The 230686-nt window shown below is 61.3% G+C and carries 190 protein-coding genes and 1 pseudogene (2 of these 191 cut by a window edge); 120 read left to right on the plus strand and 71 right to left on the minus strand.

Annotated elements, in window-relative coordinates; genetic code table 11:
• Positions 1–272: the 5' portion of an LSm family protein gene (locus tag ACYU70_RS19520; RefSeq protein WP_342299266.1), read on the minus strand. It extends 199 nt beyond the left edge of the window; only the first 272 of its 471 coding nucleotides appear in the window; the start codon lies at positions 270–272; the stop codon falls past the left edge of the window.
• A 331-nt stretch (positions 273–603) separates the two neighbouring features.
• Between ACYU70_RS19520 and ACYU70_RS19525 the strand changes: the two genes are divergently transcribed.
• The 3 genes from ACYU70_RS19525 (at position 604) to ACYU70_RS19535 (ending at position 2926) form a co-directional block, all read left to right on the plus strand.
• Positions 604–1158, plus strand: a complete 555-nt coding sequence (locus tag ACYU70_RS19525) for a DUF2911 domain-containing protein (RefSeq protein ID WP_425293334.1) — start codon at positions 604–606, stop codon at positions 1156–1158.
• 115 nt (positions 1159–1273) lie between these two features.
• Entirely contained in the window at positions 1274–2311 is a 1038-nt protein-coding gene (gene selD / locus ACYU70_RS19530) for a selenide, water dikinase SelD (protein WP_342299265.1), read from the plus strand.
• A gap of 21 nt (positions 2312–2332) precedes the next feature.
• Complete coding sequence (locus ACYU70_RS19535; RefSeq protein ID WP_342299263.1) at positions 2333–2926, plus strand: hypothetical protein; 594 nt, start codon at positions 2333–2335, stop codon at positions 2924–2926.
• A 3-nt stretch (positions 2927–2929) separates the two neighbouring features.
• Here the strand turns inward: ACYU70_RS19535 and ACYU70_RS19540 are convergent, their stop codons facing one another.
• Entirely contained in the window at positions 2930–4339 is a 1410-nt protein-coding gene (locus tag ACYU70_RS19540; protein WP_342299262.1) for a hypothetical protein, read from the minus strand.
• Between the two features lie 181 nt (positions 4340–4520).
• On the opposite strand from ACYU70_RS19540, the gene ACYU70_RS19545 reads away from it, so the two are divergent.
• From ACYU70_RS19545 to ACYU70_RS19590, 10 genes are all read left to right on the plus strand, one after another.
• Positions 4521–4928 (plus strand): ribosome-binding factor A, encoded by a 408-nt coding sequence (locus ACYU70_RS19545; RefSeq protein WP_342299260.1) that lies wholly within the window; start codon positions 4521–4523, stop codon positions 4926–4928.
• A gap of 47 nt (positions 4929–4975) precedes the next feature.
• On the plus strand, positions 4976–5785 hold the full coding sequence (locus ACYU70_RS19550; protein ID WP_342299258.1) for a class I SAM-dependent methyltransferase: 810 nt from the start codon (positions 4976–4978) through the stop codon (positions 5783–5785).
• Positions 5786–5953: 168 nt separating this feature from the next.
• Positions 5954–7186, plus strand: a complete 1233-nt coding sequence (locus ACYU70_RS19555; protein ID WP_342299255.1) for an ABC transporter permease — start codon at positions 5954–5956, stop codon at positions 7184–7186.
• Between the two features lie 130 nt (positions 7187–7316).
• Entirely contained in the window at positions 7317–10295 is a 2979-nt protein-coding gene (locus ACYU70_RS19560; protein ID WP_342299253.1) for an SNF2-related protein, read from the plus strand.
• A 109-nt stretch (positions 10296–10404) separates the two neighbouring features.
• Positions 10405–10845: an SRPBCC family protein gene (locus ACYU70_RS19565; protein ID WP_342299252.1), complete on the plus strand. Its 441-nt coding sequence runs from the start codon at positions 10405–10407 to the stop codon at positions 10843–10845.
• A gap of 46 nt (positions 10846–10891) precedes the next feature.
• The gene (locus tag ACYU70_RS19570; RefSeq protein ID WP_425293336.1) at positions 10892–12088 is read left to right on the plus strand and encodes a class I SAM-dependent rRNA methyltransferase; all 1197 of its coding nucleotides are present in this window, start codon (positions 10892–10894) and stop codon (positions 12086–12088) included.
• A gap of 119 nt (positions 12089–12207) precedes the next feature.
• Positions 12208–13713, plus strand: coding sequence for a phytoene desaturase family protein (crtD, locus tag ACYU70_RS19575; protein WP_460616082.1), 1506 nt, complete (start codon positions 12208–12210; stop codon positions 13711–13713).
• A gap of 145 nt (positions 13714–13858) precedes the next feature.
• Positions 13859–14536: a carotenoid biosynthesis protein gene (locus ACYU70_RS19580; protein WP_342300778.1), complete on the plus strand. Its 678-nt coding sequence runs from the start codon at positions 13859–13861 to the stop codon at positions 14534–14536.
• A gap of 68 nt (positions 14537–14604) precedes the next feature.
• Positions 14605–15219 (plus strand): TetR/AcrR family transcriptional regulator, encoded by a 615-nt coding sequence (locus ACYU70_RS19585; RefSeq protein ID WP_342300777.1) that lies wholly within the window; start codon positions 14605–14607, stop codon positions 15217–15219.
• A 40-nt stretch (positions 15220–15259) separates the two neighbouring features.
• A complete protein-coding gene (locus ACYU70_RS19590; RefSeq protein ID WP_342300775.1) occupies positions 15260–16987 on the plus strand; it encodes a M28 family metallopeptidase in 1728 nt (575 codons plus the stop codon).
• 128 nt (positions 16988–17115) lie between these two features.
• Here ACYU70_RS19590 and ACYU70_RS19595 read toward each other — a convergent pair whose 3' ends face one another.
• Positions 17116–17547 (minus strand): hypothetical protein, encoded by a 432-nt coding sequence (locus ACYU70_RS19595; RefSeq protein WP_342300773.1) that lies wholly within the window; start codon positions 17545–17547, stop codon positions 17116–17118.
• 159 nt (positions 17548–17706) lie between these two features.
• Between ACYU70_RS19595 and ACYU70_RS19600 the strand changes: the two genes are divergently transcribed.
• Together ACYU70_RS19600 and ACYU70_RS19605 are read left to right on the plus strand one after the other, a co-directional pair.
• Positions 17707–19341 carry an NADP-dependent glyceraldehyde-3-phosphate dehydrogenase gene (locus ACYU70_RS19600; protein WP_342300771.1) on the plus strand — a complete coding sequence of 545 codons (1635 nt, stop codon included), beginning with the start codon at positions 17707–17709 and terminating at the stop codon, positions 19339–19341.
• A gap of 379 nt (positions 19342–19720) precedes the next feature.
• On the plus strand, positions 19721–21769 hold the full coding sequence (locus tag ACYU70_RS19605) for a M13 family metallopeptidase (protein WP_342300770.1): 2049 nt from the start codon (positions 19721–19723) through the stop codon (positions 21767–21769).
• A gap of 191 nt (positions 21770–21960) precedes the next feature.
• Here the strand turns inward: ACYU70_RS19605 and ACYU70_RS19610 are convergent, their stop codons facing one another.
• The 3 genes from ACYU70_RS19610 to ACYU70_RS19620 all read right to left on the minus strand — a co-directional run bounded on the left by ACYU70_RS19610 (position 21961) and on the right by ACYU70_RS19620 (position 26541).
• Positions 21961–23910 carry an ATP-binding protein gene (locus ACYU70_RS19610; protein WP_342300768.1) on the minus strand — a complete coding sequence of 650 codons (1950 nt, stop codon included), beginning with the start codon at positions 23908–23910 and terminating at the stop codon, positions 21961–21963.
• Positions 23911–24171: 261 nt separating this feature from the next.
• A complete protein-coding gene (tatC, locus tag ACYU70_RS19615; RefSeq protein ID WP_342300766.1) occupies positions 24172–25047 on the minus strand; it encodes a twin-arginine translocase subunit TatC in 876 nt (291 codons plus the stop codon).
• A 201-nt stretch (positions 25048–25248) separates the two neighbouring features.
• The gene (locus ACYU70_RS19620; RefSeq protein ID WP_342300764.1) at positions 25249–26541 is read right to left on the minus strand and encodes a serine hydroxymethyltransferase; all 1293 of its coding nucleotides are present in this window, start codon (positions 26539–26541) and stop codon (positions 25249–25251) included.
• A gap of 330 nt (positions 26542–26871) precedes the next feature.
• Between ACYU70_RS19620 and ACYU70_RS19625 the strand changes: the two genes are divergently transcribed.
• Together ACYU70_RS19625 and ACYU70_RS19630 are read left to right on the plus strand one after the other, a co-directional pair.
• Entirely contained in the window at positions 26872–27393 is a 522-nt protein-coding gene (locus ACYU70_RS19625) for an RNA polymerase sigma factor (protein ID WP_342300762.1), read from the plus strand.
• Between the two features lie 204 nt (positions 27394–27597).
• Entirely contained in the window at positions 27598–28404 is an 807-nt protein-coding gene (locus tag ACYU70_RS19630) for an anti-sigma factor (RefSeq protein WP_342300760.1), read from the plus strand.
• Between the two features lie 138 nt (positions 28405–28542).
• Here ACYU70_RS19630 and ACYU70_RS19635 read toward each other — a convergent pair whose 3' ends face one another.
• The 3 genes from ACYU70_RS19635 to ACYU70_RS19645 form a co-directional block, all read right to left on the minus strand.
• A complete protein-coding gene (locus ACYU70_RS19635) occupies positions 28543–31089 on the minus strand; it encodes an autotransporter outer membrane beta-barrel domain-containing protein (RefSeq protein WP_342300758.1) in 2547 nt (848 codons plus the stop codon).
• A gap of 552 nt (positions 31090–31641) precedes the next feature.
• Entirely contained in the window at positions 31642–32340 is a 699-nt protein-coding gene (locus ACYU70_RS19640; protein WP_342300756.1) for a metallophosphoesterase family protein, read from the minus strand.
• Positions 32341–32516: 176 nt separating this feature from the next.
• Positions 32517–33020 (minus strand): hypothetical protein, encoded by a 504-nt coding sequence (locus ACYU70_RS19645; RefSeq protein WP_342300754.1) that lies wholly within the window; start codon positions 33018–33020, stop codon positions 32517–32519.
• Positions 33021–33143: 123 nt separating this feature from the next.
• Between ACYU70_RS19645 and ACYU70_RS19650 the strand changes: the two genes are divergently transcribed.
• The 6 genes from ACYU70_RS19650 to ACYU70_RS19675 all read left to right on the plus strand — a co-directional run bounded on the left by ACYU70_RS19650 (position 33144) and on the right by ACYU70_RS19675 (position 37741).
• Complete coding sequence (locus ACYU70_RS19650) at positions 33144–33392, plus strand: 4a-hydroxytetrahydrobiopterin dehydratase (RefSeq protein WP_342300753.1); 249 nt, start codon at positions 33144–33146, stop codon at positions 33390–33392.
• Positions 33393–33592: 200 nt separating this feature from the next.
• On the plus strand, positions 33593–34360 hold the full coding sequence (gene rsmI / locus ACYU70_RS19655) for a 16S rRNA (cytidine(1402)-2'-O)-methyltransferase (RefSeq protein ID WP_342300752.1): 768 nt from the start codon (positions 33593–33595) through the stop codon (positions 34358–34360).
• The gene (gene lnt, locus ACYU70_RS19660) at positions 34338–36056 is read left to right on the plus strand and encodes an apolipoprotein N-acyltransferase (RefSeq protein WP_460616083.1); all 1719 of its coding nucleotides are present in this window, start codon (positions 34338–34340) and stop codon (positions 36054–36056) included. The genes rsmI and lnt overlap by 23 nt, the downstream gene beginning before the upstream one ends.
• 141 nt (positions 36057–36197) lie before the next feature.
• Positions 36198–37001 carry an inositol monophosphatase family protein gene (locus ACYU70_RS19665; protein WP_342301263.1) on the plus strand — a complete coding sequence of 268 codons (804 nt, stop codon included), beginning with the start codon at positions 36198–36200 and terminating at the stop codon, positions 36999–37001.
• Between the two features lie 36 nt (positions 37002–37037).
• A complete protein-coding gene (locus tag ACYU70_RS19670) occupies positions 37038–37250 on the plus strand; it encodes a hypothetical protein (RefSeq protein ID WP_342301240.1) in 213 nt (70 codons plus the stop codon).
• Between the two features lie 149 nt (positions 37251–37399).
• Positions 37400–37741: a hypothetical protein gene (locus ACYU70_RS19675; protein WP_342301241.1), complete on the plus strand. Its 342-nt coding sequence runs from the start codon at positions 37400–37402 to the stop codon at positions 37739–37741.
• 145 nt (positions 37742–37886) lie between these two features.
• Here the strand turns inward: ACYU70_RS19675 and ACYU70_RS19680 are convergent, their stop codons facing one another.
• The 4 genes from ACYU70_RS19680 to ACYU70_RS19695 form a co-directional block, all read right to left on the minus strand.
• Complete coding sequence (locus ACYU70_RS19680; RefSeq protein WP_342301245.1) at positions 37887–38906, minus strand: SPASM domain-containing protein; 1020 nt, start codon at positions 38904–38906, stop codon at positions 37887–37889.
• 125 nt (positions 38907–39031) lie between these two features.
• On the minus strand, positions 39032–40645 hold the full coding sequence (locus tag ACYU70_RS19685) for a TlpA family protein disulfide reductase (protein WP_342301246.1): 1614 nt from the start codon (positions 40643–40645) through the stop codon (positions 39032–39034).
• 239 nt (positions 40646–40884) lie between these two features.
• On the minus strand, positions 40885–42282 hold the full coding sequence (gene radA / locus ACYU70_RS19690) for a DNA repair protein RadA (protein WP_342301247.1): 1398 nt from the start codon (positions 42280–42282) through the stop codon (positions 40885–40887).
• A gap of 87 nt (positions 42283–42369) precedes the next feature.
• Positions 42370–42978: a hypothetical protein gene (locus ACYU70_RS19695; protein WP_342301249.1), complete on the minus strand. Its 609-nt coding sequence runs from the start codon at positions 42976–42978 to the stop codon at positions 42370–42372.
• A gap of 210 nt (positions 42979–43188) precedes the next feature.
• Here ACYU70_RS19695 and ACYU70_RS19700 point away from each other — a divergent pair, with 210 nt between their 5' ends.
• The gene (locus ACYU70_RS19700; RefSeq protein ID WP_342301250.1) at positions 43189–44589 is read left to right on the plus strand and encodes a sensor histidine kinase; all 1401 of its coding nucleotides are present in this window, start codon (positions 43189–43191) and stop codon (positions 44587–44589) included.
• A gap of 15 nt (positions 44590–44604) precedes the next feature.
• Complete coding sequence (locus tag ACYU70_RS19705) at positions 44605–46263, plus strand: NAD(P)/FAD-dependent oxidoreductase (RefSeq protein WP_342301252.1); 1659 nt, start codon at positions 44605–44607, stop codon at positions 46261–46263.
• Between the two features lie 120 nt (positions 46264–46383).
• On the opposite strand, the gene rfbA is transcribed toward ACYU70_RS19705, so the two are convergent.
• The 6 genes from rfbA to ACYU70_RS19735 form a co-directional block, all read right to left on the minus strand.
• Complete coding sequence (gene rfbA, locus ACYU70_RS19710) at positions 46384–47262, minus strand: glucose-1-phosphate thymidylyltransferase RfbA (protein ID WP_342301253.1); 879 nt, start codon at positions 47260–47262, stop codon at positions 46384–46386.
• A gap of 86 nt (positions 47263–47348) precedes the next feature.
• Positions 47349–48356, minus strand: a complete 1008-nt coding sequence (locus ACYU70_RS19715; RefSeq protein ID WP_342301255.1) for an SDR family oxidoreductase — start codon at positions 48354–48356, stop codon at positions 47349–47351.
• A gap of 106 nt (positions 48357–48462) precedes the next feature.
• Complete coding sequence (rfbB, locus tag ACYU70_RS19720; protein WP_342301257.1) at positions 48463–49518, minus strand: dTDP-glucose 4,6-dehydratase; 1056 nt, start codon at positions 49516–49518, stop codon at positions 48463–48465.
• A gap of 43 nt (positions 49519–49561) precedes the next feature.
• On the minus strand, positions 49562–50590 hold the full coding sequence (gene galE, locus ACYU70_RS19725) for a UDP-glucose 4-epimerase GalE (protein WP_342301258.1): 1029 nt from the start codon (positions 50588–50590) through the stop codon (positions 49562–49564).
• A gap of 85 nt (positions 50591–50675) precedes the next feature.
• Entirely contained in the window at positions 50676–51971 is a 1296-nt protein-coding gene (locus ACYU70_RS19730; RefSeq protein ID WP_342301259.1) for a nucleotide sugar dehydrogenase, read from the minus strand.
• Positions 51972–52002: 31 nt separating this feature from the next.
• Positions 52003–52635 (minus strand): acyltransferase, encoded by a 633-nt coding sequence (locus ACYU70_RS19735; RefSeq protein WP_342301261.1) that lies wholly within the window; start codon positions 52633–52635, stop codon positions 52003–52005.
• 277 nt (positions 52636–52912) lie between these two features.
• On the opposite strand from ACYU70_RS19735, the gene ACYU70_RS19740 reads away from it, so the two are divergent.
• A complete protein-coding gene (locus tag ACYU70_RS19740) occupies positions 52913–53053 on the plus strand; it encodes a hypothetical protein (RefSeq protein WP_460616084.1) in 141 nt (46 codons plus the stop codon).
• 70 nt (positions 53054–53123) lie between these two features.
• On the opposite strand, the gene ACYU70_RS19745 is transcribed toward ACYU70_RS19740, so the two are convergent.
• The 3 genes from ACYU70_RS19745 to ACYU70_RS19755 form a co-directional block, all read right to left on the minus strand.
• Positions 53124–54566 carry an aldehyde dehydrogenase gene (locus tag ACYU70_RS19745; protein WP_342300750.1) on the minus strand — a complete coding sequence of 481 codons (1443 nt, stop codon included), beginning with the start codon at positions 54564–54566 and terminating at the stop codon, positions 53124–53126.
• Positions 54567–54628: 62 nt separating this feature from the next.
• Positions 54629–56938, minus strand: a complete 2310-nt coding sequence (locus ACYU70_RS19750) for a glycosyltransferase family protein (RefSeq protein ID WP_342300748.1) — start codon at positions 56936–56938, stop codon at positions 54629–54631.
• A 164-nt stretch (positions 56939–57102) separates the two neighbouring features.
• Positions 57103–58047 carry a glycosyltransferase family 2 protein gene (locus ACYU70_RS19755; protein ID WP_342300746.1) on the minus strand — a complete coding sequence of 315 codons (945 nt, stop codon included), beginning with the start codon at positions 58045–58047 and terminating at the stop codon, positions 57103–57105.
• 297 nt (positions 58048–58344) lie between these two features.
• Between ACYU70_RS19755 and ACYU70_RS19760 the strand changes: the two genes are divergently transcribed.
• Positions 58345–60276: a hypothetical protein gene (locus tag ACYU70_RS19760; protein ID WP_342300745.1), complete on the plus strand. Its 1932-nt coding sequence runs from the start codon at positions 58345–58347 to the stop codon at positions 60274–60276.
• Positions 60277–60363: 87 nt separating this feature from the next.
• On the opposite strand, the gene ACYU70_RS19765 is transcribed toward ACYU70_RS19760, so the two are convergent.
• The 3 genes from ACYU70_RS19765 to ACYU70_RS19775 all read right to left on the minus strand — a co-directional run bounded on the left by ACYU70_RS19765 (position 60364) and on the right by ACYU70_RS19775 (position 64583).
• The gene (locus ACYU70_RS19765; protein ID WP_342300743.1) at positions 60364–61320 is read right to left on the minus strand and encodes a glycosyltransferase family 2 protein; all 957 of its coding nucleotides are present in this window, start codon (positions 61318–61320) and stop codon (positions 60364–60366) included.
• Between the two features lie 255 nt (positions 61321–61575).
• A complete protein-coding gene (locus tag ACYU70_RS19770; RefSeq protein ID WP_342300742.1) occupies positions 61576–63174 on the minus strand; it encodes a glycosyltransferase family 39 protein in 1599 nt (532 codons plus the stop codon).
• 95 nt (positions 63175–63269) lie between these two features.
• Positions 63270–64583, minus strand: a complete 1314-nt coding sequence (locus ACYU70_RS19775) for a hypothetical protein (RefSeq protein WP_342300740.1) — start codon at positions 64581–64583, stop codon at positions 63270–63272.
• Positions 64584–64740: 157 nt separating this feature from the next.
• Here ACYU70_RS19775 and ACYU70_RS19780 point away from each other — a divergent pair, with 157 nt between their 5' ends.
• Complete coding sequence (locus ACYU70_RS19780) at positions 64741–66105, plus strand: glycoside hydrolase family 16 protein (protein ID WP_342300739.1); 1365 nt, start codon at positions 64741–64743, stop codon at positions 66103–66105.
• A gap of 8 nt (positions 66106–66113) precedes the next feature.
• Here the strand turns inward: ACYU70_RS19780 and ACYU70_RS19785 are convergent, their stop codons facing one another.
• Positions 66114–67334, minus strand: coding sequence for an acyltransferase family protein (locus ACYU70_RS19785; protein WP_342300738.1), 1221 nt, complete (start codon positions 67332–67334; stop codon positions 66114–66116).
• A 124-nt stretch (positions 67335–67458) separates the two neighbouring features.
• Here ACYU70_RS19785 and ACYU70_RS19790 point away from each other — a divergent pair, with 124 nt between their 5' ends.
• The gene (locus tag ACYU70_RS19790; RefSeq protein ID WP_342300736.1) at positions 67459–68010 is read left to right on the plus strand and encodes a carbohydrate binding domain-containing protein; all 552 of its coding nucleotides are present in this window, start codon (positions 67459–67461) and stop codon (positions 68008–68010) included.
• Between the two features lie 95 nt (positions 68011–68105).
• Here ACYU70_RS19790 and ACYU70_RS19795 read toward each other — a convergent pair.
• The 3 genes and pseudogenes from ACYU70_RS19795 to ACYU70_RS19805 all read right to left on the minus strand — a co-directional run bounded on the left by ACYU70_RS19795 (position 68106) and on the right by ACYU70_RS19805 (position 71533).
• Positions 68106–68831 (minus strand): annotated as a pseudogene (locus ACYU70_RS19795) (glycosyltransferase family 2 protein).
• A 110-nt stretch (positions 68832–68941) separates the two neighbouring features.
• The gene (locus ACYU70_RS19800; RefSeq protein ID WP_342300735.1) at positions 68942–69733 is read right to left on the minus strand and encodes an SDR family oxidoreductase; all 792 of its coding nucleotides are present in this window, start codon (positions 69731–69733) and stop codon (positions 68942–68944) included.
• Between the two features lie 45 nt (positions 69734–69778).
• A complete protein-coding gene (locus tag ACYU70_RS19805) occupies positions 69779–71533 on the minus strand; it encodes a glycosyltransferase family protein (RefSeq protein WP_342300733.1) in 1755 nt (584 codons plus the stop codon).
• Positions 71534–71699: 166 nt separating this feature from the next.
• Between ACYU70_RS19805 and ACYU70_RS19810 the strand changes: the two genes are divergently transcribed.
• The 7 genes from ACYU70_RS19810 (at position 71700) to ACYU70_RS19840 (ending at position 78110) form a co-directional block, all read left to right on the plus strand.
• On the plus strand, positions 71700–72236 hold the full coding sequence (locus ACYU70_RS19810) for a 3-hydroxyanthranilate 3,4-dioxygenase (protein ID WP_342300731.1): 537 nt from the start codon (positions 71700–71702) through the stop codon (positions 72234–72236).
• A gap of 155 nt (positions 72237–72391) precedes the next feature.
• Complete coding sequence (locus tag ACYU70_RS19815; RefSeq protein ID WP_342300729.1) at positions 72392–73450, plus strand: amidohydrolase family protein; 1059 nt, start codon at positions 72392–72394, stop codon at positions 73448–73450.
• A 25-nt stretch (positions 73451–73475) separates the two neighbouring features.
• Positions 73476–74033 (plus strand): hypothetical protein, encoded by a 558-nt coding sequence (locus ACYU70_RS19820; protein ID WP_342300727.1) that lies wholly within the window; start codon positions 73476–73478, stop codon positions 74031–74033.
• 21 nt (positions 74034–74054) lie between these two features.
• The gene (locus ACYU70_RS19825) at positions 74055–75398 is read left to right on the plus strand and encodes a hypothetical protein (RefSeq protein WP_342300726.1); all 1344 of its coding nucleotides are present in this window, start codon (positions 74055–74057) and stop codon (positions 75396–75398) included.
• An 11-nt stretch (positions 75399–75409) separates the two neighbouring features.
• Positions 75410–76687: a kynureninase gene (gene kynU / locus ACYU70_RS19830; protein ID WP_460616085.1), complete on the plus strand. Its 1278-nt coding sequence runs from the start codon at positions 75410–75412 to the stop codon at positions 76685–76687.
• A gap of 67 nt (positions 76688–76754) precedes the next feature.
• Positions 76755–77450: a hypothetical protein gene (locus ACYU70_RS19835; RefSeq protein WP_342296181.1), complete on the plus strand. Its 696-nt coding sequence runs from the start codon at positions 76755–76757 to the stop codon at positions 77448–77450.
• A gap of 60 nt (positions 77451–77510) precedes the next feature.
• Complete coding sequence (locus tag ACYU70_RS19840) at positions 77511–78110, plus strand: alpha-ketoglutarate-dependent dioxygenase AlkB family protein (RefSeq protein WP_342296180.1); 600 nt, start codon at positions 77511–77513, stop codon at positions 78108–78110.
• Here ACYU70_RS19840 and ACYU70_RS19845 read toward each other — a convergent pair.
• Both ACYU70_RS19845 and ACYU70_RS19850 read right to left on the minus strand, forming a co-directional pair.
• Complete coding sequence (locus tag ACYU70_RS19845; protein WP_342296178.1) at positions 78107–78319, minus strand: hypothetical protein; 213 nt, start codon at positions 78317–78319, stop codon at positions 78107–78109. The genes ACYU70_RS19840 and ACYU70_RS19845 overlap by 4 nt on opposite strands.
• A 200-nt stretch (positions 78320–78519) precedes the next feature.
• Positions 78520–81312 (minus strand): TonB-dependent receptor, encoded by a 2793-nt coding sequence (locus ACYU70_RS19850; protein ID WP_342296176.1) that lies wholly within the window; start codon positions 81310–81312, stop codon positions 78520–78522.
• 576 nt (positions 81313–81888) lie between these two features.
• On the opposite strand from ACYU70_RS19850, the gene ACYU70_RS19855 reads away from it, so the two are divergent.
• On the plus strand, positions 81889–83268 hold the full coding sequence (locus tag ACYU70_RS19855; RefSeq protein ID WP_342296174.1) for an FAD-dependent oxidoreductase: 1380 nt from the start codon (positions 81889–81891) through the stop codon (positions 83266–83268).
• Between the two features lie 74 nt (positions 83269–83342).
• Here ACYU70_RS19855 and ACYU70_RS19860 read toward each other — a convergent pair whose 3' ends face one another.
• Positions 83343–83669 carry a hypothetical protein gene (locus tag ACYU70_RS19860; protein ID WP_460616086.1) on the minus strand — a complete coding sequence of 109 codons (327 nt, stop codon included), beginning with the start codon at positions 83667–83669 and terminating at the stop codon, positions 83343–83345.
• A 299-nt stretch (positions 83670–83968) separates the two neighbouring features.
• On the opposite strand from ACYU70_RS19860, the gene ACYU70_RS19865 reads away from it, so the two are divergent.
• Positions 83969–84685 (plus strand): LytR/AlgR family response regulator transcription factor, encoded by a 717-nt coding sequence (locus ACYU70_RS19865; RefSeq protein WP_342296172.1) that lies wholly within the window; start codon positions 83969–83971, stop codon positions 84683–84685.
• On the opposite strand, the gene ACYU70_RS19870 is transcribed toward ACYU70_RS19865, so the two are convergent.
• Positions 84682–85308, minus strand: coding sequence for a 3'-5' exonuclease (locus ACYU70_RS19870; protein WP_342296171.1), 627 nt, complete (start codon positions 85306–85308; stop codon positions 84682–84684). The two genes, ACYU70_RS19865 and ACYU70_RS19870, sit on opposite strands and share 4 nt — an antisense overlap.
• 475 nt (positions 85309–85783) lie before the next feature.
• Between ACYU70_RS19870 and ACYU70_RS19875 the strand changes: the two genes are divergently transcribed.
• From ACYU70_RS19875 to ACYU70_RS19920, 10 genes are all read left to right on the plus strand, one after another.
• Positions 85784–86542, plus strand: a complete 759-nt coding sequence (locus ACYU70_RS19875; protein ID WP_342296170.1) for a hypothetical protein — start codon at positions 85784–85786, stop codon at positions 86540–86542.
• 67 nt (positions 86543–86609) lie between these two features.
• Positions 86610–89390 carry a TonB-dependent receptor gene (locus ACYU70_RS19880; protein ID WP_342296168.1) on the plus strand — a complete coding sequence of 927 codons (2781 nt, stop codon included), beginning with the start codon at positions 86610–86612 and terminating at the stop codon, positions 89388–89390.
• Positions 89391–90545: a DUF4249 domain-containing protein gene (locus ACYU70_RS19885; protein WP_342296166.1), complete on the plus strand. Its 1155-nt coding sequence runs from the start codon at positions 89391–89393 to the stop codon at positions 90543–90545. It abuts the gene before it with no gap.
• A 65-nt stretch (positions 90546–90610) separates the two neighbouring features.
• A complete protein-coding gene (locus tag ACYU70_RS19890; RefSeq protein ID WP_342296165.1) occupies positions 90611–91756 on the plus strand; it encodes a DUF4249 domain-containing protein in 1146 nt (381 codons plus the stop codon).
• Positions 91757–91796: 40 nt separating this feature from the next.
• A complete protein-coding gene (locus tag ACYU70_RS19895) occupies positions 91797–94217 on the plus strand; it encodes a hypothetical protein (protein WP_342296163.1) in 2421 nt (806 codons plus the stop codon).
• 95 nt (positions 94218–94312) lie between these two features.
• A complete protein-coding gene (gene polA / locus ACYU70_RS19900; protein ID WP_342296161.1) occupies positions 94313–97204 on the plus strand; it encodes a DNA polymerase I in 2892 nt (963 codons plus the stop codon).
• 138 nt (positions 97205–97342) lie between these two features.
• Positions 97343–97627 (plus strand): hypothetical protein, encoded by a 285-nt coding sequence (locus ACYU70_RS19905; RefSeq protein WP_342296159.1) that lies wholly within the window; start codon positions 97343–97345, stop codon positions 97625–97627.
• Between the two features lie 159 nt (positions 97628–97786).
• Complete coding sequence (locus ACYU70_RS19910) at positions 97787–98221, plus strand: DoxX family protein (RefSeq protein ID WP_342296157.1); 435 nt, start codon at positions 97787–97789, stop codon at positions 98219–98221.
• Between the two features lie 90 nt (positions 98222–98311).
• Positions 98312–99385 carry a serine hydrolase domain-containing protein gene (locus tag ACYU70_RS19915; protein WP_342296155.1) on the plus strand — a complete coding sequence of 358 codons (1074 nt, stop codon included), beginning with the start codon at positions 98312–98314 and terminating at the stop codon, positions 99383–99385.
• 60 nt (positions 99386–99445) lie between these two features.
• A complete protein-coding gene (locus ACYU70_RS19920; RefSeq protein ID WP_342296153.1) occupies positions 99446–99928 on the plus strand; it encodes a DinB family protein in 483 nt (160 codons plus the stop codon).
• Positions 99929–99997: 69 nt separating this feature from the next.
• Here ACYU70_RS19920 and ACYU70_RS19925 read toward each other — a convergent pair whose 3' ends face one another.
• Both ACYU70_RS19925 and ACYU70_RS19930 read right to left on the minus strand, forming a co-directional pair.
• Positions 99998–100120, minus strand: a complete 123-nt coding sequence (locus ACYU70_RS19925; RefSeq protein ID WP_342296151.1) for a hypothetical protein — start codon at positions 100118–100120, stop codon at positions 99998–100000.
• A gap of 82 nt (positions 100121–100202) precedes the next feature.
• Positions 100203–102338: a sigma-54-dependent Fis family transcriptional regulator gene (locus ACYU70_RS19930; RefSeq protein ID WP_342296149.1), complete on the minus strand. Its 2136-nt coding sequence runs from the start codon at positions 102336–102338 to the stop codon at positions 100203–100205.
• A gap of 282 nt (positions 102339–102620) precedes the next feature.
• Here ACYU70_RS19930 and ACYU70_RS19935 point away from each other — a divergent pair, with 282 nt between their 5' ends.
• The 4 genes from ACYU70_RS19935 (at position 102621) to ACYU70_RS19950 (ending at position 107339) form a co-directional block, all read left to right on the plus strand.
• Positions 102621–103985 (plus strand): TolC family protein, encoded by a 1365-nt coding sequence (locus ACYU70_RS19935; RefSeq protein WP_342296147.1) that lies wholly within the window; start codon positions 102621–102623, stop codon positions 103983–103985.
• A 19-nt stretch (positions 103986–104004) separates the two neighbouring features.
• Positions 104005–104454 carry a universal stress protein gene (locus tag ACYU70_RS19940; RefSeq protein ID WP_342296146.1) on the plus strand — a complete coding sequence of 150 codons (450 nt, stop codon included), beginning with the start codon at positions 104005–104007 and terminating at the stop codon, positions 104452–104454.
• 55 nt (positions 104455–104509) lie between these two features.
• On the plus strand, positions 104510–105613 hold the full coding sequence (locus ACYU70_RS19945; RefSeq protein WP_342296144.1) for an HlyD family secretion protein: 1104 nt from the start codon (positions 104510–104512) through the stop codon (positions 105611–105613).
• A gap of 154 nt (positions 105614–105767) precedes the next feature.
• Entirely contained in the window at positions 105768–107339 is a 1572-nt protein-coding gene (locus ACYU70_RS19950; protein WP_342296142.1) for a DHA2 family efflux MFS transporter permease subunit, read from the plus strand.
• Positions 107340–107456: 117 nt separating this feature from the next.
• On the opposite strand, the gene ACYU70_RS19955 is transcribed toward ACYU70_RS19950, so the two are convergent.
• From ACYU70_RS19955 to ACYU70_RS19970, 4 genes are all read right to left on the minus strand, one after another.
• On the minus strand, positions 107457–108494 hold the full coding sequence (locus ACYU70_RS19955) for a hypothetical protein (RefSeq protein ID WP_342296140.1): 1038 nt from the start codon (positions 108492–108494) through the stop codon (positions 107457–107459).
• 112 nt (positions 108495–108606) lie between these two features.
• Positions 108607–109428 (minus strand): class I SAM-dependent methyltransferase, encoded by an 822-nt coding sequence (locus ACYU70_RS19960; RefSeq protein WP_342296139.1) that lies wholly within the window; start codon positions 109426–109428, stop codon positions 108607–108609.
• 245 nt (positions 109429–109673) lie between these two features.
• Positions 109674–111041 carry a M56 family metallopeptidase gene (locus tag ACYU70_RS19965; protein WP_342296137.1) on the minus strand — a complete coding sequence of 456 codons (1368 nt, stop codon included), beginning with the start codon at positions 111039–111041 and terminating at the stop codon, positions 109674–109676.
• On the minus strand, positions 111019–111426 hold the full coding sequence (locus ACYU70_RS19970; protein ID WP_342296136.1) for a BlaI/MecI/CopY family transcriptional regulator: 408 nt from the start codon (positions 111424–111426) through the stop codon (positions 111019–111021). Before ACYU70_RS19970 ends, ACYU70_RS19965 begins: the two co-directional genes overlap by 23 nt.
• A gap of 266 nt (positions 111427–111692) precedes the next feature.
• Here ACYU70_RS19970 and treF point away from each other — a divergent pair, with 266 nt between their 5' ends.
• From treF to ACYU70_RS19995, 5 genes are all read left to right on the plus strand, one after another.
• Positions 111693–113351 carry an alpha,alpha-trehalase TreF gene (gene treF, locus ACYU70_RS19975; RefSeq protein WP_342296135.1) on the plus strand — a complete coding sequence of 553 codons (1659 nt, stop codon included), beginning with the start codon at positions 111693–111695 and terminating at the stop codon, positions 113349–113351.
• A gap of 255 nt (positions 113352–113606) precedes the next feature.
• Positions 113607–114161 (plus strand): RNA polymerase sigma factor, encoded by a 555-nt coding sequence (locus ACYU70_RS19980; protein WP_342296134.1) that lies wholly within the window; start codon positions 113607–113609, stop codon positions 114159–114161.
• On the plus strand, positions 114158–115960 hold the full coding sequence (locus tag ACYU70_RS19985; protein WP_342296133.1) for a hypothetical protein: 1803 nt from the start codon (positions 114158–114160) through the stop codon (positions 115958–115960). Before ACYU70_RS19980 ends, ACYU70_RS19985 begins: the two co-directional genes overlap by 4 nt.
• Positions 115961–116264: 304 nt before the next feature.
• On the plus strand, positions 116265–119120 hold the full coding sequence (locus ACYU70_RS19990; RefSeq protein WP_342296132.1) for a DUF7619 domain-containing protein: 2856 nt from the start codon (positions 116265–116267) through the stop codon (positions 119118–119120).
• Between the two features lie 288 nt (positions 119121–119408).
• A complete protein-coding gene (locus ACYU70_RS19995) occupies positions 119409–120227 on the plus strand; it encodes a porin family protein (protein ID WP_342296131.1) in 819 nt (272 codons plus the stop codon).
• Positions 120228–120426: 199 nt separating this feature from the next.
• Here ACYU70_RS19995 and ACYU70_RS20000 read toward each other — a convergent pair whose 3' ends face one another.
• Positions 120427–122481: a vWA domain-containing protein gene (locus tag ACYU70_RS20000; RefSeq protein WP_342296129.1), complete on the minus strand. Its 2055-nt coding sequence runs from the start codon at positions 122479–122481 to the stop codon at positions 120427–120429.
• A gap of 137 nt (positions 122482–122618) precedes the next feature.
• Between ACYU70_RS20000 and ACYU70_RS20005 the strand changes: the two genes are divergently transcribed.
• Positions 122619–123305, plus strand: coding sequence for an RNA polymerase sigma factor (locus ACYU70_RS20005; RefSeq protein WP_342296128.1), 687 nt, complete (start codon positions 122619–122621; stop codon positions 123303–123305).
• On the plus strand, positions 123292–124470 hold the full coding sequence (locus tag ACYU70_RS20010; protein WP_342296127.1) for a TonB family protein: 1179 nt from the start codon (positions 123292–123294) through the stop codon (positions 124468–124470). Before ACYU70_RS20005 ends, ACYU70_RS20010 begins: the two co-directional genes overlap by 14 nt.
• Before the next feature lie 92 nt (positions 124471–124562).
• On the opposite strand, the gene ACYU70_RS20015 is transcribed toward ACYU70_RS20010, so the two are convergent.
• A complete protein-coding gene (locus ACYU70_RS20015; RefSeq protein WP_342296126.1) occupies positions 124563–125639 on the minus strand; it encodes a proline iminopeptidase-family hydrolase in 1077 nt (358 codons plus the stop codon).
• A gap of 218 nt (positions 125640–125857) precedes the next feature.
• Entirely contained in the window at positions 125858–126241 is a 384-nt protein-coding gene (locus tag ACYU70_RS20020; RefSeq protein WP_342296124.1) for a dodecin family protein, read from the minus strand.
• A gap of 293 nt (positions 126242–126534) precedes the next feature.
• Here ACYU70_RS20020 and fumC point away from each other — a divergent pair, with 293 nt between their 5' ends.
• The 12 genes from fumC to ACYU70_RS20080 all read left to right on the plus strand — a co-directional run bounded on the left by fumC (position 126535) and on the right by ACYU70_RS20080 (position 139667).
• The gene (gene fumC, locus ACYU70_RS20025; RefSeq protein ID WP_342296123.1) at positions 126535–127935 is read left to right on the plus strand and encodes a class II fumarate hydratase; all 1401 of its coding nucleotides are present in this window, start codon (positions 126535–126537) and stop codon (positions 127933–127935) included.
• Positions 127936–128019: 84 nt separating this feature from the next.
• Positions 128020–128613: a GNAT family N-acetyltransferase gene (locus tag ACYU70_RS20030; RefSeq protein WP_342296121.1), complete on the plus strand. Its 594-nt coding sequence runs from the start codon at positions 128020–128022 to the stop codon at positions 128611–128613.
• Entirely contained in the window at positions 128606–129013 is a 408-nt protein-coding gene (locus tag ACYU70_RS20035) for a diacylglycerol kinase family protein (RefSeq protein WP_342296119.1), read from the plus strand. The genes ACYU70_RS20030 and ACYU70_RS20035 overlap by 8 nt, the downstream gene beginning before the upstream one ends.
• Before the next feature lie 89 nt (positions 129014–129102).
• Positions 129103–129558: a DUF6970 domain-containing protein gene (locus tag ACYU70_RS20040; RefSeq protein ID WP_342296117.1), complete on the plus strand. Its 456-nt coding sequence runs from the start codon at positions 129103–129105 to the stop codon at positions 129556–129558.
• Between the two features lie 93 nt (positions 129559–129651).
• Positions 129652–130143 carry a DinB family protein gene (locus ACYU70_RS20045; RefSeq protein WP_342296116.1) on the plus strand — a complete coding sequence of 164 codons (492 nt, stop codon included), beginning with the start codon at positions 129652–129654 and terminating at the stop codon, positions 130141–130143.
• 106 nt (positions 130144–130249) lie between these two features.
• Positions 130250–130927 (plus strand): response regulator transcription factor, encoded by a 678-nt coding sequence (locus ACYU70_RS20050; protein WP_342296114.1) that lies wholly within the window; start codon positions 130250–130252, stop codon positions 130925–130927.
• A 153-nt stretch (positions 130928–131080) separates the two neighbouring features.
• Positions 131081–132451, plus strand: a complete 1371-nt coding sequence (locus tag ACYU70_RS20055; protein ID WP_342296112.1) for a sensor histidine kinase — start codon at positions 131081–131083, stop codon at positions 132449–132451.
• A 138-nt stretch (positions 132452–132589) separates the two neighbouring features.
• Positions 132590–133099 (plus strand): gluconokinase, encoded by a 510-nt coding sequence (locus ACYU70_RS20060; protein WP_342296111.1) that lies wholly within the window; start codon positions 132590–132592, stop codon positions 133097–133099.
• Positions 133100–133347: 248 nt separating this feature from the next.
• Entirely contained in the window at positions 133348–133614 is a 267-nt protein-coding gene (locus ACYU70_RS20065) for a hypothetical protein (RefSeq protein ID WP_342296110.1), read from the plus strand.
• 37 nt (positions 133615–133651) lie between these two features.
• Positions 133652–134809, plus strand: coding sequence for an efflux RND transporter periplasmic adaptor subunit (locus ACYU70_RS20070; RefSeq protein WP_342296109.1), 1158 nt, complete (start codon positions 133652–133654; stop codon positions 134807–134809).
• Between the two features lie 211 nt (positions 134810–135020).
• A complete protein-coding gene (locus ACYU70_RS20075; protein ID WP_342296108.1) occupies positions 135021–138179 on the plus strand; it encodes an efflux RND transporter permease subunit in 3159 nt (1052 codons plus the stop codon).
• 45 nt (positions 138180–138224) lie between these two features.
• On the plus strand, positions 138225–139667 hold the full coding sequence (locus ACYU70_RS20080) for a TolC family protein (RefSeq protein ID WP_342296107.1): 1443 nt from the start codon (positions 138225–138227) through the stop codon (positions 139665–139667).
• 87 nt (positions 139668–139754) lie between these two features.
• On the opposite strand, the gene ACYU70_RS20085 is transcribed toward ACYU70_RS20080, so the two are convergent.
• The 5 genes from ACYU70_RS20085 to ACYU70_RS20105 form a co-directional block, all read right to left on the minus strand.
• Positions 139755–141305, minus strand: coding sequence for a TolC family protein (locus ACYU70_RS20085; protein ID WP_342296106.1), 1551 nt, complete (start codon positions 141303–141305; stop codon positions 139755–139757).
• Between the two features lie 128 nt (positions 141306–141433).
• Positions 141434–142795 carry an HlyD family secretion protein gene (locus ACYU70_RS20090; RefSeq protein WP_342296104.1) on the minus strand — a complete coding sequence of 454 codons (1362 nt, stop codon included), beginning with the start codon at positions 142793–142795 and terminating at the stop codon, positions 141434–141436.
• Entirely contained in the window at positions 142788–143801 is a 1014-nt protein-coding gene (locus ACYU70_RS20095; protein ID WP_342296102.1) for an ABC transporter transmembrane domain-containing protein, read from the minus strand. The genes ACYU70_RS20090 and ACYU70_RS20095 overlap by 8 nt, the downstream gene beginning before the upstream one ends.
• Before the next feature lie 312 nt (positions 143802–144113).
• Positions 144114–144956 carry a DUF4382 domain-containing protein gene (locus ACYU70_RS20100; RefSeq protein ID WP_342296101.1) on the minus strand — a complete coding sequence of 281 codons (843 nt, stop codon included), beginning with the start codon at positions 144954–144956 and terminating at the stop codon, positions 144114–144116.
• A gap of 106 nt (positions 144957–145062) precedes the next feature.
• Positions 145063–148095 carry an AsmA family protein gene (locus ACYU70_RS20105; protein ID WP_342296099.1) on the minus strand — a complete coding sequence of 1011 codons (3033 nt, stop codon included), beginning with the start codon at positions 148093–148095 and terminating at the stop codon, positions 145063–145065.
• 441 nt (positions 148096–148536) lie between these two features.
• Between ACYU70_RS20105 and ACYU70_RS20110 the strand changes: the two genes are divergently transcribed.
• The 3 genes from ACYU70_RS20110 to ACYU70_RS20120 all read left to right on the plus strand — a co-directional run bounded on the left by ACYU70_RS20110 (position 148537) and on the right by ACYU70_RS20120 (position 152254).
• Positions 148537–149772 (plus strand): OmpA family protein, encoded by a 1236-nt coding sequence (locus ACYU70_RS20110; protein ID WP_342296097.1) that lies wholly within the window; start codon positions 148537–148539, stop codon positions 149770–149772.
• Between the two features lie 97 nt (positions 149773–149869).
• Positions 149870–150916 (plus strand): PorP/SprF family type IX secretion system membrane protein, encoded by a 1047-nt coding sequence (locus ACYU70_RS20115; protein WP_342296095.1) that lies wholly within the window; start codon positions 149870–149872, stop codon positions 150914–150916.
• Between the two features lie 69 nt (positions 150917–150985).
• The gene (locus ACYU70_RS20120) at positions 150986–152254 is read left to right on the plus strand and encodes an SUMF1/EgtB/PvdO family nonheme iron enzyme (protein ID WP_342296093.1); all 1269 of its coding nucleotides are present in this window, start codon (positions 150986–150988) and stop codon (positions 152252–152254) included.
• 82 nt (positions 152255–152336) lie between these two features.
• On the opposite strand, the gene ACYU70_RS20125 is transcribed toward ACYU70_RS20120, so the two are convergent.
• Positions 152337–153038: a ComF family protein gene (locus ACYU70_RS20125; protein ID WP_342296091.1), complete on the minus strand. Its 702-nt coding sequence runs from the start codon at positions 153036–153038 to the stop codon at positions 152337–152339.
• Between the two features lie 209 nt (positions 153039–153247).
• Between ACYU70_RS20125 and ACYU70_RS20130 the strand changes: the two genes are divergently transcribed.
• The 13 genes from ACYU70_RS20130 to ACYU70_RS20190 all read left to right on the plus strand — a co-directional run bounded on the left by ACYU70_RS20130 (position 153248) and on the right by ACYU70_RS20190 (position 167571).
• Positions 153248–153655: a carboxymuconolactone decarboxylase family protein gene (locus tag ACYU70_RS20130; protein ID WP_342296090.1), complete on the plus strand. Its 408-nt coding sequence runs from the start codon at positions 153248–153250 to the stop codon at positions 153653–153655.
• Positions 153652–154044 carry a hypothetical protein gene (locus ACYU70_RS20135; protein ID WP_342296088.1) on the plus strand — a complete coding sequence of 131 codons (393 nt, stop codon included), beginning with the start codon at positions 153652–153654 and terminating at the stop codon, positions 154042–154044. The genes ACYU70_RS20130 and ACYU70_RS20135 overlap by 4 nt, the downstream gene beginning before the upstream one ends.
• Positions 154041–154811 (plus strand): exodeoxyribonuclease III, encoded by a 771-nt coding sequence (locus ACYU70_RS20140; RefSeq protein WP_342296086.1) that lies wholly within the window; start codon positions 154041–154043, stop codon positions 154809–154811. The genes ACYU70_RS20135 and ACYU70_RS20140 overlap by 4 nt, the downstream gene beginning before the upstream one ends.
• A gap of 118 nt (positions 154812–154929) precedes the next feature.
• On the plus strand, positions 154930–158466 hold the full coding sequence (locus tag ACYU70_RS20145) for a DUF4175 family protein (protein ID WP_342296084.1): 3537 nt from the start codon (positions 154930–154932) through the stop codon (positions 158464–158466).
• Positions 158467–158629: 163 nt separating this feature from the next.
• Entirely contained in the window at positions 158630–159076 is a 447-nt protein-coding gene (locus ACYU70_RS20150; RefSeq protein ID WP_342296083.1) for an ATP-binding protein, read from the plus strand.
• A 16-nt stretch (positions 159077–159092) separates the two neighbouring features.
• Positions 159093–159590 (plus strand): rRNA maturation RNase YbeY, encoded by a 498-nt coding sequence (gene ybeY / locus ACYU70_RS20155; RefSeq protein ID WP_342296081.1) that lies wholly within the window; start codon positions 159093–159095, stop codon positions 159588–159590.
• 144 nt (positions 159591–159734) lie between these two features.
• Positions 159735–160472, plus strand: a complete 738-nt coding sequence (locus ACYU70_RS20160) for a GNAT family N-acetyltransferase (protein ID WP_342296079.1) — start codon at positions 159735–159737, stop codon at positions 160470–160472.
• A 201-nt stretch (positions 160473–160673) separates the two neighbouring features.
• Positions 160674–162542, plus strand: a complete 1869-nt coding sequence (gene mnmG, locus ACYU70_RS20165) for a tRNA uridine-5-carboxymethylaminomethyl(34) synthesis enzyme MnmG (protein ID WP_342296077.1) — start codon at positions 160674–160676, stop codon at positions 162540–162542.
• A gap of 150 nt (positions 162543–162692) precedes the next feature.
• Positions 162693–163601 (plus strand): class I SAM-dependent methyltransferase, encoded by a 909-nt coding sequence (locus ACYU70_RS20170; RefSeq protein ID WP_342296075.1) that lies wholly within the window; start codon positions 162693–162695, stop codon positions 163599–163601.
• Positions 163601–163867 carry a hypothetical protein gene (locus ACYU70_RS20175; protein ID WP_342296073.1) on the plus strand — a complete coding sequence of 89 codons (267 nt, stop codon included), beginning with the start codon at positions 163601–163603 and terminating at the stop codon, positions 163865–163867. The genes ACYU70_RS20170 and ACYU70_RS20175 overlap by 1 nt, the downstream gene beginning before the upstream one ends.
• The gene (locus ACYU70_RS20180) at positions 163851–165482 is read left to right on the plus strand and encodes an Ig-like domain-containing protein (RefSeq protein ID WP_342296071.1); all 1632 of its coding nucleotides are present in this window, start codon (positions 163851–163853) and stop codon (positions 165480–165482) included. The genes ACYU70_RS20175 and ACYU70_RS20180 overlap by 17 nt, the downstream gene beginning before the upstream one ends.
• Positions 165483–166375: 893 nt before the next feature.
• Positions 166376–166870, plus strand: a complete 495-nt coding sequence (locus tag ACYU70_RS20185; RefSeq protein WP_342296069.1) for a DUF4385 domain-containing protein — start codon at positions 166376–166378, stop codon at positions 166868–166870.
• A gap of 215 nt (positions 166871–167085) precedes the next feature.
• Complete coding sequence (locus ACYU70_RS20190; protein WP_342296067.1) at positions 167086–167571, plus strand: hypothetical protein; 486 nt, start codon at positions 167086–167088, stop codon at positions 167569–167571.
• 189 nt (positions 167572–167760) lie between these two features.
• Here the strand turns inward: ACYU70_RS20190 and ACYU70_RS20195 are convergent, their stop codons facing one another.
• Positions 167761–169161, minus strand: coding sequence for an inorganic phosphate transporter (locus ACYU70_RS20195; RefSeq protein ID WP_342296066.1), 1401 nt, complete (start codon positions 169159–169161; stop codon positions 167761–167763).
• Between the two features lie 174 nt (positions 169162–169335).
• Here ACYU70_RS20195 and ACYU70_RS20200 point away from each other — a divergent pair, with 174 nt between their 5' ends.
• The 12 genes from ACYU70_RS20200 (at position 169336) to ACYU70_RS20255 (ending at position 186884) form a co-directional block, all read left to right on the plus strand.
• On the plus strand, positions 169336–170838 hold the full coding sequence (locus ACYU70_RS20200; protein ID WP_342296065.1) for a glycine--tRNA ligase: 1503 nt from the start codon (positions 169336–169338) through the stop codon (positions 170836–170838).
• A gap of 251 nt (positions 170839–171089) precedes the next feature.
• Positions 171090–173534, plus strand: coding sequence for an efflux RND transporter permease subunit (locus ACYU70_RS20205; RefSeq protein ID WP_342296064.1), 2445 nt, complete (start codon positions 171090–171092; stop codon positions 173532–173534).
• A 169-nt stretch (positions 173535–173703) separates the two neighbouring features.
• Entirely contained in the window at positions 173704–177108 is a 3405-nt protein-coding gene (gene ileS, locus ACYU70_RS20210) for an isoleucine--tRNA ligase (protein WP_342296063.1), read from the plus strand.
• 211 nt (positions 177109–177319) lie between these two features.
• Positions 177320–177991: a lipoprotein signal peptidase gene (locus ACYU70_RS20215; protein ID WP_342296062.1), complete on the plus strand. Its 672-nt coding sequence runs from the start codon at positions 177320–177322 to the stop codon at positions 177989–177991.
• A gap of 175 nt (positions 177992–178166) precedes the next feature.
• Positions 178167–178835 (plus strand): lipoprotein signal peptidase, encoded by a 669-nt coding sequence (locus ACYU70_RS20220; RefSeq protein WP_342296061.1) that lies wholly within the window; start codon positions 178167–178169, stop codon positions 178833–178835.
• Positions 178836–178925: 90 nt separating this feature from the next.
• The gene (locus ACYU70_RS20225) at positions 178926–179390 is read left to right on the plus strand and encodes a hypothetical protein (protein ID WP_342296060.1); all 465 of its coding nucleotides are present in this window, start codon (positions 178926–178928) and stop codon (positions 179388–179390) included.
• Positions 179391–179528: 138 nt separating this feature from the next.
• Positions 179529–181433 (plus strand): ABC transporter ATP-binding protein, encoded by a 1905-nt coding sequence (locus ACYU70_RS20230; RefSeq protein WP_342296058.1) that lies wholly within the window; start codon positions 179529–179531, stop codon positions 181431–181433.
• Positions 181434–181764: 331 nt separating this feature from the next.
• Entirely contained in the window at positions 181765–184248 is a 2484-nt protein-coding gene (gene rnr, locus ACYU70_RS20235; protein WP_342296057.1) for a ribonuclease R, read from the plus strand.
• A 142-nt stretch (positions 184249–184390) separates the two neighbouring features.
• On the plus strand, positions 184391–184699 hold the full coding sequence (locus ACYU70_RS20240; RefSeq protein ID WP_342296055.1) for a hypothetical protein: 309 nt from the start codon (positions 184391–184393) through the stop codon (positions 184697–184699).
• Positions 184700–184848: 149 nt separating this feature from the next.
• Positions 184849–185820, plus strand: coding sequence for a polyprenyl synthetase family protein (locus ACYU70_RS20245; RefSeq protein ID WP_342296053.1), 972 nt, complete (start codon positions 184849–184851; stop codon positions 185818–185820).
• A 7-nt stretch (positions 185821–185827) separates the two neighbouring features.
• Positions 185828–186490, plus strand: coding sequence for a rhomboid family intramembrane serine protease (locus ACYU70_RS20250; RefSeq protein WP_342296051.1), 663 nt, complete (start codon positions 185828–185830; stop codon positions 186488–186490).
• A 103-nt stretch (positions 186491–186593) separates the two neighbouring features.
• A complete protein-coding gene (locus tag ACYU70_RS20255; RefSeq protein WP_342296049.1) occupies positions 186594–186884 on the plus strand; it encodes a PLD nuclease N-terminal domain-containing protein in 291 nt (96 codons plus the stop codon).
• An 89-nt stretch (positions 186885–186973) separates the two neighbouring features.
• Here ACYU70_RS20255 and ACYU70_RS20260 read toward each other — a convergent pair whose 3' ends face one another.
• Positions 186974–187594, minus strand: coding sequence for a hypothetical protein (locus ACYU70_RS20260; RefSeq protein WP_342296048.1), 621 nt, complete (start codon positions 187592–187594; stop codon positions 186974–186976).
• Positions 187595–187728: 134 nt separating this feature from the next.
• Between ACYU70_RS20260 and ACYU70_RS20265 the strand changes: the two genes are divergently transcribed.
• Both ACYU70_RS20265 and ACYU70_RS20270 read left to right on the plus strand, forming a co-directional pair.
• Positions 187729–188580 carry a glycerophosphodiester phosphodiesterase family protein gene (locus tag ACYU70_RS20265; protein ID WP_342296047.1) on the plus strand — a complete coding sequence of 284 codons (852 nt, stop codon included), beginning with the start codon at positions 187729–187731 and terminating at the stop codon, positions 188578–188580.
• Positions 188581–188858: 278 nt separating this feature from the next.
• Positions 188859–189245, plus strand: coding sequence for a helix-turn-helix domain-containing protein (locus tag ACYU70_RS20270; protein WP_342296046.1), 387 nt, complete (start codon positions 188859–188861; stop codon positions 189243–189245).
• Positions 189246–189469: 224 nt separating this feature from the next.
• Here the strand turns inward: ACYU70_RS20270 and ACYU70_RS20275 are convergent, their stop codons facing one another.
• Positions 189470–189781 carry a DciA family protein gene (locus tag ACYU70_RS20275; protein WP_342296044.1) on the minus strand — a complete coding sequence of 104 codons (312 nt, stop codon included), beginning with the start codon at positions 189779–189781 and terminating at the stop codon, positions 189470–189472.
• A 72-nt stretch (positions 189782–189853) separates the two neighbouring features.
• Positions 189854–190969 (minus strand): DNA replication/repair protein RecF, encoded by a 1116-nt coding sequence (gene recF, locus ACYU70_RS20280; protein WP_342296042.1) that lies wholly within the window; start codon positions 190967–190969, stop codon positions 189854–189856.
• Positions 190970–191171: 202 nt separating this feature from the next.
• Between recF and pdhA the strand changes: the two genes are divergently transcribed.
• From pdhA to ACYU70_RS20335, 11 genes are all read left to right on the plus strand, one after another.
• Positions 191172–192224, plus strand: coding sequence for a pyruvate dehydrogenase (acetyl-transferring) E1 component subunit alpha (pdhA, locus tag ACYU70_RS20285; protein WP_425293316.1), 1053 nt, complete (start codon positions 191172–191174; stop codon positions 192222–192224).
• Positions 192225–192282: 58 nt separating this feature from the next.
• Positions 192283–193059, plus strand: coding sequence for a tetratricopeptide repeat protein (locus tag ACYU70_RS20290; RefSeq protein WP_342296039.1), 777 nt, complete (start codon positions 192283–192285; stop codon positions 193057–193059).
• Between the two features lie 182 nt (positions 193060–193241).
• A complete protein-coding gene (ribH, locus tag ACYU70_RS20295; RefSeq protein ID WP_342296038.1) occupies positions 193242–193718 on the plus strand; it encodes a 6,7-dimethyl-8-ribityllumazine synthase in 477 nt (158 codons plus the stop codon).
• A 185-nt stretch (positions 193719–193903) separates the two neighbouring features.
• The gene (locus ACYU70_RS20300) at positions 193904–194287 is read left to right on the plus strand and encodes a TraR/DksA family transcriptional regulator (RefSeq protein ID WP_198069582.1); all 384 of its coding nucleotides are present in this window, start codon (positions 193904–193906) and stop codon (positions 194285–194287) included.
• Positions 194288–194438: 151 nt separating this feature from the next.
• Positions 194439–196445, plus strand: coding sequence for a pseudouridine synthase (locus tag ACYU70_RS20305; RefSeq protein WP_342296037.1), 2007 nt, complete (start codon positions 194439–194441; stop codon positions 196443–196445).
• Between the two features lie 91 nt (positions 196446–196536).
• Positions 196537–197277, plus strand: coding sequence for a type III pantothenate kinase (locus ACYU70_RS20310; RefSeq protein WP_342296036.1), 741 nt, complete (start codon positions 196537–196539; stop codon positions 197275–197277).
• A complete protein-coding gene (locus tag ACYU70_RS20315) occupies positions 197264–198598 on the plus strand; it encodes a hypothetical protein (protein WP_342296035.1) in 1335 nt (444 codons plus the stop codon). Before ACYU70_RS20310 ends, ACYU70_RS20315 begins: the two co-directional genes overlap by 14 nt.
• A gap of 27 nt (positions 198599–198625) precedes the next feature.
• On the plus strand, positions 198626–199204 hold the full coding sequence (lptC, locus tag ACYU70_RS20320) for an LPS export ABC transporter periplasmic protein LptC (protein ID WP_342296034.1): 579 nt from the start codon (positions 198626–198628) through the stop codon (positions 199202–199204).
• 22 nt (positions 199205–199226) lie between these two features.
• A complete protein-coding gene (locus tag ACYU70_RS20325) occupies positions 199227–199490 on the plus strand; it encodes a hypothetical protein (RefSeq protein WP_342296033.1) in 264 nt (87 codons plus the stop codon).
• A gap of 164 nt (positions 199491–199654) precedes the next feature.
• Positions 199655–201778, plus strand: coding sequence for a SurA N-terminal domain-containing protein (locus ACYU70_RS20330; protein ID WP_342296032.1), 2124 nt, complete (start codon positions 199655–199657; stop codon positions 201776–201778).
• A gap of 191 nt (positions 201779–201969) precedes the next feature.
• A complete protein-coding gene (locus ACYU70_RS20335; RefSeq protein ID WP_342296030.1) occupies positions 201970–203796 on the plus strand; it encodes a tetratricopeptide repeat protein in 1827 nt (608 codons plus the stop codon).
• A gap of 6 nt (positions 203797–203802) precedes the next feature.
• Here the strand turns inward: ACYU70_RS20335 and ACYU70_RS20340 are convergent, their stop codons facing one another.
• Complete coding sequence (locus ACYU70_RS20340) at positions 203803–203958, minus strand: hypothetical protein (protein ID WP_460616087.1); 156 nt, start codon at positions 203956–203958, stop codon at positions 203803–203805.
• A 55-nt stretch (positions 203959–204013) separates the two neighbouring features.
• On the opposite strand from ACYU70_RS20340, the gene recJ reads away from it, so the two are divergent.
• Positions 204014–205753, plus strand: coding sequence for a single-stranded-DNA-specific exonuclease RecJ (gene recJ / locus ACYU70_RS20345; protein ID WP_342296029.1), 1740 nt, complete (start codon positions 204014–204016; stop codon positions 205751–205753).
• Between the two features lie 18 nt (positions 205754–205771).
• Here the strand turns inward: recJ and ACYU70_RS20350 are convergent, their stop codons facing one another.
• A complete protein-coding gene (locus tag ACYU70_RS20350; RefSeq protein ID WP_342296028.1) occupies positions 205772–206380 on the minus strand; it encodes a hypothetical protein in 609 nt (202 codons plus the stop codon).
• A 40-nt stretch (positions 206381–206420) separates the two neighbouring features.
• Positions 206421–206783, minus strand: coding sequence for a DoxX family protein (locus ACYU70_RS20355; RefSeq protein ID WP_342296026.1), 363 nt, complete (start codon positions 206781–206783; stop codon positions 206421–206423).
• A 179-nt stretch (positions 206784–206962) separates the two neighbouring features.
• Between ACYU70_RS20355 and ACYU70_RS20360 the strand changes: the two genes are divergently transcribed.
• Both ACYU70_RS20360 and ACYU70_RS20365 read left to right on the plus strand, forming a co-directional pair.
• Positions 206963–208123 (plus strand): acyl-CoA dehydrogenase, encoded by a 1161-nt coding sequence (locus ACYU70_RS20360; protein WP_342296025.1) that lies wholly within the window; start codon positions 206963–206965, stop codon positions 208121–208123.
• Positions 208124–208281: 158 nt separating this feature from the next.
• On the plus strand, positions 208282–209208 hold the full coding sequence (locus tag ACYU70_RS20365) for a helix-turn-helix domain-containing protein (RefSeq protein WP_342296024.1): 927 nt from the start codon (positions 208282–208284) through the stop codon (positions 209206–209208).
• 85 nt (positions 209209–209293) lie between these two features.
• Here ACYU70_RS20365 and ACYU70_RS20370 read toward each other — a convergent pair whose 3' ends face one another.
• The gene (locus tag ACYU70_RS20370; protein ID WP_342296023.1) at positions 209294–210106 is read right to left on the minus strand and encodes a hypothetical protein; all 813 of its coding nucleotides are present in this window, start codon (positions 210104–210106) and stop codon (positions 209294–209296) included.
• A gap of 136 nt (positions 210107–210242) precedes the next feature.
• Positions 210243–210605 (minus strand): hypothetical protein, encoded by a 363-nt coding sequence (locus ACYU70_RS20375; protein ID WP_342296022.1) that lies wholly within the window; start codon positions 210603–210605, stop codon positions 210243–210245.
• Between the two features lie 334 nt (positions 210606–210939).
• Here ACYU70_RS20375 and ACYU70_RS20380 point away from each other — a divergent pair, with 334 nt between their 5' ends.
• The 4 genes from ACYU70_RS20380 to ACYU70_RS20395 all read left to right on the plus strand — a co-directional run bounded on the left by ACYU70_RS20380 (position 210940) and on the right by ACYU70_RS20395 (position 215674).
• Complete coding sequence (locus ACYU70_RS20380) at positions 210940–211653, plus strand: C40 family peptidase (RefSeq protein WP_342296021.1); 714 nt, start codon at positions 210940–210942, stop codon at positions 211651–211653.
• A 250-nt stretch (positions 211654–211903) separates the two neighbouring features.
• Positions 211904–213655 carry a DUF1800 domain-containing protein gene (locus tag ACYU70_RS20385; RefSeq protein WP_342296019.1) on the plus strand — a complete coding sequence of 584 codons (1752 nt, stop codon included), beginning with the start codon at positions 211904–211906 and terminating at the stop codon, positions 213653–213655.
• 16 nt (positions 213656–213671) lie between these two features.
• Positions 213672–215249: a DUF1501 domain-containing protein gene (locus ACYU70_RS20390; protein ID WP_342296018.1), complete on the plus strand. Its 1578-nt coding sequence runs from the start codon at positions 213672–213674 to the stop codon at positions 215247–215249.
• Between the two features lie 185 nt (positions 215250–215434).
• The gene (locus tag ACYU70_RS20395; RefSeq protein WP_342296017.1) at positions 215435–215674 is read left to right on the plus strand and encodes a hypothetical protein; all 240 of its coding nucleotides are present in this window, start codon (positions 215435–215437) and stop codon (positions 215672–215674) included.
• Positions 215675–215795: 121 nt separating this feature from the next.
• Here the strand turns inward: ACYU70_RS20395 and ACYU70_RS20400 are convergent, their stop codons facing one another.
• From ACYU70_RS20400 to ACYU70_RS20415, 4 genes are all read right to left on the minus strand, one after another.
• Complete coding sequence (locus ACYU70_RS20400) at positions 215796–216923, minus strand: energy transducer TonB (RefSeq protein WP_342296016.1); 1128 nt, start codon at positions 216921–216923, stop codon at positions 215796–215798.
• Positions 216924–216958: 35 nt separating this feature from the next.
• Positions 216959–217792 carry a TonB family protein gene (locus tag ACYU70_RS20405; protein WP_342296014.1) on the minus strand — a complete coding sequence of 278 codons (834 nt, stop codon included), beginning with the start codon at positions 217790–217792 and terminating at the stop codon, positions 216959–216961.
• Between the two features lie 73 nt (positions 217793–217865).
• Positions 217866–220301: a penicillin acylase family protein gene (locus tag ACYU70_RS20410; protein WP_342296013.1), complete on the minus strand. Its 2436-nt coding sequence runs from the start codon at positions 220299–220301 to the stop codon at positions 217866–217868.
• Between the two features lie 224 nt (positions 220302–220525).
• Complete coding sequence (locus tag ACYU70_RS20415) at positions 220526–221413, minus strand: septal ring lytic transglycosylase RlpA family protein (protein WP_342296012.1); 888 nt, start codon at positions 221411–221413, stop codon at positions 220526–220528.
• 346 nt (positions 221414–221759) lie between these two features.
• Between ACYU70_RS20415 and ACYU70_RS20420 the strand changes: the two genes are divergently transcribed.
• Positions 221760–222686, plus strand: a complete 927-nt coding sequence (locus ACYU70_RS20420) for a DUF72 domain-containing protein (protein WP_342296009.1) — start codon at positions 221760–221762, stop codon at positions 222684–222686.
• Between the two features lie 122 nt (positions 222687–222808).
• On the opposite strand, the gene ACYU70_RS20425 is transcribed toward ACYU70_RS20420, so the two are convergent.
• The 10 genes from ACYU70_RS20425 to ACYU70_RS20470 all read right to left on the minus strand — a co-directional run.
• Positions 222809–223399, minus strand: coding sequence for an arylesterase (locus ACYU70_RS20425; RefSeq protein ID WP_342296008.1), 591 nt, complete (start codon positions 223397–223399; stop codon positions 222809–222811).
• A 127-nt stretch (positions 223400–223526) separates the two neighbouring features.
• Positions 223527–223829 (minus strand): DUF4286 family protein, encoded by a 303-nt coding sequence (locus tag ACYU70_RS20430; RefSeq protein WP_342296007.1) that lies wholly within the window; start codon positions 223827–223829, stop codon positions 223527–223529.
• An 86-nt stretch (positions 223830–223915) separates the two neighbouring features.
• A complete protein-coding gene (locus ACYU70_RS20435; protein WP_342296006.1) occupies positions 223916–224362 on the minus strand; it encodes a DUF6526 family protein in 447 nt (148 codons plus the stop codon).
• Positions 224363–224474: 112 nt separating this feature from the next.
• Positions 224475–224870 (minus strand): hypothetical protein, encoded by a 396-nt coding sequence (locus tag ACYU70_RS20440; RefSeq protein ID WP_342296005.1) that lies wholly within the window; start codon positions 224868–224870, stop codon positions 224475–224477.
• A gap of 194 nt (positions 224871–225064) precedes the next feature.
• Entirely contained in the window at positions 225065–226303 is a 1239-nt protein-coding gene (locus ACYU70_RS20445) for an MFS transporter (protein WP_342296004.1), read from the minus strand.
• Between the two features lie 57 nt (positions 226304–226360).
• On the minus strand, positions 226361–227341 hold the full coding sequence (locus ACYU70_RS20450; RefSeq protein ID WP_342296003.1) for a cation diffusion facilitator family transporter: 981 nt from the start codon (positions 227339–227341) through the stop codon (positions 226361–226363).
• A 141-nt stretch (positions 227342–227482) separates the two neighbouring features.
• A complete protein-coding gene (locus ACYU70_RS20455; RefSeq protein WP_460616088.1) occupies positions 227483–228175 on the minus strand; it encodes a ClpP family protease in 693 nt (230 codons plus the stop codon).
• Positions 228176–228260: 85 nt separating this feature from the next.
• Entirely contained in the window at positions 228261–228515 is a 255-nt protein-coding gene (locus ACYU70_RS20460) for a hypothetical protein (RefSeq protein WP_460616089.1), read from the minus strand.
• Positions 228516–228518: 3 nt separating this feature from the next.
• On the minus strand, positions 228519–229091 hold the full coding sequence (locus tag ACYU70_RS20465; protein WP_460616090.1) for an RNA polymerase sigma factor: 573 nt from the start codon (positions 229089–229091) through the stop codon (positions 228519–228521).
• A gap of 140 nt (positions 229092–229231) precedes the next feature.
• On the minus strand, positions 229232–230686 hold the 3' portion of the coding sequence (locus tag ACYU70_RS20470) for a flavin monoamine oxidase family protein (RefSeq protein WP_460616091.1). 249 nt of this gene lie beyond the right edge of the window; the window shows 1455 of its 1704 coding nt (coding positions 250–1704); its start codon lies off the right edge, out of view; its stop codon occupies positions 229232–229234.

Raw genomic sequence — 230686 nt, forward strand, 5'->3', positions numbered from 1 at the left:
TACTGGCGCGGGTCGGTGAGGGGTTGGTCGGCACCGGGGCTGGTGACTTCCAGGGAATACGCGGATTCTTCGCCGTAGTGCTCGTCGATGCGGCGGGCCAGGCGGCGGCTGATGGTAGCGCAGGCCTGAATGGCGAGGCCGTTGGGGCCGTCGAGAGTGACGGTGACCTTGGGCAGCACCGAATCGGACACGGTGAGGCTCACGATGAACAGCTCCTCTTCGCCGATGGCGTCGTGGAGCATTTCCAGCAGCAGGTTGCGGTCGAAGTGCATAGTTTTTGAAACAAGCGGGCAAAAAAAGAGGGGACTGCGCGTCCCCTCTTTATCAGATTGAATACCAACTTCGGGGCAAAGGTACGACAATTGGGGGCCGAATGCAATATGGAACGAGTGCGGCCGCAGCAACGGTGCAAGCGGCAGAACCTCACCCCCAACCCCTCTCCTTGGGGAGAGGGGAGCCTGACGCGTTTAGGGGTTGAAATAACTTCTGCAACTCTGGCGGCAATCAGTGTCTTTGGTAAACCTCAGTGGCTGATGCGGAGTTTGCGAGTCGACGACCGAACTTCACGACCCAATTCACTCTCATTTTCAACGCCAAATTCCCATGAAATCCTTCACGACTCTTCGCACTGCCGCTTTCGGCCTGACGCTGGCGTTGGCCAGCACGACTGCTTATGCCCAGACGACGCCCACTACTATGCATGCTCCTGCTAAGGATGCGGTGAAGCCAAGCCCGGCGGCTACGGCTACCGGCAAGATTGGCGCAGCCGATGTGACGGTGAACTATAGTAGCCCGGGGGTAAAGGGCCGCAAGATTTTCGGCGGGCTGGAGCCTTATGGCAAAGTGTGGCGCGCCGGGGCTAATGAGGCTACCACGGTCGAATTCAGCAAGGCGGTGACAGTAGAAGGCAAGCCGCTGCCGGCGGGCAAGTACGGCTTCTTTGTGATTCCGGCGGAGAGTGGCCAGTGGACAGTCATCTTTAACAAGGTGCCGAACCAGTGGGGTGCATTCAAGTACGATGAGAAGCAGGACGCCCTGCGCGTGATGGTGACGCCCCGCAAAACGGCAGCCGTGACCGAGCGCCTAGTGTATGAGGTAACGCCTAAGGCGTTGGTGCTGCGCTGGGAAAATGTGGAATTGCCGGTGGCTATTAAGTAGAATTGTTTGCATGAATCGTAGCGTGGACTCTGTGAGTCCGCGTGTGGGGCGTTCCACACGCGGACTCACAGAGTCCACGCTACATACTTTTGTACCCACCCCAACCTGAAATATCATGGAATACAAGCTCACCCAATACAGCCACGGTGCGGGCTGCGGCTGCAAAATCGCGCCAGCCGTGCTCGACCAAATGCTGCACACCAGCATTGCGCAGCCTCAGCACGAGAAGCTGTTGGTGGGCAATGCCAGCCGCGACGACGCGGCCGTATATGATATCGGCGGCGGACAGGCGGTGATTTCGACTACTGACTTTTTCATGCCCATCGTGGATGATGCGTACGATTTCGGGCGCATTGCCTCGGCCAATGCTATTTCGGATGTGTACGCCATGGGCGGGCGGCCGCTGCTGGCCATCGCCGTGCTGGGCTGGCCGGTGGATAAGCTGCCGCCCGAGGTGGCGCGCCGCGTGCTGGAAGGTGCCCGCAGCATCTGCGCCGAGGCCGGGATTCCGCTGGCGGGCGGGCACAGCATCGACTCGCCGGAGCCCATTTTTGGGCTGGCGGTGACGGGCATGGTCGACATCAAAGACCTGAAGCAGAACGACACGGCTACGGCGGGTTCGGAATTATTCCTGACCAAGCCGCTGGGCGTGGGCATCATGACGACAGCCCAGAAAAAGGGCATTCTGCGGGATGAGGATGCCAACATTGCGCCGGCTCAGATGATGCAGCTCAATAAGATTGGGGCGGAGCTGAGCAAGCTGCCCGCCGTGACGGCCCTGACGGACGTGACGGGCTTCGGCCTGCTCGGGCACTTGGCCGAAGTGTGCGAAGGCAGCCACCTGACGGCGGAAATTGACTTCAGCAAAGTGCCGCGCATCGCTGCGGCTGAAAGCTATTTGAAGCAGGGCAGCGTGCCTGGCGGCACCGGCCGCAACTGGGCCAGCTACGGCCACAAAATCGGGCCGGTAACGGACGAGCAGCGGGCGTGGCTGTGCGACCCGCAGACTTCGGGCGGCCTGCTGGTGTGCGTGGAGCCCGCCGGGCGGGCGGCCGTGGAGGCTGTTTTTGCCAAGCACGGGCTGGCGCTGGAGAGCTTCGGCCACCTGCGGACGCACACCGATGGCGAGGCCTGGGTACAGGTGCAAGCCTAGCGTGGAGCTGGCTTTTCAGGCATGAAAACCTCTTTCTTCCGCCCGCTGATTGAAGCGGCCGTGGTCATTTTTCTGGTGCTGGGGGCGGCGCGCTGGGTCACGGGGCTGTTCTCAAAGCGTACCCACGTGTACCAGACCACGGCGGCGCGGCAGCTGCGGCTGCTCTTCTGGCCGCTGCTGGCGCTGGGCGCGGGGCTGAGCGTACTGCCCGCCGTGGCCATGGGTGGAGCCGAAGTCAGCGCCTTTGAGTGGCTGCTCACGGCGGGATTTATGCTCTTTACGCTGGCCCTAAGTGGACCGGCGCTGCTGCTGCACCTGCGCTACTGGATTCTGAATCGGGAAACCACGCTGGCTTTTCAGCCCGTTGATAATCGGTTTGAAGTGTATGAAGCCGGGCAACGGGTGCCGTTTGAGTGGCGCGATTTAGCCCGCGTAGAGCGTGTGACATGTAGTGCCCGCCGCACCTTCTGGGCAAAATATGATTACCTGACGCTGCACCTGCGCGACGGCCGTGCCATTATACTTACCGCATTACTTACCGATTTGGAGCCGTTGGCCACTTTTCTGCGTAGCCTGCCCACGGAGCGGCGCACCAAGGCGTGGTGCTGGGTGTAGGTCCTACTTCCGCTTGTACAAGCCGGGCGTGCTTGTCGGTTCGTAGGCGCTGAAGATATTGGGCAGCAGCTGTTGGAGGCGGGGCACCACGCGGCTTTGGTCGAGCAGGTAGGCGGGCGGCGTGGGGCCCATTTTCTGGGCCACGCGCACCACGGCAGCGTACTCGTTGAGGTGGCCGAAATCGACTTGCGACAGGGCCCAGTCGAGGTAGGGCGTGGCGGGGTGGTTGTTGAAATAAGCCCGGTCGTCGGGGCCGAGGATTAGTAGCGTCTGGCCGCGCAGGGCGGCGTAGCGCGGGTCGGGCTCCAGACCGAAACGGCTTTCGGCGGGCATGTGCAGCAGGCTTTCGAGGCGCGGCACCTGGGCGCGGTAGCGCAGCACCACCACGGCGTTGATGATGAGCAGCAGCAACAGCTCCAGCAGCCAGCTTTGGCGGTAGCGCTGCCACAGAAACAGGCTGAAATAGGCCACCGGCGGCAGCAGCAGCACCAGCGCCCCAGGAGCCGCGCCGCGCTCCACGGCGGCAGCCACGGCGGCCACGGCCAGCCACACCAGCATCATCTGGCGGAACTTTATTTGGAACACTAGGCCCAGCGATGTGCCCAGCGACCGCAGCAACGCCAGCACCAGCACCAGCACGGGCACAATCAGCAGGCGCAGTTGCAGGCCGGCGGGCAGGCCGCTGGCAATGAGGTCCGTGAGGCCCGGCTGCAAGTGGAACTGCACGAAGCCCGGCAGGGCATCGGTATAAAAGAAAAAGGTGGCCACCAGCGCATACGGGAAGAAAAACCCGCACAGCAGCAGTAGCGAGCTACGAAAGGAATTGGCCGCGAAAATCACCACCGCAAACAGCCCCACTATCACAAACAAGCTCAGCGGCAGGTAGCACAGCGCCCCCAAGCCAATGAGAAACCCGGCCCGGAACAGACGGCGGTTGTCGTAGCCCTCGCGGGAGGTGGGCAGCAGCGCGCTCAGCGAAAACACGATGAAGGTATTGCCCAGCAGCAGCGGCGAGAGCGCATCCAAATCGGTGCTCACGCTGCCCACCAGCAGGTAGGTGAGGGCCGCCACATAGCCGCGCTCAGGGTGCACGTCGTAGCGGTTGAACACCAGGTTCAGGCGCAGGCCTTGGATGAACAGCAACCCCAGCGCCACCATGCGGTAGAGCCACACGGGGCGCGCCAGCACGGCATCGAGGGCGGCGAAGGTGGCGGCGGCCAGCGGCGCGGTACCGTCGTAGAGGTCGCGGTAGGGCATGGCCCCGCCGTGCAGCCGCTCGCCCACCAGCAGGGCCCGCAGCTCGGCGGCCGTCAGGGGCAGGCCGAACCAGAGCAGCGGCAGGCGCAGGGCCAGCACCAGCAGCACCAGAGCCAGCAGTTGCGTGGGCAACGAGCTTTTGAAAAAGCGGAGCACTCGTTAGGGTATGAGGGGATGAGTGGGCGGGGCCTGAAGACAGCGCAAAGGTATTGTGCGCCCCCAACGCTGCCGCCTATTCTTTTTCTATACCTCCTACCCTCACACCCTCTTACCCTCACGCCCTTAAAAACACCTCGTACCTTTGCCAGTCATTATGGATAGCAAACGACAACAAAAAATGGCCAGCCTCCTGCAACAGGAGCTTGCGGCCGTATTGCAGCGCGACTTACCACACCTGTTCGGCGGCGGGCTGGCCCCCAGCATCAGCATGGTGAAGGTGACGCCCGACCTGGGACAGGCTCGCGTGTACCTCAGCCTGCTGCTGGGCAACGATGCCAACGAGCGCATCGAAATTATTAAGGATAACGCCAAGGAAATCCGCCACGCCCTGGCCAAGCGCATCCGCAAAACGGCCCGCGTGGTGCCCGAACTCGTGTTTTTCCACGACGACAGCGCCGCCTACGCCGCCCACATGGACCAAGTGCTCGGCACACTCTACATTCCGGACGCGCCGAAGGAAGACACTTCGGAGGACGACGACAAGCCCGCCCGCCCGCGCCTGTTCAACCCCAAAGACGACCAATAAGCCTGTCGTTGAATTCATAATTTGTAAGTCAGAATTCAGAATTCCCCTTGTACTACGACCCTATTAAGAAGACGCTCGGCCAGGTATTCAATCGCACGCCGTGGCTGCGCCGGCTGTTTTATCACCTGCTCGATTTGCTGCTGTTGCGCACCTGGCACGTGCACCGGGAGCTGCGCCGCTGGGCCAAAGGCCGCACCCAGGAACCCCTGCACATCCTCGATGCCGGCTCCGGCTACGGCCAGTATACCTACTGGCTGAGCGGGCTGAGCGCGAAATGGAACATCCTGGCCGTAGACGTGAAAGACGACCAGGTGGCCGATTCCAACCAGTTTTTCCGCCAGATTGGCCGCAAGAACGTGCAGTTTGCCGTGCAGGATTTGGTGCTGTATCAGGAACCCAATTCCTTCGACCTGGCCCTGTCCGTTGATGTGATGGAGCACATTCTGGAAGATGTGGAAGTGTTCCGCAACATCCACGCGTCGCTGAAAGACGGCGGCATGCTGCTCATTTCGACCCCCAGCGACCAGGGCGGCTCCGACGTGCACGACGACGGCGAAACGAGCTTCATCGAAGAGCACGTGCGCGACGGCTACAACATCCGCGAGATTCAGCAGAAGCTGCGCACCGCCGGTTTTGAGCGCATCGAGGCCCGCTACAGCTACGGCGAGCCGGGCCAGATTTCGTGGCGCCTGAGCATGAAATACCCCATTCTGATGCTGGGCAAGTCGCGCGCCTTTTTCATCCTGCTGCCGTTCTACTACGCCGTGGTGTTCCCGTTTTGCCTGTTGCTGAACTGGCTCGACGCCCGCAGCACGCACGACTCCGGCACCGGCCTCATCGTGAAGGCCTGGAAGTAAGCTGCTACCTGAGCAGGCAAATCACCTGAAATTGTAGTCGTTACCATTTAACCCGCATTTTGCCTTAGCTTTCCGAACGCTAACGCCGTAAAGCGCCCCGATAAAACCCACGCAGGAATCGTCGTCCCATCCGGATAATCCGTGAGCTACCCGACGATTCCGTGATTTATGAACGTACCTATCCTCATTGCCCGGCGCTATTTCCGTTCCAAGAACAAGCGCAACATCATCACCATCATCTCCAACATTTCGATGATTGGGGTGGCGGTGGGCACCATGGCGCTGATTATCGTGCTGTCGGTGTTCAACGGGCTGGAGGACTTGGTGCGCACGCTCTACGGCAAGTCGGACCCCAACCTCGTCATCTCGGCCACCAAAGGCAAGGCCTTCGACGTGGACCGCACCTTCCTGATGAAGCTGGAAAACACGCCCGGCGTGGCCCTGCTCACGGAGGTGATTGAGGACAACGCCCTGCTACAATACCACGACCGCCAGATGGTGGTAAAAATGCGCGGCCTTTCGGATAACTACTTCGGCCAGAGCCAGATTGATGCCAACATCCGCGAGGGCGACCACCGCCTCCGCCGCGACAGCCTGGAACTGGCCCTGGTGGGCGCGGGCGTGCAGCACGAACTCAGCATCACGCTCAACAACCGCCTGGCCCCCATGCGCCTGCTGTACCCGCGCAACACGCCCGGCAAAAAAACCCTCGATTTCAATCCTGAAAACGCCTTCAACGAGCAGAACCTGACGGCCGGCGGCGTTTTCCTCATCGAGCAGCACATCGACGACAGCTACATTTTCGTGCCGCTCACCTTCGCCCAGCGCCTGCTGGGCTACGGCACGCGCCGCACGGCCCTCTATGTGAAGGTGGGCCAGAGCTTCGAAATCGAAAAGGTGAAAGGCGAACTCCGCAACCTCCTCGGGCCGGATTTCAAAGTGCAGGATTCCGACGAGCAGCACGTCAGCCTGTTCAAGGCCATCAAAGTGGAGAAGCTGTTCGTGTTCATCACGTTCACGCTCATTCTGCTCATCGCCTCGCTCAACATCTTTTTCTCGCTCTCGATGCTGGTCATCGATAAGAAAAAGGACATCTCGGTGCTGCTTGCCATGGGCGCGAGTCAGAAGACGGTACGGCGCACGTTCCTGTACGTGGGGGCCATTGTGGCGCTGGTGGGCGCGGCCACCGGGCTCATTCTGGGGGTCACGCTCTGCTGGCTCCAGCAGCGGTTTGGTTTCGTGAGCATGGGCATGGCCACGAGCGTGGTGGACGCTTACCCCGTAAAAATGCAGGCTTCGGACCTAATTTTTACCTGCGTGTCCATTATCGTCATCACCTTGGCCGTAAGTATTCGCCCCGCCCTGAATGCTAGCAAGTTGGACTTGCGCGAGAATTTATAGCGTTTATCGACTTTTGGGTTATCGTTGAGCTTTTTCTGCCGTAAGGACCGGGCATTCGTCCCTGGCAGCAAAGCTCGACTACACCAATTTCCGCTTTCTGCCCTACCTTGCGCCTTCCGCGTGCCCGGCTATGAAAGTATCTACCGCAGAACCATTTCAAATCGTCTACTCGCTCTTCGAACACGAGTTCCTGGGCCACTTGTTCGCGGCCTACGTGGTCCAGCTTGGCCCACGCGGTCAGCTAACGCTTCAGCACCAGACCGTTTCGGGGAAAAATGCCCATGAGTTCGCGGCCGGTCTTGATGCTACCGACTTTGAGTTGGTAGAACTCTGCGACCAGATTCAGCAGGAAGCGGTGGTGAAAGAATTCTGGCCCCGCAAAATCGCTACAGCCGAGTTTTTCCTCAAGACCTACAACGCTGAAAAGGGCGACAAACCGCTTCAGGAGCTCATTTCCAAGTACGTGCAGACCCGCATGGCCGGCATTCTGGCGCGGCTGGCGGGCAAGCAGGTGTTCATCATGGGCCGTGATGGCGAGCCGACCTGGAAGGAAATCGGCATGGCCCCGGCCAAGGCGTCCATCCTGTTCCACTTCCGCCGCAACGAGGAAGGCACTCACTACTTCCCCACCATCCAATACCAGGGACAGAAGCTTGATTTTCAATACAAAGATGCGGTATTGGTGTGCCTGCAACCGGCCTGGCTGCTGCTCAACGACCTGCTCTACACCTTCCGTACCGAAGTTGATGGCAAGAAGCTCCTGCCGTTTTTGAAGAAGAAATTCATCGTGGTGCCCCGGCAGGTGGAGGAAAGCTATTTCCAGAAATTTGTGGCTCCGCTCATGGAGGCCTTCGAGGTACACGCCCGGGGTTTCGATATCCGCTCGGAGCGCTACGTGGCGCGGCCCCGGCTCACATTCAGCGACGCTCAACCCGTCCTGCCCGCGCCCGAAGCGCCCGTGCGCCCGCCCGGCCCGCCGCGCCGGGGTCGCATCCCGCTGCCCAAGCCCATCGCGCCCCTCCTCACCGGGGCTGAAACCGAACAGATTCACTTCGAGCTGAGCTTCCGCTACGGCCCGCACCTCATGCCGCTGGGCACCAGCAAGCCCGTGAGCGTGCACCTCGAAAAAACGGCCGACAGCTACGTTTTTCACCGATTGCTACGCAGCCCCGAGCAGGAGCAAGCCACTGTGGAAGAGCTCCAGGCGCGCCGCCTCGTGGTGGCCAATGGCCACGCCTCCCTGCCCAAAGCCGAGGCCTTCAAGTGGCTGCACGATAATTCCCCTGCTCTTACGGAGCTAGGCTACACAGTAGAAGCCGCTGCTACGGCCACCAAAAATTACTTTATCGGTCCCACCAGCGTGCAGGTGGGCATTCAGGAAGCGGGCGACTGGTTCGACGTGCGCGGCACGGTGCGCTTTGGTGATATCGAAGTGCCATTTATCCGGCTGCGGGGGCACATTCTGCAACGTCGGCGCGAGTTCAAGCTGCCCAACGGCCAGATTGCCATCATCCCCGACGAGTGGTTTACGGACTATCTGGAGCTGTTTGCCTTCGGCGAAGAAACCGAGGACGGCCTTAACCTGCGTCGCCACCACCTCGCCTTAGTAGCCGACCTGCAAAGCAATGAGTTGGCCACCGTGCGCATGGGCCGCAAGCTGGAAAAGCTGCGCGACTTTGCCGAAGTGGAAGACCATCCGCTGCCCGTAGGTTTTCTAGGCGAACTGCGCCCCTATCAGAAGGCGGGCTACAACTGGCTGCGCTTCGTACAGGACTACCATTTCGGCGGCTGCCTGGCCGACGATATGGGGCTTGGCAAAACCATTCAGACGCTGGCCATGCTCCAGCATCGCCGCGAAAGCGGGGAGGCGCAAGGGGCTGCGTCGCTGTTGGTGCTTCCTACTTCACTGGTTTTCAACTGGCTGAATGAGGCCCAGAAGTTCACGCCCGAGCTGCGCGTGCTGGCCTACACCGGCACTTACCGCGACAAAAACCCCGACCGTTTCGCCGACTACGACGTGGTGCTGACCAGCTACGGCATCGTGCGTCTCGATACTGAGCTGTTGGCCGGCTACAAGTTCGACTACGTGATTCTGGACGAGTCGCAGGCCATCAAAAACCCGTCGAGCACCACCTCGCAGGCCGTGCGGCAGTTGCATTCCAAGCACCGGCTCATCCTCACGGGCACGCCGGTGGAGAACAGCACGATGGACTTATGGTCGCAGATGTCCTTTATCAACCCGGGCTTGCTGGGCACGCAGGCGTTTTTCCGCAAGGAATTCCTCAAGCCCATTGAGAAAGACCAGGACGAAGGCCGCACCCGCCGCCTGCACGCGCTCATCAAGCCGTTCATTCTGCGTCGCCACAAAGCCCAGGTAGCTAAAGAACTGCCCGCTAAAACGGAGCAGCTCAGCTACTGCCAGATGACGGACGAGCAGGCCCATGCCTACGAGGAAACCAAGAGCTTCTACCGCAACAAAATCCTGCGCAACCTCGACGAACACGGCCCGGCCAGCACGCAGTTTCTGCTGTTGCAGGGCCTCACGCGCCTGCGCCAAATTGCTAACCACCCGCGCCTAGCCGACGAAAACTACACCCACGAATCGGGCAAGCTACGCGAAGTGCTGCGCATGATTCGCAACGTGGTGGCCGAAGGACACAAGGTATTGGTATTTAGCCAGTTCGTCCAACACCTATCCCTGGTACGCGCCGCACTCGATGAGCGTCAGATGCCCTACGCCTACCTCGACGGCGCGACCCGCGACCGGCCCGCCGAAGTAGCGCGCTTTCAGGAAACGGAGGACTTGAAAATCTTCCTCATCAGCCTCAAAGCTGGCGGCGTAGGCCTCAACCTCACCGCCGCCGACTACGTCTTCATCCTCGACCCGTGGTGGAACCCCGCCGTGGAAGCCCAGGCCGTGGACCGTGCCCACCGCATCGGCCAGCAGCGTCCGGTGTTCACCTACAAGTTCATCACCCAGGGCACGGTAGAGGAGAAAATCCTAGCTCTGCAACGCCGCAAACTGGCCTTGGTGAGCGAGCTCATCGCCACCGACGAAGCTGTGATTAAGCACCTCACCCGCGAGGATATTGAGGAGTTGTTGGGATAAAATAGCTGAGTTCAACGGCAAATTCCCTCTTGCAGGTACACCGATGCCTGCTTGCGTGATTATCAATAGGGCTCGGCCAACAATTGCCTGCGGCTGGGGTTAGCAACCCATGCACGTCACCCTCCGCACCGCCGTTTCTCAGTCTCCGGCCGCGGTCATGGCCGGCTTCACCCGCGAGTTATTTGTGGCTCTGGCCCCGCCGTTTCCGAGGCTGCGGCTGCTACGTTTCGATGGCTGCCGCACCGGCAACCGGGTTGAAATTGAGCTCGATACGTTGGTGAAGCGTCTGCCCTGGACTTCGCTGATTGTGGACGATGGCGTGCAGCCCGACGGCACCCATTTTTTCGTGGATGAAGGCCAGATTCTGCCGCCGCCGCTGCAGTTCTGGCGGCACCGTCACCTTGTTCAGCCCGACCCCAATGGTGGCAGCGTGATTGTGGATGCGCTGGAATACCGCACGGCTTCGCGCCTGCTCGATGTGGTGATATACCCGGCCATGTGGGCGCAGTTTGCTTGGCGACGGCCCATTTACCGGCGCTGGTTCAAGTAGGTGGGACAAGCCGGCCCGGCGCGGGGCCGTACCTTTGCACACTATGCTGAACCCCGCCACCATCGTCCTCAAAAACGGAAAAGACCACAGCCTGCGCCGCCGCCACCCTTGGGTGTTCTCGGGGGCCATTGCCCGCGTATTGGGCGAGCCCCGCGAGGGCGAGCCCGTGCGCGTCGAAGCCATCAACGGCGAGCTGCTGGGCGTGGGCCACTTCTCCAGCGGCGGCTCCATTGCCGTGCGAATGCTGGATTTCGGCCCCGAATCCGAATTGCCAACGGCAAAATATTGGGAAGACAAGCTGGGCAATGCCTACCGCCTGCGCCAGCGCCTGGCCCTGACCGGCACGGCCGATACCAACGTATTCCGCCTAGTGCACGCCGAGGGCGACGGCCTGCCCGGCCTCATCATCGACGTGTATGGCGACACCGCCGTGGTGCAGGCCCACAGCGTGGGCATGTACCGCGCCCGGCCCGAAATCGCGGCCGCGCTGCAAGTGGTGTTCGGCGATAAGCTGCGCGCCATTTACGATAAGAGCGCCGAAACCGTGCCCGGCAACGCCGTGCCCGATGCCCAAAACGGTTACCTGTTCGGCGAAAGCTCGGGCACCGAGCACGTGGTGACCGAAAACGGCCACCAGTTTGCCGTGGATTGGGAAACCGGCCAGAAAACCGGCTTCTTCATCGACCAGCGCGACAACCGCGCCCTGCTGGCCCGTTACTCGCCCGGCCGTAAGGTTCTCAACACATTCTGCTACACTGGCGGCTTCTCCGTTTATGCTTTGGAAGCTGGCGCTGAGCTGGTTCACTCCGTCGATTCGAGCAAGAAAGCCATTGCCCTCACCGAGCGCAACGCCGAGCTATCGAACCATGCCAACCGCCACGCCGCTTACCCCGACGACGTGCTGGGCTTCCTCAAAAACCACTCGGCTCAGTACGATTTGCTGGTGCTCGACCCGCCCGCTTTCGCCAAGCACATGGGGGCCCGCCACGCGGCCTTGATGGGCTACAAGCGCCTGAACGCGGCCGGTATAGCGCACCTCGCGCCCGGCGGGCTGCTGTTTACGTTCTCGTGTTCGCAAGTCGTGAGCCCCGAATTGTTTGAGGGCGCGGTGCTGGCAGCAGCCATCGAGGCGGGCCGGCCGGCGCGCATCCTGCACCGCCTCACCCAGCCTGCCGACCATCCGGTGAGCTTGTTCCACCCGGAAGGCGCTTACCTGAAAGGGCTGGTGCTGGCGGTGGAATAGCCTATTTTAGCAATAAAGCGGCGCTCCGGCGTGGACAAAAAACGTCTGCGCCGGAGCGCCGTTTTATTTTTGGCCACTTCGGCTAAACTTCTCCCCCCGCTGCGGCGGTTAGCAGTCCAGTGTTTAAAAAGAAAGCCAAAATCTCTCCTTCCCGGCAGCCCGTGGCCGTCATCGGCGCGGGCATTGCGGGGCTGGCCACGGCGGCGCGGCTGGCGGTGGCCGGGCACCCAGTCACGGTATTTGAGGCCGGGGCCACGTTCGGGGGCAAGATGCACCAGTTTGCACTGCCCGGTGGGTACCGGTTCGATGCCGGGCCGTCGTTGTTTACGCTGCCGCAACTGGTGGACGATATTTTCCGGCTGGCCCAGCGCGAGCCGGCCGACTACTTCCGCTACGAGCGGCTCGACCCCATCACCAACTACTTCTTTGCCGACGGCACGCGGCTCACAGCCTGGGCAGAGGCGGCAAAATTTGCGGTGGAGGTGGAAGAAAAGCTGGGTACGCCGGCGGCGGCCGTCACGCAGTTTCTGGCCCGCGCTGGCCAAGCGTACGATGCCACGGCGGGCACTTTTCTGCATAAATCTCTGCACAAGGCCGGCACTTACTTCAGCCCCGAAACACTGAAAGCCGTGGCAGCTCTGCCGCAACTCGGCCTGCTGGGCACCATGCACCAGCGCCACGAGAAAGCCTTCGGCCGCGACCCGCGCCTCGTGCAGCTCTTCGACCGCTATGCAACCTACAACGGCTCGGACCCCTACCAGGCCCCGGCTACGCTGAGCATGATTCCGCACCTGGAACACGGCATTGGGGCTTTTTATCCAGAGGGCGGGATTTATGCAATTGCCGAAAGTCTGGTGAAGCTAGCGACGGAGTTCGGCGTGAAATTCCGCTACAACGAAGCTGTGGAGGAAATCATCGTGGCCGATGGCCGCGTAACGGGCATGCGCACAGCGCAGGACGTGTACGATTTTGGCCGGGTGGTGAGCAACATGGACGTGGTGCCTACCTACCGCCGCCTGCTGCCCCGCGAGCCCGCGCCCGAGCGCACCCTGAGCCAGCCCCGCTCCTCCTCGGCGCTTATTTTTTACTGGGGCATCACCCGCGAATTCCCCGAGTTGGATTTGCACAACATCTTTTTCTCTGCTGATTATCAGCGGGAATTCGAGGCCATTTTTCAGCAGCAAACCGTGGCCGATGACGTGACGGTGTACGTGAACATCACCTCTAAAAAAACGCTCACCGACGCCCCGCCCGGCCACGAAAACTGGTTTGTGATGGTGAATGTGCCCTACGACCAGGGCCAGGACTGGGCCACTCTTACCGCGAAAACCCGCGCTACGGTGCTGCGTAAGCTGAGCCAAGCGCTGGGCACCGACATCGAGCCGCTGATTGCCACCGAAAAAACCTGGACGCCGCCCGGCATTGCCGCCGATACCTCGTCGTTTGGCGGGGCGCTCTACGGCAGCTCCAGCAACAATGCGCTGGCAGCCTTCCTGCGGCACCCCAATTTTTCGGGGCGGCTCGAAGGGCTGTACTTTTGCGGTGGTTCGGTGCATCCGGGCGGCGGCATTCCGCTGTGCCTGCTGTCGGCCAAAATCGTTTCTTCTTTAATTAATGATGCGTGAGTTTTAATCATTTGTCATCCTGAGCATAGCGAAGGACCTTCTCACGTCTGAACGATTAGCAGTAATCTCAAATCAGGCAGACGTGACAAGGTCCTTCGCTGCGCTCAGGATGACAGACGATTAGACTTCATCCTCCTTCAAATACATGGTTGATTACACCGAGCCGCTCCCGGCCGCGACTAACCGCCGGCTGCGCGTGGCCCAGGGCCTGGTGTTGCTGTTTCATTTCACCGGTTTCGTGGGGTTGGCTTTTTCCAAAAACCCCGATTTCTACCTGCACTTCACGCCGCTCACGCTCGGGCTCACGGCCTTGCTGCTGCTGTGGTTTCAGCCCAAGCGCGATGCTAGTTTCTGGGGCTTTTGCCTCACGGTGATGCTGCTGGGCTTCGGGGCCGAGTTTGTGGGCGTGAACACGGGGCGGTTTTTCGGGCATTACACCTACGGCGACACGCTGGGCTTTAAACTATTCGATACCCAGCCCTTCAAAGGCGTGCCTCCCATGATTGCCCTGAATTGGCTGGTGCTAACTTACCTGTGCGGTACGCTGGTGCGCTACCTGCCGCTGGGCGAGCTGCCGCGCATTCTGCTGGCGGCCGGGCTCATGGTGGGCTTCGATGCCTGCCTGGAGCCGGTGGCCGGGCGGTTTGATTTCTGGCATTGGTCGGCCGGCGTAATTCCGTTCCAGAACTTCCGCGACTGGTTCATCTTTGCCTGTATCTTGCAGATGCTGTTCAATCGCACCACCTTCACCAAACGTAACCCATTGGTGCCATTGGTGTACATCACGCAGCTGCTGTTCTTTTTCCTGCTCGGGGCCATCTAGCCCGCGCGGCGCGGGGCCAATTCGCGACTCATTCTTCTCTTTGAAAACTGACTTACTCTTTCCTGTAGATGCCTGATTTTACGCTGCCGACGGCTTCTTTGGAAGCCGCCATTCCGGTCTTTTACCGCTACGGCCTGCACGATGCGCCCGATGCGGTGCTGGCCACCGCCCTGCACACCTCCGAGCCCGACCTGACGGCCCAGTTTCCCAGCCGCGAGCTACTGGTGCACCACGCCATCTTGGCCGACATGGAGCGCCAGAAGCGCGAACACGTCGCATTGTACGCCCAGTATCCGTCGGCTGTGGAGCGGCTTTATGGCCTGTTGCAGTTGGGACTGCGCGACCTGGCTGCCGTGCCGAGCAATTACTACGTCGATTTGCAAACCGGCTTCCCGCAAACCTGGGACGCCGTGATGAATCACCTCAGTTCCTACTCGGGTCCTCAGCTGCAGCAGCTGCTTAATGATGGAATTCGCAGCCGGCTGTTCCGTTCCGACATTAATATTCAGCTGGTTACCAAAATTCTGATTGAGCAGCTCAACGTGATGCTCAACCCGCAGGTGTTCCCGCCCGACCGCTACAACATGCGCGAGGTTTTCCGCAGCATTTTCCTGTACTACATTCGGGGCATCTGCACCGATGAAGGCGCGCGGATTGCGGCCGAGCATTTTGCCCGGCTGTAGGCAGCTCCGGCGTCGCGGCCGGGGGTAACTCTCTGTACCGATGCGTTTATCACTACTAAGCGGCTGGCTGGTGCCGGCCGCCGCGGGCCTGCTGCTGGCGGGCTGCCAGGGCAAAACCTCGTCGTCGGAAACGGCCACGACGACGGCCCCAACCGAAACCGAAGCCGCCCCCACCGACACGGCCAGCGTGCCGGCCCCGAACGACGGCATCACGCCTGCGCTCATGGCACAGCACATCAAGGTGCTGGCGTCGGATGAGTTTCAGGGCCGGCGGCCGTTTACGGTGGGCGAGGAAAAGGCCACAGCTTATTTGGCTTCAGAATTCAAAAAGCTGGGCTTGCAGCCGGGGGCCAATGGCTCGTATTTCCAGGCGGTGCCGCTGGTGGAAATCGCGGGCAAGCCCGACTCGATTGCGACGGTGACGGGCAACGGCAAGACCTTGCAGCTGAAGTATCGGCAGGATTTCATGTTCCTGACAGAGCAGGAAAAGCCGGTTATCAGCATCAAGAATTCGCCGCTGGTGTTTGCCGGGTATGGCGTGACGGCCCCCGAGTATAATTGGGACGATTACGCGGGCCTCGACGTGAAGGGCAAGACCGTGGTAGTGCTCATCAACGACCCCGGCAACGCGGGCAACGACACCACCATGTTCAAGGGCAAGGCCATGACGTATTATGGCCGCTGGATGTATAAATACGAGGAGGCCGCCCGCCACGGTGCCACCGGCTTGCTCATCATCCACGACACCAAGCCTGCCTCCTACCCCTGGACGGTGGTGCAAAGCAGCAACGGCGGCGCCAAGCTGCACCCCCAAACGCCCGACCACGGGGCCAGCAAAGTGGCCCTCGAAGGCTGGATGACCCTCGACGCAGCCAAACGCCTCTTCACAGCTTCGGGCCAGAGCTACGACGAAGCCTACGCCGCCGCCAACCGCCCCGGCTTCCGCGGCCGGATGATGAACCTGAGCCTGAGCACCACCATCCACAACAAAATCACGCGCAAAACCTCGAAAAACGTGGTGGCCGTGCTGCCCGGTACCACCCGGCCCAAGGAATACATCATCTACTCGGCGCACTGGGACCACTTGGGCATTGGCAAGCCGATTGCGGGCGACTCGATTTACAACGGCGCGCTCGACAACGCCAGCGGCTGCGCCGGCCTGCTGGCCATTGCCACCGCCCTCAAGCAAGCGAAGGAGAAGCCGCAGCGCAGCATCGTGTTTCTGGCCGTGACTGGCGAGGAGCAGGGATTGCTGGGCTCGGATTATTACGCTCAGCATCCGCTGTTCCCGGTAGCCAGCACGGTGGCCGACATTAATATGGACGAGTTGCTGGCCTTCGGGCCAATGCGCGATTTGACCATCATCGGCTACGGGCAGTCGGAACTGGATGACTACGCCCGCGCGGCCGCCAAGGAGCAGAACCGCTACGTCATCCCCTTCCAGCACCCCGAAACCGGCAGCTTCTACCGCTCCGACCATTTCAGCTTCGCCAAAGTGGGCATTCCGGCGCTTTACGCCAGCGGGCAGTTCGAGAGCCGCCTGCACGGCAAAGCCTTCGCCGAAAAGCAGCGTAAGGACTTCGAAGAGAAAGCCTACCACCAGCCCGCCGACCAGTTCGACTCCAAATGGGACCTGCGCGGCGCGGCTGAGGATGCCCGCCTGCTGTTCCGCGTAGGCCAGAAGCTGGCCGGGGAAACCGCTTTTCCGAAGTGGAAGGAGGGGTCGGAGTTCAAGGCCACGCGGGAGAAAAGCCGGGCCGGGAAGTAGAGCTTATTAGGGGGTGTAGAGACGCAATATTTTGCGTCTCGTCGTTGCTGATGTTGTTATAACTGCGCGGTTTTGCCCAAGCGGCGCGGTTTAGCTCGTTCAACGATGAGACGCAAAATATTGCGTCTCTACATCGTCAGCAGCCAGCCCAGCAGCCCCATTCTTACCGTCCACGCCAGCGTCCTTATCCAGTTGGTGCGCGTGAGGCCGTCGATGGCAATGTAGTCGTAGCCTTGTTCGAGGCGGTTGTGGAAGGGCACGGCGATGAAGAACGTGGCCGCCCACACCACGCCCACCAGCCCGAGGCCCCACCAACCCGCGCCGCCGGGCAGGGCGGCGCGGCCGGCCCAGGCCAGCCAGGCGGCCAGGGCCAGTTCCAGCACCATTGGGGCCATCACCACGTAACTCATGCGGCGGGTGTGGGCCGCATGGAAGGCTGCCCACGCCTCTTTCGGCACCTTGCCGAAGCTGGGGTAATGCACCACCTGCACCGTCCAGATGAGGCCGGTGAGGTAGGCCGCAGCGGCGAAATTGAGCAAAAGCAGGAGGTGAAGCGACATGAGCGGAAAAATAATTTCAACGGAAACATAGCGGTTTTCGGGGGCTTGCGCGGTACGCAAACGTTCCCGTGGACACGGGCCGACACCGGCGACGACGGCCAACATTTCCGTACCCATACGCTGTTGCGTAGGTTCGCACCGCACATTTTGCCCATTATCATGGCTGTAAGCACCGAAAATCTAACCCAACTCTTCCCGCCCGATACGGCGGCCATTCCCGAAGCCTGGCGGCTGGCTGAGCCGCTGCACCAGCGCCAGTACCTGCTCGACGGCGAGCTGCGCGAGTGGGCCGGCCCCACCCAGGAGGTCATTTCGCCCATGTTTGAGCGCCAGCCCGACGGCTCGCTCACGCCCCGCGTCATCGGCTCGTACCCGCTGCTCGATGAGGCCGAAGCCCTCAAAGCACTCGATGCCGCCGTGCAGGCCTACAACTTCGGCCGCGGCGAGTGGCCGATGCTGAGCGTGGCCGAGCGCATCGCGGCAGTGGAGAAATTCACCCGCCTCATCGTGGCCCGCAAGGGCGAAATCGTGAAGCTGCTGCTCTGGGAAATCGGCAAGTCGGCCGCCGACTCCGAGAAGGAGTTCGACCGCACCGTGGACTATATCCACGCCACCATCAATGCCCTCAAGGACATGGACCGCGACTCGTCGCGCTTCACCATCACCGAAGGCATCATTGGCCAGATTCGTCGCTCGCCGCTGGGCGTGGTGCTCTGCATGGGCCCCTTCAACTACCCGCTGAACGAGACGTTCTGCATGCTCATCCCAGCCCTCATCATGGGCAATACGGTCCTCTTCAAACCTCCGAAACACGGTACCCTACTGCACTTTCCGCTACTCCAGGCCTTCACCGAAGCCTTCCCGAAAGGCGTAGTGAACACCGTGTACGGCCGCGGCAACGCCGTGGTGCCGGCTCTCATGGCCTCGGGCAAGATTGATGCGCTCGGCCTCATCGGCAGCAGCCGCGTGGCCGATTCGCTCAAGAAGCTGCACCCCAAATCCAACCGCCTGCGCGCCATTCTCGGGCTCGATGCCAAGAACGTGGCCATCATCATGCCCGATGCCGACCTCGACGTGGCGGTGAAGGAATCGGTGCTCGGCTCGCTGAGCTTCAACGGCCAGCGCTGCACGGCGCTCAAGCTGTTTATGGTGCACGAGAGCATTGCGGCGGACTTCGTGGCGCGCTTCGCCACCGAAATCAACAAGCTGAAACCCGGCATGCCCTGGGATGCGGGCGTGAACATCACGCCCCTGCCCGAGCCCCAAAAGCCTAATTATTTGGCCGAGGTCATCGCTGATGCCGAAGCCAAAGGGGCCCGCGTGATGAACGAAGGCGGCGGCACCACGGCCGGCCCGCTGGTGTACCCCGCCCTGCTCTTCCCCGTGAAAGACGGCATGAAGGTGTGGCGCGAGGAGCAGTTTGGCCCGGTAGTGCCGGTGGCCTCGTTCGCCAAAGTCGACGAAGCCATTCAGTATATCATCGACTCCGACCACGGCCAGCAGGTGAGCATTTTCGGCTCCGAATCGCAGGAAGTGGCCGACCTTATCGACCAGCTCGTGAACCAGGTGAGCCGCGTGAACATCAACGCCCAGTGCCAGCGCGGGCCGGACACCTTCCCCTTCACCGGCCGCAAAGACTCGGCCGAAGGCACCCTCTCGGTGTACGATGCGCTGCGCTCGTTCAGCATCCGCACCGTAGTAGCCACCAAGCAGACCGAAGCCAACAAGCACCTCTTCAATGAGATTGTGGACGGCCAAGAAAGCAGCTTCCTCAGCACCCGGTTTATCCTGTAAGCGCCTTTCGGCCGGGCCAAAACCCTTTCCGGCCCCCTCGAAGCATTCCCCGGCGCACCCAATACTTTGGCCGGCCCCGCCGAAGCAGCACCCGGCCTAGCCGAAGTCCTCCCCGGCGAGTCCGAAGCACTTTCCGGCACGACCGAAGCACTTTCCGGCCCGGCCGAAGCACTTCCCGGCACGACCGAAGCACTTCCCGGCACGACCGAAGCATTTACCGGAGCTAATTTCGGTGCTTCGGGGGTGCCCGGCCCTTTACTGGGCGTTCTGACCCCCAATCCGTCGGCAACCTGCCGGCGGGTTGGGGGTTTTTTATAAGCGGAGCCGTACTCCTGGGTTTACTTCGTTCATCATTCACACCGCCCACCCGCATCCCTTCATGAAAAAACACCTGCTTCTGCTGCCGCTGCTGGCCGCCGGCGTCACCGGCTGCCCGTCGAACTCCCTGAAAACGGCCAGTTCCGCCGATAAGCCCGACATCCTGCACGCGGCCCTGGATACCACCGTGGCCCCCGGCGACGACTTTTTCGCCTACGCCAACGGCACCTGGCTCAAGGACAACCCCATTCCGGCCTCGGAAAGCAATATGGGCATCGGCAAAAAGGTGCAGAACGAGATTTATACCCGCCTGCGCCAGACCAGCATTGAGGCGGCGGCTGCCAAAGCGGCGGCCGGCAGCAACCAGCAGAAAATCGGCGATTTCTGGGCCGTGGGCATGGATTCGGTGAAAGCCGACCAACTTGGGGCTGCGCCGCTGAAGCCGGAGCTGGACCGCATCGCGGCCATGAAAAGCGTGGCCGATGTGCCGGGCGTCATCGCCCACGAAATTCCGCTGGGCGTGCGCGCCCTCATCGGCCCCGTGGTGTACCAGGATGCGAAGAAAAGCGACCAGATTGCGCTGTATCTAAACCAAGGCGGCCTCGGCCTGCCCAACCGCGACTACTACTTCAACACCGACTCACGCACCAAAAACATTCGCGCCGAGTACCTGAAGCACGTGGCCAACACTTTCCGGCTACTCGGCCAGGATGCTGCGATGGCCGCCATCAGTGCCAGCCGCGTAATGGCCCTGGAAACGGCGCTGGCCAAGTCGTCGCGTAAGCTGGAGGCCTTGCGCGACCCTTACGCCAACTACCACAAAATGGGTGTAGCGCAGCTCGACAAGCTCACACCGGGCCTGAACTGGAAAACCTGGCTGGGCCAATTGGGCATTTCCACGCTGGATTCCGTCATCGTGGGCCAGCCCGAGTTTTACCAAACGGCCGGGCAGTTGCTTAAAACCAAGCCGCTCGACGACTGGAAAGCTTACCTGACTTGGCAGCTGGCGCGCACGTTCTCGCCCACGCTTAGCAGCAACTTCGTGAACGAGAGCTTCCACTTCTACGGCACGGTGCTCAACGGGGCCAAGGCGCTACGCCCGCGCTGGAAGCGGGTGCTCGACATGCAAGAAGATGCCTTAGGTGATGCGCTGGGCCAGCTTTTCGTGAAGGAATACTTCAAGCCCGAAGCCAAAGCCCGCTACGACACACTGGTAAAAAACGTGGTGGCATCGTTTGCCGAGCACATTCAGAAAGTAGACTGGATGAGCGCGCCCACCAAAGTAGTGGCGCTGGATAAGCTCCACAAAATCACCCCCAAAGTGGGCTACCCCAATAAGTGGAAAGACTATTCGGTTCTGCAAATCGACCGCAGCTCACTGGCGGCCAATGTGATGCGCGCCAACCACTGGCAGTATAACTATGCGCTTAATAAACTAGGCAAGCCCGTGGACCGCACCGAGTGGGACATGACGCCCCAGACGTATAACGCCTACTACAATCCTTCCAACAACGAGATTGTGCTGCCGGCCGCCATTTTTGCCGTGCCCGGCCTGCTCGACGCCGATGCCGACGACGCGCTGGTGTATGGCTACGCCGGGGCCAGCACCATCGGCCACGAGCTGACGCACGGTTTCGACGACGAGGGCAGCCAGTTCGATGCCAAAGGCAACCTGCACGAGTGGTGGAGCAAGGCCGACCGCCAGCGCTTCAACCAGCGCGTAAACGGCATTGTGAAGCAGTTCAACGGCTACACCCTGCTCGATTCGCTGCACATCAACGGCAAGGCCACAGCCGGCGAAAACATTGCCGACTTGGGCGGCATCGTCATCGCCCTCGATGCCTTCAAGAAAACCAAGCAATACAAGGAGGGCAAGAAAATCAACGGCCTCACGCCCGTGCAGCGCTATTTCCTGGGCTATGCCCTGGGCTGGCAGAGCCACCAGCGGGACGAAAGTCTCGCCTCGCGGCTGCTCACCGACGTGCACTCGCCCGCCCAGTACCGTGTGAATGGCCCCATGGCCGATGTGCCGGCTTTCTACGAAGCCTTCGGCATCAAGCCCGGCCAGAAGCTCTACCGGCCAGATTCGACGCGAGTGGTGATTTGGTAGCCGCCTGTCATTGCGAGTGGAGCGCAGCGGAACGCGCAATCCGTCCTCTCGATGCGACCAGCCCTGAGATGTGATAAAGCCTTTTTTAACAACAGAAAGCCCCAATACTTCGCGGTATTGGGGCTTTCTGGTAAAAGAATCTGGGTTTGACAGGACGGATTGCCACGCTCCACTCGCAATGACAGGTGCGCCTACCCTTTCGCCGCCGGCATACTCACCGTCACGTTAGTCCCAGCGCCTGGCCGACTCTGAATCACCAGCGTGCCGCCGTGCCGGTGCACGAAGGCGCGGCACAGGGCCAAGCCCAAACCCAGGCCGGTAGCCTGCGGCACGGGCGACGGCTCGGGCAGCGCCGGGCCGCTCATGAGCGACGACACGGTGGCAGCGCTCATGCCCGGTCCGGTATCGGTGCAACTGAGGAGGACCATGCGGGGGTCGTCGGGGTCAGGGGCGGCTTCGAGGTGGACGTGGCCGCCGGCGGGCATGAATTTCAGCGCGTTGCCCACCAGGTTGCGTAGGATGGTGCGCGTCATGTTGCGGTCGGCCAGCAGGCGCAAATCGGGCGGGGCGGCCATGGTGATGTGCTGCCAGCTGGCGGCGGCCGTGGTCTGGTACAGGGCCTGGCACTCGGCAAACAGCTCCGTGACCAGCAGGGGCGTGGGGCGGCAGTCCAGCTCGCCGGTCTGGCTCACGGCCCAGTTCAGCACGTTGTCGAGCAGATGGTTGAGACTGTCGGAGGCCTGGCGCACCAGTGCGGGCAGGCGGGCGAGGCCGGCCTGGTCGTTCTGGGCGATGTAGGAATCAATGAGGCTGGTGACGCCGGCAAAGGCCGTGACCGGCCCGCGCAGGTCGTGGGCCACAATGGCGTAGAGCTTGTCCTTGAACACGGCCACGGCGCGCAGTTCGGCCGAGGCTTTTTCCAGGGCGCGGTTGTTGGCGGCCAGGGCGGTGCGGCTGCGGCGCAGGTTGCGGTGCAGGTACACTGCTACCAGCAACCCCATAGCCAGAATAGCCACGGCCGTCCCCAGCACGCGGTTGTGCCAGCCCTGCTCAGCCTGCTGCGCCGTGAGCTGGCGCAGCCGGCGGGCGCGTTCCTGGGTTTCGTAGCTGACCTGGGCCGCCGCCAGGGTTTGCATGGTCTGGCGGTTGTTCAGGGTATCGTTCAGGTCCACGTAGCGCTTGTTCCACTCGTAGGCGTCGCGGTAGTTATCGTGCTCGGCGGCTTCGGCGGCCAGGATGCTGTAGGCATCGAGCACGCGCTCCAGGTAGCCGCTTTGGCGGGCCAGGGCCAGGGCTTCGCGCACGGCGGCATCGGCCCGGTCGGGCTGGTCGGTCTGGATGTAGTACATCGCAAACAAAATCAGCTGCTCGGCCTGGTTGCGGGCCGCGTGCTGGCGGCGGCTGATGGCCAGCGCCTGCGTAAGAAGCCGTTTCACCCGGGGCAGGCGTCCCAGCTGCATCTGGTAGGTGGCCAGGCTGGAGAGGTAGGTCGATTCGGCGGTGGAGTCGCTTTCGCGGCGGGCCAGGGCCAAGGCCAGCGAATCATAATGCAACGCCTGCGGCACCTGTCGCCGAAAGAAGAACAGACTGCCCACATTTCCCAGCAGCTTCATGCGGGTATGGCCGCTCACCCCCGACCGCTGGCTGAGCTGCAGCGCCCGCTGGTAGTGTCGCCAGGCCGTGGTGGAGTCGCCGCGCTCGTGGTAAATACTGCCCTGCGCGGTGTACACGCGCATCAGCGCATCGGTGTCGTGCTGGTTGCGGGCCAGCTCCTGGGCTTCGTTCAGCAGGTTCAGGGTTTCCGGGCCATTGGATAGGTTGGCGTAGCAGCTGGCCAGGTTCAGCAGGCTGCGCAGCAGGCCGGGGGCTTGCTCATCGGCGGGCAGGGTGCGGGCCAGGGCCACGGCGGCTTCCCCGTAGGGCAGGGCGCGGGCGGGCTGCTCATCGTGCAGCCGGTAGCACATCGCCGTGAGCAGGCGCAACCGGGTGGTATCGGGCAGGCGGGTGGCCAGCTGCCGACGCAATACCTCGGTGCTGACCGGCACGGCGGCCCCGGCTCCGGCGGGCACCAACGGCACCAGCAGCCCCAGGGCTAACAGCCATCTCAGCAAAAAAACGGGCCGCGTCATAAATGGCTGCATAGTGCTAGTCAAAGATAAGCACTATGCCGTCAACTTTCACGCTTTAATGCTATTTCAGCATCACCACAGATTCCCAATTTGAATTCCCGCATTTAGTCGGAAAGCCGTACAGGCGGGATAACAATTGTTTTTACCGGATTAATCCTGATATCCGACAACTCCAAAACTGGATTGCAGGCATGATGATGCAATTTCCAGCCCCTGCCCCAAATAGTGTACCGGGCCGACGGCTTAGCCCGTCAGCCCGGTTATTGGCTGAGCTTATTGCTGGGCCGCATCCCGCTCGGCCTGCCGGGCTAGCTTGGCGTTGAGGCGGGCGGCGTCGCCGCGGCGCACCACGCGGGCAATGTGAATGCTGAGCTCGTAGAGCAGCAGGATGGGGATGGTGACGATAATCTGGGCCGAAATATCGGGCGGGGTGATGACGGCCGCGATGATGAGGATGACCACAATGGCATGCTTGCGGTAGGTCTGCATGATTTCGGGCGACACGATGCCGGCCTTCGCCAGGAAGAACACAATCATGGGCAGCTCGAACACGAAGGCGCACGACACGCTCATGGTGGTGAGCGTGCTCAGGTAGCTCTGCATGTCAATCTGGTTTTCAATGCTGGCATCAACCACGTAGCCGGCCAGGAAGTTGATGCTGAGCGGCGCGGCGATGTAGTAGCCGAACAGCAGCCCCATGATGAACAGTATCGACACGAAAAACACAGCCCCCTGCGAGTTCTGACGCTCGTGCGGGTAGAGGCCGGGCTTCACGAAGCGCCAGATTTCCCAGAATAAATACGGAAACGCCAGCAGAATGCCCACGATGAACGACGTGCTGATGTGCATGGTCAACTGCCCGCTCATCTCGCGGTTCTGAATCACGAAGCCGATTTTATCGATGCACAAATCCGGTGCGTGCACCCACTGCCCGAACTTGCAAAACATGCGGTAGGTCCAAAAATCGGGGCGCGAGGGACCCAGAATCAGGTCGTGAAACAGGAAATCCTTGGCGAAAAACGCGCCGGTGGCAAACACCACCACCGAAATAGCCGCCCGGATGATGTGCCAGCGCAACGCCTCCAGGTGGTCGATGAAGGACATTTCGTGCTGTTCGCCCAGCGGTTTGTTTTGTTGTTGAGGTTGCACGGAGGGGAATCAGGGGGAATAAACAGGAGGAGTAACGAACTAAAACAGAACGTCATGCTGAGCGAAGCCGAAGCATCTCTACCGCAATACTATTCCTTTCGATTGGGATTAGTTGCGCGGTAGAGATGCTTCGACTTCGCTCAGCATGACCGCCTGGTTGGTTCGCTTGACGGCCAGTGGCCGCCCTACATACGTAAGAACCTACGCGAACAGTGGGTAGTCCTGCAGCCAGGCGTTCACCTGCTGGCGCACCTGCCCGATGCGGGTGTCGTTGTCGTGGTTCATCAGGGTTTCGTCAATCAGCTCCACGATGCGGTGCATGTCGGTTTCGCCCAGGCCGCGGGTAGTTACGGCGGCCGAGCCAATGCGGATGCCGCTGGTCACGAAGGGCGACTTGTCGTCGAACGGCACCATGTTTTTGTTGATGGTGATGTCGGCTTTTACCAGCGTGTTCTCGGCCAGCTTGCCGCTGAGGCCTTTCGAGCGCAGGTCGATTAGCATGAGGTGGTTGTCGGTGCCGCCCGAGATGATGTCGTAGCCCAGGCTCACGAAGCCTTTGGCCAGCGCCTGGGCGTTGCGCGCCACCTGCTGGGTATAGGTTTTGAAGTCGTCGCTCAGCGCTTCGCCGAAGGCTACGGCTTTGGCGGCGATGACGTGCTCTAAGGGTCCGCCCTGGGTGCCGGGGAATACGCCCGAGTCGAGCAGGGCCGACATAGGGCGGATTTCGCCTTTCGGGGTTTTCAGGCCGAAGGGGTTGTCGAAATCCTTGCCCAGCATGATGAGGCCGCCGCGGGGGCCGCGCAGGGTTTTGTGGGTAGTGGTGGTTACGATGTGGCAGTGCTCGAAGGGCGAGTTCAGCAGGCCGGTGGCGATGAGGGCCGAGGGGTGCGAGATGTCGGCCAGCAGCAGGGCACCTACTTCGTCAGCGGCTTCGCGCAGGGCGGCGTAGTTCCAGTCGCGCGAGTAGGCCGAGGCCCCGCAGATAATCATTTTTGGGCGCTCGCGGCGGGCAATGTCCTTGATTTTGCTCCAGTCGATGAGGCCGGTTTCGCGCTCCACGCCATAGAAGCTGGGCTGGTAGAGCTTGCCCGAGAAGTTCACGGCCGAGCCGTGGGTGAGGTGGCCGCCGTGGCTGAGGTCGAAGCCGAGGATTTTATCGCCGGGCTGCAGGCAGGCCAGCATCACGGCGGCATTGGCCTGGGCGCCCGAGTGGGGCTGCACGTTGGCCCACGCCACGCCGAACAGCTGTTTGATGCGGTCGATGGCCAATTGCTCCACCTGGTCCACGATTTCGCAGCCGCCGTAGTAGCGCTTGCCGGGCAGGCCCTCGGCGTACTTGTTGGTGAGCACGGAGCCTTGGGCGGCCATCACCTGGTCCGAAACGTAGTTTTCGGAGGCAATGAGTTCGAGGCCGTGGGTCTGGCGGGTTTTCTCCTGCGCGATGAGGTCGAAAACGGCGGTATCGAGGAGGCGGGCGGGGGCGGCTGTTTGCATGGGCGTAAAGGTAATAGGGGATAAGGGAGGTGCATGAACATCACTCCCCTCCTTAGCCAAGGAGGGGATGTTTTCGCGCAGCGAAAACGGGGGTGGTTTGATTCGTTGAACGATGGACGAACGACGCGGCTGAACAATAGCTGCATCTCCAAATAAAAACACAGCCTATTACGGCGCGGGCCTTCGTTCGCCCATCGTTCAACGAATCCAACCACCCCCGTTCGAGCCGTTGGCTCGAACATCCCCTCCTTGTCCAAGGAGGGGAGTTGTGGTTCGGCTGCCTGGTTTCCCCATTTCCGTTGTTACTTGCTATGGCCTTTACTTTCTGCTATGCCCACGCCCCTTGCTGAAACCCTTACTCAACTGCGCATTGGCAATCAGAAATTTCTGATTGACTTTTATCAGCGCAGCCGACACCTGTTTGCCCGCTGGGCGCAGCGCAAGCACCAGCTGCCGCCCGACAAGGCCCACGGCCTGCTGCAAGACACGCTGCTCGATTTCTACGACCATGTGGCCGATGGCCGCATCACCCGCATGCCCGAGGACTTGCGCGCCTACCTCTACGGCATGGCCCAAGAGCGCATTGCGGCCCACGTGCCCGCCCACCAGCCCCTGCCCGCCGCCGAGGCCAGCCGCCGCCAGCGCCTGCTGGCCCAGTTCAACCAGCTCAGCACCGACTGCCAGCAGGTGCTCACCTACTTCTACTTCCGGGGCTACCATTTTGAGAAGATGGGCGGCAAAATGGGCTTTCCCAATGCCACCGTGGCTCGCCGCCAGAAAAGCGTCTGCCTGCGCAAGCTGTATGACCTGGTGCGCGGCGGCTATGAGCCAATAACCGGCGAGGTGGTGTGAGGCGCGGCACGTTTATAAAAAGAACGTCATGCTGAGCAAAGCCGAAGCATCTCTACCGCGCCACTAACTCTTTCGATTGGATTACTATTGCGGTAGAGATGCTTCGACTGCGCTCAGCATGACGTTCTTTTGTATTGCTACTATCTGACGTTCTTTTGTTAAAAGAACCCATTTACCCTAACCATCCCCCCTCCCCTTCGCCCCGTGCCCATAGACCTCCGCCCTTATTTCGATGAGCTCGAACGCTTCGCCGATGGCCAGATGAGCCCGGCCGAGCAGGATGCCTTCGAGCTGCGGCTGGAGCAGGACGAAGCCCTGGCCGACGCCCACGCCGCCTACGAGCAGCTGACCGCCGACCTGCGCTGGGCCGCCGGCCACGACACGCTGCGCCAGCGCCTGCAATCCCTCGACGACCGCATGAACGAGCGCGGCAGCGCCCTGGCCCGCGCCCACCACCTGGCCCAGCGCCGCCAACGCCGCTGGGCCGTGTGGGGTACCGTGGGCGCGGTGCTGCTGCTGGCCGCCGGCGTGGCGGCCTGGTACCTGGCCCGCCCCACCCTGGCCCGCCCCGCCCACAATTGGGAAGCCTACTACCAGCCCGACCCCGGCCCCGCCGTGACCACCGGCCTGCTGCACAGCCGCCCCCTGCTGGCCGAAGCCCTCGACCAGTACCAGTCGGGCCACTACCCGGCCGCCCTGCACTCGCTGGGCCGTGTGAGCCCCGCCAACGTGGGGGCCGATACCCTGCTCTACCTGCGCGGCCTGATGCTGCTGCGCCAGGGCCAGGGCAACGCCGCCCAACTCTACCTGCGCCGCGTGAGCGACGATAGCGCCGGCCGCTCCGGCGAGCTGGCCCGCCGCGCCCGCTACCACCTCGGCATGGCCTATTGGCAGGCCCAGGAGCTGGCCCCCGCCCTGGCCACCCTCCGCGCCGTGGCCACCGATTCGCTCAGCCCCTACCGCGCCTCGGCCCGCCGGGTAGTGGCGGCGGGGGTGCTGGACGGGAAGTAGTCCTGCCAATTGGCGTTACAAGGCAGCTTCGGTAACTAAGGCAAATCCCAATATCTATTGTGCAACAAGAAGCCCCGGCCGCTGACGCAGCCGGGGCTTCCGGAAACAGGCGGAAACGCGCGGGGCGCGGCCCTCGCCTCAGTCTTTCACCACGCGCTGGCGCAGCACCTGCCCGCCCACGGTGGCCGTGAGGATGTAGGGGCCGGCCGCGCAGGTGGGCTGCACCCGCACGGGGGCTGCGCCGGGCGTGAGGGCCTGCTCTTGCTGCCACACTTCGCGGCCCATCGCATCGAGCAGGCGCAGGGTGGCGGTGGTGGCGGTGGGGTGGTTCAGGGCCACGGTCAGCTCGGGGCCGAACTGCGTGGGGTAGGCGGCCAGCGTGGCCGGGGCCGCGTCGAAGCGCAGCAGCTGGGGGTCGTAGTAGTGGGCGGTGCCGTCGCGGTCGTCCTGGCGGAGGCGGTAGTATCGGGGGCCGGTCTTGCCCTCGGCAGCATCCACGAAACGGTAGGTGCGGGGGGCACTGCTATTGCTGCCCTCGGCGGCCACGAAGCCGATTTGCTTGAAGCTGTGGCCATCGAGCGAGACTTCGAGGCCGAAGCCCTGGTTGTTTTCCTCAGTCGCCGTGGCCCAAGTGAGGACGGCATCGGCGCCCTGACGCTCGGCCCGGAAGGCGGTGAGGCCCACCGGCAGCGGCGCGGTGATGTCGCCCAGCGTCCAGCGCGAGAAGCCGCTCACGCCGCTGAGCGTGGCAAAGCCGCTGCCGGCGCTGGTGAGGCCCTTGTTCTGCCAGGTCACGCCGTTGTCCACCGACTTATAAAAGCGCAGGTTGGCGGGCGTGATGCCGTTCAGCTCGTGGGCGAAGTAGCTCATGGTCAGGCCCAGGTTCAGGCCGGTGATGGTGGGCGCGCTGATGTCGAAGTAGCGCAGAATGCCCTGGTGGCCGGCCACGCCCACCGGCGCGGTGCCCGTGATGCGCGTGACCTGCGTGGCGCCCGGCAGCGTGGAGCCCACCACCGGCAGCATGGTCAGGCCCACGCCGCCAAAGTCTTCGAGCACGCCCTCGGCAGGCAGGCGGCGCACTTCCACGCGGCCCAGCACGTAGCTGGCGTCAGTTTCGGAGAGGTTGGCCAGCGGGTCAATCTTGAGGCGGTAGGGGCCGGTGGCCAGGATGCCGCTCAGCATCTGCACGCCGTTGTACACCTCGGCGTCATCGGTGAAGGTTTTCACGCCGCCGCCGTTCACTTCCAGGTTGAAGTAGAAGCCGCCGCTCACGGTCTGGTTGCCGGCCCCGGTCAGCTTCACCTTGCCCGTGGAGCAGGTGAACTGGCCGGTGTTCAGCATGTTGCCTTTCACCTCCAGGTCGCCCAGCGTCTGGGCGAAGGTGCCGGTGCTGGTGTTGGTGAAGTTGCCGTTGATGAGAATGTCGCCGCCCGTATGGTTGAGCACGCCCGCGTTGGTGAGGTCGCCGAGCACCACCGTCAGGCCGCTTTCCACCACCATAAGCTGGCCGTTGCTCACCGAGAACGAGTTCAGGATGGTGGTGGCCTGGCTCACGAGGCTGTTCACGCCGCTGGTGCCGGTGTTGGTCACGTTTGTCACGCTGTTGCCGGTGAGCTCGGCGCGGCCCGCTGCCACGCCCATGGCGGTGAGGGAGGCGCTGCTCACGCCGGTCAGGCTCACCTGGCGCACGGTGTTGCCGGTTACCTGGTTGGTGAGGGTGGTGCTATTACCGCAGCTCATCACAATGCCCTTGAAATTCTGGGTGCCCGCGTTCTCCCAGATGCCGCCGGTGGCCCCGGCCGTGCGCCCGCCAATGAAGTTGCCGCTCACCAGCGCCCCATTAGCCCCGGAGCCGGGGCGGAAGTCGATGGCCGTCTGGGCCGTCATGGGGATGGCCGTGGCATTGTAGTAGAAGCTGTTGCCGCTGATGGTCCACTGGTCGCCGTTGCCGGCCCCTACGAATACGCCGGCGCGGCTGAAGTTGAAGAGCTGGCTATTGAGCAGGCTGAAATTGTCGTTGGTTCCGCCGCCCGCGCTGGCCGCGTACAGCAGGTTGGCGGGCAGCAGGGCCGGGTCGGCATTACCCACGAAGCTCTGGATAATGGTGTTGTTGTCGTTGCCGCTGGTCAGGCCGGCACCAATTACCACCACGCCGCTGGTCAGCAGCGTGTTCGAGCCCAGCACGATGGCCTCGCGCACCTCGTTATTAGAAGCATCATTACCAAACACCACCGCCGGGGCAGTGAGGCTGGGCTGGCGCAGCGTGAGGGCACGGGAGATGGTACCGTTGTTGCCATTCAGGCTGGCGAAGGCGCTGCCGGCCCCGAAGGTGAGCGTGCCCGTGAGCACGGTGCTAACGCCCGCCGCCGGCCCGATGATAAGCGGGTTTGCGGCCGAGCCCGTTTTGGTCAGCAGCACGTCTTCGGTGTATGCGGCATCCAGCAGGCGCAGCTCGTAAGGCTGCGTGAGGGGCGAAGGCACGGCCGCCAGCGCCGCGCCGATAGTGGTGTAGTTGCCACTGGCTCCCACCGTGATAATCACGTTGGCCTGCGCCCGCACGCCCATCATCAGCAACATGCTCAGCAGCAGGCCCACCAGCTGCCAGCGCCGGCGCACCCACCACGGCTGGGCCGGCAATGCCCCGAACGAATGCACCGGGGAAATAGAGGAGACGAAGTGTTTCATATAGCAGAAGAAAAAAGAGAAAAGCAATAGGGCATGTTGCCCGAGGTTTTGTTATCCGGTTCGGCCGGGTTTCGGCACAACTGCCGCGCTTAACCCTGGCCCAGTAAAACCATATTATTTGTTTTTGCTTTACGACATTATCCGGATTAGCTGAGCCGTATGAAGAATTGTCATTAATAGTATTTATCAAACGTAAACCACCTGCCTACCCTTCGCAACAACCCAGTCAATCATTCAAAGCCATAATGCAAATTCAATGCAATTTTCTATTCATCATCCTATCAACATCGTTTATTGGTGCCATTATTTTTTTATTATTTCAATTATTTAGTCGTTTTCAGCAAATCCAGTCAACCACTACAAATCGTATGCAGCTGTTCCGAAAACAGATTGGCATTATATAATTATTACAACAAAATCAACACTGAAAATATCATACCCATCCGCAACCATCTACAAAACCCATTCCTTTGTATAGTCATAATGCAAAACCGCCCCTGCCGATACGGGCAGAGGCGGTTTTGGGCAACAGTGTTTGGGTTCAGGCCGGCGTTAGCGCTTGCCGATGGTGTAGGCGGGCTCGCGGTTGGGCACTAGGGTCAATTTCCAGGTGTCGAGGTTAAGAGCGGCGAGATGGGCCAGCTCGGGGTTGTGGCGGTACACGCAGCCGGTATCGAGGCCCAGCGCGCCGGGATGCATGGCCGCTTTGGCGCGCACCTGGGCAGTGGGCGTGGGCACGTGGCCGTGCAGCAGGCGGCGGCCGCCCAGCCGCACGGGGTCATACACGTAGCTTTTGGTGTTGAGCATGGTGGCGTAGTCCTGGCGCATCTCGGCGGTCGGCAGGGCGAAGTTGTAGCCGGCGTGCACGAGCATGAAATCGGGCAGCTCAATCTCATATGGCAAGGTAGCCAGCCAGTTGAGGTAGGGCGCGGGGATGTCGGAGAGGCGCGACACGCCGAAGCTGCGTAGCGTGGGCAGGCGGCCGCGCGGCCCCAGCCAGTCCCAGCGCCAGCGGTGGCGGGCGGCGTCGAGCAGGGCCTGGTCGTGGTTGCCGCGCAAGCAATGCACCTGGTAGCCGGCGGCTTGCAGCCACATCAGGTAGTCGAGTACTCCGCGGCTATCGGGGCCTTTATTCACGTAGTCGCCCAGCAGGTAGAGCTCGTCCTTCCGGCTGAGATTCAGCTCTTCTTCAACCAAATGGCGAAAGGTGTGCAGGCAGCCGTGAAGGTCGGTAGTGGCGTAGCGGCTCACGGGAATAAGCGAATTGGTATTAGGATAGCCGGGAAAAGCAGAACGTCATGCTGAGCGAAGCCGAAGCATCTCTACCGCAATAGTAACCCCCTTTTGACTGGATTACTTGCGCGGTAGAGATGCTTCGGCTTCGCTCAGCATGACGTTCCTAATAGCAGAACCAGCTAGGAAGTCCTCTACTGGTCGATGGCCGAATCAGCAGCGTTGGGGTCGGTGAGGTCGGCGTTGGTATCGGTGCCGGTGATGGGCTTAATGGGGCGCGGCTCCATCTGGCCCATGCCCACGCGGGAGTTAGGGTTCAGCATTTCATCCACGCCGGGGCGGAAGTCATGCACGTCGAGTTCATCGACGGGGCGGCCGCTGGGCACGATGGTGTCGGTGTAGTCGTCGAGGGGCGGCATGTCCTGGTTGGCGCGGCCGGCGCGGCCTTCGTCCTGCGAGCGCATGTTGTCGGCGGGTGGGCTCATGTTGTCGGCGGTTTCGTTCACGCCCACGGCCGTTTCGCCGCCCGAGGTGTCGGAGCCGAAGCCCTCTTTGCCGTCGCGGTTGCCGAAGCCGCCGCGGGCAGCCTCATTTTTGGGCGGGTCGGCGTTGGGAATGTGGTGGCCGGCCTCCATTTCTTCGTTGGTCGTGTCGTCGTTGATGACGCGGATTGGGCGGTTGTTGGGGTCGATGGCCATGGGAATTGAGAAGTAAAAAAGTGATGATGCGAATTGGGAAAGGTGTACTTTGGTTTAAGCATTTGGGTTGTCTACCGCCCCACTCGCGCCATCTTTCCTCAATCCTTAAATATAGTAAAAATCATGTGGAATAACATCGACAATAGCCTGCGCCGCAGCTTCCGGTTCAGCGACTTCAAGACGGCCTTCGCCTTCCTCACCGAAGTAGCCGCCGAGGCCGAGCGCCTCGACCATCATCCGTGGTTCAGTAACGAGTATAACGTGGTGGAATTTCGCCTCCGCACCCATGATGCGGGCAACACCGTGACTCCGCGCGACCACCGGCTGGCGGCGGCTATTGATGCCGTGGCGGCGCGGTATGAGGTGAGCTGAACGACCAACTCCCCTCCTTACCAAGGAGGGGATGTTTTCGCGCCAGCGAAAACGGGGTTGGTTGTGGCGCTGAATGGTGCGGAACGATTCGTCCAGTCAAACACCAACGCCCACAACCACCCCAGCTGACGCTTCGCGCCAGCGTCCCCTCCTTACCAAGGAGGGGAGTTTGATGTTCAACCTAATCTACCTTTGTCGCTATGCCCAACACGGTTCTGTACCTCGTACCCACGCCAATTGGCAATCTGGAAGATATTACCCTGCGAGCCATCCGCATTCTGGGGGAGGTGGGCACCGTGCTCTGTGAGGACACCCGCACCAGCGGCCGCCTCATGCAGCATCTGGGCATCAAGAAGCCGCTTCTCTCCTACCACCTGCACAACGAGCACCAGCAGGTACCACGTCTGCTGGAACGTCTGGAGAAGGGCGAAATCATGGCCCTAATTTCGGATGCCGGCACGCCGGGAATCTCCGACCCCGGGTTTCTGTTGGTGCGCGAGTGCCTGGCGCGGGGCTTGGGCGTGGAGTGCCTGCCGGGCGCTACCGCTTTCGTGCCGGCGCTGTTGAAATCAGGCTTTGGGGCCGAGCGGTTCACGTTTGAAGGTTTTTTGCCGGTGAAGAAAGGCCGGCAGACGCGCCTGCAACAGCTGGCTTCGGAAACCCGGACCATGATTTTTTACGAGTCGCCGCACCGCATTGTGAAGACGTTGGGCCAGTTGGCCGAGGTGCTCGGGCCGACGCGGCCGGCTTCGGTCAGTCGTGAGTTGACTAAATTGTTTGAAGAAACCGTGACCGGTACGCTGGCCAGCCTGGAGGCTGACTTCGCGGCCCGGCCCGCTATTAAAGGAGAAATTGTCGTTGTCGTCGAAGGAAACCTTGCCCCGCCCCCCCGCGAGCCCCGCCCCGGCCGCGAAGACCGTTACCGCCGCGCTGCCGACGATGACGATGACACCGACTACGAGGACTAGCCCGCTGCTCCAACAGCCGCTGGTGCTGGCCGTGCTCGGCGCGTTGCTGCTGAGCGGCGGCTGGGCCCCGTGGCCCACGGCCTGGCTGGCCCCGCTGCTGTTCATCGGCTGGGTGCCGTACCTGCTGATGGAGCGACAGCTCACGCTGACCGGTGCCCGCAAGGGCCGCGTGTTTGCCAGCACCTACCTCATGCTGGTGCTCTGGAACGCCCTCACTACCTGGTGGGTAAGCTACGCCGACCTGCCCGCCGGCATCGCCGCCGTGGTGCTCAATGCGCTGCTTATGTGCCTGCCGCTCATGGCCTTCCGCCAAACCAAAAAGCGGCTGGGCAACCGCTGGGGCTACCTCTCGCTGCCCATCTACTGGATTGCGTTCGAGCAATTGCACCTGCATTGGGACATCACCTGGCCCTGGCTCACGCTGGGCAACGGCTTCGCGGCTGCACCGCAATGGGTGCAGTGGTATGAGTACACGGGCTTCCTGGGCGGCTCGGTGTGGGTGTGGGTGGTGAATCTGCTGTTTTTTCAGGCGTTGCTGAAGCATTTGCCGGTGCTGGCTTTCCAGCCGGCAGACACTAGGTTTGATGAATTAAACCGCACTGAAACATTCCGCAAGTCGGCCTTTGAATGGCAGCCTTCGTTCGGCACGCCGCTTTTCTTCATTCTGCTGCCGCTGGCTTTGTCCTATCTGATGAGCGCGGCTTATAAGGAAAAAGGCCCCACGGCCGAAGTAGTGGTGGTGCAGCCCAACTTCGACCCCTACGTGGAGAAGTTCGAGGGCGGCCCCAAGTTCATTCCTTACGACGAGCAGCTCACGCGCCTGATGCAGCTTTCCGAGCAGCACCTCACGCCCAAAACGCGCCTCGTGCTCTGGCCCGAAACCGCGCTGGAGGAGCCCTACTGGGAAAACACTATCGAAACCAACCCCAAAATTCTTCGCGTGCGTGAGTGGCTGAGGCAGCACCCCGGCGTGGCGCTGCTCACGGGCATCACCACCCTCGGCTCCTACCCTAATAAGGAAGCAGCCAGCGAAACCGCCCGCTACCGCGATGACCTGGGCTACTACGATTTCTTCAACACCGGCGCTTTCTTCGCTAATGCCACCGCGCCGGTGGTTTTCTACCACAAGTCGCGCCTCGTGCCCGGCGTGGAGAAGATTCCACCCATGCTGGCCTCGCTCATTGCGCACATCGACCTGGGCGGAACCGTGGGCAGCGTGGGCAGCCAGCCCGAGCGCACCGTGTACCCGGCCCCGGCCAACGCGCCGGCCCTGCGCGTAGCCCCGGTCATCTGCTACGAATCCATCTACGGCGACTTCATCGGCGAATACGCCCACAACGGGGCCACGCTCCTGGGCCTCGTCACCAACGATGCCTGGTGGCACGACTCGCCCGGCTACCGCCAGCTGCTGAGCTACGGCCAGTTGCGCTGCATCGAAACCCGCCGCGACCTGGCCCGCTCCGCCAACACCGGCTTCACCGGCTTCATCAACCAGAAAGGTGAAATTACCCAGCGCGAAAAAGCCTGGATTCCGACTGCCAGCCGGGCTACCGTGCACCTCAATGACGAGGTGACGTTCTATGTGCGCTTTGGGGAACTGATTGGGCGCGGGGCGCAGGTGCTGGCGGTGCTGCTGCTGGTGGGGGCTATTGTGGTAGGTTGGATGCGTAAAAGCAGTACGGTTCAACAAGCGTAAGCACGATGTAGAGACGCAATATTTTGCGTCTCGTCGTTGAACGACAGGCCCCGCGCCGCCTCGTCATAATCGCTCCAGCTAAACAACATCAGCAACGACGAGACGCAAAATATTGCGTCTCTACATCGTTCAACTATCATTATGCCCCTCGATTTTACCCAACTCTCCCACGACCTCGCCGCCCTGTGCCGCACCACAGCCGAGTTCATCCGCGAGGAAGCCGCCACCTTCGACCGCGCCAAAATCGAGCACAAGGGCGTGCATGACCTCGTGAGCTACGTGGACCAGGAAACCGAGCGCCGCCTCGTGGCCGGCCTGCGCCAGCTGCTGCCCGAAGCCGGTTTTATCACCGAAGAAGGCACCGCCGGCCCCGACGCGCACACCGAGGAATTCGTCTGGATAATCGACCCGCTTGACGGCACCACCAATTTCGTGCACGGCCTGCCGGTGTATTGCATTAGCGTGGCGCTGACGCAGCACCGGGAGCTGGTGGTGGGCGTGGTACACGAGGTAGGTCGCGACGAAAGTTTCCGGGCCGTGCGTGGCGGCGGCGCGTTCTGCAACGACCAGCCCATCCGCGTCACCGATGTGGCCGAGTTGAATAGTTCGCTCATCGCCACCGGCTTTCCCTACAAGGACTTCGGCAAGATGGACGCTTTCCTGCAAATCCTCGGCGCATTTTTCACCCGTAGCCACGGCGTGCGCCGCCTGGGCTCCGCTGCGGCTGACCTGGCCTACGTGGCCGCCGGGCGCTGCGAGGGCTTCTTCGAATTCAACCTGAATTCCTACGATGTGGCGGCAGGCATCCTGCTAGTACGCGAAGCAGGCGGTCACGTCACCCAGTTTCTGACGGATGGCGACCCGCTATTTGGGCGCGAAATAGTGGCCAGCAACCAACTCATTCATGCCGAGATGCAGGCCACCATTGGCCAGTTCTGGCAGTAGCGCAAACTATTCTTTTTCATCCATAGTTTACCCACTATGCTCCTGCTTGCTATCACCTCCGTCGAAATCCAGTACCTGCTAATTGGCGCGCTGTTCATCGCGGCGGCGTTTTACGTGGGCCGCATTTTCTACCGGGCGTTTTTTAGCAAGACGGCGGCTGGCTGCGCTAAGGGCTGCGGCGGAGCCTGCGGGCAGCTCGATGTGGAGAGTCTGCAGCGCACCATTGAGGCGCGTGCGGCGGCCAAATAGAGCCGCCAGCCGATACATAGCACTTTCGCGTTTTTTTATACGCATTTGGTATAACCCGCCCCCGCCCCGGCTGCGTATAGCCCGAGCGGGGGCGGCTGGCATTTGTGCCGGCCCGGCCCGCTTCATCCTTACCCAAACACCCCACCGCCATGCAGGACAAAGAAGAAGAACGGTCACTTGTCAACGTTGAGAGCAAACTGACCAAGGACGGCTTCACCCAGGATTTCAACGTCGTGGATGGCCGCCTGCATACCATCGGCAGCGACTCCAACAAGACCTACGCGCCCGACGAAGTGACCATCGTGGATTTTTACCGCTTCGAGGGCGAAAGCGACCCCGATGATATGTCCGTCCTCTACGCCATTGAGGCCAACGACGGCACGAAAGGCACCATCGCCAATGCCTACGGCACCTATGCCGATTCCGACACCGACGACTTCCTCAAGCAGGTCGAAGACCTCGGCAAAAACCTGACGAAGAAAGATAAGTAAGACTCGCTCAGCGACACCAATCAGAACGTCATGCTGAGCGCAGTCGAAGCATCTCTACCGTAACAGTAATTATTTACTTACGTGGTAGAGATGCTTCGGCTGCGCTTAGCACGACGTTCTGTTTTTTGCTTGTTCTACTTTCCGCTTATCCCCACACCTTCGTGCCTTCCGAGCAGTTGCGGCACATCTCAATCTGGTCGCGGCCTTTGAGCAGGCTGCCGCGAAACTGCTGATACTTCGGGCCGCGCCAGAGCTGGCGGAAAGTCTCGGTTTTGAGGTCGCCCTGGCGGTATTCGGCATCTTTGTCGAAGCAGCATGGCACCACCAGCCCGTCCCAGGTGATGACACAGGAATGCCACATTTTCCAGCAGTGGTCGACCAGCTTGTTTTTCAGGCTCCAGGTATTGTCGCCGTTGTTCTGGTAGCGCGAGTAATAATCGATGGTCGGGATGAGCGGCGAGCCCTGCGCGTGGTCGTAAATCTGAGCGGTTTTGAACCACACATCATCCACGCCCAGCGCTTCGGCCAGTTGTTTGGCATCGTCAATCTGATGCTCATTGGGCCGCACCACCAGGAACTGGAAGATGATGCGCGGCGTGCTTGAATTCAGCTCTTTGCGCCATTTCACCACGTTGCGGGTGCCCTCCAATACCTTTTCCAGCTTGCCGCCCACGCGGTACTGCTGGTACACGTCCTGCGTGGTGCCATCGAGGGAGATGATGAGACGGTCGAGGCCGCTTTCTACCGTTTTGCGGGCGTTCTGGTCGTTGAGGTAGTGCGCGTTGGTGCTGGTGGCGGTGTAGATGCCTTTATCGGCCGCGTACTTCACCAATTCCAGAAACTGCGGGTGTAGGTACGGCTCGCCCTGGAAATAGAAAATCAGGTACCACAGCCGGTTCGCTACCTCATCAATCGTTTTCTTGAATAAATCACCCTGCAACATTCCCGTGGGCCGCGTGAAGGAGCGCAGGCCGCTGGGACACTCCGGGCAGCGCAGGTTGCAGCTGGTAGTGGGCTCGAAGCTGAGCGCCATGGGCAGGCCGCGCAACCGAGCCTTGCCCGTAATCTTGCTCAGAATGTAGGAGCCGATGATTTGCGTCGCATTCCAGACCCGCAACGGGGTGGCTTTCGACAAAACATTGAGGCTATCGGTGAGCACAGACATAGAAAGGAGTTAAAAAGCAGTAGCGCGAACTTTGTAGTTCGCGTCCCCGCACCGAAAGGAGTTTCAGTGGCGCGGAGACGCGAACTACAAAGTTCGCGCTACTTCGGTTGCGTTTGGTCGGACGCTTATTTCTTGGTGGCCGGGAAATCGATGGCGCTGGTATAGGTACTGGCCTTGCCGAACGACTGGTTGATTTCGTCTACGGCGGCGCGGCTGCTTAGGCGCTTGGGCTTGGTATTGAGGAAGGTACCATCCTCGCCCACCAGCATATAGGTGGGTACTTCCTGCAAAGCGTATTCCTTCGCCACCATCGAACGCAGGCCGCCGCCGGGAATGCGAACCTGCACGCCAGGCAGTTTTTTCACCGTCACCAGCTGTTTCCAGGCCTGCTCATTCTCATCGAGGGCAATGTTGATGAAGGTGATGTTCTTGCCCTCAAACTTGCGCATTAGTTCCTGGGCATACGCTAGGTCGCGCAGACACAAGCCGTTGGTGCTTTTCCAAAAGTTGAGGTACACCAGCTTGCCGGCGAAGTCGTGCAGGTGCACCGTATCGCCGGTGGCGCTGGGCAGCTTGAAATCGGGAGCTGGTGCACCGATGGCGAAATCCTTGTGCAGGTTGAAATCGGTTTGCAGCGTGGGGTAATACTGGTTTTTGGGGTCGTAGTTGCGGAAATCGGCCAGCATGGCGGCCGACTGCTTCACGTGCCCAAACCGGAACGACTCCTGCAACACGCGGCCCAGAATAATGGCCCGCGACGGGCCGGTGAGCTTCTTGCTGGCCAGCGCGTAGCAGGCTGGGTAAAAGTCGGGGTCGGAACGCTGGTGGTGGTCCTGCGCCACGGTGAAGTGCACGTAGTTGAGCAGGAACTCGTGGTACAGCTCGCTCTGCACGGCGTTGGGCTCGTTGAGCAGGCCCGGCTCGCGCAGGAAGTTGTAGTAGTCGGGGGCCATTTTCAGGCGGCCCTCGGTGTTCACCACCTGCTCGCGCAGGTCCTGGAAAGTCAGCTTGTCGTTGGCGTAGGCGTACACCACTTCGGCGTGGGCGTAGTTGTAGAACTCCTGCGTGAAGGACTGCTTGGCGGCGTGGTCTTCCAGAAACTCGTATTCGTGCTTGCGGCGGTACTCCAGAAAGGACAGGAACGGCGCTTCGTAGAGCTGAATGTTATCGGGCAGCACCTGAAAACCATCGTTTTCCACGAACTGTGCATCCGCTTCTACCAAGTAGTTGTTGGCATTGGCAGCCTGCTGGCGGTGGCGCTGCTCCTCGGTCAGGTTCGAGCGGTTGCGCAGCTTGGTGGCAAAGCCGGAGGGCACGTCGTTGGGCTTGAAGCGGAGCGTGCCCGACATGTCGCTGCCCTTGAAGCGCACGTCCATATCGGTGCCGGGGTCCAGAAACAGCGGGGCCACGTCGTCGCCGTACACGAGGTCGGCCTTGGTGGCACTGCTCACGGGCACTACCACTTTAAAATCGCCCTTGTCGTTGAGCGGCACCCGGAACAGCTTTTCCTTCGGGTCGAGTGGGTTTTCGCGTAGCGAAATCGCAACGGAATCAGTGGTAGGCCCACTCACCCGGCCGGTGAGGGTGGCCGTACCCGCCGAAGAAGCCGCCGCGACCGAAGCCGTTTTGGCGGCGGCACCCACCACCGTGGTCCGGCCCTGAGCGTGCCCCAGCAACGGGGCCAGAACCAGAGCTGCCCCAACCAACCGGCGCGTGCAAGTGACAAAAGATAATATCATGACAATAGAAACCAGCCCCAGACCGTTGAAACAGCCACAGCAGCTAACTGGACAATGGATAGAACTGACGGCATTTATCAGGCCATTCGCGGTAAAAGCCTATCAGCAATCCGAAGATAAGGCTTTTTCGTTTATAAAATCCAAATCAAAATTCCGGCCTTTTGCGGCTGGCCTGGTGAGGTATGCCCGGCCCACCGCAAACCCTTGCGACCATCGGCTGATAATCAAGCTGCTTTTCCTTACCCGAATAAGCCGTTCAGCACTTCATCGAGCCGGCTCACGGCGTGTACTTTCAAGCCAAATCGGGCTAAGTCCAATCCTTTGCCGTTAAACTGAGAAACGTACATTTCCTGAAAACCCAGCTTTTCGGCTTCGGCCAGGCGCTGGTCGAGGCGGCTCACGGCGCGGATTTCGCCGCTCAGTCCTACTTCGGCCGCCAGGCACACGTTGCCGGGAATGGGCAGGTCGTTGAGCGAGGAAACCACGGCGGCGCACACGGCCATATCCAGCGCTGGGTCATCCAAGCGCAGGCCGCCGGCGATGTTCAGGAACACGTCGTGCTGGCCCAAGCGCAGGCCGGCGCGCTTTTCCAGCACGGCCAGCAGCATTTGCAGGCGCTTGGCATCGAAGCCGGTGCTGCTACGCTGCGGCGTGCCGTAGGACGTGGGCGATACCAGGGCCTGCACTTCCACCAGCAGCGGGCGGTTGCCCTCCAGCGTGGCCCCGATAGCCATGCCGCTCAGGCTCTCGCCGCGCTGCGAAAGCAGGATTTCCGACGGATTGCTCACCTGGCGCAGGCCATCGCCCTGCATCTCATAAATCCCTAATTCTGAAGTACTGCCGAAACGGTTTTTGGTGGTGCGCAGGATGCGGTAGCTCATGTGCCGGTCACCCTCAAACTGAAGGACCGTGTCCACCATGTGCTCCAGGATTTTGGGGCCGGCGATGCTGCCGTCCTTCGTGATGTGGCCGATGAGCATGACCGGCGTGCTGGTTTCCTTGGCGAATTTCAGGAACTCGGCAGTGCACTCGCGCACCTGGCTCACGCTACCCGCGCCGCTTTCCACCAGCGTGGAGTGCATGGTCTGGATGGAGTCGATGACTAGAATGTTGGGCTGCACCTGATCAATCTGGCGGAAGATGTTCTGGGTATTGGTCTCCGTGAGGATGTAGCAGCCGGGGTGCTGGCCGTCGGCCATGCGCTCGGCCCGCATTTTTATCTGGGCTTCGCTCTCTTCGCCGCTCACGTAGAGCACCTTCATTTTGCGCAGGCTGAGGGCAATCTGGAGCATAAGCGTGCTTTTGCCGATGCCCGGCTCACCGCCGATGAGGATGATGGAGCCCGGCACGATGCCGCCGCCGAGCACGCGGTTCAGCTCGCCGTCGGGGGTGATGATGCGGGGCTCGTCTTCGGCCAGGATGTCACCGAGCGGGACGGACTTGGCGGCTTTGGTGAGGTTGCCGCCGGGCACGGTGCTAGCGGGCTTCCACTGGCCGGTGGTGGTGGCCACGGTTTCCTTCTGGATGACTTCTTCAACGTAGGTGTTCCACTCGCCGCACACGGGGCAGCGGCCTATCCATTTCGAAGATTGAGCGCCACAGGACTGGCAGAAATAGACGGTTCTGGCTTTGGCCATAGGGGGTAGATTTCGGGGGGCTAATGGGGAATAGGAATAAGGCCTATTTGCCCGGAAAAGTTGCTTTACTGATGGGTTTGCGCGGGGCTATTTGCCCGTGGCAAAATGCGCTTTGTATTCCTGCACCAGCTGTGGCATGTTCTTATAGCCGGCATCGGGGGCCTGCTGCCGGACGCGGGCGGCCAGTTCGGGGTAGTCGGCAAAGGCGGTGGCCATCAGGGTGGCGAAGGCTTTGCCGGAGCGCGGCACTTCCTCAATAATGCCGCCGGCCGGCTGCACGTACCAGAAGTATTTATCGTGCGAGCCCACCGGGATGAATACCGGAACAATCAGCGGAATGGGGATGTACATGTTGGCTTTAGTGATGGAGTAGCCGTAGGTTTTGGTGCTGCCGCCCGGCGTCATGTTTTCGGCCAGCATGCCCAGGGGCTTGCCGTTTTTGGTGAGGGCGTCCAGGGTGTGGCCTTCCACGGTCATGGTTTGAATGCGCTCCACGGCCATCTCCTTCACGCGCGGGGGCGGCAGTTGGTTGGGCGGCTGCTCGTAGCACTCAACCTTGTCGTGCATGAACAGGTCGTAGCTAGTTACGTAGCCGCGCACCTGCTTGCCACTGACCATCGTAAAGACCACCGGCGAGTACGTAATAGGTGCATTGCGGGCGGCGCGGAGCGAGTCGACGCGGGTGGCTTTACGCACCGGTTGTTGGGCGTGGGCAGTTGGTGCTAAGCTGCCGGCCAGTAACCCGACAGTAAATAGCCGCGAGAGTTTTTGCAGAAGTTCTGTCATTGAAATTGCTTGTTCTAAAGCCCACATACAGCGCGGCTACCACTTAAGGAATGGGCGAAAGTACGCTCGCGCCTGCGCTAACCCGCATCAACTTTCTGCCCCGCCCGGGGTTATGCAAACATGGCTATTTCTGCTACTCTCAACCCCGCCGACCTCTCCCCCATCACTGCCTTCGCCGGCCTGCCCGCCGATACCCTGGCTTGGCTGCTGGCCCACGGCGAGGCTCGCGCCTACGCGCCCAATGAAGTCATCATCGAAGCCGGCTCGCCCGCCGATTTTATGATGGCCGTGCTGCGCGGCGGCATCCAGTTCTACGCCGGGCAGGGCGGGCCGCACACGCCGATATTCCGCGTCGAGACTGGCCAGGTATCGGGCGTGCTGCCCTATTCCCGGCTGCGCGAAGTAAAAAACCAAGGCACCGCCACCGGCGAAACCTTGCTGTTTCTGCTGCACCGCGAGCATTTTCCGGCCTTGGAACAGGCCAGCCCAGAGCTGGTGCAACGCCTCGTCGGCATCATGAATGACCGCAGCCGCGACCAAGTGCGGTTTCAGGAGCGCGACGACAAGCTGCGCGCCTTGGGCAAGCTCTCGGCCGGCCTGGCCCACGAGTTGAACAACCCCGCTGCCGCCATTGCCCGCGCCGCCCAGGCCCTGGCCAACCGCGTGGGGGCCAAGCCCGCGCTGTTTGTGGAGCTGGTGAGCCACTGCCCCTCGCCCGAAGCCATGCGGGCCCTCACTGCCCTGGCCGTGCCCAGCGCCGAGGCCCAGCCCCCGCAAAGCGCCCTGGCCCGCGCCGACCGCGAAGACGAGCTGGCCGACTGGCTCGCCGCCCACGCTGTGCCCAACGGTTACCACCTCGCCCCCGCCCTACTCGAAGCCGGCGTGACGCCCGACGCCCTAGCCACCGTGGCCGACTTGCTGCCGCCCGCCGCCCGCCCGGCCGCTTTTGCCTGGCTTGAAGGCCAGCTCACCACCATGCAGCTGGTGCACGATGTGCAGGAAGCCGGCGGCCGCATCAGCAAGTTGGTGGCCGATGTAAAAACCTACTCGCACATGGACCGCGCCAGCGGCTTCGAGTCGCTGGATGTGACCGTTGGACTGGAAAGCACGCTCAACATGCTGGGCTTCCAGCTGCGGCAGAAGAACGTGCGGGTGGTTCGCGATTTCGCGCTCAGCCTGCCGCCCATTCGCGGGCAGGTGAGCAGCCTCAACCAGGTGTGGACCAACCTGCTTGATAACGCTATTGACGCGCTACCTGCGCAGGGCGGCGAAATTACCCTGCGCACCCAGCGGGAAGGCGGCTTCGTGCGCGTATTTTTGATTGACAACGGCACCGGCATCCCGGCCGACGTGCTGCCGCACATCTTCGAGCCCTTCTTCACCACCAAGCAGGCCGGCGACGGCTCCGGGCTGGGCCTCGATATCGCGCAGCAGATTATCCGGCAGCACGATGGGCGGCTGGAAGTCCACTCGGAACCCGGCCGCACTGAATTCTGTGCCTGGCTGCCGGTTGCTAATTAATTCAGCCCAATCATCATGCCCGACAAAAAACCCATCATCCTCGCCGTTGATGACGACCCGCAGGTACTGGCCGCCATTGCCCGCGACCTGCGCCAGGAGTTCAGCGAGGACTACCGCATTCTGCGCGTGAATTCCGGCCCTGAGGCACTCACGACCATCAAGGAGCTGCACGAAAAGGAGGAGCCGCTGGCCCTCATCGTGGCCGACCAGCGCATGCCCGAGCTGGAAGGCGTGGAGCTGCTTACGGCCTCGCGCGAGTTTTTTCCGGATGCCAAGCGCGTGCTGCTCACGGCCTACGCCGACACCGAGGCCGCTGTGCGCGCCATCAATTCGGCCCGACTTGACCATTACCTGATGAAGCCCTGGGACCCGCCCGAAAACCTGCTTTATCCGATTCTGCACGATTTGCTCACGGCGTGGCAGGTCACGCATAAGCCCAAGTTTGGCGGCATCCGGCTCATTGGTTTTCAATGGTCGCCGCTCTCGCACGAGCTTAAGGATTTCCTGAGCGGCTACATGGTGGGCTACCAGTGGCTCGACTACGAAACCAACCCCGAAGCCCAAGAGCTGGTGAAAGCGCGAGGCTTCACCACCGCCGACTTGCCGCTGATTATCTGCGCCGATGGCAAGGCCGTAGCCAACCCCACCAAAGCCGCCCTAGCCGAACACCTCAACATTGCCAACCAGCCCCTGCAGGCCATGTACGACGTGGTGGTAGTTGGCGCCGGGCCTTCCGGGCTGGCCGCCGCCGTGTACGGGGCCAGCGAAGGCCTCAAAACCCTCATCATCGAGCGCCAGACGCCCGGCGGGCAGGCCGGCACCAGCTCCCGCATCGAAAATTACCTGGGCTTCCCCACCGGCCTGAGTGGGGCCGAGCTGGCCTTCCGCGCCTGGACGCAAGCCGTGCGCCTCGGGGCTGAGTTCCTGGCCCCGCAGGAGGTGGCCGACCTCTGCATTCAGGACGGCTACAAAGTCCTGACCCTGAGCGACGGCCGCGAAATAAACACCAAAGCCGTGGTCCTCACCACCGGCGTGAGCTACCGCACCCTCGATGTGCCGGGCATGGAGCGCCTGAGTGGCGCGGGCGTGTACTACGGCGCGGCCCGCACCGAAGCCCGCAGTTGCGACGAGCAGGACGTGTACATCGTGGGCGGCGGCAACTCGGCCGGGCAGGCGGCCATGTACCTGGCCACCTACGCCCGCAAAGTATTCATCGTTATTCGCGGAGCCGATTTGGCCGCCAGCATGTCAGCCTATCTCATTGAGCAGATTCGCACTACGCCCAACATCGAGCTACTGCCGCATTCCCAAATAAAGGAAGTATGCGGCCAAGACCACCTCGAAGCCGTGATGGTGGACGTGAACGGCACCGTCGAAAAGCGGCCCGCGCGCGCCCTCTTCGTCTTCATAGGGGCCAAACCCAGCACCGAGTGGATATGCGACCAGGTGCTGTGCGACGGCAAAGGCTTCCTCCTCACCGGCCGCGACCTTGTAACCGACCCGCGCTACGCCGAAGTGTGGAAAAAAGACCGGGAGCCTTATCTACTGGAAACCTGTGTGCCAGGCATCTTCGCGGCCGGCGACAGCCGCGCCGGGGCTATGGCCCGCGTGGCCTCGGCCGTGGGCGAGGGCAGCATGGCCATCAAGTTCGTGCACCAGTATCTGGACGAGTAATACGTCCTGACCTTAAGATGCAAAAAGCCCCGAAACCATATGGCTTCGGGGCTTTTTGCATCTTATAAAATTGGTTGCTTGTGAGGGCTCCGTTGCGCTTCACTCGCAATGACCAGTGGCTTAAGCTTCCAGCATCAACTGGTCGGGCAGATTCATCAGGTAATCGCCGTAGCCGCTTTTGCGCAGCGGCGCAGCAATGGCGCGGAGCTGGTCGGCATCAATAAAACCCTGACGGTAAGCGACTTCTTCAATTGAGCCTACTTTCAGGCCCTGGCGCTGCTCAATCACTTTCACGAACTCGCCGGCCTGCATCAGGCTTTCGAACGTGCCGGTATCGAGCCAGGCCGTGCCCCGGCCGAGGATACCCACTTTCAGCGTGCCGCGCCGTAAGTATTCCTTGTTCACGTCGGTAATCTCGTACTCGCCGCGCGGGCTAATTTCCAGATTTTTGGCAATTTCCACCACGTCGTTGTCGTAGAAATACAGGCCGGGCACAGCGTAGTTGCTCTTGGGCTTGGTTGGCTTTTCCTCGATGCTGAGGGCTTTCTTATCGGCATCGAATTCCACTACGCCGTAGCGCTCGGGGTCGTGCACGTGATAGGCGAACACCACGCCACCCTTCGGGTCATTGTTCGATTTCAGCAGCTCTTCCAGGCCGGCGCCGTAGAAAATATTGTCGCCGAGCACCAGTGCCACACTATCAGTACCGATAAAATCAGCCCCCAGCACGAAGGCCTGAGCCAAGCCGTTGGGCACTTCCTGCACCACGTACTGGAAATCGCAGCCCAGGCTTTTGCCGTCACCGAGCAGCTTCTTGAACTGCTCCTGGTCGTGGGGCGTGGTGATAATCAGCACTTCCCGAATGCCCGCCGACAGCAGAATCGACAGCGGATAGTAAATCATCGGCTTGTCGTATACGGGCATGAGCTGCTTCGATACGGCCAGCGTGAGCGGGTGCAGGCGGGTGCCGGAGCCGCCGGCGAGGATAATTCCTTTCATGGGTGAGAATTGTAGCCTGGACTCTGCGAGTCCGGGCGTTGGAGAATCTGGACTAACGCCCGGACTCGCAGAGTCCAGGCTACAACTTAATTACGTTCGGCAATAAACGCTTGGTTGGCCTTGAACCAATCCAGTGTCTTCTTCAAGCCCTCACGGATGCGTACCTGCGGCTGGTAGCCCAGTAGGCGGTTGGCCTTCGAGATATCGGCCAAGGAATCGCGGATATCCCCGGCGCGGTCCGGCCCAAACGTGGGAGCCAGGTCCGAGCCCGCTTCCTCACGCAGGATGTCGTACATCTGCACCAGCGAAGTGCGGTCGCCCACGGCGATGTTATACACTTGGCCCAGGGCCTCGGGGTTCGTCACCAAAGCGGCGCGGATATTGGCTTCCACGCAGTTCTCCACAAAGGTGAAGTCGCGGGTCTGGCCGCCGTCGCCATTCAGCGTGGGGGGCGTGTTTTGCAGAATAGCGTCGATGAACAGCGGAATTACGGCCGCGTAAGCTCCGCCTGGGTCCTGGCGGGGGCCGAAGATGTTGAAATAGCGCAAGCCAATGATTTCCATACCGTAGGTTTTGGCAAACACATCGGCATACAGCTCGTTGGCATACTTCGTCACGGCGTAAGGCGAAAGCGGCTTGCCAATGCGGTCTTCCACCTTGGGCAGGCCAGGGTGGTCGCCATAAGTTGAGGACGAAGCGGCGTACACAAAACGCTTCACGCCCGCGTCCTTGGCAGCGGTCAGCATCTGCACGAAGCCGCCCACGTTCACGTCATTCGTCAGCACCGGGTCTTTGATGGAGCGCGGCACCGAGCCGAGGGCGGCTTCGTGCAGCACTACGTCCACGCCTTCGCAGGCGGCGGCGCAGGTAGCCGCGTCGCGGATGTCGCCCTCAATGATTTCCAGGCGGGAATCGCCCGAAAACAGCGCCAGGTTCTTGCGGAAGCCATTGGAATAGTTGTCCAGCGTCCGCACTTTTTTCACGCCGTACTTCAGCAGATACTCCACGATGTTGGAGCCGATGAAGCCCGCGCCGCCGGTAACGAGAAAGGTCAGATTATCGAGCGGCTGCTCGTGAAAGGGGTTTTCGTACACGATATTGAATTATGAGTTTTGAATTATGAATTATGAGTTATCAGAACCGCCAGCCGCTTTGGGATGGCCAATTCATAACTCATAATTCATAATTCATAATTAAAACCTAGCGCCCCGCGTACTGCTTCTGATTGTAGTCCTGGTATGCGCCGCTCGTTACGCTGTTGAGCCACTCTTCGTTGGCGAGGTACCAGTCCACGGTCTGAGCCAAGCCCTGCTCGAAGGTCACGGAGGGCTTCCAGCCCAGCTCGTTCATGATTTTGCTGGAGTCGATGGCGTAGCGCATGTCGTGGCCGGCGCGGTCGGTCACAAACTTGATGAGCTTGCGCGAGGTGCCCTGCGCTTGGCCGGTTTTCTCGTCCACCACGTCGCAGAGCAACTCGATGAGCTTGAGGTTCTGCCACTCGTTCACGCCGCCGATGTTGTAGGTATCGCCGTTTTTGCCCTTGTGGAACACCGCGTCGATGGCTGTGGCGTGGTCTTTAACAAACAGCCAGTCGCGCACGTTTTCGCCTTTTCCATACACGGGCACCGGCTGGCCGGTGCGCAGGCGGTGAATGGCCAGCGGAATGAGCTTCTCGGGGAAGTGGTTGGGGCCGTAGTTGTTCGAGCAGTTGCTCAGCTTGATGGGCATACCATACGTGTGGTGCCAAGCACGCACAAAGTGGTCGGAGCTGGCTTTCGAGGCCGAGTAAGGCGAGCGGGGGTCGTAAGCCGTTTCCTCCGTAAACATCTCGGGGCCGAAGTCCAGCGAGCCGTACACTTCATCGGTGCTCACGTGGTAGAACACGTGGCCGTCGTAGCCGCCGGGCTGCCACAGGTGGCGGGCCGCGTTCAGCAGATTTACCGTGCCGATGACGTTGGTTTTCACGAAAGCCATCGGGTCGGTGATGCTGCGGTCCACGTGCGACTCGGCTGCGAGGTGAATCACGGCATCGGGCTCCTCGTTGGCAAATAGCTGGTCGATAAAGTTCTGGTCGGCGATGTCGCCCTTGATGAACTTGTAGTTCGAAGCATTCTCAATATCGCGCAGGTTCTCCAGGTTGCCGGCGTAGGTCAGTGCGTCAAGGTTGAGAATCTGGTGCTCGGGGTACTTCGTAACGAAGAGCCGAACGACGTGAGAGCCAATGAAACCGGCACCGCCAGTGATGAGGATTTTCATAGTTTTAATCGTTTGCCACGCTGCACGCAGCCTGACGTTTTAGTTACTTTTTATTAGCCAATGTTTGCTGCCACTTCCAGGAGCTGGCCAGCGAGTCGGCCAGGGAAGTTTCGGTTTTGAAGCCCAGTACTTCCGCGGCCTTGGTGGCATCGGCATAAATGGCCGGCACATCGCCGGGGCGGCGCGGGCCGATGCTGTAATTCAGCTTCTGGCCACTGGCCTGCTCGAAGGCATGCACCACTTCCAGCACCGAATTGCCACGGCCGGTACCCACGTTAAACGTTTCAACAGCGTCGCTGGCTTTGCGGTCCAGCAGGCGCTGCACGGCCACGATGTGCGCCTTGGCCAAGTCTACCACATGAATGTAGTCGCGCACGTTGGTCCCGTCAGGCGTGTCGTAATCGTTGCCGTAGATGGTCAGCTTTTCGCGGATTCCAGCCGCCGTTTGCGTAATAAATGGCACCAGGTTGTTGGGCACGCCCAGGGGCAATTCGCCGATTTTGGCCGACTCGTGCGCCCCAATCGGGTTGAAGTAGCGCAGCAGAATGGTATGCAGCTTATTGGTCGGGGCGGCCGAAACATCATGCACGATTTCTTCGCACATCTGCTTGGTGCGGCCATAGGGCGACGAGGCCGGCTTGGTGGGCGTGGCTTCCGTCACGGGCAGGGCATCGGGAATGCCATATACGGTGCACGACGACGAAAACACCAGGTTTTCAACCCCAAAATCGGGCATCACAGCCAGCAAAGTCAGCAGCGAGCCCACGTTGTTCTGGAAGTAAGCCAACGGCTTGGCTACCGATTCGCCCACCGCTTTGAAAGCGGCGAAGTGAATGACTCCTTTGATATCCTTCTCGGCTTCAAATACGCCGCGCAGGGCTGCTTCATCGCCGCAGTCGATGCGGTACACCGGCACTTTCGCGCCCAGAATTGACTCGATGCCCTCCAGCGCCGATTCCTGCGAATTGCTGAAATTATCCACGATGATAGGCTGATAACCAGCATTTTTCAGCTCAACAACCGTGTGCGAACCAATGTAGCCGGCGCCGCCGGTGACTAGAATCTTATTCATGTAAGTGAGTAAATGAGTAAGTGAGTAAATGGGTGAGGCTGAGCAAGCAGGTCAATTACTCGTTTGCTCGCTCTCTCATTTACCGCTACAGGCTCCAGTATTGCAGCTCCTTCATCTTGCCGCGGTACAGGCCTTTGATATCGACCAGCACGGCGTTGTCAGAAGTAATGGACTGGAAGTAGGCCTCGTCTTTGGTGGCGTAAGGCGTGTGGCTCACGGCCACAATCACGGCATCGTAGTCGGTGCGCACATCATCGTTGTGCGTCAGGCGGAAACCGTACTCGTGGTGTAGCTCGTTGGAGTCGGCGTGTGGGTCCACGATGTCGACGTTCACCGAGAAGTTTTTCAGCTCCTGAATCACATCGGCCACCTTCGAGTTGCGGATGTCCTCCACGTTCTCCTTGAAGGTAGCGCCCATCACCAGCACGCGGCTTTTGGCCACATCCTTGCCTTTTTTAATCATCATCTGCACCGTTTTGCGGGCGATGTAGGCTCCCATGTTGTCGTTGGTGGTGCGGCCCGAGAGAATAACTTTGGCGTCGTAGCCCAGCTCTTTAGCCTTGTAGGTCAGATAGTAAGGGTCAACACCAATGCAGTGACCACCCACCAGACCGGGCGAAAACTTGAGGAAGTTCCACTTGGTGCCGGCGGCTTCCAGCACCTCGTAGGTGTTGATGTTCATGCGGTCGAAAATCATCGACAGCTCGTTCATCAGGGCGATGTTGACATCGCGCTGGGTGTTTTCGATGATTTTGGCAGCCTCGGCCACGCGGATGCTGCTGGCGCGGTGCACGCCGGCCTTCACCACCAGCTCGTAGACTTTGGCAATGGTGTCGAGGCTCTCATCGTCGCAGCCAGCCACTACTTTCACGATGCTCGTGAGGGTATGCTCCTTATCGCCGGGGTTGATGCGCTCGGGCGAGTAGCCCACCTTGAAATCGGTCGGGAATTTCAGGCCCGAAAGGCGCTCCATCACCGGAATGCAGTCTTCCTCGGTGCAACCGGGGTACACGGTGCTTTCAAACACCACGTAGTCGCCCTTTTTCAGTACTTTTCCTACTGAACCCGAGGCTCCAAGCAGCGGCTTGAGGTCGGGCTGGGCATGCTCGTCAATGGGCGTGGGCACGGCCACGATGTAGAATTGCGCCTGGCGCAGCACCTCCAGCGAATCGGTGAAGGTGATGTCGCAGCCTTCAAAGTCCTTCTTTTCGAGCTCGCCGCTAGGGTCGATGCCTTCTTTCATCTGGGCCACGCGGCCGGCGTTGATGTCGAAGCCAATCACCTTGAGCTGCTTGGCAAATTCGAGGGCAATGGGAAGGCCTACGTAGCCGAGGCCGATGACGGCCAGGGTGGCCTCTTTGCGCAATAGTTGGTCGTACACGAGCGTAATGTTCAGTTGCTAATTTTCACGGTTAGTTGCTGATTTTCGGCAACTTATTGGTAGTGCGTCCCAGTGGCCGAACCGTACGGCCGTCGGGACTCAGTTCATATTTTTCGGCGCTTTCGGGGCAGGTGGCGCGGCCTTGCGGGTCGAAATCGAGGCGGTGGCCATAGGCGCTCATCCAGCCCTGCGGGCGGGCGGGCGTGCCGTATACGAGGGCATAGGCCGGAACGTCGTGCGTGACCACGCTGCCCGCGCCCACGAAGGCGTAGCGGCCCAGCCGCGTGCCGCATACGATGGTGGCGTTGGCCCCGATGGTGACGCCCTGTTCTAAATAAGTGGTCTGGTACTGGCCGGGGCCTTTGCGGGGCACGGCGCTACGCGGGTTTTTCACGTTGGTGAACACCACGGAAGGCCCGAGGAATACGTCGTCTTCGCAGATGACGCCGCCGTAAAGGCTCACGTTGTTCTGCACCTTCACGTTGCGGCCCAGCGTCACGCCGTCGGCCACAAACACATTCTGGCCCAGGTTGCAGTCTTCGCCGATATCGGCCCCGGCGCAAACGTGGCTAAAGTGCCAGATGCGGCTACCCCGGCCTATCTGGCACCCCTCGTCGAGGATGGCCGTGGGATGGGCGTAATAATCGGGGGTGGTGTGGGGCATTCGGGGCAGGCGGGCGGTTTAGCCCGCAAAGGTAAGGAGAAGGGCGGGGTTGGCTTCGTACTTTTGGGTAATTCCCTTATTGTGCTTGCATTATGGCTTCGCTTGCTGACCAAACTGAACCTGCCAGCTACGTTTCGCCCGAAGAATACCTGCGCCTGGAGCGCGAGGCGGAATTCTAGCACGAATATTTCCAGGGTGAAATTCGCGCCATGGCCGAGGCCGTCTACGCGCACAACCTGATTTGCGCGAACCTGACCGGCGAACTTTACAGCCAGCTATGCGGCAAAGGCTGCTCGGTAGTGGGCAGCGACCAGCGCCTGCAAATCATGAGCGGCAGCGCCAATACCTGGCGCTGGATGCCCAGGCCATTCACGCCGAGTTGCACACGCTGGACCACCTGGGCCGCTCCGCGACCTGAGCGCCGTGCTGGATTTGAGCAGCATCGCCTGCCAGGTGCCGCTGGCCGAGGTGTACGCGGGAGTAACGTTCTAAAGCTTCACGCACACATTCTGCGCCTCGGTAAAAAACCGCAGCGCCTCCAGCCCGCCTTCGCGGCCGACACCGGAGTTTTTCATGCCGCCGAAGGGCGTGCGTAGGTCGCGGTGCAGCCAGGTGTTTATCCAGACGATGCCGCTGTGCAGCTGGTGGGCTATGCGGTGGGCGCGCTGCAAATCCCGGGTCCAGAGGGTGGCGGAGAGGCCGTAGTCGGTGCTATTGGCCATCATCAGAGCCTCCTCATCAGTGTCGAAGGGCGTGAGGGTGACGACCGGGCCGAATATTTCCTCCTGGTTGGTGCGGCAGTCGAAGGGCAGGTTTTCGAATACGGTAGGCTCCAGGAAATAACCCTCGGCACAACGGCCGGGCACGGTGGCGCGGTGGCCGCCAGCTAGGAGCTTGCCGCCTTCTTCGTGGGCCAGCTTGATGTAGGCCAGCACTTTGTTCAAATGTGCTTCGCTCACCAGCGCGCCTTGTTTGGTATCGGGTTCGAGCGGGTCGCCGATTTTCTGGTCCTTGAGTTGCTTGAGAAACTCGGTTTTGAAGGCCTCGTAAATCGGGCGCTCGATGAAGATACGGGAGCCGCACAGGCAAATCTGGCCCTGGTTGGCGAAGCTGCTGCGGATGCTGGTGGCTACGGCGGCGGCCAGGTCGCAATCGGCGAAGATGATGTTCGGGTTTTTGCCACCCAGCTCTAGGCTGAGCTTTTTGAACATGGGCGCGGCCGTGCGGGCTAGGTGCCGCCCGGTGGCCGTGCCGCCCGTGAAGCTGATGGCCTTGATGCCCGGATGCTCCACGATGGCCTGCCCGCAGTTCGGCCCATTGCCGTGGATGATGTTGAGCACGCCCGCCGGCAGGCCAGCTTCGATGCACAGTTCGCTCAGCAAAAAAGCGGTGGCCGGGGTAATTTCTGAGGGCTTGGCCACCACGCAGCAGCCCACGGCCAGGGCCGGGGCAATTTTCCAGGTGAAGAGGTAGAGCGGCAGGTTCCAGGGCGAGATGCAGCCTACCACGCCCACGGGGTGGCGCACGGTGTAGTTCACGGCCACGCCGTCCTGCACGTGGGCTTCGGTGGCGAAGTGGCCGGCGGCGGTGCCGAAAAAGTGGAAGTTGGAGGCCGCGCGGGGGATGTCCATGGCGCGGGCCAGAGTAAGGGGCTTGCCGTTGTCCTGGCTTTCGGCGCGGGCCAGGCGGTCAAGGTTGGCGTCGATGAGGTCGGCGATTTTTACCAAGAGGCGGCCCCGGTCTTCGGCGGGCAGGGCGCGCCAGGCGGGTAGGGCGGCTTCGGCAGCGGCCACGGCGGCGGCCACGTCTTCGGGACCGGAGTCGGGAATCTGGCCGTATACCTGGCCGGTAGCGGGGTCCACGTTATCGAGGTAGCGGCCGGCCTGCGGCGGCACCAGTGCTCCGTTCAGGTAGTTTTGAATGCGCAGCATAAGAGCAAATGAACTGGTCTGTAACCTGGAAAAAGCGGGATAGACGCAAAAATCGGCTGGGCCTAATGCGGCGGCAAATGCAGCGGGAAACCGTTGAATACCAGCTTTCCTTGGGTATCGAACCAGTAAACATTGGTACTACGTGGCCGAATCAACAAGTCATCCACAATCATGTCGTCACCATAGATTTGCACGGCGATTTTATTGGCCGGGTTGCGCAGGTGAATAATGGTCGAATAGCGCGCCCAGTTGCCACTGATTTCTGTGCTATGGTTCAGGGATTCGTTTACCTGCTCAACGGGCTGCCCATCGGGTCCAAACTGCTGGTAAGTGAAGGCTGGCAGCCAATCAGTGGTTTTGGCATACGCCCAGATGCTCAGCTCGTACGTAGCCGTATCGGTAGCGACGGCATTCGGCAAGGTGCCCTCGAATACCGACAGTAGGTCTTTCTGAGAGTGTGCCGCCCCTGGCCGCGTAAAGCTGATTTCACCGCGGGCTTGCTCACCACCAAATGTTTGCCACACGATGCCGGCCCCGGGCTGGGTGCGCCACAGCGGGCCATCTTTCACCAGCTGGCCCTCGTGGGCGGCAAACCATTCTGCTTCTTGCTGCGGCCGGACGGTGGCAAACGCACTCAGGGGCAACTCATAGAGCTTTACTTTTTCATACGTAGTGAGCAGGCGGGCACCCCGGCGGAGCAACGCCTTCTCAGCCGGCCGCAGGGAATCGACGGAGGAAGCCACTATGAGTAGGGGCCGCTGGTCGGGGAACGTGGCGGGCAGGCTTTTGGGCGTGAGGTCGGACGAGAAGAGCTCCAGCAGGCGCAAGGTTTGCTCGATGCTGGTGCGCGACATCATGGTAGCGGCCAGCGGCAGGTGCAAATGGAGCGCCGCCCGGAAGCTCTCGACGCTGCTGGTAAACGTGGGCTCGATGCCGAACTTCTCGGAGCCCAGCGAAAAATAGGGCAATGGCAAAATAGCCTGGTAGCGCGACGAATAATATCCCACACTGGCCAAGGCATTGCTGTAGCCCTCATTTTCGCCCAGGAAGCCGCTGGCTATTTCGTTTTTTATGGCGGGGCTGGTTATCGCCTCTATCTGATACTTGGCCTCAACGCCCCACACCAGCAGCACCGCGCCCAGCATGGTGAGGCCGAACTTGGCCAGCCGGTGCATGCGCAGCAGGCGGTATAGCTGCCAGTATTGCAGCGCGGCCCACACGGCAATTACGTAGTAAAACAGCCAGGCAAAGCGGCCCAACGCGCGGAACTGCTTGATAGCGGGCATCAAATCAAGCAAATGGGCAAAAGGGGCGAAAATGAACGGCCACGCCATGGAAAACAACAGGATGGGCACCACGGCCCACACCGTGGCGCGCAAGGTGCGGGGCAGCACCGGCCGGCCAATGAGGCCCGGCCGCCGACGCCAGAGGTAGCCCACCATCCGCAGCACGGCAATGACTAGGGCGATGACCACGGGCAGTCCCACGTACGCCCACCCTTCGTAAATGGGGTCTTCGGTATGAAAAACGTATTGGAATACTTTGGAAAACGGCTCCACTACGGGGCCAAAGACGCTGGCGGCGTTGGCATGGTAGGCCAGCAGGCCGTAGGGGTTGACGGGGCGGTCGGTGATGGGGTCCAGCAGCAGGGTGATAACCCGGAAAATGACCAGCGGGGTCAAGCCGGCGGCCACCAGCCACGCGGGCAGCTGCCACCAGGTTTTTTCACGGCGCAGCTGTTGCAGCGCCATCACCACTGCCGTGGCGAAGGGCAGCAGCAAAGCATGCAACAGGTAGTAAGGGTGAATAAGCGCCAGCAGCACGGTCGTGAGCGTGTACCAGCCCATCCACCGGGCCCGGGCCCGAGTAGTGCCAGCCTCGGTGAGCCGCACCTGCAGGTACCACAGCAGGGGCACCACGAAGGGCAGCGCCAGGGTAAGATGCCCGCCAATGCGGTGGAACTGCGGCGACAGAAATACAATGGTGAGCGTGACGAGCGCGCCAAACCACCGGCCCACGCCACTGCGGCGCAGCAGCGCATACACCAGCGGCGTAGCCGGCAGCGAGGACAGCAGCACCGCCAGGTTGAGGGAGGCCACAATGCCCGCCGGGCTGATGCCAAACACGGCCTGCCAAGCCTTTAGCGCCCACGCCAGCAGCGGAAAGCCATCGGTGTAGATGAATTGTTCGCCGTAAGGGTAGTGCATGCCCGTGAACTGCAGCCCGTGGTCGTAGAGCACGTAGTACACGATGGAAAAGTATGTTTTGAGGCCGTCGCCCCCCGGCACGAATAAGTATTGGCCGGGGTGCAGCAGTATCTCGCCCACCCGGGCAAACAGCAGTACCAAATGCACCAGCAACAGAACGGCCACTGTAATGCGCTCCGGGTGCCGCCGCCATAAATTCTGAAAAAATCTCATCATACTAAATCAGGATACAGCAACCCGAGGGGTTGCTTTCCGCAAAGGGCAGCGGAAAGACTGCCTAACCAAACGCTACAACTACTTAAAACCTGAAAATTACATCGCCCCGGCGACTACGGCATTGAGCGCGGCGGCACCAGGTCGGCATCGGTTTCGCGCACCAAGTAGGGCGGGCGCTGTTTCGACTGCACAAATAGCCGGCCCAAATACTCGCCCATGATGCCCAGCACCAGCAGCTGAATGCCACCGATGAAGAGCACGCTAATCAGCACCGACGCCCAGCCAGGCACGGCCCGGTTGGTGAATATCAGGATGTAAAGCGCATAAAACCCATAAAGAAAGGCCAGCGAAGATACTGCCGCTCCGGCCAGCGTGGCAAAGTGCAACGGCCTGACACTAAAAGAAGTAATGCCGCTCAATGCCAGCTTCACCATCTTGCGCAGGGTGTACTTGGTGGTGCCGCGGAAGCGCGGCTCGGGCGTGTACTCCACCCGTTTCTGGCGAAACCCCACCCAGTGAATGAACCCGCGCAGGAACAGCTCCACGTCGGGGCTGCTGCGCACCACGTCGGCCACCCGGCGGTCGATGAGGCGGTAGTCGGCCGTGCCCGGCTCAAAATCCACGCTCGACAGCTTGTTCATCAGCCCATAAAAGGCCGCCGAGGCCCGGCGCTTGAACCAGGGCAGTTTTTTGTCTTCCCGCCGCTGGGTGTATACGATGTCGAACCCGGCCAGCCAGTGCCCCAGCAGCACGGGAATCAGATACGGCGGATGCTGCAAATCCGCATCCAAGGAAATAATGCAGTCGCCGGTGGCGTAGTCGATGCCGGCGCGCAGGGCGCTCTGGTGGCCGAAGTTACGCGACAGCAGCACGTAATGAATTTCGGGGTCTTGTGCCCGCAACTCGCGCAGCACCCGCTGCGTGTCGTCGCGCGAGCCGTCGTCGACGAATATCAGTTCCCGCTCGTAGCGGGTGCCGAGGTGTTCTTTCACCCGGGCCGCTACTTCGGGCAAGTTTTCCTCTTCGTTGTAGGCAGGGATAACGATAGAAATTTTCAAGTGCAGGATGCCGGCGCAATCACAACAGGCCAAAAACGTACTTTAAAATGGAATCAGGGGGGGCGCGCGGCTTCTCAAAGCTACAACACATATCCCGTCAAAGCCTTTGCCGGGGCCGGCGACAGCCACAGGCCGAATAGTGGAAAGCGGCCAGCGGAACCCCTCTTAATTGGACCGTGAAGGTCTCGTCACCCATGCCTTAGCAGAAAATGAATCGGGCGGGTGTGTTTAGCCGCCTTCCGCAAACGCGGCGGCCCTAACTTGCAGGCTGTTTCTTCCGCGTCTGATTTCCTGCCCATGCCCGTTCAAGTTGAAAGTGCCCAGCCCAAGTCCGGTTTGCTGAGCACCGCGTCCTTTTCACGATGGAAAGTTGGCCTACTGGCCTTGCTGCTGCAAACGCTGCTGCTCGCCTACACCTTCTCTGCCCTGCTCTTCCACCCCGGGCAATACCTGATAGTAGACCACTACGACGGCATCAAAAGCTACTTTTCGGTGGCCTCGTTTCTGCGGCAGCCCATGGGCAGCGGCATGCTGCTGCACGGCCACAACTACCCTTTTGGGGAGTATATGTACTACACCGACAGCACCCCGCTGGTGGTGGCCCCGCTGCACGCGCTGGTGCAGGCCGTGCCCGCGCTGGCCCCTTATGGCCTGTATCTCTACGACTTATTTATCCTCTCCAGCCTTGTCGTCAGCACCGGGCTGCTGGTGCTCATTCTGCGGCGGCTGGGCATGTCGGCCTGGCTCACAGTACTGCTGAGCGTGGCCTTGCCGTGGCTGGGGCCGCAAACCTACCGCCTCCAGGTGGGCCACATGAGCCTGGCCTACACGCCGGCCATCCTGTTTATGGTGTGGGGCTTGCAGCGCCTGTACGCCGCCTGGCGCGCCGACCAGCCGCTGGCCCGGCACTTTGCGCTGCTATTCGTGAGCATTGTGCTCACCTCGTGGCTGCACTTTTACTACCTGCCGCTGATAGCCGGTACGCTGGCCTTTTTTGTGCTGGGGCTGCTGGTGGAAGGCTGGCGCACGCGGCGGGCTTGGGTGCCGCTGGTGGTGGGCACGGGCGCTACACTGCTGGGCTCGGCCATTTTCACCTGGGGCCTGCTGCAATGGCTGGATGCGCGCTATAAGGAGCGGCCGGTGGGCAGCGGCGGCTACGACTGGATAGAGTGGAAATTCCAGTTCGGGGCTTTGTTCCGGGGCTATATCTATAACAAAGTGCGTTTTCCGCTAGAGCGCACCGCTTATATTCCCTACGAGTCGTCGGCGTACCTCACCAGCTTCGTGCTCTACGGACTGCTGCTGGTGGCTGTTCTGGTGCTCATCAAGCGCTTGCCGGCCGGTGCCCGCCTGCCCCGCCCCGAAACCGACGACCACTACCACTTCCTGAAGCTGCTGCTGCTGGCCAGCCTGCCCTTTGCACTGGCCGCCCTCGGCGAAAACATTGACCTCGACAACGGGCAATACGTGGTGCACAACTACCTCAACGTGTTTCTCTGGGTTCATAAGGTGACCGAGCGCATCACTCAGTTCCGGGCGCTGGGGCGGTTCATCTGGCCGTTCTGGTGGGCCGTGGTGCTGGGCTTCAGCTGGTATGCGCAGCGATGGCAGCGGCTGGCGGGCCTGCGCTGGGCGCTGGCCGTGCTCTGCATCCTGCTGGTGGTGGATACCCTAAATGCTGCCCACTTTTACCACACTGACACGCAGCGCAGCAACCTGCTTACCAACACGGCCGATACCGACGCGGCCCGCCAGCTAATGGGTTGGCCCGAGCCCGGCCGCTACCAGGCCATTCTGCCCCTGCCGTTCTACCACGTAGGCACCGAATTTCAGGACCGGCCCAACCTGAACATCGACCCCGACGACCCGCACTGCAACACCACCTATCAGCTCTCCATGGTATCGGGGCTGCCGCTGATGGCCCACAAGGCCACGCGCGCCATCACCTCCGATGCCGAGGCGCTGCTCTCCCCGTTTGAGCCTGGCGGGCCTTCGCAGGCGCTGCTTTCGCGGCTGGACCAGCGCCCGATTCTAGTGTTCCTGGACACGGCCTATTTCGACGGCCGCAACAACTACTACCGCGACATGCTGAAGGACCGCCCCGAAATGCTGGCGCGCTTCAACCGCATGCCCACCTTCCCGCAGGAGCAGCACATGCGCCGCCTGCGGCACCAGGGCAGCTGGTCGCTCTACGAGTGGTACCCCAAAGGTACCCCGGCCCAGAAATAGCCCTAGCGGGCCGTTGCAGTTGCAACCATAGCGAAAATAGGCCGCCATGCTGAGCATGACGGCCTTTTTTATTCCGTTGTCTGACTGCTACCGATTCTGCGAGGCGCTGGCGGGCATGGCCAGGTTGGTGGCCGAAATCAGGTACAGGGGCCGCTGGCGCACGTTGGCCGAGAGGCGGGCCATGTACTCACCGATGATGCCAATGGCAATGAGCTGCACCCCGCCCAGAAAGAGAATGCTAATCATCAGCGACGGCCAGCCGGGCTGGTAGTCGTGCGAGACAAACCGCGAATAGAGCGTGTAGAGCATCACCAAAAAGGCAATACCTGACACGATGAACCCGCCAATAGTAGCGGCCTTGAGGGGCACGTCGGAGAAGGCGGTGATGCCGTCCAGGGCCAAGCGTATCATTTTGCGGTAGGTGTAGCCCGTTTCGCCGCCGGCCCGCTCGGCGCGGTCGTACTCGATGTAGGTTTGGCGGTAGCCAATCCAGGAAATCTGGCCCCGGATGAACTTGTTCTGCTCCGGCATCAGGCGCAGGCCCTCCACCACTTTGCGCGAGATGATGCGGAAATCGCCGGTGTCGACGGGAATGGAAATGCTGGTGATGCTGGCCAGCAGCCGGTAAAACAGGCGTGCCGTGAGCTTCTTGGCCACGCTGTCGCCCTGCCGCGAGCGGCGCTTGGCGTACACCACTTCAAAGCCCTCGTGCATCTTCTGATACAGCACCGGAATGAGCTCGGGGGGGTCTTGCAAGTCGGCATCGATGATGACCACGGCCTCGCCGCCGGCCCGGTCCAGGCCGGCCGTCACGGCAATCTGGTGGCCGAAATTGCGGCTGAAGTCGATGTAGCGCACCCGCTCGTCGCGCGCGGCCAGGTTCAGCAGCATGGGCAAAGACTGGTCGCGCGAGCCGTCGTTGATGAAAATCAGCTCGAAGCCGCCGGGCAGGGCCATGGGTTCCAGCACGCTCAGCAGGCGGCGGTACAGCTCATCGATGTTGGACTCCTCGTTGTAGATGGGAATTATGACGGACAGCTCCACGCAGGTTGGGAAAGAGTAAAAGAAAGGGAATCAGTCAGGTAATACGTTTTGAAACAGCTCCGGCTACCCATTGCAGCGGAGGAGTACGGAGGTTGAGAATAGCGGCGCATCGGCCCAAACGGGCATCAACTACGCTGGTCAAACGGGTTCAGCAGGCCTGTTTAGCAGGAGTTGAGCCCCGGCTACTCGCAGCAAAGTTAGTTGGCTATTAGAGAGTAGGCGCATGGCCCGTAGATTGGGCCGCCTCAACAAAAGCTACTTCGCCACTACGTTCATCAGGCCCACTTCCCAGGTATCGTTGGTGAACAGGACGAGGCGCTTGCGGCCGGCCACTTCCGGTTGTTCATTCCGGCGCGCCAGGTAGCCGTAGGACTGGCTTTGGTTGAGCTCTTCATCGGCAAAGACGTACTTGCCAAAGCGCTTGACGCTGTAATTCCCGTTTTCTACCGTCACCTTGGCTTCGCGCTGAAACTGCGCCGGCGGGTAGTTCAGGTAAAACAGCGTGTACACGTAAGGCAGCGGCATGCTGGGCGTGATGCGGACCTGCTCAACACCCCAGAGGTTTTCGGCGGCCTTGAAAGCATCGCCCAGCCCGTCGTTGAAGTCCGTTATTATCCGGCTATCCCGGTAGGAGGTGAAGTAGTCGTTGATGGCCAGGCCGCCGGCTACGGCCACCACCGCTACCGCGCCCCAGCGGCTGGCCTGCATCAGCACCACCGGCCGGATGCGGCTGGTGATGGTGGCTACAGCCCACGCCGCCAGCACGATGCACGGCAGATAGGCATGGTTAAAGCGGTTCACATTCAGCCCAAAAGAGAAGAACAGGCTGAGTGAAGCCACAGCCCACGCCGCAAAAATGGCCACCACAATGCCCTGGGGCGAAGCAAATGCCTGGCCCCGGCGCTGCACCAGCTTCCAGAGGCCCAGCAGCAGGCCGATGACGGCCAGCGGCACCACGAAATCGAACAAGGGCTTGATGCCGGGCAGCACGTTGTAGCTCGTGCCGTCGTCGAACCCATTCAGGAGAAAATCCATGTTTAGCTGCGCCGTATCCAGCCAGCTGCCGCCAGCCACCTGGCTCATGCGCGTGGAGGGCAGCAGGGGCGTGCTGAAAAAGAGCACATCGGTCCAGTCAAGATTGCGCTGCACCACGTAATTCTCAATAAAAAACAGCGCGAATGGCGCGGCCACCACGCCCAGTAGGCCCAGCGCCAGGAGCCAGCTTTGCCACCGCGCCCGGATTTGCGCAAAGCCCAGCACCGCGATGATGCCCAGCAGCCCCGGCAGCACCAAAACGGTGGTGCCGTAGGCGTACAGGCACAGCCCAAACGGAATCAGGGAGGGAATAATCCAGCGCCGCCGCCCGGTGATGAAGGCCCGCGACACCGTGGTGCAGCCCAGCAGCATGAAGAAGGGCACGAGGTTGCTTTCCAAGGCCCAGCGCGAGAGCATGAAGTGCCACGGCACCACCGCCAGCAGGAAAGTGGCCAGTAGCGCAGCATACCGCCCGAGGGGCCGCAGACAGAAAAACAGCAGCGGCAGCGCCAGCAGGCCCAGCGCCAGCGGCACCAGCCGGGCTGTGAACACATTCATTCCGAAGAGCTTGATAACCGGCACCGAGAGGTAGGCCAGCAGTACGTTTTGCCCGCTGCCCCAGCCCGGGAAGTAGGCGGGCAACACATTGCCCCACTTATCCATGCCGGTTTCGGCCAATGACAGCGACTCGTAGGCGCTGGCTGCCTCGTCCTGGTTGAAGCCTGGCGGAATGTGCGGGTAGTGGCTCACGCGCACCAGCGTGCCAATGGCCAGCACCAGCACCACCAGCAGGATATAAAGGAAATCAGCTCTTTTCATGCGTGGTCGTGGTGGCCCGGCTGGTTAGCCAAAAATATTTTTGATAGAGCCCGCTGGTTACGGCGCATTCTTGCGCAATTGCGGGCCAATAGACTTTAATTATCAGCCCCGTAGCTACCTCCCGCCACTACCGGCACGGAGGCCGCGCCCGGCCAGATGTGCTGCCACTCCGTGCGCCACGCCATGAGGCGGTAGAGCTTGAACAGCCCCAGCGCAAGGGCCACCCCAAACAGCCCGGCCACGAACTGCGGCTTGAAAATGAGCACCTGATAATTCTGGAGCTCCAGAAACCGCAGGCAGGCCTCCAGGTTGAGGAAGTAGGCCACCGATACCAGGCCCAGCAGCCAGTAATCGCGCCGCAAAAAACCGTACGCGGCCAGAAACAGCATGGCCGCGTGCCAGTACCGCTCGTGCATCTGGGTATTGAAAAACGCAAACGCCAGCGGAATCAGCCCGCAGCCCAGCAGCACCACGGCCATGTTGAGGGTGGGCAGGGCCGCGTAGCGGGCACGCCGCGCCCGCACCTGCGCAAGAACCATCACCAGCAGGGGCAACAGGGCCAGGGCCGATGCTGTGCCAAAGAGTAGCAGGCCCCAGTTGTGGTACGTGAGGCCGGCCAAGGGCATGGTATCCACCACCATGCCACCCGCCGCCTCCGGGGCCAGCAGGAACCAGAAATTATAGGCATTCACCGACACAAACGGGTAGGTTTGGGTGGCGTTCAGGTTGATGTCCAGAATGCGGGGCACGTAGTTTTCCCAAGAAAACCAGATGAACGGCGTGAGGATGAGCAGCGCCACCACCGCCACTGCCGCACTGCCCCGCACCAGTTGCCACGGGCGATGCGCCCACAGCGGCCCCCACAGCAGCAGCAGCGGCGGCAGGAAAATGATGGCCTGCGTTTTGGCGGCCAGCGCCAGCAGGTAGCACACCATGCTGCGCACGGTGCGCTGCTGCACCGCCCACACCACGGCCCCAAACACCAGACAGGTATAAATAGCATCTACCTGCTCCCAAATAAGGGTATTGTAGAGGTAGCCGATATTGAAGAGCAGCAGCAGCGCCAACCCAAACCGCCGGCCGCGCTCGGGCACCAGCGAGGCGGCCCAGAAGGCCCCCGCAAAATCGAACACCAGCACCAATACCTTTATCCAGTGGCGGTAGTGCTCAATTTTGGCCACGCTGCCCATCAGCCAGCCAAAAAACCACAGGAAGTAGTGGAACAGCGGATTGTAGTTGTTATCGGGCACTTGGTACACGTTGCCCAAGCCGTGCTCGAACGTGTAGCTGGCCCATCGCACCCAAAAATCCACGTCGCCGGGAAAGCCGGCTTTGGGCACCAGCAGCAGCAGCAGCACATAGAACAAAACCGCAAACGTAGCGCGCTGGCGTAACGAGTAATTATCCATCCAAAAGTTCAGACTAGTAGAAGTTCAAAGGTACTAGCCGGACTTTCATTGCACGCAGCCATTGGCCCCACACGCGGCCCGAGGCGCGGCCTGGTGCCGCGGCCGCACTTATCTTTACTTCGGGCGCAGCCATGTATTTCTGTGCCGGGCACTGGCTATGTTACGGAGCGTTTTCTGGTTGATTATGGCGGGTGGGCTGGCTTCGGCAACCACGGCGGCCGGCCAAAGCCGGCCCGATACGCTCCGGCACGCCCAGTGGCAGCTGCTCTGGGGCAGCGAGTTTAACACGCCCGGCGACAGCAGCGTGGTGGCCGACCACTGGCGGTTTGCCTACCCGTGGGGCCACAACCTGGGCGGCTACGAAGACCAGTACTACAGCGGCCAGCAGGTCGCCGTCGATTCGGCCGGCCTGCTGCACTTGCGGGCCCGGCGGCGGGCCGAGCCGCGTCCCTACGCGGGCCGGCAGCTACACTACGAATCCGCCCTGTTATTTAGCACTCACCGGCGCGATTCCCTCATGTCGGCAGGGTGCCCGGAGGGCAGCACAGGCTTTTCCTTTGGGCTGTTTGAGATTCGGTGCCGGCTGCCCCGCAAGGAGGCCTCGTCGTCGTCGTTCTGGCTTTTCGGCCACCCCGATGAAGTGGATGTATTTGAAGCCGGCTCGCCCCCGGAAATCATTGGCAACAACATTATCCTATGGAGCCACCCCTACTGGCGGCCTGGGCCACTCGGGGCCGACAAAGAATCATCGCAGAGCTTTTACTACTGGCCCGGGCCGGGCAGCATCACCGACGATTTCCACACCTTCGCCCTGAGCTGGCAGCCCGACGAGATGGTATACTACTTCGATGGCATCGCCATTCGGCACGAAACCCGCTACCTGCCGCTGGGCTGCCCACTCGATGTGATTGCCAACCTGGCCATGATGAGCTGGTCCCGCGACCGGGCCGACACATACGATATTGATTACATCCGGGTGTATACCTCACGGCAGCCGGCCCCCACGCCGCCGGTTACGCCCGTGGGGCCGGTGGTGGGCGTGGGGCGTCTGCCGCGCGCCACGGTTGCCGTGCTGGGCGAGGCCGGGGCCGAAATGAGCTGGCAGGTGCAGGAGCCGCCCGGCCAGCGGCCCCGCCTAGCCTTGCAGCAAAACCTCAACCCCCGGGAGTTTAACTTCCTGGCGCTGCCCGTGCGGCAGCGCTGGCTCACGCCGCTTGTGGCCTACCACGATGTGAACTCGCCCCGGCACCGTATTGCCTCGCCCGATGGGGGCCGCTCGTCGCTCAGCTGGACGGTTTATGACCTGTGCGGCCAGCCCGTGCTCAGCGGGCAGCAGCTGCCCGCAGCCGGGTGGGAGCTGGCCTGGCCGACGCTGGCCCCGGGGGCCTATTCGCTGCGTCTGCGCATGGGTACCTGCCAAGTGCGCCAAACGATGTACGTGCTCGGGCGGCCCGACGAGGTGGTGTTTACGCCCGAATGGCTGGCCCCGCCGACCCAGCTGCCGGCGGCGGCCAACGACTAGCCCGTGGGCTACACCGGCACGGCCGGGGCCGGCTCAGGCTCGCGGAGCTTGGCGCGCTGCTGGCGGAAAGCATCAAAATACTTCTTCAGGCGCAGGATGGGCTTTTCCACCAGCTCGTAGGAAGCCGCCGAGATGATGAGCGTGAACAGCAGCACCCACCCGATGAAAAACGAGGTATGAAACATGGGAAACGCCCGCACCAGCGCAAAAATCACGAACCCGTGGAACATGTAGATACCGTAGGAAATCTTGCCGAAGTAGTGGAAAATGGTGCGCCCGCGCCACTGCACCGCCGAGTCCGGGTTGAAGAGTACGTTGCCGATGAAAAAGGCAATAACCCCGAGGAACACATACTTCTTGAAGGACAGCAGGAAAATATTGTCCCAGTTGCCATAGGCATCGTTGGCAAAAACCAGTAGGGTGGCGCCGTACAGCATCCAGCGCATGGCGGCCGGCACGCGTGGCAGCCCGTAGCCATGGAAATGGGCGTAGGCAAATAAGGAGCCGATGGCCAGGGCATCCCACCGGCACAGCGTGTGGAGATACAGCGTGTTATAAGTGCCCGGCTCAAAGTAGAAATAGTAAATCCGGGTGAGGAAGCTGAGCAGAATAACCGCCCCAAACACGGTGGTGAGCTTGGGACGTGGCACAAACGCGATGAGCAGCGGCCACACCAGGTAAAAATGCTCCTCGATGCAAATGGACCACAGGTGGTTGACGGCGGTAGAGCCCCAGCCGTTTTTCATCAGGTCGAAATTGCCCAGAAATAGGAGGTGCATGGGCATATTGGCGGCCGGCTCGTGGGCGAAGTGCGTGAGCACGGGGGCCATGGCCACGCAGAAATAGTACAGCGGCCAGATGCGCAGCACCCGCCGCATGTAGAAGCTTTTGATGTCGATGCGGCCGTACCGCTGCTTTTCGACCAACAGCAGGTAGGTGATGAGGAAGCCGCTCATCAGAAAAAAGATGTCTACTCCAATATTGAAGCTACCCACAAACACCTTGAGCTTGAGGGCCCACCACGCGGGCTGCCCATCGGGGCCGGTTGTAGCAGCCGCAATGCGCGGCACGTCGGTCCAGTGGTCGTAGCTGTGCGTGATGAGAATGAGCACAGCTGCCAGGAAGCGGACAATATCAAGGGGCTGGAAGTACGGAATCGGAGCCGCCGGCGATACGCCCGCCATGGGCTCGTCCGTGAGGGCAACAGTAGTGGAGGAAGGGGATGACACGAAGCGGAATAAATTAATTTAGCCCCTAAAGTACAATCCACCGTCCATTTACGGGTACCGCGGTGTGCTTGGGAGCAAAATCTGCCCTACCTTTATGCGCCTAAAAAGGTCCTCTAATCATTTTATGAAAAAACATATCTACTTAGTGCTGGCTCTGGCCACTCTGGCCGGCTGCGGCGACAAGAACGGCAAATCGCGTCCCGACAACTTTCTGGCAGGCAATGATTTTGAAGAAATAGAAGGCTGGAACGGCGACGCTCCTCTGCCGGTATCGCTCACCCGCGAAAAGGCGCACTCCGGCATTTACTCCATGCGCGTGGGTCCGGATGTGGAATATGCCAGCGGCTTCATTGGCACCGTGGGTAAGATTAGCCCCACGCGTCTCACCAAAATCAAGATAAAAGGCTGGGTATTTGTACCGGCCGGGCAGCCCGGTGGAGCCATCGTTACCCAGGTTATCGACCCGGACAAGCAGGGCGCATCGCCCCTGCTCTGGGAAGCTCTGAGCTTGGAGACTGCGGTGAAGAAACGTGCCGAATGGGTAGAAATTGAAAAAACGCTGACCATGCCGGCCAACCTCAGCCCCACCAACAAGCTGTATATGTACCTGTGGCGCGGGGCCTCCCCGACCAGCGTAGCTTACATCGACGATATGGAAATTCTGCGGGCCGAATAACCTACGCGAAGCGCTATCTTTTGTTGATGCGCCGGCCCGTAGCACTTTCGCTACGGGGCCGGCGCATTTAATTTTACGCAGGTTTTGCAACAGGCTTACTGCCCCAGCAGGCCGTACTTGAGAATGCAGTAGATGGCCCGGAAGCCGTCGCGCCAGCCTATTTTTTTGCCTTCGGCGTAGGTGCGGCCGTAGTAGCTGATGCCGACTTCGTAGATGCGCACCTCCGGCACGCGGGCCACCTTGGCGGTCACTTCGGGCTCGAAGCCAAAGCGGTTTTCCTCCAGCTTCAGGCCCTGAATAATGTCGCGCCGGAACAGCTTGTAGCACGTTTCCATATCGGTCAGGTTCAGGTCGGTCACCATGTTCGAGAACAGGGTGAGCCAATAGTTGCCGATGCTGTGCCAGAAAAACAGGATGCGGTGCGGATTGCCCCCGATAAAGCGCGAGCCGAAAACCACGTCGGCAAACCCTTTTAATATGGGCTTTATCAGCAGGTTATACTCTTCCGGGTCGTATTACAGGTCGGCATCCTGAATGATGATGTAGTCGCCCGTAGCCTCGCGGATACCCGTGTGCAGCGCGGCTCCCTTGCCCTGGTTCACGGGATGCTCCAGCAGGCGGAGGCCCATTTCGGGGTAGCGCGCGGCATAGGCCCGAATGGTGTCGGCCGAGGCATCGGTAGAGCAGTCGTTAACGAGAATAATTTCCTTGCCGATATTATTCACCAGTTCTAACTCCCGCAGCAAATCCAGAATCTGGTGAATGGTGCGGGCCTCGTTGTAAACCGGAATAACGATGGATAAGGTGTCGAATTTTACCACAGGAAAGAAGTTGGACGCAGCCGGAAAGCAGCAAAGGTAAACGCTTCGCTTAAGGCGGAATGAAGAATTGGAAAATGCGGGGAATTCCTTCCCTCATTCACCCGAAGACATTACAGTGCGCCCGTGCGGCCGCCGTCCACGGGCACGCTGGTGCCGTTGATGTAGCCAGCGGCGGGCGAGGCGAGGAAAACCACGGCGGCGGCCACTTCCTCGGCGTGGCCGAAGCGGCGGGCCGGAATGGTTTTCAGCATGTCGGCTTCAATGGCTTCGGCCGACTGGCCGGTTTGGGTCACTTTTTTCTCAATAAGGGAGGTGTGGCGCTGGGTGAGCGTGGCCCCGGGCAACACGTTGTTGACGGTGATACCGGCCGGACCCAGCTCGTTGGCCAAGGTTTTGGCCCAGCTGGCCACCGCCCCGCGAATGGTGTTGCTCACGCCCAGTCCCGCCAGCGGAATCTTCACCGAGGTGCTGATAATGTTGATGATGCGCCCGAAGCCTGCCGCCCGCATGCCCGGCACCACGGCCTGCGCCAGCAGGTGGTTGCACACCACGTGCTGGTTGAAGGCAATGCGCAGGTCATCGACCGAGGCATCCAGTAGCGGGCCGCCGGCCGGGCCACCGGTGTTGTTTATCAGAATGTGGAAGCCCTCGGGGTGCTGGGCCAGGTAGCCCTGCACCACGGTTTCGAGGTGGCTGGGGTCGTCGAAATCAGCCACTAAGTAGTTGTGGCGGGCTTCGGCGGGCGTGGGTAGGGCGGCGGCGACTTCGCGCAGCCGCTCTTCGTTGCGGGCCAGCAGCGTTACGGCACAGCCTTGCTCGGCCAGCAATTGGGCCACGGCCCGGCCAATGCCTTGGGTAGAGCCGCCCACGAGGGCGCGGCGGGAAGTCAACGGAAGGCTCATAGACGATTGATTTTTAGAGTAAGGAACCTAGAGATTCTGCCTTTTTTACTTGGCGGGCGGGGTTAGCAGCACGTAGCCGCCCACCAGCTGCTCGCGGTAGCCGTAGGGCTGGAGCAGCTGGCGCAGGTAGGCGGCGACCGGCTGGTTGCGGAAGGCCGGGTCGATGACGAAAGCGGCGGGGTCGTAGGTGCGCAGAAAGGCCTGCATCTGGGCGGGAGTGGGCGGGGCGGGTGCCAGCGAGTCGGGCCGCATCTGGACGCGCAGCAGGGCGTGCAGCACGGGCTGCTCATCGAGCGACGTAAACAGCTCGGGGCTGACCCGCGACAGGTAGCCGATGGGCAGCTTTTTATTGTGCTGGGTTTGGTAGAACATCTGTTCCGGCTGCATCAGCCCCACTTGTCGGTTACCATCCAGAATGCCCAGGGGAATGGGAATGAGCGAGGTGCCCGGTAGCTGCGCTACCTGCCGAAACACCGGCGGGATGGCCGCTTGCGTCAGGCGCTGGTAGGGCTGCGGCCAGAACTCCAACAGCACAATACCCGCCAGCAGCAAACTGAGCGCCAAGCGCATACCCGGCCGCAAGGCGGTAGCCCACAATGATTCCAGGGCACTGAAGGAAACGATGGGCAGCAGCAGGCCCACCATCAGCACCCAGCGGGTGGGACAGCGGATGTTATTGAAAAACGGGATGAAGTGGATGACGGCCGTGGGCAGGTTCAACCATTCGTGCCCGTAGATGCGCAGCGTGGGCACGGTGAACATCAGGAAAATAATGAGTACCCAGGCCAGCGGCCGGCCGTCGGTGCTCTGCGCGCGCTGGGACGGGGGACGCCGCCGGGCCAGGCGCAACGCCCACAGCACCAGCGCCAGCAGCGGCAGCGCATAGCCAATGAACAGCGTATTTTCGAGCGAGCCCGGCATGTTGAATACCTTGGCGTTGTTATAGAGCCGCGCCGCCCAATCCCAATACACGAACCGACTGGTGGGCGGCGGCATCAGGTAAGCCACCAAATCGCCGGCCCACCAGATGCTGAACTCGGGCAGTCCCGACAGGCGCAGCAGGCGAACCACGATGTGGCCAACCACAAGAATGCCCACCAGCCACGCCCAAGTGCGCCACGCACCCCAGCGGATGCGCCCGATGCGGAACCAGTACCATGCGGCATAGGCCAGCGAAAAATACAGCAGCCCAAACAGCACGTAATAGTCGCTGAGCAGCGTGAGAATTCCCAAAGCGAAGCAGCCGGCCACGGCTCCCCAGCTACGCACCCGGGGCAAAAACCGTCCTTCCTCGAATTCAAACGCCCGGAAAAATAGCAGAATATAAAAGGGAATGGTGGCCGTGAGCTGCAGGTTGAAATGCTGGGTGAGGCGTTGCAGCTTGAAGGGTGAATAAACGAAAATGAACCCCGCCAGCAGGCTCAGAACCGGGCTTTGAACCCAGCGCCGCGCCAGCAGGTAGGCCCCCGCTCCCGAGATGGCGGCGCTGAGGAGCAAGCCCAGATTCACGGCCAGAAATGGATTGTTCAGGCCCAGGTTCAGCAGGCCCAACACGGGCAGGTAGCCGTGCATTATCAGCCCGGTGCCGCGCGGGAAGAATAGCCAGTCGGTCACATACGGGTTGTGCCCGCTGAGCAGGAGCTTGCGAAAATGCCAGGCATCCCAGATGTAGCAGCTGGAATCGCCGCCCGGGATGGCGATAAAAGACGTCCCAAAATTGGCCGCCAGTGGCCAGGTGAAAACCACGAATACCAGGCCGTAGAAAAGAAGCAGAAGTAGCAGGCGCTGCCCGTTTTTCATAATAGACAAGAATGGTGGGCGCCCGGGCCGGATGCCGCCGGATAAGCGGCAAAGATAGCGCCGTCGGTTGGCGGCGAGTAGCTGGCTGCCAGCTCCCAGCCGGCCTATTCGGCCCGGACTCCGCGCTCGGCAGTAGTTTAGTACCCGCAACCAACCCCTCCCGCCCATGATAGCCCGTCCGTTTAATTTCCAGAAGTGGATTGATGAGCACCGCCATTTGCTGAAGCCCCCAGTGGGCAACCAGCAGGTTTTCAAAGACAATAAGGATTTCATTGTGATGGTGGTGGGCGGCCCCAACGCCCGCAAGGACTACCACGTGGATGCCGGCGAGGAGCTGTTCTGGCAAATCGAGGGCACGATGACCGTCAAAATCATCGAAGACGGCAAGCCGGTCGATATCACCATCGGGCCCGGCGAGATGTTTCTGCTGCCGCCCTACGTGCCGCACTCGCCGCGCCGCCCGGCCGGCACCGTGGGCCTGGTGCTGGAGCGCTACCGCACCACCGACGAGCCCGACGGCTTCCAGTGGTACTGCGAAAACTGTGGCCACAAGCTGCACGAGGAGTTTGCCCTCATCACCGACATCGTGGCCCAGCTGCCGCCCATCATGAATGCCTTTTGGGCGAATGATGACCTGCGCACCTGCAAAAACTGCGGCACTTATATGGAAGCGCCTGCGCCGGTAGTGCCAGCTGCTGAATAACAAGAAAGACCGTCATGCAGAGCGCAGCGAAGCATCCTTACCGCGCACCTAAACCCAGTTGATTGGATTACTACTGCGGTAAAGATGCTTCGCTGCGCTCTGCATGACGGCCTTTTTCTCCATCCCTCGCCTTCTCCTGCCCCACCCGCCCCGCCGTGTTGCCCCATCCCCTTAGCATCGACATCCACACCCACATCCTGCCCGAGCGCTGGCCCGACCTGCGCGAACGGTACGGTTATGGCGGCTTCATCCGGCTCGACCACCACAAGCCCTGCTGCGCCCGCATGATGCAGGACGACAAGTTCTTCCGCGAAGTGCAGGATAATTGCTGGGACCCTGCCGTGCGGATGCGCGAGTACGACCAGTTTGGCGTGCAGGTGCAAGTGCTGAGCACGGTGCCCGTGATGTTCAGCTACTGGGCGCAGCCGCTCGATTGCCTGGACCTCAGCCAGCTGCTGAACGACCACATTGCCGACGTGGTGCGGCGCTACCCCACCCGCTTCGTGGGCCTGGGCACCATCCCGATGCAGGCCCCCGACCTGGCCATCCGGGAGTTGGAGCGCTGCATGAAAATCGGGCTGGCCGGCGTGCAGATTGGCTCCCACGTCAACGACTGGAACCTGGATGCGCCGGAGCTTTTCGAAGTATTCGCCGCCGCCGAGGAGCTCGGGGCCTGCGTATTTGTGCATCCCTGGGACATGATGGCCCAGGGGAAAATGCCCAAATACTGGCTGCCCTGGCTGGTAGGAATGCCCGCCGAAAGCACGCTGGCGCTCTGCTCCCTGATATTTGGCGGCGTGCTGGAGCGCCTGCCCAACCTGCGCGTGGCGGTGGCCCACGGCGGCGGCTCGTTCGCCAGCACCATCGGGCGCATCGAGCACGGCTGGCAGGTGCGGCCGGATTTGTGCGCCATCGACAACCCCCACAACCCGCGCAAGTACCTCGGCAAGTTCTGGGTCGACTCGCTGGTGCACGACCCGCTGATGCTGGATTACCTGGTGAAAACGCTGGGGGCCGACAAAATCACGCTCGGCACCGACTACCCGTTTCCGCTGGGCGAGCTGGAGCCGGGCCAGCTCATCAAATCCATGCCGTTTTCGGAAGATATCAAAGCCCGAATGCTGGGTCAGAATGCCCTGGACTGGCTGGGCGCGGCCACGGAGCACCAGCTGCTGGGCCGGGGCCCGGCGGCCAGGTCCGTACTTAAAGCCTAACTTCACGCCCCCTTACCAGGCCATTATGCCCTTTTTCTATCGGATAAGTACGCTGCTTCACCGGCGGCACCGCCTACTCCAAACCACGCTGGCCGTAGCCCTGGCCGCCACCCTGGGCGGCTGCCGCCCCGCGCCGGAAGAGCCCGGGTTTATACTCGATTTTGAGAACCTAAGCGGCTGGCAGCCTGAAGGAACCCCGTGGCTGACCACTGTGCGCGCCCGTTCTGGGCAGCACGCCTGCCTGGCCGATGCCAACTCCGAATTCACAGCGCACTATACCACCTCCGCCGGGCAACTGGGCATGCCCCGGCGGGTGCGCCTCGGGGCGTGGGTGTGGCTACCGAGCAACCGCCTCAAAGCCGGCATCATCCTGCAAGTGAAGCACGGCAGTGAGCAGCGCTTCTGGGGCGTATTGCCCGTCACATCGCCACGGCGCATCCAGCAATGGGAACACGCTCAGTGCGACCTTATTCTGCCAGATGATATTGAGCCCGGCGATGAAGTGAGTTTGTCCGTGTGGCAGACCAGCATCACCCGCGAAGATTTTTACGTGGATGACATCAGCATTGAGAAAATTCGCTAATTCCGGCTTCCTCCTTTTCGCATGACCTCTCCTCTTACCATTGAGCGCCTGCTATCGCCCGTGCGCCGGCCCGGCCAGGCGGCAGCCGCGCGGCTGCTCCGCAACCCGCCGCTGGCGGCGTTGCTCCTGCACCTGGGGCTGCTGGCGGCTGTTTATTCGGCACTCTACTGCTTCGGCTACGTAAACCAACTGCCCAATAATATTTCCCTGCAAAAGTGGGACGTCATCGACCTAATGGCGGTTCGGGACATTGGGTATGCCGACCCCACCCGTGGCTACAATGCGTTCTTTCCGCTCGCGCCGCTGGTGTGGCGCTACGCGCACCTCAACCTGCTGGACGCCGCCGCGCTCAACCTGACGGTGACCACCATCGGGATGTACGTACTGGCGCGCACCCTCAATTTCAACGGCCGGCAAACCCTGCTCATCGCCTCGGCTCCGCTGCTGATGTTTACGATGGTGCCCTACACCGAGGGCTTTTTCTATTTCTTTGGGGCGCTTATGCTGTGTGGTCTGCACCGCGATAAGTTGCCGCTTACCCTGATTGGCTTGCTGGGCTGCTGCCTCACGCGCTCGGCCGGCACCCTCTTCGTGCCGGCCTACCTGTTTGCCGAGCTGCTGGCGTGGGGCAGCCTTAGTTCGGGGCTGCGGCTGGTGCGCAACCTGCTGGCCGGTTTGCTGGCCATTGCCACCAGCATTGGCATCGTGATGCTGATGCAGTGGCAACAGGGCGGCGACCCGTTCGCTTTCTATAACGTGCACGCGCTGTGGGGCCACAAGTTTCGCTTGCCCGTCGAATACCTAAGCTCATCAGCGGGCACTCCGGCCCTATGGCTGGACGCGCTTAGCCTGATGGTCAGCCTGATGGCTTTGGTCAGCTGCGCGGCACTGGGCCTGCGTTGGCTGAAGCAGCGCAGCTCGGCCAGCACAACCGAGCTGCCCGCCTCCAAGGCGGTGCTTTTCGCCCTGGGGTATACCGTGGGTGCCGGGTTCTTCATCGTATTCTACCAGGCCGGCGACTTGGTGGGCCTAAGCCGCTACCTGCTGGCCACGCCATTTTGGGCCGCGCTGCTGGCCTGGGCCTGGCATACCCAGTGGGCCACGCCACGTGTCGTGCTTGCTATTGTGGCCTCGGCGGTGGCCGTAGGCTTGATGGTGGGAATGCCCACGCTCATGGTCAATTTTGCACCGGGCGAGGGGCTGTGGTTCTTCGGGCTGATTGCCCTATACCTCACGGGCTATTGGCTGACCCGTCCCGACCGTTTCCGTTGGTATCGCGAAGTAGCGACCGGCTTGTATTTCCTCAACTTATTCACCCTCTGCTTTCTATTGAACCTGTTCTTCAATACGGTGTGGGTGAACTAGCTTTTGCTGCTATGAATTCCTCCCCCGCCGCCCACCCCGACGCTACTGACCCGCTGGCCGCTTTCCGCCAGGAGTTTCACCTGCCGCCCGGCCCCGATGGCCAGCCCTGCGCCTATTTCTGCGGCAACTCGCTGGGCCTGATGCCCAAAGCCGCCCGCGCCGCCGCCGAGCAGGAGTTTGAAACCTGGGAGCGGCTGGGCGTGGAAGGCCATTTCCACGCGCCTTCGTTCTGGATGCACTTCCACGACACCCTCACCGAGGCTACGGCCCGGCTGGTGGGTGCGCTGCCCATTGAAGTGGTGGTGATGAACAACCTGACCGTGAACCTGCACCTGCTGCTGGTCACGTTTTACCGCCCCACGGCCACGCGCTACAAGATTCTGATGGAAGGCGGCGCGTTCCCGTCGGACCAGTACGCCATTGAAAGCCAAGCCCGACTGCACGGCCTCGACCCCGACGATGCCATTGTGGAGCTGGTGCCCCGCCCCGACGAGCACACGCTGCGCACCGAGGACATTCTGGCCAAAATCGCGGAGTTGGGCGACTCGCTCGCCACCGTACTCATTGGCGGGGTGAACTACTACACCGGACAGGCCTTCGACATGGCCGCCATTGCCCAAGCGGGCCACGCCGTGGGGGCTTACGTGGGCTTCGACCTGGCCCACGCGGCCGGCAACCTCGACCTGCGCCTGCACGACTGGGACGTGGATTTTGCCTGCTGGTGCACGTATAAATACCTGAACTCCGGCCCCGGCGGCACGTCGGGCGTGTTCGTGCACGAGCGGTTTGCCAATCGGCCCGACCTTGTGCGGCTGGCTGGCTGGTGGGGCCACGACGCCTCGGTGCGCTTCCAGATGAAAAAAGGCTTCCGGCCCATGCCCGGCGCGGCTGGCTGGCAGCTCTCCAACGCCCAGATTTTCCCGATGGCCATCCACCGCGCCAGCCTCGACATTGTGGACCGGGCCGGCGGCATGGCCGTGCTGCGCCGCAAGAGCGAGCAGCTCACCGCCCGCCTCGAAAGCATAATTCGGGGCTTGAATCTTTCTACCGATAAGCTCGAAATCATCACGCCCGCCGACCCCGCCCAGCGCGGCTGCCAGCTCTCGGTGCTGGTGCACGAGCGCGGGCGCGAATTGTTCGATTTCCTGGCCGCCCAGGGTATCATCGCCGACTGGCGCGAGCCCAATGTTATCCGCCTGGCACCCGTGCCGCTCTATAATTCGTTTGAGGACGTGGAGCGGGTGGGCGAAGCGCTTACCCAATGGGTGAATGAGCGAATGGGTGAATGAGCAAATGTTTTTCTCGTATACCCCATAAAATAACTCATTCGCTCATTCACCTATTCACCCATTGAAAATGGAAGATTACGCCGCCAAGATGCTGCTCAAGACCGACGCGGCCCTGCGCGAATACGTGACCGGCCATGTCCAGTACCGCGAGGCCGCCGTGCTCGCCGCCCTCGATGAGCTGCGCCGTCGGGGCCAGCCCGCCGCCGAAGAAGCCGCCCTGCGCCCCGGCCTCGAAGCCGGGGCCGCCGCCCAGCGCACCATTGACGAAGCCGCCGAAGCCGCGCTCGACAGGCCCCGGCCGGTTGAAACCCTTGATGCTACTGAGCCCGACGAAACCGCGCCCGCGCTGTATTCGCCGGTGACCATTGTGTTGTTTTCCATCCCGTTCACGCTGCTGGCGGGCGGTGTGTTGCTGGGCATCAACCTATGGCGGCTCGACCGCAAGCGGGCGCTGCTGAGCCTGGTGGTTTTCATCTTGGCCTACCTGCTGGCCGGTATAATTGCCCTGAGCTGGGCGCTGCCCCGCTTCGGCTTGAGGCTGTGGTACGGGCCACTGTTCAACCTGCCCGCTATTCTGGCTTACGTGCTGTGGTTCTGGCCGCGCTACGTGGGGCAGTCGGTTTACCGTAGCCGCAGTTGGCTACCGCCGCTGCTGGTGTGCTTTGTGCTGGCCTACGGAATCCAGTACTTCCAATCGTATATGCTGAAGCAGCAGCCCAAGGAAGTGCAGCAGGAGCTTGAGCGCATGATGCCGAAACAGTAAGGCCAACCCTCATCGGCGGCCCCGCCCGTAGTGCGTGGCCGTGCGCTACCGGCGTTTCTTATGGCTCTCTCACCGCTGCCCCTGCCCCGGGCCGAATTATTGTTCGAACCCACTTTTCTACCGGCCGCTGAGGCTGAGGCATTGCTCACGCAGCTCACCGCCGAAGTGGCCTGGGAGCAGCGGGCCATTCGCATTTTCGGGCAGGAAATTCCGCAGCCGCGCCTTACCGCCTGGTACGGCGATGCCGAAGCCCGCTACACCTACTCCGGCCTGGCCTGGGAGCCGCGCCCCTGGCTGCCCGCCCTGCAAGCGCTACGCCAGCGCCTCGAAGCCGCCACCGAGGCCCGCTTCAACAGCGTGCTGCTGAACCTGTACCGCGACGGCCGCGACAGCATGGGCTGGCACGCCGACGATGAGCCCGAGCTCGGCCCCGCGCCCGTCATCGCCTCGCTCAGTCTGGGGGCTACGCGCCACTTCCGGCTGCGCCCGCGTGCTGGGCTGGCCTACGCCCCCTTTGGCCTCGACCTGCCCAGCGGCAGCCTGCTGCTCATGCGCGGCCCCACCCAGCAGCACTGGCAGCACGCCCTGCCCAAAACGGCCCGGCCCATCGGCCCGCGCCTCAACCTCACCTTTCGGTGGGTGGCGGGAGCGGCCGGCTAGTAGCGAATGCCGGGGTGGCCGTGCAGGTGCGGGCAGTAGCCGTCGCCCACCTCGTATTCGCCCACCCGAAAAACCGGAGTGGTAATGAGCTGAATGATTTTTGCCCCGCCAGCCAGGGCGGCAGCCGGAGGTTTCTCTACGGTGAGGGGTGAAGCGGGCAGGGCGGTGAGCGCGGGCGCAAGCCGGCGGACAGTGGCGGAACGGGGCATAAATAGGGCGAATAATAGCGGTGAGAAGCGCTGGTTACCTCAACCGTATTCAGCTACCTGAAGCTGCGGCAGCCGGACCTTTACAAGGAGCGTACCAGCCTGACCGCCAAGCGCCACCGTAGCCGGAAGCCGCTACTCAATGCCCATAAAAAAGCCCCAACCAGAAACTGGCCGGGGCTTTCCATCAGCAATGTTTTTTTCTACTTGATGTCGAACAGCAGCCCGAAATAGCCGATGCGGCCGTAGCTGGGCGCACCGTACACCTGCAGGTTGGCGGTGTCGAAAAGGTTGGTGACGCCGGCTTGCAGCGTGGTGTGCAGCGCCTTGAGGGTGTAGCCCAGTTGGGCATCCACGGTCTGGGCTGTGGGCACGGTGCCGGTGGCGAAGGTCGACTCGTAGAGGAAGCTCTCGACCCAGCGGTAGTTCACGTTATAGCTCAGAGCGCGGTTCAGCAGCTGGCCGTCGAGGCCGAAGTTGAACTTGTTCTTCGGCGTGTTGAAGAACGACTGCGTGCCGGCCTTGAAGTCTTTCGTGATGAGGTCGTTGTAGCTGTAGTTACCGTTCACGGTGAGGCCCGGGGCGAAGGCGTAGCTCAGCGTGATGCCCGCGCCCTGGCTCTGCACGCGCTGGTCCACATTGGCCGCAATCTGGAGCACGCGGGTGTTGTTGGCCGCGCCGTTGAGGAGCACCGGGCTCTGGAAGCTGACGCTGCCGCCGCTGGCTATTTGGGTGGCAGTGGGCCGGCTGCCATCCACGTTGCCGATGAAGTTCTGGGTGGCAATGAAGTTATTGTACACGTTGTAGAAGTAGTCGATGTCCACGTACAGCTTCTTCACCAGCTGGGCGCGGTAGCCTACTTCGTAGCTGTTCACTTCTTCCAGCTTGAGCGCCGGACCGTTGTATTCGTAGGCAGCCAGCTCCGAAGCCCGGGCGGGTGTTAGAATAGCCGGGTCAGCGGCTACGCGGCTGCCCAGCGCGGGCGTGTAGCCCTGGAAGCCGCCGCGCACGTTGCCCAGCAGGAAGGCACGGCCCACGTCGAGCTTGATGTACTGGTCGTTCTGGGTAGGTGCCCGGAAAGCGCGGCTGAAGCTGGCGCGGAAGTTCTGGAGCTTATCGGCCCCCAGCGAGTACACCACCGAAGCCCGGGGCGAAAATGCAGTGCCAAAGTTCTGGAACCGGTCGACGCGGCCGGCGGCGGCCAGCTTCAGGTGGTCGTCGAGCAGGGTTTTGGTGGCCTGGGCGTAGGCGCCGTACTCGTAGTTGTGGATGCGGTCGCCGCCCTTGGTATCCTCAAACAGGCTGCCATCTGAGCCCAGCAGGTACTGGCGGTAGGCCGCGCCCACGGTCAGGTCGGCAATGTTGTTGTTGAACGTGTACTGCCCGCTGCCCTCATTGAGAACGGAGCGAATAACCAGCAATGCGCCCTGGCCAGGCGTCGGGTCGTGGATAATCTTGTCGCGGGCATCATTAAACTCCTTGCTGCCCGGCTGCAACAAGGTAGCCGCCGCCCCGGAAGCCGCATTTGCCACCGGCAGGCCCGCTGCCAGGCCGCCCAGGTAGGTGGCCACGTAGCGCTGGCCGTAGGTGGTGGTAGTAGCCCCGGGCACCACCTGGTTTTGCAGAAAGCCGCCCAGGAAACCGAGGTTGTAGGAGCCATCGGCCTGCGCCCCTGTGCCGCCCGCGAAATCGCGCGTTGTGAAGCCGCGCACAAACCAGTTGCGGCCCTCCACCTGCACCCGGGCCTGATGTGCGCCCCCATTCACGAACCGGTAGCGGCTGGCGCTCTGGTAAGTAGTGGTGGCATTGGTGTACTTGTAATCGGCCGTGGCCTTAATGCTGTTGGTGAGCAGCACCGACAAGCTGGGGGCTACCTTATAGGAGTGCGTTTTGTTGTCGCCGGCCACCAGGTCGGCTTCCGAGAAGCCGGGCAGGAACAATGTTTTGCCGCGCAGCTCAGTTGGCGTCGGAATGGGCTGGCCCTGCGCGTTCTGGTAGGGCTGGCGCGTGGCCGGGTTCACCAGCACGTTGGCAAACACGTAGCCCGTGTTCACATCGCCGTAGCGGCTCACCGCATCGTAGCCAGCGACCGAACCCGGCTGGTTGTTGGCCGGCTCAATCACGGCCGAAGTCGCGTCCTGGTTATTGGCAATAAAATCGGTGGCCACCGTGGCTCCACCCGAGATTTTAAACGCCACCCGCTCGCCGATTTTGGTGGCGTAGCGCAGCTGGCCGTCCAGCAGGTCGCGGTTGCCGCCGCGCAGGCGCACCGTCAGGCCGGGGTCTTTGAAGGGGTCTTTCGAGTTGGTGAGTAGCACGCCGTTGAAGGCGTTGGCCCCGTAGAGGGCCGAGGCCGGGCCGTGCACAATCTCCACGCTGGCCACGTCCAATACCGGCGCACCCAGCAGGTTGCCGAAGTAGCTGCTCAGGCTGGGCACCTGCGTGTCCATGTAGTCCGAGAGCTGAATAACCCGCTCCGAGCGCGAGGAATTGAAGCCCCGCGTGCTGAAGCTGGTGGTGAGCAAGCTGGAGCTGCTCACATCGATGCCCTTGAAGCGGCCGAGGCCGGCCACCAAATCGGGAGTCGTAATCTGTTCCACCTGGCGCTGGTTGAGCTTTTCCACCGTCACCGGCACCTGGCCGATGCTTTCCTCCACGCGGGAGGCCGCCACTACCACCTGGTCGAGCACGGCGCTGGGCCGTAGCGTTACCACTAGCGCATTGTCGGGCTGGGCCAGGGTGAGCACCTGCGTCTCATAGCCCACAAACGAGATGGATAGCACCTGCGGGCCCTTAGAAAAATCCGCTTTTATCTGAAACTGGCCTTCCTCGTTGGTGCTACCGCCATTGTAGGTGCCTTTGAAGAAAATAGTGGCCCCCGGCAGGGGCATGCCGGCCTCCGTTTGCACGGTGCCGCTGATGGTTTGAGGAACCTGCGCCCAGCTGTTCAACGCCAGCATCAGGCATAGGATAAGAAAGAAGTAACGTTGCTGCATTATTCGGGAATTTTTAAAAATAGTATGCAAACCTACTACTTTTTCCCGATATAGGCCTTGGCAGCCGCTTATGCTCTCACTGCAATAGCCAAGTTATTTTCCCTGAATAATAAATAGTTAGTATCTGATATCGGGATGGCCGGTCAGTTGCGGGTCACTCTCCTCGCCCACTAGGTAGCTACCCACCTGCAGCATGGCACTGATGGGGGCCAACGGTGCTGCCAGGGGTTGTGCGCGCCGCCACGCCGCCATGCTGGGCGCATAGCGGGCATCGGCCGACAGCGGCCATACCCGCAACGCAGCCCGGGCCCGAACTGCCCGACGCCGCCACCGCACATACCCTGCCCGTTTGTACCGAAATCGAAAATGTGTCATAGCCAAAGTTGTTTTAGTTCTAATTCGTCAAAGGTCCGCCAAGGGTTGCCTAGCTGGCTAATTTTACGACCAATTATAATTTTTAGACGATGAATGCAATTGATAGCCCGTCGGGTTTTTCGGGCTTTACTGGCTAAGCGCACGGGCCGTAGTAGCTTCGCCGCTGCTTCCTGCCCACCCGTATTCAAGCTCCTCTCTCCAATGGCCACCCCCACCCCTTCCCACCCCACCACCGAACGCCTCACCGTGATGGGGGCCGGGCTGGTGGGCTCCCTGTTATCGCTGTACCTGGCCCATCGCGGGCACGCCGTAGAAGTATTTGAGCGGCGCGGCGACCCGCGCCGGGCCGGTTTCCAGGAGGGCCGCTCCATCAACCTAGCGCTGTCGGACCGGGGCTGGAAGGCGCTGGGCGGCGTGGGCGTGGCCAACGACATCCGCCAAGTAGGCATTCCGATGAGTGGCCGCGTGATGCACGACGTGCACGGCAACCTCACCCGCCAACCCTATGGGCACGACGGGCAGGCCATCTACTCCGTGAACCGGGGCCATCTCAACCGCCGCCTGCTCGACCTGGCCGAGGCCCAGACCGGCGTGACGCTGCATTTCGGCCAGCAGTGCACCGGCATCGACCTCAAAACCAAGGAATTGCACCTGCGCGACACCGCCACCCAGCAGGAGCACCACGAACCCTACACCCGTCTGTTTGGCACTGACGGGGCCTTTTCGGCCGTGCGCAGCGCCTTGCAGCGCACCGACCGGTTCGACTATTCGCAGGACTTCCTCGACTACGGCTACAAGGAGCTGACCATTGCCGCCGGGCCGGGCGGCGCGTGGCAGCTGGAGAAAAACGCCCTGCACATCTGGCCGCGCGGGCAGTACCTGATGATTGCGCTGCCCAACCTCGACGGCTCCTTCAACGCCACCCTGTTTTTCCCCTTTGAAGGCCCCGAGAGCTTCGCCGCCCTGCAAACGCCGGCCGACGTCACAGCCTTTTTCGACCGCGTGTTTCCTGACGCTGTGCCCCTTATGCCGGCCCTCACGGAGGAGTTTTTCGCGCACCCCACCGGCTCGTTGCTCACCGTGAAGTGTTTCCCGTGGAAGCACGGCGACGACGTGCTGCTGCTCGGCGATGCGGCGCATGCCATCGTGCCCTTCTACGGCCAGGGCATGAACGCCGGCTTTGAAGACTGCACGGTGCTCAATGCGCTATTCGACCAGCACGGCGACTCGGCCTGGGACGTCATTTTCGCCGAGTTTCAGGCCCAGCGCAAGCCCAACAATGACGCCATGGCCGACCTGGCCCTGTACAACTTCGTAGAGATGCGCGACCGCGTGGCCGACCCCAAGTTCCTTCTGCAAAAGAAAATTGAGGCGAAAATCTCGGCCCAGTTTCCCGGCCAGTGGGTGCCGCTGTATTCGCAGGTCACCTTCTCCGACACGCCCTACGCCGAGGCCTGGGCCGCCGGGCAGCGCCAGGATGCCATCATGGCCCGCCTCATGCCCCACATTCAGGCCGAGGCCGACTATGACCAGCCGGAAGTGCAGGCGCTGGTGCAGCAGGAAATGGCGGCCCGTCATTAACATAGCCCGTCATGCTTCGCTGCGCTCTGCATGACAGTTCAAATCCTTAATCCACCCCATTCATCAACAACCAACTAGCGCAGGGCCAGCTCGCTGCTGTCAAGCGGCAGCAGGGTATCGGTCTGGTGCTGGCACAGCACCGCGTAGACGTCGCGCTGGCTGGGAGCCAGTACGCGCCGCACGGCCTGCCGGTATTGTTGAAGGGCTTCGGCGGTGTCGGCGGCAGTCACGGCCAGCGACAGGGCCTCGAACTTGGCAACGGTGTAGGCTTGCACGGCGTGTTGCTGGGCATTATTGAGCACTAATGCATCGGCGAGAAAACTGCTCACACGCCGGGCTTCGTATAGCTGCCCCGAGAAGCTTGGGGCGGGCATTTCATTGCGGGCTTCGGCTTGCGCCATTGTGAGCGGCTTGGGGTGGCCGGCGGCCCGAGCCCCCACAATGCTCATCCAACCCATCAACATCAATCCGAAAGTACGCGTCCAAATCATAACCAGAAAAGCTGAAGCAACTACATACGTAGCGGCTTTATTTATTGCATCTTATCCTTGTCAAAACTAAACTGAACGGATTCCGGCAGGTTATCCTTCTGGGCGATTGTCATGTTTTGCCCCCTGAGTGGTTACTTTATATCGGCGAATATTTTAATGCCCCTTGCCAATTACCCAATTCGCGCCCTTTTCTCTTCCCTGCCCCTACTATGATGACTTGCGCCATTATCGACGACGACGAAATCAACCGGCTGACGCTGGAGCACTACGTTGAGCTCACGCCCAATCTGAAGCTGGTGGCCTCGCTGGCCGATGGCATTGCCGGGCTCACGTTTTTCCGCGAGGGCAACAAAGTCGATGTCCTGTTTCTGGATATTGAGATGCCGCACCTCAACGGCCTGGAACTGCTGCGCGTGCTCTCCGACCCGCCCGAAGTCATCATCACCACCGCCCGGCAGGATTTTGCCGTCGATGCCTTCGAGCTGCGCGTGACCGATTATCTGGTGAAACCGTTCGACTTTGCCCGCTTCACGCAGGCGGTGCAGCGGGTGGCCTCGCGGCGGGCTCCGGCCACCGCAGCGGCCGCGCCCGCCGCCGACAGCCCCACCAGCGCCGACCTGTTTGTGAAGGTGAACAGCCGCATGGTGCGCATCAATTTCGATGAGGTGCTGTACGTGGAAGCCTTGTCCGACTACGTCAACATCGTGACGCCCAAGCACAAGTACATCGTGTACACCACGCTCAAGGCGCTGGAAAACCGGCTGGCGTCGTTCCCGAATTTCATGCGGGTACACCGCAGCTACTTGCTCAATACCCAGCACATCGAGTCCATCGAGGACAATACGGCCAACCTGAGCGGCGGCCACTTTGTACCCATCGGCAAGTCGTACCAGGAAGCCTTTTTTAAGGGCTTGCAGCGCATTTAAGCCTCCTCGGTAGCTTCGGGCACTTCGCTGTTCTGCACCTGCTTATACACCGGCAGCTCGTAGAATGGGCGGAGCAGGCGCACCACGTCCAGCGCATCGGCCAGGGCTTCGTGGGCCACTTCGCGCTCCAGGCCCGCCCGCGCCTTGCAGATGCTCATGCTGGGCAGGCGCGAGTCTTTGCGCCAGTTGAGGTAGAAAGCGGCCGGGTCGAGCATGGCTGGCTCGGCGCGCACGAGGGTGCCCCACCCGGGCAGCTCTTTGAGAAAGCCGAGGTCGAATACGGCGATGTTTTTGCCGGCCATGGTTACCGAAACGCAGTCGTGCTTATCTGGCCGGAAGCCGTGCAGGAGTAGGAATTCGCGCAGCTGGGGCAGCAGTTCGGCGGGCGTGCACAGCTCGGGGTTGGGCTCTTTTTGGGCCAGTTCCTCGAACAGGCGGGCATTGAGGGCAATGGCTCCGGCCGTGCCCGCATACTCGGGGTGGCGCACTACGCGGCGGAAGGCCGGCAATTCGGCCAGGGGCAGCGGGTGGCGGGAGTCTTCGACCACAGCGGCCAGTTCCAGGATTTGGTGGCGGGCGGGGTTCGGGCCGGAGGTTTCGAGGTCGAGGGAAACGTAGCGCATGGGCAGAGTGTACGGAAGCGGCCGGCCGGGCGGCTGACGGGCCGGAGCGGCAATTGTAGCCGGACGGGATTAAAAGCGTATTAAAAACACTGCTCTGCACTCCGGGGTTAAAAATGCGGTAGCAGGCCCGCCCACAATTTTACTGTTCCGCAATTCGTTCTTTTTCAGGCAAAACGCAATCCGTGAGATTGGGCATTCGTTAATTGGCTTACCGCCAGTGAACAGGCGACTGCTCAGTTTGCGCGCGCCAGGTTTCCTTTCGGGGCTCCCTCGCCGGCCATTCATTATCTTCGACTCTTAGGTTGATACCGCAGTCGCTACCCCGATGCGCAGTTCAGCCAGTTGCCTTTCCTCCATTGCTTTTTGCGGCATTGCGCATCCGCCTCCTTTCTCCAGCTACCCAGTACGGACGGAGCCGAGGCGAGCTATGTTCTTTTGCCTACATCGCTGCACCTAACCTGACCTCTCCATCCCAATGAAAACACTTCGTAGCATCGTGCCGGCGTTGGCGGTCACTCTGGGCTTTGGTGCGCCCGCGCTGGCCCAGCGCCCGGCCACTGCCCCTGATGCATTGGTAGCCAATGCCGTGGCGGCGGTCCAGCAGCAGTATAACGAGTCCTTCAAACACCACCCGCAGCTGTATAACGGGCCAGAATACGTGGACTACTCCCTGCGCTACAACGAGCGCATGGGCCATCAGTTCTTTCTGTCGCCCGACAGGCAGCCCGGCAGCGTGTACTACAACGAGCATTACTTCACCAACCTCCGCCTGGCCTACGACGTGGTGCTCGACCAGGTGGTGCTGCAGCAGCCCACCAACCCGCTCACGCTGCGGCTGGCTAATGAGCAGGTGCGCTACTTTTTCATCAACGACCACCGCTTTGTGCGGCTGGTGGCCGACAGCAGCGCCGGGGGCACCATTGCCACGGGCTACTACGAAATGCTGGTGGATGGCCCCGTGCAGGTGCTGGCCAAGCGGACCAAGCGCCTGCACGAGCAGCTGAGCCAGCGGCTCATCAACGCGGAGTTTGTGGGCGCCGACCGGTTTTTCATGCAGAAGGGTGGCACCTACTACGCCGTTACCAGCAAATCGGGCGCGGTGCGCCTGCTGGCCGACCACGGCAAGGAGGTGCAGCAATTCATCCGGGACAAAGATTTATCCTTTGGCAAGGAGCAACTGGGTAGCTCTTTGGCGCAGGTAGCGGTCTATTACAATACCCTGGCGCCACAATAGCTGCGACCGGCTTGTGGCCGACTGGGTACCGACGTTTCCTTTTTGCCTCTCCTCCTTTCTATTTTCTATGAAGCAAGCATATTCTATGTGGGTGTTGGTGCTGCTGTTGCTGGGCCTGCCGGTGCTGGCCAGCTACGGGCAGCAGGCGCCGCCCGAAAAAACGGTGAGCGGCAATTTTGTGCGGGTGCCGTTTGCGCAGTTTGCCAGCCAGCTCGAAGCCCAGACCAACTACCGGTTCTACTTCGACCCGAAGGCCGTGGACAGCCTGTTTGTGACGGTGCAGGTGCAGAACCAGCCCGTGCGCGCGGTACTCTACCAGGCCCTGCAACCCACGCCTTTCCGCTTCGGCGTGGATGCCCAGAACCGCGTATTTATTTCCCGCGGCACGCCCATCAACCCGGACCTGCCGCTCGATTTCTTCCAACCCCAGGGCGCAGGCGGTGTGGTGCCTGATTTTGAAGATGAGCCGGTGGCGAAGTCCGCCGGGCGCTCGCACCTGGTGAGCGCGGCCGAGTACAAGGTGTACGAAATTGGCCTGGCGGGCGGCGCGGGCGGGCAGGCTACGCTGGCCGGCCACATCCGCGACAGCAAGACCGGCGAGCCGGTGGTGGGCGCGTCCATCTACTCGGAGTCGCCCAACATTGGGGCCAGCACCGACCAGTTTGGGTCGTACTCGCTCACGATGCCAACCGGCCGCTACGACCTGAAAATCCGCGGCGTGGGCATCAAGAACACCCGGCGGCAGGTGGTGCTGCGCGGCAACGGCAAGCTGGAAGTAGAAGTGGACGAGGACATCGTGACGCTGAAGGAAGTGGTGGTGGAAGCCGAGAAGGACAAGAACGTATCGGGCCTGCAGATGGGCGTGGAGAAGCTCGACATCAAGACCATGCGCCAGGTGCCCACGGCCTTCGGCGAAACCGACATTCTGCGCGTGGTGATGACGCTGCCGGGCGTGAAATCGGTGGGCGAGGGCAGCACCGGCCTCAACGTGCGCGGCGGCGCGACGGACCAGAACCTGATTTTGTTCAACGATGCGCCCATCTACAACCCGTCGCACTTGTTCGGCTTTTTCTCGGCCTTCAACCCCGACATTCTGCAGGGCGTGGAGCTGTACAAAAGCGCCATTCCGGCCAAGTACGGCGGGCGGCTGTCGTCGGTGCTGGACATCACCACCCGCGAGGGCAACAAGAAGAAATTTTCGGGCTCGGGCGGCATTGGGCCGCTCACCAGCCGCGTCACGCTGGAAGGGCCGCTGGCCAAGGACAAAAGCTCCTTCATCATCAGCGGGCGCGCCAGCTACTCCGACTGGATACTGAAGCAGCTGCCGAGCAAGCAGTTTTCGCAGAGCGCGGCGTCGTTTTCGGACGTCACAGCCCACCTCAGCCACGAGTTCAACGAGAAGAATTCGCTCTACCTCACCGGCTACTACAGCACCGACCGGTTCCGGCTGGCCAACGACACCACCTACCACTACGTGAACCAGACGGCCACCCTGAAGTGGCGCCACAACTTCACCAACCAGTTCTACGGCGTGCTCACGGGCACCTACAGCCACTACGCCTACGACGTCACGAGCACCAACGACATCTTCACGGCCTCGCAGCTGAAGTATGCCATCACTCAAACCAACGCGCGGGCCGATTTCAGCTATCTACCTAACTCCCGGCACACCATCGACTTCGGCGTGAGCTCGCAGCTATACGACGTGGACCCCGGCAGCCTGCTGCCTCAGGGCGACTCCTCGCTGGTGAAACCCAACGTGCTGGCCAAGGAGAAGGGCCTGGAAAGCGCCTTGTATATCTCTGACCGTTTTGATATTACGCCGCGCTTTTCGGTGTCCATCGGGCTGCGCTACTCGCTGTTTCAGGCGCTGGGGCCGCGCGATGTGTACCAATACGAGCCGGGCGTGTCGCGCTCCGAATCGTCTATTATCGACACGGTGCGCTACGGCAACAACAAGGTGCTGGCCAAATACCACGGCCCGGAATACCGGCTGTCGGCGCGGTACTCGCTCAGCGACAACTCCTCCGTGAAAGCCAGCTATACGCGCACCCGCCAGTACATTCACCAGCTCACCAACACGGCCTCGGTGTCGCCGACGGATATCTGGAAGCTGACCGATGCCAACGTCCGGCCCCAGATTGGCGACCAGGTATCGGTGGGCTACTACCGGAACTTCAAGGCCAACACCATTGAGGCCTCGGTGGAGACGTATTACAAGTCGATGCGCGACTTTGTGGACTACAAGAGCGGGGCCACGCTGGTGCTGAATCCGCACATCGAGACGGATATCATCAACGCCCAGGGCAAAGCCTACGGCGTGGAAGTATTTGTGAAGAAGCTGACGGGCAAGCTCAACGGCTGGGTGAGCTACACGTACTCGCGCTCGCTGGTGCAGGTGAACACCGCCGTGACAGCCGACATGATTAACGGCGGCAATTACTACCCCAGCAACTACGACAAGCCCCACGATTTCACGATGGTGGGCAACTACCGCCTGAGCCGCCGCTTCAGCACTTCGCTGAACTTCAATTACAGCACGGGCCGGCCCATTACGCTGCCGCTGGCCAAGTACTACATCAACAACGCCTTGCGGGTATTCTACTCCGACCGCAACGCCTACCGCGTGCCCGACTACTACCGCGTGGACCTGGCCCTGAACATCGAGGGCAGCCACAAAGTGAAGAAGCTGGCCCACAGCTCCTGGACGGTGGGCGTGTACAACCTCACGGGCCGTCGCAACCCGTACTCCATCTATTTCCGGTCGTCGAACGGGCAAATCAAGGGTTACCAGCTGTCTATTTTCGGCTCGCCCATTCCGACCATCACCTACAACTTCAAATTCTAGATGCGCGCCTCGTCTCCCTTCGCCCGGTTGGCCTTGCTTTGGAGCCTGATGGTGCTAGCCGGCTGTACCGACCCTTACCTGCCCGAGGCCGTGCAAAACCCGCCCAGCTACCTGGTGGTCGACGGCTTCATCAACAGCAAGGGTGTCAGCACCATCAAGCTAACGCGCACTTATTCTATTGGCGCCAAAACGGCCCCGCCGGTGGAGGCAAAGGCCACTATGTACATCGAGGAGGAAGGCGGGCCGCGCTACCCGCTCGCCGAGAGCCCGGCTGGCACCTACACCTCCACTCCGCGCACACTGAACCCGGCCCGCCGCTACCGGCTGCACATCAGCACGCAGACCGGCAAGGAATACGCCACCGATTTTGCGCCTGTCAACATCACCCCGCGCATCGACGACTTTTCCTGGCGCGCCACCCCCGAGGGCCTGCAGTTCCTCATCAGCGCCCACAACGACGACCCTGCCGCCACGCGCTTCTACCGCTGGGACTACGAGGAAACCTGGGAAACCATTCCCGTCCTCATTCCCACGCTGGAATACCGCAACCTCGACCCCATTCCCCCGGGCGGCCTTTTTCCTATCACAACACGGTTTCCGCAGATTTGCTGGGGCAACGAGAAATCCCCGAACATTCAGATTGTCAATACAACCCGCCTGACCCAGAACGCGGTACGCGACTACGTGGTGCGCACCCTGCCCACCACCAACAGCCGGCTACGGCATGCCTATAGCATTCTCATCACGCAGTCGGCCCAGTCCGAAGCCGAGTACCGCTACTGGGACTTGATGAATAAAAACACCGAGAACATCGGTACGCTGTTCGACCCGCAGCCGGTGCAGCTCACCGGCAATGTGCACTGCCTGAACGACGATGCGGCGCTGGCCATGGGCTTTGTGGGTGTGCGCTCGGTGGAGCAGCAGCGGCTGTTCATCCGGCGCAGTGAGTTGCCGTTCGACTGGAAAGTTTCGAGTGGCTACGACAACTGCGTGCCCGATACCGTCATTCTGCGGAAAGAGATTATTCAGTCAGTTTTCGGGGGAGGGCAGAATGTGCCGCTGGCCTACATCCGCGGGGGGGTGCTGGGCATCGACCGCGACTGCGTGGACTGCCGCCTGCACGGTACCACCGTGAAACCCTCGTTTTGGCCGTAGACGCGGGGATTTTCTCTATCCAGGCCCAGCCGTTTCGGCCATTACTTACAACTTTCAAATTCCAGATGCGCGCCTCCTCCTTCTTCACCCCGCTGGGCCTACTCTGGGGCCTGTTGCTGGCCGGCTGTACCGACCCTTACCTGCCCGAGGCCGTGCAGAACCCGCCCAGCTACCTGGTGGTCGACGGCTACATTAACAGCAAGGGCAACAGCACCATCAGGCTAACACGTACCTACGCCATCGGCGCCAAAACGGCCCCGCCGGTGGAGGCAAAGGCCACGGTGTACATCGAAGAGGAAGGCGGCCCGCGCTACCTGCTCACCGAAAGCCCGGCTGGCACCTACACCTCCACTCCGCGCACGCTGAACCCGGCCCGCAACTACCGACTACATATCAGCACGCAGGGCGGCAAGGAGTACCAGTCCGGCTTTGAGGCTGTGCATAATACGCCGCGCATCGACGATTTTTCCTGGCGCCCTACTACCGATGGCCTCAAACTCTACGTCAGCGCCCACGATGCCAGCAGCTCGACCCACTTCTACCGCTGGGACTACGAGGAAACCTGGGAGAGCATTCCCGTCCTCATTCCGACGCTGGAATACCGCAACTTCGACCGCACGCCGCCGGGCGGCCTTTTCCCCATCACGGTGCGGTTTCCGCAGATTTGCTGGGGCAATGAGAAGTCGCCCGACATCAAGCTCGTGAACACCTCTCGCCTGAGCCAGGACGCCGTGCACGACTACGTGGTGCGCACCCTGCCCACTACCAGCAGCCGCCTGCGCCACACCTACAGCATCCTCATCAGCCAGTTTGCCCAGTCCGAAGCCGAGTACCGCTACTGGGAGCTGATGAAAAAGAACACCGAGAACATCGGCACGCTCTTCGACCCGCAGCCGGTGCAGCTCACCGGCAACGTGACTTGCCTGAATGACAACGCCGCGCTGGCCATGGGCTTTGTGGGCGTGCATTCGGTGGAGCAGCAGCGGCTGTTCATCCGGCGCAGCCAGCTGCCGTTCGACTGGAAGATTTCCAGCGGCTACGACAACTGCGTGCCCGATACCGTCAAGAAGCCCATCCTTTACCAGGCTTATTTCGGCACTCCCGACAACATCCCGCTGGCTTATGTGCCCAGCGGCGTACTGGGCATCGACCGCAGCTGCGTGGACTGCCGCCTGTATGGCAGCACCGTGAAACCCTCGTTCTGGCCGTAGCCTTTCCGCTTTGCAATCCGTCCTTTCTATGTTCATCCACTTGGCTAGTAAAACAAAACCACGCCTGACGCGTGCGGTAGCGGCTCTATTGCTGCCCCCGGCGCTGGGGCTGCTGGCCACCGCGCCCGTCCGCGCCCAGGCCGATTCTCTGGGCGGCCTCAGCCGCCAGCTCAGCCGGTACGAGCAGCGCGACCCGCACGAAAAGCTCTACCTGCACCTCGACCGGCCGGTGTACCTCAGCGGCGAAACCATGTGGTTTAGCCTGTACGCCGTAGACGGCACCTACTCCCGCCCGCTGCCCCTGAGCACCGTGGCCTACGTGGAGGTGCTTGACGCCCAGAACCGCCCCGTGCTGCAAAGCAAAGTGGCCCTGCAGCACGCGGCCGGCCACGGCTCGCTCGCCCTGCCGGCCGCGCTGGCGGCGGGCAGCTACCACGTGCGCGCCTACACCAGCTGGATGCAGAACTTCGGCCCCGAAGCCTATTTCCAGACCACCGTGACGGTTATCAACACCTTCACAGCTTCCGGAACGGCCGGCCGCGACTCGGCCACCTACGATGCCCGCTTCTTTCCGGAGGGCGGCAACCTGGTGCGGGACCTGCGCAGCAAAGTGGCGGTGAAGGTCACGGACCGGGCCGGCCACGGAGTGGCCGCCGAAGGCACGGTACTGGATAACAAGGGCGCGGTGGTGGCAACGTTCGCCACGGCGCGACTGGGCATGGGCAGCTTTTCCTTCACCCCCACCGAGGGCGGGCAGCCCTACAAGGCCGTGCTGAAACTCGGCAGTCCCGGCACCACCATCACCCGCCCGCTACCGCGCAGCTATGCGCAGGGCTATGTGATGAACCTCGCCGAAACCAGCCCCACGCAGCTGACGCTGACGGTGATGGCCAGCAGCCGCCAGCCGGAAACGCTGTTTCTGCTGGGCCACTCGCGGCAGAAAGTGGCCCTGACGCATCGGCTCGAATTGCGTGACGGCCAGGCCACTTATATCTTCGACAAGGCGCAGCTACTCGATGGTGTTTCGCACCTTACGCTGTTCACGGCCCAGCGCCAGCCGGTGTGCGAGCGGCTGTATTTTCAGGCCCCGCCCCACCGCCTGCCCGTGGTCGCCCGCGCCGACAAGGCGCAGTACACCACCCGCAGCAAGGTGAGCGTGCAGGTGGCCGCCACCGACGCGGCGCTGCCCGCCACCCGCCTGTCGATGGCCGTGTACCAGCTCGACTCGCTCACCACCGCCCCACCCGTGGCCATTGATGAATACCTCTGGCTCACGGCGGACCTGAACGGGCGCGTCGAAAACCCGGGCTACTACCTCACCGCCACCGACGCGGCAGCCCGCGCCGCCGCCGACAACCTGATGCTGACGCAGGGCTGGAGCCGCTGGCGCTGGGAAGACGTGCTGGCTCCCGCGCCGCGCCCCTTCGAGTACTTGGCCGAGCCGAATGGCCACGTCATTACGGGGCGGCTCACGCAGGCGGGCACCACCCAGCCGCGGATGGGCGTGGTGGCCTACCTGGCCTCGCCCAGCCTGGTGCCGCGCCTCAGCAACTCGGAAAGCACCGCCGACGGCCGCATCCGCTTCGAGTTGCCGTCGCTGACCGGCTCCCGCGAAATCGTGGTGCAAACCGACCCGCAGCAGGACAGCACCTGCCAGATTACGCTGCTCAACCCGTTTTCTACCCGCTACGCGGCCCAGCCGCTACCGCCGTTCGGCCTCACGCGCCGCTTCGAGCCCGACTACGCCCGGCGGCACCTGCAGGCCCAGGTGCAGCGCGTGTACCTCGACAAATTCCGGCGCCTGGCCCCGGCCGGGCCGGTCGACAGCGCAGCTTTCTTCGGCCAGGCCAACGAGACGTACCTGCTGGATAAGTACACCCGCTTCAAGGTATTGGAAGAAGTGCTGCGCGAATACGTGCCCGGCGTGGTGGTGCGCATTCGGAAAGACGGCTTCCACCTGCTGGTGGCTGACCGCGCCAACAAAGTGCTGATGGAGGACAACCCCATGGTGCTGCTGGACGGCGTGCCGGTTTTCAACATGAACAAGGCCATGGCCATCAACCCGCTCAAAATCCGGAAGCTGGAGGTAATTGATGGCCGGTATTTTCACGGCCCGGCCACCTACAACGGCCTGGTGAGCTTCACCACTTACAAAGGCGACCTGGAAGGCTTCGTACCCGATGCCCACGCGCTGGTGCAGCAATACGAAGGCGTGCAGCAGCACCGCGAGTTCTACGCCCCGCGCTACGACACGCCCGAAGCCACCCAAAGCCGCCTCCCCGACCTGCGCAACCTGCTCTACTGGAACCCGGACATCAGCCTGACCGGCGCGCAACCCAAGGCGCTGGACTTCTACACCGGCGACCAGGCCGGGCGCTACCTCGTGGTGGTGCAGGGCCTGGCCGCGAATGGCCTTTCGGGCAGCACCAGCTTCGTGCTGGAGGTGAAGCCGGCGCTGTAGGGTACGGCGGTACGAAGCCCGGAAAAGGCCCTGCTATCCACGAATAGCAGGGCCTTTTTTCGACCATCTGCCTTCCGCAACCGTACCTTCGTCCTATGTCCGACACCGCCACCGCCGCCCCCAAAAAGCTCTTTCTGCTCGACGCTTTTGCCCTCATCTACCGCTCGCACTTCGCGTTCAGCAAAAACCCGCGCATCAACTCCAAGGGCATGAACACGGGGGCCGTGTTGGGCTTCACCAACACGCTGGTGGAGGTGCTGCAAAAGGAAAAGCCCACCCACATCGGCGTGTGCTTTGATGGGCCGAAAAAGACCTTCCGCCACGAGCAGTTTGCCGAGTACAAGGCCCAGCGCCAGGCCATGCCCGAGGACATCGGCATCGCCCTGCCCTACATCAAGAAAATCATCCAGGGCTTCCACATTCCCATTCTGATGATGGATGGCTTTGAGGCCGACGACGTCATTGGCACGCTAGCCCAGAAGGCGGAAAAGGAAGGATTCGAGGTGTTTATGATGACGCCCGACAAGGACTACTGCCAGCTGGTGACGGAGAATATCAAAATCTACCGCCCCGCCTTCATGGGCAACGCGGCCGAGATTCTGGATGTGGCTCACGTGCTGGCCCGCTTCGAGATTGAGCGCGTGGAGCAGGTAATTGACATTCTGGGCCTGCAGGGCGACGCTTCGGACAATATTCCCGGCATCCCCGGCATCGGTGAGAAAACGGCCAAGACGCTCATTCAGAAGTACGGCTCGGTCGAAAACCTGCTGGCCCATACCGACGAACTCAAGGGCAAGCAGCAGGAAAACGTGCGCAACTTCGCCGAGCAGGGCCTGATGAGCAAGGAGCTGGCCACCATCCACGTCAACGTCCCGCTGGAATTCGAGGCCGACAAGCTGGTGCTGGATGCGCCCGACGAAGCCACGTTGCGCGAGCTCTTTGATGAGCTGGAGTTCCGGCAGCTGGCGGCCCGCATCCTGAGCGGCGGCGGGCCAGAGCGCACGCCCGCCGGCGTGGCCGCGCCCGGCAGCAAGCCGGTGCGCCGGCCCAAGCTGGTGCCCGGTGGCCAGGCCTCACTCTTCGGCAATAGCGAAGACGCGGCCGTGGCCATTGGCGCCGAAGAAGGCGAAACCGGCCAGTTTGGTGCGCCCGCCGGCCCGCGCAAGCGCCTCGAAGACGTGCCCTATAATTACCACCTCATTGACACGCCGGAGCTGCGCAAGTCGCTGCTCTCGTTCCTGTTGCAGCAGGAAGAGGTGAGCTTCGACACCGAAACCACCGGGCTGGATACCATGACGGCGCGGCTGGTGGGCCTGAGCTTCTGCTGGCTGCCGGGCGAGGCCTACTACGTGCCCGTGCCGGCCGACGACCAGGAAGCCACGCAGGCCATCGTGGATGAGTTCTGCCCGTTTTTCGAGTCGAAAACCATTCTGAAAATCGGCCAGAACATCAAGTACGACCTCACCATCCTCAAGCACTACAAGGTCAATATTTCGGGGCCACTGTTTGATACGATGCTGGCCCACTACCTCATCGAGCCCGACATGCGCCACAACATGGACGTGCTGGCCGAAACCTACCTGCACTACTCGCCGGTGCCCATCACCGACCTCATCGGCCCCAAAGGCAAGAAGCAAATCACGATGGCCGACCTGCCCCCGGCCGCCGTGAAAGACTACGCCTGCGAGGATGCCGACGTGACCCTGCAGCTCAAGCACGTCTTCGAGCCCATGCTGAAAGACCTGGGCCTGCTGGGCCTGCTCAACGACGTGGAAAACCCGTTGGTGCCGGTGCTGGCCGACATCGAGTACGAGGGCGTGAAGATTGACAGCGTGGCCATGGGCGAATATTCGGCCGAGTTGCAGGGCTACATCGCGGAGCTGGAAACCCAGATTTTCCGCGAGGCCGGGCAGGAGTTCAACATCGGCTCGCCCAAGCAGCTGGGTGAGGTGCTGTTCGACAAGATGGACATCGGCAAGGGCAAAATCAAGAAAACCAAAACCGGCCAGTACGCCACCGGCGAGGAAATCCTGAGCCAGCTCGCCGCTGAAAACCCCATCGCCGCCCTCATCCTCGAATACCGCCAGCTCACCAAGCTGCGCTCGACTTACGTGGAGGCCCTGCCCCAGCTGGTGAGCGTGGTAGATGGCCGCGTGCACACCAGCTTCAACCAGGCCGTGGCCGCCACCGGTCGGCTTTCCTCTACGAATCCCAACCTCCAGAACATTCCCATCCGCACGGAGCGAGGGCGAGAAATCCGTAAAGCCTTCGTGCCGCGCGATGAAAACCACGTGCTACTGGCCGCCGACTACTCGCAGGTGGAGTTGCGCATCATGGCCGACTTCTCGGGCGATAAAACCATGATTGAGGCCTTCCGTCTGGGTCAGGACGTGCACACCAGCACGGCCAGCAAGGTATTCCGCGTGCCGCTGGAGGAAGTGGATTCGGAGATGCGCCGCAAGGCCAAAACGGTCAATTTTGGCATCATCTACGGTATTTCGGCCTTCGGGCTGGCCCAGCGCATCGGCATCAGCCGCAAGGAAGCGACGGATATTATCGAGACGTATTTCCAGGAATTCCCGAGCGTGAAGGCGTTTATGGACGACAGCATCAACCGCGCCCGGGAGCTGGAATATGCCGAAACGCTGCTCAAGCGCCGCCGCTACCTGCGCGACATCAACTCGCGCAACGCCACGCTGCGCGGCTACACTGAGCGCAACGCCATCAACGCCCCCATCCAGGGCACGGCCGCCGACATCATCAAAATGGCCATGATTAACATTCACCACTGGCTGCGCGAGGAGAAGCTGGGCACCAAGATGATACTCCAGGTGCACGACGAACTCGTGTTCGACGCCGTGGCCGAGGAAGTCGAATACATCACGCCCAAAATCAAGGAGCTGATGACCACGGCGCTGCTCCTACCCCACGGCGTGCCGCTGGAAGTGGAAGTGGGCTCGGGTAAGAACTGGCTGCAGGCGCACTAAGGCAACGGAGTCGTCGCCTTTCATACCTCGACAACTTTACAATCAAAGAATTGAACATATGGGTATTCGCTGAAATCCTCCTATCTTGTCCGGAGCCAGTCGGCGAACATTTCATTCATTCTTTTTTTCTGATTTCTAATGGTCCCCACCCCCATTCACACCCATCTGAGCCACGAAGTAGAGGACTTCGCCACCTGGAAGCAGCACTTTGATGCCGGCGCGGACCTGCGCGACAAGCATGGCATCAAAATCCACGGCGTGTACCAGGCCCACGACAACCCCAACATGGTGACCGTGCACGGCGAGATGGCCAGCCCCGAGTCGCTGCAAAACTTCATGGCCGACCCCCAGGCCGCCGAAACCATGCAGACCGCGGGCGTGAAGGGCCGCCCCGACATGAAGCTCCTGCGCCGCCATTCGTAAGCAATGGTGTTGGTGAACAGCCGCCGGCATGCGCAGCGCGCAAGCCGGCGGCTTTTTATTGCCCAGCGCAAGGCTCCAGGCTCCGCCACGGCATCGATACTCGTACCGGGGTGGCCGGCTCGCCGTATAGCAAAGCTTTCCACTCTCCATCCGAAAGCCATGCCCCACCAACCGCACACCACCACCCTCCAGAATGTAGCCCGTGGGCTGCTGGGCACCTTTATGGTGGTGGCCGGCACCGGCCATCTCACCTTTGCCCGGCAGGATTTTCAGGCGCAGGTCCCCGATTTTGTGCCTCTGGACAAAGACACCACGGTACTGGCTTCGGGGGTGGTCGAAATTGCGCTGGGGCTGGCGCTGCTGCTGCTGAAAGGCAAAAACCGGCGGCGCATGGGCATTGGGCTGGCGGCATTCTACGCGGCGGTATTCCCCGGCAATGTGCACCAGTACACCCACCATATTTCGGCCTTCGGCCTCGATACGGATGCCAAGCGGCTGGCCCGACTGTTTTTTCAGCCCGTGCTGATGGGGGCGGCGCTATATTCGACCGGGGCTTTGACGGCGTTGCAGCGAAAGAAGGCCCCACGGAAATAGGTCCTGAATGGACAAAGCGGGCCACCTTCCGTCCACTTTAGGTTTTCCGCCGAACTTTGGGTCGCGTGCTGTTGCGCCTCCTTTGCGGTCATGAAACTCCCTTTCCTGCTAACGTTTGTGCTGCTATGCGGCACCATTTCCCGCGCCCAGCCTGCGCCCTCGGCGGCTTCTATTCTGGCTTTGATGCAAAAGGCCAATGTGCCGGGCATGCAACTGGTGTACACGCACGGCGGCAAGACGTACGCCTACGCGCTGGGCCAGCGCACCGCCGGCCAGCCCGCCGCCGTGACTGCCACCACGACTTTCGAAGCGGCTTCGCTGGGCAAGGCTGTACTGGCCTACGTCACGCTTCGCCTGCTCGACCGGGGCGTGCTTGACCTCGATAAGCCTCTGCTGACTTATGCCCCGTACCCCCGCTTACAAGGCGCGGCCAATGCCGATAAAATCACGGCCCGCATGGTGCTGGGCCACACCACTGGCCTGCCTAACTGGGCTACCAATCCACTCGGCGCGGACTGGCCCACCGCTCCGCTCCGCCTGAAATACGCGCCCGACAGCTGCTGGAACTACTCGGGCGAAGGCTACGTGTTTCTGCAAAAAAACCTGGAGCACCTCACCGGCAAGCCATTTGAGACGCTGGCGCTGGAGGAGGTTTTCGGGCCGCTGCGCATGACGCACAGCAGCTTTGTGTGGCAGCAGAAAATGGCGGCCAATGCTGCTTCGGGCCACGATGGCCAGGGCAAGCCGACGCCCATTACGCACTTCTCGGCGGCTTACGGGGCGTTTAGCCTGCTCAGCACGGGGGCCGACTACAGCCGGTTTTTGCAGGCGGTGATGACGGGGCGGGGGCTGAAACCGGCCACGGCACAGCTGCTGCTGACGCCCGCCAACGAGGCCCGGCGCTGCGGCCAGCCCACCACGGCCACCGACGCGTTTATGGCCTGGGCCTGCGGCGTGGGCCTGGCCACCACCAGCCGGGGCCTGGCCCAGTGGCAATGGGGCGACAACGGCAATTTCAAAGGCTTTTACATGACGCTACCCGCCGAAAAGGAAACGCTGGTGTTTCTCACCAATAGCACCAATGGCCCCAAAATGGTGGATGAGCTGCTGCGGTTGTTCTTCGGGCCGGGCGAGTACCGGGCCACGCAGTGGCTGGCGGAGTAGGGCGGGGCGCTGACAAAGCTGGCGGTGCAACCGATTTACAATGAAGTCAGTAGGAAGCTCATGGACAACCCCACCAAACAAGGCCTCGTCGCCGAGCTCATCAGCCTGCTCACCCAGGGCAACGCCCACGCCACCTTCGAGGACGCCTGCGCTGGCCTCACGCCCGAAATCTGGAATCAGCATGTGCCGGAAGTGCCTTATACTATCTGGCAGCTGGTGGAGCACATCCGCATTGCGCAATGGGACATTCTGGAGTTTTCGCTGAGCGAGAAGTATGAGTCGCCGGAGTGGCCGGCCGGCTACTGGCCGGTGAAGGACGCGACTGCGGATGAAAAGCAGTGGCAGGCCACACTGGACCACATCCACGCCGACCGCCAGCGCTTCATCGACTTGCTGCACGATGCCAAAACCGACTTGCTGGCCCCCATCCCGCACGGCACCGGCCAGACCATTCTGCGCGAGGCCATGCTCATTGCCGACCACAACGCCTACCACACCGGCGAAATCATCCTGGTGCGCCGCCTGCTGAAAGCCTGGAAATAAAGGCATTCCTCAAACGCAAAAGAGCCCGGCACGTCAGACGCGCCGGGCTCTTTTCAGTACTCTGAGAAACTATTTCTTCTGGGTTTTCACGGCTTTGCCCGAGGGCTTGTCCTTGATAACCTCTTCGTTTTTCTTTTCGTCGCGCTTGGTAGCGGGGTCGGTGTGCTTGGGGGTGGTGGTGGTATTGGCCATGACAATGAAAGGTTAGGTGAATGAGGGTTGTACGGGCCAGCAGCCTCAGCGGCCGGGCAGCCGGCCGTTTTTTCCCATTCTCCTACGCCTCCACGCCCACCGTGCGCCGGATGCCCAGCTTTTTCATGCGGGCTTCCAGGGTTTTGGGGTTGATATCGAGCAGCAAAGCCGCTCCCTGTGCCCCACTCACCCGGCCACCGGTGCGCGTGAGGGCCGCCAGAATATGGTCGCGTTCCTGCTCTTTCAGCGTCTTGATGGGCGCAGCGGCCAAAATCGGTGACGCCGCCGCACCAGCCAGCACCAGCGGCGCGGCCGCAAACCCCGCAAATTCCAGAAACGGCCCCTGGCTCACGATAATGGCCTGCTCCAGCACGTGCTCCAGCTCGCGGATATTGCCGGGCCAGCTATAGGCCTGCAACGCCGCCAAATCAGTGGGCCGAACTTGGCGCACGGGCTTGCCCAGGCGTTTGCTCAGGCGCTGGACGAAATGACGCAGCAGCGGCTCGATGTCTTCGCGGCGCTCGCGCAGGGGGGCCAACTCGATGGGGAAAACGTTGAGGCGGTAGTACAAATCGGCCCGGAAGCGGCCGGCAGCTACTTCGTCGGCCAGTACGCGGTTGGTAGCGGCTATCACGCGGGCATCGGAGTGCAGCACTTTGGTGCCGCCCAGCCGCTCGAACTCGCGCTCCTGAAGCACGCGCAGCAGCTTGGCCTGCAAATCGAGCGGCAGCTCACCAATTTCATCGAGGAAAATGCTGCCGCCGTTGGCCAGCTCAAACTTGCCGATGCGGCGCTCTACCGCGCCCGTGAAAGCGCCTTTCTCATGCCCAAATAATTCGCTTTCAATGAGCTGTGCCGGCAGCGCAGCGCAGTTGAGCTTGATGAGGGCGCGGGCGTGGCGGGGCGAGGCGTTGTGCAGCTCGCGCGCCACCAGCTCCTTGCCGGTGCCGGTTTCGCCGGAAATCAGCACCGTGGTATCGGTGGGGGCCACTTGGCTGATGCGGAGCTGCACCCGCTGCAAGGCCGGCCCGCTGCCGATAAACGCGCCGGAATCGGCCCCGAAGCGGGCGGAGGTGTTGATTTCATCTACTAAGTAGGTGCGCTCCTGCTCTACCTGGGCCTTCAGCTCCTCAATCTGCTCGAAGGCGAAGAGGTTTTCCAGGGCCAGGGCAATCTGGGGCGTGAGGGCCAGCACGGTAGCCAGGTCTTCGGGCCGGAAGGCCAGCGGGTTGTGCGAGGCCAGGATGAGCACGGCCGCGCCATCGGGCCGCTGCCAGATGGGCACGATAAGCATGGCTCGCGTGCCGTATTCCTCATACACCTGGCGGAGCAGCGGGTAGCGCTGGGCCTGGGCCCGGAACTCATCGCCGGTGTAGAGGGCGGGCACTTGTAGTAGGTCGTTCAGCTGATGGTACATGGCCGACCTGTCCAATTGATTCAGCCCATTCATCCGGTTGGGGTCGAGCGCTACCAGGGGTGCCGAGAGGTCGTCGGCGGTGCGTGAGAATTCGGCAAAGCCTTCAAAGGCTTCCTGCCGCCCGGCGCGCTGCACCCGCAGGCCAAAGTAATCGAACTGCACCACCTGGCTCAGTGCCTCGGCCACGGCCCGAAACAGCGGCTCGCGCTGCTTGATGCTAAGCAGGGCATTGGTGATACTGAGCTGCAAGGTGCGCTCCTGCTCGCGGCGCGCTACCTCCTCGAAAGCCAGCGTGTTGGCCACGGCTACGGCAATGAGCGAGCCGAGCTTGTCCAGCAGCTTTTCATCGGCCGCCGTGAGGTCGGGCATCCGGCGCGAGGCCAGCGTGAGGAAGCCCGTGAGCCGCCCGCCAATGTGCAGCGGCACGGCGGTTATGTGCTTCACCCCCAGCTTCTCAAACTTATTAAACGGCGCGTAATTGGGGTAATCGGCCAGGTATTGCTGGGGGGTGAATTGCTGCACGCGCGGGTCGGCCACCAGCTTTTCGATGGGCGAGCCGGCAATGGGCGTGAAGTGGTCAAGGCCAGCGGGCAGCACCGGCGCTTCATCGGTGCCGTAGTAGTCGCGCAGAAATAGCCGCTTCATCTGCAAGTCCTTATCGAACACGTTGATGCCGATAAAATCGAACGGGAAAATGAGCCGCAGCTTGGTAGTGACCACCTTAAAAAGCTGGTCCTTCTCACGGATGGTGGCAATGGCCTCGTTGAGGTGCAGCAGCAGGGTTTCGTCGGTGGTCGGCATAGCTCGTAGCGCATGCTTCAGCTTGCGCAGTAGGTGTAGTGGATAGTGCAACCGGGCACTAGCCAAGGCAGGTGCCACATTAAAAACTCCTTAAATATCAGGAGCAAAACACGGCCAATTCCTGATATGTAAGGAACAATCAAACGCTGCAAAGTTTTCCAAACCGAGTAGAATAATAATTAAAGCATTGTTATACAGACAATATAAAGGATAATTAGTCATCCTGCCCGCGCTGGCACGTCTTTCGGTAAGAGCAGGGCACACCCTAAGCCACCTGGCCTTATGTTTTCTTCTCAATCTTTCAAGGGCTTTGCCGGTTTGTCGCTGTTCGGCGGCTTGCTGCTGGCCCAGCCGGTGCTGGCCCAAAACCAGCCCGGCGTGCCGGCCGCCGCGCAGGCTATTGGCCTGGCCAGCGACTCCCTGACCCTTGGCGCGACGCTGCAAGCCGTGCTCGACGCCAACCCCAGCATTACCAACCTCACCGAGTTGTCGGCGGCTTCGACCAGCCGCCTGAGCCAGACGCGGGCCGGCTTCCTGCCCCAGGTGACGGGCACGGCGACTTACACTCGCATTGACCCGGTGGTGAAGCTGCCTTTCCAAGGTGAAACGCTGCAGTTTGCACCTAATAATAACTACGACTTTCACCTCACGGCCCAGTACCTGCTGTTCGATTTCGGCAAGAACGATGCGACCGTGAAAGTGGCTGAATCGCAGGTGCAAACGGCGGTAGACAACATCACGGTAGCCCGCCGCGACCTAGCGTTCAACGCCGCACAGGTGTACTACAACATCCTGTTCATGCGCGAGAGCATTAAGGTGCAGGACCAGCAGATTGCCTCGCTGCAAGCCCACCGCAACGAAATGAACAAGCGGGTGGAAGCCGGCGTGAGCACCAAGTTCGACGTGACGACTACCGACGTGCGCATCACGCAGGCCCAGAGCACCAAGCTCGACCTGCAAAACCAGCTGCGCAACCAGCAGGTGCAGCTGGCCCGCCTGCTGCACAAGCCCGCCCAGGCCGACATTCCGGTGAAAGGCCGTCTGACTTACGAGCCCCAGGCTGTGAACATCGAGGCCGAGGTAGCCAAAGCCAGCAACAACCGCCCCGAAGTGAAGCTGGCCCGCGACGCCGAAAACACGGCCGCCATGCAGGCCCGCCTCATCGAGAAAAGCAACATGCCAAGCCTCGGCGCGGGCGTGCAGGCCGGTGCCAAGAACGGCTACATTCTGCCTGATATCAACCGCATTCGCTTCAATACCGTGGGTGTGATTCAGTTGTCAGTACCGATTTATGACGGCAATAAGAACAAGAAGCAGCGGGTAGAGGCGGCGGCAATGTCGCGCGCCGCCGTGGCCCGCACCGCCGACACGCAGGAGCAAATCCGCGCCGATGTGCGCCAGGCCGTCAACAACATGGATTTCAGCCAGGCCCGCCACGAGAATGCCCAGCAGCAGGTAGCCCAGGCCACTGAGGCCCTGAGCAAAGCCCGCGACCGGTACCGCTACGGCGTAGGCCAGAACCTCGACGTGCTGGACGCCGAAACCCAGCTCGCCCAGGCCCGCCTGGCCCTAGTGCAGGCCGAATACAACTACACGCTGGGCCAGTACCAGCTGCGCCGCGCCACCGGCGAGCAGATTTGGCAATAAGTAGTTCGTGACCACTACAATGAACCTCTCCACCATCCTTTGTCCGCTCGATTTCTCGGCCGCGTCGGCTGGGCTGGTGGCCTATGCGGCGGCCCTGGCCGTGGCCACGGGTGCCGAGCTGCGGCTGCTGCACGTGTGCGAGCCGCAGGAGGACCCCACCGGCCAGCAGCCTGATGCCAAAGTATTTGGCTCCTGCAAAGGCCGGATGCAAGCACTGCAAGCCTCGGCCGAAGAAGCTGGCGTGTCCCGCGTGCACACCGGCATGGTGCGCGGCGAGGCGGCCCCGGAAATCGTGGCCGAAGCCGACCGCCAACAGGCTGATTTGATTGTTATTGGCGCACACGGCCAAACGGGCCTCACCCGCTTTTTGATGGGTACTACCGCCGAAATCGTGCTCCGCACCGCCCGGTGCGCCACCTTATTGGTCCGCGCCCCGCTCCAACCCGAAACTGCAGTGAATCAGGCCTAACGTCGCCACTGCCCTCCTTTTTTCCGTAAAACACCGCCCCCGAATATTTACTAAGATGGCCCAGACCGAAACTTCCGTTCAAAACGCCCCTGCTCCTTACCCCAACGCGGCCGCTGAAAATGCTCCGCTGGAAGAGCCCAAAAAGCGTAATCCGCTTGTCCTCATCATCATGTTGCTAGTGCTGCTGGGCGGTGGCTACTACGGCTTCACGCGCTACCAGTTTGCCAAAGCCCACGAAAGCACCGACGACGCCCAGGTAGAAGGTGACGTGTATCCGGTGCTGCCCCGCGTGGGCGGCCCCGTGCTCGAAGTGAAAGTGGACGACAACCAGCCCGTGAAAAAGGGCGACGTTCTCGTGACCATCGACCCGGCCGACTACCAGCAGCGCGTGAATGCCGCTGAGGCCGCTCTCTTCGCTGCCCAGGCCCAGGTAGCCGCTGCCCGCGCCGGCGTGGCCACCGCCAGTGCCAACGTGCGCACCGCCCAAACCGGCATCGGCGTGAGCCAGGCCAACCAGGAGCGCCTCCAGAAAGACCTAAAGCGCAGCGAGATGCTGCGCAAGCAGGACATCATCCCACAGAGTGAGTACGACGCCGTGCAGGCCAACCTGAAGTCCACCGCCGCCCAGCGCGCCACCGCCACCGACCAGGTGAGCGTGGCCCGCCAGCAGGTAGCCGCCGCCTCGCAGCAAATTGCCGTGGCCCAGGCCGTGGTGAAACAGCGCCAGGCTGACCTCGACAACGCCAAGCTGCAGCTTAGCTACACCACCATCACCGCACCGCAGGATGGCATCATCAGCAAGAAAAACGTGCAGCCCGGCCAGGTAGTAGGGCCCGGCCAGCAGCTGTTCGGCATCGTGGGCAGCGCCCGCACCTGGATTGTGGCCAACTTCAAGGAAACCCAGCTGGAAGACATGAAAGTGGGCCAGCCCGTGAAACTGGAAGTGGACGCTTATCCTAAAGAGGAATTCCAGGGCCACATCGAGTCGCTGTCGGCCGCCACCGGTGCCCGCTTCGCCCTGCTGCCCCCCGACAACGCCAGCGGCAACTTCGTGAAAGTGACCCAGCGGATTCCGGTGCGCATCGCCCTGGATAAAGTTGACCCCGAGCACCCGCTCCGCGCCGGTATGAGCGTGAATGCGGTGGTGAAGGTGAAATAGTTAAAAAGGCAGTGGCCAATAAGGCCGTCATGCAGAGCGTAGCGAAGCATCTTGCCCGCAGTAAGTAATCCAATTCATCAGGATTAGTTGAGCAGTAAAGATGCTTCGCTGCGCTCTGCATGACGGCCTTTTTAACTCTATAAATACCTAGTTAATGGAAACCGGATTTACCAAGTGGATTATCGTTGTGACGGTGGTCCTCTGCGTCTTGCTTGAGCTGATTGATACCAGCATCGTGAACGTGGCCCTGACCCAGATGATGGGCAACCTCTCGGCCACGCAGCAGGAAGTGACCTGGGTGGTGGCCGCCTACGGCATCGCCAACGTGATTGTGATTCCGATGACCGGCTTTTTGGCCGAGCAGTTCGGGCGCAAAAACTACTTTTTCTTCTCGGTAGTGCTCTTCACGCTGGCCTCCATGGCCTGCGGCCAGAGCACCAATCTGTGGGAGCTGGTGGCCTTCCGCTTCATCCAGGGTATCGGCGGGGGCGCTTTGATGGCCACTTCGCAGGCTATTCTCATTGATACCTTCCCGCCGAAGCAGCTGCCGCTGGGCCAGGCCCTGTTTGGCATGGGCGTGATTATCGGCCCCACCATCGGCCCTACGCTGGGTGGCTACATTGTGGATAACTACGACTGGCCCTGGATTTTTTACGTGAACGTGCCGGTGGGCATCCTGGCCGCCATCTTCACCCTCGCCTTCATCCGCGACCCGGAGCGCATCAAAAATGCCATTCCCCGGCCACTGCGCGAGATTGACTGGGCCGGTATTTTCCTGCTGATTCTGGGCGTGGGCTCGCTGCAGCTGGTGCTGGAACAGGGCGAAACCGAGGACTGGTTCGAAAGCGCCTACATCAACAGCTTCGCGCTGCTGGCGGCTATTGGCCTGCTGGGCTTTATCTGGCGCGAGCTCACGGCCAAAGCCCCCATCGTGGACCTGCGGGTGCTGGGCAAGAGCCGAAACCTGGCCGTGGGCTCGGTGCTATCGTTCGTACTGGGCTTCGGCATGTTTGCCTCGGTGTTTATCCTGCCCATTTTCACCCAGCGCATTCTGGGCTTCACGGCGGCCCAAACGGGCTACATGCTGCTGCCCGGTGCGTTGGCTTCCGGTTTCATGATGCCCGTCATCGGGAAGATGCTACAGGCTGGCGTGCCTCAGAAGGTCATGATTCCGATAGGCTTCCTCATCTTCTTCGGCTTCACCTTCTGGATGGCCAACGTCATCTCGCCCACCGCCGGCGAGTCTGACTTCTTCTGGCCCCTGATGGTGCGCGGCCTGGGCATGGGCCTGATTTTTCTGCCCATTACTACCATGAGTTTGGCCGGCTTGAAGGGCAAGGATGCGGGCCAGGCCGCCGGCCTCACCGGCATGATTCGCCAGCTCGGCGGCTCGTTCGGGGTGGCCATTGTGGGCACGTACCTGGAGCGCAGCATTGCCCAGAACCGCATCAGCCCGCTGGCCCACATCTCGCTCTACGACACCGCCACGGTGCAGCGCATCCAGGCTTTCACACAGAACTTCATGGCGCACGGCTTCCCGTTTGAGCAAGCCCAAAAGCAGGCTTACTACGCTCTGGAAGGCATTCTGATGAAGCAGGTATCCATCATCACCTACTCGCAGGTGTTTGCCATGATTGGCTTGTTCTTCGTGGTTTGCCTGCCGTTGGTGTTGCTCATCAAGCGCGCCAAAACCACCGAGAAAATCGACCTGAACGCCGCGCACTAAATCAACAAAACCACTATGCTATGTGGCTTGATTAGGTGACGATTAGATTACATTATTGATAAACAAAAAGGGCTTCCTGCATTTAGCAGGAAGCCCTTTTTCGTTGGTCTGGATTGACTACTGATACTGGATGTACAGCGGCTTGGGCGTGAGCTGGGTCAGCACTTCCACGGGGGTCATGATGTGGTGGGGAGCGGGCCGGGCATCGTACTCGTAGAACAGCTTGAAGCCGGTGTACTGCACGGGCTCGGTCTGGATGTAGTCGTGGTACGAATCCTTTTTCAGGGTGGGCTCGCCGTGGCCGTCCATGTGCATCACCACCTGCACGCGCGGGTCGAGCTTGATGTTTTTGTAGTTGGTCAGCATCTTCCGGGTGAAGCGGTGGACCGTGAGCACCTTGGGCGGCAGGTGATTTTCGCTCACGATGCGGGCCAGGAAGTTGATGGTGAAGTTCACGTCCTTGGCGTCGAGGGTGCCGATTTTCTGGTTCGGGCGCACGCCGGGCATGGTGGCCAGCGAAAACTCGGGGTCGATGCCGAGGTGCACCATCGGGTCTTTCAGGTACTGCTCCAGCTTGGGCAGCTCAGCCTGCAGGGTGCTGTGGCCGGGCTGCACGTCCAGGAAAAGGAGGCAGTTGTGTTCTTTGGCCCAGCTCATTACCTCCTCAATGGTGGCTTTGGAGTTCATCAGGCGCCATTTGCCGTCTTTGCCAGGGGAGCCCTGGGCCGTGATGGTCACGTTGTGCAGCGCGGCCTGCACCGGAATGCTGGGGTCGGCGGCCTGCCACTCCTTCAGCACGCCCGCAAACTTGCGGAACATCTGGTCCTTGGGCTCGCGGCCCAGGATGCCCATGCCCTTCGAGCGGATGTTACCATAGAACGCCACGATGCGGTGGCCCGGCAGGATGGCGCCTGGCAACTGGCCGGTTTTCCGGGCAATGCTGTCGGCCTTGAGCGAGTCGCGGCGCATGGCCTGCATCTTCAGCTTGATGGTGTCGACGGGGGCCGGCTTGGCGGCGCTATCGCCGGTGGCTGCGGTGGTACCATCGGGGGCTTTTTCGCCCTCGGCGGGGCGGGTGGAACAGGCGGGCAGGGCCAGGGCCGCCATCAGGCCCAGGGTAGCGACGAACGCGCTAGAGGTTGCGTTTAAAGACACTGATAATGGAGAACAAAGCGAGCAATAGTTACCTCAAAGGTAAGCGTTTCCGTTGGGCTGTTTCCGGCCCGGCAATTAAAACCAGCTTAAATCCTGCGGCTCGGTTTAGGAGCTAGCGCGAAACCGGTGTCAGCGTCACCTCAAACCAGGTGGCGGGGTCGGCGAGCGGGTCGGGCACCTGGGCGGGCAGCGGCGTGGGCGAGTACAGCGCGCACAGCGAGTTCTCGATTTGCACCAGTTGGCCCTTGGCGGAAGCGGGCAGCCCGTCGAGCAGGCCAGCCAGCACTTCCCAACGCGGCTCGCCCGGCTGGCGGCTGGCATCGTGCCACACCACGGTGGTATTAGGGCCGACCAAATGCTCAAACACGCGTTTGGTGTCGATGCGCACGGCTTCATAGCGGTGGTCGCCGTCGATGAAAATCACATCGAATGGCCCGGCCAGGCTGGCAAAATCATAGGTGGCGGAGTTGCCGTGCAGGTGGCGCACGTTGGGCAGCGGCTTCGAGAAAAAGCCGTGTAGCTCGATGTAGCGCTCGGGCAGGCCGAGGGCGCGGATTTCTTCATCCGACAGATTCAGGGTGAAGACTTCGGCGGCTACTTCGGCCACATTGGCGGCGCTTTCGCCGCGCCAGGTGCCGATTTCGAGGTAGCGGCAGCCGGGCACGCGGCGGGCCAAGGCGCGCAGCAGCAGCAAATCCGTCGGCAGGGAGCCGCCCTCGCGAAAGGCAAACGGGCGCACCGTGGTATCGGTCGGGCTTAGGAAATGAGCCAGCGGCAGCATGGGCAGGCCTTTGGCCGTGAGCTGGCGGCGGCCGGCGTGGGCCAGCGCCCGGCGCTGCCATTCGCCCACATCGCCGGCAATGACGTGGTTGAGCAGCGAGGGAGTGCGGGCCAGGCTGCGCAGGGCCTGGAGGGCGACAGAGAAACGGGACATAGCGGGTGGTCGGGTACTGGTTATCAGTTAGCAAGCCGCCGGCAAAGCAGGTGAAACCTGACTAGCGACAACAACCGCCCGATAACTAAAAAGTAGCTTTGGCCACTACTTCCGGCCCTAAAGTTACTTCTGTGGCTTTAGTATAAGCTGTCCCAAATGCCTCCAACGCAGAAAGGCCCCGGCACGGGCCGGAGCTTTTCGAGCGGTTTCTCGCAATCAGGAATGAACGCCGGGGAACAGTGCCCTTAGCAGCCGTCGCCAGGCGCGTCAACGGCCCAGCCTTGCCAGCCGAGGGGCAGGCTATTGGCAACGCGTACCGTGGCTTTCCACACAAACCGAATGGGCACGGTGTAGCTCACGGCTACCGGTTTGCCGGCTTTGCGGCCCGCCACGAAGGTGGGCAGCTTTTGAATGGCCGCTACCACGGCCGCATCGTATTCTGCACCCAGGCTTTTCAGCACTTTCACGGCTTGCACCTCCCCTTTTTCCGTCACGATGAAGGAAACGAACGAGGTTCCATCCTTGCGGCTGGCCGGTACCACATTGGGGTAGTCGAGGTGCTGCTGAATGGTACGAACAATGGCTTCCGGACCGCCGCCACCTGGTAGCTCCGGCATCTGTTCAACGGTTTCATACACCACGGGCGGGGATGGGGGCGTGGCGATATTTTGGGTCGCTACCGATACGGCTGGCTCGGCTGGCGGCGCGGCTTTTTCGCAGGCTACGGCAACTACTAACACGCCCGCCAACGGCAGGGCGAGCCACTGTTTCCAGCGGCGGATGGGATTGGTTTTCTGAATCATGGCAATGCGACTGAGGGTTTGGGAATGGGAAAAGGAGTGCGCAAGCGGAACCGAGAAACCGAGGCGGCTAGCCACTTGCCGGGCCAGCAGTTGGGAGTAGGAAGTGGAAAGGGAAGGCGTAGGCGAGGAATCATCGTGCAGGGCAGCCTCATCGGCCAGGTACTCGTGGGTGAGGGCCAGCGCCCGCCCGCAGAGGTGCACGAAGGGGTTGAACCACAGCGCGGCGCGCAGCAGCTCCAGCAGCAGCCGGTCGTAGGTGTGGCCTTGCTGAACATGGGCTAGCTCGTGGCGTAGCACCTGGCGAGCTTCGGCCGGGCTCAGGGTCAGGGTTTCATCCCAAAATACGACCCGGCCGAAGGAGCTGGTGGGTAGTTGACCGTGGGTTTCGGCCAGCGTGTAGCCAGCGTGGGCCGTGCGGGGCAGGCGGCGGGCGGTGCGCCACAGCCGCCCAAGTCCGTAGAATAAGCGGGCCAGCATGAGGGCCGCGCCGGCAAGATAAACCGCTAGTAACCAAAAGCTCCAATCAGGCCCAACGGCCACGGCAGCCGTGCCGGGCGCGCCGACCTCCACTGTTGGCAACAGCCCGGCGGCCACCCCGGCCAGTCCCGCCGGGCCGGTGCCCCACCAGCCGGCCGGCCAGGCCAGCGGCAGCAGCGGCAGGCCGGCGGCCAGCAGCGGCCCCAGCACTAAAAAGGCCCGGTTGTAGGCAAAGCTGCGCTCCGGGCGCAGGGCCAGGCGGTAGCACGCCCACCACGCGCCGAGCAGCACGGTGCTGAGCAGCATCCAGTTAAGCAGGCTGAGTTGGTTCATGGTCTTCGGGATTTTGGGGTTGGGCGGCGTGGCGGAGCAGCTCGTCGAGCTGGGCGGCGTCGAGGTTTTCTTCTTTGGCGAAAAACGAAACGAGGCGGCTGAACGAGTTGCCGAAGTGGCCGCCCAGCAGCTTGCGCAGCGAGAAGCGACGGTAGTCGTCCTGGGCCACCAGCACGAAGTAGCGGTGCGTGCGTCCGAAGGCTTCGTGGTCGACAAAGCCCTTGGTTTCGAGGATGCGGATGATGGTGGAAACCGTGTTGTAGGCGGGCTGCGGGGCGGGCAGCTCGGCCAGCACGTCCTTCACGAAGGAGGGGCCGAGGCGCCAGAGCACTTGCATTACTTGTTCTTCGGCGCGGGTGAGTTCGGGGAAAGTGGAGGGGTCCATGTTGGGAGTTGGGTCAGGGTAATGCAAACCTATAACTAATATTTTAGTTTACAAACTATTTACTTAGTTTGGTATTGCTTCGCATTGTTATTCGATGAAAATAAAGGAATTGAGTAGCTTGCAACGGCCGGCCGACTCCAGTATCTGGCTGGGGCAGAAAGTGGCAGCAGGTGCTACGAAGCCCAAAGCCGCTGCCGGCCGTAAACCCACCGACAGCCGGCCCTAAGTGCATCGCCGGGCAGTCTCGTATTATTCCCTCTCCGCTCATGCTGAAACCTGTATTCTGCTCGCTGCTCGGGCTGCTGGCCTCCCACCCCAGCTGGTCCCAAACCGAAACCGCTGCGCCGGTGGCTCCCAAAGCGGCAACCGCCACGCCAGCAGTAGCCCCGAAGCCCGCCGCAGTGCCGCTTTCGCCCCGACAGCTGTTTCCTGGGCTGTTTGAGGCGGTGCAGCTGGGCCGCATCTTTCCCGACAATAAGACCTTTGTGGATGCCGCGCCGAAGCAGCGGCCGGCCACCATTCTGGCCGCCTGGCGGCGCGAGAAAGACCAGCCGGGCTTCAACCTGAAGGCCTTTGTAGAAAGCCGTTTCACGATGCCGACCAGCACGGCGGTGCCTTTCCAGAGCGACCTGAAAGCCGGCCTGCGCCACCACCTCGACACGCTGTGGACGGTGCTGGCCCGCCCCGCCGCCCCGGCCGCCGATGCGACGGATTCGTTGGCGGAATTCCGCTCGTTGGTGCCGCTGCCCAAGCCCTACATTGTGCCGGGCGGGCGGTTTCGGGAGGTGTATTACTGGGATTCCTACTTCACCATGCTGGGGCTAGCCGAGGCTGGCAAAACGCAGCTGATGAAGGACATTACCGACAACTTTGCTTACCTGCTGGGCCGGTTCGGCTTTATTCCCAACGGCAACCGCACGTATTACCTCACCCGCTCGCAGCCGCCCTTCTTCGCCGATATCGTGAAGCTGCTGGCCCAGGACCTGGGCAACGGCGAGCTGTTGCGCTACCGCCCGGCCCTCGAAACCGAGTACCGCTACTGGATGCTGGGGGCCGAAACCGTGAAGGCCGGCACCGCTGCCCACCGCGTGGTGCGCCTGCCCAACGGCGACCTGCTGAACCGCTATTGGGACGAGAGCGACCAGCCCCGCGAAGAATCGTACGCCGAAGACGTGGCCGCCGCCAAAAAGAGCAAGCAGCCGGCCGCGCAGTTCTACCATCACATGCGGGCGGGCGCGGCCTCGGGCTGGGATTTCAGCAGCCGCTGGTTTAAGCCCGGCGGCGGGCTGGAAAGCATTCAGACCACTGATTTGGTGCCCGTCGATTTGAATTGTCTGCTCTATAATCTCGAAATGACCCTAGCCGAGGCGGCTCGCGTGGCCGGCCAGCCGGCCCAGGCGCGCCTGTACGAGACTAAAGCCGCCCAGCGCAAAACCGCCCTGCTGGCCCTGAGTTGGGACCCAAAAGCCGGCTGGTTTCAGGACTACAACTGGCGCTTGAAGCAGCGTTCCACAGTCCGCAGCTTGGCGGGCACCTACCCGCTGGCGTATGGGCTGGCCACCCCGGAACAGGCCAAGCGGGTAGCGGCCGGCCTGCAAACCAACTTCCTGAAACCCGGCGGCCTAGTGACCACGCTCTCGGCCACCAAGCAGCAGTGGGACGCGCCCAACGCCTGGGCTCCGCTGCAACAACTGGCCATCGAGGGTCTGGCGCGCTACGACCAGAAGGCCTTGTCCGATACGGTGGCCCACCGCTGGGTACGTCTCAATACCCGCGTGTATAGCCAAACCGGCAAGCTGCTGGAGAAATACGATGTGGAGAATGTGAACCGCCCCGCCGGCGGCGGTGAGTACCCGCTCCAGGACGGTTTCGGGTGGACAAATGGGGTGCTGCTGCGGCTGCTGAATCGGGAGCAGCCGCGGTAGGGGCAGTTAAGCGGGGATGGCGCGGGCCTGCGGCCCGCGCCGGCTATTCGCGGGCCTCTGGCCCGCTATGTTAGAACGACGCGATTGCGATGCCGTTCAACGATTGCAGGCCGGAGGCCTGCTAATAATCGGCACGGGCCACAGGCCCGCGCCATCGGTCCTGGCAAAAAACTTTCGCCTTTCGCAGCAGCCTTTTCGGGCGGTAACTTGTCTGCCGGGCAGCACCCGGCCGGGCTGCGCTGCTTTTGCCCCTCAATGCCCCTTTCTACGGAACTGGACGAGCTTCTTGCCGCCTGCCGTCGCCGCGAGCCGGCGGCGCAACGGGCGCTCTATGCCCGCTACGCCAGCCGGATGCTGGGCGTGGCGCGCCGCTACGCGCGCTCGGTGGCCGAGGCCGAGGACATTTTGCAGGATGCTTTTGTGAAGGTGTTTACCCACTTGGGCGAGTTCCGGGCCGAGGGCTCTTTGGAGGGCTGGGTACGCCGCATTGTGGTGACCACGGCCCTCAACCACTGGCAGAGCGGGCAGCACCGCCGCCAGCAATTGCTGCTCGACGATGTGCCCGAGCCCTTCGCGCCCGACGCCGACGCCTTCGACCGCCTGGGCGTGGCCGAAGTGCTGGCCCTGATGGAACAGCTGCCCGACGGCTGCCGCATGGTCCTCAACCTCTACGCCGTGGACGGCTACACGCACGGCGAAATCGCGGAGCTGCTGGGCATTCAGGAGAGCACCTCCAAGGCCCAGCTCAGCAAGGCCCGCAAACAACTCACCCTGCTGCACCAGCGGCAGGCCAACTACTTACGACTATGATGCCCGAATCGGAAGAAAACCGCCTCGACGAGTCTTTGCGCAGCAAATTCGAAGACTTCGACCTGCCGCCCGGCGCGCCGGTGTGGGCTGGCATTGAGCAGCGCCTGCCCCCGCCGCCCCGGCTACGCCCGCGCCGTCGGCCGGTGCTGGTGCCGCTGCTGTGGGTGCTCACCGGCCTGCTGGCCGGGATGGGCGGCTGGCTGCTGCGCGGGCCGGCTACTTCAGTGGGGACAAACCAAATGGACAGTATTGCCTCGAATAATGCGCAGGCGAAGCTCCGGAGCTCCGGAACGACCATTTCCGGACAGCAAAGCCCACTCCGGAACGCCGGAGCGACCATTTCCGAGCGGCTAAGCTCTCTCCGGACCTCCGGAGCAACCATTTCCGAACAGCGGACCCTACTCCGGGGCTCCGGAATGGCTAAATCGGAACGGCGAAGCCTGCTCCGGAGCTCCGGAGATGCCATTTCCGAACGACGAAGCCCATTCCGGAGCCCCGGAGTCATTGAATCGACGCGCACCATCAAAGCCGCAGCTTCGCCGGAGGATAGCACCGCTACTACTGCCCCAACAGCAACAGTAGTGGCTCAGGTTTCGCCAGGCGCTTCGATGGGTACTTTGCCGGGTACTCCTACGGTTTCGCTCGCCGCCGAAACCCTGCCCCCCATCCTACGCCCCCTCGCCGCCTTGGAACGCCGAACGCTGGAGCAGCTGCCCAGCATCGGCACCCTCGCGCCCGGCACGCTGCCGGCCGATGGCCGCGCCGCACTGCTGAATAATCTGCGCACCGAGCGGGCCGAATTGTTCCGCCTCCAGCGTCGCACCGACAGCCTGCTGCTGGCCCTCGGCGACCTGCCCGGCGCGGCCCCGTCCGCCCCCGCCGTGGCGGCCGCCGCGCCCGATACGGCCCGGCCGCGCCCGCTGGCCCGCCGCTGGAGCGTGATGCTTTCGGCCACTCCCGAGCAGAATACCCTCGCCCTGCAAGGGGCCGAAAACGACTCCCTCACGGCCCTGCGCCGCAACCACGAAACCGGCCGCGCCGGCCTCAGCGCCGCCCTCACGGCCGAATACAAGCTTACGCCTCGCCTGAGCGTGGGCGGCGGCGTGGGCTACACCGCCTTCGGGGCCGACCTGCGCATCACCAACAAAACCACCGACGTGCTGGTGAGCTATAACACGACCACCACCACGAGCACCAACGTCTTTACCTCGAGCTACCAGACGCATTCCATTCGCATCATCCAGGTGCCGCAGCTCTCGCCCATCTTCAACGGCAACGGCCAAGTCATTCGCTACGATACCGTGTATGTGCCGCGCCAGGATACCGTGTTCAGCACCACCGTGCAGCACGACACCACCCACACCACCCGCAGCGTCACCACGCCCACCATCACCAAGAAGGAAACCCTCACCACCAAGCTGCTGCAGCCCAACTACCGCTTCTTCACGGTGCCGGTGCTGCTGCGCTACCGCCTGGCCGCGCCCAGCACCAGCCGCCTGTGGACCGACGTGGCCGTAGGCGCACAGCTTCAGTTTTTCCTGGGCGGCACGCAGGTGGTGACCAACGACGGCGAGAACTTCCGCACCGAGCGCATAACGGCCGGCACCGGCCCCTTCCGCGCCCTCAACGTGGCCCTGGCCGGCTCGCTGGCCCTCAACTACGCCCTCACGCCCCGCCTGAGCCTGAGCGTGGCCCCAAGCATGCGCTGGCAGGCCCTCTCCCTCTACAAGCCCGAAACGGGGCTGCGCCAGCAGGCCACGTCCACAGGCCTGATGCTGGGGGTGCGGTTCGGGCTGTGAGCCGCGCCGCCCGGTCATCCTGAGTACGACTGTCATCCTGAGCGGAGCGAAGGACCTTATCACCGCAGTACGGTTTGCAGTAGCTCTATCTGACACAAACGTGATAAGGTCCTTCGCTGCACTCAGGATGACAGGGCGGCTCAGGATGACGGTACCGAAAAACTTTCTTTCGTCCCGGCAGCCTTTTTGGGCAGCGGCTGGTCTGAGTTTTTGAAACGCGGCGCCGCGCTCCGGCCGGGGCGGCACCAACACGGATTTCACCGCGCGGCCACGCATTTGGTCCTTCCTTTTCCATTCTATTTCGATGAAAATTTTACGGCATTGCTACCTGTTGGTGGCGTTTTTCTACGCGGCGGGCCTGGGCGCGTCGCGGGCGCAGGTGGCCACGGTGGCCACGCCCCTGGACCCGGCCATCACCAACCTGGCCGACGACACCCGCTCGATGACGGACGCGGCCGGCAACACCTACGTAGCCGGCTCCTACGCCAACGGCCCGGTGCAGCTGGGCGGCACCCTGCTACCGGCCCCCGCGGCCAGCGGCCGCAACGGCTTTCTGGCCAAAGTGGGGCCTACCGGGGTGGTGCAGTGGGCCATTGGTGGCATCAGCCAGCAAACCGTTGGCGTGCAAACCCTCACCCTGGACCGCTTGGGCAATGCGTACGTGGCCTTTAAGGTCGATTCGGTGGCGGGCCTGAGCTCCAGCTTCGCGTTTGGCAGCCGCACTACCCCCATTGCCGGCAACCTGCTGGCCAAGGTGACGCCCGCCGGGGCGGTGGCCTCGCTCGTTTACCTGCAGCGCCGCACGATATACCCGCTGTCCGAAATCACGGCCCTCGCGGCCGATTCCGCTGGCAACTGCTACCTGAGCACGGTGGACGACGGGGGCCGGTACTTTGGCTCGTTCCGCTTCCCGGGCACCGCCGGCACCACCTGCGCGCTCATCGTGCGCCGCAGCAGTAGCGGCGGCTTCGCGCTGGTGCGCTCGATGGGCGCCACCGCGGGCACGAGCGGCTCTGCCTATCTGCGCCTGAACGACTTGCAGCTTGGAGCCAACGGCGACCTCTACTGCGAAGGGGAGCTGGACGGCACGCTCCTGCTCAACACCACGCCGGTTGTGTCCATTAGCGGCAACGGCAACTTTGTGGCGCGGCTGAGCACGGCCGGCGGGGGCCGCTGGGGCGTGCTCAGCTCCACCCACCTGGCCAGCCTGGCCACCGAATCCAAGCACGTGAAAATCGCGGTGAGTCCCACCGGCGCGGTGTACGTGGCCGGCGTCACCATCAACAGCAATTTTACTTACGGCGGCCTGCCCGTGGGCCTGGGCGGCTACGTGGTGAAAATATCGAAAAACGGCACGCCGCAGTGGGCCCGCGCCACCGAAACCGTGCCCGACTACGTGCGCGTCGAAACCACGCGCAACGCCACGCGCATTGCCCTCGACGCGGCCGGCAACGTGTACCGGCTGGGCGTGCTGGGCCTGCCCAGCGCCATGTTTGGCACCATTACGCTCCCCCACCCCATCGCCGGCACCGGCGCCACGCCGCCCGTAGCCTTTTACCTGGTGAGCTACGACTCGACGGGCACCGTGCGCTGGGCGCGCACCGCCAACGCCGTGCCGGCTCCCGCCACCCCGGCCGCCTACGCCCAATGGGGCGCGGGCCTGGGCGTCGACCAGAATTTCAACGTGTACCTGCTGGCCAACCCCACGGGCGGCGGGCAGCTGCAAGTTGACAACCAGCCGCTGGGCACCGGTTACACCGTGGTGCGCCTGGAGCAGGCCGCCCGCGTGAGCGGAACCTTCTACCTCGACCAGAACAACAACGGCCAGCGCGATGCCGGCGAAATACCCTTCCCCTACCCGCAGGTGGTGGCCGACGCGGCGCAGAGCCGCGCCTTTTCCAGCACGGCCGGCACCGGCGAGTACAGCTTTTTCGGCCCGGCGGGCGCGGCCTACCGCCTCACCGTACCCAGCCCGCATTCGAGCTACACGCTGAGCGCGGCGGCGGTGCGCACCGGCACGCTGCCGGCCGTGGGCTACCCCGTGACCGGGCTTGATTTTGGCCTCGTGCCGGTGGCCAACCAGGCCGATGTGCGCGCCACGCTCACGCCCTACGGCACTGCGCGGCCGGGCTTCACCACCCGCTACCGCCTCACGGTGGAGAACGTGGGCACCACCACCGTGGCCGGCGGCACGGCCACCCTCACCCTGGACAGCCGCATGGCCTACATCAGCAGCACGCCCAGCGCCGGCCGCGCGGGCCAGGTGCTGACGTGGACGTATGGCACCCTGGCCCCGTTTGCCCGGCTGGAATATGATGTCCTCTTCAGCCTGCCCACCAACACCCCGGCCGGCACGGTGCTCAGCACCGCCGCCGCCGCGCCGCTCACGGCCGACGTGATGCCCGCCGACAACACCGCCGCCCTGGCCCAGACCGTGCTGGCCGCCTACGACCCCAACCACATTGAGGTGAACTACGACCGCCTCACGCCGGCCCAGGTCACGGCCCAGCAGCCGCTCGATTACACCATTCATTTCCAGAACCTGGGCACGGCCGCCGCGTCCACGGTCGTCCTGAGCGACACGCTCGACTTCCGCAAGCTGAACCTGGCCAGCCTGATGCTGGTGGCGCAGTCGCACAGCTGCATCTGGAGCCTGGCCACCGCCGGCCCCGACAAGGGCCTGCTCACGGTACGTTTCCCGAACATCAACCTGCCCGAGCGCAACGCTGATGTCATCCGCTCGATGGGCTTCGTGCGGTTCCGGGTGCAGCCGCGCAGCACGCTCACGGTGGGCGAAATTATCCCCAACCACGCCGGCATCGTGTTCGACTACAACGCGCCCGTCATCACCAACGTGGCCACCACCACGGTATTTCAGGCCACGGCCGCCCTGGCCCGCCACGACGCCCCCGCCTGGACCGCCTACCCCAACCCCGCCACCGACGCCGTCAGCATCAATGCGGACCTGGCCACCGCCGGCAAAGTCGCCATCGAATTGCTCGACGTGCTGGGCCGGCCCCTACGCCGGCAGTTGCTCACGGCCCCCGCCGGCCCGCTCCACCAGCTGGTGGACCTGCACGGCCTGGCCGCCGGGGTGTACCTGCTGCGCCTCACGCCGCCCACCGGCCCGGCCACCAGCCGCCGGGTGGTGCTCCGCTAGCTTCCGCTTCCTTTTTCCACTTCCAGCTCCCAAGCCGGGCCGCTCCGCCGAGTGGTCCGGCTTTTTGGCGTTTTGAATAGGGCTGGCATTGGTCGATTTCGTGCGGCCGTTAATCTGGGAATTGCCGGAGTTGGTCTGCTCTGTTGGAAAATGGGGCCGGGGCGGTGGGCTGCGGAGCCGCGGTTTGGCACGGTTTTGCAATGTATCTCTTCATCGGCCCAGTAGCCGGGCCGGAAGTCCGGCCCCGATTGGCCGGTTTCTTTCACTCATTCCAAACCCTTGCTGGTTATGAAAATTTCACGCCTTTCGGGCGGCCTGGCCGCGGCTTGCCTATTGATTTCGGCCACCTTCACCACCGCCTCGGCCCAGGGTGCCCGCGATGCCTACGGCAACCCCAAAGCCGCCCCTTCGCCCCGCCCCATGGGCTCCTCCTCGACGCGCCGTGCTCCCAGCTATTCCAAACCCACCTATTCGACTTCCAATAGCAGTTCCACCTCCGGCGTGCGCTTCGGCTTCCGGGCCGGCCTGAACGTGGCCGACTTGCAGGGCGATGCCGTGAACAGCTTCACCAACCTGACCGGCTACCTGCCCGATGGGTCCATCAGCAAGCAGCTGCGCCCCGGCTTCTACGCCGGCCTGTACGCCACGCTGCCCATTGGTCCCGGCTTCGCCATCGAGCCCGGCATCACCTACGCCGAAAAAGGCGCGGTGCTGCAAGGTACCCTCCCCTTCCCGGCCCTCGATTTCCTGAACGCCAAGGTGACCGGCACGGCCCGCCTGGCTTATGTAGATGTGCCGGTGCTGGCCAAGGTGTTCATCACGCCGGGCTTCTACCTCTACGCCGGCCCGCAGGCCTCGTTCCTGGTCAGCGGCAAGGCCCGCGTGGATGCCAGCGTGCTCGGCTTCTCGGCCTACAAGCAGGATTTCGATGTCTCGAACCAGCTGCGCAAAGTTGATTTCGCCGCTGTGGCCGGCCTGGGCTACCAGTTCGATAACGGCTTCGGCCTGAGCGCCGGCTACGACTACGGCCTCACCTCGCTAGATGCCAACAACCGCTTCAGCGCCTACAACCGCGTGGCCAAAGTCGGCCTCAACTACTCCTTCTAAGGCTGATTAGCAGCCATTCTATCCCTCGATTTCTAGCGTCCGATTCATTCGTCATTATCCGAGATATGTTAATAGAAAGGCCCCTCCGCTACAACGGAGGGGCCTTTCTAGTTTGTTGAATGTAGCGCGAACTTTTAGTTCGCGTCTCCGAACGATACCCGAACAGCGCGGGGACGCGAACTAAAAGTTCGCGCTACAATTAGCGCACGCCCACGCTGCCGCTGCCGCTCAAGCCCTGAGCCAGGCGCACGAGGCGCACGAATTCGGCCCGGTAGCCGTCGGCATCTTTGCCTCGGGCCCCGTCGGCCAGCTGCTCGGTGGCGGCCCAGGTGGCGGTGCCGCGCTGCTCGCTCTGGCGCAGCAGCATGCCGAACTGCGCCACGGCGGCGGCAAAACGGAAATCGGCCGAGGCCTTCTCGATAGCGACGGGTGCGCCGGTCAGCGCCTGGGCCAGGAGCTTGCTGCTATTGCCCTGCGGCTCTTTGTAGCGCAGCTTCACGGTCAGCACGTCGTTGGTGAGGAACTGCTGCATACTGGTCGGGGCAGTTTTGGCGGGCTGGTATTTCAGGCCATCGATGAGGGGCTGGGCGCTGCCCACGGGCACTATTTCGTAGAGGGCCGTGACGGTGTGGCCCGCCCCAAGCTCGCCCGCATCCTTGCGGTCGTTGTTGAAATCCTCGGCTTCCAGCAGCCGGTTTTCGTAGCCCACGAGGCGGTAGTTGGCCACGCGGGCGGGGTTGAATTCGATTTGCAGCTTCACGTCCTTGGCCACCGTGAATAGCGTGCCGCCGAACTGTGCCACCAGCACCCGGCCGGCCTCGTCCAGGTTGTCGAGGTAGGCGTAGTTGCCGTTGCCCTTGTCGGCCAGGGTTTCCATGCGGCTGTCGCGCAGGTTGCCGCGCCCGCAGCCCAGCACCGTCAGAAACACGCCGCTTTCGCGCTGGTCCACTATCAATTGCTCCATCGCGGCATCCGAGCTTTCGCCCACGTTGAAATCGCCATCGGTAGCCAGAATCACGCGGTTGTTGCCTTCTTTCTGGAAGCTCTGCTTGGCCGTGGAATAGGCCAGCCGCAGGCCCGCGCCGCCGGCCGTGGAGCCGCCGGCCCGCAGCCGCTCAATGGCATCGAGGATGACCTGGGGCTGCGAGCCGGGGGTGGGCGGCAGCACCAGGCCGGCCGCGCCGGCGTAGGCCACCAGCGCCACGTGGTCCTGGGGCCGCAGCTGCTTCACCAGCAGTTTCAGGCCCGCCTGCACCAGGGGCAGCTTGTCGGCCTCGTCCATCGAGCCCGATACATCGACGAGGAACACGAGGTTGGCGGGCGGCAGCTTGGCCGTTTCAATGCGTTTGGCCTGAATGCCGATGCGGGCCAGCTGGTGGGCCGGGTTCCATGGGCAGGCGGCCAGCTCGGTGCTGATGTGCACGGGGTCGGGCGAGGCGGTGGGCGGCGCAGCGTAGTCGTAGCGGAAGTAATTCAGCATTTCCTCCACCCGCACGGCGTCGCGCGGGGGCAGCTGGCCTTCGTTCAGGAAACGGCGCACGTTGGAATAGGAGGCGTTGTCCACATCGAGCGCGAAGGTGCTGAGCGGGTCTTTCTTCGCCTCGAAAAAGGCATTTTCCTTGATGTGGGCGTAGGTATCGCCGTCGCCGGCTTCCTGTTGGGCGGGCAAGGTGGACAGGGGCTGGCCGGGGGCCATTTCCGAATCAGCCAGGACGTAATCGACCTGATGGCTGGTACGCCGGGCTTTGCGCGGGCTGGCCGCCCCACGAATCTGCACGCCCGCCACTTTGCCTGCTAGCCCATTGACGGTAGCCGGCGCGACGGATGTGGCCGAATAACTCACATTCTGGCGCTGCTTCTCGATGCCTATGGCCGTCACCACCACCTCGTTTAGCTGCTTGTTATCGGCCCGCAGGCTCAGGTTGAGGGTGTGGCCCTGGCCCACGGCCCGCTCCACAGGCAGGTAGCCGATGGTATTGAACAGCAGCACGGCCCGCGCTGCCCCCGGCACCATGAGCGAGTAGCGCCCCTGCGCATCGGTGCTGGTGCCCAAGTTGGTGCCTTTGACGAGGACCGTAACGCCGGGCAGCGGCTGTTGATTGACGTGGTCGGTGACCACGCCCGACACAACCCAGTTTTTGGCGGTGTTCTTCGAGGCCGGCTGAGCGGCTTTGGTGTCGGACGTCGATTGAGCGGCGGCGGGCGGCGGGGCCAGTAGCACGGCAAGGAGCGGCAGCAGCAACTGGTTTCTCATGGCATCGGCGTTAGGGGGTGAAGTATGCCCCGTTGATGCCCGCGTTTGGTTGATTGCACAACGGGGCCAAAAAAATAGTTGCAGCCCTATCCCCGGCCGCCTTCAATACCGGCGGCGGGCGCTAACTTCCCGGCCCGATGTTCTTCCGCCGCTCCTCGTCGCCCGCTGCCGCTGCGCCACTCTCCGACCAGGAGCTGCTGGCCCGCTACCGCGCGCACGGCAACGTGGCCGACCTCGGCCAGCTCTACGACCGGTACCTGCCCGAGGCCTTTGCCGTGTGCCGCCGCTACCTGGCCCCGCCCGACGAAGATGCCCAGGATGCGGCCATGCAGCTGTTTGAGCATCTGGTGAAAGTGCTGCGCACCCACGCCCCCGAAAACTTTCCGGCCTGGCTGCACACCACGGCCCGCAACCACTGCCTCATGCAGCTGCGCGCCCGCAAGCGGGCCGGCCCCAGCGCCGGGCCGCTCGTGCTGAGTTTTCCGGACGCGGCCGATGTGGAATTGGCCGCCGCCCGGCATCTGCCCGATGAGCAGGCCGCCGCCGAGGACGCCGAAACTGCCGAGCTGCGCCTGCAAAGCATCGAAGCGGCCTTGGCCGAGCTCCCCCCGGCCCAGCGCCGCTGCCTCGAATTATTTTACCTCGAAAAGAAAAGCTACCGCGAAATCGCCACCGAAACCGGCCTCGAACTAAACCTGGTGCGCAGCCATTTGCAGAACGGCAAACGGATGCTGCGCCGCCAATTGGAGCCGCCCGCCAGTCCCAAACCGACGCCGCAATCTTCGCTTCCCGCTTCTCCAAACCCTCGTCATGCTGCCCGCTGATTCGCCTTTTGCCCGCTTGCCCGCCCCCGGCCCCCACCCGGCCCCGGCGGAGCTGCGCGCCTACGCGGCCGGCACCCTTGCCCCCGCCGAGGAGCACCGCATTGAGGCCCACACGCTGGACTGCGAGCGCTGCGCCGATATCCTGACGGGCTTTTCAATGAGCGACCCGGCCACTACCGACCAGGCCGTGGCCGAGCTGCGCGCCCGCCTGCAAACCCGCGTCGAAGCCGAAGAACCGGCTCCCGTGGCCGGCGGCTGGGCCTGGCCGCGCATCGCGGTGGCGGCGGCAATGGTGGGCGTAATGGCCACCGGCATCTGGACCTGGCAGCAGCACGAAGCGGCCCGGCCAGCGGCCACGGCTCGCCTCGAAACCCCTGCAATTGCGCCCCCAGCGGCACCCGCCGCACGCCTGGCTGTGCCGGAACAAGCAGAAAAGGAATCCACCAAAGTATCAGAAACCGTAGTAGCGGCGGCCCCAGGCGCTTCAAAAGCAGCTGATTACGCAGCTATTAGTCCCGCACGTTCACGGCATCGGGCCCCACTCGGCCAGCTTTCCCGCCGGGCGACCAAGACACCTGATGGCAATGCAATGGTGATGGAGGATAAAGCTCCGGCCTCGGAGGCGAACGCCGAAGCCAGAGTTGCCACCGCCTCAAATATATCTGCATCAGCAGCTGCCAGCACCGTCGATTCTGCAACCCCGCAAGCTTCCATCCTGGCCGAAACTACCTCGCCCGACACGCTGGCCAATAATGACAGAGCGGCCAAGGCCAGCCGGTCATTCGGCCTTAAATCCAAGGCAATAGCTGTCAATAAGCTGCCTGACAACACCGCCAGCGTGCGCGTGGCCGATGCCCCCATGCCGGCCACGCCAGCCATCAATCCCGCACCGGTGGGCGGCACGCCAGCCTTCCGCAACTACCTGTACCGCGAAGCCGACGCGTTCGAGCCCGAGGAAGGCCAGCTTCATCTTCATGGCACGGTGCGCCTCCGGTTTATGGTAGGGGCCGATGGCAAAATCAGCAACCTGAAAGTGCTGCGCAGCCTGCGCCCCGACTACGACGAAGAGGCCCTGCGCATGGTGTGCGAAGGGCCGGGCTGGCAGCCCGGCATTGCCGGCGGCCGCCGCGCCGACCTGCCCATCGAACTGACCGTCACGTTTTAAGCTGTCATCCTGAGCGCAGCGAAGGACCTTATCACGCTCGCAACAACGTGATAAGGTCCTTCGCTGCGCTCAGGATGACAGGCAGTTAACTATTACAGCGCCGCGCCGGGCTGCACGGTGCCAGCATCCACCGCTTTCAGGAACTTGATGAGGCCGGTGAAATAGGTTTGCTGGTCGTCGTACATGCTCATGTGGCTGCCTTTGGGGCAGATGAGGGAGTTGCCATTTTGCACCTTGGTGGCAATCATCCGCATGTGCTCGGGGTCCATGGTATCGTACTTGCCACCAATGCTGAGGACGGGCACGGTGAGCTTGGGCAGGTCGGCCACCCGGTCCCAGTTGGTGAGTTTGCCGGAGATGCCGAACTCGCTGGGGCCCTGCATCGTGACGTAGAGCGACTGGTTAATCTTGCCCAGCGAGCGGCTCACGGGCTCCGGGTTGGGCACGATGCGGCACAGGTGCTCGGCGTAGAAGTTGGGTTCGAGCAGGCCCATGTAGCGCGGGTTATCGAAGTCCTTTTTGGCTTCGAGCTGCCGGATTTCGGCCAGCACTTCGGGCTTCATCTGCTTGGCCAGCACGTCCTGGGCGTATTTGCCGTAGGCGGGGCAGCTCATCATCATGTTGGAAATGATGAGGCCCTTGAGGTTTTGCTGGTACTTGAAGGCGTACTCGGCGGCCAGAATACCGCCCCAGGAGTGGCCCAGCAGGTAGAAATTGGTGTTATTGAGCTTCAGAGCCTGGCGCACCTGCTCCACTTCCTCCACGTAGCGCGGCAGGCTCCACATTGAGGTGTCCTTGGGATTATCAGAATTGCCGCAGCCCAGTTGGTCGTAGTAGATGAATTCGATGCCTTCCTTCGGCAGGAAATTCTCCATGCACTCGAAGTATTCGTGCGTGGCCCCCGGCCCGCCATTCAACAGCAACACCTTGATTTTGGGGTTATTCCCAAACTGCTTGGTCCAGACTTTGAACTGGCCCTTGGGCGTGGTTATCGGAATCAGCCGCACATTGCCGTCCTGCACGCCGGTTTCCGAATCGGCGAAATAGCTGGTCAGCGTAGTGGCGGGAGCTGCCCTGGTTTCGGGCGCTTGGGGTTGGTTGCAGCCCATAAAACCGGCCGTACCAAACAGCAGCGCCACCGCAAGGTGCAAGGGAGTCGAAAGCTTCATTTTTCGCAAAGGCAAGGGGCACAGAAGTATGCCGGCGAAAGATAGGTGCAACTGAATCTATTTAGTTATTAAAAAAAACGTCTGTCATCCTGAGCGCAGCGAAGGACCTTATCACGTAAAAACAATTTGTTCGAACGTGATAAAGTCTTTCGCTCCGCTCAGGATGACAGACGTTTACTTAGCAACCCAACTTGTTCCTGTTGTGGAACCAACAGGCCCTAGCCGCTGTAGCCGCCGCCGCTGGCGGGCTCGGTGGCGCTGCCGTTTTCGGGCTCGGCGGGAGTGGGCAGGTCGGGCTGGGTGTGCAGGTCGAGGTGACTGTAGTCGGGCGCGCCGTTGCCGGCGGGCACGGGGGCTTCGTCAAAGGTGCGCTCCAGCTCCGAGAGGTCGAATTCCTCCGTCGGCGTGCCGAAGCTCACCTTGGCCGTGATGCGATACTCGACAATGCGGTTGGCCTTCACTTTGCAGCTCTGGTCTTTGATGTAGATGGAACTGATGTTCGGCACCGAGCTACTAAGCTGGACCACGGCGCGCTGCAGGGCATCTTCAAAGCTCTTTTCGGACGAGGCCAGGATTTCAATGACTTGCTTAATGGAGGACATGGGAAGGAATAAGATGATGGTGTGGTGGCCGTGGAGCCGCGTGGTACGAGTACCCCGAATTTTTAATTCGGGCCGCCGGAACGACCACCGTTCAACGGCCCGAATTAAAAATTCGGGGTACTCGTACCTATGCGGTTTCGCAGGACTTTTTTGTGTACGCGGTAGGCCATTTGACGGCTATTTCGGTTGAAATAAAAGCGGCGCTTGGCCTGCGGTGTACTTTTGCGCCTGACTACCGCCGCGTTGGCGCTTCCAAACCTCCCCTTTTACTTCTTCACCAACCTACTTCCCGCATGGCTTTCCGCACCGAAAAGGACACCATGGGCACCGTTCAGGTGCCTGCTACCGCGTACTGGGGCGCTCAAACCCAGCGCAGCATCGAGAATTTCCCCATCGCCCAGGACATCAACCGGATGCCCAAGGAAATCATCGCCGCCTTCGCCTACCTCAAGAAAGCCGCTGCCCTCACCAACCGCGACGCGGGCATCCTTTCGGCCGAGAAAGCCGAGCTGATTGGCAAAGTGGCCGACGAGATTCTGGCCGGCAAGCTCGCCGATTCGTTCCCGCTGGTGGTGTGGCAAACCGGCTCGGGCACGCAGAGCAACATGAACGTGAACGAGGTGATTGCCTACCGCGGCCACGTCCTCAACGGCGGCCAGCTCACCGACGAAAAGAAGGCCCTGGCTCCTAACGACGATGTGAACAAGAGCCAGAGCTCGAACGACACGTTCCCGACGGCCATGCACATCGCGGCCTATAAAATTCTAACCGAAGTCACCATCCCCGGCATCGAGAAGCTGCGCGACGCGCTGAAAACCAAGTCGAAAGACTTCATGCACATCGTCAAAATCGGCCGCACCCACTTCATGGATGCCACACCGCTCACGCTGGGCCAGGAGTTTTCGGGCTACGTCTCCCAGCTCGACCATGGCCTGCGCGCCATCAAAAACACGCTGGCGCACCTCAGCGAGCTGGCCCTCGGCGGCACCGCCGTGGGCACGGGCATCAACACGCCCAAAGGCTACTCGGTGAACGTGGCCAAGCACATTGCCGACCTCACCGGCCTGCCCTTCATCACGGCCGAAAACAAATTTGAGGCCCTGGCCGCCCACGACGCCATCGTGGAGGCCCACGGTGCCCTCAAAACCGTGGCCGTGAGCCTGATGAAAATCGCCAACGATATTCGGATGCTCAGCTCCGGCCCGCGCGCTGGCATTGGCGAAATCGACATCCCCGACAACGAGCCCGGCTCCAGCATCATGCCCGGCAAGGTGAACCCCACGCAGTGCGAAGCCATGACGATGGTGGCAGCCCAGGTGATGGGCAACGACGTGGCCATCACGGTGGGCGGCTCGATGGGCCACTTCGAGCTGAACGTGTTCAAGCCGGTGATGATCTACAACTTCCTGCACTCGGCCCGCCTCATCGGCGACGTGTGCGTGAGTTTCACCGACAAGTGCGCCGTGGGCATCACCGCCATCCTGCCCAACATCAAGAAGCACGTCGATTCGTCGCTGATGCTCGTGACGGCCCTCAACCCGCACATCGGCTACTACAAAGCCGCCGAAATTGCCCAGACGGCCCACAAAAACGGCTCCACGCTGAAGGAAACCGCCATTAAGCTCGGTTACGTGACCGCCACCGAGTTCGACGAGTGGATGAAGCCCGAGGAAATGGTAGGCGAGATTAAGTAGCGCCTTTTAACTTCTGTTGAAAAAAGCCGCTCTTCCGCTCACGGAAGAGCGGCTTTTCTTTTTTCCCGGCATCTTTGCAGCCCTATGGATTTTTCCGCTCAAGTAGTCCTCGAAAACAACCGCGCCCGGCTGCGCCCGCTCGAACTCACCGACTTTGAAGCCCTCAAAGCCGTTGCTTTCGATGCTGACATCTGGAAATACACCCTCACGCGTGGCGACGATGCCGTGAGCCTGGCCGCCTACCTGCGCCAGGCCGTGGAAGCCCGCCAGCAGGGCCTGCGCTACCCCTTCGCCATCATCGACCGCGCCACCGGCGAGCTGGCCGGCAGCACCAGCTACTACAACGTGGCCGAGGCCGACCAGCGCCTCAGCATCGGCTACACCTGGGTGGGCACCAAGTTCCAGCGCTCGGGCCTGAACCGGGCCTGCAAGCACCTGCTGCTGCGCCACGCCTTCGGGTCGCTGGACTGTGAGCGGGTGGAACTGGAAACGGATTCGCGCAACCACAAGTCGCGCACGGCCATGGCCCGTATGGGGGCTACCGAGGAAGGCACGCTGCGCAGCCACCGCCCCACGCAGGGCGGGGTGCGGCGCGACACGGTCATCTTCAGCATTATCCGCCCCGAGTGGCCGACGCTGCGCAAGTCCACTTTCCAGGAGTTTGAATCCCGTGGCTGAACCAACCCCATCGGCCCCCGAGCGGCTGCGCCCACCCGAGCGAATGTGGCGGCGGCGCGTGGCCAGCTTCGGCCACGCCGGGCGCGGCGTGTGGTCGGCGCTACGCTCCGAAGTGCATTTGCGCTTCCACGCCCTGGCTACCGTGGTGGTTATCGGGCTGGGGTTTTATTGCCACATCACCCGCCTGGAATGGGCGCTGGTGGCCATTTCGGTAGCCAGCGTATGGGCCGCCGAGCTGATGAACACGGCCATCGAGGCCCTCACCGATTTGGCTTCGCCGGCCTACCACCTATTGGCTGGCAAGGCCAAGGACGTAGCCGCCGGGGCGGTGCTGCTGGCCGCGTTGGGCGCGGTGGTGGTGGGGGCGCTGGTGTTCGGGCCCTACTTTTTTAACGTCTGATTCCGGTCCCTGCCTCAACTATTGGCCGCGCCGGGCGTACCCATAGGGAGCCCCGCTTGGGGGCACGCCCCGCTTCTCCCTCAACTCCTATGCGTTTGCTCTCTTTCGCTGCTGCTTTGCTCCTCACCACGGCCTGCGCCCACCAACAGGTGAGCGTGACCACGCCCACGTCGCCGCCCCCCAGCGGCCAGGTGAGCGCCACCGATGCCGCCCCCACCAGCGCCAATACCGTGGACCCGGTGTACGCCCGCATCCCCGAATCGGATACCACGGCCCGCCCGCAGTGGCTGAAAGCCCGCATCGCGGCCGTGCTGGCCGAGCGCAAGCGCAACCCCATCACCCGCATTTTCCGCTATCAGTACGAGGGCAAAACCGTGTACTACCAGTCGGCCCCGTGCTGCGACCAGTTTTCGCAGGTATTCGACACCAAAGGCAAGCTGATTTGCAACCCCGATGGCGGCATCACCGGCAAGGGCGATGGCAAATGCCCGGACTTTGAAAAAAACAAAACCAATGAAAAGCTGGTCTGGCAAGACCCAAGGTAGCAATTATGAATTATGAGTTGTGAATTATGAGTTGTCGCTCTGGCAAGTCGTGGTCTGAACTCATAATTCATAACTCATAATTCATAATTACAGATGATTAACACTATTGCTAAGCTCGGCGCATTCAACGTTTGGGCCAACGAAACCCTGCTGCGCCGCCTCGATTCTTCGGTAGCGGCCGGCCAGGAAGTTCCGCAGCCCGTGCTGCGCCTGTTCAGCCACGCCATCAATGCCCAAGCCATCTGGATTGCCCGCATCACCGGCACGCAAAGCCCCGTAAAAGTGTGGCAGGAGCATGATTTGGCCGGTATTCATCACTGGCACGAGCAGACTTCGGCCCGCCTCGCGCAGCTCTGCGAAACCACCGACGAAGCTGAGTTGAACCGCCACATCCAGTACACCAACTCGCAGGGCGATGCCTACGATTCGCTGGTGAGCGACATCCTGACCCACGCCGTGACGCACGCCACCTACCACCGCGGCCAAGTAGCCACCAAAATGCGCGAAGGCGGCCTGGAACCCGTCAATTCCGACTTCATCACCTACTGCCGCGAAATGAGCGGGCAGGTGCAGCCGCAGCTGTAGAAACACGCCTTTTTCTCCTCAACAGGCAGCCCGGCACGTAGCTTTGGGCTGCCTGTTTTGCTTTTTGGAAATGGCCGAGTGCGGCAGCCACACGTTTAGTTCGTTTATGAAAATCCTGCTGGTTGAGGATGAGCCGCCACTGGCTTCGTTCGTCAAAAAAGGCTTTGAGCACGAAGGCTACGACCTGACCGTGGCCTACGACGGCCGCACCGGCTGGTCGCTCTACGAGCAGCAGCCCTACGACTTAGTTATTCTCGATGTGAACCTGCCCTACATCAACGGGGTGGAGCTGTGCCAGCGTATCCGGGCTAATAGCCGCCTGGTACCCATCCTGCTGCTCACTGCCCTCGATAGCCTCGACGACAAGGAAGCCGGGTTCGCCGCCGGAGCCGATGACTATCTCGTCAAGCCTTTCGAATTCAGGGAATTGCTGATGCGCGCTCGAGCCCTCACCCAGCGCTACGCTGCGGCCGCCGGCCAGCGCCAGGAGCTGCGCATGGCCGACCTCGTGCTCGACCTCGACGCCAAAACCGTGAGCCGCGCCGGCCAGCGCATCGACCTCACCACCCGCGAGTATTCGCTGCTGGAGCACCTGCTGCGCAACCGGGGCCGGGTCGTTTCGCGGGTTGATATTGCGGAGCGGGTCTGGGATTTGGATTTTGACACCACCACCAATGTCATAGATGTATACGTGAGCTACTTGCGCAAGAAGCTGGACCGCGGGTTTTCGCCTAAGCTCATCCATACCGTGGTGGGTATGGGTTATGTGATGCGGGAGGAGTAGGACCAATAATTGGTTGCAGGTTTCAAAAAGAAAGTCATGCTGAGCTTGTCGAAGCATCTCTACCGCGCAACTAATTAGATTTAGTATTGAGGTAGAGATGCTTCGACAAGCTCATCATGACATCTTGATGGAGCACACTACAAAAACCCCAACATGCTGATTCGCAATAAGCTGATGCTGCGCTTTACGCTGCTCGTGCTGGCTATTCAGGTCAGCTTCTCGGCGTTCATCTACTACTTCAATGCCAGCACGCGGGCGCAGCGGTTTGAGCACCGACTGGGCACAAGCGCCACGCTGGCCTCGCGGCTGCTGGTGCGCACCGGCAAGCTCGAAACCGGCCAGTTGGGCAGCCTGCGCCGCCGCGATATCCTGACCTTGCAGGAGGAGCAAATCAGCATTTATGATGCTGACGGCGCCCTCCGCTTCAGCAGTGCCGACGACATCGACCAGGTGCCCAGCCGGGCGCGCCTGCGTGCCTGGCAACCGGGCAAGCTGGTGCCCTTTAAAGGAGAAAAGCGGCGTGAGGGCGTGGGCCTGGACTATTTGCACGACGGCGAGCATTACCGCATTTTCGTTTCGGCCGAGGACAAGCCGGGCTGGGAGCGGCTGTGGCAGCTGGGCCTGCTGCTGCTGGTGGGCAACTTGGGGGCGCTGGCGCTGACTATTCTGGCGGGCTGGTATTTCGCGGGGGCAGCGCTGGCCCCGGTGGCGCGCATCAGTCGGCAGGCAGGGCGCATTTCGGCCACCAACCTAGGCCGGCGGCTGTCGGAAGGCAACGGGCGCGATGAGCTGGCCCAGCTGGCCTACGCCTTCAACGGCATGCTGGGCGGCTTGGAGCAGGCATTTGAGGCGCAAAAAAGCTTCCTGGCCCACGCCTCGCACGAGTTGCGCACGCCCCTCACCACCCTCACCGGCACGCTGGAAACCGCGCTGGCCTACGATGCCTCGCTGCCAGAAGCGCGGCAAAGTCTGGCGCAGGCACTGGAAGCCTCGCGCCACTTAACAGCACTTACCAGCAGCTTATTATCGTTGGCAAAGGTTGATGGCACGCTGCCGAAATTTGAGCCCGTGCGGCTGGATGAATGCCTGAATCAGGCCTTGAGCTTTGCCCGCGCCAAGTACGCGGGCCGGGAATTTCGCCTGGCTTTCGGCGAGCTGCCAGAGGAGGCCGAAACCGACGTATTTATGGTGCCTGGCAACGCCGAGCTGCTCACCACCGCGCTACTCAACCTGCTGGACAACGCCGGCAAATACTCGGCCGGGCCCGTGCAGGCGGAGTTGGCCTATGAAGGCCCGGCGACCCTACGCATCCGCGTTATCGATGTGGGCCCCGGCCTCAGCCCGGAGGAATTGAGCCACATTTACGAGCCGCTGTACCGGGCGGCGGGTGCCGTGGGTCGGCCTGGCTACGGCTTGGGCTTGCCGCTCACGCAGCGCATCGTGCAGCGCCACGGCGGCCGGCTGGAGTTGGCCTCGGCGGTAGGGCAGGGGACTACGGCTACGGTGTGGCTGCCGGCCGCTTAGCTTGCGAACCGATAGCCCCGCATGGCCGCTAAGCTCAACATTCCGTAAAGAAAAGCCGTGGCGGCAGTGGCCGCGCGCAGCATCTGAGGAGGCTTTATTTCCAGCGTATTACCCTTTTTCCAAATTAATCAGGCAGGTATGAGTTTCATCGTCATGGGGGTTTCGGGCTGCGGCAAAACAACGGTAGGCGAGCAGCTCGCCCAAAAACTCAACCTGCCTTTTTACGATGCCGACGACTTCCATTCGCCGGCCAACATCGACAAAATGGCCCACGGCACGCCCCTCACCGACGACGACCGACGCGACTGGCTGGCCACGCTGGCCACCAAGCTGGGCGAGTGGGAAAAGGCCGGCGGGGCCATACTGGCCTGCTCGGCTCTCAAAGAGAAATACCGCACCACACTCCAAAGCGAATCCGCTGAGCCGCTGCACTGGGTGTTCCTCGATGGGCCAAAGGAGTTGCTGCTGGAGCGCATGAGCGGGCGCAAAGGCCACTATATGCACTCCAATATGCTCGATTCGCAGCTGGCCACGCTGGAGCGGCCGGAGTATGCGTTGCGCTTGTCCATCACGCATACGCCGGAGGAGTTGGTTAGCCAGATACTGGATGCGCTGAAAGCGGATGCGGCCGTGGGCACCAAGCGCTAGCTGATGGCAACTGATGGCGCGGAGCTATGCCCTGTGCCGATTATTAGCGGGCCTTTGGCCCGCAGCCGCCTGCACAGTACGGGCAGTGTTCAACGATTGCAGGCCGGAGGCCTGCGAATAGTTTGGCACGGGGCACAGCCCCGCGCCATCTATTCTAGCGCCGTTTTCATGTATTCTAATACGGTTCTCATACCGTTTTAATGTCGGGTTGGGTGCTTTGCGGGCAGTTGCCACCACCGCAAACAACAATGTCTTCCCAACCCCGGCCCCTTAATTTTCTGGTTTTGCTCCTGGCTGGGGCCCTGACGTTGTCGTTGGGGCTCAATGGCTTCCTACTGTACAAAACGCCCGACCCCGTCGGCGACTGCGACGACCTGCAGGAAACGGAAGCCGACCTGCGCCTGACCCAGCGGCTGTTGGCGCGCTGCCAGGCCGCCCACCAACAGCAGGACAGCCTGCTGGCCCTCCACCCCGAATTACCGGCCTTATCGACGGCCACTGCCACGGCCCACTAAGCGGGCCTGCGGCTTCCTATTGCTCATTCTCTTCCTCATGAACTCCTTTTTGCGCCGCTCTTTCCTTCCCTCTTTCGCGCTCACGGCAGTGGCTGCCCTGCTGTCCAGCGGCCTCAGCGGCTGTTCGGCTAAGGCTGAAAAAGACACCGCCGAGGTGCTGGTCGAAGTGCCGGTGGTGACGCTGAAAACCTCCAATCAAACCCTGCACCGCGACTACGTGGCCGATATTCAGGCCGCGCGCAACGTGGAAGTCCGGGCCCAGGTGGCGGGGTTTCTGGAGCACATTTACGTGGAAGAAGGCAAGCCGGTGAAGAAAGGCCAGCTACTGTTTCGCCTGAACGCCAGCGCCTACCAGAACCGCCTGGCCCAGGCCCACGCGGCCGTAGCCAGCGCCCAGGCCCAGGCCGCCGCCGTGCGCGTGGAGCGCGACCGGGTGCGCCTGCTGGTGGGTAAAAACGTCATCGCCAAATCCGAATCGGCCCTTTCCGATAGCAAGGTGAACGACGCCGACGCCCAGATAGCCGCCGCCCGCGCCGGCGAGGCCGCCGCCCGCCTCAGCCTGAGCTACACCCTAGTCCGCGCGCCCTTCGACGGTGTGATTGACCGAATTCCCCTGAAAGTGGGCAGTGTGGTGGAAGAAGGCACGCTCCTGACTACGATATCGGATTTGAGTGCGGTATTCGCCTATTTCGATGTGGCCGAGGGCAGCTACATGAACTACACCAAGGCCCGCCGCGAGCATCCCGAACTGCACTCCGATTCGGTGCGCCTCACTCTGGCCAATGGCGAAGTTTACCCCCTCACGGGCCACATCGAAACCGCTGAAAGTGAGTTCAATCCTAACACCGGCTCCATTGCCCTGCGCGCCCGCTTTGCCAACCCTGACCGCCTGCTCAAGCACGGCGCATCGGGCAAAGTCCGCCTGACCGACCAGCTGCCCGCGGCGCTGCTGCTGCCCCAGAAAGCGGTGTTCGAGATTCAGGACCAAAACTTCGTGTACGTGGTGGACCAGGCGGGCATGACGCACACCCGCAGCTTCGTGCCGCAAACGCGCCTCGGCGATTTCTACGTGGTGAAGGACGGCCTGAAACCCGGCGAGCGGGTGGTGTACGAAGGTGCGCCGGAGCTGCACGACCAACAGAAAATCAACGCCAAAACCGTGCTGATGGATACGGCTGCAATAGCGGCGCAGTAAATCCAGTAGCGTGGACTCTGCGAGTCCGCGCCCGAAAGAACGTCCTGCAGAGCCTAGCGAAGCATCTGGCCCGCCTCGTTGCACCGGCCCTGATTGCCAAACCGCGCGAGATGCTTCGCCGCGCTCTGCATGACCTTCTGAATCAGCCTCTATCCAGGGCAAATCCTTAAAACCGCCTAAACGCGGGCTCGCAGAGTCCACGCTACTGCTTATGTTCGACATCTTCATCCGCCGGCCGATTCTCTCGCTGGTGATTTCCGTTTTTCTGGTGCTGCTGGGCGGGCTGGCGCTGTTCACGCTGCCCATCACGCAGTTTCCGGACATCGTGCCGCCGTCCGTGACCGTGACGGCCAGATACACCGGGGCCAACGCCGAGGTGTGCGCCAAGGCCGTGGCCACGCCGCTGGAGCGCGCCATCAACGGCGTGCCGGGCATGACCTACATGAACTCGGTGAGCTCGAATAATGGCGTGACGCTCATCACCGTTTTCTTCGAGGTGGGCACCGACCCGGACCTGGCCGCCGTGGGCGTACAAAACCGCGTGACAACGGTGATTGACGAGCTGCCGGAGGAAGTTATCAAGGCCGGCGTGACGACGGAGAAGGAGGTAAACTCCATGCTGCTCTACCTCAACATCACGAGCGACGACAATACGGCGGGGGAGCAGTTCATCTACAACTTCGCTGATATCAACGTGTTGCAGGAGCTAAAGCGCATCAACGGTGTGGGCTTTGCCGAAATCATGGGCTCGCGGGAATACTCGATGCGGGTGTGGCTGAAGCCCGACCGCATGGCGGCTTACGAGGTGGGCACTGATGAAATCGTGCAGGCCATTCGGGCGCAGAATGTGGAGGCGGCCCCCGGCAAATCGGGCGAGAGCTCGGGCGGCGCGGCCCAGCAGCTGCAGTACGTGCTACGCTATACGGGCAAGCTGTTCGAGCCCGAGCAGTACCGTAATATCGTCATCCGCTCGAACCCCGATGGTTCGGTGCTGCGCCTGAAGGCGGTGGCCGACGTGGAATTTGGCTCGCTCACCTACGGCATGTCGTCGAAGAATGACGGGCAGCCCTCGGCGGCCATCATGCTGAAACAGCGGCCGGGCTCGAATGCCAGCGAGGTCATCGAAAACGTGAAAAACCGCATGGCCGAGCTGCAAAAAACCAGCTTCCCGCCCGGCATGAGATACAGCATTGCCTACGATGTATCGCGGTTTCTGGACGCCAGTATTCACGAGGTGTTGCGCACGCTGGTGGAGGCTTTCGTGCTGGTTTTCATCATTGTGTACCTGTTTTTACAGGACTGGCGCTCCACGCTGATTCCGGCGCTGGCGGTGCCGGTAGCGCTTATCGGCACGCTGGCCTTCATGCAGATGCTGGGCTTCTCGATTAACCTGCTCACGCTCTTTGCGTTGGTGCTGGCTATTGGTATCGTGGTCGATAATGCCATTGTGGTTGTGGAGGCCGTGCACGCCAAGATGGAGGAGAAGCACATGGACGCCCGCAGCGCCACCTACGAAGCCATGCACGAAATCAGCAGCTCGCTGATTGCCATTACCTTGGTGATGTCGGCGGTATTTATCCCGGTGTCGTTTATGGACGGGCCGGTGGGCGTTTTTTACCGGCAGTTTTCGCTCACACTGGCTATTGCCATCGTCATTTCGGGCGTGAATGCCGTGACGCTCACGCCGGCCCTTTGCGCACTAATGCTCAAGCCGCACGAGGGCGAGCGCACGGGTTTGGTGGGCCGGTTTTTCAAGGGTTTCAATAACAAATACGAGAAGCTGGCCGGTGGCTACCAGCGCTTATTGAACAACGTGGCCGGCCGCCGGGTGGTGACGCTGGCGGGGTTGCTGCTGTTTTTCGGGGCCACCTGGGGCATCAGCCGGATTTTGCCCTCGGGTTTCATCCCAACCGAGGACCAGGGCATGGTATACATCAACGTGACCACGCCCGCCGGGGCCACCGTGGAGCGCACCGAGGCCGTGTTGGCCCAGGTGCAGCGCATTGCGCAGAAGCTCAAGCCAGTAGAATCGGTGTCGACCCTGGCCGGCTACAGCCTGGTGAACGAGGTGGCGGGCTCCAGCTACGGCATGGGCATGATTAACCTCAAGGCCTGGGACGAGCGGGAGCAGTCGGTGGCCGAGTTCATCAAGGAGCTGGAAGACAAGACCAAAGGCATTGCCGATGCCGAGATTCAGTTTCTGCCGCCGCCCACGGTGCCGGGCTTCGGCAATAGCAGTGGGTTTGAGCTGCGGCTGCTGGATAAGTCGGGCAGCGGCGACTTGCAGAAGACGGCCCAGGCCTCCAAAACCTTCCTGGCCGCGCTGCAAAAGGAGCCGGCCATCAACGGCGCGTTCACCGGCTTCGACCCCAATTTTCCGCAGTACCTCATCCACGTCGACCAGGACATGGCGGCCAAAAAAGGCGTGACCGTGGACCAGGCCATGAGCACGCTGCAGACGCTGCTGGGCAGCTACTACGCTTCCAACTTCATCCGTTTCGGCCAGATGTACAAGGTGATGGTGCAGGCCGGCCCCGAGTACCGCGGCCGCCCCGACGACCTGCTGGCCCTGCACGTCAAAAACAACCGCGGCGAGCTGGTGCCCTTTTCCACCTTCGTGAAGCTGGAGCGCGTCTTCGGCCCTGACCAGCTCACGCGCTACAACATGTACACCTCGGCCATGATAAACGGCGATGCCGCCGCCGGCCACAGCTCCGGCGATGCCATCGCGGCCATCGAGCGCGTGGCGGCCAAGGTGCTCCCCAAAGGCTTCAGCTACGAATGGAGTGGCATGACCCGCGAGCAAATCCTGAGCGGCGACCAGGCCCTCTACGTCTTCGGCATCGTGCTGATTTTCGTGTACCTACTACTTGCCGCGCAGTACGAAAGCCTGCTGCTCCCGCTGCCCGTGCTGCTGAGTTTGCCCACCGGCGTGTTCGGAGCCTTCCTCAGCCTCAAGCTCCTTGGCCTCGAAAACAACATCTACGCCCAGGTGGCGCTGGTGATGCTCATCGGCCTGCTGGGCAAAAACGCCATCCTAGTCATCGAGTTTGCCGAGCAGCGCCGCCGCGCCGGGGCCACCGTGCTGGAGGCCGCCGTGCAAGGGGCCGTATCCCGCCTGCGCCCGATTCTCATGACCTCGTTTGCCTTCATCGCGGGGCTGATTCCGCTGGTCATTGCCAGCGGGGCCGGGGCGCTGGGCAACCGGTCCATTGGCACGGCCGCGGCGGGCGGCATGCTGATTGGGACGGTGTTCGGCATGGTGCTGATTCCGGGGCTGTACGTGCTGTTTGCCAGCTTTGAGAAGGTGAAGAATCTGGATGCGGAGGCCAAAGTAGAAGAGGAGGAAAAGGAACTGGTGGCGCATTGATGCCACAACGTGAACCTCACCTCCACAATGACAATTACCCCAATCATGCGTTTTCTCCCTGCCTTTCTCTCCGTCCTCGCCCTATCCACCAGCTGCCGCGTGGCCGCGCCCGACGGCCCCGCCGCCAGCCCCGCCACACCCAAAGCCTTCAACCAAACCACCGCGCCTACTGATACCGTCAGCGTAGGCAGCACGCCGTGGCGGCAGTTTTTCCAAGACCCCGCGCTGGCTGGCCTCATCGATACGGCCTTGCAGCAAAACCTTGATTTGAAGGTGGCCATGCAGCGGGTAGAGGTATTCCAGGCGCAGTACCTGGCCCGGCGCGGGGCGCTGTTTCCCTCGGTTTCGGCCGTAGGCACGGCGGGGCTGGACCGCTACGGCAAGTACACCATGACGGGCATCGGCAACTTCGATACCAACCTCTCGCAGAATATTGCCGACAACCAGCGCGTGCCCACCGCCCTCACGCCCGACCTGTTCGTAGGCCTGCGCAGCTCTTGGGAAATCGACCTTTGGGGCAAGCTGCGCAGCCGTCGCAAGGCCGCCTACCTGCGCGTACTTGGCTCGGAGCAAGGCCGCAACTTGGTGGTGACCAATCTGGTGGCTGACGTGGCCCGCGCCTACTACGAACTGCTGACGCTGGATAACCAGTTGGCCATTCTGCTCCGCAATACCCGCTTCCAGCAGGAGGGACTGCGGCTGATTCGCATTCAGAAACAGGCCGGCCGCGTCACCGAGCTAGCTGTGCAACAATTCGCCGCCCAGGCCCTACGCACTGAGAGCTTGGCTTATGAAACTCGCCAGCGCATCACCGAAACTGAAACCCAACTTAACCAGCTACTGGGGCGCTACCCGCAAGCCATCCGGCGCGGGCCGGCGCTGCCCAACCAGTCAGGCCTGCCCACCAAGCTCTCGGCCGGGCTGCCCGCTACGGCGCTGCTCCGCCGGCCCGATGTGCGCCAGGCCGAGTTGCAGCTCCGCGCCACCAGCGCCGACGTGGACGCCGCCCGCGCCGCTTTCCTGCCCTCGCTCACCCTCACGCCCTACGCCGGCCTCAATGCCTTCCGCGCCAATGTCCTGCTTGACCCTGGCTCCGTGGTGTACGGCGCGGTGGCGGGCCTCACTGGCCCTATCCTCAACCGCGCCCAGTACCGGGCCGATTTCCGCGAGGCCGTGGCCAACAATTACGAGGGCTACTATCGTTACCAGCAGGCCCTGCAAACCGGTTTCCGCGAAGTGGTAGTGGGCCTGCAAGGCCTGCAAAACTTCCAGTCCGTGGTCAACCTGCGCACCCGCGAGGTGGAGCAGCTCACCAGCGCCGTGGCTACTTCTAACGACTTGTTCGTAGCCGGGTACGCCACTTATCTGGAAGTCATTACCGCCCAGCGCAGCGTGCTCGAAGCCGAGTTGAGCCTAGCCGAAACCCGGCAGGCCCTGCTGCTACAAAGCGTGAATCTGTACCGGGCGCTGGGCGGCGGCTGGCAATAGCAAGAACGGTCATGCCGAGTGCCACCTGTCATCATTCACTGCGCTCAGAGATGACGGGTGGCACTCGGCATGACCGTTCTTTCGGCGCTATTTCTGCGCCACCTCCACTGACCTAGTCCCGGCGTAGTAGTACAGCTCCGCCCGCGACTTTTCGTAGCCGGACCGCAGGCTTTCCTGCTTGATGCGCAAGTCGATGAGCTTGGTTTCGCGGGCGTTGATTAGAAAGATGGTGCTTTCGCCCAGCTCGAACTTTTGCAGCTCGGCCTGAAGCAGGAGGCGCTGGTTGGCAATGGTTTGGGCTTGGAGCGCAAGCTGCCGCTCGTAGGCCTGCAGGGTGTTGTACACGGTGTTGACTTGCGTCACGATGGAGCGCTGGCTTTGCTGCCGCTCCAGGGTGGTTTCCTTCACCTGAATGCGGGTGTATTGCAGCTTGCCGCGCTCGGCCCGCAGGAACAACGGGAAGGCAAAATCGACGCCCACCTTATAATTGTCACGGCCGAAATTGTAGTAGGCGGGCACTTCGGGCTGGTAGAAATTACCCTGACTGAGCAGCACGCCGCTCACATTGAGCTTGGGCTTTAGCATCTCGCGGCGGTACCGTTCCTCGATGCCGAGCTGGCTGATTTTGGCTTCCAGCTTGCGCAGGGTGGGGTGCTGGGTAGCGGCCAGGTCGGCGAGGCGGGCCAGCTCGGCGCGGCTCACGCTGTCGAGCAGGGGCGCTTGCGGGGCGGCATAGGCGGGCAGCTCGGCGGGCTGGCCGTCTTTGGTCCAGAGGTGGTTGGAGAGCACGAGGCGGGCATTTTGCAGCTCCACGCGCAGCTGCTCGGCCTGCACCTGGCGGTCCTGCACCGTGATTTGGGCCTCCACCGAGTCGATGGGAGCCTGGTCGCCAATCTGGGCGCGGCGGGCGGTGCCCTGGAAGCGCCGGTCGGCCAGCGCCACGCCTTCCTGGATGAGGGCGGCCTGCTGGAAGGTGTAGTACCAAGTCCAGTAGTCCTTGGCGGCTTGCAGCCACACTTCGTTTATCTGCTTCACGCGGTCGGCTTCGGCGGCGGTTTGCATCACGCGGGCCTGGCGCAGGGTGCTACGGCGGGCATCAATCAGCAGTCCTGCCCCGATGGGCACCGACAGGCCGATGCCGGCCAGGCCGTTGCCGGAGGTGCGGCTTTCGGGGTTCACGTAGGTGCCCACGTTGCGGTCGTAGCTGGCTTTCAGGTCGATGCCGCCGGGCCAGAGCGGGATTTTCAGCTCGTTGCCCCAGTTGTTATAGTAATCGGTGCCGCCGAACTGCTTGCGGTGGAAATCGGAGCCGATTTTGGGGTCGAAACCGCCGCGGGCTTGCAGCACCTGGCTGCGGGCCTCATCGCTGAGCAAAGCGGCCTGCTTCACGATGGGGTGATTGGCGAACACCAAATCGGCCAGATTTTGCAGCGAAAACACCTTGGCCGTATCGCCGGGCCGGACGATGGCCAGCTGCGTGGTTTGGAGCGGCGCTTTTTCGAGGCCGGAACGGCGGGCGGGCAGGGTGGGGTTCTGGGCCAGGGCAGGGCGCGTCAGGCTGAATAAAAGCAGCAAAAGCAGCAGCCAGATACTACTGCGTTTGGGTTGAAAGAGCGTGTTGAATATGTTGGATAACATCTTGATAAATAACGTTTATTTCGACTGGCGCAACAAGAGCGGGTAGGGGCGGGGCCTGCCCCCGCCCATCGTTGAACATCTGGCGCGGGGTTCGTTCGACGGCGGGCGGGGGCAAGCCCCGCCCCTACTTACTTCCCTTTCACCGGCGCGTCGTCGGGCTCGGCTTGCAAAGTGGGAGGGAAGCCGTTGAGCTGCCGCCAGATTTCGTACCATACCGGCACCGAATCCAGAATGACCCAGCCCTGCACACCCGAGCCCAGGCGGAGCTGCCGAGGCCAGGGCTTGTCGCCGGTCTGGGGCTGGGCGGGGCGCACCAGCAGGCGGTACTTGCCGCCACCGCTGCTCACCACGTCAATCACCGACACGAAGCCGCCGAACGTGCCCACCGCCGCCGACGGCCAGCCCGAAAACTGAATCGCCGGCCAGCCATCGAACTGCAGCCGCACCTGCCGCCCGCGCTGAATGAGCGGCACGTCCATGGCCCGCACGTAGATTTCGGCCGCCAGCAGCGGCGATTCCGGCTGGAGCGTGGCAATAGATTCCCCCTCCTTGATGGTTTCGCCGATGCCCGCTTTGAGGGCCCGCACCACGTAGCCCGTCTGGGGGGCGCGCACCACGTACAGGCCGCGCCGCACCGCCACGTTGCTGATTTTGTTGCGCAGCGCCGCCACTTCGCCCTCCGAGCTGGCCCGGCTTGAGACGGCCGAGCTGCGGTCCGACAATGTTTTGGCCAAATCCTGGCCGTACTTGGCCCGCAGGTTGGCCAGCTCGATGCGGGCATTGGCCAGGCCTTGTTGGCTGCTGGCCACCTTGTTGCGCTGGGCCGTGACTTTGGCCAGGTCTTCCTGCAGCTTGAGGCGGCGGGTTTCGATGTCGGTGAGCGAGAACAGGCCGTTTTTGTAGCCCTCCTCGTAGCGGGCGAGGCGGGCCTGGCTGGTCTGATAAAAGTTTTGGATGGCCACGAGGTCGGCGCGGTCGCTGTTGAGGTAATTGGCGGCCTGCTCCACCTTGTTGCGGGCCGATTCGAGCTGCACTTCCAGGGTGGCGCGCAGGGCGGCCATCTGCTGGTCGGTGGCCGCGATTTTGGCGGCGTTGGCGGCCACGTTGCCGCGCTTGGCAGTCAGCTGCTCGCTCAGGCGCTCGGGCAGGTTGGGGTCGAAGTATTCGTCCTTGATTTCGGAGATGGTCAGCAGCGTATCGCCCTTGCGTACCAGCTGGCCTTCGCGCACGTTCCAGTGCTCGATGCGGCCCGCAATCTGGTTCTGCACGGTCTGGGGCCGGTCCTGCGGAGTAAGGGCGGTGAGGGTGCCGTTACCGGCAATCGTCTGCCGCCAGGGCAGAAACAGCGCAATCACGAACAGCACCCCCACTACCAGCAGGATGCGGCCCAGCCGCCGGCTGCCGTGGATGCGCAGTAGCTCGGGCCGCGACTGCCGGGGCACTTTCTCCCATACCTCCTTGGCTACGTGTTGGTTCGAGAGGTTAAGCATGGTTGAGGTTAGCGTGGTGGGAATCGAGGGGCAGGTCGGTGACGGCGGCCATTTTTTCGACCCCAGTCAGAATATCGAAAATGGTGCTCACGCCCGTCATCAGCTTCTCAATCGAGCCGCTGATTTGAACGATAAGCACCTCAGCGGCAACAAACTGCCCCAAGGTCATCTGGCGCGACACCACGAACAGCGTACCCGCAATCAGCAGGCTGGCCGTGAGCACTGTGCGCAGGGCGGTAGCGTAGCTGTAGTAGGTTTTCAGCACCCGGAAATGGGCGTTGCGGGCGTGCAGGTAGCCGGCGGTAAGCTCGTCAGTACGGGTCAGGGCTTCGTCTTCCCGGGCGTGGCTGGCGCGCACCTCGGGCAGGCGGGCCGCCACTTGCTCCAGCCAGTCCACCAGCTCGTATTTGTAGGCCGACTCCTCGATGCTGGTGCGCAGCGCCCGCTGGTAGTTCACGGCATAGATGAGGATGAGGGCAATGATGGTGAACAGCCCCAGCGCAATAAAAATGGGGTGGTAAAACGCCAGCACCAGCACCCCAAACAGGATTTGCATGCCGGCAAACATCAAGTCAATCAGCAGCTTGGTGAGGCCCTTCTGCACCGTGAGCACGTCGAAGAAGCGGTTCACCAGCTCCTGCGGATTCTGGCCGGCTAGCGCCTCGGGCTTGATGCGCGGCAGCCGGTAGGCAAACTCGATGGCGGCCTTCGCAAACAGGCGCTGCTCGATGGCTTCCACCATCGTGAGCTGCCCGATGAGCAGGATGCTGGCCAGCAGCACGCCACCCACCACCACCCCAATAAGCAGGTAGGTAGAGCCAAAAACGGCCCCGGTTGAAACCAGATTGAAGACCGCCTGGGTGCCCAGCGGCAGCGACAGACTGACAATGCCCGCCACCACGGCGTACCAGATAATGTGACGAATCGTTTTGCGCTCGGTGTCGAGCATTCGCGTCAGTCGTTGCCACGGCGTGGGCGGCGGCAAAGTACTAGCGTGTGAAGCCATTAAAAAGAGATAAAGAGGAGGTAATTCATCCGGTCAGCGCAGGGCCTGCGCCGCCGAATACAGCCCTATAAATGCCTGTTTCCAAGCCTTTGTTGCAGGCATTTTCCGAATTAATCCCCTTTTAACTACCTGTTAATCCGCTTTTAATTTTTGGAATGAGCGGCTTTTTGCTATGTATCGAGCCGTTCCGCTGAGATTGCCGAAGCATGACGGGCGTTTTCTATCCAACTGTTGCTGCGGGCCTTCTTACCCACAACAAAAAGCCCCAACCGTTGCGGGTTGGGGCTTTTTGTTGAGTAAGGCGCTGGCCGTCTAGTTCAGGGTTGTTGTGCCAAGCTCCTTCACTTGGTCGCTAACGATTGTAATGCCCGTCAGCACCTTGTTCTGGTAAGTCTGACCAGCCGGGGCCGTGACTGTTGGGAAGAATTCTACCCGATAAGTCCCAGCCGCCAAACCGCTTATCCGGAACTCACCCGAGGCATCGGCCGCCGTGCTCACCGTATCAGGCGCGAGCAGGCCCGAGGTGCGGATAGCCAGAATCTGGGGCCGGGCCGCCGCCGGGTTCACCGTGCCGTGCAGGCCAGCGCGCAGGTCCTGCGCCACCACCCGGATAACGGGCTTGAGCAGGTACCGCTCCTTTTTGTCGTTGCCCGGCTTCCAGTTGCCGCGCTCCACAATGGACTTGGCCACGTCAAAATCGAGCAGTAGCTGGAACGTCTCGCGCAGTTTCAGGGTGGCTTTTTCCAGCTTCAGCTTCACGCCGGAGGTTTGGCCGCTGGGCGTTTTCAGGTCATACTGCTGGCCATCGCGGCCGATAACGTAGCTGTTCGGCCCCAGGATGAGGCGGATTTCCTTGAGGTCGCCGGGGGCGAAGTCGTCGTTCACCAGCAGCGCCGAGTTACCGTTCACGTACTCCAGCACATTGATGGCGCGCGGGGTGAAGTTCAGCTTCTTCCAGCCGTCCGGGTCAGCCTCGTCCTTGAGGTGTACTTCCACCTGAAGCACGTCGAGCACCACGCTGCGGAAGTCACCAGGAGCGTCCATCAGCCGCACTTCAAGCTTGGACGTGTTAGCGTTTTCGTCGGAACTCTTGGAGCAGCCCGCCAGGCCCAGCAGGGCAATGGCAGTGAGGGGAAGCAGGCGTTTGAACATCATAGCGTTGGCGTTAGTTGATTATTGAATTAATACAAAGTCCCGACTATCAATCAGATAGTCGGGACTTCTACTCCAACAATTCGGCCAAAGTTGCTTTTTGCCGGAACTAGGGCTTGGTGGTATCGGCCGGCTCCACGGCCTTGGGCTTGGGTTTTGGCTTGTTGAAGAGGCTGTTGAAGCCCTTTGCCAGTTGCTCCTTGGCCTTGTTGGCGGCGTCGATGCGCTGCTGCTTTTTGTCGAGCTCGGCCTGGGCAGCGGCTTCTTCGGCGGTCTGCCCGGCGCGGCGCACGCTGTCCTCCTTGCTCACGGCGCGGGGCTTCAGGCCCAGCAGGTCGAGGGCTTTTTGCTTGGCCACGTTTTGCACCAGGGTTTTGCCCTGGTCCTTCATGCTGCCGCTGGTGAGCTTTACCACCGGAGCCTTCACCGTGCCGCCGATGTTGAGGCCCAGCGTCACGCGGTCGGTGCCCTGAATGTTGCTCACGCCCGTGAGGCGGGTGAGCTGGCTGCTCATGGCCGTGCCGAGCCGGCCGGTGGGCACGTTCAGGGCCGTGACGTACGACAGCACGCCAGCCAAGCTGTTCGAGCCGCCGATGTTCATTTTCACGTCGCCAATAGTGAGGTCGAACGGCTGAACTACCAAGTTGCCGTTCACGATGTTGGCCTGGATTTTCTTGTCCACAACCACCAGCGTTTTCAGCTCGGGCAAGGTCGTCAGGCTGGCAATCTTAGTCATCACCTCCGATTGATTGATGGCCGCTTTCACCACGTCGAAAATGCCCTTGCCGCTCAGCGTGGCCAGGTTCGGGAACATATCCGGCCCCATCTCCCCGCTCACGCTAAAGTTGGTACCAAACACGCCCTCCACCTGACTAGCCAGCGGCACCAGCGTCTTGATGGTGTTAAACGCCGAGAATGCTTTCTGGAAGCTCAGGTTATTAATGTTCAGCCCGAAGTTGAATTTCGGGTGCGCCAAATCCTTGCTGCTGTAGCTGCCCGTAGTACCAAAGCTGCCGCCCAGCGTATTAAACGTCAGGTTCTTGAGCGTGGCCGTCTGGTCGTTCACCGTCACGATGCCCTTGGCATCGGTCAGCTTCAGGTTATCATACGTCACGTTGTCGACGTGGCTGTTCAGCACCAAATCAAAGAACTTAGGAATCTGCAGCACGCCCTCCGCTTTGGCCGGGGCCTTGCCGCCCGTAGCCGCCACCGTGGGCTTGGCCGATACCTCGTCCACCATCCACTCGTTCACGTTGAAATTGCGCGAGTTAACCGTCAGGTTGCCCTTCAACGACTGCCCCGGCGTGAACAAATACCCCAGGTAGTTGCTGATGGTGCCCGACGCCGCGAAATCGGAGCTACCGGCCATACCATTCACGTTTTGCAGCGCAATCTGGTTGTTGTTGAAAGTAGCCGTACCGGTACTGATTTTCACCCCTTGCGGCAGGTCTTTGCTCTTGTAAGTCACGTTGGTAGCCTTCACGGTGCCGCTGGCCACCACGTTCTGGTAGCGGCCGGCTTCCACGTCGGCCATGTTGCCCTTGGCGGCAATATCACCAGCCACGCGGCCCGTCACGGTCATGCCTTGCAGGGGGAAAATCTTCGTGATTTTGGTCAAATCCACCGTGCCGCGCACGTTGGTATCGAACACCGGCTTGTCGATGTTGTGGGCCGTGAGGCGGCCTTCCAGCGGCTCACCTTCCAACACCATTTTGAACTGTGGCAAGTTAATCTGCGTGTCATTCACCTTACCAGTAGTATTTACCACCGTACCGCTCAGGTTGATATTCTCAATCGGAGCCGGGAATTTGGCCGATTTCACGAAGCCATTGCTCAGCCGAATGGCCGCGTTCACCACCGGCATCTGCGTTTTCGAGTAAATCCCTTTCGCCGTGCCATCCACGAAAAACTGTCCGCGCATGGCTAAATCCTTCACCGGGTACACCTTCAGGGCTTCCTCCAGGTTCACGTTAGCCTTCACGCGGCCGTCCACCTTCATCGGGTTCAGCCCGTCGATGGCAATGTTGCCATCCACTGGGTCTGGGCCGAGGTCGAGGTGAAACTGCGGGATATTGACTTTTACATCATTAGTCACGCCCGTGGGGTTACTCACCTGCATTTTCAGGTTGATGTTTTTGGCCGCCCGGGGCAGCTCGGGGTATTTGAACTGGCCGTTGGTCACCACCAGGTTCACGCCGTAGCCGGGCAGCTGCGTGGCGGTCTGGGTGCCTTTCGCAAAGCCGTCAAACGCCACCTTGCCGCTGGTTTCAATGTTCTTGAACTTGTCGGTATAAGCGCCCGGCACCAGACTGAGCAGGGTTTTGAAATCCGTTTCCAGCGCCTTGAAGGTGATATCGTAGGTAATATCCGTGGCATTCGGCAGGCCAATGGCCCCGGCAAAGCTGAACGGGAAGTCATTGAGCTTAAATTTATTATCCTTGAACGTGTACAGGCTCTTATTCAGGTCCATGTTCAGCGTCACGTCGGCGTCGAGCTTCTTATCCGTCACGTAGGCCACGTTGTTGTAGCTCATGTCCAAATCACCGGCCGTGGTCTGCGATTTCATATCGAACACGTTGCTGGCGAAGTCGCCGCTGCCGGTGTGGTTCACGCCGCGCGCCTCCATGCGGAAGGGGAGGGTCAAATCCTCGTAGCGCAAATGCGCGTCCGTCAGCTTCCAGCCCTTGATGGCCAGGCTCACCTGGCTGGTATCCTGCCCCTTAGCCGCAGCGGCCGAGTCTGAAATCACCACGTCCCAGTTAGCGAGGCCGCTTTTCAGGCGGCGCAGGCTCAGGTCGGGCCGTTCCAGTTCCACGTTGTTAATCTTGATTTCCTGGCCCTTTATCACCGTCATCACATCCAGGCCCACACGCAGGCTGGGTAGGTAGGCCAGCGTATCGCGGCTGAACGAGTCGAGCCCAATCACCCGCAGGTTCTTGATATCCAGCGTCAAATCCGGGAAAGAGTGAAACACGCTCACGTCGATATCAGCCGGATTGTAGAGCACCTTGGCCCGCACGCGCTGGGCAATCTGCTTGTCGGCCAGCGCCCGCAGCTTGTCTTTAAATAGAAACGGTGCCGCTACCGCCGCCAGCACCAGCACGATAACCAAGGCCAGCAACCCCAACAAAATCTTTCGCATAGCAAGTCCTCTTAAATGAATGAATCCCAACAAAGGTAAAACGCTGACTGTGCCACAATTTGAGGTCAAATCGACGAGCACGCCGTTTTAATAGAGCAGTAATAACGGGTATAGGCTCAACAGTTGGCTTTTGCGACATCAGGTCGGTTATCCAAACAGGCCAGCCACTTTACTCCCGAAATAATAATCCTGTTAGAAAAGCAAAACATTAGGATTGGATTACTTATAAATAATTACCTAATTATTCTAAACTTATTTTTGCACTATCTTTGGCCTGAAATGGACGTTGTGGGTTTATAATTTAGCACCAGCTGTTTGTCCAAACTACCGTCAATGGGGTTTGAATACTACTAGCAGTTGCCTCTCTTGAACTCATGTATTTGCATTTCAGAATATTAACTCCAACATAAAGGCTCAGCCCTATTATTTCCCGCATTCAGTATGAAGCGTTTTTTACCTGCTATTCCGTTGGTTATGCTGGGGTGGCTATTGGGAACGGCCCAGCCCACACGGGCGCAAAACACGGCTATGAGCCTGATGGGCAGCGTGCAATCCGATTCGCAGGCTCCGTTGCCGGGCGCGGCCATCACCGTCATTCACTTGCCGTCCGGGGTGCGCCACGCGGCCGCTACTGATGCGGCCGGCCGCTTCATGGTGGCCAACCTCATGGTGGGCGGCCCCTACCTGATACGGGTTGGAGAGGGCGGCTACCGCCCACAAACGGTGGAAAACGTTTTTCTCGAAACGGGCAAAACCGCCAACTTCACCGTCACGCTCAACAAGCTCGGCGATGCACCCGCCAAAGCCAACAACAACCGCAACATCCCAGCCAGCTCCCCCACGCTGGCCCTGGCCAATGAGGCCGTGGTGGGGGGCCCCGTGCTGGTGACGGCCCTCAGCGCTCCTGCGCACACCGTACGCCCCGTAGCCAATGCCAAGCCAACAGCCGCGCACGTAGCAAGTACGCCGGCAGCCCCCATGCCGGCCCCGGTGGCAGCAGCCCCGGTTGCTACTCCAGTAGCTTCAATAGCCCTGCCTCCTGCTGCCACCACGGCTACGCCAAATGCCCCGGCTTCGGCAGCGCCTTCGCGGTACCCGCGCTACAACAACCACTACCCGGCCCGCCGCCCCGCCGCCCGCGTAGCCGACCCCATTGTGCCGGGTCATTTCGATGCCAAAACCGGCAACTACCTCTACGAAACCGGCCAGCCCACCACGCTCAAGCTGCCCGGCGGCGCGACCGTTACAAACGTGGGAGCCAACTCGACTGAAAGCTACCTGTTCCGCTTTCTGAGCGACCCACAGGTGCAGGTAGACTCCGTGGACCTGACCCGGGGCTGGTACAATTTCGACCGGGTTTATTTTGAAGCTGGCAAGGCCACGCTCACGCCCGAGTCCGTCAGCCAGCTGCGCAACATTGCCACGCTGCTGCGCGCCTACCCCAACGCCCGCGTTAAGCTCGGCGGCTACACCGACGACACCGGTACCTACAAGGTAAACAAGGCGTTGAGCGAAGCCCGCGCCCGCACCGCTTGGGCCAGCCTGGTTGAAATGGGCGTGAGCCCCAGCCGCCTCGACGCCCGCGGCTACGGCCCCAACTACTCCATCGCCTCCAATGCCACTGAGGAAGGCCGCGCCATGAACCGCCGCCTGAGCGTGAAAGTGCTGCAAAAATGAGCCCCGGCCGTTCCGGCCTTCGCAGGGCCGGGACGTATCTTCGCCAGGCCGGCGCACTAATTCGCGCCGGCTTGGCGTTATGCCGGTCCGTATGCCAATGCCTTCTTCCTCGTTGTTTAGCAAGCTGATACGCCCTGCCTCGCTGGCCGGGCTGCTGGCGGCGGGCACCACAGTTGGCGCACACGGGCAGGATGTCTTTTTTTCCCAGCCCTTCGCCACCCGGCTGCACACCAACCCGGCTTTCACGGGTTTGGTCGATGATTACAGCGTCACGCTGAGCTACCGTAACCAGTTTCCCAGCCTGGCGGGCTCCTTCGTGAGTACCCAGCTCGGGGCCGACCTGCGCCTTAACACGCCGGGCCAGCACCACGCCCTCGGCCTGCTCATCAACCAGGACCGCACTGGGGCCGTGGGCTACACCCGCCTCGAAATCGGTGGCCTCTACGCCTACCACACCCGCCTCACCGAAAAAGTGGCCCTGAGCGGCGGCCTGCGCACCAGCTACGGCCGGCAGCGTGTGGGGTATGACAATTTCGTGTTCGGCGACCAGATTCGGGAAGATGGCAGCGTGGGCGGCCCCTCGGCCGAAGCTTTGGATTTTGTGCCCGTCAACTACTTCAGCGTGGGCACCGGGGTGGTGGTGTATTCCGAGCAGGGTTGGATTAGCTTAGCTGGCCAGCACCTCAACCAGCCCGACCTGGGCTTTCGCCAGCAAAGCCAGCTCCCGCTTTCGCTGAGCATTTCCGGCGGCTATAAGTTCTTCGTTATCAAACCCGGGCCGGGCATTGCCACCCGCGAGGTCAGCTACACGCCAGTGGCGGCTTACACCCGCCAGGGCGGTTCGCAGCGCATCGAAACCGGGGTATACCTCACGGCTTCGCCCGTCACGCTCGGGGCAGTGTATCGCAATATTTCAGTACCTGGCAGCGTTAGCCCCCAACACGTACTCGCTGCGGTGGCGGGCATTCAGGCCGGTGGCCTGCGCCTGGGCTACAGCTACGACGTGGGCCTGAGCCGCCTAAGTGCCGATTTGGGCGGAGCCCATGAAGTCACGCTGGCGCTGCGGGCATTTGACCGATTGGAAAATGCCCATCGTCGCCTAAAAAGGCGCGTTTATCCGGCATCCCCTTGCCCGGTATTTTAATATTTTGTATTATTGCGTCCTAATTGCGCTTGCTAACCCCTCCTCACCCATACTGGTTTTAACTTTGTTATGAAATTAAATAATTATCTACGCTTAGTCTTGGTGGGGGCGGTGGCCCTTGCGGGCTGTGGCAAAAAGGGTCCGGCGACGGCTTCGAACCCTGGTAAATATTCCTCTACGACGGGTATCGAATACAATACCGAGAAGGGCATGGCAGTAGCCAACTTCAAGAAAATTCCCGAAGGCCCCGGCCTCGTGTTTATTGAAGGTGGCCGCACGGTACTGGGCTCGCAGGAGGAAGACGTGACCATGACGCACGACAACATCGAGCGCACGGTGACCATCGCCTCGTTCTACATGGACGAAGCCGAGGTAGCCAACATTCACTGGCTGGAATACCTGCACTTTATCCGCACCGACTCGGCCGAAGAGTTTTATAAGTCGGCCCTGCCCGACACCACCGTTTGGGCACGCGACCTGTCGTTCAACGACCCCTACGTTACTTACTACCTGCGTTACCCCGGTTTCCGCTTCTTCCCCGTGGTGGGCGTGAGCTGGCTGCAGGCCGATGACTATTGCACCTGGCGTACCGCCAAGGTGAACGAGCGCCTCGCCGCTGGTGGCGACAGCAAATCGGGCAAAGGTGGCCTGTTTGGCAAGAAAAAAGACAAAGGCGCTGCTGCCGGTGCCGAAGGCACTGCCGGTGCCGCTGGTGCCCTGGGCAACGGCAAAAGCACGACTTCCATCGAAAACGGCAACACGCTGCCCAACTACCGCCTCCCCACCGAGGCTGAGTGGGAGTACGCTGCACAAGCTCTCGTAGGCACCCAGGAAGTAGGCAATGAAAACCAGGAGGAGAAGCGCATTTACCCCTGGGATGGCAAATCGACCCGCAACGCCTACGGCCGCAAGCAGGGCCAGTTTCTGGCTAACTTCAAGCGTGGCCGTGGTGACTACGCCGGTATCGCCGGTAGCCTGAACGATGGTGCTATGATTACGGAGCAGGTGTACGCCTACCCGCCCAACGACTACGGCCTCTACAACATGGCCGGCAACGTGAACGAGTGGGTGCAGGACGTGTACCGCCCCCTGTCGTTCCAGGACGTGGAAGATTTGAACCCCTTCCGTCGTAATGGCGTGGGTGACCCCGCCGAGAAGTACGACAAGAAAGGCTACCAGTCGCTGATTGACGACCACGTTCGCGTGTACAAAGGCGGTTCGTGGCGCGATGTGGCCTACTGGCTCTCGCCCGGTACGCGTCGCTTCATGGCTGAGGATTCGGCCACGGCAACCATCGGTTTCCGTTGCGCAATGATTAACGCTGGCTCGAACAAGTAATCGGTTCGACAAAGCAAAAAAGGTCGCTCCTGAATCAGGAGCGACCTTTTTTTATGGACTATATTTTCAGCTGATTGGTGACTTACCTATCCGCACACGCAATGGCTGCGATGCTTACTTCGGATGCGCCAGCCGCCAGCAGCACTGCGCCGCAGGCTTCTAGCGTAGCGCCAGTGGTAAGCACATCGTCAACGATGAGGATGCGGCGGCCGATGATCGACGCTGGATTTTCAACTTCAAAGACCGTTGCGACATTTTCCCAGCGCTGGGCGCGGTTCTTTTTGGTTTGGGTTTTGGTGTTGGTGGTGCGGCGCAGGGCGGTGTTGGCGGCCGGCACTTTCAGGCCCTCGGCTAAGCCGGTGGCGAATGCGGCAGCTTGGTTGTAGCCTCGCTTGGCCAGCTTGCGCGGGTGCAGCGGCACGGGGATGATGAGGTCGAAATCGGTAGCCAGGCCGGCGGCGTGCAACTCGGCTCCGTAGAGTTGGCCGAGGGCGCTGCCCACGTCGCGCTGGCCTTGGTACTTGAGCTCATGGAGCAGGTGCTGCACCCGGCCGTGGCGCACGAAGCGCAGATAGCTCAGGGCATGGCGGATGGGCAGCTTGCCCCAGAAGCGACGGCCCAGCGGGTTTTGGTCGGGCGGCAGCAGGTGAAAGTCAGTGTAGGGCAGTTCGGCCCTGCAGCCGGTGCAGAGGTGGTTTTCGCCGGTTACCAGAGGCTCGCGGCAAGCCAGGCACAGGCGGGGGTAGATGAGACCAAGGAAATCGGCCCACAGAGTGCGGAGCATGGCGGTAGAGTGGGGGAAGGGTTTGGGAGTAATTTTGGAGAAGCAATGTAGCTTAAACCGGCGCATTATGCTGAACCAGAACAGTCATGCTGAGCGCAGCCGAAGCATCTCTACCGCTTCGTTGTTGTTGCATTGATTACTGACTGCGGTAGAGATGCTTCGGCTGCGCTCAGCATGATGTTCCTTCTTTCTCAGAATATTCCCTAAAAATGTCCCAAGTAACCGAATTCAACGAGTACCGCCAGCGGATGAATGCCACCATCATGGCAGCCGATAACAAGGTCATCAAGCGGTTTTTCAACCTCGACACCAACACGTACGCGGCCGGCGCGCTCGACGTGAAAACCAAGGAAATGCTGGGCCTGGCCTGCTCTATGGTACTGCGCTGCGATGATTGCATCAAGTACCACGTGGGCAAATGCTTTGATGAGAAGCTGACCGACGAGGAGATTTATGAGGTGTTTGCCATTGCCAACATCATCGGCGGCAGCATCGTGATACCGCATTTCCGCCGCGCGGTGGAGTACTGGGAAATCCTGAAATCGGAAGCCGGTGCCCACGATGGCGCGGCCCTGGCCGCCCACAAAGCCGAACACGACGGCCAGCCCCACGCATGAGCGAGGACCTGAACCACGCCGCCCCGGCCGAGCACCCCGAGGCCGAAGCCGACTTCGACGCCCGCTGGGAAACCCTGATGGTGGAAATGGAGGAGCGTTTCGGTAAGCGCCCCGACCTGAATGCGCTGCTGCTGCTCATCGGCATTCAGGAGTTGAACCAAGGCCTCACCACCTTCACCAAGGAGGAAAAACAGGACCTGATGCACATTGCCACCTGCCGCCTCTTCAGCCTCAGCGGCCACTACGAAAAGACGCACGTGGACGCCGACGGCTGGCCGCACTACAGGCTGTTGCGCCCCGTGCCCTTCGCCAACCTGAAGGAGCAGGAGCGGATGCTGAAATGGCACGTGCTGGAATATTTCTCGCTGGACCCGGGAGACGAACTATGAAAATTGTTTCTTACAACGTGAATGGCCTGCGCTCGGCCCTGAGCAAGGGCCTGCTGGACTGGGTGGCCGAGGCTGCGCCCGACGTGCTGTGCCTCCAGGAAATCAAAGCCAGTCGTGAGCCGATGGATATTTCCGGATTCGAAAAGCTGGGCTACCACGCCTATCTGCACCCGGCCCAGAAGCCGGGCTACAGCGGCGTAGCCATCTTCTCGAAAGTGAAGCCGAAAGCCGTGGTGCACGGCTGCGGGCAGAGCTGCTACGACGACGAAGGCCGCGTGCTACGGCTCGATTTCGAGAATGTATCGGTACTGAACACCTACATGCCATCGGGCACGAGTGGGCCGGAGCGGCAGGCGTTCAAGATTGAGTGGCTGCACTTTTTCCGAGACTACGTGGCCAAGCTGCGGGCCGACGGGAAAACCCCACCGCTGCTCATCGGCGGCGATTTCAACTGCTGCCAGACGGCTATTGACCTGCATAACCCGAAAGCCAACCAGAACAGCCCCGGCTACACGCCGGAGGAGCGGCAGTGGTTCTCCGATTTCCTGAGTGATGGGCTGGTGGATACCTTCCGCCACCACCACGGCGAGGCCACGGGGCACTACTCGTGGTGGAGCTACCGTGCCGGCTCGCGCAGCCGCAACGTAGGCTGGCGCCTCGACCACTGGCTGGCGGATGCGGCCTTGCAACCGCGCCTGACCGGCGCGGGTCTGTTGCCCGACGTGGTGCATTCGGACCACTGCCCGGCTTGGGTGGAAGTACTGTAGCGCGGACTGCGCGAGTCCGCGTGTCGTTCGGTCAACACGCGGACTCGCACAGTCCACGCTATAGCACTGAACCAAGCAGCCTGCTCCTGATGTATCTTTCCCGACTAAGACCTGATTTATGGCGATGCTGATGGAGCGCGGCGCTGCGGCGGCCGAGTACCCCGCCCTGGCGCGGGTACGAACGGAGCTGGAGGCTTTCAAGCGCAAGTTTTACCTGAACCTGCTGGTGCGTGGTGGTTTGGTGGCCGGCGGCCTGCTGCTCACGTTTTTCGTGGTGTTCAACGGGCTCGAATACTTCCTCTACCTGCCCACCGTGGTGCGGGCCGGGCTGCTGTTTGGCTTCATCGGCCTCACGATTTACAGCTTTGTGCGCTGGATTTGGACGCCGCTGGCGGCCCTCACCAACCTGCGCCGGCTGCTGAGCGATGAGCAGGCCGCTCGTCGGGTAGGGGAGATATTTCCGGAAGTGCAGGACCGCCTGCTGAACGCGCTGCAGTTGCAAGGCCAGGCCCGCGACAACGCCCTGATTGCGGCCAGCCTGGAGCAGCGCGCCGCGCAATTCGGCCAGTACTCGTTTGCCGAGGGCATTAATATTCAGCAGCAGAGCAAGCCGCTGTGGAAGTACGCAGCCATTCCGGCGGCCGTGCTGCTGGCGCTGCTGGCGTTTTACCCCAGCTTTCTGGTGCAGGGCACCGAGCGCATCTGGCACTACAAGCGGGCGTATTCGCCGCCCGCGCCGTTTCAGTTTTTGATTAAGAACCCCAAGCTGACGGCATTCCGGGGTGAAGATTTCACGCTCAATGTAGACGTAGCGGGTGCGGCTTTGCCGGCCGAGGTGAGTATTGCAATGGACGGCGGCGAGCGACGGCTGAGCAAGATAGCCGGGCACGGCGACCAGTTCCGCTACACGTTTGAGCAGCCGCAGGGCGACGTGACGTTTCAGTTGAAAGGAGCGGGGTTTGCTTCGCCAGAATACCAGCTCACGGTGCTGGAGCGGCCCAATCTGCGCGATTTCAAAGTCAATATCACCTACCCGCCCTATACTGGCAAGCCGGCCGAAACCATCGAGAACGGCGGCAACCTGACCGTGCCCGAAGGCAGCACCGTACGCTGGGAGTTTGCCACGGCCGCTACCGATGAGCTGGCGCTGGTGTTCCAGAACCCTGACGAGACGCTGGCCGCGACCGGCGACGATGGCACCTTCACCGCTGAGCGGCGCATCATGCGCTCGCAGCCTTACCTACTGCGCCTGAAAAACCCGGCCAGCCTCAACCGCGACCCGATTTCCTATCAGCTCACGGCGGTACCCGATTTGCCGCCTTCGCTCACACTTGAGGCGTTTTCGGATACGGTGACGCGGCGCTTCCTGGCGCTGGGCGGCACCGTGCGCGACGACTATGGCCTGACCCGGCTGGAGTTGCACTACGCGTTGCGGCGGGCAGGGCAGGGGCCAAATGCCGCACCCAGCCGCCAGGGTGCCACGCCGCTGGGCTTGCCCCGCGAAAGCGCCGGTACCTACGCGTACACTTGGAACCTGGGCGCGTTGAACATGCAGCCTGGCGACCGCCTCGAATACTTTGTGGAGGCTTGGGACAACGACGGTGTGCACGGCCCCAAGGCCACCCGCACCCGGCCGGCCGAGTTCCGCCTGCCCAGCCGCCGCGAGCTGCGGCAGGAGATGCAGGCCCAGGCGCAATCCGTGGCCAGCCAGATGAGCCAGGCTGCCAAGCAAAGTGAGAAGCTGGAGCGCGAGTTGGCCAAAACCCAGGACAAGCTCAAAACCAAGCGCGACCTGAGCTTTCAGGACCGCAAGCAGCTGGAAAACATGCTGGACGAGAAAAACCAGCTGAACCAGCAGATGGAGCAGATGCAGAAGATGTTTGAGCAGCTGCAGCAGAAGCAGGACCAGCTCAGCCCCAAAAGTGAGGAGCTGGCCAAAAAGGCCGAGGAGTTGAAAAAGCTGATGGCCGACCTGCTCGACCCCGAAACCAAGAAGCTCTACGAGAAGCTGCGCAAGCTGCTGGAAGAGCAGAAGATGCCCGACGCCGAGATGCAAAAGCTACTGCAGCAGCTCGAAAATAAGGAGGACACCCTGCAAAAGGAGCTCGACCGCGCCCTCGAAATGTTCAAGCAAATGCAGCTGGAGCAGAAGGCCGAGGAAACTGCCAACAAGCTTGACGAGCTGGCCAAGCAGGAAGATAAGCTGGCCGAAAAAACCGCACAGAACGACAAGGAAAACCCCGATAACAAGGCGTCGAATCAGGACCAGAAAGCCAAACAGGAGGAGCTCAAAAAAGAGCAGGCCCAGAACCAAAAGGAGTTCGAAGACCTGAAAAAAGAGCTCCAGGACCTGAAGCAGATGGACAAGGAACTGGGCGACCAGAACGGCATGGACGAGCAGAAGCCCGACCAGGAGCAGACCGACCAGGACATGCAGGAAAGCCAGCAGAGCCTAAGCAAAAACCAGAACAAAAAAGCCGCTGGCCAGCAGAAAAGTGCTGCTTCCCGCATGAAGAAAATGGCGCAGAAAATGCGCGACCAGATGAGCGAGGAGGAGAGCGACCAGGCCCAGCAGAACATCGATGACCTGCGCGACATCCTGGACAACCTTCTGACGTTGAGCTTTGACCAGGAGCAGCTGATGAAGGACTTCCGTAAAGTGGACCAGTCCGACCCGCGCTTCGTGCAACTGGGCCAGACGCAGCGCAAGCTGCGCGACGACGCTAAAATCATTCAGGATTCGCTGTATGCTCTGGCAAAGAAAGAGCCTAAGATTCAGAGCTTCGTGACCCGTGAGGTGGGCGAGATGAACGGCCGCATGGACGAGTCGCTCACCCACATTCAGCAGCGCGACTTGGGCCGCGCCACCGCCACCGAGCAGCAGGCCATGACCAGCATGAACAACCTGGCCCTAATGCTGCAAAGCTCCCTCGACCAGATGCAGCAGGAGGCACAGTCCGGCAAAGGCCAGCCCAAGGACGGCCAGGGCAAGCCCGGCAAGAAAAAAGGCAAGGGCAAAGGGCAGGGCCAGGGCAGCAAGCCAGGCCCCGGCAACATGGGCAAAATGCAGCAGCAGCTCAACGAGCAGATTCAGCAGCTGTCGAAGTCGGGCAAATCGGGCCGCGAAATGTCGCAGGAGCTGGCCAAGCTGGCCGGCCAGCAGCAGATGCTGCGCCAAGCCATGCAGCAGCTCGACAAGCTACAGCAAGGCGGCAAGCCCGGCGGCTCGCAGGGCCAGGGTGGCGGCCAGCCCGGACAAGGGCAGAGCAAGGAGGGAAAAGACGGCAAAGAAGGCGGCCAGAACGGCAAGGATAGCAAAGGCGAACAGGGCGCGGGCGGCACCGGCGACATCAAAAAAATGATGGAACAAACCGAAACCGACCTCGTGAACAAGCGCCTCACCGAGGAGACAATGATGCGCCAGCAGCAAATCCTCACTCGCCTATTGGAAGTAGAAAAATCGGCCCGTGAGCGAGACCAGGACACCAAGCGCGAGGCCCAAGCGGCTCAGTATAAACCCCCGGTATTCCCGCCGGCGTTCGACAAATACAAGGTTAGCAAGGAACGCCAGACCGAGTTATTACGTAGTACACCCCCGAACCTGACCCCGTACTACCAGCGCGAGGTGGGCGAGTACTTTCAGAAAATCAAATAATCCGAACGGCTTCCCATCCAAGCGGGCCGCTGTTTCGTTAACCAATTAGTGTACTGTTAGAACCAAGCATTTGAGGATAGCAGAAATAGTTGCGGCGCTTTGCCGTTAAAAGACTATTTTTGCCGCCCCAAACTCGCTGCCGTCCTTCCCATCAAACCGCCTTATGAAGCAGGTAAAAATTCAGATTCCGTCGCTCGTTGAGAATATCCGCGTCGTTGAGAGCTTCATCGACAATTCCAAGGATACCTTTCAGATTGAGGACGATATCTACGGCAACATCATGGTGGCCGTGACCGAAGCGGTGAACAATGCGATCCGCCACGGCAACAAGTTCGACAAAGACAAGAACGTCTACCTGTCGCTCTACGTGGAGCCCCAGCAGCTTAAGTTTGAGATTGAGGACGAAGGCACGGGCTTCAATTACGACAACCTCGACGACCCCACGGCCCCCGAAAACCTGGAAAACCCGGGTGGTCGCGGCATCTTCCTCATCCGCCACCTGGCCGATGAAGTGGAGTTCAGCAAAGAAGGCCGTTGCCTGCTGCTCACCTTCCAGCTAGCCCCCGCGCCCGCTGACGAAGCCACCACCGCCGACCACCTCGCTGCCTAAAGCTGCCTGATTCCGCATGAACAGCACCCCGCCGCTGGGCCCGCCCCACAACGAAAATTTCCCTCCCGGCGAGCTGCACCACGAGGCCCCCGGCATCGAGTTCATGGTGGAAGACGCGCCCGATTTTGAGCTTTCCGACGCCGAAGAGCTGTTGGGCTGGATTGAGCGCGTGGCCAAGGTGCACGAGCACCGCATCGTGCAGCTCACGTACATCTTCTGCTCCGATGACTACTTGCACCGCCTCAACGTCGAGTACCTCGACCACGACACGCTGACGGACGTCATCACGTTTGATAATTCCGACGACGCCGACATCCTCGAAGGCGACATCTTCATCAGTGTAGAGCGCGTGCGCGACAATGCCAAGGACCTCGGCATCCCGTTCCGCGACGAGCTGCACCGCGTCATGATTCACGGCGTGCTGCACCTGCTCGGCTACCACGATAAGGACCTGCTGAGCCAGACGGCCATGCGCGCCAAGGAAGACTATTGCCTGGCAATGCGCGAATTCTAGGCTGCTTGATTCTGAATTAAGGAACGTCATGCTGAGCGAAGTCGAAGCATCTCCACTGTGCAACTAATCAATTTTAGTATTGCGGTAGAGATGCTTCGACTTCGCTCAGCATGACGTTCTTTTTATCCGCTGCTGCTTCCGTTTATGGCCGCCTCTTCTTCTGCCGATTTCCCCATCATTCGGGGCGATGCCCTGGATTTTTACCTCGCCCAGGGCTACTACCGGATGCAGCAGGACCTGTTCACCTGCCAGTTCGTGCCCTTCGATGGCCGCCTCTACACCGCTCACTGGCTGCGCATCGACTTGGCCCGCGTGGAGTGGGGCCCCGAGCAGCGCCGCCTGTTGCGCCGCAATGCCCGTTTCAAAGCCACCATCCGGTCCTTCCGCCTCACCGACGAGTACGAGGAGTTGTACGCCCGCTACCGCGCCGCCATCACCTTCGATGCCGCGCCGACTATTGCGGCCGTGCTGCTGGGCGAATCCACGCACAACGTCTTCAACACCCAGATTATCGAACTCCGTGACGAAGGCCGCCTCATCGCCGCCGGCATCCTCGACTACGGCGAGCGCACCCTGGCCGGCATCCTCAATTTCTACGACCCCACCTACCACCGCCACAGCCTCGGCAAGTATCTGTTGCTGCTGAAAACCGACTATGCCCGTCGCCAGCGCCTCGACTACTATTACCCCGGCTACCTGGTGAATAATTATCCGAAGTTCGACTACAAGCTCTTTGCCTGCGCCACCGCCACGGAGGTTTTCGACAGCATCAACGGTCAGTGGCTGCCTTTTGCCTGGGAGGCCGTGCAGGCCAATTCCGCCGAGCTTTTTGCTGAGTGGTTGCCGGAAGATTTACAGGGCAACTTTAGTCCCAAATCCTGAAAGCGGCAAGCCGTTTCACGTGAAACTGGCGGCCGGGGCCGAATTGCGTAATTTTGTAGCTGTTAAAGACGGAAAATCTATTCTCGCGCAGCGTTTCGCGGAGATAGCAGAGTTGCGCAGTGTGCGGCTTTGAACTGATTCGACCGTCCTGAACTTTATAAACTCTGCGGAACTCAGCTCCCTCCGCGAACCTCTGCGCTTATGTTTCAGCAAGAAGATTACGATGTCATTGTAGTGGGCGCGGGCCACGCCGGCTGCGAAGCCGCCGCCGCCGCCGCCAACCTCGGCTCGAAAGTGCTGCTGGTGACGATGAACATGAACACCATCGCCCAGATGTCGTGCAACCCCGCCATGGGCGGCGTGGCCAAGGGCCAGATTGTGCGCGAAATCGACGCGCTGGGTGGCCAGTCGGGCATCATTACCGACCAGACCATGATTCAGTTTCGGATGCTGAACCGCTCGAAAGGCCCCGCCATGTGGAGCCCGCGCGCGCAAAGCGACCGCATGCGCTTCGCCGAAGCCTGGCGCCTGACCCTGGAAGGCATCGCCAACGTGGATTTCTGGCAGGAAGCCGTGACCGGCATCGTGGTAGAAAACGACACCGCAGTGGGCGTGAAAACTGCCCTCGGCATCGAGTTTCGCAGCAAGTCGGTGGTGCTCACCAACGGCACTTTCCTGAACGGCCTCATTCACATTGGCGAGAAGAATTTTGGCGGTGGCCGGGCGGCCGAGAAGGGCAGCCGCGGCATCACCGAGCAGCTGGTGGAGCTGGGCTTTGAAGCCGGGCGCATGAAAACCGGCACTCCGCCCCGCGTGGACGGCCGCAGTCTCGACTACTCCAAAATGGAAGCGCAGGGCGGCGACGAGGTGCCCTGCAAATTCTCCTACCTCGACACGCCGCGCCTCACGCAGCAGCGCCCCTGCTACATCACCTACACCAACGAGCGGGTGCATGACATCCTGCGCGAGGGTTTCGAGAAGTCGCCCATGTTCCAGGGCCGCATTAAGGGCCTGGGGCCGCGCTATTGCCCCAGCGTAGAGGACAAAATCAACCGCTTCGCCGATAAGGACCGCCACCAGATTTTTGTGGAACCCGAAGGCTGGAGCACCGTGGAATGCTACGTGAACGGCTTCAGCAGCTCGTTGCCGGAGGATGTGCAATACCGCGCCCTGCGCGAAATCGCGGGCTTCGAGAACGCGAAGATGTTCCGCCCCGGCTACGCCATTGAGTACGACTTTTTCCCGCCTACGCAGTTGGCGCTGACGCTCGAAACCAAGCTGATTGCGGGGCTGTATTTCGCGGGCCAAATCAACGGCACCACGGGCTATGAGGAAGCCGCTTGTCAGGGCCTGATGGCCGGCATTAACGCGCACAACAAGGTGCACGGCAAAGCACCCTTCGTTCTCAAAAGGAGCGAGGCCTACATCGGCGTGCTCATTGATGACCTGGTGAACAAAGGCACAGATGAGCCCTACCGCATGTTCACGAGCCGCGCTGAGCACCGCATTCTGCTACGTCAGGACAATGCCGACCTGCGCCTCACCCCGCTGGGCCACGAGTTGGGCTTGGCTTCGGATGAACGTTTGGAACGCGTGCGGATGAAGGAAGCCCAGACCACCGAAATCAGCACGATATTCCTGAAATTCGCCATCGAGCCGGCCGAAATAAACCCGCTGCTGGTGGAGCTGGGCTCGGCCGAAATCCACGAAAAAACCCGCGCCGTAAACTTGTTGCGCCGCCCTAACGTGGAGTTGGCTGACCTACGTCGCGCCCTGCCCGCGCTGGATGAAGCGCTGGCTTCTTTCGACGCCGAGGCGCTGGAGCAGGCCATCATCAACATCAAGTACGAAACGTATTTGCTGAAGGAGCAGCAGCAGGCCGAGCGCATGCAGGAGCTGGAAAACTTTGTAATTCAGGGCCGGCTCGACTACCGCGCCATGCCCGCCCTCAGCCACGAGGCGCGGGAAAAGCTCCTCAAGATTCAGCCCGAAACCATTGGTCAGGCTTCGCGCATCAGCGGCATCTCGCCCGCCGACGTGTCGGTGCTGATGGTGTACCTTGGGCGGTAAGATGTAGCGCGGACTTTGTGGTCCGCGAGTGGTCTAATTCCCCTCGCGGACTACAAAGTCCGCGCTACCTAAAATCTTGCGAGCTTTGCACAGCTATAAAATGAGCCGCGCCGCACCTGTGCCGGCCGGTTTTTGCCTTTAGAAGTATCCGTGTCCTACGAACGAATTGATAATTGCCCGGTTTGCGGCAAAACCGAATTCCGCAACAAGCTGGTGGTGGAAGACCGCACGGTGAGCCACGAAAGCTTCGCCATTGTACAGTGCGCGGCGTGCAGCTTCCAGTTCACCAACCCGCGGCCGAATGAGGTTGAAATCGGCAAGTATTACGAGTCCGACGCTTACGTGTCGCACAATAGCGCGGCTCAGGGCTTCGTGAACCAGGCCTACAAAATGGCGCGGTTTTTCACCATGCGCCGCAAAGTAAGCCTGCTGAACAAACTCGCCCCGCGCCGCGGAAAATTGCTGGATTACGGCTGCGGCACGGGTCATTTTCTGGCCGCCGCCAAGTCGGCCGGCTGGCAGGTGGCCGGCCTGGAGCCCAACGCCCGCGCCCGCGACGAAGCCAGCCGGCGCCTCGGCCAAACGATAGGTCAGGAGAGCCTGGCCCAGTTTCAGCCCGGCACGTTTGATGCGGTTACGCTGTGGCACGTACTGGAGCACGTGCATACCTTGAACGAGACGCTGGCCCAGCTGGTGGCCCTGCTGAAACCGGACGGCGTCATCCTCATCGCCGTGCCCAACGTGGAAAGCCTCGATGCCCAGCACTACCGCGAGCTGTGGGCGGCCTACGACGTGCCGCGCCACCTCTACCATTTCGCGCCCAAAACCATGGCCCAGCTGCTCAAAAAGCATAAGCTGACCATCCGCCAGACGCTGCCCATGCCGCTCGATGCCTACTACGTGAGTATGCTCAGCGAGAAGCACAAGGCTGAGCGCGCCGGCGGCCTGCTCACCGTGCTCAAGGCCGGCTACAAGTCGAATGCTTACGCGGAGGAGCACGAGGGGCAGTATTCGAGCCTGCTGTACGTGGCCGGGCGGCGCACCCTAGCCAGCACCTGATGCGGCCGGCGGTACAGTGGCGGCTGATGCTTGCGGCGGGCCTACTGGCCACCGCCGCCCGTGCCCAAACCGTGCCCGTGCCGCTGCCCGATTCCATCAAAAAGCCACCGCCGACCTTTGTGGCCGATACCGCCCGGCGCGTTGTGGTCGTTAGCACCACCGAGCCGACTTCCGAGGTGACGCGCCGCACGGGGCTGCGCATCGGGGCGGCCATTGTTGTTCTTACGCTCACCACGCTGCTGTTGTATAATGTCCGTTCGCGCTGAATTGCTGGCTTTGCTGGCGCTGGTTGCCTTGCTTGAAAGCTGCGCCGCCGTGGCCCCGCCCCTGGGCGGCCCCCGCGACCGCACCCCCCCGCGCCGCATCAGCAGCTCGCCCGACAGCGCGGCCCGCAACGTGAAGCAGCAGTTCGTGCGGCTCAATTTCTCGGAGCCTGTGGTGACTAAGGAGTTGAGCAAAAACCTGCTCATCACGCCCCAGCTGCCCGAAGACAACCCCTACAAGCTGCGCGAAGACCGCAACTCCATCACGCTGCTTTTCGATAAGCCGCTTGATGCCAACACCACCTATAGCTTCAATTTCCGCGAGGCTGTGGTGGACATCACCGAGGCCCTGCCGGCCAAAAACGCCTACCTCACCTTCAGCACCGGGGCCGTGCTCGACTCGGGCAAGGTGCGCGGCACCCTCACCGATGTGCTCACGGGCAAGACCGTGGAGGGTTCCAGCATCGGCCTCTACCGCGAAGGCGACACGCTGGGCGTGCGCAAAGGCCGCCCGTACTACACTGTGCTCACCGACAAAGCCGGGAAATTCAGCCTGAATTTCCTCAAAGCCGGCACCTACAAAATCTACGCCGTGGCCGACAAGAACAACAACGGCCACTACGATGAAGGCGAGAAAATTGCCTACCTGCCCACGCCCATCACCATCGAGGGCAATACCAGCAAAGACATCGCCCTCGTGCTCACCCAGCCCGATAAGCGCCCGCCGCTGATTACCTCGCGCACCCCCAGCCCCACGCAGCTGCGCCTCAGCCTGAGCGAAGGCGTGCGCACTGCCACCCTGGTCGCGCTGGACAGCAAAGCCGCCCCAGCCGCCGTAGCCGAGGCCGTTCAATTAGCCGACCGGGGCCGCTCGGTGGTGCTTTTCAAAACCCCGGAAGTGGGTGATGGCCGCTACGTCCTCACCGCTACCGACAGCACCGGCAACGTGGGCCATGATACTCTGCAAGTCAAGTTCCCAGTGCCAGCTGCGGCCAAAAAAGCACCCGCGCCGTCGCTCTATACCGTGGAGGGTGGCACGCGCAACGTGTACCCCGAAGGCCAGGTGAAATTCCAGTTTTCGGTGCCCGTGCGCATTGCCAAAGACCGGCCGTTTGGCACGCTGGTGGAGGATTCGGTGAAGCGCCGCCCGCTGCGCCTGCCCGCCGACGGCGTGCTCAGCGCCGACCGCACCGAGCTGGCCGTACGCTTCAATTCTAAAGCCAAAAAACGGCTTGAAATCCTGCTCGACAGCACCGCCATCACGGCCATTACCGCCCAAGACTTGCGCCTGAAGCCCCTGCGCCTCGGCATCAGTGAGCAGGACGTGTCGACCAGTCTTTCGGGCACTATCACCACCAAGGAGAAGAGCTTTGAGCTGCAATTGCTCGATGAGAAGTTTCAGGTGGTGGCCAGCCTGGTTTCGCCCAAGGGCACTTATTTGTTCTCGGATATGGCTCCCGGCACCTACCGCCTGCGCGTGCTCATCGACACAGACGGCGACGGCCGCTGGCGCGGCGGCGACTCCAACCTGCTGCTCGTGCCCGAACCCGTGTACCTCGACCCCAAGCCCCAGCAAGTCCGCGCCGGCTTCGATATTGTGGAGCCGCTGAAATTTTAACCGCAATGCCCTTTTCTTGTCGGGGTGCCAATCTGTCTGATTTTGCAGCAGGCAGTTCCTTACGGCATTTCGGCGTTGCTATTTAGATTGGCATTTCGCTCGCGGGCGGTGCCGCTGCCCTCCGGTTTTCACCCTTTTCCTGGCTTAGCCAAGTCTCTTCGGCAGGCTTGGTTCCGATAGCAAAATCAGCTAAAACCCATTAAGCTGTCCACATTAGTGGATAACTTTCCTTCTTTTCCAGTTACTGAGCCGCTTTTTCGCCCCTAATCCACCGCTTTTCCACGGGGTTTTCCACATCGGTTATCGGTTGAGGATAAATTCGGGGATAACCTGGGGGAAACACCCCGGCCTCTCGGGGATAAGTGGGGTAGAAGTTTTTTTGGCCAGTAGGCTGTCCGCACAGGGCAAATCGGGCGGGGATAACCGTGGATAACTTTCCCCGGGGAAAACGCCTTCCCACACCGTCATTTTTCAGGGGATAATAAAAATGTGGAAACGTGGTGGACATGTTGAAAATCGATTCAACGCACTGTAAAACAGCCTCTTGTTTTCCACAATGCCGGTGTATAGCCCGTGGATAAAACCGGTATTACCCCCACGTTATCCCCAGCGTGGATAACCTCGTCGGCTTTTCCACTTATCAACCGACCTAATGAGTGGAAATAAAAAAGGTTTTTAAGAAAAAAATTTAATCAAAAATTAAAAGTGGGGAAAACCCGAGTGGGAAAAGCTTTTCGGATTTCCTGTTCCGTTTAGCCAAAAGCGCTGCTCAAAAAAATGGAAAGGCCCGGGCGTTTTGAATTTCAAAAAGCGCCATCCCGGTTTTTGCGCGAATCCGTATGGGTTATGCACATTGCCCAAAGACCTACCAAACCTTTGATTCAGGTTTCCCCATGCCGTTCGATTACACCCTCGATTTCCATTCCGTCGATTTCCGCCAGCACCCCGAACTCTACCGCGTGGGCCGGGGCGAGCAGGGCGTGCTGCTGGTGCAGCCCTACAAGGCCGAAATCCTGCCCCACTGGCGCTTCAAAGACGCGGCGGCGGCCCGGGAGTCATCCGAGACGATTTACGGCCTGTTTGAGGCTTATTTGAAGGCCCACGACTTTGTGGGAGCCGACATGGCCCGCAAATTCATCCAGATGGGTTTTACCCGCGCCCGGCGCTACGCCAACCACGCCGGCGGCAAGAAATACGCCGGCCCCGTGCCCGCCGATAAAAAAGGCCAAAGCGGAGCCCACGGCCGCGCCGAATTGCCCCGCAATCCCCATCCCGATGTGGATAAGGTGGAAGCCGCCGCCATTTTCAAGCGCAAGTGGGACGAGGCCAAAGCCAACCCAGAATACCTGCGGCAGAAGGAAGCATTTATTGAGAAATACGGGAAGTAGGGGATAAGTGTGTGGATAAAACCGCCTGTCATCTTGAGATTGCGAAGGACCTTATCACGGCTGTTTCGTTTGGGTTTACGGCCAATCGTTTCGACGTGATAAGGTCCTTCGCTGCGCGGACGCCAGATGAGGGATGACAGGCGGCAACCAGGCACCACGCACCAACAACCAAGCCTCAACCCTACCTTTGCTTACTACCCTTCACCCCAACCCGCATGAGCACCCCCCAACCCTCCAGCATCGAGGAAAACGAAATCATTCTGGGCACCGGCATGGGCCCGCTGCGCTTCGGCGCCACCATGGACGAAGTGCGCACCCTCGTGGGCGAGCCCGAGGAAATTGAAGAGTCGGACGATGACGACGACTTCGAGCACCAGGCCTGGAACTACCACGAGGAAGACTACCTGCTCTCGCTCTACTTCGACCGCGAAGACGACTTCCGCCTGAGCTGCATCGAAACTGACAACCCCAACATGCGCCTCTACGGCGAGGCCATTTACGGCCTGAGCGTGGACCAGGTGAAGGCCCTCATGGAGCGCCACGGTCAGGCTACGCCCGAGCTGGAAACCATGGAAGAAGGTGCCATTCGCCTGTCCTACGAGAAGTCGATGATTGACTTATACTTCGAAGAGGGTGAGCTGCAGTTCGTCAATTTCGGCGTGTTCATCAACGACGACATGGAAGTGCAGTGGCCCAAATAATCTTGCTTATCCACATTTCGACGCTTTTTGGCTGTGGATAAGTGGATAAGTCGGTGATATCAGCTGGTTTAACACGCACTTTCGGCTGTTTATCGAGAAAGAGTCCCGATTATTCGTTCAGGCATTAAAAAAGGCTGCTCCCGATTAAGGAGCAGCCTTTTTTGTGTTTTGACTTGTTGGGCTTAGCGGCTACAGCAGGGCCCGGAACAGCAGGAACAGCACGCCCGACAGCACCATGGTTACTGGCAAGGTTAGCACCCAGGCCAGGGCAATATTGCGCACCATGCCGGGGTTGATGTTCTTAACGCCACGGCTGGCCACCATGCTGCCCGCGATGGACGAGGTGAGGACGTGCGTGGTAGAAGCCGGCAAACCGAACTGCGTGCTGACGCCAATCATGGCCGCCGCCACCAGCTCCGACGAGGCACCTTGGGCGTAGCTCAGGTGCTCCTTGCCGATGCGCTCGCCGATGGTTTTCACGATGCGCTGCCAGCCAATCATGGTGCCCACGGCCAGCGACAGGCTCACCATGAGCAGCACCCACCACGGGGCGTAGTCGGTGAAGGTTTTCATTTCCTTGGCGGCCGCGTCGTAGATGTTGCGGTCTTGGGTGCTTAGGCTGACGTTGGGCGAGGCCAGCAGCTTTTTGGCTCGGTTAGCGAGCAGCAGCACGTCGCGGCGAATCTCGAAACGCGTCTGCTGAGGCAATTCTTTTACTTCGGTTTTGCCGGCAAAAATGCGGTCGAGGTCGGCCGTTTTCTCCTGGATTTCAAGCAGGCTTTTCTGGTCGTTGGGGCTGAGGTCGGCGCGGTTTACGCGGCTGATGACGTACTCCACTTTGCCGAGCGACTCGCGCAGGTCGAGCGGGTTTTTGCTTTCATCGAGGGCGAAGCGGAAGGGCACAATGCCAATCAGAATCAGCATAACAAGGCCCACCCCCTTCTGGCCGTCGTTGGAACCGTGGAAGAAGCTTACCAGCGTACAGGTGGTGATAAGCAGCAGGCGAATCCAGAGGGGTGGGGGCTTGCGCTTGTGCGGCTCCTTGAAAATGGCCTTGCTGGGCGCAAAGCGCTTGAACAGGAACATCATGCCAATGGTGAGCGCGAAGCCCAGCAGCGGCCCTGCCAGCAGGGCAATGCCCGTTTCACCTGCTTTGGACCAGTTCACGGCTGTGCCGCGCGACTCGGGCAGCAGCGAATACGCAATGCCGACGCCCAGAATGGAGCCGATAAGCGCGTGCGAACTGGAGGCTGGAATGCCGTAGTACCAGGTGCCCACGTTCCAGATAATGGCGGCCAGAATGAGCGCGCCCACCATGGCAATGCCGTGGTACACGTTGGAATCGACGAGGCTTTCGACGGGCAGCAGGTAGACGATGCCCATGGCCACGCCGATGCCGCCGGCAAACACGCCGATGAAGTTCCAGAAAGCCGACCAGATGACGGCCACCCACGGCCGGAGGGCATTGGTGTAAATAACGGTGGCCACGGCGTTGGCCGTGTCGTGGAAGCCATTCACGAACTCGAACGCGCAGGCGGCCAGCAGGCACACGCCGAGGAGCAGAAGCACGTGAGGTTCTAAACCAAACATAAAGAGGGGGTTGGTGGGTATTTAGGTTGAATCATGGGTCAAAGGTAGGGAGGTAGCTTACAGACGCTATGTTACCGAATTGTGACCTCCGGTTGGCCAGGCTACGGGGAAAGGGATTTTGGGCCTTCTACGCACAAGTTTCAGCTTCAGCCGCATCGGCCTACTTTTGCAGATATGAACCCAGCAATCGAAACCACCCAGCTTAAGGATATTGTGGCCCACGCCAAGGAATACGGCTTCGTATTTCAGTCATCGGAAATCTACGACGGCCTGGCCGCCGTGTACGACTACGGCCCCAACGGCGTGGAGCTGAAAAACAACCTCAAGCGCCTGTGGTGGGAAGCCATGACCCAGCTGAACGGCAACGTAGTGGGCATCGACGCGGCTATTTTCATGGACCCGCGCACCTGGGAAGCCAGCGGCCACATCGCCGGCTTCAACGACCCGCTCATCGACAACCTCGACAGCAAAAAGCGTTACCGCGCCGATGTGCTGCTCGAAGAAAAAGCCGCCGAGTACGAAAACGCCGGCAACCCCGACCGTGGTGCCGCCCTGACCGCCGAAATGGGCCGCCTGCTCACGGCCAACGACCTGGCCGGCGTGCGCCAGCTCATCATCGACGAGAAAATTCTCTGCCCCGTTTCCAAAACCGGAAACTGGACCGAAGTGCGCCAGTTCAACCTGATGTTCTCGACCCAAGGCTCGGCCGTGGATTCGGACGCGCCGCCCGTGTACCTGCGCCCCGAAACGGCCCAGGGCATTTTCGTGAACTTCCTGAACGTTCAAAAATCGGCCCGCATGAAGATTCCCTTCGGCATTGCCCAAATCGGCAAAGCCTTCCGGAATGAGATTGTGGCCCGGCAGTTCATTTTCCGAATGCGCGAGTTTGAGCAGATGGAGATGCAATTCTTCGTGCGCCCCGGCACCGAAGGCGAGTGGTACGACACCTGGAAAGCCTCGCGCCGCAAGTTCCACGAGGCGCTGGGCCTGCCCGCCGAAAAGCTGCGCTTCCACGACCACGATAAGCTGGCCCACTACGCCAAGGCGGCAGTGGACATCGAGTACGAATTCCCCTTCGGCTTTAAGGAAATGGAAGGCATCCACTCGCGTGGCGACTTCGACCTGACCCAGCACCAGAACCTGAGCCGCAAAAAGCAGCAGTATTTCGATGCCGACATAGACCCCGCCACCGGCAAGGCCTACGGCAACTACGTGCCCTTCGTAGTCGAAACCTCGGTGGGTGCCGACCGCCTCTTCCTGGCCACGCTCTGCAACGCCTACCAGGAAGAAACCATCACGGAAGGGGAGGGCGACGCCCAAACCACCAAAACCCGCACCGTGCTGAAGCTGCACCCCGCCGTGGCCCCGGTGAAAGCGGCCATCTTCCCGCTCGTCCGCAAAGACGGCATGCCGGAGAAGGCCCAGGAAATCTTCGACGCGCTGAAGTTCGATTTCCGCCTCGTGCTCGAAGAGCGCGACGCCATCGGCAAGCGCTACACCCGCCAGGACCTCATCGGCACGCCCTTCTGCATCGTGGTTGATGGCCAGACGCTGGAAGACGAAACCGTGACCGTGCGCCACCGCGACTCCCGCGAGCAGACCCGCATGCCGATTTCGGAGCTGCGCCAGTACATCGGCGAGGCGGTGAGTTTCCGCCGCATCTTCGAGCAGCTGTAGGAATAGTTGTTTTAAAAGCAAAAAGCCCCGTTTCATTGCCTGAAACGGGGCTTTTTGCGTGTAGGGGCGGGGCTTGCCCCCGCCCGTCGTTGCAAGGAATCGTTGAGACGGTGCGAACGGCGGGCGGGGGCAAGCCCCGCTCCTACATCCGTCAGGCTCCCTTCTCAGTGGGAGAGAGGCCAGCCCCGTAGGGGTCTCGTGCGGTTGCCCAGCGCCGTGCTTACGTAACTTTGCCTCTTTACAAGGAATTTATGTGGCAACACCTCGCCTTATTCATCATCCGATTCCGCATTTCGCTGATTGCGATATTAGCCGTCATCACCGTCTTCATGGCCTGGAAAGCCAAGGACGTGGAAATGACCTACGACTTTGCCCAGGTGGTGAGCGAGAAGGACCCGGACATGCTCTATTTCAAGCAGTTCAAACGGACCTTCGGCGAAGATGGCAACGTGCTGGTGATAGGCTTACAGGACAGCTCAGTCTACAAGCTGGATAACTTCAACGAGTTCCGCCTGCTCACCGATACGCTGGCCAAAGTAGAAGGCGTGAACGGCGTGCTGAGCGTGAGCAAACTCTTGAACATCAGCAAGGACACGGCTAATAACAGCTTCAAAGCCGCTCCCATTTTCAAAACGCCGCCGCGCTCACAGAAGGAACTCGACAGCCTGATGCGCGTCGTGAACAGCGTGGAGTTCTACAAGGGCCAGCTCATCAGCCCGAACACCGGGGCCACGCTGCTGGCCCTCACGATGGACCCGAAATACCTGAATTCATCAAAGCGTCAGGCGGTGATGAACAACATTCTGGGCTTCTCGGCGCAGTTTGAGAAGAAAACGGGCATCAAGCTGCACTACGCCGGCCTGCCCTACGTCCGCTCCACGATGACGAGCAAAGTGGCCGGGGAGATGAAGTTCTTCACCATTCTGGCCATGATTGTGACCGGGATTACGCTGCTGGTTTTCTTTAGAACTTGGTCGGCGGTGCTGTTTCCACTCGTGGTGGTGGGCGTCACCGTTATCTGGTGCATTGGCTCCATTGTGCTGCTGGGCTTCAAAATCAACCTTTTGACGGGTCTGATTCCGAGCATCATCATCGTTATCGGTATCCCGAACTGCACCTACCTGCTCTCGCGCTACCACTACGACTACCGAAAATCGGGCAACCAGATGTTGGCCATGACGCGGGTCATCCGCAAAATCGGCCTCGTCACGCTGATGAACAACACGACTACCGCCGTGGGCTTCATCGTGTTTGCCTTCACCGACATTGCCATTCTTTACCAGTTCGGCCTCGTCGCCACCATCAACATTTTCGCGGCCTTCATCATCAGCTTCATCCTGATTCCGGCCGCCTTCACCTACCTGCCGCCCCCCACCGCCAAGCAGCTGGAGCATCTTGATGCCGCGCCCCTCACCAAGCTGCTGGAGTTCTTCGACCACCTCGTGCTCGACCGCCGGCCCACCGTGTACATCGCCGCGCTGGTTCTGGTGGCGGGCGCCGCCATCGGTATCTCGCGCATCGAAGCCGTGTCCTACATGGTGGATGACCTGCCCAAGAAAAGCTCGGTAAACTCCGATTTGGCTTTCTTCGAGAGTCACTTCAACGGCGTGATGCCGCTGGAATTTGAAGTTGATACCCACAAGAAAAAAGGCCTATTCAAGCTGAAAAACCTGGAGAAAATCGACCAGTTCGAGAAGTATCTGCGCACCCAGCCGGAGTTGTCGCCACCCGTCAGCCTGGTGACCTTCCTCAAGGCCAGCACCCAGGCATTTTACAACGGCAACCCGTCGTTCTACCGCCTGCCCGATAACTCGGAAAAGAACTTCATTCTGAGTGCGCTGGCTAACTCCGGCGGCTCGGCCGGCGGGGCGGGTATGAACAGCAAGCTGCTGCGCTCATTCATCGACAGCACTAGTCAGAAGGCCCGTATTAGTCTGAAAATCGCTGACATCGGCTCCCAGAACCTGGACACGCTGATGAACACGAAAATCATCCCGGAGATGAATCGCATCTTCAAAGGGACGGGCATGGACATCCGCCCCACGGGCACGACAATCATTTTCACGAAGGGCAACGAGTACGTCATTCACACCCTGCGCGACAGCCTGTTTATGGCCTTCGGGCTGGTGGGTTTGGTGGTACTCATCCTGTTCCGCTCGTTCAAAACGGTATTATTTGCCCTCATCCCCAACGCCGTCACGCTTATTCTCACGGCAGGTATTATGGGCTATTTCAACATCGCGCTCAAGCCCAGCACGGCCCTGATTTTCGTGATTGCGCTGGGGATTGATGGGGACAACTCCATCCATTTGCTGGCCAAATTCCGACAGGAAATGGCCCTGAACGGCGGCCGGGTGCGCGAAGCCGTATCCGTGACGCTGAGCGAAGCGGGCACCAGCATGATTTACACGAGCATCGTGTTGTTCGTGGGTTTCAGCATCTTCGCCTTCAGCGAATTTGGCGGCACCAAGGCGCTGGGAATGCTAATGTCGGCGTCGCTGTTGATAACCAACTTCTCCAACCTGATACTGTTGCCTTCCTTGCTCGTGACATTTGAGCACGGCAAGGGCGACACGGACACCAACGCCCTCATCCGGCACTACGATGAGTCGTACCATGAGGAGGACGATGACGCCGACCTGAACCTGAAAGAAATGCACAAAGCCTCCGATTACGAAGGCGATTATTCGATTTAGAACGATGTAGAGACGCAATATTTTGCGTCTCGTCGTTGAACGACTCGCGTTGAACGACCCCATCAGAACGACCCAAAAAGAACGACCAAACCCGCGCAGAACAAACAACATCAGCAACGACGAGACGCAAAATATTGCGTCTCTACATCGTGCAAACTGCTCTACATAAATGAAATACCCCGAATACAAGCAGCCGCTCAACTACGGCCAGCTCGGCGAGGACATCCTCGCCTGGTGGAAGGAGCACGGCATCTTTGAAAAGAGCGTTAGCAGCCGCGAAGGCCAGCCCACGTTCGTGTTTTACGAAGGCCCCCCGTCGGCCAACGGCGCGCCCGGCATCCACCACGTCATGGCGCGCACGGTGAAGGACATTTTCGGCCGCTACCAGACGCTGCTCGGCAAGCAAGTGCCCCGCAAAGGCGGCTGGGACACCCACGGCCTGCCCATCGAGCTGCAGGTGGAGAAGGAGCTGGGCATCACGAAGGAGGACATCGGCAAGAAAATCAGCGTGGAGGACTACAACCAGCGCTGCAAGGAAACCGTCATGCGCTTCAAGGCGCAGTGGGACGACCTGACCGAGAAAATGGGCTACTGGGTCGACCTCAACGACCCCTACGTGACCTTCGAGCCGGAGTACATCGAAAGCTGCTGGGCGCTGCTCAAGAAGCTCTACGACAAAGGCTTGCTCTACAAGGGCTACACCATCCAGCCGTATTCGCCGGCTGCCGGCACCGGCCTGTCGTCGCACGAGCTGAACCAGCCCGGCACCTACAAGGACGTGAAGGACACGACCGTGGTGGCGCAGTTCAAGGTGAAGCACACGGAGGTTTCGAAGAAGCTTTTCGCCGCTGCCGGCGATGATGCCAGCGTGTACATCCTGGCCTGGACGACCACGCCTTGGACCCTGCCCGCCAACACCGGTTTGGCGGTGGGCAAGAACATCCCGTACCAACTCATCCGCACCTTCAATCCCTACACCTACGCGCCCATTCACGTGGTGTTAGCAAAGGCGTTAGTGAGCCGTTATTTCAACGAAAAGGGCGCTGCGGCACCGCTGGAAGGCTATGCCGAGGGCGACCATAAGGTGCTGCCCTGGCGCTTGGAAGGCGAGTTTACGGGCGCTGATTTGGTGGACATCAAGTACGAGCGCCTGTTCGATTTCACGCCGTTTGAAGGGGAGGAGCGGGCTTTCCGCGTCATCAACGGCGACTTCGTGACCACGGAGGATGGCACGGGCATCGTGCACATCTCGCCCACGTTTGGCGCCGATGACTTCCGGGCCGCGCAGCTGGCCGACATCCCGGCGCTGATGGTGCCGGATGCCGAAGGCACCCTCGGCCCCATCGTGGACCGGACGGGCCGCTACGTGCCCCAAATGGGCGAGTTTGCGGGCCGCTGGGTGAAGAACTACGACGGCCACGACGAATCCGGCGCCGACTATAAAACGCTGGACGAGAGCATCGTCATCAAGATGAAGGGCGACGGCACGGCCTTCAAAGTGGAGAAGTACGAGCACACCTACCCGCACTGCTGGCGCACCGACAAGCCCGTGCTCTACTACCCGCTCGATTCCTGGTTCATCAAGACCACGGCGGTGAAGGACCGGCTCATCGAGCTCAACAAAACCATCAACTGGAAGCCCGAAAGTACCGGTACCGGCCGCTTTGGCAACTGGCTGGAGAACCTGGTAGACTGGAACTTAAGCCGCTCGCGCTACTGGGGCACGCCGCTGCCCATCTGGCGCACCCAGGACCGGACGGAGGAAATCTGCATCGGCAGCATCGCCGAGCTGAAGGCAGAGATTGACAAGGCCGTCGCGGCCGAAATCATGACCCACAACCCCTACGCCAACGGCGAAAAAGTGGACCTACACCGGCCTTACGTCGACGATATTTTCCTCGTCTCGCCCACCGGCCAGCCCATGTACCGCGAGGCCGACCTCATCGACGTGTGGTTCGACTCCGGGGCCATGCCCTACGCGCAGTGGCACTATCCGATTGAAAACGAGGGTCAGTTCCAGAAGAATTTCCCTGCCGATTTCATCGCCGAAGGCGTGGACCAAACCCGCGGCTGGTTCTTCACGCTGCACGCCCTGGCCGTGATGCTGGAAGACTCCGTGGCATTCAAAAACGTGATTGCCAACGGCTTGGTGCTGGCCAAGGACGGCCAGAAGATGAGCAAGCGCCTCGGCAACGCCGTCGACCCGTTTGCCACCATCAAGCAGTTCGGCCCCGATGCCACCCGCTGGTACCTCATTGCCAACGCGCCACCGTGGGACAACCTCAAGTTCGACCCCGCCGGCGTGACCGAAGTGCAGCGCCGTTTCTTCGGCACGCTCTTCAATACGTACTCGTTCTATGCGCTTTACGCGAACCTGGACGAGTTTCAGACAAGCGAATTCAACCGCATTCCGCACGCGGATTTGAGCGAGCTGGACCGCTGGGTGCTGAGCAAACTGCAGTCGCTGATTGTGGAAGCCCGCGGGCACTTGGACAATTACGACCCCACGAAGGCCGCCCGCGCCATCCAGGATTTCGTGACCGACCAGCTCTCGAACTGGTACGTGCGCCTCTCGCGCCGCCGTTTCTGGAAAGGCGAACTCACTCAGGATAAGCGCGCTGCATTCGAAACCTTGCAGGAATGCCTGGTGGTGGTGGCGCAGTTGATGTCGCCCATCGCGCCCTTCTTCGGTGAGTGGCTGTACAAGAACATGACCGACGGCATGCGCGCCGAGGCCGTAGCCAAGAACACGCCCCTGGCTCCGGAATCGGTGCATTTGACGCTGCTCGTAGAAGCTGATACGGCCCGCATCGACCCGAAGCTGGAGGAGCGCATGGAGCTGGCCCAGCGCATCAGCTCGCTGGCCCACTCGCTACGCAAAAAGTCGGTGCTGAAGGTGCGCCAGCCGCTGCAGCGCATCCTGGTGCCGGTGCTGAACGACTCGACCAAGGAGCAAGTCGGCCTCGTGGAGGACCTGATTTGCGCCGAAATCAACGTGAAGCACATCGAATTCCTCGACGACGAGAGCGAAAGCGGCGTGCTGGTGAAGTCGGTGAAGCCCAATTTCAAGCGCCTCGGCCAGCAATACGGCCCGCGCCTGAAGGCCGTGGGTGCCCGCATTCAGCAGATGACGGCGGCTGAAATTAGCAAGCTGGAGAAGGAGGGAAGCCTCGCCGTGGAAGTCGATGGCCAGCCCATCACGCTCGCCCCGGACGATGTGGAAATCCGCACCGACGACCTGCCCGGCTGGCTCGTGGCCACCGACGGCCCGCTCACCGTGGCCCTCGATGTGACCCTGACCGACGAGCTGCGCCAGGAGGGCCTGGCCCGCGAGCTGGTGAACCGCCTGCAGAACCTGCGCAAAGACTCGGGCCTGGAAGTGCAGGACAAAATCCGCGTCACGATGGCAGACCAGCAGCCCGAGCTCACGGCCGCCGTGGCCGCGTTCGGCGACTACATCCGCACCGAAACGCAGGCCCTCGTCCTCACCTTCGCGGCCGATGTGAACGGTGGCTCGGTGCTCGAATTTGATGACTACTCCGTGCCGGTCTTTTTGGAGGTCGCAACTAGCTGAGGATGAATGACTCGCCAGGAGGTGAAATCCCCGGCGAGTCCTCCGCCGCACAAACAGTCGATAAGCTCGTCTTTATCCGTTCAAAACATCAGACAGTCAGTTATAAAAAGTATAAAAACGATAGAAAGAAGGTCGGCAACTGTCCGTTCTGAAAATGCCGTTTTAGTACCGATTTCTGGCTTCAATCTCTTCGATTTTCGGCCCTGCCTGAATGCACCCAACCCTCACCAATCGCCAGCAAACCGCTGCCAAATTCTTCCTGCTGGCGCTGTTCGTCATTGCCCTCGACCAGCTCTCGAAGTGGGCCGTGCACACCTACATGCAGCCCGGCATGGCAGGCGAAATCCGTCTGATGGGCGACTGGGCCAAGCTGCACTACACGCTGAACCCCGGCATGGCCTTCGGGGCCGAACTGCCCGCGCCATATGGCAAGCTGGTTCTCAGTGGGTTCCGGCTGCTGGCGGTGTTTGGCCTGAGCTACTACATTATCCGCCTCTGCAAGCAGCGCGCCGCCGCCGGCTACATCGCCTGCATGGCCCTCATCCTCGGCGGCGCGGTCGGCAACCTGATTGACTCGGTTTTCTACGGCGTCATCTACGACAACGCGCCGTTTGGCTCGCCCACGCGCTGGTTCTACGGCCAGGTCATCGACATGCTCTACGTCGACATCTACGAAGGTTTCCTGCCCCAAAACTGGCCGCTGATAGGAGGGAAGTACGTCTCGCTCTGGCCCATCTTCAACATCGCCGATTCCTCCATTTTCATCGGTGTAGCGTTGATTCTGCTCAATCAGAGCCGCTTTTTCAAGCAGGAAGAGCCTGTGGCCGTAGCCGAGAAACACAGCGAGCCGCTGGTAGCTCCTGACTCGGAAAATCTGGGGTAGCGGCGCATCCTTGAACGAAAAGGAACGTCATGCAGAGCGTAGCGAAGCATCTCGCGTGTGGTAGTAACTCAATCGAATGGATTACTTCGGCACGCGAGATGCTTCGCTACGCTCTGCATGACGTTCTTTTGTGTTCTCTTTTGCCCGCCAATTCTGCCCCCGGGCACCCTCCAAAATGCACCCAACGCTCACCACCCGCCAGCATTCTGCGGCTAAATTCTTCCTGCTGGCCCTGTTCATCATTGCCATCGACCAGCTATCGAAGTATTTGGTGCACACCTACATGCAGCTCGGTTCGGCTGGTGAGATTCCGATTTTCGGCCAGTGGGCCAAGCTCACCTACACGCTGAACCCCGGCATGGCCTTCGGGGCCGAGCTGCCCGCGCCCTACGGCAAGCTGGTGCTCACCGGCTTCCGCATGCTGGCCGTGGGCGGGCTGATTTACTACATTATTCGCCTCTGCCGCCAGCGCGTGGCGGCCGGCTACATCGCCTGTATGGCCCTCATCCTCGGCGGCGCGGTCGGCAACCTGATTGACTCGATTTTCTACGGAATTATCTACAATAATGCCCCTATAGGCTCGCCTACGCGCTGGTTCTACGGCCAGGTCATCGACATGATTTTCGTGCCACTGTACGTGGGTTATTTCCCCAAATCCTGGCCCCTCATCGGCGGCTCGTACAGCAACGGTTTCCCCATCTTCAACATCGCCGATTCCTCCATCTTCATCGGCGTCGCCTTGATTCTGCTCAACCAAAGCCGCTTTTTCAACGAATCGCAGCCCGCCGCCGCTCCCAACGAGCCCCAGCCCCTAGTCGCTGCCGATGCTGAGAAGCTGGCGTAGCAGGGGAGGGGCAGACGGTGGAATCTTTGAACGTCATGCTGAGCGCAGTCGAAGCATCTCTACCGCTTCGTTGCAAAGACCTCATACTCTATGGCTAAGTGGAGAAATTTAAATGGGATTCCCCACAACATCACTCAAAGTTTCTTTGGAACTGAGAGGTTCTATAGCTGCGGCTATATGGGTGATTGGTTGTTGCATGCAGCAAGAAAGCTGAATCTAACAAACGCCTCTCTCAATGTTCTGGAAGCCTCTTTTGAGCCCGCCGAATTAAATCTTTATCCGTTGGTTCTTCATGCGAAGAACTTGAAAACGATAATTGACAAAGAGTTACTCGCAAATGGGTTCGACACGGATTTTATAACGGAAGCACATATCAATTTTCAATTTCTGAACCCCAATATTTATTGGGTCGGAATCTATTGTTTTCCCTACCTTATTGACAAAACAGGCAGACGTTATGAGCCTGGACGGATAATCGCAGAAGGTCTTGAGCCGTATTTCGACCCTTTTGATGAAAAGAATATTTATCCGGCAGGCGTAAAGAAGCCTGATTAGGGACATCGTTCGGTAGAGATGCTTCGGCTGCGCTCAGCATGACCGTTCTTGTGTATTGACGTTCTTGCGTACCTAAATAGCTCAAAACAGCCTACAGCCGCTCAAAACCACCCCCAACCGTTACCCATAACTCCCTCCGTGCCCAACCCGCTGCTCACCGTTTCCAACCTCACCATTGACTTCTCCAGCCACCGCGGCGACGTGCGGGCCGTGGACAACGTGTCGTTTGAGCTGCACCGGGGCGAAACGCTGGCCATAGTGGGCGAATCCGGCTCGGGCAAATCCGTGACGTCGCTGGCGCTGCTGGGGCTGATTCCGATGCCGCCCGGCCGCATTGCCAGCGGCCAGGCCCTCTTCCAGTCCGAAAAGCTGGGCCAGACCGACCTGCTGAAACTCTCCGAAACCGACCTGCGCCAGGTGCGCGGCAACGACATCGGCATGATTTTCCAGGAGCCGATGACCTCGCTGAACCCCGTGTACACCTGCGGTAGCCAGGTGGTGGAAGCCCTGCGCCTCCACACCGACCTCAGCGAGGCCGCTGCCAAGGCCCGCACCATCGAGCTATTCACCGAGGCGCAGCTGCCGCGCCCCGAAGCCATTTTCGGCAGCTACCCGCACGAAATCTCGGGTGGCCAGAAGCAGCGCGTCATGATTGCCATGGCCATGGCCTGCCGCCCGGCCCTGCTCATCGCCGACGAGCCCACCACGGCCCTCGATGTGACGGTGCAGGCCCGCATGCTACGCCTGATTGACGACCTGCGCCGCCAGCACAACACGGCCGTCCTCTTCATCACCCACGACCTCGGCGTGGTGGCCGAAATCGCCGACCGCATTCTGGTGATGTACCGGGGCAAGGTCGTGGAACAGGGGAGGGTGCTGGATATTTTTTCAAATCCGCAACATCCGTACACAAAAGGCCTGTTGGCGTGCCGTCCGCGCCTCTCGGTGGGCAAAAAACGCCTCCCCGTGGTGGCTGATTTCATGCGGGAAGACGCCAGCGGGCAACTTTTGGCCCAGCCCGCGCCCGTGCTTCCGCTGCCAGATGAGGCACTTGCGGAATCTTCGCCCGAAGTGGAGGCCCAGCAGTTACACGATAAAAGCGAAACCGCCAAAACGTTCCCCGTGGAACATGGCATTTTGGAGGATGTTCCACGCCCTGCCGGGCTTACTCCGGGACCCGTTGCCGCGCCCGTCGGGGCCGCCGCGTCCAACGGTTCTGAGCCGCTTCTCCAGGTTCAAAACCTGCAGGTCTACTTCCCGCTTCGCAAGGGCTTCTTCCGCCGCGCCACCGACTACGTGCGGGCCGTGGACGATGTCAGCTTCACGCTCTACCCCGGCGAAACCATCGGCCTCGTGGGCGAGTCGGGCTGCGGCAAGACCACGCTGGGCCGGGCCCTGCTCCGCCTCACGGAACCAACGGCGGGCAGCATCCTGTTTGAAGGAACCGATTTGGCGAAGCTGTCGAGCGGGGACCTGCGCCGCCGTCGGCGCGATTTGCAGCTGGTGTTTCAGGACCCCTACGCCGCGCTGAATCCGATGCTGACCGTGGGCGAGGCCATCTGGGAGCCGATGCGCGTGCATAACGTGGGCGGCACTCGCCAGCAGCAAAAGGCCCGAGTGCTGGAGCTGCTGCGCACCGTGGGGCTGCGCGATGAGCATTTCCAGCGCTACCCGCACGAGTTCAGCGGCGGGCAGCGGCAGCGCATCTGCATTGCCCGGGCGCTGGCCTTGCAGCCCAAATTGATTGTCTGCGACGAGTCGGTTTCGGCCCTCGACGTCTCGGTGCAGGCGCAGGTCCTGAACCTGCTCAACGACCTCAAACGTGAGTTCGGCATCACCTATCTGTTCATCACGCACGACCTGTCCGTGGCCCGGTTTATGAGCGACCGGCTGCTGGTCATGCACCAGGGCCGCATCGTGGAGAGCGGCCCGGCGGCGGCCATCTACGCCGCTCCCCAACACGAATACACCCAAGGCTTGCTAGCCGCCATCCCGAAGGACAGCCTGGCCGACATCGAAGCCGCCGTAGCCAGCCGGGCGTAGCTGTAGCGTGGACTCTGCGAGTCCGCGCATCGTCGGGCGGTATATCGTTCGCCCAAGCGCGGACTCGCAGAGTCCACGCTACAGCACTCGCGCTACTCCGCGCTTGCCTCAATACCTTGCGCCGCCAGACGCTACTTGAGCAGCGCTGATGAAGCTCCAGATGCTGGCTGCTACTGCGTCAATCCCAATCCCGCGCGGACTCGCAGAGTCCACGCTACAACCTCCCGGCCCGGCCCGCGTTTCACTATGCGGCGCGGCCCAGCCAGCCACTCATTTTTCCGCTCTCGCCGCCTGCGACCAAACCACTTTTCGGCGGCCACTTTTACCCCAAATGAATACCCCCGAAAACCCCAAGGCTCCCCGCGCCAAGCGCGAAAAGCCCGAACCCGCGGCCATCACCCAAGACCAAGTCCTGCGCGTCTTCGCCGACAACCCCACCAAAGTTCTCGCCTACCGCCAGCTCTCGCGCCGCCTCGGCGTCACGACAAAGGGCCAGCGCGAGGAGATTTTTGCCCACATCAAGGTGCTGCGCAAAAACGGCCTCATTACGCTGCTCCAAAACGACGAATACCGCCTCGCCGATGCGGACGCCGTAGCGGCAGCTTTGATGCCGTCCAGCGCCAAAAAATCAACCAAAAAAGGCGACTCGCCCATTGCCCCGCCCCGCAACCGTTCGGTGCAGGCCGAGTTCGGCCAGGACCCCATTGTGCACCGCCGCCGCTCGGCTGGCTTCGACTACGTGGACGGCGACGACCGCCCCGAGCGCGCCCCGTCGAACACCGTCATCGGCACCGTCGATTTGGCCACGCCCAACTTCGCCTTCGTGGTGCCGGAGGGCACGGGCGAATCCGACGACATCCGCGTGTTCACCGACCAGCTCAAGTTTGCCCTGCAGGGCGACGTGGTGCGGGTGCGCCTGCGTAGCGGCTCCCGCGACGGCCGCCCGATGGGCGACGTGGTGGAAGTCCTCAAGCGGGTGCGCCCCGAAATCGTGGGCCGCATCCAGATTCAGGGCACGCTCGGCTTCGTGAAGCCGGACAACCGCAAGGTGTATTTCGACGTGTTCGTGCCGCCGCATTTGCTGCACGAGTCGCGCAACGGCGACAAGGTGCTGGTCCGCATCAACGAGTTTCCGGAGGACAGCAGCCGGCAGCCGGTGGGCGAGGTCATCCGCAACTTCGGCGCGGCCGGCGGCAACGAGGCCGAGATAAACGCCATCATGGCCGAGTTCGGCTTGCCCTTCGAATTCCCCTCGGAAGTGGAGGAGGAATCGGAAGGCATCAGCGAGGTGATTGCGGAGGATGAGATTGCCCGCCGCCGCGACTTCCGCAACATCACCACTTTCACCATCGACCCCGCCGACGCCAAGGATTTCGACGATGCCCTGAGCATCCGGAAGCTGGAAAACGGCCATTGGGAAATCGGTGTGCACATCGCCGACGTCACCCACTACGTGCGCCCCGGCACCGAGCTGGAGCGCGAGGGCAAGCACCGCGCCACCTCGGTTTACCTCGTCGACCGCGTGATTCCGATGCTGCCCGAGCGCCTCTCCAACGGCCTCTGCTCGCTGCGCCCGAACGAGGACAAGCTCACCTTTTCGGCCGTGTTCGAGCTGGATGAAAACGGCAAGCTCTACGAATCGTGGTTCGGCAAAACCATCATTCACTCCGACCGCCGCTTCAGCTATGAGGAGGCGCAGGAGCGCATCGAAAGGAAGGAGGGCGACTACGCCGAGGAGATAAATCTGATGAACGGCATCGCGCATAAGCTGTGTGCGCTGCGCTTCAAGCAGGGGGCCATCACCTTCGAAACCCAGGAAGTGAAGTTCCGGCTGGATGAGCACGGCAAGCCGCTCGGCGTGTACGTGAAGGAGCGCAAGGATGCCCACAAGATGATTGAGGAGTTCATGCTGCTGGCCAACCGCAAGGTGGCCGAGTTCGTGTTCAACCTCAAAAAGACCAAGCCGCGCTTCACCATGGTGTACCGCACCCACGACGCGCCCGAGCCCGAACGCCTCCAGACCTTCGCCCTCTTCGCCCAGAAATTCGGCTACAAGCTCAAGCTCGAAAACCCGAAGAAAATCAGCACCGAGCTCAACAACCTCAGCTCCGAGGTGATGGGCAAGCCCGAGCAAAACGTGCTGCAGGGCCTGGCCATTCGCACCATGAGCAAGGCCATCTACACCACCGAGCCGCTCGGCCATTTCGGCCTGGCCTTCGACCACTACTCGCACTTCACCTCGCCCATCCGCCGCTACCCCGACATGATGGCCCACCGCCTGCTAGAGCACTACCTGCTCGGCGGCAAGAACGTGGCCGTCGAGCCTGTGGAAGAAGAGTGCAAGCACTCCTCGGCCCGTGAGAAACTAGCGGCCAACGCCGAGCGCGCCAGCATCAAATTCAAGCAGGTCGAGTTCATGGCCGATGAAATTGGCAACACTTTCAAGGGCGTCGTATCGGGCCTCACCGAGCGCGGCATGTACATCGAAATCGAGGAGAACAAGTGCGAGGGCATGGTCCGCATCAGCGACATTCCCGGCGACGAGTACGAGCTCGACAAGGACAACTACCGCATCGTGGGCCGCCGCAACAAGCGCATCATCCAGTTCGGCGATGAGATGATGGTAGTCGTAAAATCCGCCAACCTCCTCGACCGCACCATCGACTTCGAGTTGGTCGACGACCGTCCCGACTTCGTGAAAAAGCGCGAAGCCGACGAGCGCAAACAGCGCAGCAGCGAGCCCCGCGGCTACCGCGACCACAGCGGCGGCAAGGGTCACAGCAAGGGGGGGCACAAGGGCAACAAGCGCCGCTAGCCGTCGCCTGTCATTGCGAGGGGAGCGCAGCGGACCGCGGCAATCTTTCCTCCCAATGCGACCAACCCCGAGATGTGATAAGCCTCGACTCCACCCAGAGTCGGGGCTTGTTATTTAATTTTATCAGTAATTCCACAGCCCAATGCTGCGATTTATCAAGTACGCTTTCTCCTCAATCGGCTTATTGTATCTGACGTTTCTCAACTCAGCATACAAGTTGCACTACGGTGAACATGGGCGGGAGTACTTCAATGATGATTCCATCTTCTTCGGGATGATGCTGTCCGGTTTCTTGCTGCTTGTGCACCTTTTCAGCATCTTCCTGGCGACCGTAGTCCTCCGGAAAGGCAGGCCTGAAAAAGCCGATATGTTCTTCGCGCTTGCCTTTCTCTTGCACCTTGGCTACTGGATTTATTGTGCTAATAGCGGGGCAGCGATGCACGAACAATGAGGAGCTCCAAACCAAAGCTCGACAAGCCCCGGTTCTAACCAGAACCGGGGCTTGTCGCTTTATCAGGCATCTGGCTTTGAGAGGACGGATTGCCGCGTTCCGCTGCGCTTCACTCGCAATGACAGATGCCCCCGTTCTTTGCACCACCTATGACCCCAGCCGACTTCCCCGCTAACATCACTGCCGCCCTCGCCCAACTCGACTACGGCCAAGCCCCCGATACCCTCTACGCCCCCATTCGCTACATCATGGGTTTGGGCGGCAAGCGCATCCGGCCGCTGCTCACGCTGCTTGGCGCCCACCTCTTCACCGACGACCTCAGCGGCATCCTCAAGCCCGCCCTGGCCACCGAAGTCTTCCACAATTTCACCCTCCTCCACGACGACCTGATGGACCAGGCGCCCCTGCGCCGCGGCCAGGCCACCGTGCACGAAAAGTGGAACCCCAACGTCGCCATCCTCTCCGGCGACGTGATGCTGGTGCGGGCCTATGAGCTGTTCCTGGAAGTGCCGCCCGCGCTGCTCCCCCGCATCCTCGCCCGCTTCAGCCAGACGGCCGCTGAGGTCTGCGAAGGCCAGCAGTGGGACATGAATTTCGAAACCGAGCCCCAGGTCAGCATCGCCCAATACCTGGACATGATTCGCCTGAAAACGGCCGTCCTCCTTGGCTTCTGCCTGGAGCTGGGCGCCCGCCTCGCCGGCGCTTCCGAAGAAGATGCCGAGCACCTGCGCCAGTTCGGTACCGACATCGGCCTGGCCTTCCAGCTGCGCGACGACCTGCTCGACGTGTATGGCGACGCCGCCACCTTCGGCAAGCGCGTGGGCGGCGACATCATCTCCGACAAGAAAACCTTCCTCCTGCTATCCGCCCAAGCCCAGGCCAACGCCGCCCAGCAAACCACCCTGGCCCAGCACATCGGCCAGCCCGTAGTCGATGCCGAAGCCAAAGTGCAGGCCGTGCGCGCCATCTACGACGAGCTCGAAATTCGCCCCCAGACGGAAGTTCTCATCAACGACTACTTCCAGGATGCCTTGCAGCATCTGGAGCGCGTAGCGGCCCCCGCAGCCCGCAAAGAACCCCTTCACCGCCTCGCACTCCAGCTCATGGACCGCGAAAACTAACCCCTCAGTGTTCAACCCCATCCTGATACTCGTCGGCCTCACGGTCCTCGTTTCCGCCTACGCCTGGTCCAATCACGACCTCATGGAGTCCTGGATATTGCGCCCCTACCGCATGGCCCGCGACAACAGCCAGTGGTACCGCTTCCTCACCTCCGGCTTCCTGCACGCCGACTGGGGCCACCTGCTCTTCAACATGATTGCCTTCTACTCCTTCGGGCAACTCGTACTCGACGTGTTGGCCAACGGCACCGGCGCGCCCGGCCTCGATGGCTTCGGGGCCATGGGCGGCATCTGGCGCTTCCTGCTGCTCTACCTAGGCGGCATCGTGGTATCCGATATCCCCACCTATTTCCGCCACCGCGACGACCGCAATTACGGCAGCCTCGGGGCCTCGGGCGGCGTAGCCTCCGTGCTTTTCGCCGGCGTCATCTACTCGCCGCTGAACAAAATCTACATGATGTTCATCCCGGTAGGCATCCCCGGCTTCATTTTCGGCTTCCTCTACCTGGCCTATTCCTACTATCAGGGCCGCCGCCGGGGAGACAATATCAATCACGATGCCCACTTCTATGGCGCCATCTACGGCGTGGTACTCACGTTGCTATTCATGCCTGCTGCTGGTATTGAGTTTGTTCGCCAAATCAGTCGATTTATTGGTTTAAATAGTTGATTACCAATTAATTAACATTAAAAAAATCGAATTCTCATATCTTATTTGAAACCCATTGCGTAAGGGAAACTCAGACACATTCTTTCACCTTGTTTCCCCTGTCATGCGTACCCTTCGTCATTACACCTCCCGCCTCCCGCTCGCGGCCCTTCTTCTCCCGCTGATGTTGCTGGCCACCTCGTGCAGCCGCTTCAACAACGATGGCAGCTTGGCCACATGGGGCTACGTCCTGCTTGCCCTCGATATCATAGCTATGCTCGACGTATTCCGTCAGCCCTGGACTATTGGCAAAAAGCTGCTGTGGGCCGTCATCATTTTCATCTTCCCCTTGGGCGGCCTCATCATCTACTACATCTTCGCCGGTCGCGGCAAGTCAAACACCGGCATCGTGTAGCCTCCACCGATGCTTTAGAAACGAAAATGCCCCGACCATCTGGCCGGGGCATTTTCGTTTCTAAAGCATTCCTGAAAACGCCAGTTAATCTAATTCAGCAGCCGCTTCTTCTCCAGCCGTGCCACGCCACGCAGCAACTCGCCGCTGTTCGTAATCTGCGTCAGCTGCCAATGGTCGCCCTGGCGGCGCATCTTCACTTCCACCACCATCGTGGTGTCGTATTTGGGCTGCGTCACCTCCAGGCCCACGAAAGCATTGTCGCCCTCCTCCCGGGTGTATTTGATGCCTTTAAACTCGCTCTCCGGGCTCACAACTTTGCTGGCCAGTCCCGTGAGCGAGATGTTCACCATACGCTTCGGAGCCGCTGCCGCCGCCGCTTCCAGCGAGCCCGTTTCCACATAGCGCTGCACTTCCTGATGCGCGGCCTTGGCCAGGGCAGGCTTCAGCAGCCGCATGGCTCCACCCATCACCAGGCTGCCGCCGGGCAGCAGCGAAGTCAAGGCCGAGCTCTGCTGTGCCACATCATCCACGAGGTGGGTAGTCACGCTGTTCACATCGACGTACTTCTCAAACATCGCCATGTCGTGCGTCTGCACCGCGGCGGCGGCCGAAACCAGTGCGCCACTCGGGCCCTGCTTCAGGCTTCGGTAGTAATAGTACCCGCCGGCTGCGAGGGCTAGCAACACAACAAGTAGCAGTAGTTTTTTCATGAAATCGTAAACGGTTAGGATGAGCTACAAAATTAGCCCAAACCACGTAGCGAACACCGTGCTGCATTAGCGGCCCGCATGGCTTGGCCCATTGCTCTTCCCGCTCCTTAATCATGCCCTTTAGCTCCTATTCCATGCCCGTTTCTCCTCACCCCCGATTTCCGGAACTCCACGGCCATCGTGGCTGCCGGGGCCTACGCCCCGAGAATACCTTACCTGCATTTCTGCACGCCCTCGCGCTGGGCGTCGATGTGCTGGAAATGGACGTGGTTATCTCTGCCGACCATCAGGTCGTCGTCTCGCACGAGCCCTGGCTCAATCCGGCCATTTGCCTCGCTCCTGAGGGTCAAATCATCGAAAACAGCCCTTCTCCGCGCTTCAATCTCTACCAGATGCCCTACACCACCATTCGCCGCTGCGATTGCGGTCTGCGGCGTCATCCGGCCTTTCCCGAGCAGATTTCAGAGCCGGCATATAAGCCTCTGCTCAGCGAAGTGCTAGCTGCTAGCGAGGCCTTCATCCGCCCCGCCGGCCATTCATCAATCCGGTATGCCATCGAAATAAAAAGCAGCCCGGCCGATGATAATGTCTTCCAGCCAGCCCCCGAAGAATTCCTGTCATTGGTCCTGGCTGAAATCAATAAGGCACAGGTTGCAGCCCGCACCACCGTGCTCTGCTTCGACCCGCGGATTCTTCGGCTCGTCCATCAGTACCAACCCGACCTGGCCACCTGCCTGCTCCTCGAAGCCGACCAACCCTGGGATGCCAGCATCCAGGAGCTGGGTTTCGTGCCCACCACACTAGGTCCCGATTTTACTACTGTTACAGCAGCGGCGGTGCAGGAGTTGCGTAGCCGGTATCCCGGCCTCCGGCTTGTACCATGGACCGTAAACCAACCGTCCGATATGATAAACCTAATCGCACTCGGCGTCGATGGAATAACGACTGATTACCCCAACCATTTTTTGACTTTGACAACCGACTAACATCGGCCCGGCCTGGTTGGCGGCAGTGTTTTGTGCTCAGCTTCGCTCTAGCAAGCCTTGAGCAATACTTGGGTGATGTATCAAGGAGTAGCAACGCTTGCATTACAAATATGATTTGTAACGTGTAATTGTAAGCCTTGTATCATGTGTTTCGTGACGATGTAACAGTGTTGTTTAAACAGTTTGTCATCGTTACAGGTGTAATTATTGTTCGCCCCCATTTGTTTAATTAGGTTACATTATACATATTTGCATCAGCGTTACGCAACACTCTTTATATGCCACATCAGGGCGAAATCCTTCAAGAAGCCATCAAAAACAGTGGTATTTCAATCACTCGCATTGTCGAGGAATTGGGTATTACACGTCCAACCATCTACCGTAAATTCAAGGATGAAACAATTGATTACAGCTTTGTAAAAAGAATTGGCGAAATCATTAATCATGATTTTTCAAATGATTTTACGGTTACACAACAATCTGTTTTATCATTCGTAACATCTGTTCCAAAACCAGCCGTTACAAATATTGTTACGCCGCGTGTAACGCAGACACTTAATGCCGATGCCGACCTGTCTAAACAGCTTTTAGCCCTTCAGATTAAGTACATAGCGCTTCTGGAAGCCTACAATGAGCTACTGCTAAAAGTGTATGGGCCGAAGTGACAAAAATGTTCCACGTGAAACATTTTTGTCCTGACACGTTTCTTTGGGCGTTTTAGATAAAGCGCCTGAATAAAAAAGCAGGGGGGTATTGGGATGCAAACGGCCAAGGGCAAACAAGCATTTTGTCCGCCGTGCATCAACGAAGTTTTGCAACGCGGCATCGGAAATGCCGGGCAACTTTCCTGCTCAGTTACGCACCTCAGCTTTGATTCAGAACGGGACAGTTAGAGGAAGATGACCTCCGTTACCACCGTTGCTCCAACCTCCGCATTGATGAGTTCGGCTACGCGTGTCTTTGCCATAAGCAGCTCGTGCTTGAGTGGCGCGGAGCTGAGCCGCACGAAGAGCCGGCCCTTGTTCACGTAGACCTCCTGGGTTTTCAAAGCCACGGCTTTGCCCATCACCCGCTCCCAACTCGATACCACCGTTACCTCGTTCAACTTGCCCTGAAGACGGTAAGCCCGGACCAATGCTTCGAGGCCTTCCTTGAGCGGAATAATATCGCCGGAGCGAGAAGGAGCGGAGGGTTTTTTCACGGAGCTGATGGGCAACTTCAACCAGCGAAAGGATGCCGGTTGAGGGCCTGCAAAGGTACTGCCGTGTGGTGCCTAAACGGGTGCCACGGTGCCATTCTGCACCCGAAATCGGAGGATGGGAACGGTCACCCGGGCCAGGGCCTGGTCGGTGCGCTCCAAGTTGGTATCAGTCAGAAAAACCTGACCGAAAGTCTCATCGGCAACCAGCTCTAGCAGGCGGGCAATGCGCTTATCATCGAGGCGGTCGAAGATGTCGTCGAGTAGGAGCAGGGGCTTTTTCTGCTGCTTGGCTGCCAGCAACTCAAATTGGGCCAGCTTGAGCGCAATAGCAAACGACTTCTGCTGGCCCTGGGAGGCGTGGCTCTTCACGGGCTGGTCATTCATCACAAAGACAAAGTCGTCGCGGTGCGAGCCAATGGTGCTGCGTTGCAGCACGAAGTCTTTGCGCTCGTTCAGGCGCAGCAGCTGGGCAAAGTCGGCCCCGACCAACTGGCTTTTGTAGGTGAGCATGACCTGCTCGCGGCCGTCGGCCAACTGCTCGTAGTGCCGCTGAAAGATGGGAAGGTAGTCGATGAGAAAAGCCTCGCGTAGCGCCGTGAGCTGCTGGCCCAATGGCGCAAGCTGCTCATCAATGGCCAGCAGGTAGTCGCGGTCGAAGCCGTGGGCATTGCTATGCCCACCTTGTTTGAGCACGGCATTGCGCTGGCGCAGCAAGGAGTTATAGGAGATGAGCTGCTCCAGAAACTCATGGTCGAGTTGAGCCATGAGGCTGTCGAAATACTTGCGCCGCTCCTCGCTGCCCTGGCGAATCAGGTCCGTGTCGTAGGGCGAAATAAGCACGGCGGGGTAGCGGCCAATGTGGTCGGCCATGCGCTCATAGGCCTGCTTATCGTGCGTGACGGTCTTTTTCTGGCCCTGACGGAGGCTTACCTGAATGGTTTCTTTGTCAGAAGTGTTATTTGAAGAAAAAACGCCCTTAACTACAAAGAAATCAGCATCTTGCTTGATGCAAAGGGCGTCAGAAGCGGTAATGGCACTCTTGGTCAGCGATAAGTAGTGAATTGCGTCCAATAAGTTGGTTTTGCCGCTCCCATTATCCCCGATGAAGCAATTGAGGCCGGGCGATAAACGAAGCGCGGCGTCGTCGTAATTTTTAAAAAAAAGAAGCTGGAGGGAGTCAAGAGTCATAAGGTGCGGATTTGCCAGCAGTTTTACGTAATTTCGCCCTCCCAACGCGAATTATTCTTTCCTTAAAAGTGCTATGGCGGATACGAAAGTAAAAGCTGCTTCTAAAAAACCGACGGCCTCGAAGGCTACCAATGGTTCAGCCGCCAAAGCTGCCAAAGGAAAGAGCAACGGTGTAACCACCGTGGCCCAGCCCGACCCCGTCATGCCCGGAACCGACAAGCCCACGGCGGCTGCGTCAGGTTCGGCTACGACTGTGCCCGCCTCCACGGCTACGTTCCCGAAGGAAACGTACCTGCAGTGGTACGAGCAAATGCAGCTCATGCGCAAGTTTGAGGACAAGGCAGGGCAGTTGTACGGTCAGCAGAAAATCAAAGGCTTCTGCCACCTCTACATCGGCCAGGAGGCCTGTGTGGCCGGGCAGGTATCGGCTCTGGAAAAGGGCGATAAATACATCACCGCTTACCGCGACCACGCCCATCCGCTGGCCCTGGGCACCTCGCCCAATGCCGTGATGGCCGAGCTGTTTGCCAAAGCCACCGGCTGTTCGAAAGGCAAGGGTGGTTCGATGCACATGTTCGATAAGGAAGTTGGTTTCATGGGCGGCCACGGCATCGTGGGCGGCCAGGTGCCGATGGGCGCGGGCATTGCCTTCGCCGAGAAGTATAACAAGACGGGCAAGCTTTGCATCTGCTCGATGGGCGATGGCGCGGTGCGGCAAGGTGCCCTGCACGAGGCCTTCAACATGGCCATGCTGTGGAAGCTGCCGGTCATCTTCGTGATTGAGAACAACGGCTACGCCATGGGCACGTCGGTGGCTCGCACGTCGAACGTGACGGACCTCTACAAAATTGGCCTGAGCTACGACATGCCCTCCGAGCCTGTGAACGGCATGCGCGTTGAGGATGTGCACGAGGCTGTGGCCCGTGCCGCCGAGCGCGCCCGCGCCGGCGAAGGCCCCACGCTGCTTGAGTTCAAGACCTACCGCTACAAGGGCCACTCGATGAGCGACCCCGCCAAGTACCGCACCAAAGAAGAGCTGGAAGACTACCGCCACCGCGATGCAATCGAGGGCGTGCGTCACACCATTCTGACGAACAACTTCGCCACCGAAGCCGACCTCGAAGCCATTGATGAGCGCATCAAGGCCGCGGTGCAGGAGTCGGTTGAATTTGCCGAAAACTCGCCCTACCCCACGCCCGACGAACTGTACAAGGACGTGTACGTGCAGGCCGATTATCCCTACATCCACGACTAATTAACCGGGCCCCAGGCCCCCGGCCTGCTTGCGGGCCGCCGTAGCAATACCCATTGTAATGTCGAAGATTCCGTACACTGGCAAGAGCCAGCAGGCCCGCCAGGGGCAAGCCAACCAGCCGACCAACGTGCCCGCCGACCCGCTGGCCCCGGCTGAAGAATTTGTGCCGTCCGAAAACCCACTATTGGAAGACCCGGATGCTCTGGCCGCTCGCCTGGCCGAATCCGAGGATTTCGTGCGCAACAACCGCAGCCTGCTGCTGGGCATTCTGGCCGTGGTGGTGCTGGCCGTGGTAGGTGGCTTCGGCTACTACACCTGGCGCAACCAGCAGGATTCGAAGGCCCAGGCCAGCATGTTCCGCGCTGTGAACAACTGGGAGGCTGACTCGCTGAACAAAGCCATCAAAGGCGACGGCAAGGCTCCCGGCCTGACCACCGTGGCTAATGAGTACGGCAGCACGAAGGCTGGCAACCTCGCCAACTTCTACGCCGGCGTGGCTTCGCTGAAGAAGGGTGACTACAAAGCCGCTCTCGATTACCTGGAAGATTTCAGCTCGGACGATTACCTCGTGCAAAGCCGCGCCTACTCGCTCATGGGCGATGCGCAGCTGGAACTGAACAAGCCCAAGGAAGCCGCCGACCTATACGCCAAAGCTGCCGAGCACAACGCCAACGAATTCTTCTCGCCCGGCTACTTGCTGAAAGAAGGCACGGCCCGCGAGCTGGCCAAGGACGACGAAGGCGCGGTGAAAGCCTACGACCGCATCATCACCGAGTACCCCACAGCCCAGGAAGTAGCGGAAGCCCGCCAGTACAAAGCCAAGCTGGAGAAATAAGCTGCGTGAGCTGCCAACTCGGGCAGGCATCACAACTATTGATTGCGCTTTCTCATCTTTGAGGAAGCGCAATTTTTTTACTTAAATCAAGGGAAACACAAACCATCGCGGCACTTCCGGCTTACTGGCACGGCTGCGCAATGCCTTTGTACAAAAAAACTTTTCCGAACGAAAACCGCGATATGGCAACTTCTTTGCAAAACCTGAGCGAATACGACGCTTCTACGTTCATCGACATCAGCAACAAACGGTTTGGTCTAGTAGTGGCCGATTGGAACCGCGAGATAACCGACATCCTAAGCGCCGGGGCTTACGATACCTTGATAAAGCACGGGGCCGTGGCCGACAACATCTACCGCAACAGCGTGCCCGGCAGCTTCGAGCTGACACTGGGGGCGCAGTTTCTGGCCCAGCACGAGGAGATTGATGCGGTTATCTGTCTGGGCGTGGTCATTCAGGGCGAAACCAAGCACGACGACTACATCTGCCACGCGGTGGCGCAGGGCATCACCCAGGTTGGCCTGAAGTTCAACAAGCCCGTTATTTTTGGGTTGGTGACGACGAATACGCTGGAGCAGGCCTGGGACCGGACTGGCGGAAAGCACGGCAATAAGGGCGTGGAAGCTGCTGTGGCAGCCATCCAAATGCTGGGCTTTTAGCATTCGGAGGAAAAGCGCGCCGAACCGCGTAACTTTGCACCCGCAAAATCAAGCATCCAAGGGCTTGGATTGGTGTTAATAAAGGCTTTTTTGACTTGCCAAACCAATTAGCAGCCGTTGGCGTTGCGCGGTAGTTACAGATGACAATTTCTTAACTTTCTCTAGCAGTCCTTTTTTCTCAAAAAATGAACGACGACAACATTCGCTATTCGCGGGAGGACTTGAATGAGTTCGACCAGATTATCCAGGAAAAACTGACAGCGGCCCGCAAGGAACTGTCTTTCATTAAAGAAACCCTGAACCGCAGCAACGACTCGGGCACCGACACCACGGCCTCTTCGGCCAAAGTATTGGAGGATGGCGCCGAAACGGCCGAGAAGGAGAGCATGAACCAGCTGGCTTCGCGCCAGATGAAGTTCATCCAGCAGCTCGAAAACGCCCAGGTTCGCATCAAAAACGGTACTTACGGCGTGTGCATCGGTACGGGCAAGCTCATCCCCAAGGAGCGCCTGCGGGCCGTGCCCCACACCCAGCATTCTATTGAAGCCAAAATGGCCCGGCGCGACTAAGCCGTAGCTTTTTTGGTAGTCGGCATTAAGTAGCCGGTGGTCAGAATTTTATTTGGGTTGATGTTGTTGACCCCCTTCTGACTGCCGGCTTCTTAATGCCGACCTTTTTTTAACCTGTACCGTAGCGATACGGCACGCAACTTTTCTCCCCATGGGCAAGAAACATTTTTCAGAAGATAAAGCGGACCGTCGCGGCGGCCGCAGTGCCGGCGGTCCTGGCGGCTTTGGTGGCGGTAGCGCCGGCCGTAGCAACAGTAACGAGCGTGGCGGCAGTGACCGCGGCGGCTACGGCAGTGACCGTGGTGCACGCAATGGCGACCGCCCAGCCTACGGCAACGGCCGTCCGGCTTCGAATGGCGCATTTGGTCGCCCCGCGACTGGTGGCGCGTTTGGCCGCCCATCGGGCGGAGCCTTTGGTGGCGGGAAGAAATTTGACGGCGGTGGTGAGAAGCGCCCTTATGGCAGTAGCTACGGCGGCGGCCAGCGCGAAGGTGGCAGCGGTTTCGGCGGCGGCAATAAGAGCTTTGGTGGCGGCAAAAGCTTCGGCAATGACCGTCCCTTCGAGCGCCGCGACGAGCGGCCCCGTTTGGGCAAGGAGCAGCGCACCGGCACCAGCTACGGCCGCAGCGCCGAGCCCCGCAACTACGGCGTCGACCGTGGCGAGCAGCGCAACCAGTCGGCCGATGCCCGCCCCATTCGCGAGTACCAGCCCAAGGAGAACTGGAATGGCCAGCCCTACCGCCGCGACGGCGAAAAGGCCGTGCCCCGGGGCGAGCCCGGCGAGCGCAACCGCAAATTCCAGAAGAGCAACCCCTACGCGCCGGCCGAAGACCGCGCCCCACGCAGCGGTGGCAGCTTTGGCCGCAGCAATCCCCGTGAAACGGAGAACTTCGACCGCAGCGAAAGCCGGAGCGACGAGCGCGGTCCGAACCGGCCCATCCGCTCGGCCCGCCCGTTTGAGGCCAACCCGCCCCAGCCCCGCGAGGAGCGTGGCGAGCGCAATGAGCGCCGCGATGCCAACATCGAGCGCGCCGATGCCGGCAATGCCGACTACCGCGCCGACCAGGCCGCGTTTGGCCGCAAGTTCACGCCCGGTGCGTTTGGCCGCCGCGATGGTGCGCCCGCCTCGGGCCGCAGCACCGGCGAGCGCCCCGGTGGCTACGAAAAGCGTAGCACCGAGCGCTGGACGCCGGCTCCCGGCAGCTTTGCCGAGCGCCGCGAAGCCCTGAAAGCTCAGGAGCGCAGCGTGCGCCGCTCGGGCACTGGCTATGGTGCCAGCGTGGACAAGCCCCGTCCCGCCCGCCCCACGGTGCAGGAGAACCGCGCCGACAAGCCCCGCTTCGGCGAGCGCCCCGGCGAGGCTCCCGACTACAAGAACCTGAAGCACTACGAAAACGACAAAACCCGCGGCAACAAGCGCCGTCGTGAAGAGGAAGAAGATTCCAACCCCGACGAGACGCGCCTGAATCGCTACATCGCCAACGCAGGCATTTGCTCGCGCCGCGAAGCGGATGCGCTGATTGCGGCCGGTGAAATCAAGGTCAACGGCGAAGTGGTGACCGAGATGGGCTACAAAGTGCTGCCCGAGGACACCGTACAGTACGGCAAAACCAACCTCAACCGCGAGAAATCGGTGTACGTGCTGCTGAACAAGCCCAAGGACTTCATCACGACCACGGAGGACCCGGAGGGCCGCCGCACGGTGATGGACCTGGTGGCCAGCGCCTCCAAGGAGCGTATCTTCCCGGTGGGTCGCCTCGACCGGAACACCACCGGCCTGCTGCTCTTTACCAACGACGGCGAAGTGGCTCAGAAGCTCTCGCACCCTTCGCACAAGAACAAGAAAATTTACCAGGTAGAGCTCAGCCAGCCTTTGGCCGAAGAAGACCTGCGCAAGATTGCCGAAGGCCTGGAGCTGGAAGACGGCAAAGCCATTGTTGATGACGTGGCCGTGGTGGCGGGCAACGCGCACTTTGTGGGCATTGAAATCCACATTGGCCGTAACCGCATCGTGCGCCGCATTTTCGAGCACCTCGGCTACGAAGTGGTAGCCCTGGACCGCGTGCAGTACGCTGGCCTCACCAAGAAGGACTTGCCGCGTGGCAAATGGCGCTTCCTGAGCGAGCAGGAGGTTATTCGCATGAAATACTTCCTGTAAGGGTTTGTCGAATAAATTGACATAGAACGTCAGGTAGAACGATGCTGCGGCTTCGCTCTGCCTGACGTTCTTTTCATTCAACACTGACCTGATGCGGACTCTGGTTCTGGACATTGGCAATACGGCCGTGAAGGCGGGCTGCTTCGATGGCCCGCTGATGCGAGAAATGCTGGCCGGCCTCACGCCAGCCTCCGTGCGGGAGCTGGTGCAACGCTGGCAGCCGCTGCACGTCATCGTGGCCTCGGTGGCGGAGGCGGCAGTGCTGGCCGTGGAGGAATTGCAGGATTTGGTGCCGGGCCAGGTGCTTGGTTTCAGCCCCGGCACCACGCCCGTGCCCTTGCGCAATGCCTACGCCACGCCCCACACGCTGGGGGCCGACCGGCTGGCGGCTGCCGTGGGTGCGGCCGGGCTGCGGCCGGGCCAGGATACGCTCATCATCGACGCGGGCACGGCGCTGAAATTCGACCTCGTGACGGCCGACGGCACTTACCACGGCGGTAGCATTGCGCCGGGGTTGGCCATGCGGCTGCGGGCGCTGCACACCTTCACGGGGCGGCTGCCGTTGCTGGAATTGCCCGCCGCCGATGCAACGATTCCGCTGGTGGGCGACTCCACTACCGGGAGCCTGCTGAGCGGTGTAGTGAATGGCACGGTGGCCGAAATCAACGGCTTAGTGGCTCAATATCAACAGCGACACCCCGGCATTGGGGTATTGCTGACCGGGGGCGATGCCGCGTTTCTGGCGGCCCGGCTCCCGGCTCGTATCTTTGTAGTTCCCGAGCTGGTGCTGCTTGGTCTTAATCGGATTTTAGTTTATCATGTTGACAAATAAAGAGATGAAGCGTTTGGTGCTGGCAAGCCTGGCGGTAGTGGCAGTTGGCAGCGCACAGGCGCAGGGCCTCGGCAACTCGCCGTACTCGCGCATCGGCCTGGGCGAATACAACGCCAACACTGGCGGCGTGCGCCAGATGGGCATGGGCGGCGTTGGGCTGGCTGCGCCCAACGCTGTCAACGTGAATGAGTTGAACCCGGCTATGCTGTACTACACCGGCCGGACCACGTTTGAGGCCGGCTACAGCGGGCAATACAAAACGGTGAAAAATGCCAGCGCCTCCAGCCGCACCGGCAATGGTACGTTGGGCTATTTTGCCATGTCGGTACCGTTGAGCACGAAGTGGGGCGCGGCCGTGGGCCTGAAACCGCTCAGCGCGGTGGATTACGAATCGAACATCGTGCGGGACGTGATAAACACCCCCACCGGGCAGCCGGCACAGTCGCTCACGCAGCTGAAAGGCACGGGCGGCGTTTCGGAGGCCTATCTGGGTCAGGGGGTTCGCATCACGAAGGCCCTGACGCTGGGCTTCACGGCCTCCTACGTGTTTGGCGTGGTGGATGAAACGTCGGGGACCACCGTGGTGGTGACCAACAGCACCAACAATACGCTGGAAAAAGCGGTGGACCGCCAGCACACCCGCTATTCGGATTTCGCCTTCCGGGCCGGCGCACACTACCGCCAGAAGCTCGGCAAAGACCTCAATATGAACGTGGGCGGCGTCTACAGCTTCGCGCACAACCTCAACGGGCAGCAAACCAATACCCAGGAGCGGGAGGATACCAACGGCACGCTCGTGAGCGCGGCTACGATTGTGAGCGACGGCCGCGGCAGCACGTTTGTGCCCGCACTGGCCCAGGCCGGCATCAGCTTCGACAATGACAAGAACTGGAGCCTGAACCTGGATGTGGCCCAGCAGGAGTGGTCGAAATTCCGGAGCTTCAACTCCACGGGCCCGGTGCTGAGCAATACCATGCGTTTCGGGCTGGGCGGGGAAATTAGTCCTGACCCGGGTTCGGTGGAGCATTACTTCCAGCGGGTATCGTACCGGGCCGGCATCTCGCTGGCACAGCTGCCATACCAGCCGGGCGGCAAAATGCTCTACGACCGGTCGGTGAGCTGGGGCTTCGGCTTCCCGCTGCCCACCGCTACTCCGCTGGAGGCTACTACTATCAGCCTGGCCTTTACCTACGGCGTGCGTGGCAATACGGAATTGGTGGGCGGCACCACGGGCAGCAGCAACGTGCAGGAAAACTACATCCGCGGCCAGTTGGGCATCACGCTCAACAACCGGTGGTTTATCAAGCGTCGCCTGCAATAAGGCGGAGAATATCTAACCAATATCTAAGTGAAAGCATCGTGGCACGCGGCAGGAGTGGGGGCAATGCTGGCCGCACTGGCCTTGGCTAGCTGCGAAAAAAAAGCCGCCACCGGCCCCATGCAGGTCTACACCGGCCCGCTGATGGAAACCACCAACGTACTGACGCTGGTGAGCGACTCGGCCAAGCTGAAGTTTCAACTGACGGCCCCACTGGAGCAGCAGTTCGAGAACGGCGATATCATCTACCCCAAGGGCATGCTGGTCACGTTCTACTCGGCCGATGGCAAAAAGAACGTCATCAATACGCTGAAAGCCAATTACGGCAAATCCGATAAGGGCAAGAACCTCTACATCATGCGCGGCAAGGTACACGTGATGAACGTGCCCGAACAGCAGAACATGGACACCGAGGAGCTGTTCTTTGACAAGACCAAGCAGCTGATTTACACTGATTCGGCCATGTTTGTGAAAGTCACCACGCCTACGGAATACCTGACCGGCTATGGCCTGAAGGCCAACCAGAATTTCTCGCGGTACAAGATTACCCGGCCCACCGGCGTGTTTGCCGCGCCCCAGGCCGTGACAGCGCCCGCGCCCGCCCGCTAACGGCCCATAAACCGCAACTCCCATGAAATTTGATAAAGACTTGCTGCGCACCGTGCTCTTTGCCGTGGGCGTAGTGGCCATGGTTATTGGCATTTACCAGACGTTGCTGTTCAACGACCTGATGCGCAACTACTGGATTTTCATGGTGGCGATGGCCTGCTGGATGCCCTTGCTATACTGGCGGCAGCAGGAGCGGCTGGAAGCAAAAATCGCCGAGCAAAAAGCCAAGCTGGCCCAGCAGGCACGCGCCAAAACCCCGGCCAAATCGACTAAAAAACGCCGCTAGGCTAGTATTCGGCTATAATGCTACTGGAGCGACTAGGGCGTTGCAATCGGTTGGGACAGCTTGAGTGAGGACTTTAAAAACCGTAAAACTTTGATTGCCGGCCAAATTCTGGTTATTTTGCGCCTCTTTTGACCAACACAGACTTCGATTCTTTTGACAAGTAAATGGCTTTAATTAACACGATTCGGGAAAAATCTGGCTGGGCGGTAGGTACCGTGGCCGTCGGGATGCTGCTCTTCATTGTGGGCGGCGACCTGGTGGGCGGCAAAAACCGGCTCTTCAACCGCAACGACCAAACCGTGGGTGAGGTAGCGGGCGAGAAAGTAGAGCTGGCCGATTACAACAACGCTTTGGAGCAAGCCAAGCAGGCTTTCGTGGCCCAGCAGCAGCGCCAGCCCGACGAGCAAGCCCTCGGCTACCTGCGCGACCAGGCCTGGAACCAGACCATTTACCGCATGGCTTTCAAGCCGGAGTGGGACAAGCTGGGCCTGACCGTGAGCGACGACGAGCTGGTGGACATGGTGCAGGGCGACAACATCAGCCCCGGCATCAAGCAGGCCTTTACCGACCAGAAAACGGGTCAGTTCGACAAAGCCCGCCTGGTGGAGTACCTGAAAAACCTCGACAAGCTGCCCCCCGAAAACCAGGCCGCCTGGCACAATTTCGAAGCCAACCTGCCCGCTGAGCGCCTCGCCAACAAGTACAACGCCCTGCTGAAAAACTCGGTGTACGTGACCACGGCCGAAGCCAAGCGCTTCGATGCCGCCCAGAACACCAAGGAAACGCTGAAGTACCTGTTCGTGCCCTACGGCAGCATCTCCGACTCGGCTGTGAAAGTGACCGACGAGCAGCTGCAGGCTTACCTCGACAAGAACAAAGGCAAATACAAAGTAGAAGACGGCCGCTCGGTGGAGTACATCACCGTGCCGGTGGTGGCTTCGAAAGAGGACAGCGCCGCTGTGAAAACTTCGATGGCCGAGCTGACCACGCAGTTTGCCTCGGCCCCGGTCGACTCGCTGTTTGTGATGCAGAACTCGGAGCAGCCTTATAACAAGGCCTTCCGTAGCCCTGCCGATTTGCCCGAGGAGCTCCGCAAGCAGCTGCCATTGACTGCTGGCAAAATCTACGGTCCGTACGCCGAAAACGGCACGTACTCGCTGTTTAAAGTGACCGGTACCGGTGTGGGCAAAGAGCCCGCCGCCCGGGCCAGCCACATCCTCATCAAGGCCGAAGGCACTACGCCCGAAGCCAAAGCCGCCGCGAAAGCAAAGGCTCAGGACATCCTGAACAAAATCAAGGGCGGCGCTGATTTCGCGGCCATGGCCCGCCAGTTCGGCACCGACGGCACCAAGGAGCAGGGCGGCGACCTCGGCTGGTTCGGCAAAGGCCGGATGGTACCGGAGTTTGAGAAAGCCATTTTCGGCGCTACGGCCCCCGGCCTGCTGCCCAACGTGGTAGAAACCTCGTTCGGCTACCACATCATCAAAATCACTGCCGCGCCCACCAAGCAGACCTATCAGGTGGCTGAGGTGAAGAAGACCATCGCCCCGAGCGATGCCACTCGTGAAGCTGCTTACGCCAAGGCCCAGGAGCTGAAAGGCCAGGCCACGGACCTCGCCAGCTTCCGCGCCCTGACTACCAAAGACAAAACCCTGCAAAAGCAGGAAGCCAAAAACCTGGACCGTGGTGCCCGCAGCGTGAACAACCTGCAGAACGCCCGCGAGCTGGTGCGTTGGGCCTTCGGCTTCAACCCGAACGGCACCGAAACCAAGGTGGGCGACGTTTCGGAAGTGTACGAAATGGGTGACCAGTACGTCATTGCCGCCCTCACCGACGAGCGCGCCAAAGGCACCGCTACCGTAGCCAACCTGAAGCCCGAGCTGTCGGCCATGGTGCGCAACGAGGAGAAAGCCAAGCAAATCATCGCCAAGCTGCCCAAAGCCGGCACTCTGGAAGAGATGGCCGCCAAATACGGTCCCACCGCCCAGGTAGGTACCGCCGAGAACGTGATTCTGGGCCAGGGCAGCATTGCCAACATCGGTTTCGAGCCGCTGGCCGTGGGCAAAGCCTACGCGCTGAAACCCGGCCAGAAATCGGCTCCGATTCAGGGCGAGCAGGGTGTGCTGGTGATTGAGCCGGTGAGCGTGACGCCCGGCGCGGCTACCGGCGACGTGAAAGCCGTGCAGAAGCAGCTGGCCCAGCAGCGTGCTCAGGCGCAGGATGGCAAGATTTACGAGGCCGTGAAGGCCCATGCCAACGTGAAAGACAACCGCACGAAGTTTTTCTAGGACGTCAATCCGCGAGTTTGAAAAGGGCCGTACCTTCGGGGGCGGCCCTTTTTCGTTTTCTAAGCGTGGGCTTTGCGGGGCCGGGCCAGTGCGTTAGCGTTGAACGAAGCGCCTGCGGTCCGGCGTTTTGAGGCCGTTAGCTGGTGGCGTTTTGCGGTCGGCTAGTGCTTCCTGAATCGACTTTTGAATCTATGCGTTCGTCTTCCTTCCTCGTTGCTGCTGCTTTACTCCTGAGCCTGCCCGCGCATGCGCAGCCCTCTAAGGGTTGGGCACCCGTGAGCAATACCGCGCTGGCCCAGGACTACGCCCGCCGGGGCGAGCATGAGAAAGTGGTTTTTTTGTTTGAAAAGCTGCCGCTGGAAGAGCAAACCAGCCTGGCGACCTTCCCGGTCTATATCGCGTCGCTGCAGGCGCTGAAGCGCTACAAGGATGCCGAAAAGCTGACTAAAAAAGCCATTAAGCTGCGTCCCGAAGATGCCACGCTGGGCGTGACGTTGGGCGGCGCATATCTGGCGGCTGGAGATAAACCGGCAGCCGAAAAGCAGTGGCAAAAGGTATTGGCCCAGCTCACGCCCACGCAGGTGCAGCCGGTAGCGGCCGAATTCAGCCGCCGCGAGCTGCCCGAATGGGCCGAGCGCACCTACCTGCGCGGCCGCGCCCTGGCCAAAAACGACACCGAGTACGCTCCGCAGCTCATCCAGCTTTACACTCAAAGCCAGGACCAGCCCAAGGTACTGGCCGAAACCCTGCGCCTGATAGCCCAGGACGACAAGCAGCTGCCTTACGTGCGCAACATGCTGCAAAATGCCCTTCACGAAGAAAAAGACTTCGACGCGCTGGAAAAGCAGTTGATTACCGCCATTCAGGAGCACCCCGACCAGGCGGCCTACAGTGAGCTGTTGCTGTGGCTGCAGGTGCAGCGGCACGATTTCGGTGGCGCGCTGATGCAGGCCCGCGCCCTGGACCGCCGCAGCCGCAGCGAAGGTGTGCGGGTGATGGAGCTGGCATCCATTGCGCAGCAGAATAAGGACTACGAAACGGCCATCGAAGGCTTCTCCTATGTGGCCAAGGAGTACCGTAACGGCCCGTATTATAACGGGGCCCGCCAGCGCCTGCTGCAAGCCCGCGAGGCCCAGGTGCGCGAAACCTACCCCGTGGATGTGGCGAAGGTGCGGGCATTGGTGACGGAATATGACCAACTGCTGGCCGAGCTGGGCCGCACGCCCGATACCGCGCCCGTTATCCGCAACCTGGCCAACCTCTACGCTTTCCAGCTGAATGACCGGGCCAGGGCCATGACCTTGCTCCAGGAAGTCATCGACATGCCCCGCGCCAGCGATGAGGTGGTGGACGAGGCCAAGGTCACGCAGGGCGATTTATATATCCTGAAAGGGGAGCCCTGGGAGGCCACGCTGCTGTATTCGCAAGTGGAGAAGTCGCACAAAGACTCGCCGCTGGGCTACGAAGCCAAGCTGCGCAACGCCCGCTTGAGCTATTATGCGGGTGATTTCAAGTTAGCCCAAAGCCACCTTGACATCCTGAAAGAAGCCACCACCCGCGAAATCGCCAACGACGCCATGCAGCTCTCGCTGCTGATTCAGGACAACACCGTGGAGGACACGCTGGGCCTGGGGCTGAAAGCCTACGCCGCCGTGGAGCAACTGGTGTTTCAGAACAAGATTCCGGAGGCCATTAAAGGCCTGGATGCGCTGCTGGAACGCTTCCCTGGCCATTCGCTGGCCGATGACACCTACTACCTGAAAGCGCAGCTCCAGCGCCGCACCGGCGACTTCCCCGGGGCCATTGCCACGCTGGAGCGCATCACGTCCAACCCGAAAACGGACGTGCTGAGCGACGATGCGCTGTTCCTGTTGGCCCGCATTCAGGAGGAAGACGTGAAGGACAAGGGGAAAGCCCAAGAGCTCTACAACCAGGTGATTACCAAGTTCCCCGGCAGCATCTACGTGGCCGAGGCCCGCAAGCGCTTCCGCAAGCTGCGGGGCGATGGGGTGCAGTAGGTCCGCCTACCGGAAAAACACGAACATCAGCGCCAGCACGAGGATAAATACCCCGTACATCAGCACATCGGTCCCGATGTACTGGCGGTATTGGCGGTAGAAATCTCGGAGCTTCTTCATGGTGCGCGGGGCTGGCAAAACGGAGGGCGAAGGTACGGCCATCGGCGCGGGGGAGGGGTTTGGTCGTACTTTTGGACCCATTTTGACGAAGTATCCAATGTCCGTATCCGCTGGTAAGCGCTGGAATTATATCCCCGAACCCGACCCTGCCCAGGTCCATAGCCTCACCCAGGCTCTCTTCATTGCCCCCGAGATAGCCGCCCTGCTGGTGCAGCGCGGCATTGCCACGCCCGAAGCCGCCGCCGCGTTCTTCCACCCCGACCTGCGCCAGCTGCCCAACCCGCTGCTGATGCGCGACATGGACCGCGCCGTGGCCCGCCTGGCCCACGCCCTGCAAGCCGGCGAAAAAGTGCTGGTGCTGGGCGACTACGACGTGGACGGCATCACCTCGGTGGCCACGGTGATAAGCTACCTAACGCCGCTGTTCGGGGCCGAGCGCCTGCGCGACTATATCCCGGACCGCTACACCGAGGGCTACGGCATCTCGCACAAGGCCATTGATACGGCCGCCGATAATGGCTTCGCGCTCATCATCGCGCTCGACTGCGGCATTAAAGCTGTGGAGCAGGTGGCTTACGCCAGCAGCCGGGGCGTCGATTTCATCATCTGCGACCACCATTTGCCCGGTGACGAGCTGCCGGCCGCCGTGGCCGTGCTCGACCCCAAGCGGGCCGATTGCGAGTATCCATACAAAGAGCTTTCGGGCTGCGGCGTGGGCTTCAAGCTGATGCAGGCGCTGGGCGAACATCTTGGCCTGCCCCAGGCTCCGCTTCACGACTTGCTGGATTTGGTGACGGTGAGCATTGCCGCCGACATCGTGCCCATCACCGGCGAAAACCGCATTCTGGCCTCCTACGGCCTTCGGCGCTTCAATGAGGATGCCCACTTGCTGCGCCCCGGCCTGGCCGCGCTGCGCGAGTTGGCCACCCTACGCGAAGGCCCGTTGGGCATCAGCAGCTTGATATTCGGCTTTGCACCGCGCATCAACGCGGCCGGGCGCATGGGCGACGCCCGCCGCGCTGTGGCCATGCTCCTGGCCCCCGACCAGCAGGAAGCCCGCTACACCGCCGAAGTGGTGGACCAGATGAACCAGCAGCGGCGCGGCTCGGACCAGCACACCACCCAGGAGGCGCTGGACATGATTGCCGGCGACCCCATTCTGCAAAACGCCCACGCCACCGTGCTCTACAAGGCCGACTGGCACCAGGGCGTGCTCGGCATCGTGGCCTCGCGCTGCCTCGACCAGTACTACCGCCCTACCGTCATCCTCACGCAGCGCGACGGCAAGGCCACCGGCTCGGCCCGCTCCGTGGCCGGGTTCGATGTGCACACGGCTCTTGAAGCCTGTTCCTCATTGCTTGACCAGTTTGGGGGCCACCGCGCCGCCGCCGGCCTCACGCTGAAGGTGGAAAACGTGCCCGCTTTTCAGCGCCGCTTCGAAGAAGTGGTGGCCGATACGCTCACCACCGAGCACCTGGTGCGGCCCGTGGAAATAGCCGCCGTGCTGCCCCTGAGCCGCATCACCGAAGAGTTTTTCGGCGAATTGCGCCGCATGGAGCCGTTTGGTCCCGGCAACCCCAACCCGGTATTCGCCTCGCAACGGCTGATTGCCGTGCCACATAGCGCCCGCGTGGTGGGGCAGGGACACCTCAAGCTGCGCCTGGCCTCGGCCGATGCCCAAGGGCCAGCCGTGGATGCCATTGGCTTCGGCCTGGCCGATTACCTGCCCGAGATTGAGCAGGGCCGGCCCTTCAGCGCCTGCTACACCGTGGAGCTGAACGAGTACCGGGGCCAGCGCAGCGTGCAGCTGCGTCTGCTGGACGTGCGCTGGGAGTAAGCCGCTAAACTTCTTCCGCTATTCGCCGGCCGGGCGAGGGCGGAAGAAGTAGCTCTTTTGCTGCCTGCCTTTGTAAATTAACGAAACCGGCGAGAAGATATAGCGCAGATAATCGCCGCGCACGAGCAGCCAGCTGCCCACCGGTGCGCTGAACGGCTCAGTGTATTCGAACAGTTCGAGGCGGGTCAGTTGGCGCCCTTCGTAGCGCTCTGTGAGCACCTTGCGGCCTTTGGCATCGCGATACACTATTTTTTCCAGCTCGATACCGTAGCGGTGCTTGATAGTCTGCTGCTTGACCACACCCGAACTGGTTTGAACGCCCACGGCATCGACTACGCCTTTTGGCACCCCGGTGTAGCTCCGTACTTTGCGGTGCAGCCCACCAAAAGAGCCCTGCGTGGCTTTAAAAGAAGAGATGCGGGCTTCAAGCTGAGCCCGCGTGCGCGCCACGCGGTGCAGGAGCGAGTCATTGGCCGCTGCAAAGGAATTCAGGGTGAGCACGGCTGGCTGAGCAACCGGCGTAGAAGCTGACGGAGCAGTTGAGAGGTTCTGTGCGTGGGCTTGCGAGCAGGTGCTCAGTGCCAAGGCCATTAGGCCCAGGAAATTGCTTTTTGCGTTTGTTAACATGGAGCAAATGGTAGAAAATGCGGCCGCAAGATAGGGTGCGCTACCGCTGGTGCATCACTCGCCACACCCACCACATCAAGGGCAATTGCAGGGGCAGCCGGCCCCAGGCCACCCAGCCGGGAATATGCAGCTGCTCATGAATCAGGGCCATGTACACGTTGGCCGGAAACACGGCTACCAGCAGCGCCAGTAGGCCCCAGCCGGCCAGCCGTCGCGTGCGCTTCGGCAGCAGCCCCAGGCCGCCCAGCATTTCAAAAATGCCGCTCACGTACACCAGTGCCAGCGGGGCCGGTAGCTGGGGCGGCATAATGGCCATATAGGTTGCCGGATGCACAAAATGCCAGATGCCGGCCAGCACAAATAGCAAAGCCAGCACGTAGCGGCTGAGGAGGCGAATAGTCATATCTGGGTAAAAGTCGGGCAAAAACTCCGGGTCGCTCCAAGAGGTTGTTTGGGGCGAAAGGCCAGAATCTTTTGTTGGCTAACGGCTGTTAGGCACACTGGGCGCATACCGTTCACCTTGCCCGTCGTGCCCCAGGGCCGTACTTTTGTGCCATTAAATCAATTATTCCCACCCCGCCCATGCAAACCGCCACCTCATCCAATATTTACCAGCTCAGCGAAGAGCAGCTGGCCGTGCGCGACGCTGCCCGCGACTTCGCCCAAAGCGAGCTGTGGGCCGGCGTAATCGAGCGCGACGAGCACCAGAAATTTCCCGCCGAGCAAATCAAGAAGATGGCCGAGCTCGGCTTTATGGGCATGATGGTGAGCCCCGAGTACGGCGGCTCCGGCCTCGACACCGTGAGCTACGTGCTGGCGATGGAGGAAATCAGCAAAGTCGATGCTTCGTGCTCGGTTATCATGAGCGTGAACAACTCGCTGGTGTGCTGGGGCCTGGAGAAGTACGGCACCGAAGAGCAGAAGCAGAAATACCTGCCCCGCCTGTGTTCCGGCGAAATCATCGGTGCCTTCGCCCTGAGCGAGCCCGAAGCCGGCTCCGACGCCACCAGCCAGCGCACCACCGCCGAGGACATGGGCGACCATTACCTCCTCAACGGCACCAAAAACTGGATTACCAACGGCACCACCGCCTCGGTTTACCTCGTCATCGCCCAAACCCACCCCGAGCTGAAGTCGCGTGGCATCAACGTGCTCATCGTGGACAAGGACATGCCCGGCTTCATCCAGGGCCCGAAAGAGAACAAGCTCGGCATTCGCGGCTCCGATACCTGCTCGCTGATGTTCACCGACGTGAAGGTGCCCAAGGAAAACCGCATCGGCGACGACGGCTTCGGCTTCAAGTTCGCCATGCAGGTGCTGGCCGGCGGCCGCATCGGCATCGCGTCGCAGGCCCTGGGCATTGCCTCGGGCTCGCTGGAGCTCAGCCTGAAATACGCTAAGGAGCGCAAGGCTTTCGGCGTGCCGATTGCCCAGCACCAGGCCATCCAGTTCAAGCTGGCCGACATGGCGACCAATGTGGACGCCGCCCGCCTGCTCTGCCTGCAAGCCGCCGCCGACAAAGACAACGGCGCCGACTACGGCAAGTCGGGTGCCATGGCGAAGCTGTTCGCTTCCAAAGTTGCCATGGACTCGGCAGTAGAAGCGGTGCAGATTCATGGTGGCTACGGCTTTGTGAAAGAATATCACGTCGAGCGCTTCATGCGCGACGCCAAGATTACCCAGATTTACGAGGGCACTTCGGAAATTCAGAAAATTGTGATTTCGCGGGATATCCTCAAGTAAACGGGGAATTGCCTAAAATTCAGATTCATTGCACAAAACCCAGCCACTATTTGGCTGGGTTTTTAGTTTTTGTGAATTTCAAGCTGTTATATTGCATTGCGGTAGCCACCCAGTTACCTCGTCCGCACCCCTCAACGGCCTTCCGGGCCACCTGAATTATGGAAGATTACAATAAAGTCATCGAGTCGTTGGGCGTTCGATACATCAAGGCCAAAAACCTGGTGCTGCATCAGCCCTTTACTGTGCGCAACTCCTACGATGTCGGCAATAATCTGATTCTTCTCCACAAAGGCCACCTCACGTTTGGCGAAGAGGCTATGGTGGTGGAAGAAGGCGAAATGCTCTTCATCCCCGGCGGCCGGCCCACCCGCGTGAGCTACGGCGAAGACACGAAAAACCGCGTCATCACCAACGATGACCTCATTTCGAACAAGGACAAGTTCTTCCATTCCAACGACAACCTCGACCTCATCGGCGACGCCGAAGAGAGCCACAGCTTCGTAAGCTTCGAAGCCAAGGTGTTCGATTCGGTGAACTTCTTCGCCTCGCTCGATGTGCCGGCCTTCCTCATTTCGGGCCAGCCCAAGCTCGCCAATCTGGTGATTAAGGTGGTGGAAGAGAGCATGCAGGACCTGCCCGGCCGCGAGCGTCTCATCAACATCTACACCGAGAATATCGTGGTGGAAGTGGTGCGCTACGTGCTGCGCAACAACATGTTTGTGGAGCAGCTGGCCACCAACAGCACCTACTTCAAAGACCCCCGCCTGATTGACCTGTTCAACTACATCAAGGAGAACCTGGGCGGCGACCTGTCGAACAAAGTCCTCTCGGGCGTAGCCAACGTGAGCGAGGACTACGTGGGCCAGTATTTCAAGATGCTGACCAACATCAACCCGCAGGACTACATCGAATACCAGCGCATGGAGCGCGCCGTGTTCCTGCTGCGCACCACCAAGAAAAGCATCCGCGACATCGGCAAGGAAGTGGGCTACAAAGACACCGCCTATTTCTGCCGCCGCTTCAAGATGATGTTCGGCATCCCGGCCGGTAAGATGCGCCGCCGCGAGTCGGCCATGAACATCTAAATAGTTTGTTCGCCCTAAAGGCGATAGCAAAGAAAAAGCCCCGCTTCGAGGAGAAGCGGGGCTTTTTCTTTAGCAGATTACGAGGTTATTCGATGCTACGGAAACCGTCGTCTTTCGAGTGGGAGCGGTGCTCGGAAGCTTGTGCGCCGTGGTCGGTGAATGCCGAGGCGCTGGGGCTGCTTTCACTGCGGCCGCTGCCCGAATGGATGCCGGTATTGCTGGATGACTTGGAGGCGCTGGCATCGCTGCTGTAGCTGCCGCTACTGCCGAAACGGCTACCGCTGTTGGCGTAGGGCGCGCCGCTATCGGTGCGGCCGGTGGTGCCGGCGGCCGGACGGCGGCTGGTGCTCGCGTCGGGGGCTTGGTAGCCATAGCTGCGGCGGCCGTAGCTGCCGGCATCGCGCTGGCGGCCATAGTTATACGCGCTGCTGTCGCTGCTGCCCGACTTGCCCTTGCGGGTGGCTAGCCAGGCAATGCCGCCGGCCAGGATGGCGCCGCCTACCACTTTCTGGGTCGTGCTGAGGCCGTTGACGCGGTCGAGGGCGCGGTTGCCAAGGTCTTTGAGCGACTGGGGCAGCTGGTTCACGCTGTCGAGCACGCCCGAGTCTTCAATCCATTTTTTGCCGCTGTTCAGGGCCGTGTCGAGCAGGGTGCCTTCCTGGGAGTTGGTTTGCTGGCCTTCGCCCTGGCGGTTGTCGCCAGCGTTGGCCGTGGTTTGATTCTGAGCGTCGGAAGCAGGGGAGGAGCTTTGGGCGCTGGGCGTGGGGGCCGATTTGCGCGAAGCGGCGGAAGCGCCGCTGGAAGTGCTGGGATTGGTGCCCGGCGTGGTGGGGTTCTGGCCGGTGCGGCCGGTATTAGCTGGGTTCGGGGTCCCGAACTGGTCTTGCTGGTTATCCATGAGTATGAGCGGGAATTGGAAGTGGAAATAAAAGAAGAGAGTCCTGCGCCGGAGCGCCAAAGGCGTTGGGTTTATTCGTAATCAACTGCCGGTTAGTTGCAATTCGCCAGTTTTATTTTGGCTAATGCTAGTCTTATCAAGTCGTTTCGGGGCTGGGCTGGGAGTGACGCGGCAGGGGGCGCAGCACATGGTTGGGGTCGGCCAGCACCACGCGGCGGGCTTCCTCACGGGCTTCCACTTCATACTTGTTGTGGTAGTAACCCACGCGGGCCGACTCCAGGAGGTATTTCCAGAGGAAGGGGAACAGGCCGTGCTCCTGGTACTGGCGCAGGTGCACGGCCTCGTGGGCTACCCACTCGGCATCGGCCAAGAATTCCTCGCGGGAGGCCCCGCTCAGGTGCACCGTTTGGCCCACCACCATGGCCACGCGCTGGGCCTTGAGCACGCGGCGAGCGATGAGGGCGAGGGGCGAGTTAGTCCAGGTCCGGAGCTTTTTCATAAGGGGAAGATATAGGAATATTTTGGTCGCGCAGATACGAAGCAAAGACGAGCTTGGTTGCAAGCTGTTCAGTTAATATTTATTGATAAAATTATCTTTTGAAAAGTGTTTTTGCTTTTTTTTGAGAAAAAGTGCCGGACTTACCAAAAGTTTAACCTAGCTTTACCCTGCGACCTATTCTACGAACAATAGAAATTATCGGGTACGACTTCTTTTCACCACCTCTTCACTCGGCTACACTCAGCCTTGCCTATCGCCTAAGAAAGCTACTACTCCGGCTCTTCCGCCCTCACTTTGGAACCCGGTTTTTTGCCCCCAACCCTAACGACGGACAATGAAACACAGCCTCCTGTATTGCCTCGCCGCTACCTCGCTGGCCCTCTCCTTCTTCTTTGAACGCGCCCCCGAAGCTTCGGCTACGGCCCGTGCCATCTCGGCACCGGTCGTGGCCGAAGCTTCGCTGCTTCCGGCCCTGACGATAGGAGAGACTACCCCCGAAAGCGACCCCAGCAACCCACCGGCCACCAAGCCCACTGCCGCCGAGCTGGCCGCCTCCCGCGACTCGCTCACTTACCACTACTACGCCCAGACCCTGGGCCTGCACTTGGCCTTCGATGAGAACAAGGACCTGCTGCGTACGGTAACGGACTGGATTGGAACGCCTTACAGCTTCGGTAGCAACTCGCGCCGTGGTACCGACTGCTCGGGTTTCGTGACGCGCGTGTTCCGCGAGGTGTACGGCATCAACCTGGTTCATTCTTCGCGGGCCATGTTCAGCAACACCCAGCGCGTGGCCAAGGCCGAGATGCAGACCGGTGACCTGGTGTTTTTCCGCCGGGGCAAAGGGCCGATTTACCACGTTGGTATCTATTTGAAAGACGGCAAGTTTGCCCACTCGGCCTGCAACGGCGGCGTGATGGTGAGCTCGCTGAACCAGCCCTACTACCACCGCAATTTCTACGCCGCCGGCCGCGTACGCGCCGCTGCTGCGGCCGATGAGGCAATCACCGAAGCTGCCACCGAATCAGCAATTGCCTCGGTTCAATAGCCTTCGGATTTAGACCAGAAGTTCAAGCAAAACGCCCGGCCTTGCAGCCGGGCGTTTTTTTTGTGCCCTTCGCCGGGGTATTGGCTCCATTGGCTGATAATTCAGCGATTACTCAGTAAGAAATGGGATACTTGTATTAAACTCGCCAGGCGTTGGCTAGTCTATGCTAAACCGTTGGCCCATAAGAGAAAGAACGCCGGGCCAGGACTCGTTTCATTGTTGTTGCTGATTCCATCATTACGCCCTGCTTATGAACCGTCGACATTTCCTCCAACGAAACGCGGCCGTCCTAAATGCCCCGGCGGCGGCCGTAGCTGAGCGGCCCGCGTCACCGGTAGCCCCCGCCGCCGCGCAGGCCCAGCAGGACCCACCCGAAACCGTGAGCCGCTATGCCAACAAGGCGCTGCCTACCGGCCTGGCCCGCACCACCAGCACCCTCACGCCCTACGCTGGTACCTGGGGCTACGCGCAGGCCGCCCACCTGCTGCGCCGCTGCCTGTTCGGCCCCACACGCACGGAGATTATGACGGCGGCGGGCTCCAACCTCACAGCGGTGCTCAACGGCCTGCTGACGGTCCCGGCCACCGCGCCCGACCCGCCCGTGAATGTGTCGGCCACTGATACCAGCGTGCCCATCGGGCAGACCTGGACGGCGCAGGTATTCGACCAGAATTTTGAGGGCGTGCGGCGGGCTTCGCTGCGCGACTGGTGGTTGGGCCAGTTGCTGGGCCAGAGCACCACGCTGGTGGAGAAGATGACGCTGTTCTGGCACAACCACTTTGTGGTGGAGCTGGGCGACATCAATGATGCCCGCATGGGTTACGAATACTGCCGCCTGCTGCGCCAGCACGCGCTGGGCAATTTCAAGCAGCTGGCCAAGGACGTGACCGTGACGCCCGCCATGCTGCGCTATCTAAATGGCAACCAGAGTATAACCGGTGCGCCCAACGAGAACTACGGCCGGGAGTTGCTGGAGCTGTTCACGGTGGGCAAGGGGCCGCTGATTGGCGTCGGCAACTACACCAACTACACCGAGGCCGACGTGCAGGCCGCCGCCAAAGTCCTCACCGGCTGGCGCGACCTGGCCACCGTGCCCGTGAGCAGCTACTTCACGGCCAGCCGCCACGATACTACGACCAAAGTGTTTTCGTCGGCCTTCGGCAATGCCAGCATTGCCAACGGCGGCGCTACCGAATACCAAGCCCTTATCAACCTGATTTTTCAGCAGGTCGAGACGGCGCGCTTTATCGTGCGCAAGCTGTACCGCTGGTTTGTGTACTACCTGATTGACACGCAGGTGGAGACAGATATTATCCGGCCGCTGGCTACTATTCTCATCAACAATGGTTTCGACATCGTGCCGGTGCTGCGGGCGCTGTTTAGCTCCGAGCATTTTTTCGATGTGCTGAACGTGGGCTGCCTCATCAAAAGCCCGCTCGATTTCACGGTGGGCCTGTGCCGGCAGATGGAAATGGTGTTTCCGCCCGCCACCAACGCGGCCGTGCAGTACACCATGTGGGACTACCTCAACAGCCTCACTTTCGTGCAGCAGCAGACGCTGGGCGACCCGCCCAACGTGGCCGGCTGGGCTGCCTACTATCAGACGCCGCAGTACCACGAACTCTGGATAAATGCCGTGACACTGCCGCGCCGCAACCAGGTCACGGACCTGTTCATTGGCTCGGGCTACACGCGCAGCGGGGTCAAAATTGTGATTGACGTGCTCGCGCTCACGCAGTCATTCCCGGCCGCTACGGCGGCCGATTGCAACCTGCTGATTGCTGAGTATGTGAAGCTGATGGTGCCCATTGCCCTCACCACCAATCAAATTGCCTTTCTGAAAACCGCGCTGCTGCCGGGCCTGCCCGATTTTGAGTGGACCATAGAGTGGCAGCAGTACCTGGCCGCGCCCACCAACACGGCCAAGAAAGCCGCCGTGACCACCAAGCTGCAAGCCATGCTACGCGCCCTGATGGGCCTGGCCGAATACCACTTGTCCTAACGCCAACAGCCACACCATGAAACGTCGCGAATTTCTACAGACTACGGCTGCGGCCTCAGTTGGCACTGCTTTTTTGAGCGGGCTGCCGATTGGAGCTTATGGCTATTCGGCTCAGCTGGCGGCCCTCACCAATGCCACCACGGTTACGGATAAGGTGCTCGTCATCATTCAGCTGCAGGGCGGCAATGATGGGCTGAACATGATTATCCCCTTGGACCAGTACCCGGCCCTGCTGGCGGCGCGCAGCAATATTGCGCTGCCCCAGGCGCAGGTGCTGCCGCTCACCACGGCTACCGGCATTCACCCGGCCATGGCCTCGCTCCAGAACCTGTACCAGAATGGCAAGCTGGGCGTGGTGCAGAGCGTGGGCTACCCCAACCCCAATTTCTCGCACTTCCGGGCCACCGATATCTGGACTTCGGGTTCCGACTCGAACGTGACCTGGACCACCGGCTGGGCCGGCCGCTACCTCGACGGCGAGTTTCCGGGCTTCCCCACCGGCTACCCCAGCACCACGAATCCCGACCCGCTGGCCATCAGCATCGGCTCGGTGGTGAGCAACTGCGTGCAGGGCCCCACGGTGAACATGGGCATGGCCATTGCCAGCACGTCGTCTTTCTATCAGTTGCTTAGCGGCGGCGTGGATGCCGCGCCGAATACGCCGGCCGGGCACGAGCTGACGTTTATCCGGCAGGTGGTGAGCCAGACGCAGGTGTACACCACGGCCATTCAGGCGGCGGCCGGGCGGGCCCAGAACCTCTCGCCACTATACCCCACGGCGGGCCAGAATTCGCTGGCCGACCAGCTCAAAATAGTGGCTCAGCTGGTGGCTGGTGGCCTGAGCACGCGCATCTACGTGTGCCAGCTCGGCGGCTTCGATACGCACACGCTGCAGGTGCCCAGCACGGGCAGCACCACGGTGGGCACCCACGCCACGCTGTTGGGTAAGATTGCGGAGGCCGTGAATGCCTTTCAGGATGATTTACGGCGGCTAGCAATCCAGGACCGAGTGGTAGGCATGACGTTCTCGGAATTCGGGCGGCGCATCCGGTCCAATTCGGGCTTCGGCACCGACCACGGCGCGGCTGCCCCGCTGCTGGTGTTTGGCTCCAAGGTGAACCCCATCGTGCATGGCGCCAACCCCACGCTGCCCACCAGCGCCGGCGTCAACGACAACATTCCCATGCAGTTCGATTTCCGCAGCATCTACACCAGCATCCTCAAAGACTGGTTCCAGGTGACGCCGGCCACGCTTACGCAGCTCTTCGGGCAATCCTTCACCTACGTGCCGGTGCTGCGGCCCGGGGCCGCTACAGCTACGGCTGCCGCGGCCGAGGTAGCCGAGTTCACGGTGTACCCCAACCCGGTGGCGCGCGATAGCCGCACCACCGTGGCCTACGAAAGCGCCGGTGGCCACGTCCAAATCGTGGTGCTCGATGCGCTGGGCCGCGAGGTGCGCCGCGCCGTGGACCAGGTGTTGCCCCGTGGCACCCAACTGCTGCCTGTGGACCTGAACGGACTGGCCCCGGGGGCCTATTACTGCCAGGTACGGGAGGACCGGCGCACGGGCTCACGCATCGTGGTGGTGGAGTAAAGTCGGGAATTGTGGGGTAATATCTATTGATAAATCCTGCTTATAATGAGATGGTTGGTATTCGTTGTTGTGGATTTTTTCGTTTGATAAATAGAAAAAAGACAGCCCGGCCCCGCACTTTTCCGTACAGCGAATCCGGGGCGGTAATTGCCCTTTTTCACCTCTCCCTTCTCAATACCAGCTTTATGGAAGCGCAAATCGAAAAACAACTCGAAGACATCCTGCCCGAAGACCTTGCCCGTACTTTCGAGAGTGCCTACCACGTATTTCAAGGCAAGACCGAGCACGTAGACGACCTGCTGAAAAACGGCGGCGTACTACTGCGCAAAGCCGCTCAGCGCTTCACGCCCACGCAAATGGTGCTCGGCATCGCGGCGATTGCGGCTGTGACGGTACTGCTCATCAACCGCGCCAGCCACGACTAGCTATTTATCGGCCCGCCGCTGCAAAACGGTACAGGACCAATGCGATACAGAAAAGGCGACCTTCTACTGGAGGTCGCCTTTTCTGTGTTTTTACAGTGCTGATTTCCGGAGAAAAAGCTGCTTATCGAATGTCAACTAAGACCGGGACAGTGAGGCGCACGGCTACCGGCTGGCCGTTGTGGCGGCCGGGCTCGAAACGGGGCAGGCGCAGGGCTGCCGCCAGCACCGCCTCATCCAGGGCGCTGTTGATGGGCTTGAGCATGACCGGGCGCGTGATGCGGCCATCGGGCTCCACCACGAAGCTGACCTGACCCTCGCCGCTACTAGCCCGCTCGGGGTACTCAATCAGTTCCTGCAGGGCGGCTTGCAGGCCGTCGGGGCCGCTGCGGCCGGGCAGCACGGGCATCTGCTCAACCTGGCTGTAAACCTGATTTTCGGGCACCGGCGCGGCCTGGCCGGTAGGCGGCGCGGGCGGGCTAAACCAGATGTTAACCACCTGGTACATGGCCACGGGCTGGTCGTCGTAGCCCAGGGCGGGCTGCCAGCGCGGGAAACCGCGCACGAGGCGCAGGGCTTCGTCGTCGCAGCTGGGGCAGAGGGAGTTGATGACTTCGCTGGCCCCCACGCGGCCATCAGGCTTCAGCACAAAGCGCACCACAACGCGGCCTTTAAGGTCGCGCTGCTTTACTTCGGGGGGCGTGGCTTTATTCTTTTGCAGGTACTGCTCCAGGGCCGCGTCGCCGCCGGGAAACTGAGCTGGCCGCGCCACTTCCGCGCTGGCAAACACATGGCGCGGCGACAGAAACATGACCGGCACGGTGAGCAGCACCGCCACCGGCTGGCCCTGGTAGCGGCCCGGCAACAGGCGCGGCATCCGTTTCACCGCGGCCAGCGCGGCGGCATCGCAGGCGGGGCTAAGGGACTGCACTACGGCCGCCTGCCGGGCCACCCCACTCACCCCCACGACGACGCGCACGAACACCCGGCCTTCGGTGCGGCCCTCGCGAACTTCAATCGGGAGCTGCAGGTGCTTCTGAACGGCCTTCACCAGCGCCAGATTGCCACCCCCGCCGGGCAGGGTCGGCATTTGGTCTACGTAGTTGAATATCTGGGTGGTATCGGTAGCATACTGGCCGTAGTATTGGGCGGCGGCGGGGTGGGTGGTCAGCAACGCCAGCGCCAACAGCAACCAGAGCCGCTGGGAATGCTGGCTGCTAAGGATGTTGAAGTAAGGAGTGCAGGAATTCATACCGCAAATTTATTGGCGGGAGCGAACTGCAGGAATCAATGAAAACGAGCAGCCCGCCCGAACTCAACCGGCACGGTGAAGCTTACCGACGCAGGCCGGCCCAGCATTTTGCCGCCGTTGAAGCGCGGAAGTTTATGGATGGCGGCTACCGCAGCAGCGTCGTAGTCAGGATTCACGCCCTTCACAACCTTGACATCGCGCACCACCCCGCTGGGGCCTACAACAAAGGCAACAAACACCTTCTCCATTTTGCGGCTGGCCAACGCGGCAGCGGGCTGAACTAACGCCCGTTGAATGGCCTGTAAGATGGCCTCGGAACCGCCGCCCGCGGGCAACTCCGGCATCTGCTGCACTAGGGTGTAAATCCGGTTAAGGGTGTCAGTTGGGGCAGCGAGGCTACCAGCCGGCGCAACCATGCGGAAGGTAACGGGCACGGTAAAGCGCACTGGTACCGGCCGGCCCACTTGCCGGCCGGGGTTGAACTGCGGCAGCTGCTGTACGGCCGCCAATACCGCTTCGTCGCAGCCGGCCCCGATGCCCTTCACGACTTTGGCATCGCGCACCATCCCGTTTTCGCCCACTGTAAAGCTCACGAATACCCGCCCTTCCACATGCTGCTGAATGGCCTGGACCGGGTACACCACCCGACTCTGGATGGCATTGATAATGGAGGCATTACCGCCTCCACCGGGCAGCTGCGGCATTTGCTCGACGTAGGTATATATTTTGCCGCCAATCCGTGCGGTATCAGACGCCGGAACCGGGGGCGGAGTGGTTTGCGCCAAGGCCGATTGCGCAGCGCAGATAATAAGAAACGGCAGCACGGTGCGCAGTGTGCGCAAGGCGGGGTTAAACAAGGTAGATTTCAAAGGAAGTTGTTGGGTGAAAAGAGACAAAACGGGTGCGAAACGGCACCATTGATAAATTTTAAATACTCGCAAATTACTTCGCTTTCAGCGTCCAGCTTGTAGCCACCCGCGCATTTGGCTCCGCCGCGCTGCGCAGGAACACCAGCTCATCAAGCTGGCCCACGCGCCAGGTTTCCAGTAGGTTGCTGTAGAAGGGCGAGCCGGGGTTGCCGCTCTGGCCGCCGGGGTACACGCCGTAGGCGCGCACCTGCGGGCCCAGCGCCACCACCATGCGCCAGCTGGGGCCGTTGCGCTCGGTGGTGGCGTTCACGATGCCCGCGCCGCCGCCGCAATCCACGTCTAGCTGCCCGAAGCCGGGGAGCTTGAGCAGGTGCAGGATGTCGGTGCTTTTCTGACTGGCCCAGCGCCATTTGGGGCCTTGTGCGCCGTATTTGCGGGTGAGGCTGTCCACGGCCCAGCGCAGGCTTTGGCGGGCCAGCAGGGGCAGGGTTTCGCGGGCGCGGGTGCGGCGGTCGTCAATCCAGCGACTGCTGTCTTCCTTCAGAATCAGGTTGTTGGTGCGGTCACGGGCGGGGTAGCGGTAGGCCGGGCCTTTAGGGTCGAGGGGAAAATCGTCGTCCCAGAGACGCTTCACCAGGTTGTCGTACCACAGCTCAAACAGGCTGGGGCCGACGGCATCGGCCGTGTACTGGTAGTTCCAGGCGCGCAGCGCGGCCAGGGCCTGGCCCTCGGGTGTAGTGGCTGCCTGCGTGCCGGCCAGCGCCAGCATTCGCGGCAGCATCAGCTGCGCATTCAGGCCCAGCACGTCGTTCTGCAGCAGGCGCAGGCTGTCGGCCGTCACTATGGGCATCTGGCCGAGGCGCTGGTTGATGCGCCGGCCGCGCTCCGACGAGCCGTAGTCCCAGTTCATATAATATGGATAGTCCTGCGGCCGCACCGACGACTGGTTGGCCGACGACACGAAGCCCCGGGCCGGGTTCTTGGCGTGCGGGTTCTGGGCGGCCGGAATCCAGCCCTGCCAGTCCTGAGCCGGGTCGCGGCCATCGAGCAGGTATTTGCCCTGCTCGTGCCATTTTAGCGGCAGGCGGCCGTTGGGCCAGATGGCAATGTCCTGGCCGGCATCGGCAAACACGAAATTCTGGGCCGGCGCGCCGTAGCTGGCCAGTGCGGTCGTGTAGTCGGCGTAGGTGCGGGCGCGGTTGAGTTGGTAGAAGGTTTTGAACTCGTTGGCCGCGTCGTGGGCTGTCCAGCGGGCCGCGTAGCCGATAGGCGTCTGGGGCAGGAAGGGCTTCTCGACGCGGTCGTACACCACCGGGCCGTGGTGGGTGTATAATACGGTATCAAGTCGGTCAGCCTGCCCGCGTACTTTGATGTGCTCCACCACGCGGCGCACCGGCTTCCAGCGGCCGGCGTGCCAGTATTCCAGCTTGCGGGCGTCCCGAAACTGCACCTGGTACCAGTCGAGCACATCGGCGTAGGTGTTGGTCACGCCCCAGGCCACCTGCTCGTTAAAGCCGATGATGGCCAGTGGCGCGCCCGGAATCGACACGCCGTAGACGTTCACGCCCGGTGCGGTCATTTGCACCTGGTACCAGATGCTGGGCAGGTTGAGCTGTAGGTGCGGGTCATTGGCCAGCATTGGAAAGCCCGTAGCCGAGCGCGCCCCACCCACCGCAAAGTTGTTGGAACCCAAGTCGCGTGAGGGCTCCTGCGTGGGCGCATACGGCGCTTCAGCCGCCACAAAAGCCGGTGGCACGGGCGGCGTGGCCAGCGGCTTAAAATCTAACGCAGTGCCCACCGGAATCACCGGGTCTTCGCGGGTAGGGTAGTCCGGAAACAGGTCGCGCATCACCGCCGGGCCGTATTTGCGCAGGGCGTTGCTCATGCGCAGGTCGTCGGAGCGGCCGGTGAGGTCGAAGGCCATGTATTTGAGGATGAGGGCGCTTTTTAGCGGCTTCCAGGGCTCGGGCGCGTAGTCGAGCAGCTTGTACTCGAATGGGTAGGTAGCGGGCGTAAGGCTGCTGATGTAGGCGTTGATGCCATCGGAATAGGACTGGGCCACCACGCGGGTCACGGGGTCGGCCAGCACGGCGGCCACTGACTTTTGCGCTCCGAAGCCTAAGCCCATGCGCCGGAAAAACCGGTCGGTTTCGAGCCGCTCCGGCCCCACGATTTCGGCCAGCCGCCCGGCCGCTACGTGGGCCACGAAATCCATCTGCCAGAGCCGGTCGCGGGCCGTGAGGTAGCCTTGAGCCAGGTACAAGTCGTGGTCGTTTTGGGCGAAGATGTGCGGTACGCGGCGGTCGTCGTAGCGCACCGTCACAGGTTGTTGCAGGCCCGCGATGGCTAGCTTTTGTTGGGCCGGGAAGTCTTCGGGCCGCTCGCCGTTCAGCCAGAAGCCCCGGTACGGGCTCAGCAGCTTGCCGAAGGGCGGCAGGTTGCCCTGCTTGGTATTAAGCACCCAAACGAGGGTAAGGCACGCGGCCAGGGCCAGTATGGCTTTTATCATGGTAGATAATGAATTGGAATTCCGAGCGCAAGCTACTGCGCGAAGCTGCAGAGCGGCGGCATGTCGGTAGGAAGCAGGGAAGACAAAATAGCAAAAGCCCTGGTGGGGCGACACTCACATTATGAGTGTCGCCCCACCAGGGCTTTAAAATTATTAGAAACGGTGCTACTACCAATATGCCTCCGCGCTGCGGGCAGTGTTGGCGTATCAGCGCAATGCTAAACTCATCGAAGCGCAACTTCGCGCACCAGCCCACCGATACCCCAGACCAGCAATTGCTGGCGCACGGCTTCGGCCTCGGGACGTTCGCCAAACTGGCCCACGAGCACGCGGCTGCGCTGGCGCCCATCGAGCAAATCCTGGGAGATGGTTACGCTAAGCTCCGGCATCAGCGACTTGATGCGGGCCTGCACCGTCTGGGCATTGGCAGCATCAATGAAAGAGCCGGCCTGAATGAGGAAACCGGCCGGGCAATTCACCGATTCGGTGGTGCTGATGACTTCGGCTTTGGTGGCGTGCGCCGCGGCGATGAGCGTGGCCGTAGCGTTGACTCTGGCTGCTGAGTCAGCGGGGCTGATGGGGGCATCCGGGGTTACCGTGTAGGTCGTGAACGCGGCTTCGGGGTTGGGGTCGGCGGCGAAGAGGGCGGCCAGGTTGTTGGGGGTAGAAGCGGGGCCGAGGGGTGTTTCGGGGGCTACTACTTCGGCTACCACGGTAGCGGCACCGCAGTCAACCACGCCCAGGGGCTTGGCGGCGGCTTCGGATAAGTCGAGGATGCGCTGGTGGCGGAACGGGCCACGGTCGGAAACCCGCACCACGACCGACTTGCCGTTTTTCACATTGGTAACCCGCAGGCGGGTGCCGAAGGGCAGGGTTTTGTGGGCGCAGGTGTATTTGAAGCGGTTGTAACGCTCGCCGCTGGTGGTGCGTCGGCCTTGGAAGTAACTGCCATACCAGGAGGCCCGGCCGCGCAACACCGTAGTGGCGGTGCTAGTGGCAGGAACTGCTTTGGTGGTACCGGGGGCGGTGCGCGCCGAAGCGCCCAGCAAAGTCAGTAGAAAAAAGAAGCAACTGGAAAGGACGAGTACTTTAAGGCGACGAGATAAAATCATGCGATTTGCAGATGGTGAGCAGGACAAACATAGACCCATCCATTTGAGCAATGCTAAAAATCCGCTGACCTCTACTAACCGAATTAGGTTAAAAATTGTCCTTTATCCAGAAAACTTGCATTTAATTAATCTTCATGTTGGCCTGAAAAGTAGCCGTGAGGTTGCCTCAAAGTATATTTTGCCGAATTGGGCCTTTGCCATTGCACAGGTACCAAAATTAGATTATGCGACGGGTATAAAATTTGGGCATCGGCCCTACGACTACCTTTGAAACCGGGTTGCATAAGTCCGGTTTTTATCGTAAGAGCAGTAGCCCGCCGCCGGGCCCTAACCCTACCTTTGTCCCATGGATTTTGGCCGCTTACCCGACCTTCGCTACGTTGATTTCAGCCTGCCGCCCGACCATCCCGAGACGGCCCGGGTGCTGGCCCGCGCCCGGCTCACGCAGCCTGCGCCGGCCCGCATTTACGTCGGCTGTCCCATCTGGACGAATAAGGAATGGCTGGGCACGTATTTCCCCGCCGGCATCAAGGAGCCCGACTACCTGCGCTACTACGCGCAGCAGTTCAACAGCATTGAGCTGAATACCACCCACTACCGCATTCCAGATGCCACCACAGTGCGGCGCTGGCGCGAGGCCGTGGGGCCGGATTCGGGCTTTAAGTTCTGCCCCAAGCTGCCGCGCAGCATCAGCCACGAGCGGGAATTATTTCAGGCCGATGACCTGGTGGTGACCACGGCGCGAGCCTTCGAAGGGCTGGGCGACAACCTGGGCTGGGCCTTTTTGCAGTTGCCGCCGCACTTCGGCCCCGAGCATTTGCCGCGACTGGAACGCTTCCTGGTCGACTTCCCCGAGACCGTGCCGCTGGCCGTAGAGTTGCGCCACCCGCGCTGGTTTGCCGACCGCGTTTTGGCCGATGCCGTATTCGCAACCCTCGAAGCCCTCAACAAAACGCTGGTGATAACCGATGTGGCCGGCCGGCGCGACGTGCTGCCCCTGCGCCTGACCACGCCCACCGCCTTCATCCGTTTCAACGGCCACGGCCTGCACTCCACCGACTACCACCGGGCTGATGCCTGGGCTGAGCGCATTGCCGCCTGGGTGGCGCAGGGCGTGCACGAGGTCTACTTCTTCATCCACCAAAAAGACGTGCGTCACGCGCCGGTATTCGCTCAGTATTTATTGGAGAAAATCCGGAGGCTAACGGGAATTGTGGTGCCGCCGCCGCACATCATTCCGCAGCCGGTGCAGGGGAACCTGTTTGGGTTTTAGGAGGTGCTTGCTATCAGCCATCTGTCATCCTGAGCGCAGCGAAGGACCTTATTACGTTCAAACAGCTTTCGTCCAAATGTGATAAGGTCCTTCGCTGCGCTCAGGATGACAGAGGTGTTAAGTCACAAACTAACCGGCTGTTGCAAGAGCGGCCCAAGCACCTGCCACACGTTTTCGGCCAGGATTCTCTGGCCGGCTGCGTTGGGGTGCACGCCGTCGGCCAAGTTCAACTCACGGCGGCCCAGCACACCTTGTAAGAGGAAGGGCACGAAGGGCAGTGAGTTTTTATCGGCCAGGGTGCGGAACAGGGCTTTGAACTCGGTGGCGTAGTGGGCCAGGCGGTGGCCGCCGAGCGGGCCAAGGTCGAAGGGAAACTCCAGGCCAGCTAGTACCATTTGGGCCTGCGGATACTGCCGCCGCACGGCATCGATGATGAACTGGAGGTTCTGGGTGGTTTCGCGGACGGGGATGCCCCGGATGCCGTCGTTGGCCCCGAGGGCCAGCACGAATACGTCAATCGGGTGGCGGGCCAGCACGGCGGACAGGCGCTGGCGGCCGCCGGCGCTGGTTTCGCCGCTCACGCCGTAGTTGTAGGCTTTATAAGGAAGCGGGTGCTCGTCGAGCCGCTGCTGGAGGATGCTGGGGAAGCTGTTGGCGGCCGGCAGGCCGTGGCCTGCGGTGAGGCTGTCGCCAAAGAAAATAATATTTTTCATATAGTGCTGTTTAAACAGCACAGTAGACTTTTTCGTGCCCGACTGGTGGGGTCGGCAAGAACCAGAAAGAACGTCATGCTGAGCGGAGTCGAAGCATGACGTTCTTAAATTAAGCTGAGGCAGGGCTTTACTCCACCACTTCCAGCACGGTGCGGAACGAGACGTACTTGCCGGCGAAGTGCTTTTCCATATCGGCGCGGAGGGAGGGGGCGCAGATGGCCTGGTATTCTTCGAGCTGCTCCAAGCTGAGGCAGTAGTATTGGGCGGCGTAGGTGATGCCACCTTCTTCCTCGTTGAGCAGGCGACAGAGCTGGCTCTTGATGAAAAAGCCGGTTTCCATCACCTCGGGCATGTGGGTGGAGCGCATGTAGTCCAGCCAAGCCTCGGCGGCGGTGGGCTCGATGCTGCTGGTGACGTTGTAGAGAATCATAGGAATGGAGTGACTGAGTGAGGAGGTGACTGAGTGAAGAAACGGTGAATAAAGCACTCAGCCGCTCCCTCACGCAGTTGCTCTTTTCAGACGCGCATGGTGTCGAACTGAAAATCAGTGATACGGGCCTGAATGTCTTTGGGTGAAAGATTGGACGTGGCGGCGGCCTGGGCCAGGGCGGGCAGCTCGGCATCGCCGGCCAGGCGCAGGCTCAGGATTTGGCTGAGGCTGAGCTGCTTTTCGAGGGCATTGAAGCGCTGGCCGCTTACCTCAAAATAGCGTTGGCGCACCTCAAGCCGGCAGATGCGGTCCTGCAATTGCAGGGCGTAGTGCTGGCGCAGCATCAGGAGCACGCCCAGGCCGATGATGGCCAGGGCGGCCACTGTGAACCAGAGCCGGGCCGTCTGGTCGTCGTCGCCGGCCACTTTGGTGTAGCGCAGAATGGCGTAGCCGGCCATGAGCCCGGCCAGCGGCAGCAGCACGAAATGGTGCCAGGGATAATATTGGGCGGTGTTTTTGGTGGGGGTGGGCATGCGAAATGAGGTGATGGGGACTAAAGCAGGGGAGATGGGTTGGAAAGCGGGCAATAAAAAACTCCGGCCGAAGCCGGAGTTTTTTTCATAGAAAGACGGCGGGCCGACTTCTTTATTTCATTTCCTTGGCGCGTTTCTTTTCGGCTTTGGCCATGTCGCGGGCGGCGCGCTCCTGCTTCTTGGCTTCGGAGGCGGCGTGGCGCTGCTCTTTCAGCTGGGACTTTTGCGCTTTTTCCTGGTTGCGCTGCTCGCGGAGCTGCTTTTTGAGGTCGGACTGCTGGCTGGCGTTTTGCTGAAGCTGGTTTTTGCTGTCGCGCACGGCCTGGTCGCTGTTGTTGCTTTGCTGTTTTTGCGCCTCGTAGGTGGCTTTGGTATCGGCGGCGCGCTGCTGCTGCTGCTCAATGGTGAGCGGAGCCGGCTGTTGGGCTTCGGGGGTGATGGGGGTTTGGGCGTGGGCCGAGAGGGAGGAGGCCACGATAATGGCCAAAAGGCCGAGGAGCTTTTTCATGGGGGCGGGTTGTGAAACCCGGTTAGGTATGGCCTGTGTACGCCGCGCCTACCGCAAGGTTTTCAGAACCAGGGGGAAATAGCACGTCATGCTGAGCGCAGTCGCAGCATCTCTACCGCAATGCTAAACCTGTCGATTAGGATTAGTTAAACGGTAGAGATGCTGCGACTGCGCTCAGCATGACGGCCTGGGGGCTATTCCTCCACGTAGTCCAGGTCTTTGCCGTAGCTCTCGGGCAGGGTGCTCACGGCCCAGAAGGCTATTAGCAGCGACACGCCGCCCAGCACGGCCGCGCCCGGCACGAAGCCCAACTGCCCGCTCAGGTACTTGAAGGCGGGCACCAGGCCCACCACCGCGCCGCGTGCGAAGTTGGGCGCGGTGGTGGCTACCGTGGCCCGTAGGTTGGTGCCGAACTGCTCGGCGGCCACCGTCACAAACAAGGCCCAGAAGCCCACCGAAATGCCCAGCACGAAGCACACGGCGTAGAACGTGGCCGGTGAGGCGCCTTTTATTCCAAACAAATACACGGCCACCAGCGTGGCGCAAAACACCAGAAACACCTGCAGCGCCTTGTTGCGCGAGTGCCAGAGCTGGCTCAGCGCCCCGCTCATGAAATCGCCAAACACCAGCCCGAAATAGCACCAGAACACCGCCAGCCCGGCCGTGACCTCGCCCGTGAGGCCCAGGGCCCGCCCAAACTCCGGTGCCAGCGTGACCAGGATGCCCACCACGAACCACAGCGGCACCCCAATCAGCAGCACGCGCAGGTACTTGCCCAGGCGGGTGGGGTGGGTGAAGAGGCTCAGGAAATTGCCGCGCGATACTTCGGCCTGGGCCTGCACCTGCTGGAACATGCCCGACTCGAACACGCTCACGCGGAGCAGGAGCAGGGCCAGGCCCAGGCCGCCGCCCACGAAATAGGCGTTGCGCCAGCCCAGTTTTTCGCCCACCCAGTAGCCCAGCATAGCCCCGCTCACGCCTACGGTGGCCACTATCATGGTGCCGTAGCCGCGCTTTTCCTTGGGCAGGCTTTCGCTGACGAGGGTGATGCCCGCGCCCAGCTCGCCGGCCAGTCCGATGCCGGCGATGAGCCGCAGCCAGGCGTATTGGTCGATGGTTTGGACGAAGCCGTTGGCAATGTTGGCCAGCGAATAGAGCAGAATAGAGCCAAACAGCACCGAGAGCCGGCCCTTTTTATCGCCCAAAATCCCCCACAGAATGCCGCCGAGCAGCATGCCGCCCATCTGCATATTTATCAGAAACAAGCCGCGGTCCGTCACGGCCGCTTTGTCAATAATGCCGAGGTCATTGAGGCTTTTGACGCGCACGATGCTGAACAGAATCAGGTCGTAGATGTCGACGAAATAGCCCAGCGCGGCTACGATGACGGCAGCGCTGAGAACGGTGGTTTTAGTAGGGTGGGAAACTTGCATGGCGAAATGTAGCACCAACTTGTGGTGCCACAAGCGGCTCGCCAGCTCCCTAAGGCATTAGTGAGCGTGCGCCGCTTCCGACACGGCCGGCGCGGCCAGCTCGCAGTGGCTGTGGCAGCCGCCGGGCAGGGGGCCGTCCTCGACCTGCACGGTGCTGTGGCGGATGTTGAATTCGGTTTCGAGGCCCTTGGTGAGGGTGGCCAGCCAAGCGGCATCGGCCTGGCCGGGGCGCACGAGGTGGGCCATGAGGGCGGCATCGTGGCCGGCGCTGCTGAGGCTCCAGATGTGGAGGTCGTGCACGGACTCGACCTCGGGCTGGGCCAGCAGGTAAGCACGCACGGCTTCGGGGTCGATGCCGTCGGGCACGGCTTGCAGGCCCAGGCGGAGGCTGTCGCGCAGCAGGCCCCACGAGCTATAGGCGATGAGACCGAGGATGATGAAGCTGATGGCGGGGTCGAGCCAGGCCCAGCCGGTGAGCAGCACGAGGCCGCCGCCGGCCACCACGCCCACGCTCACCAGGGCGTCGGTCATCATATGCAGGTAAGCGCCGCGCACGTTCACATCGGACTGGCCGCTGCGGAAGAGCAGGGCGGTGATGCCGTTGATGAGGATGCCGACGCCGGCCAGCAACATCACCCAGCGGCCGTTGACGGGGGCGGGGTGGCGCAAGTGGTCGATGGTTTCCCAGAGAATGAAGCCCAGCGCGGCGTAGAGCAGGGCCGTGTTCAATAGCGCGGCCTGGATGGTGGCCCCCCGGTAGCCAAAGGTGTAGCGCCGGGTGGCGGGCCGGCCCGCCAGCCAGGCCGCGCCCCAGGCCAGGGCCAGGCTGAGCACGTCGCTCAGGTTGTGGCCGGCATCGGAGAGCAGAGCGCTGGAATTGGCCCAGAAGCCGCCAATGGTTTCGGCAACCACGAAGGCCAAGTTGAGGCCAATGCCGATAGCGAAGGCAGCGCTGAAGCCGCCGCCGGGAGGCGGGGCGGCGTGCTGGTGGCCGGCGTGCGAGTGGCCGGGGGCGGAATGGTCGTGGTCGTGAGGCATGGGGCGAAGCGTTGGCGCTGCGCGAAGAACGTAAACGGTTGGGCTTTGGGTGCGATGAAGTAGCGCGGACTTTGTAGTCCGCGCCCCGGAACGACACCCGAATGACGCGGGGACGCGGACTACAAAGTCCGCGCTACTGTGCTACGGCCGCGTCAGCACTTCGTCAATCAGGCCGTATTCTTTGGCTTCGTCGGCCCGCAGCCAGTAGTCGCGGTCGGAGTCGGCGTGGATTTGCTGGTAGGTTTTGCCGGTGCGCTCGGCGTAGATGCCGTAGAGCTCCTCGCGGATTTTAATGACCTCGCGGGCGGTGATTTCGATGTCGGCCGACGGGCCCTGCACGCCGCCCGAGGGTTGGTGAATCATGACGCGGGCGTGGGGCAGGGCCGAGCGTTTGCCAATAGCGCCGCCGCAGAGCAGAAACGCGCCCATGCTGGCGGCCAAGCCGGTGCAGATGGTGGCCACGTCGGGCGTGACGTACTGCATGGTGTCGTACATGCCGAAGCCGGCGTAGACCGAGCCGCCCGGCGAGTTGATGTAGAGCAGGATGTCCTTGCGGGCATCGGCCGATTCAAGGAACAGGAGTTGGGCGTTGATGATGTTGGCAATGTTGTCGTCCACGGCCTGGCCGAGGAAGATGATGCGGTCCATAATCAGGCGCGAAAACACGTCGATTTCGCGGAAGTTCTGCGGCCGCTCTTCGATGACGGAGCGGGTCATGTTGGTGATGAAGGGGCGGGCCAGGGCTTCGGTGCGGGTGAGGTATTGGTCGACGATGAGGCCGTTGAGGCCCTGGCCGTGGACGGCGAATTTTCGGAATTCGGTTTGGTTGAGCATGATGAGGATGGGGTGGAAAAAGGTATGGCGATGCCGGCCCGGCTGAAAAGCAGGGAAGGAAAGCCCGTAATGGAGGTTGGGTTATCTACCCTGGCCAGAGGCGGCGGAGCCAGGCAAACCGGCCCGTGTGCAGTCGCTCGTGAATTAGGCGCAACTCGCGCCGGAGCTGCTGGCGGCCCGCCAAGCGCAGGCCGTGGTAAAGCTGGCGCTGGGCATCGGTATCGGCAGCCAGCTCGCCATCGACCAGCAGGCGCACGTTCCAATCCTCGGCCGGCAGGGCGGCGGGGCCGTTCAGGAGCTGCTGCTCAATTAGGTGCAGGCGTTCGAGTTCGGTACGCATGGTTTAATATTCGATATTCTCAGCCGTGAATGCCCGGCGCACCGAATTTCGCAGCCGCTCCAGGCACTTGAATTTCTGCACCGTGGCCGAGCGCACCGAGCGGTAGCCATTGGCCTGGGCAATCTGCGTGAGCGGCTGCTGGAAGTAGTAGAAGGCCAGCAGCACGTTCCGGCATTTCTCGCCCAGACGCTCTACATAGTCCAGCACGGCAAAAGCGGGCTCGGCGGAATCCTCGACTTCTTCGGCGGCTAAAACGGCTAAGGGTTCCGCGTCATCGGGCAGAGCCTCGTGCGGCAGGCGGGCGCGGCGGCGCTGCTCGTGGTGCCACAGGTTGCGCGCAATGCCCACCAGGTAGGTGCTGGCCGATGCCGTGAGCACCAGCGTGCCTCCCACCGCCTGCTCGTAGAGAATGACCAGCGCATCCTGAAACACGTCCTGCGCATCCTGGGCCGTGCCGCCGTGGTTGCCCACGTAGCGCCGTACCGGCGGGAAGGCCCGATGGTATAGGCGCGTCAGGGCCTGCTCGCGGTCGGCGAGCAGGGCATCGCGCAGGGCCGTGGCGGATGGCGCGGGCATTGGAAGTGGGAGGGAAGCAGTCATTGGAGCAGCCATTTACTAATTAATCCATTTCCGGCCCAATTATCACCCATCACCCCAAAAAAAACGGCCGCACCCCAAACGGGATGCGGCCGGCTCTATACGTATTGCCGACGGGCTTACACGGCCAGCACTTGCTCGCGCCGGCGCAGGAAGCGGTGCACCAAGGCGGTGGTGCCACTCCGCAAGGCAGCCTGAATGCCGCTGGCGGCTAGGCGGCCGGTTTCGGCAGCCCCGTTCATGTAGCCCTGGTACCAGGCGCTGCAATGCTCGCCGGCAAAAAAGAGGTTGCCCACCGGCTTGCCTTCGGCCCCGGCAATGGTGCTGTATTGGCCCACCCGGTAGCAGGCGTAGCTCGCCAGCGTGTGCGGGTGCGTGGGCCAGTGGAAGCGCTGCACGTTGCCGTTGAAGGCGGCGCGGGTGCCGGGCCAGGCGGCATCGAGCACGGTGAGGTGCTGGCTGGCCTGCGACTGCGGCGTGCCCGTGCCCATATCGATGCCAACCTGCCCACCCACAAACACAGTGAAGGTGCCCACATTGCCGGGCTGCAGCTGCGAGCCGTCCCAGCCGCCCTGGGTCACGGTGTCCGAGAAGAAATAGCCGGTATAGCCGTTGGTGCGCCAGGGCCGGCCGTTGAAGCCCAGGAAAAGCTTGGCGTTGGTGCCGTAGCCCAGATTTTGGATGGCGTTGGTTTTCCAGGTGGGCAGCGGCAGGTTGAGGGCCACCGTGCGCAGAATGGTGAAGGGAATGGTCAGGGCCACGTAATCGGCCGTGACCACGGTGCGGGTGCGGTCGGGCAGCTCGAAAGTGAGCTGGTACTCGGCGCCGGACTGGCTCAGGGCCACCAGCTTGCGCTGGAGCGTGATTTGCCCGGGCAGCTGCGCCGCCACGGCATCGACCAGTAACTGGTTGCCACCCTTGATTTTGTACCGCTCGTCGCTGATGCCGAAAATGTCGAACGTGCCCTTGCTCGCATCAGCCTGAAACATCCACAGGAAGTTGATGGCCGTCTGGTCGTTGGCTTCGCGGCCAAATTCGGTCACGTACGCCTCTTCCAGCAGCGTCCGAATCCAGCCCGTCATCCCGATGGAATCGAAATAAGCCGAAATCGAGAGTTGGTCGAAGCGGGCGGCGCTGGCGCTCAGGTGGTCGTAGGTGATGTTGTTGTTGGGCAGCGAGCGGCAGTCGGCCTGAATCTGGTTGGCATACGGCTGGAAAGCCTGAATGACCTGCGCCACGCTATGGTGCTGGCCCCCAAAAAAGTAGGCGTCCTTGGTGAGCACCGTTTCGCTGGGCGATTCCACGTCGTAGAGCGGTAGGCCGAACTCCTGCACCAGCCCCAGCATATCGGCGTGGCCCGAGTCGATGAACTCGCCGCCCAGCTCCGTGGTCACGCCCGGACCCATCAAGCCGGAAGCCGTGAAGATGCGGCCGCCCACGCGGTTGCTGGCTTCGTAGATGTCGGCCCGCACGCCGGCTTTTTTCAGCTGGTAGGCGCAGTTGAGGCCGGCCATGCCCGCGCCCACAATGGCAATACGCGGCGCGGTAGCCTTGGCATCGGCAAAGCCGATAGC

The sequence above is a fragment of the Hymenobacter segetis genome (genome assembly GCF_054776495.1).

What these genes read in the sequence shown, in the direction of transcription:
- ACYU70_RS19875 (WP_342296170.1), top strand. Translation starts at nt 85,784, where the DNA reads ATGAAAACACTTCGTAGCATCGTGCCGGCGTTGGCGGTCACTCTGGGC.
- ACYU70_RS20080 (WP_342296107.1), top strand. Translation starts at nt 138,225, where the DNA reads ATGCGTTTTCTCCCTGCCTTTCTCTCCGTCCTCGCCCTATCCACCAGC.
- ACYU70_RS19770 (WP_342300742.1), bottom strand. Translation starts at nt 63,174, where the DNA reads ATGAAAAGAGCTGATTTCCTTTATATCCTGCTGGTGGTGCTGGTGCTG.
- ACYU70_RS20060 (WP_342296111.1), top strand. Translation starts at nt 132,590, where the DNA reads ATGAGTTTCATCGTCATGGGGGTTTCGGGCTGCGGCAAAACAACGGTA.
- ACYU70_RS20135 (WP_342296088.1), top strand. Translation starts at nt 153,652, where the DNA reads ATGAGCGAGGACCTGAACCACGCCGCCCCGGCCGAGCACCCCGAGGCC.
- ACYU70_RS19960 (WP_342296139.1), bottom strand. Translation starts at nt 109,428, where the DNA reads ATGTCCCGTTTCTCTGTCGCCCTCCAGGCCCTGCGCAGCCTGGCCCGC.
- ACYU70_RS20160 (WP_342296079.1), top strand. Translation starts at nt 159,735, where the DNA reads ATGGCCGCCTCTTCTTCTGCCGATTTCCCCATCATTCGGGGCGATGCC.
- ACYU70_RS20370 (WP_342296023.1), bottom strand. Translation starts at nt 210,106, where the DNA reads ATGGATAACCAGCAAGACCAGTTCGGGACCCCGAACCCAGCTAATACC.
- ACYU70_RS20020 (WP_342296124.1), bottom strand. Translation starts at nt 126,241, where the DNA reads ATGTCCTCCATTAAGCAAGTCATTGAAATCCTGGCCTCGTCCGAAAAG.
- ACYU70_RS20045 (WP_342296116.1), top strand. Translation starts at nt 129,652, where the DNA reads ATGATTAACACTATTGCTAAGCTCGGCGCATTCAACGTTTGGGCCAAC.
- ACYU70_RS19995 (WP_342296131.1), top strand. Translation starts at nt 119,409, where the DNA reads ATGAAAATTTCACGCCTTTCGGGCGGCCTGGCCGCGGCTTGCCTATTG.
- ACYU70_RS20450 (WP_342296003.1), bottom strand. Translation starts at nt 227,341, where the DNA reads ATGCCTCACGACCACGACCATTCCGCCCCCGGCCACTCGCACGCCGGC.
- ACYU70_RS19840 (WP_342296180.1), top strand. Translation starts at nt 77,511, where the DNA reads ATGGCTCTCTCACCGCTGCCCCTGCCCCGGGCCGAATTATTGTTCGAA.
- ACYU70_RS20055 (WP_342296112.1), top strand. Translation starts at nt 131,081, where the DNA reads ATGCTGATTCGCAATAAGCTGATGCTGCGCTTTACGCTGCTCGTGCTG.
- ACYU70_RS19775 (WP_342300740.1), bottom strand. Translation starts at nt 64,583, where the DNA reads ATGGATAATTACTCGTTACGCCAGCGCGCTACGTTTGCGGTTTTGTTC.
- ACYU70_RS20200 (WP_342296065.1), top strand. Translation starts at nt 169,336, where the DNA reads ATGAACCCAGCAATCGAAACCACCCAGCTTAAGGATATTGTGGCCCAC.
- ACYU70_RS20290 (WP_342296039.1), top strand. Translation starts at nt 192,283, where the DNA reads ATGTCGAAGATTCCGTACACTGGCAAGAGCCAGCAGGCCCGCCAGGGG.
- ACYU70_RS19925 (WP_342296151.1), bottom strand. Translation starts at nt 100,120, where the DNA reads ATGGCCAATACCACCACCACCCCCAAGCACACCGACCCCGCTACCAAG.
- ACYU70_RS19910 (WP_342296157.1), top strand. Translation starts at nt 97,787, where the DNA reads ATGCCCCACCAACCGCACACCACCACCCTCCAGAATGTAGCCCGTGGG.
- ACYU70_RS20465 (WP_460616090.1), bottom strand. Translation starts at nt 229,091, where the DNA reads ATGCCCGCGCCATCCGCCACGGCCCTGCGCGATGCCCTGCTCGCCGAC.
- ACYU70_RS20065 (WP_342296110.1), top strand. Translation starts at nt 133,348, where the DNA reads ATGTCTTCCCAACCCCGGCCCCTTAATTTTCTGGTTTTGCTCCTGGCT.
- ACYU70_RS19985 (WP_342296133.1), top strand. Translation starts at nt 114,158, where the DNA reads ATGATGCCCGAATCGGAAGAAAACCGCCTCGACGAGTCTTTGCGCAGC.
- ACYU70_RS19940 (WP_342296146.1), top strand. Translation starts at nt 104,005, where the DNA reads ATGAACCTCTCCACCATCCTTTGTCCGCTCGATTTCTCGGCCGCGTCG.
- recF (WP_342296042.1), bottom strand. Translation starts at nt 190,969, where the DNA reads ATGACTCTTGACTCCCTCCAGCTTCTTTTTTTTAAAAATTACGACGAC.
- galE (WP_342301258.1), bottom strand. Translation starts at nt 50,590, where the DNA reads ATGAATAAGATTCTAGTCACCGGCGGCGCCGGCTACATTGGTTCGCAC.
- ACYU70_RS20005 (WP_342296128.1), top strand. Translation starts at nt 122,619, where the DNA reads ATGTTCTTCCGCCGCTCCTCGTCGCCCGCTGCCGCTGCGCCACTCTCC.
- ribH (WP_342296038.1), top strand. Translation starts at nt 193,242, where the DNA reads ATGGCAACTTCTTTGCAAAACCTGAGCGAATACGACGCTTCTACGTTC.
- ACYU70_RS20110 (WP_342296097.1), top strand. Translation starts at nt 148,537, where the DNA reads ATGAAGCGTTTTTTACCTGCTATTCCGTTGGTTATGCTGGGGTGGCTA.
- ACYU70_RS20400 (WP_342296016.1), bottom strand. Translation starts at nt 216,923, where the DNA reads ATGAATTCCTGCACTCCTTACTTCAACATCCTTAGCAGCCAGCATTCC.
- ACYU70_RS19585 (WP_342300777.1), top strand. Translation starts at nt 14,605, where the DNA reads ATGCCTGATTTTACGCTGCCGACGGCTTCTTTGGAAGCCGCCATTCCG.
- ACYU70_RS20185 (WP_342296069.1), top strand. Translation starts at nt 166,376, where the DNA reads ATGCCGTTCGATTACACCCTCGATTTCCATTCCGTCGATTTCCGCCAG.
- ACYU70_RS19915 (WP_342296155.1), top strand. Translation starts at nt 98,312, where the DNA reads ATGAAACTCCCTTTCCTGCTAACGTTTGTGCTGCTATGCGGCACCATT.
- ACYU70_RS20175 (WP_342296073.1), top strand. Translation starts at nt 163,601, where the DNA reads ATGCGGCCGGCGGTACAGTGGCGGCTGATGCTTGCGGCGGGCCTACTG.
- ACYU70_RS19600 (WP_342300771.1), top strand. Translation starts at nt 17,707, where the DNA reads ATGGCTGTAAGCACCGAAAATCTAACCCAACTCTTCCCGCCCGATACG.
- ACYU70_RS20085 (WP_342296106.1), bottom strand. Translation starts at nt 141,305, where the DNA reads ATGTTATCCAACATATTCAACACGCTCTTTCAACCCAAACGCAGTAGT.
- ACYU70_RS19780 (WP_342300739.1), top strand. Translation starts at nt 64,741, where the DNA reads ATGTTACGGAGCGTTTTCTGGTTGATTATGGCGGGTGGGCTGGCTTCG.
- ACYU70_RS20415 (WP_342296012.1), bottom strand. Translation starts at nt 221,413, where the DNA reads ATGATTTTATCTCGTCGCCTTAAAGTACTCGTCCTTTCCAGTTGCTTC.
- mnmG (WP_342296077.1), top strand. Translation starts at nt 160,674, where the DNA reads ATGTTTCAGCAAGAAGATTACGATGTCATTGTAGTGGGCGCGGGCCAC.
- rnr (WP_342296057.1), top strand. Translation starts at nt 181,765, where the DNA reads ATGAATACCCCCGAAAACCCCAAGGCTCCCCGCGCCAAGCGCGAAAAG.
- ACYU70_RS20130 (WP_342296090.1), top strand. Translation starts at nt 153,248, where the DNA reads ATGTCCCAAGTAACCGAATTCAACGAGTACCGCCAGCGGATGAATGCC.
- treF (WP_342296135.1), top strand. Translation starts at nt 111,693, where the DNA reads ATGCTGAAACCTGTATTCTGCTCGCTGCTCGGGCTGCTGGCCTCCCAC.
- ACYU70_RS20030 (WP_342296121.1), top strand. Translation starts at nt 128,020, where the DNA reads ATGGATTTTTCCGCTCAAGTAGTCCTCGAAAACAACCGCGCCCGGCTG.
- rsmI (WP_342300752.1), top strand. Translation starts at nt 33,593, where the DNA reads ATGCCCAACACGGTTCTGTACCTCGTACCCACGCCAATTGGCAATCTG.
- ACYU70_RS19760 (WP_342300745.1), top strand. Translation starts at nt 58,345, where the DNA reads ATGCCCGTTCAAGTTGAAAGTGCCCAGCCCAAGTCCGGTTTGCTGAGC.
- ACYU70_RS20380 (WP_342296021.1), top strand. Translation starts at nt 210,940, where the DNA reads ATGAAACACAGCCTCCTGTATTGCCTCGCCGCTACCTCGCTGGCCCTC.
- ACYU70_RS20225 (WP_342296060.1), top strand. Translation starts at nt 178,926, where the DNA reads ATGGCTAAGTGGAGAAATTTAAATGGGATTCCCCACAACATCACTCAA.
- ACYU70_RS19825 (WP_342300726.1), top strand. Translation starts at nt 74,055, where the DNA reads ATGACCTCTCCTCTTACCATTGAGCGCCTGCTATCGCCCGTGCGCCGG.
- ACYU70_RS20040 (WP_342296117.1), top strand. Translation starts at nt 129,103, where the DNA reads ATGCGTTTGCTCTCTTTCGCTGCTGCTTTGCTCCTCACCACGGCCTGC.
- ACYU70_RS19865 (WP_342296172.1), top strand. Translation starts at nt 83,969, where the DNA reads ATGATGACTTGCGCCATTATCGACGACGACGAAATCAACCGGCTGACG.
- ACYU70_RS20435 (WP_342296006.1), bottom strand. Translation starts at nt 224,362, where the DNA reads ATGCCCACCCCCACCAAAAACACCGCCCAATATTATCCCTGGCACCAT.
- ACYU70_RS20420 (WP_342296009.1), top strand. Translation starts at nt 221,760, where the DNA reads ATGGATTTTGGCCGCTTACCCGACCTTCGCTACGTTGATTTCAGCCTG.
- ACYU70_RS20270 (WP_342296046.1), top strand. Translation starts at nt 188,859, where the DNA reads ATGCCACATCAGGGCGAAATCCTTCAAGAAGCCATCAAAAACAGTGGT.
- ACYU70_RS20120 (WP_342296093.1), top strand. Translation starts at nt 150,986, where the DNA reads ATGAAATTAAATAATTATCTACGCTTAGTCTTGGTGGGGGCGGTGGCC.
- ACYU70_RS20180 (WP_342296071.1), top strand. Translation starts at nt 163,851, where the DNA reads ATGTCCGTTCGCGCTGAATTGCTGGCTTTGCTGGCGCTGGTTGCCTTG.
- ACYU70_RS19735 (WP_342301261.1), bottom strand. Translation starts at nt 52,635, where the DNA reads ATGCCCCACACCACCCCCGATTATTACGCCCATCCCACGGCCATCCTC.
- radA (WP_342301247.1), bottom strand. Translation starts at nt 42,282, where the DNA reads ATGGCCAAAGCCAGAACCGTCTATTTCTGCCAGTCCTGTGGCGCTCAA.
- ACYU70_RS19635 (WP_342300758.1), bottom strand. Translation starts at nt 31,089, where the DNA reads ATGAAACACTTCGTCTCCTCTATTTCCCCGGTGCATTCGTTCGGGGCA.
- ACYU70_RS20335 (WP_342296030.1), top strand. Translation starts at nt 201,970, where the DNA reads ATGCGTTCGTCTTCCTTCCTCGTTGCTGCTGCTTTACTCCTGAGCCTG.
- ACYU70_RS20100 (WP_342296101.1), bottom strand. Translation starts at nt 144,956, where the DNA reads ATGATGTTCAAACGCCTGCTTCCCCTCACTGCCATTGCCCTGCTGGGC.
- ACYU70_RS20095 (WP_342296102.1), bottom strand. Translation starts at nt 143,801, where the DNA reads ATGGCTTCACACGCTAGTACTTTGCCGCCGCCCACGCCGTGGCAACGA.
- selD (WP_342299265.1), top strand. Translation starts at nt 1,274, where the DNA reads ATGGAATACAAGCTCACCCAATACAGCCACGGTGCGGGCTGCGGCTGC.
- ACYU70_RS20375 (WP_342296022.1), bottom strand. Translation starts at nt 210,605, where the DNA reads ATGAAAAAGCTCCGGACCTGGACTAACTCGCCCCTCGCCCTCATCGCT.
- ACYU70_RS19885 (WP_342296166.1), top strand. Translation starts at nt 89,391, where the DNA reads ATGCGCGCCTCGTCTCCCTTCGCCCGGTTGGCCTTGCTTTGGAGCCTG.
- ACYU70_RS19565 (WP_342299252.1), top strand. Translation starts at nt 10,405, where the DNA reads ATGCACGTCACCCTCCGCACCGCCGTTTCTCAGTCTCCGGCCGCGGTC.
- kynU (WP_460616085.1), top strand. Translation starts at nt 75,410, where the DNA reads ATGAATTCCTCCCCCGCCGCCCACCCCGACGCTACTGACCCGCTGGCC.
- ACYU70_RS20000 (WP_342296129.1), bottom strand. Translation starts at nt 122,481, where the DNA reads ATGAGAAACCAGTTGCTGCTGCCGCTCCTTGCCGTGCTACTGGCCCCG.
- ACYU70_RS19790 (WP_342300736.1), top strand. Translation starts at nt 67,459, where the DNA reads ATGAAAAAACATATCTACTTAGTGCTGGCTCTGGCCACTCTGGCCGGC.
- ACYU70_RS19970 (WP_342296136.1), bottom strand. Translation starts at nt 111,426, where the DNA reads ATGGACCCCTCCACTTTCCCCGAACTCACCCGCGCCGAAGAACAAGTA.
- ACYU70_RS20070 (WP_342296109.1), top strand. Translation starts at nt 133,652, where the DNA reads ATGAACTCCTTTTTGCGCCGCTCTTTCCTTCCCTCTTTCGCGCTCACG.
- ACYU70_RS20260 (WP_342296048.1), bottom strand. Translation starts at nt 187,594, where the DNA reads ATGAAAAAACTACTGCTACTTGTTGTGTTGCTAGCCCTCGCAGCCGGC.
- ACYU70_RS19950 (WP_342296142.1), top strand. Translation starts at nt 105,768, where the DNA reads ATGGAAACCGGATTTACCAAGTGGATTATCGTTGTGACGGTGGTCCTC.
- ACYU70_RS20445 (WP_342296004.1), bottom strand. Translation starts at nt 226,303, where the DNA reads ATGCAAGTTTCCCACCCTACTAAAACCACCGTTCTCAGCGCTGCCGTC.
- ACYU70_RS19665 (WP_342301263.1), top strand. Translation starts at nt 36,198, where the DNA reads ATGCCCCTCGATTTTACCCAACTCTCCCACGACCTCGCCGCCCTGTGC.
- ACYU70_RS19920 (WP_342296153.1), top strand. Translation starts at nt 99,446, where the DNA reads ATGGACAACCCCACCAAACAAGGCCTCGTCGCCGAGCTCATCAGCCTG.
- ACYU70_RS20355 (WP_342296026.1), bottom strand. Translation starts at nt 206,783, where the DNA reads ATGACTATTCGCCTCCTCAGCCGCTACGTGCTGGCTTTGCTATTTGTG.
- ACYU70_RS19590 (WP_342300775.1), top strand. Translation starts at nt 15,260, where the DNA reads ATGCGTTTATCACTACTAAGCGGCTGGCTGGTGCCGGCCGCCGCGGGC.
- ACYU70_RS19605 (WP_342300770.1), top strand. Translation starts at nt 19,721, where the DNA reads ATGAAAAAACACCTGCTTCTGCTGCCGCTGCTGGCCGCCGGCGTCACC.
- ACYU70_RS20425 (WP_342296008.1), bottom strand. Translation starts at nt 223,399, where the DNA reads ATGAAAAATATTATTTTCTTTGGCGACAGCCTCACCGCAGGCCACGGC.
- ACYU70_RS19670 (WP_342301240.1), top strand. Translation starts at nt 37,038, where the DNA reads ATGCTCCTGCTTGCTATCACCTCCGTCGAAATCCAGTACCTGCTAATT.
- ACYU70_RS19850 (WP_342296176.1), bottom strand. Translation starts at nt 81,312, where the DNA reads ATGCAGCAACGTTACTTCTTTCTTATCCTATGCCTGATGCTGGCGTTG.
- ACYU70_RS19980 (WP_342296134.1), top strand. Translation starts at nt 113,607, where the DNA reads ATGCCCCTTTCTACGGAACTGGACGAGCTTCTTGCCGCCTGCCGTCGC.
- ACYU70_RS19810 (WP_342300731.1), top strand. Translation starts at nt 71,700, where the DNA reads ATGATAGCCCGTCCGTTTAATTTCCAGAAGTGGATTGATGAGCACCGC.
- ACYU70_RS20305 (WP_342296037.1), top strand. Translation starts at nt 194,439, where the DNA reads ATGGGCAAGAAACATTTTTCAGAAGATAAAGCGGACCGTCGCGGCGGC.
- ACYU70_RS20090 (WP_342296104.1), bottom strand. Translation starts at nt 142,795, where the DNA reads ATGCTTAACCTCTCGAACCAACACGTAGCCAAGGAGGTATGGGAGAAA.
- ACYU70_RS19620 (WP_342300764.1), bottom strand. Translation starts at nt 26,541, where the DNA reads ATGCAAACAGCCGCCCCCGCCCGCCTCCTCGATACCGCCGTTTTCGAC.
- fumC (WP_342296123.1), top strand. Translation starts at nt 126,535, where the DNA reads ATGGCTTTCCGCACCGAAAAGGACACCATGGGCACCGTTCAGGTGCCT.
- ybeY (WP_342296081.1), top strand. Translation starts at nt 159,093, where the DNA reads ATGAACAGCACCCCGCCGCTGGGCCCGCCCCACAACGAAAATTTCCCT.
- ACYU70_RS19905 (WP_342296159.1), top strand. Translation starts at nt 97,343, where the DNA reads ATGGTCCCCACCCCCATTCACACCCATCTGAGCCACGAAGTAGAGGAC.
- ACYU70_RS19945 (WP_342296144.1), top strand. Translation starts at nt 104,510, where the DNA reads ATGGCCCAGACCGAAACTTCCGTTCAAAACGCCCCTGCTCCTTACCCC.
- ACYU70_RS20265 (WP_342296047.1), top strand. Translation starts at nt 187,729, where the DNA reads ATGCCCGTTTCTCCTCACCCCCGATTTCCGGAACTCCACGGCCATCGT.
- ACYU70_RS19595 (WP_342300773.1), bottom strand. Translation starts at nt 17,547, where the DNA reads ATGTCGCTTCACCTCCTGCTTTTGCTCAATTTCGCCGCTGCGGCCTAC.
- ACYU70_RS19580 (WP_342300778.1), top strand. Translation starts at nt 13,859, where the DNA reads ATGGTTGATTACACCGAGCCGCTCCCGGCCGCGACTAACCGCCGGCTG.
- ACYU70_RS20350 (WP_342296028.1), bottom strand. Translation starts at nt 206,380, where the DNA reads ATGTTAACAAACGCAAAAAGCAATTTCCTGGGCCTAATGGCCTTGGCA.
- ACYU70_RS19820 (WP_342300727.1), top strand. Translation starts at nt 73,476, where the DNA reads ATGCCCTTTTTCTATCGGATAAGTACGCTGCTTCACCGGCGGCACCGC.
- rfbB (WP_342301257.1), bottom strand. Translation starts at nt 49,518, where the DNA reads ATGAAAATCCTCATCACTGGCGGTGCCGGTTTCATTGGCTCTCACGTC.
- ACYU70_RS20455 (WP_460616088.1), bottom strand. Translation starts at nt 228,175, where the DNA reads ATGCTCAACCAAACCGAATTCCGAAAATTCGCCGTCCACGGCCAGGGC.
- ACYU70_RS20215 (WP_342296062.1), top strand. Translation starts at nt 177,320, where the DNA reads ATGCACCCAACCCTCACCAATCGCCAGCAAACCGCTGCCAAATTCTTC.
- ACYU70_RS19845 (WP_342296178.1), bottom strand. Translation starts at nt 78,319, where the DNA reads ATGCCCCGTTCCGCCACTGTCCGCCGGCTTGCGCCCGCGCTCACCGCC.
- ACYU70_RS20015 (WP_342296126.1), bottom strand. Translation starts at nt 125,639, where the DNA reads ATGAAGCTTTCGACTCCCTTGCACCTTGCGGTGGCGCTGCTGTTTGGT.
- ACYU70_RS20010 (WP_342296127.1), top strand. Translation starts at nt 123,292, where the DNA reads ATGCTGCCCGCTGATTCGCCTTTTGCCCGCTTGCCCGCCCCCGGCCCC.
- ACYU70_RS20255 (WP_342296049.1), top strand. Translation starts at nt 186,594, where the DNA reads ATGCGTACCCTTCGTCATTACACCTCCCGCCTCCCGCTCGCGGCCCTT.
- ACYU70_RS19535 (WP_342299263.1), top strand. Translation starts at nt 2,333, where the DNA reads ATGAAAACCTCTTTCTTCCGCCCGCTGATTGAAGCGGCCGTGGTCATT.
- ACYU70_RS19555 (WP_342299255.1), top strand. Translation starts at nt 5,954, where the DNA reads ATGAACGTACCTATCCTCATTGCCCGGCGCTATTTCCGTTCCAAGAAC.
- ACYU70_RS20105 (WP_342296099.1), bottom strand. Translation starts at nt 148,095, where the DNA reads ATGCGAAAGATTTTGTTGGGGTTGCTGGCCTTGGTTATCGTGCTGGTG.
- ACYU70_RS20440 (WP_342296005.1), bottom strand. Translation starts at nt 224,870, where the DNA reads ATGAAAAAGCTCCTCGGCCTTTTGGCCATTATCGTGGCCTCCTCCCTC.
- ACYU70_RS20220 (WP_342296061.1), top strand. Translation starts at nt 178,167, where the DNA reads ATGCACCCAACGCTCACCACCCGCCAGCATTCTGCGGCTAAATTCTTC.
- ACYU70_RS19965 (WP_342296137.1), bottom strand. Translation starts at nt 111,041, where the DNA reads ATGAACCAACTCAGCCTGCTTAACTGGATGCTGCTCAGCACCGTGCTG.
- ACYU70_RS19650 (WP_342300753.1), top strand. Translation starts at nt 33,144, where the DNA reads ATGTGGAATAACATCGACAATAGCCTGCGCCGCAGCTTCCGGTTCAGC.
- ACYU70_RS20150 (WP_342296083.1), top strand. Translation starts at nt 158,630, where the DNA reads ATGAAGCAGGTAAAAATTCAGATTCCGTCGCTCGTTGAGAATATCCGC.
- ACYU70_RS20205 (WP_342296064.1), top strand. Translation starts at nt 171,090, where the DNA reads ATGTGGCAACACCTCGCCTTATTCATCATCCGATTCCGCATTTCGCTG.
- ACYU70_RS20390 (WP_342296018.1), top strand. Translation starts at nt 213,672, where the DNA reads ATGAAACGTCGCGAATTTCTACAGACTACGGCTGCGGCCTCAGTTGGC.
- ACYU70_RS19890 (WP_342296165.1), top strand. Translation starts at nt 90,611, where the DNA reads ATGCGCGCCTCCTCCTTCTTCACCCCGCTGGGCCTACTCTGGGGCCTG.
- recJ (WP_342296029.1), top strand. Translation starts at nt 204,014, where the DNA reads ATGTCCGTATCCGCTGGTAAGCGCTGGAATTATATCCCCGAACCCGAC.
- ACYU70_RS20325 (WP_342296033.1), top strand. Translation starts at nt 199,227, where the DNA reads ATGAAATTTGATAAAGACTTGCTGCGCACCGTGCTCTTTGCCGTGGGC.
- ACYU70_RS19705 (WP_342301252.1), top strand. Translation starts at nt 44,605, where the DNA reads ATGCCCGACAAAAAACCCATCATCCTCGCCGTTGATGACGACCCGCAG.
- ACYU70_RS19930 (WP_342296149.1), bottom strand. Translation starts at nt 102,338, where the DNA reads ATGCCGACCACCGACGAAACCCTGCTGCTGCACCTCAACGAGGCCATT.
- ACYU70_RS19855 (WP_342296174.1), top strand. Translation starts at nt 81,889, where the DNA reads ATGGCCACCCCCACCCCTTCCCACCCCACCACCGAACGCCTCACCGTG.
- ACYU70_RS20310 (WP_342296036.1), top strand. Translation starts at nt 196,537, where the DNA reads ATGCGGACTCTGGTTCTGGACATTGGCAATACGGCCGTGAAGGCGGGC.
- ACYU70_RS19740 (WP_460616084.1), top strand. Translation starts at nt 52,913, where the DNA reads ATGCGGCAAAGGCTGCTCGGTAGTGGGCAGCGACCAGCGCCTGCAAAT.
- ACYU70_RS19860 (WP_460616086.1), bottom strand. Translation starts at nt 83,669, where the DNA reads ATGGCGCAAGCCGAAGCCCGCAATGAAATGCCCGCCCCAAGCTTCTCG.
- ACYU70_RS20075 (WP_342296108.1), top strand. Translation starts at nt 135,021, where the DNA reads ATGTTCGACATCTTCATCCGCCGGCCGATTCTCTCGCTGGTGATTTCC.
- ACYU70_RS20050 (WP_342296114.1), top strand. Translation starts at nt 130,250, where the DNA reads ATGAAAATCCTGCTGGTTGAGGATGAGCCGCCACTGGCTTCGTTCGTC.
- ACYU70_RS20190 (WP_342296067.1), top strand. Translation starts at nt 167,086, where the DNA reads ATGAGCACCCCCCAACCCTCCAGCATCGAGGAAAACGAAATCATTCTG.
- ACYU70_RS20430 (WP_342296007.1), bottom strand. Translation starts at nt 223,829, where the DNA reads ATGATTCTCTACAACGTCACCAGCAGCATCGAGCCCACCGCCGCCGAG.
- ACYU70_RS20115 (WP_342296095.1), top strand. Translation starts at nt 149,870, where the DNA reads ATGCCTTCTTCCTCGTTGTTTAGCAAGCTGATACGCCCTGCCTCGCTG.
- ACYU70_RS19525 (WP_425293334.1), top strand. Translation starts at nt 604, where the DNA reads ATGAAATCCTTCACGACTCTTCGCACTGCCGCTTTCGGCCTGACGCTG.
- ACYU70_RS19625 (WP_342300762.1), top strand. Translation starts at nt 26,872, where the DNA reads ATGCCCACGCCCCTTGCTGAAACCCTTACTCAACTGCGCATTGGCAAT.
- ACYU70_RS20300 (WP_198069582.1), top strand. Translation starts at nt 193,904, where the DNA reads ATGAACGACGACAACATTCGCTATTCGCGGGAGGACTTGAATGAGTTC.
- ACYU70_RS20340 (WP_460616087.1), bottom strand. Translation starts at nt 203,958, where the DNA reads ATGGCCGTACCTTCGCCCTCCGTTTTGCCAGCCCCGCGCACCATGAAG.
- ACYU70_RS19805 (WP_342300733.1), bottom strand. Translation starts at nt 71,533, where the DNA reads ATGAAAAACGGGCAGCGCCTGCTACTTCTGCTTCTTTTCTACGGCCTG.
- ACYU70_RS19680 (WP_342301245.1), bottom strand. Translation starts at nt 38,906, where the DNA reads ATGTCTGTGCTCACCGATAGCCTCAATGTTTTGTCGAAAGCCACCCCG.
- ACYU70_RS20125 (WP_342296091.1), bottom strand. Translation starts at nt 153,038, where the DNA reads ATGCTCCGCACTCTGTGGGCCGATTTCCTTGGTCTCATCTACCCCCGC.
- ACYU70_RS20385 (WP_342296019.1), top strand. Translation starts at nt 211,904, where the DNA reads ATGAACCGTCGACATTTCCTCCAACGAAACGCGGCCGTCCTAAATGCC.
- rfbA (WP_342301253.1), bottom strand. Translation starts at nt 47,262, where the DNA reads ATGAAAGGAATTATCCTCGCCGGCGGCTCCGGCACCCGCCTGCACCCG.
- ACYU70_RS19880 (WP_342296168.1), top strand. Translation starts at nt 86,610, where the DNA reads ATGAAGCAAGCATATTCTATGTGGGTGTTGGTGCTGCTGTTGCTGGGC.
- ACYU70_RS20330 (WP_342296032.1), top strand. Translation starts at nt 199,655, where the DNA reads ATGGCTTTAATTAACACGATTCGGGAAAAATCTGGCTGGGCGGTAGGT.
- ACYU70_RS19545 (WP_342299260.1), top strand. Translation starts at nt 4,521, where the DNA reads ATGGCCAGCCTCCTGCAACAGGAGCTTGCGGCCGTATTGCAGCGCGAC.
- pdhA (WP_425293316.1), top strand. Translation starts at nt 191,172, where the DNA reads ATGCCCGGAACCGACAAGCCCACGGCGGCTGCGTCAGGTTCGGCTACG.
- ACYU70_RS19700 (WP_342301250.1), top strand. Translation starts at nt 43,189, where the DNA reads ATGGCTATTTCTGCTACTCTCAACCCCGCCGACCTCTCCCCCATCACT.
- lnt (WP_460616083.1), top strand. Translation starts at nt 34,338, where the DNA reads ATGACACCGACTACGAGGACTAGCCCGCTGCTCCAACAGCCGCTGGTG.
- ACYU70_RS19645 (WP_342300754.1), bottom strand. Translation starts at nt 33,020, where the DNA reads ATGGCCATCGACCCCAACAACCGCCCAATCCGCGTCATCAACGACGAC.
- ACYU70_RS19835 (WP_342296181.1), top strand. Translation starts at nt 76,755, where the DNA reads ATGGAAGATTACGCCGCCAAGATGCTGCTCAAGACCGACGCGGCCCTG.
- ACYU70_RS19800 (WP_342300735.1), bottom strand. Translation starts at nt 69,733, where the DNA reads ATGAGCCTTCCGTTGACTTCCCGCCGCGCCCTCGTGGGCGGCTCTACC.
- ACYU70_RS19870 (WP_342296171.1), bottom strand. Translation starts at nt 85,308, where the DNA reads ATGCGCTACGTTTCCCTCGACCTCGAAACCTCCGGCCCGAACCCCGCC.
- polA (WP_342296161.1), top strand. Translation starts at nt 94,313, where the DNA reads ATGTCCGACACCGCCACCGCCGCCCCCAAAAAGCTCTTTCTGCTCGAC.
- ACYU70_RS20145 (WP_342296084.1), top strand. Translation starts at nt 154,930, where the DNA reads ATGGCGATGCTGATGGAGCGCGGCGCTGCGGCGGCCGAGTACCCCGCC.
- ACYU70_RS19685 (WP_342301246.1), bottom strand. Translation starts at nt 40,645, where the DNA reads ATGATATTATCTTTTGTCACTTGCACGCGCCGGTTGGTTGGGGCAGCT.
- ACYU70_RS19990 (WP_342296132.1), top strand. Translation starts at nt 116,265, where the DNA reads ATGAAAATTTTACGGCATTGCTACCTGTTGGTGGCGTTTTTCTACGCG.
- ACYU70_RS20195 (WP_342296066.1), bottom strand. Translation starts at nt 169,161, where the DNA reads ATGTTTGGTTTAGAACCTCACGTGCTTCTGCTCCTCGGCGTGTGCCTG.
- ACYU70_RS19610 (WP_342300768.1), bottom strand. Translation starts at nt 23,910, where the DNA reads ATGCAGCCATTTATGACGCGGCCCGTTTTTTTGCTGAGATGGCTGTTA.
- ACYU70_RS20410 (WP_342296013.1), bottom strand. Translation starts at nt 220,301, where the DNA reads ATGATAAAAGCCATACTGGCCCTGGCCGCGTGCCTTACCCTCGTTTGG.
- ACYU70_RS19935 (WP_342296147.1), top strand. Translation starts at nt 102,621, where the DNA reads ATGTTTTCTTCTCAATCTTTCAAGGGCTTTGCCGGTTTGTCGCTGTTC.
- ACYU70_RS20360 (WP_342296025.1), top strand. Translation starts at nt 206,963, where the DNA reads ATGCAAACCGCCACCTCATCCAATATTTACCAGCTCAGCGAAGAGCAG.
- ACYU70_RS19745 (WP_342300750.1), bottom strand. Translation starts at nt 54,566, where the DNA reads ATGCTGCGCATTCAAAACTACCTGAACGGAGCACTGGTGCCGCCGCAG.
- ACYU70_RS19675 (WP_342301241.1), top strand. Translation starts at nt 37,400, where the DNA reads ATGCAGGACAAAGAAGAAGAACGGTCACTTGTCAACGTTGAGAGCAAA.
- ACYU70_RS20245 (WP_342296053.1), top strand. Translation starts at nt 184,849, where the DNA reads ATGACCCCAGCCGACTTCCCCGCTAACATCACTGCCGCCCTCGCCCAA.
- ileS (WP_342296063.1), top strand. Translation starts at nt 173,704, where the DNA reads ATGAAATACCCCGAATACAAGCAGCCGCTCAACTACGGCCAGCTCGGC.
- ACYU70_RS20460 (WP_460616089.1), bottom strand. Translation starts at nt 228,515, where the DNA reads ATGCGTACCGAACTCGAACGCCTGCACCTAATTGAGCAGCAGCTCCTG.
- ACYU70_RS20395 (WP_342296017.1), top strand. Translation starts at nt 215,435, where the DNA reads ATGGAAGCGCAAATCGAAAAACAACTCGAAGACATCCTGCCCGAAGAC.
- ACYU70_RS20315 (WP_342296035.1), top strand. Translation starts at nt 197,264, where the DNA reads ATGTTGACAAATAAAGAGATGAAGCGTTTGGTGCTGGCAAGCCTGGCG.
- ACYU70_RS20365 (WP_342296024.1), top strand. Translation starts at nt 208,282, where the DNA reads ATGGAAGATTACAATAAAGTCATCGAGTCGTTGGGCGTTCGATACATC.
- ACYU70_RS20240 (WP_342296055.1), top strand. Translation starts at nt 184,391, where the DNA reads ATGCTGCGATTTATCAAGTACGCTTTCTCCTCAATCGGCTTATTGTAT.
- ACYU70_RS19560 (WP_342299253.1), top strand. Translation starts at nt 7,317, where the DNA reads ATGAAAGTATCTACCGCAGAACCATTTCAAATCGTCTACTCGCTCTTC.
- ACYU70_RS20140 (WP_342296086.1), top strand. Translation starts at nt 154,041, where the DNA reads ATGAAAATTGTTTCTTACAACGTGAATGGCCTGCGCTCGGCCCTGAGC.